Source organism: Niallia sp. FSL R7-0271 (genome assembly GCF_038005785.1).
Lineage (GTDB): Bacteria > Bacillota > Bacilli > Bacillales > Cytobacillaceae > Niallia.
Genome location: NZ_JBBOTZ010000003.1, coordinates 1 through 230,686 on the forward strand (window position 1 = coordinate 1; position 230,686 = coordinate 230,686).

The window sequence follows — 230,686 nt, forward strand, 5'->3', positions numbered from 1 at the left end:
TTGGAAATCTTGTATATTGGACCAGTTTAATTCTAGATAGAGCAGATTTTCTGGAATATCAACAAAGTTGCCTAACTTACTCTTTTTATGATGCCAAAGAGTTAAATATTGAATGTTTTCAAACTGAATCGTATCAAATTCATCTTCCTTCAAGTTAAAGTAAGCTTGAAGATCATCTGGTATTTGTTCAAACCAAATCGCCATATTCCTCCAATTATCCATTTTGAATCAACCCCATATTGCCAATATTTCTTTTATCATATCATCTAGGCTTATGAAACTAAACCGCCCTGTTTCTACCATAAGCTAGCTTATTTTATTACAGGAATGCTGCCATGTTTCTGCCATAAGCACTTTTTCATCTATACATCTATACCAGGAATGCTGCCCCTTATATGAAAAACCAAAAGGTTTCTTAATATAAATAAGAATGCCCTCGTTAGTTCTATAATAAAATTCAAAATTACCCTTTAACAAATCCGATAATTTAAAAATTATCAATCCCTTCTTCAATTAGTTCTTCTAGGTATTCTTTAAATGAAGAATACTCAACTCTATTAAAAGGTTGACCATGCGGGAAATAGCAAACAACAGGACATTCAAAATCTGTATTTACCTCGCTTGTATTAATACAATATAAAAATTCATGTACATCCTCTATTACAACAAATCCTATAGGAAGTCCTTTATGTAAGTAATCAACAGTAGCTTCAATTACTGAGCCATCATTAGGTGGTTCCTCCAGTCCCAATATATATCTCCCAAATATTCCTCCATAACCAAAAGTTAATAGATATTCTTTATAACTCTTAGGAAATTTAACATTTAATATCCTTTCTAATTCTGTAAGTTGTTCTTTATTAATACCCGAACCAATAATTGCTTCCTCAGAGTATCTTTCAAAAACAGATAGTATTCTTTCATCCATTTGCTCACCTTTTTAAATACCTTCTTTAATTTTAATGGTCTACATATTCATTAATTTTCACGGATATGATTGTTTTGCTTCTACCGAATTTAATCTAACCCAAAACTCTTTTCATCTTTTTATTGAACTATGCAATAAGCGGTTAATTGTAAATGTATACTTCCCCTTATTTCGTATATATTAATTGTTTAGTAATCTTTACAGTAATTAATTACACTAACATTCACAACAAAATATAAAACAAAGCAATTAAAAAACCTAAATATAAGTGGCTATTTACACCCACTATACTTAGGTTTTTTATAATAAAGTATACACCATAATTGCTCCAACTCGATTAATAGAAATCCCCCTTTCCTTCATTTTGTTTAAGTTGAATTGCTGTGTTTTATAGAAATTAATTATACATTAACAATTGAATTAAAGACCGAATTCCTTTTTTAGTCTTTTTTCGTAATTTTCATTAATATAACTTCGAATGAATTCATATCTTTTATTAAAATCTTCTTCTTTTCTAAACAGTCCTACTTTTTTTAACCTCTCACTTTCAGGTTTTGTGGACCACAATTCGATTGCTTCATTTTCTAAAGCGGCTTCTACCCTTCTTCTTACGACCATTTCCTGAAATCTTGTTTCTTTTTGTTCTTCTGGTGATGGCAATTTAGGTATTTGCTCAATTATAGAGTCATAATGCTTTTTGATTTCTTCTATCTGAGTAGCAGCCATCTGATTAAATGTTATTTTTAATTCTTCACTTAATTGCTCTTTTAATGATTCTAAATCTCCATCAAATGCCACTGGTCCAACTTCATTTGTTGGAAAACCCCTTAATTCAAAATGATTGCCTAAATCTTCATGAATTGCTGCTAATGACCATTTATCTTCTCGTCTCTTTTTAATAAAAATAGCAATTTTCAGGTCTAATTCATCATAAACTTTTTCTTTAGTATCCTCTGTACGCATAATATAATGAATTCTTTTACTTTCAAGAGCCTTGAACCATCCATCTATAGTATTCATGTGGATCTTTTCATTTTCAAAGGCTAATTTAATTTGCTCTGTGAAATCACTAATCTTCCAGTAATTCATATAACCAACCCTCCAACATTATGTAAACTAATATTTTGATAAATATTAATACAACAAACTAAGTAGACTACATATAGATTACACAATACATATAGTCTACATTTTCACAAAAACACTTGTTTGTTAATCGCCTCATCGTCATTTGTTGTCCATATGTATTCTATATCACATCTACAATTACAAAATTCTTGTCCTATATATAGAATTTATAAAACAATTGTATTCTACAAATTTAATCCATTAACATTTTTATATAGACCATTTATAGCCTAATTTTCATTTGTAGTTCACAATTGTTATTTGTATTTTATATTTATTCTACAATTCATCTACAAATGGTTTTCTTTTATAGAATAATTATACCCTACACTATACATGTATCCTACAAATAACTCTAATAATACACTATTGTAGGGTACATGTAGTTTAATTTATCTTTATTTTACTCGAATACTGCAATTAATGACAGTGGAAAACTTGATACTATAAAAAAATCCCCATCTAAGTGAAGGGGATTAATCATCATCATCAAAATTCAAAAAGGTTTTTTGTACAAAATTACTTGTTGTAGAATTTACTTTAAATGATGTAGTTTCTTGTTGAACTTCGACATTTTCTTTACTGTCAATCGCTTGGATACCTTCATCAAAAGCAAAAGGGGTGCCAGGTTTGTTAATAACTTGATATATTAATTGACTTAGTAGCGATTTAGTATAGCTAGAATTAATCCAATCTAATTGGTCTTTAGTTAAGTCAGATGGAAGGGGAATGTTTACCGTTTCCGTCTGACTTTTCTTTAAAGCGTCATCAATTGCATTTACAAAGAGGGGAGCAATCTCTCTACTGAAATTTCTTCCTATTTTAACTTTGCGTTTGTTTAAGTGTTCAATAACTGCTTTTGGTGTATTCTGTGGCAATCGAAAAGAAATAGTTTTACCAGGTTCATAGAAATCCACGGCTTATCACTCACTTGCAGCAGCTGCTTCATTTACAGAGATACCTTTACTATCTGCATACATCATTAATATTTTGAAATATGCTCTAGCAATCATCCAAACACTTTCTTCAGCAGAAACAAAACGAAGTGGGTAGTTTTTGTCTGCTTGGTTAATCTCTGTCACATAAGGTTTTAATACAACTGACCCTCCACCGATTTGGTAAGCCAGGCGAATATCCGGAACATTTCTCCATAATTCTTTTATGAGCTTATATTCTTCTTTTGCCAAGATTGACAACTCATCATCAATAATTCCCTTAATTGAAACTCTATTACCATCTACCCAAATATGATATTGCTCTTCTGGATCTTGATTAGTGATTATTTCAACTAGAGAACGTCTACTTTTAATAGTATATTTATGTGTTGAATAAACTCTTCTGATTATGTTATCTAAGTACGTAGAAACACCTTTTTTAATACCATCGCTATAAGTGTTATCAACCTCAGCATCTTTCGTAATAATTGCAGAATCAGTTGAAAGACCACCAATATCATTTATTAATATTGTTTTCCCTAATATTTCTTCATTTTTTGTTGATCCATTATCATTAGTTGTTAAATCCACATATGCTGCAAACCCCTCAGTGTTTACCAAGACTTGTTCAAATTTAATTCTGACTGTCTTATTTTCAAAGTTAGGCGTTTTAAGGAACTTCACTTCATGTTGAGCTGATCTAAGTTTTTTTCTGAACTCTTTTGCTTTGCCTTTTTTAGTTTCATCTAATGGTAATCCAGTAGATAGATAATATGTAGCTTCTATAATATCTTCTTTTTCTTCGAATTTCCCTATTGCATCATAAGCTAATGTTGTTAACAACAATATAACTGGTTGATCACTTTCTGATTTATCTTGTTCAGGTGTTAATTCATCATTATTAGGATACTTAGAAGCTAACTTTCCTACAGCAAATGAACCATTCTTCTGTTTAAGTGCGGATGATGTTATCTCAACATGTAAAGCGTTAAGCGGTTCCTTCTCCATTTCTACAATTTCACGATCTTTTAAATCAGCTATAACGTTTGGTATGTATATCTTATTCTCAATATCTCCTAAATAACCTTTAACCGCGTCATTTCCTATGTCGATAGATACGAATCTTGCCATGTATTCTCCTCCTAAATTGGTACATATTAGATTTATAATTTGATTGTATGCAAAACGCATACTTTTGTCAAAGGTTATTATACCAAAGTATGCAATTTGCATACAAAGCAACTAACGGTATATTGCATCGCATACATTTTGTATGCAATGGTTTTTTAAATTATATTTTTGTTTTTTCAGTCCACATATATACTAACAATTAATCACAAGTACTTTATAAGTAGATTACTAAAAGTTAAAAACTCACTACAAATAGATTCATTTAATATTAAAGAGTAATAATATTCTACATATAGAAGAATGAGTATACAGTAATTCATACATGAAGCACTTATCCATACCTAGTTACTAAATTAATGAAGGTCAAGACCCCAGATCGCACCCCCAGTCTTAAAAAAAGTTCATCTAGGGTCCGCGGACTCTAGGGTGCTGAGTAAAATTTAATAATACCAAGTAATAGACCGATATCAATAATCCATACTTCATACCTTTAAACCATCTTAAAAAGGGGTGTTTTACCTTCAGAAACATTACCCTAAAACATCCAACTTTTCAGCAAATGAACATATACTTCTGTATTATTTAAAAAATTACAATTCCTGTATATACTATAATAATTATGCAAGTAATTTTGTATAATCTTGTTTCCATCTTTCTGCAATGTTATACTGTTTTCAGTTTAATTTATCCAAAGGGAAAGACCCTATCATTGAAGAGGTAGCACCGCGGCTTCTTATTTGATAGGGTCTTTTTTTGTTAAAAAGGAGTGGGAAAGAGTGGATAATGAACACAAAGTTTGGTATTCAATAAAGCATACAAAGAAAGGAGCCTGGATTAATTCCAAGGATTTAGAATTGCTGCAATTAATCTATACAAATCGCATCTTAACCCTTAAACAAATAAAACGTTATGGAAGATATATTCTTAACGTTCCTGAATCCACCATCAAATCTAAATTAAAAAGGTGGTTTTCTAATGACATTGTTTCTCTCGAATATCTTAGTACTTTAGGAAAGCCAGTAGTATCCTGTTATAAAATTGGGAAGTACGGTTTTCAAATACTCCAAAATGAAGGAGTAATAAATGATGAAGAATTATTAGAGGTAACCGTAAAGAATATTAAACAACCAAGCCACTACTTTGGAATACAAGATGTCGTGATTGATACTCTCATTGAGATGAAAGATAAAAGATCTACTATTACATCTACACATCCTAATTACAAAACATATTCTTCGTCAGAAAACATGTTAAACAAGGAAACCATTATTATTCCAGATTGGAAGATTGCAACCACTGACAAAAAAATACTTAATATTGAGTTTGATACCGGATATCAGAATCTAAGTAAAATTAAAGAAAAAGTAGATAGTTATATGGAATTAGCAACAACAAGACCAGAAGAGCATCATTTTATATTATTCGTTGTAGCTGATAATAAGTCCGAAACTTACACTACTGAATATCCTGCTAATCGTGAAATACGGATAGTTAACATTAAACAACTAATTGGTAATAAGGTTGGGAACAAGGTTAAAAACTTAGACTTTTATGTTTGTTCTGCATACAGAGCCCCAAGCATTGCTAGCAATATTCTAAAAGGTATTTATCCAATAACGCAAAGTCAAAAAGAGAGTGAACTAGAACTTGCTATGCTATCTGTTCAGTTAAACGATGATGTGGATTATACAATATCACCTATAGAAGCGAGTGAGTTTTATTTAAGCGACGTTCCTGATGAACTATATGGAGATAGCCATCATGCAATGGTGGATCATCTGAACAATAAAAAGTTAGATGTCATATTTAATATTGTAGAAGAGGGGAGTGTAAATGCATTTGATAGACTATCCTACTTAGAAACCTTAATCTCTTCTAAAAGGATGAAGAGGGAAGTCGAGCAGGTATATGCTCTATATTTAAGCACAGCTGCTATGCAGAATGATGTTTTACCTAAAGATTTCAAACATATCTCTTTCTCACAGACACAGGTTTGGCATTATAAAAAAATTGATAGTCCGTCAAATAATAAGGTGGTGAGAGTCCTTGAATAACTGGAGGGTTCATCCAAGACTGCCCGCCATCTCCATTTCAATAATCGGGGTACTGTCTTTATATTTATCCTTACGGCCAATCATAAATTACTTTTTTGTTATGATAGGTCAGTTCCAAGGTAGTATTCCATCATTTGTGCTATTCGGTAGTAGTTTGAAGTCAGGGTTTATTGGCTTTTTATTATCAACACTCATTTTAATTGCTGGTTGGCTAATAAGTACTAAATTCCAAAAGTTCCAGACACCCCTTTGGAGAGTGTTATGGTTTTGGAACATGTTTTTGGGTATTACCTTTTATTATCTGTGGTTGATTACCATGCCTGTCTACAATACGCTAATTCCGTATCTAGGGAACCTTATAGAAAAACTTCAAGTAGATAATATTTGGTTTGCTGTTGCTGTAGGTGATATAAACACTTTGTTTATAACCATAATATTTACACCTTCAGTAGTAACTGGAATGATATTGATGTGGTTAGGTGGGCAGTATTCCCAATACTCAGAGGATATTAAAACCGCTTTTTATGAATTTGAATATAAGAACTCATTCTTACAGAAATGGTTTAAGAAAGGTGATACCGAACAATGGCCTGATGTTGTATTGGGTCCAGATTCTGAAACAAAAGAATTAATTATACAACCCGGTCGTGATAGAACGCTTAATAACATTATTATTGGTTCCATCGGTACAGGTAAAACGGCAGCATTACTACTACCAATAATTAATCAAGATCTTCATTGGATGACTAAGTTTATCAATGACTATCCTAAGATATCTAAATTAGAGAATTATGATTCAGAGGACGTCCGTGGTAAGTACCTTAATAGTATTAGTATCATTGAGCCTTCTAATGACTTATGTCAAAAAGCTTATCAATTAGTACAAGCACATGGAATTCCAGAAGAATCAGTTTTTTACATCGACCCAACTAACGAGAACACTCCTTCCATTAATCCTATGCAAGGACCTGTTGACCAAGTTGCTGAAGCCTTCGCAATGGTCATTGAAGGATTAGCAGAAGGTGGAGGAAATGATTTCTTTAAACAGAGTGAAAGAAACCATTTGAAGAACTATATTTATTTATTGAAGCTTCATAATCCGAATAAAGAAGTAACTTTTGATCTATTACTAAGAATGTATGATAACGCACAACTAGTTAGACAAATGCACCTTGAGTTAAAGGACACCATACCGCCAGACTTCGATTTAATTGAAAATCGGGATGAGCGTAACCATTGGGCAATCGTGAAGCAAATTGATGAATGGTTTGATATGAACCATATTCCTAAAGTTTTTCGAGTTGCAGGTAATGCGGTAGCGGAAAAAGTAGCTCATGGAGAATATAGAGGACAAGATGTATATGTTGACGCTCAAGGAGAATATGTCAAGGGTTTGCGCAACACGTTAAACGACATTGGAGCCAACATTCTTATCCGAAGAGTACTATTTGGAAAATCAAACTTTTCATTTGATGAACATTTGGAAAAAGGGGGAATCCTCTTAGTTAATACTGCAAAAGGGGAACTTGCAGGACTATCTAATATTCTAGGTAAGCTCATCTTACTTAGTTTGCAGAATGCCGTCTTCCGTCGTAAACCGAATACAAGTACATTTGCACATATTATTGCAGATGAATTTCCTGATTATATCTTCCAACCTTTTAAGGAGTTCCCTGCACAAAGCCGTAAGTACAAAGCCATTGTTACAGTTGTTGCTCAAACCATTACCCAACTAGCGGATAAATATGGAGAAACTTATATGCAAACGTTGCTTGGTACCCTTCGACATAAGATGGTTTATGGTGACATACCTTCATATGACGCGAGGCTGTTTTCCGAGATATTTGGTGAAGATGAAAAATTTGAAGAAGGAAAGAATGAGCAAGCTGTCAGTCCTTTACAGGAACAACCTGTGCTTAGAACTGGAAGCAGTTATCAGAAGAAGAAGGAAGCTATCCTCTCTCCAAGCGATATTATATATCAAAAAGCGTTCCAAGCAGCTATTAAAATAGTGGTGAATAATAATCCTGTACCGGTACGTCAAATAGATGCTAACTTTGTACCAAGAGCTGAGTTTAAAGAAGCTATTGTTAAGGTATTACCAGAAAACGGAGAAATCTGGTTAAAAGAGAGAAGTAAGATTAAGGATAGTGATTTGAATTTAATTCAACAAGGGATAGAAGAGGTTACTGTTGCACCACCTGAAATAATTCAGATAGCGGAAGAAAAGATAACAGAAAATGAAATCCACTTTCCCATTAATCCAAATGGTGCACCAGAACAAAAACCTACTTTTAAATCAAATGTGATTAATAAGTCCATTATTTCGAAATTAGACGGTGGGGTTGAGCTTATCTCAAATGATAATTCAAATGAACGACGAGAGCCATTGAGCAATGTGGCTGTTGCTACCGTTCCTATTGTTGAATCGACAAATTTGGAAAAAGCAGATAACGTTATTGAAAGTAACAGAAGCACAGGTGAGATTGAAGAATTTGATTTAAATAAATTCTTCTCTAATGAAAAGAGCGTAGAGGAGAAACCTATAAAGAACAACGAAGAAGTAAAGAAATCCGAATTAGGAAAAGAGGAACTGGCCCTATTCGAGGAAATCCAAACAGAAGTGAATCAAGTGAAAAAGGAAGATAAAAACAGCAGTTCACCTTTAGATGGTTTTATCCAACCTTTTGACTTATAAATCCACTATTGAAATAAATAGAAAACTAGGTTAAAATTTCTTTATTAATAAAACGAGTTAGCCAATAAATTAAAATCTAATATACTAATGGGAACAACCCAAAACTAAGTAGTTATCACTACTTTTGTTTTGGGTTGTTTTTTTTTGGCTTACTTTCACTAATTAAATAACCTATAGGAGGAAACAGAAGTGGCAGAATTACTCGCATCATGGACAAACGACCAACAATTAGAGGAGTTAGCAAGAATTCGAAGAAACAGAGAAATCATTAAAGGGGTAGTTACGTCCGTTGGAACTAAAACATCTAAAGTTTTAGAAGATGGTAAGTACGTTGATAAATCAATGGAAGTAGCAGTATTTCAACTTGAAGGTAACATTAATGCTTATTGCCCTAGTAATGAGTTTTCCGAACATGAATACAAATCCCTTAATGGATTTACGGGAAGCATCCAGGAGTTTATCATCACTAACTTAAACCTCGATGACAAAATTGCAATTGTAAGCGTACGTGAGGCAGACAATATCAAAAAGGCTGCTTTCATGGAACAATTAACAGAGTTAGAAGAAACACAAGAACTAAAAAATACTGTTTTTAAAGGAATTGTACGTGGCTTTAACCCGAATACACGCCGTATCTTTGTACGCGTAAATGGAGCAGATTGCTACATGCTTCCTAATGACTGGAGTTGGGATAGAAGCAGAAGTGTAGAAACATTATTTGACCGCGGGGAAGAAATAGAAGTCAAAGTACTTCGCTTCGATAGAGAAAACTCCTTAATTCAAGTAAGTAGAAGAGCTACTATTGAAGATCCATTTAATAAGTTAGATACATTAAAGGAAATGAATACAATAGCCGGTAAAGTAACAGCAGTAAGCCCAATCCACGGTATCTTTGTTCAATTAGACGTGGGGTTAGAGGTTAAAGGAATTAAGCCAAACTATTTAGACGAGCCGGTGCCAGGGGATATAGTATCTTGCGTTATAAGAAGCGTGGATAAAAAGAATCGTAAAGCAAGAGTAACTATTACGGGATATCCAAGGGGTAAAAAGAAATTAAAAGATCCAGCAAGTTTCTTGTTTGAGTAATGAACACTATGGAATCATTAAAAGAACAACAAGAAATTGAATACCCTATGTTTACTACGAGAAATGGGGAGGTTCCTTTTTGGGACCATCCTCTTCTCAAAGGTAGCAAGATACTCCCCAAAAAGTATTATCCTTATACAGGTATCGAGGGTGCAATAACACTCTTAAACAGAAAAATTATTGACGAACATGACTTTACCCTGATTAAGGTTTTAGGAGATGCTATTTGTGCCACTGAAGATCAACTACGTCGGTATATGGCACCAATCTTGAGTCGTTCAGATACATCCAAAAGGTTAGACCGTTTGCGAACCAATGGAATAGTGGAAAGATGGAAAGTAAGAATACGAACGGATGTAGAAGAAGAGGTGAAACCACCCGCTCCATTTACATTAGGGGTTGCAGGTTTTAAGTTACTTAAGCATTATTACAATGACCAGTTCTTTATGGACCCAAACCGTTGGGATAACTACGGTATTGGTGGTATTAAAAGGTACGTTGCAATGAATGAACTACGCTGCCAACTTATTGAAAGAAAAGTACTGAGCAAGTGGAAATGGAATGCAAGAATTGCGAACAATCATCGATATAAATTCCCACTCGGAGTAGGGGAAATTAAGACACAAAACGGTAACATTAATTTTCTGATTGATCGTGCTCAAATGAATCAAAATTACATAGGGTATTTTCGTGATAAACTGGAAAACTGGAAATATATTCACGAAAAATATAACAGTTTACCAGTAAGTGACTTTCCTGAGAATGTCCAGATGGTTATCCTTTATACATCTACACTTACTATTGCTGAGCAAATTCAAAAAGAACTATTATTAGATACGTATCCTTTTAACATACTTCTTTGCGTAGAGGAATTTATGGAGGAGGGGTTAAACACTTCTTTCTTCCAACCAAGCAAAGAAGGTTTAAAGCGTATTCGTTTACCTATATAAGGAGGACAATATGGTTGTAACTACAATATACACTGTAGATACATTATTAGATTCTTTAAAGTCCCATTGCCCCGCTACCTATGAACATTCCGTAAGAGTAGGAAAGCTTCTAGAAGCATTCACAGCATATCTTGGTATGGAAACAAATCATATGTTTGAGTTAGGAGCTCTCCATGATTGCGGTAAGCTTCTAATTCCTTCTAAACTCCTTAATAAAGAGGAAAAACTTACAGAATCAGAGTATGAGGAAATTAAAAAACATACCAGATATGGCTATGAGACCTTATTAGAAACTGAAGATTTCCCCAATTCTTATGCAACAAGCATTCTATTCCATCATGAAAATATCGACAAGAGTGGTTATTACGCTATAGGAGGAAATGCTATACCACTTTTAGCCAGAATCGTAAGAATCATTGATTCTTACGATACAATGTTAAATGGACGTATATATCAAAGGTCTCTAGAATTTGAGAAAGTAATAGATGAACTAAATCAATTGAAAGGTAAATTATACGAACCGCAATTAGTGGCTTCCTTCACTTCGTTTCTTATTAAAATATAACTGAATATTATACATAGTAAGAGCACATTGCTTCCAGGGCAATGTGCTCTTACTATAAATCCAAGAATTGTAATAGTAATGTAATTTTCAGCTCAAGTCCTATGTATGAAAGTTAATCTATCAGTCCATAATTATTAAAAAATACTATGGAGTTGAACATAGATGAAATGTAGAAATTGTGATAAACAAATCCGAGTACGCAACAAAAGCAGTTTTTCGAGCCGTTTAGGATTGTGCAAACAGTGTAGTGACTTTGATAAAAAATGGGTTAAACAGGGAATGATGTTCGCCCAGCCACCAAAAAGGAAGTTAACTTAATTGAGCCTTAATAAATTACAACTTGTTTCTCGCCATCATTAATTATCCTAGGATGAACTCTGTATCGTTCATTTTTATTAAACTTATCTTGAATACTATTTACTAAATCTGGACTATTAACACATATCTGTAAAAGATAATCACAAAGTTCAGAACGAGTAAAACCTGTAGAGATTGCAAGAGCATCTAGTTTGTTTTCTGTGTTAGAGGTAACTGATATGGAAAAACGACAACATCTCTTAGCGCCTAAGTTTCGTGTTTTAGCTGCTTTTGATTTGTTAGGAACATTTACTCTAATCATATTACGGTACCTCCTTGGCCTATATAATAGTGGTGTAGTGAACTACTAAAATATATGCGTGAGGCTTTTGTTTAGAACTTTTAAATCATTTTAGGATAGTAATAATCACTCTTAAGCCCTCTCCCCCTAACTTATTAAAAGTAATAGAAACAAAAAATGTATCCTAATCAAAATAGCTGAAAGTGGTTCACTGGTGCACAGATTCACTGATGTTTTAGGTAGGGTGGAGGACCAAGGCAGAGTTAAGCTAAAGTATTTATTTGTTTAGGATAGCAATTACAATGAAATTAGTAAGTGGCTGTGCAGATAAAAAAGCATGGGAATAATAAATCCCATGCTTTTTTATTAATTTTAAAAATCCATATAATATTAAATACTCTTCTTCATTCCGCATTTACGGCATTCACGAATAAAAATGAAATTCTTAACAGAACTCTTAAACTGAGCATTATCACAGTTGTCGCAGCGTCCGCTATTAACGTCTGGATATTCTTTGTAGTCATAAATAATTGAAGTATCATACCCATTGTACTTTTCTTCGCTCAACATTAATCACCCTTTATTTAAAATGGCTTAACTAGCATAGCAAATTATCCTAATTCTATAAAGAGTGAAATGAACAATCTATATACCTATCGTAATAAGCCTCTAATTTCTTTGGGAATATGAACTATTTTTGTACTTCTATTCTTAAAATATCGGATGGTAAGATATTAACATCTTCATCTAAGTAAACCATGTAATTATCTCCTGAACTCCATAACTCTTTACTTTTTAAAACTAAATATTCAACTGCTCCAACAATTAAAATGTCAGCATCATAGTTATTAAGATCCTTGAAATCAACTGATAAAGACAACTTGATTCGTTTATTTTCTTTTATCCAATTAGATACCAAATCTGGATTGGTTAACAGTCGACTTAGATCATGAATAAACTCCGGACATTTTTTTAAATGCTGTACATTAGAATTACATTCGGCCATTTCTCGAATTAAAAAACCGTTAATGCACTTATCTTGGTTAAATCTCCAGAATAGATGTTCATCAGTGTAGTCTTTATTTTTGTAAGTAATTATAGGTGCTACACCTTCTTTATAGACAATTTTAATACCATTTTTTAAGAAGAATTCATTTAATAAACCTTTCTTAATAACATTTTCTAAATTAAGCAGTCCATGCTCTTTAAAAGAGCTATCATCAACGCTACTTGATAAATGGAACATTGTGATTCTATCAGGTAGGACTTCCTCATTATCTAATTGAAAATATGTCAAAATGTCATTAAAAGTAAGACTACAATCTTTAATCCCATTATTAAATGTAATTTTTTCATTGCATGCTAAAAGAAATTTATTTAATCCGTCCAAATCTGTCTTAAACAACGAAATTAACGAATTCTGTGTACTTTCTATTGTTGAACAATCCAATGTTTTCATTTAATTCTCCTTTGCAGATTTTTACTTAATATAAATATTATATTAAATTAAGGGATAGAAATAGAAATAATAGTAATTAATCTAATTACTATTATTTCTAATAAATTTCTACTTGAAACTTTTAACAGCAAATGATAATATGAGGGAGTAATTAGTGATTCTCTTTTAAGGCAACTTAGAGAATAATATTAATTGACTATAACTTTAAATTTAATGATAAAAACATCATATTATAACGGGAAACACCCGAATGTAAAGCATACTACATATACGTGTAGTAGGTTTTATGTTCGGGTGTTTTTGTGTTTTAAGGAGCTTTTTAGAAATGAAAAAGGTGCTTATAGCGGTAGGCGATAGAAATTATACAGAAATTTTATGCGATGCTTTTGACAAGCACACAGATCAATTTATTTTATCCAACCAAGAAGTATTACACAGACGGTATTTAGAAGAAATTGTAGATATTGAAACACCAGATATCTTAATTATCCATGACCGCTACTTAGAGAGTTCCTACGAACAACAGGAAGATAGAGATAACGAATTGCTGACCTACATTAGACAGTGTCGCATTCGATACGACAATCACATGCGGATAGTCTTCCTATGTGAACGTCCGACAAAGGATCCTTATCTTTCTACGTTAGTTAGTATCGGTGTAATGGATATCTTTAATCGAAATACCATTGATTTAGAACAGTTTATCCAACAACTTTCCGAACAACCTAAATTTTCACAGGTAGAAAAATATCTTTCTACAACCATTCCTCTATTCGCTGCTAAACAAGAAGAGGAGCGAATGGAATTAGAAAAACAAAAAGAAAAGGAAAAAAAAGAGAAACGAGTTAGACCAGTTAAAGTAGTGGAAAAAAAGGTTGTCCAGAAGGTTGTTGAGAAGAAAGTTGTTCAAAAGGTCGTAGAGAAAAAAGTTGTTCAGAAGGTTGTTCAAAAGAATGTAATTAAACGGGATTATAACATTCACGTTCACAATAGCACTGAAAAAGTAATAGGTGTTCCAGTTAAACGAAAAACAGTTGTAGTTGGGAGTCCAACAGCAAGGAATGGCAGCTCTTTTGTTTCACACCTTTTAGCAAGAAACATTGCAAAGACAGACATAACAGTCAGTTATATTGAATCCCCACTAACTAGCCCGTATACATATGACCGTTTCTTTGGGACGCAATACGCCCCCGACTATAGAGGGCTCTTTCAAGAATTAATAACGGAATTTAGAGTACCAAACCAAACGACCGATTGGACGAAAGATGGTGTTCAAATCATCTGTCAAAATCCAACATCAGATTATGAGGCTCCTCATGATATATCTCTGGAGACATTTATAAAAGTTTTATATTCCAGTGATGCCTTAATTAACATTATTGATATTGGTACTAGTTGGGATAAGGAAATAACAAAAGACTTAATTGATATTGCAGATATTGTTTTAATGGTTGTTACTCCTGATGTTCCTCTCTTACAACATCTAGAAGAGAATCAACAACTGAAAGCCATTTTACATTCCGATAAGCTACATTTCATCGGTAATCGTTTTACAGAAGGTATAAACAACAACCCATTAATTAAGGATTTACTATCTGATAAGTTAATTTTAACATTACCTTCCTTTGCTGATTCGGATGTTTTCCAATCACAATACCAGGGAGTTTTCCTTAATGATCAAAAGGATTATTCAACAAAAGTATCAACCCTGTTTTCCCCTATAACCGATATGCTTCTCCCTAAAGAAGTATTGAACAATAAAACAAAAGGTGGATTCTTAAGAAGTATATTCAGTAAAAAAATATCTATCCAAAAATCAAATCAGGAGGTAAAACACAATAATGAAGTTTTTAAATAAACCCTCTGTCAAGATTACACTTGGGTTAATGACAGCTCTTTGTACTATAGCTTTTATCTTTGTCTACGATATGTTCCTAAGGGATCGAATTGATTCAGTGGAAGTAGTTGTAGTGAAAGCCACTGAAGAGATACAAAAAAGCGAAAAGATTACTGCAGATAAAATTACTACTGAAAGAAGACCAAAAGAAACCCTAATTAGCAATGTAGTATTAGCAAAAGATATCAACTCTATAATCGGCATAGATTCTAGTCAATTAATAGAAGGTAACTCCATGATTTCCGGAAACATGCTTGATGTCGAGGAAATTGTTCCAAATAAAGAAGAGGGAGAAGCAATACGCCCAATTACGAAAGATATGATTTATGCTCAGCCAGGCTCACTGAGAAGAAAAGATACAGTTGATATTTATCTAGTGAATAAAGATGGTTCAACCAATATGACGGAAGATGGACCATCCAATAAAAGTTCAAAAAACAGTGAAGCAGCTTCCACTAGTGCTACTCCTTATCTACAAGACGTAAAAGTGGTTTATGTAAAAGACTCAGGTAACAAAGAAGTTGTCTCTGCTACTACAGAGGAAACTACTGAAGACCAAAGATTAAATGCTACGTCAACGATTAGTGACCTAGAAGTAATTCTAAATGATGATGATTTTAAGAAGTTAATGGACCAAGTGTTAGGTAAAGGTGCAAAGCTATATATCACCTATTAATATTGGAGGCTAAAACGTGAAGATACTTGTTGTTTCAGAAAACTCAACCTATAAACAGTTATTTGAAAAGAAAGAAGAGGGGATAACTGCCCTGCTAGCAAGCTCAACATTACATTCTGAAAAAAATATCGATGCTGTATTTTTAGATGGTGAAATCGTACAACTTGATGAGCTAAATCACATTAGAGAAATGTATCCAAATCAAGGTATCTTTTTCAAACCAGTTGCTTTAAAAAGCGAAATTATAACGAAACGAATTAAAACAATTGCCGCTGCTGTAAAAATACAGGTCATTAATGAATACAGCACAGATGAGCAACTGGTAGATACTATCATCGCTCGATTATTTGAGAAAGATACATCATCCACAAAAAGAGTAATAAGCTTTTTCGGAACACATAGCGGTGCTGGAGTTACCACAACAGTTTTAAACTTAGCTCGCTCCTTATCTCAGAAGACAGATGAAAAGGTGCTGGTATTAAGTTTAAATAGCTGGGACCCTGCTGACTATCTTTATCATTATGAAGGCCAGTACTTAAATGATTTAAAAGTTGACCTCAATCTAAAGAATTTAACTGCCCAGAGATTGTCAGAAGCAGTCCATTATAATGACTCTTTTTATCACTTGGCAGGTAATAGGGATATAAAGATGCAAAGAATGTACCAACCAGAAGAAATTGAACATCTCATAACTGTAGCAAAAAACTTATTTGATGTTATTTTAATCGATGCAGGTACACACTTTGATACCGCTCCAACCGTTCAATCTTATCTATCTAGTGGTTTGAAGTTCTTAGTTACTAACCAGGAAGTAAAAGGATACCGTGGATATTTCCCTTATGTATTTCATCAGCTAATAGAACCTGCCGGAGGAAGCGCAGAGGAATTTATGCTGATTATTAATAAATATCAACCAGCTAATACATTGATAAATGAAAAAGATCTAGAAGAAGAATTGAACATGGAGAGAATATCGACTTTACCAGATGTTAAGGAATTGGGAACCATGGCCTCTTATCAAAGGAAATTATTATATGACTTTACGGAGAGTGCCTACTCTAAGGAAATCGATTTCTTATCTAAGGTAATCATAGCGGAGTGTGACCTTTCAGAGTCCCTTCTTCCACACAATAAGTTAAAAGAAAAGAAAGGTTTATTTTCGATCTTTAACTAGAAAGGAGTGAGTGAAACTGAATAGCTTAGAAAAAGAAATCGGAATTGAAAAAGAGTTTAGTATATCAGAATGGTTAGCTGAAACTGTTTCAACAAAAGGATTAAAACAAGTAGTCAGAATAAATGACTATACGAGAAACCGTTCCTTTAAGGATATCTGCACAAAAGTGAGAAATCAGTTACAGGAAATTGTTATTGATGGAAGCCTTGATAAAAAAAGTTCCCGTGAAATTGGAGATTCTGCTGAAGATGACAGCAACATCTGGCTTGAGAGACAACACAGAGCGGTAATTGGAGACCAACAGGCAATGTCTTACTTTATTACTAAAATTAATGAAGTACTTCATAAAGAGAATATCTCTTCGACCGATTATCCTTCTTTTTATAGTTCTTTATCAGAGGCTATTTTCCATGAAGTATGGGGCGTCAGCATTCTTCATAAGTGGGATAAAATGCCGAACAGTGAAGCTGCGGTAATTAGAGGAACTCAACTTTGGATTGATATTGATGGTACTTTTGTAAAACAGGATGAGGAATTCGAAAGCATCGAACGAGTAGAGAGAGTGAAAAAAGCTTTTACTATCCGTATAAAAGACGCAATTATCAATGAGCAAACTCCTGAATTAGAGATTGAAAGAGAAGATGGCAGCCGTATCACGATGATTCAAAAGCCAAGAGGAAAAGAAAATTATATTATGTTCCGCCGATTTGTTGTAAAAAACTTTGGTTTAGAAGAGCAAGCCCGCTTAGGAACTATATTAGAAGATGATATACCTTTCTTTCGGGCCTTATCGAGAGTTATGGCAAATACTATCTTTGCAGGAAGGGTACGTTCAGCAAAAACTACATTCATGAAAACCATGATTAAAGAACGAGATCCTTCTTATGTAATTGGCGTATTAGAAAAACACTTTGAATTAAATTTATCCAAAGAATTGAATCGACTTGTCTTTGAAATTCAAGCAAAAGAGGGAGACTTACATCATGCTATCCCACGTTTATTACGGATGGAACATGACTATATTGTCGTTGGGGAAATTCGTTCTTTAGAGACAGAGGGTTATCTACAAGCTTGTGAACGTGGAGAAAGGGGCGCCTACTCTACTTATCACTTAACTACAGTAGAAAATGTAGTTCCCCAAATAACCAGGCATATATTGGACGAGTTCCCAAACAGAAACTTTGAAAATGAATTAGAGCGAGTTGCAAGAAATATAGACATAATTGTAACAATGAGTGCTGAACGAGATAGAAAACGCAAAAGAGTTATAGGGGTAACGGAAGTTATATGGGATGAAGAGAACAGGAAACACCGAACGCAAGATTTAATTCGCTATAGTCCCGCAACAAAGAAATATTATTATTCAGCTAATCTATCAAAAGAACTACTTTCCCTAATGGCTACGGAGAGTTTTGAAGATGCCAAAATATTAATAAATCACTTAACAAGAAAAGCGAAGAAATCACCATTGTCAGATTACAAACTAATTAAAGATCAGCTACTAACTGACATGTTGGAGGAATCCAATGGCTAACATTACACATTGGATTTGGCATATTGGTGTTATATACATTCTCTATGGTATCTTGCTCGTCATTTCATTACGGGTTGCTTACTTAATTATGATGGAGTCACTCAAAATAACCTATAGTGATTGGAATTACAAATATCGGATACGAAGAATTAAAAAAAATTTAGATGTAAAAGAAAGTCAGGTTAGCAATAATCCTTTAATCAAGCATGTTTCGCTTCTCATTCGTACGACAAGCGATAAAAGAAATGAGTTAGATGCCCAAGTATTTGTCCTATTTAGTGTTCTTATAGGATTTACCATGTTCATACTCTTTTTCATGGCACTGCATGATTTGGTAGTCTCTGTAATCTTTGGGTTATTACTATCTTCAATCCCTTACATATTCTTACGATTGAAGTTAAATAAAATTCGTTATCTTATGAGCTTAGAATTTCTTTCTATTGTTCAAAGGTTGACCCAGAACTATAGTACTCATCAACAGGATATGTACTACGCCTTAGCAGAAACACAAAAGCAGATTAAGAACGAAGAACTTCGTAAAGTAACAATTCGTTTAATATCAGACTTGCAAGTGTCACGAAGCGAAAAGGAATTGAAGGAAAGTGTACAAATATTTACTTATACTGCAAATACCAACTGGTCCAAACGTCTAGGCAGTATTATTTTAAAAGCCTATCTATATAACGAGAAAGTTTCAAATGCCTTGATGGTTTTAACCAAACAAATGGAAGATACTGAAGAGATGTTAGAAGAAGAAAAGTCACAAATGCAAGACTCTATCTATGACGGTTTTATTACTGCACCGTTATTCATTGGTTCATTGATCTTAGGCTACTATACTAGTGGTGCTCAGGATTGGTTCTCCTTGCAATTTGAAGGGAAATGGAACTTGTTTCTCTTCTGTCTATGTATCGTAGGTGTCATTTTTTCCATCATTATCTCCATCTTCTTAAAGAGTCCAAAGAATGATTTATAACGATGGGAGGTAGCTAGATGGATAATGAAATTATTCTCTTTAAATTGATGAATGTAATTGTATATCTAATTGTCATTGCTTTATCTATCATAGCTGGCATTTTAGTTTACACAGGACTTAGTACAAAAGCAGAACGTTTAAATTATAGAATACGATTATCATCCAGTATTGAAAAAAGCCGAGTTAGATTAATAGAAGGAACAAAGCATTCTAAAGCCGAAGACCAGCTGAGAAGAGCACAATATCCTTTGGGCCTTAATGGATTTAGATATTACCTTTTAATCGGAAGTATTTATGGTTTTCTTATTCTTTACTATGTAATAGTCCCAATGTTACTAGAGGGAACCATTACTCAAACCATTTATATAAGCGGCATTGTCATTCTTTTATTGATTCTATTTTCATTACCAAGTTTTCCATTCTCTATATTTAACTTTGTCATGAAACGAGTAGTTAATTTTCAGCAAGCCAAAGTCCACTCGGAAGTATTTATGCTTTATGACTTACTAATTAATGAAATAGAGATGATGACGGTAAATAGGATTAATACTTATAACGTTCTTCGAAGTATGAAGCCTTATTTCTTATATCTTGAACAACCTTTAACCAGACTATTATCTACTTGGACAAGTGATTTGGGCTCTGATACAGCATTAGACAATTTCTTGTTAGAGATCGATTCCAAGGAATCAGCAGCATTAATTGGTGTAATAAAAAACCTGGATGGAATGGACAGACAAACAGCTTTGCAACAACTAAGAGGTATGCATCAAATGTTTGTAAAAAATCAAATCGAAAACTACCGACGAAAGACAAAGATTACAAATGATGTATTAAACATTCCTGTAAAGGCTACTCATTTTATAATCATACTAAATTTCTTAGTATTAGTTGTGACAATGGTAACTGTCATTCTACAACAGACAAGAGGTTAAAATCTTATAATTTTAAGGGGGTGACACCAATGAAAAAATCCATTGCCTTCTATATGTATATTGCCATAACAGCAATTGTAATTAGCACCTTTGTTTTCGGAGGGCTATATTTTCTGATGAAAGATCTATCTGATGATGTAGCGACTTATACCTATGACAGCAGTTAAAAGGAGGAAACAATATGTCAAAGTCATTAGCTGTTTTTATGATGTTAGCTGCAATTGCTGTCATCATGACGTCATTAGTCATTGGGATTAGTTTTGGAGCATTAGCAGACAAAAACTCCAAACATGAAGAAATGTTAAAAAACGAACACCAACTAAAAATAAATTATTGAAAAGAGGAATTTTATCATGAATAAAACATTATCAACTTTCTTAGGTATAGCTATCACAGTAATTACAATTTCAGCATTTCTGTTCATTGGTGGTTACAACCTAGTTAACAGCGAAACTAGCGCTTATGGAACAAAAGTGACAAACATGCAGACCAACCTACCTAGCGGCACTGGAAAATAAATAATACAGAGAAAGGAGCAACTATTATATCTATAATAATTTGCTCCTTTCCCTTTAAAGAGGGGGTTTTTTTATATGGCAAAAGCATTAGCTGAATGGATGACGATTTTCATAGCTGTAAACATTATGTTTGCTCCTATACTTGCATATATAGATAGCCTTAACCGAGAGGCTGTAGAAGTCGTACTAGCTGAAGGATCTAAGCAAGCATCAATAGAAGGTAGTTTTACTCCAAGTATTGTAGATGATATGAAACAAACATTAGTTGAAGACTATAAATTTAATGAATCCAAAATAAATATAACAGCTACTCAGACCTTAACTCCTAGAAATGAATATTTGGAAGCAAGTATACAGGTTCCTAGAACTTTTATTTTTATTCTAGATATTTTCAATCAAGGTCCAAGTACCATCACCAAACACACCAAAATCTTAAGTGAATATGTTAACTAGGAGTAATCAATGGCTACTACATTAAGAACCATTATATTTGTATTATTGTTTGCATTAATTACCCAAATACAATTTAATTTAGATGCCGATAAAACTGCCACAAGGCAGCTGAAAAACGCTACAGAAATAGCAGTCCATGATGCTGGTTTGGCTGTTGAACCTGATGCTCTTGCTGATGGAAAGATTATTTTCAATCAGAATAAAGCGATGGAAAACTTTCAAGCAAGTTTAAAAAACAACCTAGATTTAACAAGTACTGCGGGATATGTTTATAATCCAACTGATTCTTCATTCTTTAAACATGATCTTTATCTTGTAGACTTAGAATTTATTGATGATAGTAACACAGAAAGCTACCCTTTTGTTTATTCTAATCCCAATTATCATATATTAGAAAACATAGAAGGACCCTCTATTATTGCAGTTATGACTACGGAAAGTCCTCGCTGGTTTAAAGGTAATTTATCCATGATTAGACAAGCAGCGGTTTATCAATATAAAAAATAATATATCTCATAGGTAGTAATCTAAGTCATATAAATATTGATTTAGAACATAATTTGCTATAAAATTAATGTATAGCAAATTACATATACTAAATGGGAACAACCCAGGAACTATAGATAGAGTCACTCTATTTTATAGCTTCTTGGGTTGTTTTTTTTTGCTAAATTAAATGAAGGAGAGTGAGGATATTTAATGAAACAACAGCCATTAAAGCCCATCTTTCGAAAGTAGGAAGCAAATGACCAATTTAAGATTTAAATTAGTAATACCTCTATTATTACTTAGTTTTTTTCTATTCTTTATTCCAAATGCCTATGCTGAACCAGGTGATGATGATATATATAATGTATCCTCTACAATAAAAAATAATTGGAATAAGAAGTATGGAAATAAAGAATTGCCCGCTACTTCGGGTATGCGAATTGTATCCGATGTTTATATGAATAAGTACGTAGAAAATGGTTATGAGGTTGTTGATAAAGACTTTGGAAAAGGAAAGCAGCCATATATACATTTCAGTGGGTGGTCTGTTCTTATGGGTTACAAGGAACATACTGCTACTAATCAAAATACGTATATAGTTGCAAAAAAAATTGCTGGTAATAGTAACATTGGGGAGGATAAAATTTATAAAACCATACAATACTGGGCAGATGCTACAGAGGACTTGGAATATAATAACCAAGGAGCTGGCGTATGGAATGAATGTCCCTCAGGAGCAACGAATAGAGCAGTAGACGACTGTAATATGCGTTATGCAGATGTAAATTACCAAGCATACTTACCTTTAGACGAATTATTTGCTGGTGATGAGGACGCAAAGTATATTCTATATCTTGTAAAACAAGTGGATAGTAACATTGTTGCAACTCCCCTAATTTTACCTTTTGATTTTAGTGATAAACCTTATAATGGTGGAAAACTATCTTTGTCTAGTGGCCAAGAAACTAATACCTTAAGGATGAATACTGATGGGGTTCTTAGAAGAAGTACTCCAAGGGAGTCTGCTCCAAGCGTTATAGATGAATTAGGTGAGAAGAGATATTTCGATGAAAACACCGACTACAAAAAAGTTGATTACGAGGAATCTCAAGTTGCAATCTGGTATGGAGTAACTAGTCCTGTTGATAAAAATAAAAAGAAATGGGCTCAAACATCTTATTGGACCTTCCAAGGATCGCAAGCTGTTTTAGACTTCCAAGCAAACAGACCTCCTGTTGCCAAATTTTCTTTTGACCCAAGCAATACAGTATTCAATGATACCTCAGTTGGATTAATAAACGATTCTTCCGACCCCGATGGTGATTCATTAACTTACAAATGGGAAAGAAAGCCTTATGGTTCAGACGATTCAAACTATGAAGTTTTCTCAACAGATAAAACACCTAAGAATTTTAAAATGCCCAAAGGAAGGTACACTTTCCAGCTTACTGTTTCAGATGGGAAATTTGAAACCTCAGTAAGACACTACCTGTATGTAAACAATAGGCCACCAGAAGCTAAATTTATTTTTGAGCCTAGCAATACAGTTTATAATGATACCTCTATTGGAATTAACAATACCTCTTCAGACATTGATGGAGATTCCCTAACCTATAAATGGGGAAGGAAGCCTTATGGTTCAGATGATTCCAATTATGAAGTATTCTCAACGGACAAAACACCTGAAAACTTCACGATGGAGAAGGGTAATTACACGTTTCAACTAACCGTTTCAGATGGGGAAGAGGAGGCATCGGTAAGAAGATATCTATATGTCATAAATAGACCGCCCGTTGCTAAATTCTCTTTTGATCCAAGTAACACTGTTTATAATGATACCTCTATTGGAATCATTAATACTTCCAGTGACGTAGATGGGGACTCGCTTACTTATAAATGGGAGAGAAAGCCTTATGGTTCAGATGATTCAAATTACCAAGTATTTTCTACTAAAGAATCTCCAGAAAAGTTTACATTGGAGAAAGGTAACTATACATTCCAACTAACCGTCTCAGATGGCGAGGAAGAAGTATCCATACGACACTACTTATATGTCATAAATAGACCGCCCGTTGCCGACTTTAGCTGGAACCCAACAAACATCTATAACAATACAGAGGTAGCTTTTATAAACAAATCAAAGGATTTGGATAAAGATACACTCTCATATACGTGGGAATATCAAAAATCAGGAAGTAGCAGTTGGAATACTTTTTCACAAGAAAAGGATTCACGAAAGGTATTTGCAGACAGAGGAGATTGGAATATTCGTTTGACTGCTAACGATGGAGAAGCTACTCACTCTGTTACTAAGACTCTTACGGTAGATAACAGACCACCTGTAGCTAAGTTCAATTACAGTCCCGACACCATCTATAATGATACGAAAGTTATTTTCCAAAATCTATCTACAGATGAAGATGGAGACACTCTCACTTATAAATGGGAAGCTCAAGAACCAAACTCTACTAATTGGACAGAATTCTCAACGTCACAGGACCCTAATAGAGTACTTAATAAGAAAGGTAGCTGGCAAATTCGTTTAACTGTAACAGATGTAACCGGAGCTAGCGATAATGTCACAAAGACCATTACTGTAGGAAACAGACCACCTACAGCAAGCTTTATTTATAGTCCTACAACCATTTATAACGATACGACGGTTAAATTTAGCAATACTTCAACGGATAAAGATGGAGATACGCTCACTTATAGATGGGAAGTTCAAAAACCGAACTCCACTACTTGGACATCTTTTTCAACCGAAAAAGATCCAAGCAGCCTATTGAATCAAAAAGGAGACTGGAAAGTTCGACTAACGGTAACGGATGTGAATGCAGCTAGTGATAGTGTTACTCAAACTATCAAGGTAGTTAACCGACCGCCTCTTGCCAACTTTACTTACAGCCCACAAGCTATTTATAATGACACGACAGTATTATTCAAGAATAGCTCAACAGATGCTGATGGAGATACGCTCACTTATAAGTGGGAAGTTCAGAAACCAAATACAACAACTTGGACTCAAATTTCCACCGATAAAGATACAAGTAAAGTGCTTGAAATAAAAGGTGATTGGAAAGTACGTCTCACTGTAATCGATAACAGTAACACAAGTGACTCCATAATCAAGACTGTCACTGTAGGAAATAGACCACCAAAAGCTGATTTTACCTACAATCCTACAACTGTATATAACGACACCAATATAACTTTTACCAACGCATCTAAGGATGAAGACGGAGATAGCCTTTCGTATAAATGGGAAATTCAAAAGCCAAATACAACTACTTGGAATGAGATTTCCACGGCAAAGGATATAGCCAAAGTTCTTGATCAAAAGGGAAATTGGAAAATTAGACTTACCGTAACAGATAGTAGTAATGCCAGCGATTCTATTAGCAAAACAATAGAAGTTAAAAACAGGCCACCTGTTGCTGATTTCACATTTAGTCCATCAACTATTTACAACAACACAACTGTTTCTTTTACTAACAAATCAAGTGATTTAGATAAGGATCCTCTAACTTATCAATGGGAATATCAAGCACCGAATTCCTCAAGTTGGACTAGTTTTTCAACTTCCTTAAATCCTTCTAAGGTATTTAATATTATCGGAGAATGGAAAATTAGATTAACCGTTAAGGACGATAGTGGAGAGACAGCAAGTAAAACTAAATCATTAGTAGTAAAAAATAGAGTACCAGAGGTTACAGTAACTTATAATCCTGATGATGTTTATGAAGGCGACAAAGTAAATATCTGCGTAAATGTTAAGGATCAAGACGGACAAGCGATGAATGTAAAACTTTATATTAATAAAGATGACACCACAAATTCATTAGTCCTAAACAAAGATGGAGTAACTTCTGGTAGTACCTTATGTTATGAACAAGAGACTGAAACAGGTCGATATGATATTACGGTAGTAGTTAATGATGGATATGATACGACAGAAGTTGAAACCTGGTTTAACTCAAAACCTTTAATTTTGATAGGACATGTAAACCATACGGAAGATTGGTTAAACAAACATAATGAATTAGGACACTCGCTAGATAAATTCTATAGTGGTGAAAAATTCTTACTACAGGCGGATGTTTCAAGTTATCCTATAGAATATTTTAAATCAACACTAATAGCTAAACAAACGGATAACACACCTGTAAAAATTTCTAAAACCTTGTCTAAAGTTTCAGATATTCTATACGATGGTTTCATCTATGATAAAAAGCATCAGGAATATCCTACAAACTTAAAGAAAGGTCCCGCACAATTTGAATTTGAAGTTAAATATAAGAATGGAGTAATTAAGAAAGATACGGTAGATGTCGAAATAATTGATGATGCTTTAAATGTTTACAAGTATCATAGGAAATATTAAAAGAAAGCCTTCTGTTTTAAAGAGGGCTTTCTTTTGTTTATGAATTCCTACCTAATAAAGCCGAGCGTTCCTTCCACGTCCCTGCTCAATTAGTGGAGCTTTAGAATTAGTGGAGGCATACAATCTCTTAGGTGGTTTAAATGAAGTTCCGCTTAAACCTTTTGATGAGGTTCTTGACGTTGTTCCATTTATAGATTCAGTAATTTCATTTTCCTTTAAATAGGTTGTTTCTAAGTTAACAGACTGATCGTATACTTTATCCACTATTTCTAATAATATTTCTAACTTAGCTCTTAACTCTGGGCTATAAGAATGCTCATATGCATAATGCAAGTATTCAAAAGCTTGTTCTATATTACCTTGAATATTGGTTTCTATATGATTTGATAAATCATTTCTCCTCATTTTCCCCTCCAAAAGTTTCATCTTATATAAGAATATAAAACCATTAATGGTAATAAAGTGTCAAATTCAATGATTGAGGGTTATTATTCAAACACTCTATTTTATAGTATAATTCCATATTTATAAAACTTTATGGTATTCCAACTATAAACAACTTATCATATAATTAATTGGATTTAGTTTTTAACTTTTAACAATAAAAGATTTACTATTTTTTAATAAAATACTGACATAATTGACACTATGGGAGCTTATTCATAGCATAAAATTATTTTAAAACCGTCATAAAAACATTTATAGAAACGAAAGATAAAAATGTTAAAGGATTGATACTATGTTATTACATAACACTCTACTTTTTAATGGTGAACAAACTGTAAATTACTATACGAAAAAATCATATTTCCATTCAGAAGGAAACTTAGTTGAGATTTACTCTGTAAATAAGAAAATTTTCTATTCAGATACTTCAATGGTGGAAGACGAAGTTTTAGCTGCTAAATTAACAGAAACACCAATCGAACAACTTACAAAGGAATTTAAACTTATTATTGAAATGGGAAACTATGATGTTCTAGCTGCCACAGAGAATATCAGTGAAAAAACGGCTAATGAGCTTGTTAAACAAATTGAAATTGAAACAACTATTCATTAAATACTATTATTGAAACTAGTAAATAAAAAAGGTAAAATAAACACATAGATTTTTTAAATTTTGTTATTTTTCTTTGGTTATTTACTAAATGAAGAGCCTTTGGGTTCAGTCTAAGCAATTTTGCTTTATTAAAGACTGTTCCTAAAGGCTCTTTTTGTGTTTCAAAGAAAAAAGAGATAGGAGAGGACTAAGATGTATAAACTTACATGTTTTATCCCTATGGAGCCCGATGAAGTAGAAGAAGCTTTAAGAGGGATAAGATTTACTAAAAAGAAAGATGGCTTTGAATGGAGTATGAATGGAAGTGTTTTTCGTATAGAACCTTTTCAGAACCAGTCCAGAGAGTTACTAAAAGGCTATCGAGTTTATTTCGATGGAGATATTGTTGGATGTTCCTATTTATTTGATTTATCCATAGGCTGTTTAGGAGCCCACGTAACAAGTATTGATTGTATAATAGAACATCCATCAAAGACATACCAAGATTGGATAACCGATTTATCGAAAAGACCTTCTTGTAAGATGATTGACTCAAAGGGACTATTTGTAAAGGGAGATATTTATTTAACTATCGTTAATAACTCCTTAATTATTCAAAAGAGAAGTAGAAAGAATCAAAAACTTAAATTAATAGAGACATTGAAACAAATCGATTTCATTAGGGAAGATTTATCTCCTAAAGAGTTCGATTTGTTTTCGTTTGGAGAGGAAGATATAGCATGAGCATTTCATTTTTCACTCAAAAAAACATGTACTGTATAGAGCCAAATTGTATTTACATGGATGGGCTTAAAGTAGCGACAGGTAAAACAACCATTATAACCATTCTCCAAGATGAAAAGGCACTTATTGAAGTGGCATCTGGAGAGCTATTAACCTATCTACATACAGACCAAGTTAAAATTGTGAATCCCAGAGATGAAAGATATAAAGGTAGATCAGTAGAGAGGAAACATTATATGGTTTACTTCTTTGTACAATTTTCTAATCAAAAGTTAAAAAGGAAATAGAGGTATTAGCAGCGGATGAAAATCATGCTAGACAAATAGTAGTGAATAAATTTAAAAGCCTTGATATTAGTGTAAATATTGTGAAATTACGAAGCATTATTAACTAATTATTGGCGAGACAACGATTTTCTTAATCCCTTAAGAGTATGTGAAGAAGAAATTAAAAAAGAATTTGAAGGAGACAAATAAAATGAATATAACAATTCTTAATGAAAAGACGTACGATATTAAACCATTTAGTAGAGTTAAAATTGGAGATCCTTTATATTTTGAAGAAATGGCAAACGGTAGCACCAATAATAATTTAAAATCTCTTACTTGCGACATTGATAACATTACAACATTAAATCGCAAAGCAGGTGCAAGAATTAGAAAACTTAAACTTGATTATCTTGATGAAGATATGGATTATGACGACGTGTATTATGAACTTACTTTTTATACAGCAAGAAAAACAGATGTAGCAGAAAATATTGTTGAGGCAGAATTAAATGGAGAATATTATGTTCATTTATTAAAAGAATCTCGCGATTTGGGTTGTGATACTGCTGAATTTATAATGTGGATCGATGATAACTTTGGTTCATTTCATACCCTTTCCGATGGTCATTATGGAAATATATCACGATATAAATATAATTCCGTTTATGTATTCAACATATTACTCAATGAAAATGCAAGTAGTTGGGACCAAATGAATCGAATGGTGGAGCAGTTCTTTAAAGAGAAATAATAAAAAGTAAAAACACTCTAAATTAGAGTTTTTTTACTTTTTATACCAAATCAGTCATTTTCAAGGACTCTTTTTTATTACTAAAACAAATATACAAATAACTTTTACCTCTTCTAGTGGGGAGTTTCTACTAACAACTCCCCATACTAGATAAGGGAGTAGAAGGATTAAAGAGATGAGTAAAAAACAAATAAAGAATATTTCTGCAGCAAAATTAATGGAATCATTTATTGAAAATGGACAGTATCAAATGTTGAAGAAAACAGAAAAGGACATTAAATCACTAACAGCTAAAGTTAGAGAACAACTAGAAAAAAGTGAATCCAAACGTCATGAATTTACTAACTATAATTTAGTTGGCCGCTTCACAGCTAAAAAGATTTATGAAGTTGATTTACTGGGATTAAATGAGTATCTTTACAATCTTGGTTTATTAACCCAAGTTGTAGATATAGATGAGAAGCGGATTAAGGAAAATGTGTTGTACCATGATTTAATTCAGGAATTCAAATTACCAGATACCTACTATGTTAAGACCAGCTTCAATAAACTAGGCAAAGAAGCCATAAAAGGGAATGAGCAACTAAATAACGAACTTGTTGAGGATTTAAATGATATTATGAGTAAATTAAAGTATTTAAAACCTCAATTGAACTCTTTGAACTTTCAATATGATGGTTTAAAGAAAGAGTTGTTAAATTCTAACGAAATAAAAGAATTAATGAGTATATCTAAAGAAAAAAGAAAATCAATAGCTCATAAATTTGGAAGCATATCATTAGTGAGTAACACCCCTAAATACGATATTCCTTATATATATGATTGTCTTGGTGAAGGGCTGCTAATTGATTACGTAAAACCAAATTCGGCATTATTAGATACATTCATTACGAATGGAACTATTACACAAAAAGAAATTGATCAGTTTAGAGTGGTGAAAGATATCCGCTTAGACTTTTCCATTATGACACTAGAAGATGAATCAAAAATGTTAGGGATGCTGAACCGAAAGCAAAAGGCCACGATTGCGAATCGAATACTAGCTTAATAATAATTTGGAGGTGAATATCCACTGCTAATATTGATTAGCGGGGGATATCCCTCACTAATTGTTTTTAGCAGTGGATTATCTATATGGATATTTTTGAACAAGTAAAAGCGGAAATGAAAAGAATCTATTTAATGGATAATAGACCTATTGTTATTTTATTTTCAGGTGGAAAAGATTCCAGCCTAGTTCTCAGTTTAACATGGCAGATGTTAATGGATTTACCAATTGAAGAAAGAAATAAAAAGGTACATATAATGACCTCTGAAACTGGAGTAGAAACACCTGTTATGAGGAACTATATAGCATCTTCCTTAGATAAAATTGAGCAAAAGGCTGTAGTAGATCAACTACCTATAGAAGTACACCGGGTCCAACCTGATATGAAAGATAACTTTTTTGTAAGAACACTTGGTAGAGGAAATCTGCTTCCTACACCTAAAACTAAAACTCGTTCTTGTACCTATTGGTTAAAAATCAATCCCACTAATAAGAAAATAAAAGAATTAATTGCAGCCGCTCCAATCCAGTTGGGTAATGAACACTTACTTACAGCATGGATTGGCGTTCGAGATGAAGAAAGCGCAAGAAGAAGAGCAAGTATCAATAAACACGCAGTTGATAAAGAATCCTATTATGGGAAACACGCAGTATTTAAAGAAATACTTTGTTTTTCTCCTATCCGTTTTATTACTTCGGATGAGTTATGGTTCTATCTACTCCAGGATGAAATTCTTCCTTTTGGTGTAAGTCTAGAGGAATTAACAACTCAATATGGAGAAGGAGTACTGGAATGTTCCGTAAAATCTGAAGAAGGTAAAACTTGTGGTGGAAGTGCAAATGCACGAAATGGTTGTTGGACATGTGGAATGATTTCTCAAGGTAAAGATCCGATGTTACAACGCTATATTAGTGATGGTTACAATTATTTAGGTTTATTAGAGTGGAAGAACCTTATGTTATCTATGCGAAACGATATTCGCTATAGAGAGACTCTATCTAGACCGAATTATAAAGCAATGCTAAAGCAGAATGATGATGTTGGGCAAATTGATTTGTTTAACATCAATGAAAATACTAAATACGCAAATCAATTTGAAACCTTTAAGCGTATAAAACAGGTAGATTACTCTCCAGGAGGATTAACCTTTGAAGGTAGAAAGTTACTCTTAGAACATCTTTTATTTATTAGTAAAAGAGATAATCTTGTATTAATATCTGAGGATGAAATAATGGCTATCCTAGACGCTTGGATAGATACAGAGGGTATTTCTATTCAAAGGGAAAAACTACGTCCAAAACGCTTTAATTATGACGGAGAGCTAGTATTTCTTCCGAATAAAACTATCAATAAATTAGAGACGAAAACGACCAATCCAATTTTTTATATAAATATAGAGTTTAACATGGAGGAAGCAAAACTATATAGCTTCTTAAAAGAGAGACAAATAACTAATCATAGCAGCATTTTTTTCTTTCCAACTAGTCAAGAATTCACTAAAGAAAAGTTAGTATGGAATAAAGCTACATTCGTAGTATGTAAAGAATCCTGCACAACTAGACAGCAAGCTTACGAGCATGTTTACTCTTGGTTAGGTTGGGAATATGGACACTTCACTGAGGAAACCCAAAAAGCTGCTATTCAATTTTTAATGATTTCGGCAATTTCTGATGGATTGAATGAAAAGTACTTAAGAGAAAAAAGAGAAAAGATAGAAGCAGCAACTATTCCGACAACAAGTGAGTCTGATGGTCAGCTAGTCTTTGAAATATAACTAAAGGATGGGAGAAGCATTTAGCTTCTTCTTTTTTGAGGGTTTAATTACATTTTTTTCTGGAATGAGGTTAGAAAATGAATACTAGTAAAAATCTTATTTATTATATGGAGTTACAAGAAGGTAATGAAAAAGAAAAGAATTGTGAGATAGTGGATATATACGGGTATGAAAATGAAGTTTTAGTAATGGCGAGAGGTTTTTGCAAAAGTTACATAACTAAAGATAAGAGTGATACATTAGATAAAATGACCGAAATATCTAGGCTACTTATAAAAGCTGGATTTACTTTTATTAATCAGGAAAATAAAAATTCAACTGAAGCTAGTTAAAAATCCCCTTTTAGGGGGATTTTTAATTCAAAAAATATAACCTATATAATATGAAAAACAAAACAGATTTATTCCTGTTTAAATGTTTTATTATTATGTTTTATTATTATTTATAATGTTTTAATTGTTTTATGATGTCGAATGAAGTAGAAATAGCAAGGGTTTGAGGGACATAACTATCACCAATTTAGCGTAAGGTATCACCAATTTAGCGTGAAGTATCACCAATTTAGCGTGAAGTATCACTAATTTAGCGTGGAGATATCACCAATTTAGCGTGAAGTATCACTAATTTAGCGCGGAGATATCACCAATTTAGCGTGAAGATATCACTAATTTAGCGTGAAGTATCACTAATTTAGCGTGAAGTATCACCAATTTAGCGTGAAGATATCACTAATTTAGCGTGAAAGATATCACTGGTTTAACGTGAAGATATCACTGATTTAGCGTGAAGATATCACTGATTTAGCGTGAAGATATCACTGATTTAGTATGAAGTATCACTAATTTAGCGTGAAGTATCACTAATTTTACTATCAGCATATCCAGATAAGATAATTTTATGGATTATTTTTCTAAAGTATCACCAATTTTGCGGAATTTGTCACATTGACAATTAATAAAGGTTCAAAAAATCGAAAAATGTCACTTAAGTTTATGAAATTTTAAAATTAATAATGCTGATTTATCACTATATATCTATGGAAATAATTTAACTATCACTGATTTTGCGTCAATCTAAAACAATGTGATGACGGCATTTATGGTTGTATAAGTGGAATGTGAGTTTAACTATCACTAATTTTGCGATGCATATTGTATTAATAGCTAAAATTCTCCGAAATGCTCTGCACCAACCTGTAATATCACTAATTTAGCGTTTGTTATACCATAACTATCACCAATTTTGCGTGTATACATTGAAAAAAGGATAGTTTCTCCATGAACTGTACCGATAATCCTCTAAATTTTAATCAATTGTACTCCAATACAGAATATAAATGATAATAACATCCCAATTATTATTCGTTTAGATCCTGTAATAACCTTAATGCGCAAAATTAGTGATACTTTATTATACTTTAAACAATTTGTTCTATTTAATCAGCAAAATTAGTGATACTTACTTATTCTCTAGTAATTTTGGGGATACTTTATTTACAATACTATCACCTTATGATAATTTAGTGATAGTATAATTATATAATGAGTATTCGGAGGATCGTATGGATTATTCAATCATTGAGAGTGAAAATGAACTCGATAGTATAAGTACAAAGAATTGGGTCACTAAATCAAATGAGTTAATTGAAAGTACATATAAATTATCCTTACAAGAGCAGAGAATTCTTTTGGTTATGGCCTCTAAAGTCCAACCTAAAGATGAAACATTAAAAACATATCGATTTAGAGCTAGAGATTTCATTGAAATTATCGGTAATTCAAAGAAAACTGGATTTTATTCTTACCTTAGAGAAATTGTGAATGGCTTACAAACCAAAGTGCTAACCATTAAAAAGGATGGAAAGCAACGAAACTATAGTTGGGTAATAACTTCTATTTATGAAGATAACGAAGGATATATTACTCTTCAATTCCATCCGGAATTAAAAGGCTTTTTCCTGGAGTTAAAAGATAAGTTTACTTCTTATCAACTGGAAAATGTAGTGCGACTAAATTCTGTTTATTCCATTAGAATCTATGAGCTCCTTAAACAATATGAGCGAATTAGAAAAAGGAAGTTAACATTAATGGAACTTCGTACTTTTCTAGGAATAGAACCTACTAAGTATAAACAATATGGACATTTTAAGAGTAAGGTTTTATTAGTTGCTCAAAATGAAATTAATAATACTACAGATATTAATTTTCAGTTTAATGAGATCAAGACTGGAAGAAAAGTTACTAGTATTGAATTTATCATTAATAGTACCTCCAACTTTATAGGGGAGGAACTTTCTTTAGAAGAAGACGAAAAATTAGATGAAGAGCAATTATCACTTTTTGATGAATTGCAGCTCCAGTTATCAAACTTAGGAGTGAAGTCTGATAAAATTGACTGGTTAATAAAAGAATTTCCAGAAGAACAAATTAGAAGGAACATAGCATACGTATTAGGAAGAAAAGGGATAAAACAGAAAGCGGGTTATACTGTTAAAGCTATCCAATTAGATTATGCTAATTCTATAGAAGATGAAGAATCCAAACAACAGTTAAGCGATCCAGCAGAAGAAGCTGTCCGTGGGTTTATTAAAGAGAATGTCCCTAAAAGGAAGGTAAAGAGGATAGAACATATTCCTATTTATATGTTAGGGCAACCAGCAATTAAGTTCTTTAGTAAGTATGTTTCTGAAGAGGAAGCCGCTAAGATATGGGAAGCTCGTCAAGAGGAAATATATGAAGAAATTATTAAACAAAGTAAGAAAAAACTAATCACAACATAGATTATTGACTGTATACATATTAGTTGCTATGCTTTATTTAACATAAAATAAACCGATGGGACTCCCCAAATGAGCAAAATTTTATTGCTATATTTGGGGAGTTTTTTTCATGAAAGAAGGGATAAATAAATGGATAAATTAAATAGAATCCATTCAATTGATGTTATAAGAGGTTTTGCAATTTTAGGTATAGCATTTGCTAACATATTGCCTTTAAGTACTCCCCTTTTATATGATAGCTTTCCAAGCAGCCTTTGGACCTCACATCATAATCGGATAGTGGAGAAGTTATTATTTATCTTTGCAGAGGGGAACTTTTATTCATTATTCTCTATGCTATTTGGATTTAGTTTTATGATATTCATGGACCGAGCTGCTGCAAAGGGGAATAATCCTTACAAACTTTTTTCAAAAAGGCAGATTATATTACTAGGTATCGGGATACTCCATGCTTTTTTTATATGGTATGGAGACATATTAATTGTCTATGCAATTTTCGGTATTCTTTTACTTCCGCTTTATAAGGCTCCAAAAAGGATTATAAGTATGATGATTGTTATTGTCTTATTACCAAACTTTTTTATTTTATATAATCTTATCGGTTATAATTACGACCCGTCTGAGTATCTTGATCACAATTACATCATTTCAGTTATTATGAATTACCAATCAGGTGGAACACTATTATTTCTACAGAATTTTTATGATTGGCTAAATACCTATCAACCGGATAACTTACCCTATTTATATATAAGTATTTTTCCAATGTTTTTAATTGGTGTCTTGGTTGCTAAAAACAAATCAATTTTATTGAAAATAACAGCAAAACACTTCATTTTTTGGGGAATATTTGGACTTATAGGGACATCTATTAAACTACTGCCAGTTTTAAAGCCAAGTTCTTTATTGTACTTGCAAGCAGCTGAAGCTATTGGTAACCCATTGATGTCATTATTTTACGGATTAAGTGTTTTATTAATAATGCACAAGTTTAAAGTAAGTCTTACCTTAATTGGCAATATTGGTAGAACTTCAATGAGTAATTACTTACTGCAAAATATAATAGGCTTTGTTATTTTTAAAGTATTCCATTTGTATGGAACCTTATCTCCATCAAAGTTAATCATAATTTCTTGTTTAATGGCACTTTTTCAAATCTGGTTAAGTTATTTGTGGCTATTATTATTTAGACAAGGACCAATTGAGTTAATATGGAGGAGATTAACGTATTTTAAAACGGACAAACTAAAAAATAAAAAGTTTATATCCTCATCTTCTCTATAATCCATTCATTAAAATGAAAAAGAGATACCAGATTAGTTAAGTTATCTCTTTTTATATTTTTTATGAATAAAAATCTATTATAAAATTAAGCCGCCAATGAAATTATTCTTCTAAATACTCCCTGGGTTTCAGTTCTACTTTGTTTATATCACCGTAGCCTCTCGATAAATATAACTAAAATCCATCGTATTTGAGTTCCATTAGGATGTGGTGCTTCTGTCCTAATATTAAATAACTTAGACTAGCAAAAACATCTATAAAACTATTGCTAAAATTAATATATTTTATAATTTAATCATAAATCACAATGAATAGTTTATATTTTTATGGGAAAACCCTTAATTACTAAACAAACCATAATCATTTCATAATAAAAATATAATTCTTAAAAAGGACTTTGTTATTAAACCATATAGAGTGATTTCGAAATCAATAGAGTTTAAGTAAGAGTTTACTATATAATGGGAAATAAGAGGGGGGTATTTCAATGTTGATTTCTGAATTACATTTAAATAATTTTAGGTCTTTTGGTGACTCTTTACAAGTTGTTAAGATAAATGACTTAACAGCATTAATAGGGGCGAATAGTTCTGGGAAAACAGGTCTAATCACAGCTTTATTAAGGATGTTTGGGCAAAAAAACATAGATAGAACTTTAATTAAAACAGACTTCCATATTCCGAGTAATACTGATAGTTCGATGGTTGAAGAAATTAATCTTTCCATTGAAGCAAAAATAAACTTTCCTGAATTAAGAACTCAAACTCCAGAAGAAATAGTAACAATCCCTGAATTTATTAAACATCTAGTTATTGAACGGATTGGTGAAGATCCATATTTAAGAATCAGATTGAAAGGAAAGTGGATACAGGGTTTAAACCCTGAAGGTAATATAGAACAGGAAATGTATTATATAAAAGTACCATATGGAGCCATAGAAGAAGATGAAGACTTAGTAAAGGTACCAATTCATCATAGAAATTTAATTCAAATGATGTATGTGCCAGCTATGCGAAATCCCACTAATCAGCTTAAAAATGCTTCTGGAACGTTATTGTGGAGAATTTTTGATGGTATTAAATGGCCAGAAAAGCTAGGTGAAGAAATAGAGACTTTGACCACGCCTATTGAAGATTTATTTAAGGGTGTTGATGGGATAAAGAACGTTCAAGAAATATTAAACACCCAATGGAATAAGTATCATAGGGATCATAGATATTCAAATAGCAATTTAAAATTTAACAGTAATACTTTAGAGGATTTTTTGAAAAATGTAGAAATTTTATTTAATCCTAGTGTTGATGGGAATACTGTTAAAGTTGAAGAACTTGGTGATGGTTTAAAATCTTTATTCTACATAACCTTAGTTTCTGCTTTACTTGAAATTGAAAATAATCAAGATAAAAAGGATAAGCCTTTGTTAAACATATTAGCTATAGAGGAACCAGAAAATCATATTTCACAACACTTATTAGGAAGAGTAGTTAGGAATTTAAAAGAAATAGCTCAAAAAGATAATGCACAAGTTATTTTATCATCGCACAATTCATCGATAGTTAGCAAAATAGATCCTGAGTATATAAGACATTTACAAGTAGAAAACTCTGAGTCGATAGTAAATTCCATTACACTTCCAGAAAAAACTGATGAAGCACACACTTATATTAAAGAAGCCGTTAGAGCATATCCAGATTTATATTTCTCGAAACTAGTAGTTTTAGGAGAAGGTGATAGTGAAGAAATTGTATTACCTAAGTTATTAAGTGCTTCAGATATATTTCTAGATGATTTTAATATTTCCATAGTACCTTTAGGTGGTAGACATGTTAATCACATGTGGAAACTATTAAATGATTTATCAATACCTCATGTTACGTTGTTAGATTTAGATAGAGAGAGAAATGGAGGAGGATGGGGAAGGATTAAGTATGTTTTAAACCAGCTTCATGCAAATGATAGAACTTCAGAAGATTTTCTGAAAGTTAAAGTGACTATAGGTGGCAAGAAAAGAAATTATACCTACAATTATACCTACACTATGGATAATATTGAACAGTTTCACAAAAGAAATGTTGAAAGAATAGCCAGTATGAATATGTGGATAAAAAAATTAGAAAAAGAAGATGTATTCTTTTCATACCCTTTAGATATTGATTTTTCTATGCTAAAAGAGTTTGAAGAAGAATATCATCAAACTATGAAAAATGGTCCTAGAGATATCGAGGATGAAGATTCCGCAGAGTATAATGGTAAGTTACGGAGTTCTATACATGCTACTTTAAAAAGTAGTGCTGCTTCTGCAAAAACGTATTCAGATGAAGAAAAAAAAATAATGATTTGGTACAATTCTTTATTTTTAGGTAGAGGGAAGCCTAGTACACATATTGCAGCACTTAAAGATATTAATAATAAAAAATTACTTGATAACGCTCCTTTAGAACTGATTAAGCTTATTAATCGAATAAAAGAAAAGATTGGATTATAAGGGGGGAATTTAAGTGAGTATAGATGCAAACGAATGGTTACCTTCAAATAATATTATTTTAGAAGATGCAGCTTTAGAAGCAATTAAGTACCCAACCAATATAGCAATAGCTGCTGGACCAGGAGCGGGTAAGACAGAATTATTAGCTCATAAAGCAGGATATTTAATTGAAACTAATACTTGTCCTAAACCTAAAAAGATTTTAGCCATAAGTTTTAAATCAGATGCAGCAAAAAATCTTCAAGAGAGGGTTCAAAGTAGGTATGGCAAAGATGTAGTAAGGAGATTTGAATCTAAAACATTTGATGCTTTTTCTAGGGGATTATTAGAGCAGTTTTTAAATGCACTACCAGAGGATTATAAGCCAAAAAAGGATTATGAAATAATCTTAAATGAGAGAAATATTGATGATATTGTAAAGAGATATATTACTGAAACAAATTTATACTATCGAAATTGGCAACATGAATATAACTTTAATCAATTAATGAGAACGATAAAAAGTTCAAACTTACCCATAGTAAGTTTTGAAAATGATTTGTATTCTTGGATTAATAAAAGAATATGGAAGGTGTTAATCAAAGGAAGCGGTGAACTTAAAAGTTCATTAACTTTCCCGATTATATCCATTTTAGTTGAATATCTTTTAAGTCAAAATCCTTTAATCGTTAATGCTTTAAGGGCGACATACAGTCACGTGTTTTTAGATGAGTTTCAAGATACTACAGATTTGCAATATAATTTAGTGAAAACTATCTTTTTAGAATCAGATACGAGACTGACAGCTGTTGGTGATAACAAACAGCGAATAATGGGGTGGGCAGGAGCTTTGCCTAATGCATTTGATGTATTTACTTCAGACTTTAATGCCCAACAGACTACACTTGTATGCAATTTTAGATCGGCGCCCAAACTAGTATATATACAAAATATTTTTTCACAAACTTTAAATAATCATACAGTAAATGTAAAAGCTACTGGAAATTGGAAGGAGGATGATGGGGTATGTGAAGTTTGGAATTTCGAAAACCATAATAGTGAAGCTAGAATATTAGCTGAAAGAATTAGTGAGTGGATTAAAGAAGAGAAACTAAAACCTAAAGAACTTTGTATTATTGTTAAACAGCAAGAACATATATATGCAGCAACTATTATGAATGAATTATCGAAATTAAATATACAAAGTAGAATTGAAAAGGAGTATCAAGACCTTTTATCAGAGGAAATAATAATACTTTTGATAAAGTTTTTGGAGTTAACCTATAAAGAAAAGTCTCCAGAATTATGGTTAAATGTAATTGATGAAATTATAGAGATTAAGTATGGAGATATAGATGTACAAAGTTTAAATTACATATCTATTGAAAAAGAATTAGTCAACTTATTATCAAGGATTAAAGATTGTTTTGATACTATAGATGAAAGTAACTTTAAAGAGAAGTTTGAGAGCATCATAAGAGGAATTATTAATTATTTGAATGAAGATATTATCAAATCACTTTATCCAAAATACAATCAAGGGAATTATTTAAATGTGATAATAAAAAAGCTACCTTTGAAATTAAATTACAGGAATGGTATTTCCATGGAAGAACTAATCCGCGATTTCTGTGGAGAATATAGTATTCCTATTATGACTATTCATAAAAGTAAAGGGTTAGAATATCATACTGTAATCTTTCTTGGTGTAGAGGATGCTGCTTTTTGGAGTTTCTCCACACAAAGAGAAGCAGATAAAAATGCATTTTTTGTTGCACTATCGAGAGCTAAAGAATGCATAATTTTCACAGTTAGTAATGAAAGAGAAGTTTCTAGATATGGGAGAATAGAGAATACTAGGCAAACTACTAGTAGTATTTCAGAACTTTTACAGACACTCGAAAATGCAGGAGTTCCAACTATAAATAAAGTTAAAGTAAATGTAACTAGCACTAATTGATAACATAAACATATTCTCTTTCGCAAAGTTCCTAATATTCATACTAGATTCTTTAGAGCTCAATGTAATTCTTATATATATAAAAGTTGGTAATTAAAAATTAATACTTTATTTTGGGGGACTAATATGGGGTTTTCAAAAGAAGTTATAGTATCGGCTTTAACAGCTTGCAAAAGACATTGTTGCATATGTGAGAGAAGTGTTAAAACAAAGATAGAATTACACCATATAAAGCAAAAATCAAAAGGTGGAAAAGACAGCTTTGACAATTGTATTCCATTATGTTTTGATTGTCATGCAGAAGTAGGATCATATAATAATGAACATCCTAAAGGTAATAAGTACTCGGAAAAAGAATTGAAAAAGATTAGAGATGACTTTTACCAAAAAATAGATAACGGTTTTATGAATATAGATACTTTAAATGATAGTGACAATGAAAAGTTTCAAATCTTCAAAGAGGATGTTATAGACATAATAGAAGGAATTATTGATACGGATTTTGCTGCGCAACCATTTAGTCTTGAATTAACTAATGAGTTATCGTTAATAGTTGAAAAGTGGAAAAAAAGAAAGAATTCTTTCGATAATAAAATTATTGAAAATATAAAGAATGATATAGTACATCAATTACAGTGTCTAAGCCGATATTTCATTTTAAATGATTATTTTCACTTAATTAGTGGTGATAGACTAATATTTAATAATTATCCGCTAGAAAAATTAGAAGAGTTAAGAAGTGATACATTAGATATCAGGCGCTCTCTAAATAATTTATTAGAAAAAATAGATATGTATTAATGAATAATCTTTTTGAGTTTAGGTTATTCTAAAACATCTATATTAAATTTTGCACCACAATCAGCACACATGTGTTTTGCAAAAAAAAATACATAGGTTGAAGGATTAATTACACACTAGTGCAATAAAAAGTGCAGCCAGATATAACGAGTTAGCTCTGTCAAAGTAGGCTAACATGCCCGCTTCTCGATGTGAAATCGTGACAAAAAATATGTATAGGAATAAAGTTATGTTGTACTTAAAGACATAATAGGTTTTTTGAATAGTTACTGCTTCTTTATAATAATCGGTTTAGTGAAAGATGTGCCTAATTTGAATATGCACGGATCTTGTGGTACATTTTTTTGTTGTCCTTTGTCTATTGACATACGAGTCATCTACACTATGTAGCGTATAATTATCAATGTTGATTATATGTATAAAATAAATATTGGTTGAACATCACGAATAGAAATAGTAAAATTAATTTATAAATATATTTTATTTTTGATTTTTCAGCAACCACCTTTTGGTTAGCAGGTATAAATAATTAAACGCAGCGTCCTTTGGGATCGTACTTAATAGCATTTTTATGCTTATTAAACGAACTCTCAGGGCGCTTTTTTGCGTTTGCTTATAAATAAATTTTATAAAAGAGAGGAATGGATAAAAATGGAAACAGCTACTAACAAATTAACAATGAATTATGAGGTATTTGAGGATTGTAGAAGGAATATGGAGACGGTTATTGTTTATGAAAGAACTACACGGATGAGTGCGGAGATTATTTTTAAAAATGGAGACCGCCGCATTTATCACGCTAAGTCCGAATCAAAAAAATATGCCATTAAAGAGGTTGCTATTTTCGTTGAGTCTATTGAACAAGCTATTGGTGAAAAGGTTATGTGGAGGCTTAAAGGAGAGAAACAATATAACTTCAGTACTAATTATCATGGAAATGAAAATGAAAGTTTGCCTGCTCGAATGAAAAAAGCTATTCTTGGCTATTTCTTCGATATTTGATTTAGTGCAGATAAAAGAGGTTAGAAGAATTGAATAGAGACGCTGACTATATAATTGTTGGGTGTGTTAAAAATTATGTTTCCTTATAAGAGAGACATAATTTTTTATTTGCAAAAAAATGAAATGAGGAATTTATTATGAAAAACTATACATCACTAATTGGAAGATTAACTAAAGATCCTGTAATGCAAGGAAATGAGGAAAACCCAGTTTGTAAGTTTACACTAGCTGTTCAAAGAGGCTTTAGCAAGCAAGGAGAGCAAGATAATTGTGATTTCATCCCTATTAAAGCATTTAAAGGGAAAAGCCTTGCTAATACTTGCTATAAACATTTTAAAAAAGGTATGCAAGTAGGCATCGTAGCTAGATTACAAAGTAGTACTTATACAGAGAACAATCAAAGAAAATTTTCTTTGGATGTTGTAGCAGAGGATATCTTATTTTTAGAACCTAAAAACTCATCCTCATCTAATAGCTCTAATAGCTATTCAAACAACAACAAATATAATAACGATATTCCAAATGAAGATCCTTTTGAGAATGCTAACTATTATAGCGGAAAGAATCCTTGGGATAATTAAGTTATTAAGGAATTTAAAACGTTCATTCTAATGTAGAATGAACGTTTTTCTATTAACGGAGGTCTTTATGAAATTATATATAGAGAATTATAAAGTACTACAACCATTCTTGGATAAGGCAAGTGAATACCTTCCTTTTCTTTACTACAGAGCAATAGTTACTGCTTGCGAGGAGAAGGAAAGGAGTTTAAAGGTCATTGTATTAACACACCTAAAAACCTTATATACCAAATCAAAGATTACAGAGAAGCAACTCAATGAGCTGGTTACGTTATTAGATGATTTTAGCGACCCTTACCAGGAATTCATTGAGAACAATTGTACCAATAGAGGTTGGAAAGATATCAAAGCACAGTACTTAGGAGGAATATTAGTATGAGTCATGTTGGGAATAAAAGTGCGACACGTTGACCTATAAACTTGTGTCTCTAAAGTGAAAAGGTCGGCTGTCAGTAGATAGCTAACTGTTGTCTTGAATTATGAAATGAGGGATTTAACCGCCCCGAAGCATAATCGCTAAGACTCCTGCATGCATTAGTTGAAGCCAAAATTAATTAGTGTATGAAGCCAGGTGAAGTCGGCAGAAGTACTTCCCAATGCTGAAAGGTAATGGAAGTACGATATGCCGGGCGTCCACAAAGCATCTATGGTGAGAATTGTTTCTACGGAAACTGACGAACCTTTGAAAGTACACATCTAGAGCCGAAATGGTTAGGAATAACCATCCTGTTATAGCGGGGTCTGTGAGGATGAGTAAGACTTTTTGTTATGAAAATCCTTAGCACTATATAGGAGTGTTCAAGCAGACAGGTGTAAAGAAGGCACCTAAGGATGTATGTATGGATAAAGACAATGGAACGTGGGAAGCGATTGACGTGGAGGAATTGGCTCCTTTGAAGCGGTTCTATGGAAAAGATAACCTTATCTATAACATAGATTGACAATCGTGAAAGTGGTGGCATGGTACTGATGAAGCTATAGAAATATAGCTGAGGGACGGCCACTAGTCTGATTAATAAATAATAGAAACAAATCTAGCGGTAAGCAATCGGTTAAGACTCAGTAGGTGAAATCTCAATAAAGGGAGAGTAACAAACTTACCAATGTCAAATGCAGTTAGATTTTCTGAGTACTATAATCTGCAACCAGTATTTGATGAACTTTATGCTAAATCTTCAAATGGAGAGCTGTTCCACACCCTGATGGATTTAATCATCGGTAGGGAAAACCTCCTATTAGCATATAGAACAATCAAATCCAATACAGGAAGTAAAACAAAAGGTACGGATGGTTTAACTATTCATGACTATAAAGTCCTTGATGAAGATTCGTTCATCAACAGAATCAGAAATAGATTCTTGGACTTTAAACCTGATAGTGTAAGAAGGGTCTTTATTGACAAAGTCAATGGCTCAAAAAGACCACTCGGAATCCCTCCATGGAAGACCGATTAATTCAACAAGCTATCAAACAAATTCTTGAGCCCATCTGTGAGGCGAAATTCTATAAACACTCTTATGGATTTAGACCCAATCGCTCTACTCACCATGCACTTGGAAGAGCAGCAAACCTTATTAATGTGGGAAAATGTCACTTTGTTGTAGACATTGATATCAAAGGATTCTTCGACAATGTTAACCACAACAAATTAATCCGACAACTCTACACATTAGGGATAAGGGATAAACAGATACTAGCGGTAATCAAGAAAATGCTTAGAGCAGAGATTGAGGGAGAAGGCAAAGCCAAGAAGGGAGTTCCACAGGGTGGAATTTTATCTCCATTACTTTCAAACATAGTTCTTAACGAACTTGACCACTGGATATCAAATCAATGGGAAAACTTTAGAACTCTACTTGCATATCCTAAGAACTCCAACAAATGGAGAGCACTCAAGAAAACCAACCTAAAAGAAGGATGGCTTGTAAGATATGCGGATGACTTCAAGGTTTTTACTAAAGATAGAGAATCCGCCGAAAGATGGTTCTATGCTATTAAAGACTTCCTCAAAATTAGATTAGGTCTAGATATATCTAAAGAGAAGTCTAAGATTACAAATCTTAGGAAACGAAAGTCCGAATTCCTAGGCTTTTCAATGAGAGCTGTTAAGAAAAGAAATACTCGAGTTGCTTACACAAACATAAGCGACAAGAAGAAAGAGGATATCATTCAGTCACTTAGGGAAAGGACCAAACAGCTATGGTCTAACCATAGTCGGAAACAAGCATATGCATTCAATTCTTATCTAAGAGGAATTCATAACTATTTCCAAGTTGCCACCCATGTTTCGAGTGATATGAAACTTATCGCCTACCGAGTCCACCGTTGCATTTGGAATCGACTTAAAAAGCGAGGACTATATGGACAGTTTAAAGTCCGAGGATATGAAAGATACAACTATCACACTTTCAAAATAGGAGATGTGCCCCTTATACCGGTACCGGCAGTGAAGAGTACAATCCCCCTATCGTTTAATCAAAATATCACTGATTACACGACTGTTGGAAGAGAACTGAATGCAAAGGTCAACCTAATATACAACATGCGCAAAGCGGTTAATATCCTTGCGAAGACGTATATACCTGAAAGAACCATTCAGTACAACGATAATCGTATCTCAAAGTTCAGTGCATCCAGAGGAAAATGCCATGTCACTGGTATTGACCTTAGTAATGAATTAGAAAATTATCACTGTCATCATATAATCCCTCTATGTCTTGGAGGTAATGATGAATTTGATAATCTAGTCGTTTTGCACAAACAGGTTCATATCCTGGTTCATACTCGGAAAGAAGAGACCATTAAAAAATACATGCAAATACTTAAAATTAATGAAAAGCAGATTAAGAAATTAAACAAACTGCGTTCAGCATGTAAACTAGAACCTATTATTTAAAATTGTCAGAGGGAACGCCGTATGAAGGGAAACTTTCACGTACGGTGTGGAGCGGGGGAAAAGGTGGAGATTACATCAAAACCTTACCTATCGCTATTACGTAGTGGTTTCTTTGCAACTCCAGAAACACAAGGGCAAAATTTAATAGATTTGTTAAGTGTAACAGGCAGTGGTGTCTGGTTCGATCCAACATGTGGAGAAGGCAAAATACTTCACCAGCTATCACAAGCTTTTCAGTCCGATGATTGTCTGATTTCAACATATGGAGTGGAATTAGACAAACAAAGAGCAGCTAAAGCACAGGAGTTATTACATCATTGTATTAATGCTCCTATAGAAAGCATGGTGATACAAAACGACGCTATATCACTTCTATATTTAAACCCACCATATGATTACAGTATGAAGGGAATGGAAGACGATTCTGCTGATCGTAAGGAATGGAGCGAGTTATATCGTAACACTCGTTACTTAGCTGAAAGAGGATTAATGATTTACGTTATTCCTTCTTATCGTTTTGCAGATAAACAGATTGCCAGATTTCTAGCAACCCAATTTTTTGATGTTGGGATTATGCGATTTTCGGATGAAGATTATGATGACTTTAGACAATGTATCTTTATCGGAAAAAAGAAAAGCGGCAAAGTAAAGGAAATTAATAAGAATTTATATGAATTTCTGCTAAATATGGACTCTGAATCTTTTGTTCAAACAAAGGTTAATTCAATTGACCAAATTATAAGGGCAAATAAAAAATGGGAAGTTCCCTCAGGTATTCAGGAAATAAAAACTTTCTACACAAAACTTGCTAACAAAGGTGATTTTGTGGAGGGGATAAAAAATAGTAAAGGATTTACTGCTTTTATCAATCGGTCTAAGCCAAGACAGTTGGCTATTGGGGGAGATCCTATTCTACCTTTAAACCAAGGTCAGTTATCGCTTTTAATGGCAAGTGGAGCAATCAACGGAGAACTTGGAGAAGGAGATAGTTATCATCTAGTCCAAGGATTAGAGATTGTTTCTAAAGTTGTAGAGACTGAAGTGAAAACTCATGATAACGGTAGTAAAACAACTATTACTAAAACGAGGACTAAAAGGGATGTTTCAGTTAAATTAATTAGCCCTAATGGTGTTATAAGAAAGTTAGTTTAATAAGATTAGCTAGTATATTTGAACATATAGAGATAGAAGGAGCAATGAAATATTTACGGAGATGAACAGTAGAAAACGATTGTTCCATAAATCTTTGGATGAAATGGCAGTTGCTATGTTTGTAGACCATTTTGAAGATGAAAAGGAATTTGAAATTATTGAAGGACAAAAACAATTGATTTTTAATGGCCAAGTAATAAACGACATTTATTTAAGTCCGTGTTTAAGATTTACTGTAGAACCTACGCAGTATTATGGATTAACGAATGAAGAAATTACCGAATTAGCAGAAAAGAAGTAATTTCCCCAATAGAATAAAGAATTTAGAAAGAGGATTAGCGGTATAACCACTAGTCCTTTTTTATATAACTCAGGAGGAAAAATTAATGACCAATCAATTAAGTTTATTTATGGATATGGAGCAAAACAATACTGAAATCAGAGACATTAGAACCGATAAACAAACTACAAATAAGGTTTCTTATGATGTAGGAGAGCTAATAAATGGTTCCAGAAAAGAACTTGCAGAGCTTCGAAAAGCATTTGAAGAAAAGCAAAGCAGTGAACTACTAGAGGAAATCGAAAAGGTAAATCCTCTTTTATCAGAGGAACTCATTTCCAAACAACAATTCTTCAAGCATTTCTCCTTAGAGAATGAAAAGGCAAAAGGAACAGAACCGGCAATTGCTAAACTAAAGCAATTAATCCTTAATCGTGTTGATAAAGTACCAGCAAACCAAACAAGAGAAGGACGGAAAGCCTTTATGATAGCAGCCCAATATTTATTGAGTTGTATGGAAGAGCTTCGAGGGATTGACGATGTAGCCCCTTTTATCAATCGCCTTGGAAAAGAATTAAATACGGAAAGACGACAAAAGGAAGCATACCTTGGACCTGCTCGATTAAGTGTTTTAGGGGGGGAATTTAGAGACTTTTATTTAAAGCGTGGCTATCAAAGTAGCTTTAAAACAGCCTTCTTAATAAACACCTGGGATGAGTTATTAAATAAAAACACAGCTGCTAAACCAAAGAAGAAATCTTCTTCTTGGTTTAGAGAACTACCAGAAAGACCTGACAGAACAGGAGGCCACCCTAGTTACATCGAAAAACCAGAAGACTTAATCTCCTTTTTTGGATTTAGAGGCGTTCAGTTTGGTAACTATGTAGATGATGAAAAAGCTATGGAGCATCTAATTCGTTCTTCAGATGCTATGATGGATTTAGCTGACATTTTAGGTAGTAGTTCTAAATCTCTTTCTTTAGACGGTACGTTGGCAATGGCATATGGTGCTAGAGGAAGAGGAGGACAGGCACTTGCACACTATGAACCTCTCTCTCGAGTAATTAATATGACTAAGAATAAAGGATCTTTAGGGGTATTGGCTCACGAATGGTGGCATGCTCTTGATCATTATATCTATTGTTTAAGCCATGGAGATACCTCTAGAAGGGGATATGCTTCCAATGTAGATACTTTGGGTTCCTATATAGATATTAGGGTTAAAAACGCATATGAAGAGTTGGTAACGGCAATCAGGAGCGGAAATAGCATTGCATATATCAAAAACACTAATAGTACAGGTGTTTCGTATAGAGGCTTAGAGTTTAGAAAGATCTATAGAAATCATAACAGAGACCTTTTAGCTAGCATGGAAGAGTATACTGAAATGCAAAAAATAGATTTGGAAGAGTCACTTGAGATGGAAAAATATTATGGCATAGGTGACATTGCAGAAAAGAAAAAGAAATTAATAACGATACAACAAAGAGATTTAAAAAAGTTTGCCTTGTCCTTAGCTTGGCTTCATGAAAAGGAAACTGGAGATAGAGTGGAAAAGATACCTTATCCTTCACAAGTCTCTAACTATGTTTTAGCATCTATGAAGCTAGACAAAGGGAAAAAGCCATATTGGGCTGATATTATTGAACTTACTGCGAGGGCTTTTGAAAGCTATATTCAGGATAAACTCCTTGCTAGTAATCGTGTAAGTGATTACCTCGTAGCAGGCACAAAAGACCCCATTGCGTTTCCAATAGGGATAGAAAGGGAGGCGATCAACAAGCAGTTTGAATACCTTCTTACGTTATTAAGGGAACAGGAGATAATATAAGTTTTTTAGATGCTACGTGTATAAAAAGGCTAATTATGGTAAAATAGTAGCGGTTCTTTTGAACCAACACTTTTATGATAACTACTAAACAGGAGGATTTTGATTGGGTACAGCAGTGTGGCAACTACTTAACATTGGTATTTTCGGACTTTTAGTTTACCTAATTGTTTATGTTCTATTTCTAAGAAAAAAACAAAAAGATTAATTTCAATAGGATTTTCGAAGGCGACTTATTATCAAGTCGCTTTCGCTATAAATAAATAACATGGAGGTTTTATTTTATGATGAACCCTTTCGTTAAAAGGATGAAGGACAAAAAAAGACTTGGTAGTAATAGAATGATGTTTATGACCCTTATAGGGGGATTATTAATTTTCATCTTATTTATACCCTTATTTATATTTGGGATATTTATTAACGCCTTAATGAGTATAAAGCTCGGCATACATTCTATTGGTATAAAAATTACTATAGTATCATTGATAGCTTTATGTATAGTAATCTTAATTGATCAATATTATAAAAGACCCAATAAATACTATGTGAGAAAGATAAAACCTGAAGAGATTAAAGGAAAAAAACTGATACATTATAGTAATCGTATATCAAAAGAAGACTATGAGTATTATCTAGCTACAGGAAAAGTAAAATTGAAAGCAATTCCTAGTGCCAAATCAAATTATGTAATGAGATTTAAGGATAAAAGAAAAAACTATATTTGGTTTCACCAAGAGGAGAAGGATAATGAGCCTTCTTTCCATTCCTTTTTCTTTAGTCACATGCATGAAAATGTTCCAAGGAAATATAAAGTTATAATAGAAGCTGATGATATTAATCCTTCTAATATATTTATAAGACCTGGCAATAACAATATCATCGTGTTAGGTGATATTGAAGTAGATGCAAGAATTGAGACTGAATTCAAATACTTAAATGATAAATTTTATTTAAAAACTCTACTTTGGGGTAGCATAGCCACTTACAATCCTAAAAGCTATTACTCTTCATTTCAGCAAATATTTGGAAGCTTAATAGATTATTATGAAAAAAGAAAAAGGGGAAGTAAAAATTAAACTGAAGTTTGTATAGATAATAAAAAAGATAAAGGATTAGCATAGTACTAATCCTTTATCTATCTACGTGATTAATTTTATACCACTCAAATTAACAATTCTCCATACATATGATAACCACCTTCTTAAACCTCTCTATGCTAGGCAACACTTAAAGCTAGTAAAAAGTAAATTATCCATCTAGTAAATTAGTAATAAAAGTAATTAAAAAAATGGTAAACTAGGTATAAAGTTATAAAGTTTAGGAGGGCTTAAAAATTAGAAATCGATTATTAAACTGTAGGTCATGTGGAAAACCTATTTCCAGAAATGCAATTCTTTGCCCAAATTGTGGAGATAAAAGACCACAAGGTGCTAGTTGCCTAACAATTATAGGAATTGCAATTATTATATTTTTTGTTGGGAATCTTGTTGTGGGATGGATAGGAAGCTTATAGGGAGGCTTGCTATCTTTTCAACTTTGATAAGTTCTTTGAAGAGAAGGTATAACCATTTTATGGCCCTCCCCCAAAAGGTGAGGGCTTGTTTGCATTAATTAAGTTACTATAACAAGAAAACTATACAATAAAAAAATTACTAACCTATCTTAAATAATATAATAGGTATATTTATTTCAGCCTGTTTTCCAGAGAAGAAAAAGTAGCTCCCGAGAAAAGAGAAAATACTAAAAAAAGTTTTTAAAAAATAGAATTGCATTTTGGTAAAAACTGAATATAATATAGGTATAAAGTCACTATACTTAGAAGCGATGAAAAATCATCTTTATTTGGGCGCTTGGATGATTTGTAGCTAGTAGCGCAACCGGCTAATTAAACTTATGTTTAGTTGGCTTTTTTTGTGGTATGGAATACAAAAAAGAGGATGATAACTAGTGGCAAATGAGCAATATACATTAAAAAAAACATGTTTCAATAATACAGAAGAAAATAAATTAGTAGAATTATACTCTTTGTCGAAGGAAAGTATAAAAGAAGTAAATAAAAGAACCTTCCATGAGGTAACAATATTAATGTCTGCAATAAGAGAAGAATCACCAGCAAGATCGAGTTTGATGGAAGAAAAAGAAGTTACAGTTTCACAAGAAATTGCGTTCTCACTATGTTCAGATATTGAAGAATCTTTATTTATTAATAAAGTCGAATTACTGATAAACTGAGGTAAAACAATAAAAGGCACCTTTTAGAAGGTGCCTAAATTAGTTTACTCTTACTTTCTTCATACAGTTTTTCAGTTATTTCAACGCCTTGCTCTTCCCATATCTTTTTAGATTCATCTTCATCGAAATATTTCTTCAAGATTTCTAAAGCGTCATTTCTATGCATATAATGTGGTATCTTCTCTATTCTAGTAACTTTCCTTTTAGGTAACTTACTCATAATAAATTCCCGGATAGCCTTCTCAAGAAGAATGGTTTTATCCTCAAATAAATCAAGTTGTTCATCATGGTTAGTTCCCATTGTTGGCGGCACTTTAGAAATGTAACCCACTGGATTTCTAATAGAATTATCGTACTTTATGGTATTCATCAATTCAATAATATTGTTCTTACCATAATCAAGCCAGCCATTTATAACTTTTTTATTTAAATTCAATCCCATTTCTAGACCCAGCCGCTGAATATCATTTACATCTTGGGAATCCTTTTTTTCCTCAATTTCTGCTACATTTTCAGCAGAATAGTTTGTTTTTATTTTAAACTTTATTTTATGTATAGAGCGTCCTTTTCTAATTGTATCGTATGTAAAGGAGATATCTGTTTTCTTAGCAATTTCATTTTGAGCATGATCAATTACTCTCTGCCTAAAATTAATCCAGACTGGATATTTATCTTGGACTCCAAGCTTAGCCCTTAGCTCTTCAACAGTAAAGGTTCTCTCAGTTAACCCTTCATAACTTTTTAAAAGCTCGTATAAACGAATAGAGTAGTTGCTACGCAGGTGTAAAATATTACCTAGTTTATACCTAGTAAATTTCTGATTTAATAAAAGGAAGAAAGGTTTTAAGTCCGGATCAAAGCGAACTGTTACTGAACCCTCATTTACATTATAAGTTGCCTTAGATAACCATGCTATTCGAGTTGGTTTACCTTCGTGGTTAATAAATAAAAAGGGTTGCATTAATTGAGTTGTTATCTTATCGACCTCTTTATATAAATTCTTCGACTTTGGAACCAATTAAATTTCCAAATTGTTTAATCGAGAATGTATACGTTTGGAAGTCCTTATCACTGGGGTGTATATTTCACCAAGATTTGACCCCAAAAGTGTTGTGTTTACGCCCCAAAAATGTTGTGCTCTACCCCAAAAGTGTTGTGCTTATATACCCTAAAAGTGTTGTGCCTTTACCCCAAAAACGTTGTGCTTTTACCCCAAAGTGTTGTACTTTATTTCTCCAAACCTTACAGTCCCAACAGTTCCACAGGACCATAAACAAGATTAAACAAGTATAAACAAGTTAAATATATTTATATAAACAAGCACAAACAGAAATAAGTGTTTTAGATATTATTAAATAATAATCTACTATATTTTCAAACCCCAAAAGTGTTGTGTTTATTACAACATCTAGACTTTTATTACTCTTTATTCATAATGATAGGTTTGAGATTTATAGAAAAATATGTTTTAATTATAGAAACAATAGTATACGGATAAAGGGAAGGACCCTACAATGAAAAACCGTGCATATAGCTACGGTAGTTTTGTTGTGGGGTCCTTTTTTCTATATGCTATACTAAAAAAAACCACCTATAATTCATTAACCTACCAGTTTAGGACCTGTGGTTAATTGAAATGACAAGCGGTTTCTTCTTAATTATTCGTTGAGTTTATTCTATCATATAAACATTTAATTTCAAGAAAAAACCTACAGATATGTCTTTATAGGTAAGATCTGGAGGAAACAGCTATGGAAAATGAGCAATTAAACTTAAAAGGGAAAAATGATAAATTAGAGTATTATAGAATGATTGATACTGGAAACTTTGAACAAAGAATGAAGTTAATAAAACAGGATGAGAAAAAACTAACTTACTTTGTCCCAGAACAAGATAAAGTGATCTATTCAGAAAACGAGGTTAGAAAGTTTTCCTTAGATGCTTATGGTGAAAACATCCCCTATATTGATGGAGAACTTACCATTCTAAATAACTATTTATTTGACTATTGGGGATATTTTATAAATGCAGAGGGATTAGCATTATATGCTCATCTAAAAAGATATGCTTACGGAAATAAAGATTGGTGTTTCCCGAATTTTGAAATGATTAGCCTTAAAATGAATAAATCAAGACCTACTATTCATGCTTATTTAGATATATTAGAGAGGTATGGATTTGTCTATAAATTTAATGTTATCAATCGTTCAAGAGAAAGAGAGGAAGGCCCGATTTTTAAAATCAGAAAAAAAGTGCCTCTAATAACAAAAGCATTAATTGAGGGGAATAAGGAATTAGTTCTACCAGATAATGCTCCGGCACATATTAAGAAAGCAATTAAAAAGGAGAGGGAAGGACTTCCTAAAAAGTTAAGGTTAGAACATGACAAATATGTAAAAGAAATGATTCAAAACAATGAAAGAATAACCATTGAAGAACAAATGGACTTTGAAGAAATATACCGTGTATGGCAGCAATATGGGGAACTTATTAAGAGTAGTAAAAAATCTCAAACATTAAATGCAGAAGTGGTACTTAATCATGAAACAACTGCAATGGAGAAGCACGAAGAAAATCTACTTAATTATCTGCTTACATATGTTTCTAAAAGAATTTCCAAACCTTCATTTGATACTTGGTTTAATGGTATTTCATTAAAAGTGTTGGACAGAAACTGCAGTATACTGGCTCCTAATGAGTTTTGTAAAGATTGGTTGGAAAATAAGTATGCAGATCTGATTTCTAATGCCATTAGAGAATATGATGAATCAATCGATCTTATAGTAATTCAACAATAAAAGTAAGGATGTGCCATTTTGGCACATCCTTTTTTACATTCTGTATAGTGTTTTTTTTGCTAAATAAAGTAACATAATTAAGTCTTACTTTCCTAGTACATGAATATTATGTATTAAAAACACTAGGAGGTAAATTCTTATGTCACCAACAAGACAAGATGCTTGGTCACAAGAAGAAGACATACTATTAGCTGAAGTTGTACTACGTTGTATTAGAGATGGAAGTACACAACTTCAAGCGTTTGAAGAGGTTGGGAAACAGTTATCTCGTACGAGTGCAGCCTGTGGTTTTAGGTGGAATTCCTATGTAAGAAAGCAATATAAAGAAGAAATAGAGGTAGCAAAAGCCCAAAGAAAACAACTTAAAAAAGGTATAATTTTAGTTGAGGATGCTAATATTGAACCTGTCGACGAACAGAACAATGGGAAACAAGAAATAGATAATGAATTTAAAAAAATACTTCTTTATTTAGAAGAGGTCTATAATAAATCGAAAAAGTATGAACAGCTGAAAACCAGGAATAATCATGAAACAGAATTGAAGGGAAAAATTAATGAGTTAATTAATATAAATAATGTTTTGCAGATGGAATTAGATTCTAAAGAAGAAGCATATAAAGGGTTAGTGGATCTAATGGAACAAGCTAGAAAGATGGTTGAGCTAAAATAAATTAAATAAAGGAAATAAGAAAAGGGTTTGCCATTGAGGCATACCCTTTTCTTATTTCAATAAAAATAAACTCAAATAAACTATGTGATATGTAATAAATTTCCTCCGGAAAATTAGTTATTGTATAGTTACAAATATCTGGCTATAAGTTACTATTTAGTTATAAAAAACAAATAACAAGGGGTTACATAATGGGAAGTACATATAAAAAGAAATCAAAAGGTATTGCTTATTTATTATGGCTTTTCTTGGGCTTGCTGGGTGGACATCGTTTTTATATGGGAGATTACGGAAAAGGTGTTGCTATGGCATTAACCTGTGGTGGTTTTATGTTCTGGTGGGCTTCAGACTTCTTTTCCATTAGCAGACGGGTTTATACCAAGAACATTGAGTTACAAAGGCTAGAGCAAAATAGAAGAGCAGAAGAGTTTAGATTAGAAAATTTAAGAAGGCAAGAAGAGATTAAATTACAAAACCAAATCAGACAAGACTCCATAAGATTGCACCATGAAGAAATGCGTCTATGGAATCTCAAAAAAGCAGAAGAAATTAGATTAGAAAGCTTAAGAAAAGAAGAAGAAATCAAGTTGCAGAATCAATTAAGGGAGCAAAGAATCCGAGAATCCGGCATTTTTCAAATAGACGAAATGTCAGGAGAAGATTTTGAAGATTTTCTTTATGTTTTGTATAAAGATCAAGGATATAACGTAAAAAAAACACCAACAACAGGAGATTATGGTGCGGATCTCATCTTAACTAAAAATAACAGAAAAATAGCTGTACAGGCAAAACGCTATAAAGATAAAGTCGGTGTTAGTGCAATTCAAGAAATATATTCTGCTAAAGGTTATTATGATGCAGATGAGTGTTGGGTTGTAACTAATAGTATGTATACGGAAAATGCTGTAAAGCTTGCTGCTTCTAACGGTGTAGTATTAATTGATAGAAACAAGCTGATTGGATACTTAGTTGAAAAGAATCAAGGTGCTTAAATTGTAACTTAAACCTGTAGAGAAAATTATTATTCTCTTTTATATGGTAATCATGTATTATACATATTGGTTTTATATTACTTTCTTATAGATTTGTTATTGAGAAGCATTTTTGCTTCTCTTTAATTTGTTAAAAGAGAAAACCTAACTAAATATACGGAGGAGCAACATTGAATCGGATATCAACTGAATTCATTAGATGAATCTACTGATTCAGCTGCTGTGGTAATAAAAGCTCCATACGATACTTACGTCATGATTACTACTTCTGAATCTGATAAAGAAATTGTAAATAAGCCTACTTATGCAAATTATTTAAGCAGCAGATATGGTAGACATAGTAAAGATGGTAAAACAACTGAAATCGACACATCTAACTTTATAGATTCATTCTTAAGGGACAATATTGTTTACTTAGTTGAATATACTCCTGAAGATGTAAAACGTAAAAAGGTATATGGTGGTTTGGTTTCCATTAATGATAAATTGTATAACTTTGATATCTTCTTAGGAAACAATGAATATTCTGATGAAGTTTATGAAACATCAATTGCAGTTCTTGCTGAACTAAAATAAAGCTTAAGAAGAGGACTCCAGATATATTTGGAGTTTTTTGTTTTGTGTCATAACTTAAGAGTTACTGATAATGTCCTATGGTACTAACTCAGCAGCAGTGAACATGCTTGAAAATAATAAAAGAATAAAAAAAGCAGCCAGGTAATTCCTTGCTGTTTGTTTTGTATATAATAGGAAATAGATAATCCTACTATATAAGCTTAAAAGCTTATTTGTTTCAAATACATAAGCAAACTAAGGAGAACTCATAATGAATCTTACAAAATTAAGAACTGCTATAAATGAATTTAATGCACAAGAGGCATCAACAATCCTCGTTAACTTGTATATAGAAAATCCTGATAATTTCAAAAAGAGTTTACTTTTAAGTAATAGTTTACCTGAGCCCTTAGGAAGATCATTTTCAGATAAGAAATTAAATACGCTTAGCCTAGCATTTCTTCTTGCAGGAAAGCAGTTAATTGACAAAGATGTTGATATTAGAAAATATGTTAGTGAATATTCACAAATAACTCAAGCAATCAAAATTATTAGGGGAAATACTAAAAGTAATGAAGAGCTATTGAAAGAAAACACTTTTTTTGAATACTCACTTTCTGAGCAGCTACAAATGTTTTGTATCTATATAGAAGATCAATCCAGATTATCACAAAACTTACTTATAAATGATAAAAACTTTAGAAACGGAATGGAGAATGAAGTAGCAAAATTTAATGTTGATGATGTAGAAGGTATTAAAATATCTGAAACTGACAGAATGGAAGCATTAATTGAGATTGCAAACACTTTATTTAGATTTTTGTATTATAAAAGTGGAAATGATATAGAGAATACACTAGTTGAAAGTAAAAGTGAAATTATACCTTATAATATACAAAGTTTCGAGGAAATTATAAAACTTTCACTTCAAAAAAATTTACTAGTTGATATTTGGGGGAAATTTAAATTTAGAGAATGGAAGCTAGAAAAATTAAGAAGAAATGATACCGAATATTACGTTTTTATTCCTAACTCAAAAGATGACTTTAAAAAGGAACGAATTGCAATAAATAGGTATCTATATCGAGATCATATTAATGTTCAGCAAAGTAATTTAAAGTATTTCAAAGAAAATCAAAAATCTTCAGCGTATATGGATACAATATCTAGAAATTTAGATGTGAATGATATACAAAATATATTTAAACTAGAAAAGAGAGAATTTTTTCAAGCCAGCATATTATTTAGAAATTTAATAGGAGGCCAGTTATCGGCATTAGATGATATTTATCGAGATCTTGAACAAGATGGCATTAAAATATCTGAACTTTTTAAAGGATTTGAATATCTGTTTACCATTGCAATGATTTATAAAAATGCAGTATTAAAAGAATTCGATCAGGACGATATTGCACAGTATAAAAAATTATCTCCATTAACAGACAAAGAAAATCTTATTACTCATTTTTCTTATTTATACGATATAGACTTTGTAATTGCAGAGAAGATGATTAATATATTTATTTTTTCTAATAAACCATTACTAGATGTTTTTTCTCAGCCTTTGATTTATGCAGGGGGAAACAAAGTAATTTTCTGCCCAAGTCTAATATTACAAATGAATACTGTAAGAATAATTGAAATGTTAGTTGCAAGCTGGAAAAAAAAGATTTCAAATAAGGGGAAAATATACGAGGAGCAATTAAGATATATTCTATCCTTTAATCCACACATTCAAGTTAATACAAATAAGATTGAATTTAAAGCATTTGATGGTAGAGATGTGGAATTTGATTTCATTGGATTATTTGAAGATCATCTACTGTTAATTGAATTTAAACACTTACAGATTCCATATGAAGATAAAATTAAGAGAAATGCATTAGGAACCATAGATGTTGGTATTGAACAAGTTAATAGAAGAGAAGCTATCATAAATAATGATAATGATTGGGTAAAAATAAAAGAAAAATGTAGTTTTGACTTACCAGATAATCCACCAAAAAAAATTATTAAATTACTTTGTACAAATATATTAGATTTTACTACTATTATACGTGAAGGTGTTGAAATTATTGACTCATCTTCACTATTAAAATTTTTTATGTCACCTGAAGTAAAAGGTTTTGCCATTGGAAATGAAATTAACGAATCATTATACCAAAATCTTTGGAAAGGCAAATTTCCAACAGTTGAAGAATTTAAATTATTTTTGGATTGTCCTGTAGCTGTAAAACCATTTATAGATTGTTACGAGGGCGTACTTAAGCCGTTAACGAAAATAAAAGAAGAAGACTATAATATTAGTTTTTTTGACTATAGTCTAACAAAAGATCCATATGAAAATATAAATAAAAAAATATTAATAAATAATAAGAATAAAGTTGGAAGAAATGAACCATGTACATGTGGGAGTGGAAAAAAATCCAAAAAATGTTGTTGGCGATAAAATCTGTAAGCAAGAATGGTAATCTAGATGATTTATTAATTAACCCTAGTTCAACTTTTTAAATAGTAAGTAAATTACTCTAAATGTTTAAATTTTAATAAATAATAAGGAGCTATATATATGGGTTCATACTCAGATGCTTTAGAAGTATTTAGGCAGCAACAAAATGAGATGAAAAAGATATTAAATTCACCAGCTATACAATCCATTCAAGATTTAAATGATATGATGAGATTTACGGCATTGGATGTAATTAAGGAGCAAGATACTTTACTTCGTCAGATAGCTGATATAAAAGTGTTTGATACTGATATTAGTAAAAACTTTAGTGCTTTTTCCTATCTACCACAGGATTATACACTTTGGTATGAAAAGTCTTCTTTGTGGGACTCATTCAATCACATTAATAGTACTGTTACTCAACTTGCCAATGCTTTTTCAACAAATGCACAAGGATTAGTAAATGATTTAACGAAGTCAATAAATACTTTGCAATTAGGAAGTTTATTCGATGATATAACTATCGATACATTAAGCGTTTTTAATGATTTTCTAGAAGATTATAATAATGTAGATTTTCAGCAAATAGCTACAGATATAAGTTATGAATCAACCCTTCTGGATGTAGATGTAGATGCAAATAAAACAGGAAGTATGACAAGGGAAGAATTAAGATTGGAGATTGTATCAGCTATACAATCAGCACAATCTGGAATTACTAAAGAAATGAGACCAGCTGAAAGGTTGAAATCCTTCATAACTGATGTTATGCAAAGCATCGGGCAAGACTTAGCTAAATGGGTAGTAATGTTATTAATATTATTAATGGCACAATATTTCTCGAAAATTATAGCTGGTAATCACGATTATGAAATAGGCAAACAGATAAGTGAAAAGATTGGTGAAACTGAATTAGTTTCTTCAGTTAAAAAGGTGTTTTCCAAAAATCATGAAATAGAGAAGCCTTTAGGTGACATGGCTTTTCTTCGTACTGACAGTCATTTGCGAACAAGACCAAACAAACAATCTCATTTAGTTTCCAAAGATGCTGTTTCCCGTAATACTGTTGTCTTTCCAATTGAAAAGAAAGGGAATTGGATTTTGGTTGAGGTTGAAACAAAAAATCATTTTGTTATTGGCTGGGTTCAGGAATCTAAGGTAATTAAATTTAAAGTAGATTAAAACTTTACCTAACCAAGATAAATGAAAGAAAATACTATGAGAGTTAGGTTCATAAATAATAAAGACTATCAAGTAAACAATTAATGTATACCGATTCATAAAAAATAAGGTTGCTGCATCTGCGCGGCTCCTTTTTTTAGTTTATGCTACAAAAAAGAAGAATGTATTTAAGGAGGCTTTGCTGAATAAGAAAATGGACGTTAAAGAAGAAATCCGTAAAACTAATTTCTTTATGAATTGGTTTTGGTTTATTTTATGATGTGTCATAACTTAAACCTTATGATAAAGGTTTGGTTTTTTTAGTCTTTTGAATCTCTACCTTATGTTAGTAATTATTACATATATTGTTAGGTAAATGTTACTAAATATACCAAATTATATTGAAAAACACTAAAACTTATATATACTTGTTAATGCGGCCGTTATTTAATTATTCTTAAAAGTAAAATTAATCAGATAACAAATAAACCAGGGGGACTCTTAATGAAGAAAATATTATTTTTATTAATGGCAGTTTTAGTTTTTGCAACTCCTATATCTGCGTTTGCATCTAATAATCATTCGGATTACGAAAGACCAAAAATCGGAGAGGTAAAGACTTTTGATGTTGGGCCTGAGGGTAGTGATGGTTCTTTCGTTGGAATACCAACAATAAACAAAGTTGAATCCCAAGCTGCATTATCTAATACTACAGTAAGTGCAAAAGCTGCTTATTGGGGTACAATAACTACAAAGGCTACAGGATATACAAATTCTTTAGATTTAGATTGGCAAGCTACTTTTAACGATTATATTAGCGGAGGAATACTTACAGCTGATTTGTATAAGTGGGAAGCTGGCAGAGGATGGTATCTTGATGGAATGCATACCGAAGAATACATTTATAGTTCATCTCTTAAAAATCCACGAGGGCAATTTACCTTTAATAACTTAAAATCTGGCAAGTATAAAGTTGTAGTTTATGGTGAATTCATAGGTAGAAATACAACATTTATGATGCTGGAAGTTCCAGAGTCAAATGAAACATGGGTAGGAGTTCTTTAATTAGGTGATAAACTTGCTATCTAAGATAGCAAGTTTTTGTTTAGTGTATAGCTATGATAAAATGAATGAACTACTATTAAATATGATGAGGGGGTTCTTATTTGTGTTAGATAAACATTTTCTTAATAAAAAATGTGAGGCGAATAATTGTCAATTAAGAGGTAGTCGCCCCTTAAGGAATTGGAACCGAACAGAAATGAATTGGTATTGTGAAGAGCACTTCTTTGAATATGTTTCAATAAGGGAAAAAAAGTTAGATGCTTTTATTAAAAAAAATAGAGACCCTGAACAGAGGAAAAATCTTAGTGAAGAGGAATTAAAATTGTACAAATTTTTTACGGAAGAAAGTTCTTAATGCCAATTATAATAATTGGCATTTTATTTGTATAGAAGTGACGTATCTTAATTGTTACTGATGATGTCTTGTAGTACTAACATGGCAGGTTAGTTTAATAAGAAAAAACTATATTTATTGATTCAATAGAGGATTTTACTAATATTAATCGAAATTACTCATAGTTATTTATCCGGAAGCATCATGGAGGAAGAAATGAAGAAAGTAATAAACATGGTTAATCAAAGTTCGAAAGTGGCAGGTGTGTCGTTACTTGAATTGAAAAAAGCAGAAAAAGAAATTGGTGCTATGTTTCCAGAGGAATACAAAGAACTCTTTTTAGAAACAAATGGCGCAAAATTTGGTGATTGGACTTTATTCCCTATCCAAACTAAGGATCAATCAGTACTATCAATTGATATTGTAAAACATAATCGAGAGAACAGACCGACAAATATGCCAAGTGATATAGTTTGTATAGGGGAAAATATCAATGGTGATAAACTTTGCTACCGTATTAGAAAGAGATTTATGCAGGAACTAATCTTTATTTGGAGTGATAAAACTGGATTAAGTGATTGTAAAGCATCAACTTTAACCGAATTTATTGATTGGTATGTACCGAAAGTAAGTAATAAGCCTAAAACAGTTGGTACTTTTACAGTAGAAAGTGGAAAGTTATTTGTAACCGATCCCAGTTATCTGGAGGATGAAGAAGACCTTCAAATCATACTTTCTAATGGGAAAAATGGGAAATGGACAGCAAGTATTAATTACAATGATGAAGAAGTCGTTGAAAGCCTCCTTGTATTTTATGGAGAAAAGATATCAAGTGGAAAATGGCATGAATGTGATAAACCAATTGGGGTTGACTCGGCACAAGCTGGAATATTTGATCTTGCAGTATTCGGTAACGATGATGCCATCAATTATGAAGTGAAAAATATTAATGACATAGAGATAGACGAAGTTGGATTAAAATATTATGTTGCATGTTGTGATATGGTTGCTTCTGATGCACAAGGAGGAGTTGTTCCTAGTGGTGCGGTTTCAATGTCTGGATATGGTGACGGAATGTACGAGGTGAAAGTAAAATATAACCTTTCTAAAGAGGTTGTTGGTGTGAAGATTGAATTTGGAGATGATGAGGGTTAATATCACTCTGCACAAACGGATTAAAAATACTTTTTCTTGTTCAAATATAAAGGGGGAGAAAATATTATTTGGCTGCTTAGGCAGCTTTTTTGATTGGTCCCCTAATATCCGCAGTTTACATGACGAATTTGTTAATGATTTGGGGCTTTTAATAATAACGAGAGAAGGAGCTATATGAAATTAACATTAGGCGATATATATGCAGTACCACTTCCAAATAAATTCTTTGCAGCAATTAAGATTATTAGTATCAGTGGTAAAGATACATTAGTAAAGACAACCCCATATATAGACACTAGTATACCCGAAATTACAAATCCACTTTTACAGGAAACATTAAGAAATAATAGGTTTTTTTATAATAATTTACCTGCGATTAAATGGGTAAGTGGAGAATTACCAAAAGGGTTTATTTTTATAGGGAATATTCCTTTAACTGATATAGAGAGAAAATGTAGATCTAGTACTTTCAGTGAATCATGGAGTTTTGTAGGGCATGATGTTTTCGATGAATGGAGATATATTCACGATAGAGAAGCACTTGAAAAGGAGATAGAAGAGCTGGAAAAAAAAGAAATGATGGATGAAAATATTAAAAAACATAAAGAAGTGAATCTTATGAATGATTCGAATTTTTGGACACTTGTGTCTTTAATTAATGGTACAAAGCAGATAAAGGAAGGAATCCAACTCCTAATAACAGAATTGGCAAAACTTAAGGTGAAAGAAATCAAATTATTCGAAGAAACACTATCTTTTAAATTATATCTTCTTGATACAAAAGACCATGCATGTTATTTTGGTGACCATTCCTTTCGGGAAGAGAAACCAAATACTTTCTCCGTAGATTTATTCCTTTATGCGAGGTGCGCTGCTGTTAGCAGAGGAGAAAAAATATATAATGTAATATTAGATAATCCTAAATTAATGCCGAAGAATGAGTTTCTTGAAGAGCTATTAGATGTAACAAGTGCAGCATATGAAGAAAAGAAAGGTAAGGAATTTATTTTTAATGCTACTTATGACTATGAAACCTTCTCTAATAAAAATGGGTGGTCTTAAAATAGCTCTAGTAAACATAATAACGGCTGCCTTATAGCGATATGCATAGGCATCTGTGATGAGGGGGGGAGTATACGTGAATATAGATAAACATTTTCTTAATAAAAAATGCGAAGTGAATCATTGTCAATTAAGGGGTAGCCGTCCCTTAAAGAATTGGAAGAGGACAGAAATGAATTGGTATTGTGAAGAACACTTTCTTGAATATGCTGCATCAAGAAATCAAAAGTTAAGTGCTTTTATTGAAAAAAATAGAGATCCTGAACAGAGGAAAAGTCTTAGTGAGGAACAATTAAAATTGTACAAACATTACACGGAAGAAAATTCTTGATGCCAATTATTATAATTGGCATTTTATTTGTATTATGAGTGGCATAACTTAATGGTTACTGAGGATTTCTTGTGGTACTAAAAAGGCAGTTTAGTCTAAGAAGAATATTTTAAAAGCATATAAAATACGCCTTTTATTTTCTATTGCAACTTTTTCTTAGGAACTTAAAATGTTAATCTTATTTTAGAAAGTAGGTGTATGATGAAAGATACATATTTTTTAAAATTTCCATGTGCTGAATTATGCTCACAAGATGGAATGTCTTCGTTTAAGATTTATAGTTATGAATATGCTTATCCCGATGCGGATAACAAGAATGATTTGGATTGGCATAATTTATTCTTCTGAAATGTGGAAGTGATCCCTTGAAATCTTGTTCTCTTAGGATTGGGATTACTACTTGTTTTAAAGCATTATCCATTTTCTTTCTTTCAATTGAGGCCATTCCATTACTCCTTAGAATGATTTTTCTTACTTAAATTACGATTTATGTTTTTATTTTAGTTTATTTTTGTTTGTAGAACAATCGAGGAAGTATAGTTTAACAATGATTTAAACAGGATAATTATGGAAGAGTGTAGAATGTCTTAATTGGTAAATGGAATGGAGGGGAAAAATTAATGCGAAAACCGAGAATTCTTGTTCTTGGAACTACACATTTAAGTAATCCGGATAATGGAGATTTATTTAAAATAAAAACGGATGACATTTTGAGCGAACAAAAGCAAATAGAAATAAAAGGTGTGGTAGATTCTTTAAAGGCATTCAAACCAACAAAGATTTCATTAGAAATTTTACCAGAAGATAGTGGATATATAAATGAAACTTATCAAGACTTTCTACTTGGGAACTACGCCTTAACTAGAACTGAGTATCATCAAATTGGTTTCCGATTAGCTAAAGAAATGAATCACAAGCAAGTATTTTGTGTTGATTGGAATAATCCAGACCCAGATATTCCAGATATAGAATTATGGACTAAGGAACACAGTTCAGATAAATATAATAAAAATATAAAGGAAATGGAAGACACAGTTGCAAAAATTCAAGATCTGTTGAGTAATCATTCAATAAGGGATTTATTATTATATCTTAATCATAATGATTTCAACAAACAAAACCAAAGATTTTATATGAATCTTGCTCTAGTTGGTAATAAAAGCAATCCTGTGGGTGCTATGTGGACAGCTAAGTATTGGTATTATAGGAATTTAATCATATATAAAAACTTGGTTGAACTGATTGACTCGGATGTTGAAAGAATTTTTGTTTTATACGGTTCAGGACATCTTCATTTACTTAATCAGTTTTTAAATGAAAGTGGTCTATTTGAAGTGGAGAAGGTAGCAGATTATTTATAATTGTTTTTCTAATATATACTTGGTTAACAACAAGTTTGTATATAAGTATCTTGAGGCATTAATCCAATAGGATTAATGCCTTTATTTCTACTGGGACTATAGTGGCTCTATATCTGTTAAAAATCTTATTGAAGAAACAGGGGAGTCTTCCTGAAATATAGTAACTCTAAAAGGGCGAGTTTGTGAAGGAATGTACTTAAAGAAACGGGGGCATTAGTTTAAGAAGATATTCCCAGTATCAGCAGGTATTTTAATGTACTTATCTTTTAAACTATAAAACACCTCCTCAGTTGCAGTATTTAAATACAATTTGATATTATTGATTTTTAGAATATAAATGTGAGGATAAAGTTATGAATGACTTTAATAGGGAATTAGGTAATAAAATATATTCATACAGAAAAGCAATTAATATGACTACAACCCAACTTGCTGAATTGTCTGGAACGTCCCAGGGGAATATAAGTAAAATTGAGAATGGTGTTGTCACAGTTACTATTCAATTATTAATTAAAATTTGTGAATCATTAGGGGTAACTCTTATAGATGTTCTACCTGGAGAAAATTTCGGGAATAATCAAATTAGTGATGCTAACCGACTGCAAATTCTTACTATTTTGAATAACATATCGGAGGATGACTTAAACATTATCCTAGCCTTTCTGAAAAAAGTTAAAAAAACAGATATAACTTCAGCATTAAAAGGAATTATCGCAATAGTCGATATATTCGGAAATCTGAAAGAAAACGAAACTGAACTTTTACATTCATTATTTGAAACAATCATCATTAAAACAAAAGATAAATGAATATCAAGCAGAGTCAAATTCTGCTTGATATTTTTATTTATAAGTGTCATAACTTAATAGTTTTGAGTAACAAATGAAAATCAATAAACCAAGGGAATATAGCATGGTTATAACTTATGATTATAAGTAGTAAGTATAATCTGTTATAAAATCACTAATTGATAAAAATTTTTAAGGCAGGGTTAAAATTTTTTTTACCTTGCCTTAAAAATTTTTTAAGGTATAGGTTAATAAATTTTTAAAGTATTAATTTTCATAGGTTAAAAAATTTTTAAGGTATATATTTAACATCATTTCATAGATTAAAGAATTTTTAAGGTATGATAGGTTAAAAATTTTTTTAGGTGTCCTTAAAAAATTTTTAACCAGAATAAATACAAGGGTAATAAAAACAATATATTTAATTATTATATATAGTAAAATCGTAGGTGAAATTAATCCGAAAAGAAACTTGTCCAATTCTTTTAAACAGGATATAATACCCATATAATAATTTTACATTTTGTTTTTTTTTGCAATCCGTTTTTAGGATTAGCTGGCATATATTAACGTACAGCCTTTGTGGTTGATGAATAAGAATAGCTGAAATCTAGCTGTTTTCTATCATTGACTTCAAAGGCTTTTTTGCGTTTATGGAAATTGATGAAGGTGGTTAAAACAGAGATTGGGAGTTTCCTAGTTTCTTTTTATATAAGCAAACAAGAGAGAGGATGATAAGCATGGCTAATAGCTGTGAGAAAAAATTAGAGTTTTATAAAGGTCAGGTATTACATTATGGTCCAAACAAATTCCCTACAACTTGAGGAATATAAGAGTATTCGCTTTTATTTGGAATTTCAGGGCTTTATGAACCAATATTATTGGTTTCGTATTCATACAAAAAAAGCTACTCATACATTTACTACATATTGTGAAGGTAATTTTGAAGAGGCAAGAAAACTAGTAATTGATAGTTTCAAAAGCTATTTAGAAAAGAAATAAAAGGGAGGTGTCCCTACCTCATTTGATTGAGATAGGGAGCCTTACAGCTTTCCTATTCAATCAGAATTTGGTAGGAAGCATAATGACTGAAAAAATAGAGTGGACAAAAATACAGGAATCAAACGAACATCCTAAAATGCTGGAGATCTATTTAGAACAAGCCTGGCAATCAGCTTTCTGCTATGCATTAGCAGTTGAACCGCCTGAAAATGATTATCAAGGGGCTAAACTCCTTATGACAATCATTGCAGGGAATGATTCTACTATGCAATCGATGAAAGCAGCAATTGATACTGGTAGTGGTGGGCTGTCATTTGGATATGGAATAAAGGGATTAACTGATTACAAATTCCATAAAGAATTGCGTTTGTTCTCTGAAAAAGGAAAGTATGAAAAATTCCCTATTACTATTAACCAAAACCGCAAAGCAATTGCTATCGTACATGATGAGTTGCTAGGAAACAATGAGTATATCCTTTCTTTTGATGGTGAACCATCAGAAGATCTACGGCAAGTATTAGGAGGAGGTAAATATGGATTACACATTTTACCGGAATGGAAGGATGTCATTTATAAAGAATTTATAAGCCGCCAAGTGCTGGAAAAAGTTGAGCTGTATTGTGATTCCAATTTATTTCCTGACGGATTATATCTATATAAATTAAACCTTACAGAAGAAGATGCGGATAATTTGATTTCTGAGTTAATTACGTCCAAGAAACTTCTATTTCCTAAAGAGGGAAGTGGAAAGAGTATAGAAGAAATTACGGATCTCACTAGCTATATGCAGGCACATATAAATGACATGATTAACAAGGTAAGTGAAGAGGTAACTCCTATTCACAATCCCTTAGTGGATCCAATTGATTCTAGGATAGAAACCTATAAAAGAGAGCTATTTCCGGTCCAAGCCCATGTTACTACCGCAGTAGCTAAAAAGTTAAAGAAGAATAAGGCAGTACTTATCCAAGGTGAGATGTCTACAGGAAAAACAACATTAATGACAGCAATTGCTGACGTACTAGCTGGTATGAGCAATAAGAAAGGATTTCATGCTGCGCTAATGTGTCCGCCATCTTTAACGAAGAAATGGCCAGAAGAAATAAAAGAAATTATCCCTCATGCAGATGTGAGAGTGATTGAAAAAACAGAACAGATTATACAATATCACGCTGAGTGGACTAAGGCAGGGAGAAAGAAACCAGAAAAACCTGTATTCTTTGTTATTTCCTTTACTACCATGCGAGGTGATAGTGCAATTGTTCCAGCTGTTTCTTTCACCTATAAGAAAACAAGTAACCAAAAACTAGAGAATATGGTTCCTTATCGGTATGGATTTTATTGTTCAAGCTGTGGAAAGGCACACCAAGTAATAGAATCTTCACGAATGGAAACCAATGCGAATGGAGAAGAAATTGAGATTTTTGATAAACGGACAATGGATGAAGATGAATTTGGCACAAGCAGACGCCTACATAACGCTCAAAAGCCAGCAAATGCTTTCTGTAGTGAATGTGGTGAAAGCTTATGGGCTAAATCAGCTCCAACTCGATATTCCTCCTTTAAAGAATGGGCAAAGCATGAAAGAGAATTGTCTCATGCTTTAAAAGATGGTAATGAGCGATTAGCGAAGCATATTCAAATCTCTCAGGATGATATTCCTAAGAAGCAAGGGAGCCCTAGAAGACTAGCTACTATCGAATATATTCGAAGAAAGATGAACAATTTCTTTGACATTGCGTTAGTTGATGAAATACATGAATGTGCGACACGTTACCCAATAAATAGCAATTAATGCTATGAAATGGGTGGCTTAACATGGTTAAGTACAACTGATAAATCAAAACTGGGAATGAAAGCCTTCAAGCTGAGCTGAAACCAGTTGCCTAATACTCCTACATGCATTTAATCGGTAGAAGTTATATGTATGAAGCTAGGTGAAGACGGCTGAATTTAACCTAAGTCCTAATTGGATACGGTTGGAGATAGGTCGGGGCGCTAAAAAGTAACTATGGTGAGAATGTTTCGGGTGAAACTGACGAATTTACGAATGAAAGAGCCTAGAGTATTAGCTTAGAGGAAACTCTTCGCACCGCAGCAGCGGGGTAAGATACCGATGAGTAAGATTGTTCGTTATGAAAATCGGGATGGTCAGCAACGAGATCATAAGGCTTACAGGTTCAAAGTAAACACCTAAAGTTATATGCAAAGCAAGATTTATCGGAACGTGGTAAGCAACAAACTCCTATCAAACGTCTACCAACGGGGAGGTTGCTATAAGGTTTTTTTAAACCGAAATGCATTTATTGTTGTGAAAGTAAGGGCACAGTACCGTTGAAGTTATGGAAACATAATGGAGGGATAGCCCTAAGTCTAATGAAACAACAATTAACTGAGTAAACGTTGAGGCTCATAATTCGGGTATGAAGGTGAGTATAATGTCGGAGTTGATATTTGCACCTATGAGCGCAAAGGGTGGAAGACATAAACAGTATTATAACTTTGTTGAAATACAGAACAATCTTTATCAACAAAGCAAAAGAGGCAAAAACAACTTTAAGAATCTTTTAGAAAAAATACTATCAGATGAGAATATCTTATTAGCCTACAGAACCATCAAAAGTAACACTGGTTCTAAAACAAAAGGTACTGATGGATACAACATTATGCATATAGCAGAGACTGACCAGCAAACCTTTATTGGAAATATAAGGGGAATTGTTTCTCAGTATAAGCCGAAAGCAGTCCGAAGAGTATGGATTCCTAAACAAAATGGCAAACAACGGCCATTAGGTATTCCAACAATAAGAGATAGACTAATTCAGCAAATGTTTTTACAGGTACTTGAACCAATTTGTGAAGGAAAGTTCTACAATCACTCATATGGTTTCAGACCTTTAAGGACAACTCGACACGCTCTTGCCAGAGTACAAACCTTAATAAATATTAATAAACTTCACTACACAGTGGACATTGATATTAAAGGATTCTTTGACCATGTTAATCATAACTTGTTAATCAAACAGCTATGGAACATAGGTATAAGAGATAAACGGGTTTTAGCTATTATTAGGAAAATGCTAAAGGCACCAATAAAAGGAGAAGGTATACCAATAAAAGGAGTACCCCAAGGGGGAATCCTCTCACCATTATTATCGAATGTAGTTCTTAATGACCTCGATAATTGGGTCTCAGACCAATGGGACTCCTTTAAAACTAGGCACACATATGCAGGAAATGATGTTAAAATCACCAATCTTAGAAGGACATCGGAACTAAAAGAAGGATTCATAGTTAGATATGCTGATGATTTTAGAGTTATGGCTCGAGATTATAAGACAGCATGGAAATGGTTTCATGCTATTAAAGGCTATCTCAAAGATAGACTAAAACTGGATATATCTCCAGAAAAGTCTAAAGTAATAAACCTTCGAAAACACAGTTCAGAATTCCTTGGATTTAAAATCAGAGCTATACCAAAAGGCAAAAAGATAGTGGCTAAAACTAATGTGTCTGATAAGAAGAAAAAACAAATCAAAGAAACTCTTAAAGAGAGAATAAAAATATTACAAAAACAGCCTAATCCCGAAAATGTGAGGTTATACAACTCAACCGTGTTAGGTGTACATCAATTCTTTAAGTATGCCACACACGTTGTTATCGATTTTAAGGATATAGAATACCGGCTCTTAAGAACTCTCAAGTCTCGATTACGCAAGATAACAAGATATGGATACCCGCTACACTTAAGCAAGAAGGCAACTTACTTCAAGTTTTATAGCGGAAAGCGAAAGGTTTTTATGATTGGGGGAAGAGATGCACTCTTTCCTATCGGGGAAGTTAGAACAACTTCTAATTTTAACTACTCGCAATCTTTAAATCCCTACGATAATGAAGACCACTTTGTTTGGGACAAGCAAATTATTAAATTAATGAAATCCCGAATCATCAACCGTTCACTAGAATACATGGATAACAGACTATCAGTCTACTCTATGCAAAGGGGTCTATGTGCAATTACTAAAAAGCCCCTAATGGCTGAAGACGTACATTGCCATCATAAGAAACCTGTTTCTCTAGGCGGTACAGATGAATTTAAAAACCTAGTCGTTGTTCATAAAGACATCCATAAATTGATTCATGCCACTAAAAAAGAAACTATCGAGAAATACTTGAATGTTTTTAGTCTTAGTTTCACTGAAATTAAGAAATTAAACAAATTAAGAACCCTCTGTAAACTTGAAAAATTAATTGTTACGTAATTAGATAGAACGCCGTATGAATTGAAAGATTCACGTACGGTGTGGAGCGGGGGAAAACTCGGAGATAACTTCAAAGAGTTACCTATCGCTATTGAAATCTGGTGCGTCTGCCCAAGGAAATAGCTTAGGTAGTTTAGCAGCTGTTAGTAAAAAGGTAGTTGGCGGTACGGGAACATTATTCGGTGGGAAGGCGGAAGATATTTATTACACGATGTTTCGACTCTTTCCAAGTCTTATGGTGGAAAACGGTTATAAGTATTCTGAAGTAAGAAAGTGGAATGAAGAATATGGCGTAATAGAAACCACTACCTATAATCAAGAGTCAGAAACAGAGTATACAAATAAACAATCCAGAGGCGGAACAAAAAGGACAGAAAAAATCCTTCCAGGAATTAGTCCATTTGTTTTCTCTAAGTTTTTGGTTCAAAATTCCGTTTTAGTTCGGTTAGTTGATGTATGGCCTGATCCTGTAGAGCTAATTAATGTACCGACTATTATGGTGGATTTAGATAAGGACCTCCACAGTCATTATCGGAATATGGTAAATACCTTCGAGACTGCTATAGACCAAAGAGAGGATGGATATAAGTTATATCTACCTTTAACACAAACAGGTATAGCTTATCCTGATAATCCTTTTTCTTACCCAGACTTCTCCATAAAAACTGAAGAAGGGGATAGAGAGCTCATCTGGTCACCTGAAAGATTTCCAGAAGATCGCATTCTCAATAAGGAAAAGAAACTGCAGGAGATTATCAAAGGTGAAATGGAGGAAGGAAGAAAATCAATCGTTTATGTCCGCGATACTGGTTCAAGTGTGGAAGGAAGAGATGTTCGACCAAGATTAAAACATATCTTGGAACAAATAGGTGCAAAGGTATGTATTCTAGATACCTCTTCAACTAGTACAAATAAGCGGAGCGAATGGCTGAAGAAGAAAATAGATAAAGAAGGATACGATGTCTGTATCGTTTCACAGGAATTAGTGAAAGTTGGTTTGGATTGTGCGACAAGAAGTTGCTAAATGATAGTGTTTCCATAGGAAGCCGTCTTAGTCATTAAGGACGTTCCCGCCCGAAACTGCTTTTCGAGTAATCGAATTGTTGGGTTGCATGAGGGTTAAATGCTTAATGAGGAATTTACACAGAATTCCAAAAGAGCTAGGGAAAGTTAGGAAGGTATAAGCGTAAGCTGAATCTTTGTAGTCTTCGTTACCAACAACAAGCGTACTGTGATTGAAAAAGCTTGTAGATGTGGATAGGAAAAGTTCTACGGTCGAGGAACTGCGAAATGACCCATAAATCCACCGGAGTAAAGAAGGATGCCTAACCTAATGTATCTATTATTAGTGAAACTTGGTAAGCCCTATACATTCCTCTCATATGAGGTAGGGTGACCGTAAGGAAACTACAATATGTAGAGGGTAAAGGAACATGGAGAAAGCGAATGTCGACATAACGAAAGTTAAGGTTAAAACTCATTTGTATAAGCCGTCGAATAGGGAAATACCCAAATCGAAAGATTGCAGACTTCCATGTGGTCATCAACACGAATAGAAAGCGGAAAGAATAATCCTTAAAGAGAGGGAGATATGTTATGAAAACCAACGAGTACGTTGCGTCGGCTGTTTCCCCACTGGTGGATAACTGGCACTCAATTAATTGGGCGAAAGTTAATCGCTATGTAAGGAAACTTCAACAACGAATTTATCGTGCCGAACAACTTAAACAAACAAGAAAAGTAAGGAAATTACAAAGACTTCTACTAAGAAGTAAAGCAAACCTACTATTAAGTATTAAACGAGTAACGCAAGAAAATAAAGGCAAAAGGACAGCTGGTATAGACGGATATATTTCAAATACTCCGCAAGAGCGAGTTGAATTATACAACAAACTTAAAATGTACAGTACAAGAAATATTAAGGTCAAACCGGCTAAAAGAACATATATCCCCAAAAAGAAAGGGAAAAAACGTCCGTTAGGTATTCCAGTAATTGTTGATAGGGTGTATCAAAATATTTTCAAAAATGCCTTAGAGCCACAGTGGGAAGTAAAATTCGAAATGACATCCTATGGGTTCAGACCTAAACGTAGTGCACATGACGCTATGAGCGATTTATTCTTGAAATTAAGTAGAGGAAGCGCTAAGGGATGGATTTTTGAAGGTGACTTTGAAGGGTGTTTTGACAATTTAAACCACGAGTTTATTATGGGGAGAATTAATAACTTCCCACATAATGACATAGTAAAAGCATGGCTGAAAAGTGGATACATTGATAATGATACATTCCATAAAACAGATAAAGGAACACCACAAGGTGGAATTATCTCACCATTGTTAGCGAACATAGCACTACATGGGATGGAAGACGAAATTGGAGTAAGATACTTTAATACTACAAGACAAGGATACACATTATATCAGTCGTCAGTAGGTGTTGTTAGATATGCAGATGATTTTGTCATTGTATGTCCTACGGAAGAACAAGCCCGTGGAATGTATGAAAAATTACAACCATATCTAGACAGAAGGGGTTTGAAGTTAGCGGAAGAGAAAATAAGAGTTGTTCATATTAATGAAGGATTCGACTTCCTTGGATTTAACTTTAGACAATACCCAACTAAGGATGGAGATAAATTGTTTATTAAACCATCTCTTGAAAGTGTTAAAAACGCTAAAAAGAAAATTAACGAAGTGTTTGACTGGGGAAAAGGCAGAGAAACAGTCCATCTAATTGAAAAACTAAATCGTGTATTACAAGGGGTTGCTAATTATTGGTCACCAACGGTAGCCAAATCGATTTTCAGAGATATTGATTCTTATGTCAATGGAAAAGTAATCATTTACCTTAAACACAGACATCATAGAACTTCATTTAGAAAACTGATGAAAATGTACTTTAAGCCAGACATTACAGGCGTTAGCAAAGACAAATGGCTTCTCACGTGTCCAAAAGAAAACAGTAAACAACTTATTCGTATGAGTTGGACTAAGATTGAAAGACACGTGAAAATCAAACAGTATAATAGTCCATTTGATGCAACGCTTAAAGCTTACTTTGATAAACGTGACGAGAAATTTTTTGATAGGGAAAATACTAATGCCAAGAGAAAACTTGCGAAAAAGAGTAAATACAAATGTAGAATTTGTGGTGAATCCTTACAGGGGACAGAACTGATTGAAAGCAATCATATTGTGCCTGTAGTAATTGGTGGAGTTGATAGTTATGACAACTTTGAACTACTACATAAATCATGTCATAAAACACACCATGTATTACTAGAGAAATACGGGGAAGGTAAGAAATTACCTAGAGTCGTAAGTTACCTAGAAAGTAATGGTGTTAGAGATGTGAAAACCAAAAAGGCTATTAATCTTATGAAGAAAGCATTCAAAAAGTTTCGTTATTAAGTTGGAAAGGACGACAGATGGCTTGAGCCGTATGTGCTGAAAGGTACAAGTACGGTTCTTAGGGGGGAAAGAGGTGGTAACATCTCCGACCTACCCGACTACTGTGCACTCCAACATTAATCTTTTATCAATTTAGTTGGTCATTGTTCACCATTAACCAGGCAGCTAAAAGAGCTTGGAGAATTGGTCAAACAGAGGAATGCCGACTTTATTACATTGCCTATAAGGACACTTATCAGGAACAAATGGCAACATTAATTGCTATGAAGAATAAAGCAGCTGGAGCCATTAATGGAGATGTATCTAGCGATGGATTAAACGCTATGTTAGGAGATACCGGTGATTTGCAATCTATGCTGATTCAATCCATAAAAAAAGGGACTGTTTTAAAAGGTAGCACAGAGGAATGGGTTGCTGAGGCTTCTGATAGAGCGAGGGAAATTTTAGCGAATATCGGAAAGAGTAAACAAAAACAAAAACCATTATCTAAATCCGAACAGTTTATCGCTTGGGTTAATTCCTATATTGGAGCTGCCTCTTCTAAAAATGTTTTAACTAGAAAGGCAGAAAGTATATCTGCGAATATCGAGACTGGCAAAATCGTTGGATTTAGATTTAATGAACAGGTGCTGGAAGTTGACTTAGTCGAAGCATTTGGTATTGATTGTGTTGCGGATGGAGAGATAGTTGGTTATCTAACAAAGGTTGAAAGAAAAGAATCTGCAATAAATAAGGAATCCGAACAAATATCACTATTTGAGATAACGAGTGATGAAATAATTAAAACCAAAAAGAAGAGAAATGCTGTTGTCAGTGGACAGTTAGCGTTTGAACTTTTCTAATCTGGAGGAGGAAAAGGAATGACATTTACAATAACGATGGACTGGCTTGTATGCCTGTATTACTTAATCGAAAATATATTCTTTGTGTATTGTACGGATTTAAGAATGAAGAATTATTATTTACAAAATGAATTGTATCCTAAAGAGTTTTATTGTTTTGAGCCAGAAGAGGTTTCTATTGATACCATTTCTCCAATGCACTCAGGAAATATTTCAATAAAAGAAGAACCACTAATTACAACTGAAACGATAGTACAATCTAATTTGAATTCTGATGCAGAAGCTTTGCTGGAGGAATTGCAATTGGAGCTTACTAGTTTAGAGCCAGTACAATTGGCTTCGGAGGAAGTTAGTAACGAGTTAGATTTTATTATAGATCAGGATTGTATCAGCTTGTCTGACTATGACATTGATTGTAGCAACTCTAATGAATTAACCACCTTTGATTTTGAAAAATTAGCAACAGCAAAAATCGGCGACAGTTTAGAAGGTGAACAACAGTGGGTTGTATCAATCATTGGTACTGAAGAAGAATATTTACATATATCTGATGGACATCGTACTTGGATAAATGTTGGACAAGATGCCTTGAGGTTAAAGCGAGGTGACTTGCTAGCAGTGGATGTTGTCCGGAAGGCTAAGAGAGTGGAAGTATTAAATATTACTATTTTAGAATCAGCTATTACGGAGGACTACCTTATTCCAGACGAAGAGATAGACTACAACAATAGCTATTCTAATGCTATATAACATTTTGAAAGTGACCTTCGCGGTCACCTTCTGCTCCAAGTAAATATAGATAATGTTTATTTGGAGCAGATGTTCACAAGTGAAAATACCTATTACCCTAAAGTTGAAACGATACAAAAAAATAAGTCTAAAGAATTATTACGATATAAAAATATGAGTCAAAAGATACTTGTAATCGACAAATATCGACAAAATGGAATTATTTAAATGTCTATAATGTATAGGGTAAGCACGAACGCTGCAATAAAAACGAAAGGGGATAGTTGTAATGACTATTCAACCAAGATTAACGGAAGAAGATATTAACACCATCATAAATGTACTAAGGGAGAAAAAGTATAATCTTAATAGTTTTCATTTTAGATATTTAGCTCGAGAGCAATCTTTATTATTGGATGGGAAAGGAATCCAAGGTATTAATCAAACAGAAGAATACTATGAAGCAATAGAAGATAATCTAGTGTTCGCAGACTTTAACTGGATCTCTCCATTGTGCGAAGCATTGAATATCAATTTTACGGCAAATCTAAAGGTATTGCCTGAAGGGGACATGGAGCATAACAAGGTAAGACTTGTAGTATCTGTCACTGTGCCTGTTGAAGGCAATAGAAGCAAGCAAAGAGTCCTTGAGGCCCTATATAATCCATTTAGAAGGGTAGTTAAGTTTCAATCCTTTGTTAAAGAAGTTGTTTTTTATGGTACTAACCATATGGTTAATAAAATTGACTTTATTATGGAGATTGAAGGCAAAAAAATAGTTCCTCATCTCAGGGATAATCCAGGAATTAATATTCAATGCATGAATCAATGGATGGCTACAGTAGACAAGATAATTGATTATGGAAAAGAAGATTACAAGTACGTAGAACATTTGCAAGTGGCTAATGGTCGTATGGCAAATATCTCCTATGAATCTACTACTTCCTTCAGATTTCAAAAGAATAAAAAGGGGTACTAAAATGAATCTCAGAAAGCACAGTATATCTTTTCTCATATTATTACTTGCTGCTGTTACATTTCCTATTCAAGCATTAGCAAGCCCTATTAATTTTAATCAAGGGTCAACATTCAGTGAGGACGTAGTAAACTGGACTTCTAATATCAATTCTTACGCTCCTACAGTTTCTTTCCTCTTCTCTGCAATTTTTGTTTTAATGTTTTTATTCGGAGTTGTAAGGTTAGGTTATTCTATCATCACTAAAACAGGTCAGGTCATGAAAGGATCAACTGGTCTGCTTATATGGGTTCCTATTGCATTCTTTTTAATTAGGTTATTTCTAATCCTCTTATTTACAATTAATAGCACAAATGTTACACTGATTGCATCGGATATGATTCGTTTAATTCGAACAACTGGTTATTTTACTGTTTTAGGGATGGTTTTAATTGGATTTGCAATGTTTCTTTTCTTTAAATTTCTAAAACATCCAGAGTTTGGCCGGTGGAGCAAACGATTATGGGTAGTTGCTACCTTACTACTCCTGTTAACAAGCATTATGCCGATAGTATTTGGAGCAGCGTAAATTCCAATAATAGAATAGGTGATAACATTGTTAAAATTAATTGTAAATAACAAAACAACGAACCAAGAAGTTGCAGATGAAAAATTAACTTGTAGAAATTCCTGTGAGTATTTTGATGAGATCACAGAGAGCTGCTCTATAAAAGCAAATGTGAATGTAGACAGTACATATGAAGTTTTAAGATGCACTCAGTTTTTCGGTAAAATTATACCTGACGAGAATTATGAGGGACCGAAGGATTTTAGATTGCAGGAAGATATAAGTTCAGCAGCAGATGAAGAGAGTGACTCTATGTTTAAAGAGTTACTGGGACAGAAAGAGATACTGGATATATCTAATTATCCTTTGGAACCAGACTTCCCTTCTAGAAGAACAGATGCTTCTTGGTTTGTGGCACCATGTGGAAACTATGGTTGTTGGGTTATCAATAAATCATCATGCAAATTATCTGTGGTTAAAAATCTCGAAGAGGTAGTAAAAGGTTGGCACGATTCCGTATATAAATCGCAAATCCCACTTCATGATCATAAATCTTCATTGGGTCTAGCGTCCAGAATAGCCTGGGTAGTAGATGAGGATGGATATGGTCAATATGCCCTTCTTATTAATGGTAATGTCTCCGACATGCGTTATCCAAGACCTCATAATTGGAAACGAAGCTATTGATATGGCATTGTTGTTCATTTATAATGAAATTAAAAAATATAAATCAAGGGAAGGACCCTTTTTCATTAAAGCACATTATCGATGTGTTTTTTTGGAAAAGGGTCTTTTTTTGTTTAAAAGGAGAATTCTATGACTGCGGATATCTGTGTAGTAGGCGGTAGTGGTATTAGTTTCGAGAGCGGCTTAAAGGATGTTATGGATATTATGTTTGGAGCAAAATACTCTGTCATATCACAACACAATCTTGAAGCTAGCGAAGTATCACCAAGATTAATTGTTGTGACATCGACTCATTTAAAAGAGGTTGCTACTATACGCCAGCTGGAGAATAAAAAAAGAGATGGCGCAAAATTAGTGATAATTAAGGATAGTCCTGAACTCCCCGAAGATCTTCACATGTTTACAGGGTTTCTCTCTAAGAAAATGAATGCATCAGAAATGAAACAAGCTATAGAAGACATACTAGAAAATAACGAGTACTTTGTTCATCCAGATGTAGGAGCCTCTATCTTGCATCAGTATAACCAGTATTACAACACTAAAATCGAAAGTTGATACATTTGGTGTAAATTTAATTAAAATATAATACTATTCATCATATACAATCAGTGTAATTTGTGTTATGTTAATATCAGAATAAGTAATACATTTGGTGTAATATACATTATATTAATAGGAGTTGAATAATGATGAATAAAACAATAGCTATCTTTGGTGGAACTCAAGAATTAACGTATAAAAAAATTGGCAAGAATTACGACTTAAAGGTTTTATTCCATAACGGAAAATGCCGTAACGGAGGAAACAAAAAAGAATTCCGAAACATTATTAAAAAGGCTGATTGTGTAGTAATGATGATTGGTGCTTTAGGACATGTGAGCATGGATATTGTGAAGGAACTATGTAAGGAGTATGACAAGGAAATGATTTTTCATAAAGGGAGAGGAGCTAGTGGTGCCATCCAAGCTTGTTTACCATATGTAAATACCCTTGCTGCGGCCTAGAATAATGAGAAAGTTAACTAGAAAAGAGGCTAGAAATTTTAATGGGAAAAGTATTAGTTTGCTGTGAAAAACCTATTCAGATGAGCCAATTAGTAGCACCCTTTCCACATAAAAAGATGGGTGATCATATTATAGTGGAGGCATGTAAGACGTTTCCTGATTCAGCTGTCTTTATATCTGCAATTGGCCATATTTTAGAACTTTATAGCCCTGGAGACTATGATGAATCACTTAAGTCATGGGATATTAAGAACTTACCAATCGTCCCTAGTCCATTTAAATTAAAGGTTATTCCTAGTAAAGCTCGTTCCTTACAAACGTTTCGTAAATTTCTAAAATATTCATCTATTAAAGAATTATTAACGCAGGAGATTCTGCTATGGAAGGACAGTTATTAATAGATGAAATTCTATATTATTTAGGAAATAAGAAGCCTGTAAAGCGATTATGGACTTCGTCCTTCACAAAAAAAGGAGTAGAGACAGCATTTAATTCCATGAAAAATAATAAGGAATACCATAATCTATACCAAGCAGGTATCGCGAGGCAAAGAGCTGATTGGATAATTGGTATAAATACAACAAGAGCATTAACCACTTTAATGGCTAAAAAGGGTTTGAATATAACAATGAATGCCGGAAGGGTTCAAACCAGTTTAATGGGGATTATTTATCAAAGAGAAATATAAATTGAAACATTTGAAAGTGAACCCTACTGGGACTTCTATATTTCTACACAATTTAAAAATGGGACGATGAAAGCAAAGTGGTTTAATGATAAAGAAAATCACATTTTTAATAAGGAAGCAGCCATATTAATAAGAGATTTTTGCCAAGATAAAAGACCAAAAGTTTATTCCATTGAAGAGAAAGAGCACATAGTTAAGCCGCCTCAACTGTTTAGTTTATCCACCCTACAATCAAAAGCCAATCAATTATATAAGTTTTCATCGGATCGTGTGCTGAAGCTTTTACAGTCTTTATATGAGAAGTGGAAAGCTAGTTTCTTATCCAAGAACAGATAGTTGTTACTTAATCGAGGAGGAAGCAGCTACCCTTCCTAATATTCTCCGCAATATAAGTGAATTAGAGGATTATGAACCGTTTCTAAATGGTGCCACGAAGGATATTACAAATGACAAGAGATATGTAGATTCTTCTAAGGTATCTGACCACTTTGCGCTCCTTCCTACAGAGGATGTTAGCAATTATACATTGATTAGTAGTGAAGAGAGGCTTATCTACGACTTAATTGTTAAATCGGTAATTGCCGCTCATTATCCAGACCATAAATATCAATCTAGAGAAATGATTCTTTCTATCGATGACCAATTTACATTTAGAGCGAACGGGAAAGTAATCATACAGAATGGATGGAAACAACTTTATAATAAATCCCTTGATGAACAAGAAGAATCAGAGAATGATATGTTACCTCTTGTTAATGAGGGAGAAACAGGAATACTCTTATCTCATTCGTTAGATGAAGGATTTACAAAACCAAAGCCTAGATTTACAGATGGAGATCTTATCAAGATAATGAGTAACGCTGGTAATTGGGTCAGGGAAAAAGAAGACTTTAAGAATAAAGAATTAGTACTAGGTACCGCCGCTACTAGGCATGAAATTATAAACAAAATTAAAGATAAATATATATATGTTCAAGATAACCAGGTTTACTTACTACTTGCTGGAAGGGTTCTGATTGAAGCCTTAGGAGAGAATAGTTATTTTGCCTCCGTCCTAACTACAGGCCGTATGGAGAGGTATCTGGATGATATAAAAAACGGAAAAGCTTCAGTAGATGATTTTCTAAGAAGAACGGAACAAATGACTGAAATTGTTTTAAATGAGTTAAAGGGAAAATCTAATACTTGGCACTTCTCTGAGCAATTAATTCAGGAGATAGGACCAAAAGAAGTTGGACGATGTTTAACATGTGGAGGAAGTTTAATTGAGAGGGATAAATTTTATGGATGTAGTAATTATTCCTTGAAGAACTGTACCTTTAGTATTCCTAAACAGAAGGCGGGCGTAACCATCACCAAGGATAATATAGTAAAACTACTTACTACAGGAACAACATCATTAATTAAAGGGTTCAAAAAGAAAGATAAAGATGGAACTTTCAGTGCATATTTAGTTTGGGATTCTATTAAACAAAGTCTTGTTTATAAATTTAAGTAACGAATAATAGTAGATGAAAGAGGTTGCAACATGGAATATGAACATTATCATGCTGGCAAATTTAGTATTGGTTTATTATGGGGAACGCTTTTAAGTGTTCCTTTATGGATATCTTTTGTAGGCTGGGTTAAGTTAACATATTACTTCCTAAATAGTTAATAAATTTTATATTTGATTATAGTTTCCCCTACAAGAATAAAATTAGGTTATGTAGGGGAAATCCTAGTGAGGTGTTATATGGGCAAGGTTGGATATATAACAAAGAAATTTGCAAAAGGGAGAATTTATATTTATGTTAGGTAATCCTATAGAGATAGTAAAACAGTAAAACATAGATATCTATTCAGCTTTGGACCTATGCCAGAAGCTCTTAATAAAATGTATAGGATTTTTGAGCAAGAAGAGTCTTTTCCAGACACAATATCTAGAAATCATTATACCTTAGATGATGTATATGACTGGATACTAACGATAGAAACGGGCGTTACCTCAAAAGGAAAGAGTTTTCTAATAGAGAGTTAGAGCTATATAAAAACCATTTGAGAACACTAGGAAGAAAGGGAATCATATGTACATAAATAAATCAAAATTAAAGATACTTTCTACAGAAAGTGAAATTCAAGGATATCACGAAGATAGTAACCATCCCATTAACTTATGGGTTAAAGTTAATATTTTTAATAGTAGTTTTTTAACTTATATCTTAAAAGGACCTAAATTTAATGGTGGAGAGTTCAGTATTAAATTGAAAGAGAAGGATGGGAAAATTAAATTAAAATGCACCCTTATAATAGTAAATTTGAAAAAATGATATACACCACACGTACATTTAATGAATTAATAGAGGGGACAACAATCACTTTTAAAAGTTTGAAAAATGCAGATTTGTTTTTGGTGAAAACAGAAGATATTCTAACTAAATATATTATAAGAACCTATGTTAAATTCCAAAAAAACACAGATTTTAATACAACTACAGAAGGCAAGGACAAAGCTGGTGGAATTGATTCCCTTATAAAGCAGAAACTTTTCATCTATGGTTTGAAAAACCACTAGTTTAATTAGGAGTACCGTTTATGAATAAAAAATATATTAGAAATAAACTACTAGTATTTATTGTGGCATGTTTATGTCTGTTTGTTATAAGATTTTACTTCTTTTCATTAGGTAAGGTGGATGGGCAGTCCATGAATCCAACTCTAAATGATCAAGATTATGTTTTATTGAATAAAGTTAGTTATAAAACTGGGGAACCAAAACGGTTTGATATCATCATGTTTACTCTTCCTGATAACTCGGTTTTAATCAAACGTGTTATTGGGTTGCCTGGAGAGAAAATAGAACATAAAAATAACAATTTATATATTAATGGAAGTGTAGTTAAAGAGCCTTTCTTAATGGAGGAAACCGATGATTTTGATTCTTTGACTATACCAGTTGGTGAAATTTTTGTGATGGGTGATAATAGAGATCATAGTACCGATAGTCGAGTATTTGGGGCAATTCCAATCTCTCATATATTAGGCAAATCTTCTATTAAAATATGGCCATTAAATGGGGGGGAGATTACATATTACATATTTAAATAAAGAAAAGGTAAAAAACGTATAAAAGAGTTATCTTACAATTTGCCAATGTTTATAAATTTTAATAAAATATTGAATAGAAAGTCGCTTCCAATTAATAAGCTATAAATAATATGGAAATGATACATAGTAATCTCATTAGTTTTAACTTAAATTTAATTAAACTTGTTTACTAATTTATTAGGAGGGATTATTTTATGGCGATTTTTAAAAATATTTTTTTACTGAATTAGAAAATAAATATTTAACCGGACAAACATTCGAGGAAGATAATCATAATTTTACCCTTATTCTTCATAAGATTTTACCATTACCAACAAACATTCTTCACTATGATTGGGAAGTAAGGCTTAATGATGGTTATACATTTATGGTTAAGATAGGACCAGTTAATATTGGTTTCCCTTCTACTAGATTAGATGTAATTATTGAGGAATTAAGAAGTTCTAATCACTTTCAATATAACTATATTGGAGTTAGTATAGATTCATGGACACAATTTAATTAAGTCCTTACAATTATTTTGAGAGGATGTGTCCGAATTGGAACGTAAACCTGCAACAGCAGCATCGGCTATCAAACACCCCAAGCTATGGAGGATCAGATTAGAAGAACCGCTTAATACTTAACTTTTTTGTGTCCAAATTATTGACTCAAATCCAATTTAGCTAATTCCATAAACGATAAGTTAGATGAGATTTATAGGGAATATAAATAATATAAAATAAAATGGTTAAAAGTGCCTCCTAGTATATTTGTAGCACTTTAACCATTTTTAAAATCATAAGATTTTCTGGACCTATCACCAATCGAATTCATCTTCAGTTCTACAATCTTATTTGTGAAAATAATTCATATTGTGAACGTAATGCTTGCATCATAGATGCTAACTCGGGATCTATAGTATCGTCTATTAAATTTGAAAGTTTATAAATATCAGGCATTTTATTTCTACCTGTTCCGATTAAGTATTCCTTTACAAATGTTTCCGGAAATATTGGATTATTAATTCCTTTTGAAACCCTGGAATGGTGATATTTAACTCTTTTTTTAAAAATTTTCAGCCCATTATAATAGGGACTCAATTCAACCATATAGAACACTCCAATTGCTAAATAAATTAATGATTGTAACTGTACCAATAATCCGGCAAAGCATAACCGTATTCTTTGGGATTTTTTAATTCACGGCTAATTTTAAATGAGCAACAATGGCATTTTACATACCACGAAAATGTCCAATATGAACTATAACTTCCGTCTGCCTCTTGCTCACCATCTGAATCCTCGTACGATGTTAAAGATTGAACACCGCAAACAGGGCAATAATAGATAGTTGTACCTTGTGATTGATAATTTAATTCAGCTTGTGCAGTATTTACAGCATTTTTTATTATGTCTTTATTGAAAATGTTCCAATTATGAATTAAAGGATTGTTATATGATGCCCTTCCTAACTCCTTAATAAAAGCAAATTTCCCTGCATTGTAACTATTAGTTGAACTTTCATTAATTAATTCTGAAATTGGATCAATTCCCAATTCTAGCGGCGGATAAATCCATCTTGACTTAGTGTCTATGTATTCTGGTAGTGAAATAATTTCTTTAATAATAGGTAAGATATATTGTCCAATAAAAATATCGAGAGCTTCATAGCGCAAAACGAAGGTGCCTCTGTGCCAAATGCGATTTCTAAGCTGATTTAATTGGGTTAAAGCCTCTTTATTTTTTTTGGAAGTAAAAAAATTATATTTTGAATCTAATTTTCCGGCTTTTATTAGACCAAGTAATCTATCAAAGGTGCTATTAAATTCAGTAGTTCGTATGCCTTCTAATTCTGAAGAGGTTACTTCTTCTTTGTTTAGCAATTTATAGAATAACTCATGTTGCTTATCAATGTTTAAAACTAATAGTTCATTCTCTTCTCGTAAGATTTCTTTGCAAACTAACTCTATAAAATGCTGAAAATGAATTATTGTTTCTGCATATTTTTCAATATAATCTGTGGAATACTGCCTATCAGTGTCTTTTCCAACATAAGATGAATTCCCGTTTAAGATTCTATGAATAAACAGAGTTGAACTTTCATATGTAGAAAAATATGAATACAGTGCAGTTTTTAGTGATATAAAAGCAAAGCTCGAATATCTTCGTTCTATATCTTTCATACTAAAACCATCTGATACAATTTGCTTTAAATTCAATAAAATCTCTCCTTTAGTGTTCATTTGATTAATTCCTATTATAACGGTTGAAATGGTGTAAATTAAGTTATTCACTGGATTATATTTAATTACTAAGCAGATACTTAACTACAAATTTTCACTTCTCTCTAATCAAATATATGTAAAAGTGCAGTAAATCTCATAAAAAATTACAGTTTCACCTCCTTATTACCTATTGTGAGCCTTATGGTTTGGAAAATCATGTTATATATCGAGTTGTTATATAAGGATAACTATTTTTCTGCTGTGAATTTTACCGAAAGTATATAATAGCGATATATGTATTTCTTATTTCTGAATTAATTATATTTATATCATAATATTTTGTCGTATTTTGTCGATATAAATCGAATTATTTATATACCTTTTTAATAGTTAACCCGGTTATAATTAGGCGTATTTTACTATTTTAGGAGGTTTTAAATTGTTTAAGAAATTCATGGCTATAAGTCTTAGTATTCTTCTTATTCTCTCGCTAGTACCTAATTATGTTTTAGCTGAGACAAGTAATGAAGATGAGTCTATACAGAATCAGCAAAATAATAACACTAATGACTTAGACCAAAACTTAGAAGAAGTAGAAAGTAAAAGGGATGAATATTCCAAGACATATACTGATGGTGAAGGAAACTTTACTACAGAAGTGTATGCGGAACCCATACATACCAAGCTTGATGGTAGTTGGGAAGAAATATCTACTGATATATCAATGAATCAGCAGAACGGAATGCTGGAAACTGATACAACTCAATTAAAGGCATCATATCCATCCAAGATTTCTTCTAAAGAAGAAATCCAATATAAATATGAGGGGCATACACTTGAATTTTCAAATATAGTTGCCACGGATGGTACAGAAGAATATTCCTTACAACAAAATGGGGATACCATTACCGAAGATAACAAAGTAATATATAAAAACTTGTTACCTGGAATAGACTTAAGACATGTCTCATTAAATAACGAAGTTAAAGAAGATTGGATTATTACCGACTATAAAGGGATTAACCAATTTAACTATGTTGTAAATACAGATTTAGTTCCAAAACTTAATGATGATGGATCAATAGATTTTTTTGAGTCACAAGACCTAAAAAAGAAAGTCTTCGTATTGCCTACCCCAATGATGGAAGACTCAAATATAAACAAGGGGTTAGGAAATGGAACAAAATCAACAAATTTACACTATGAGCTAGAATCCATTAGTAATAATGAATACTCTATTAAATTAATAGTTGATAAAGCGTGGCTTGAGGCAGAAGACAGAGTATATCCTGTTTATGTAGATCCTTCTGTAAGCGTTGATGCAATGGGAGATTCATTTGTATCTAGTGCGTCACCTAATACTAATTTTAATAAAGAATGGGATTCAGTACAAGGAGAGTATGTCCTTAAGGTTGGTAAGTACGATAGTAGCACCGGCACTAATTATGCATTTATTAAATTTTCATTAACTAATTTAAAAGGTGCGGTTGTCGATTCAGCAGATTTTAAAACCTATGTTACTCATTCATATTATGCAACACAAAAAACAGGTTTATGGCTGGATAGAGTTACTGGTCCATGGTATGCAGATGAACTAACCTGGAACAATAAACCTGGTTCCACTAAGATAACTAGTACTACTGTAGCGAGAGACCAGTGGGCTACTTTTCCTGTTAAAGATACAGTTCAAAGTTGGATAGATGGAGAATTTCAAAATGATGGTTTCAAATTGCATACAAATGGAAACGGACAAACTTACTGGAAAAAGTTAAGTTCTGCTGAGACAGAAAATGTTGCAAAATTAGTAATTAGTTATCATTATCCTACTATGAAAAATCCTGTTTTAAAAGCAGCACAAACTAGTAGTGGATCTACTACAGGTTATATTAACGTTTCATGGCCAGAAGTTTATGGAGCAGAGTCTTATGAGCTACAAATGTTTAATGGCAAAAGTTTTGAAAAAGTATACTCAGGTACAGGAACAAGTTGGTCTTCAAAGGGGAAGAAAATATTTCCTAAAACACCTTATTCCACAAGTAGCTCTTACAAGTTAGACGGTAGTGGAGTAGAGTTACCAGTTGACCCAAGTTCCTATTTTTCAACTAAAAGTGGAACATCAACTACTAGGAAAGAATATGGATTCCGTGTACTTGCTCGTTATAAGTTAGGAAATAGTCCAGTATCATCAGAAGTGAAGAAGGCTATTCCATCTCTTCTAATTGATACTCCAGATTATCCAGAAGTTAAAGGATCAGCATATCCTGAAACAGACGTTACAAATAAAGATAGAGGCTGGTTGGATATTAAATGGGATGCTGTTGATGGAGCAACAGGATACAAGGTTTTAATATACAACGGTAAAGATTATGAAAGTTTTAATGTAGGAAATGTTACAAGTTGGACTACTAAAGGGCAAAAAATATGGCCCACTAGTTCAGAAATTGCTAGTGGTAAGTATGCTCTCCATCATGATAAAAATGGTTCTGAGCTTCCAATTGATCCGAGGCAAACTTATACAAATGCAAATGATGGATACCAATCATTCACAAGGTATTCAATTAGAGTAGTAGCAGTAGGAGAGTTAGGAGAAACTCCTTCATCAGGAGCAAATTATGGTTACATACCATTGAATTCGCCTAAAAACATTAAAGTTAACGGTAATATAACTGATTTTGTAAATAATAAAGGAGTTTTAAATGTTACGTGGGATACAGTAACAGGTGCTCAAAATTATCAAGTTGAACTTTATAATGGAAAAACGTATAAAACTTTTGAGGTAGATAGTAACAAGACTTCTTGGACTTCAAAAGGGAAATCTTTGTTTGATAGCATAACTGATTTGCCTGCCGACCCTACTGAGCAATATAAGGATATTGGTTCGTCTGATCAAACATTAATTAATAATAAACAATACCAGGTTCGTGTAAAAGCCTTTCGCTTTAGCGATGATACAGCTCCTCCTAGTGAGGATGGAAAAATTACTGGTCCAAGGGCACTAAGTACACCTTCTGCAATACAAAAAGGTAATATACCATTAAATGAAGAACTTATTGGTTTGGAAGACTATTTCACATTTAGTACCCACCATCCAGGTAATGCAAAAATTTCAGTAAATGTGACTACAGGAAATATTGCGATGAGTTTTGATGATTATTCCTTATATGCTAGGGGAACTCTAGGTTTTAACTATACTAGGGTGTATAATTCCAATTCTTCTAAATTGGATGACCTTGGACAAGGTTGGACATTTATGGGTAATGAATCTTTAACTAAGAAGGATAACAGTGCTAATTCCACTATATACTACGAAGAAGAAGATGGTACGAAACATACCTTTGCATATGATGAAAATACTAAAAAATATACATCTGCTAATGGTAAGTATTTAACTCTTACTAGTGAAACGGTTAGTGACTTACCTGGGTTCAAAATTACTGATACTAATGGATTAACACAGTATTTTGAGCAGGATCCTTCTTCCGCAACAAAATATAGAATTCATGCTTATCAAGATACTAATAAGAATAAAATCCTATTTAAGTATGAAGGAAATCAATTAAATGAAATAGCTGAAGTTGATAGTTCGGATAATATAATACGAAATAGTATTAAATTATCCTACGCGGACAATTTAATTAGCAAAGCAAGCTACAATCAACAGTCTATAGAGTATAAATATAATACAAAAAAACAGTTGATAGAAACTATAACTAGTGCAGAAAAAACAGATAAATCATTAGTAGAAAAATTTGATTATGATGAAAATGGTAAACTAACGGAGTACACTGATAGCAAAGGTCATGTTAATACAATAAGTTATGGCGAAAATGAAATAACTATTTTAGAACCACAATCAGTTGATTCAGAATCTGTTTCAACAACTTACAAATTTGACTATGTAAATAATCAATACACAAAACAGGATACACAAGGAAATACAACAACATATAAAAGAGATACGGTTAACGATACTTTTGCTGTAGCTGATACTATAAATGCTTCTGGAAATCATATTTCAACAAAATATGATTCTAATTACAATCAAATAAGTATAAATGATGATGGTGAAGTTGAAAATAATACTTTTGATGATAAGGGGAACCTTCTTAGCTCTACTAGCTCAGATGGAAAAGTAACAACTTATAAATATGATAGTGATAGTAATATAATAGAAAAGATTGAGCCGGATGGTATCGTCACATCTTATAAATATGAAAAAGGGCACTACACTAAAAAGGTTGGAGATGAATTAACAGAATACTATCTAGATGATTATGGTAGGGTAACAAAAACTATTCTTCCAAATTCAACTTACCAAGAAACAATATATAATGACTCGGAAAATACGGTGAAAACTATTGATTCTAAAGGAAATACTACCCTATCAAATTACAACAATTATGGAAATGTAGTAAGTTTACAAGATGGAGAAGGAAGAAAAACTCAATATTTGTATGAAGATCCTTTACAGCCTGACTTGAAGACTGGAGTCATAGATGGCAGTGGTGCAACTACTAAATACAAATATGATGATAATGGAAATTTAATATCAATTACTGATGCTCTAGGGAATGAAACGAGTTATACTCATAATGGTAATAATCAAGTTACTAAAGTCGAGTACCCAATTAATGATACAGAAAAATTAAAAATTCAAAGTGAATACGATTCAAATGGTAACTTACTTAAAACTATTGAAAACTCCGGTATTAGTAAGAACTATGGGTATAATGAACTGAGTGATCTAACTAGTGTTGTAGTTAATAAGAATAATCAAAATGTATTAGGTTGGACAATTGATTATAATGAGAATAATCAAGCTTCAAAAGTTATTTATAAAGACTTGTTAAGTAACAACATACTATTACAAAAAGAGTACTATTATGACTCGCAAAGTAGTTTACTCGAAAAATTCTTGCAAGGAAAATATGAAATCAATTATTTAAAGTATGATGAAAATGATAGATTGGAAACCCAGGAAGTAATTTATAACGAATCTAGTCTTCCATGGAATATAAAGTTAACAAATTCTTATACAAATGAAGGAAGGGAACTTCAATCTAGCATAAATGTTGATGGTAGTGATAAAGTCAAATTAGATTACAAATATGATTTTGAAAATAATACTGAAACTAGGACTATTAACGACAGTTTAACAAGTAAGTACTCTTATGGAAAAGATAATCAAATTACTAATATTGATTATTTAAATGGAGGGAACTCCTTCTTAACATATTCATATTTATATGACAAATCAGGAAATATTACAAAGGAGAAAAGTAATAAAGGAGAAAAATCCTATATTTATGACGCTAATAATCAATTAAGCGAAGAAACACTATTAAGTGGAGATAAATTAACTTATAAATTTGATACGTTAGGTAATCGTACCGAGGTAGTTAAGAACGGTAAAAGTTTACACTCTTTCACTTATAACAGTATTCATCAAGTTACATCTAAAAATGGTAAACAATACAAATATGATGCTGACGGTAATTTAGTGCAAGACGAAAATTATAAATATATATATAATTCACTAGGTCAGGTTATAAAGGTTTCCAATAGTGTAGATGATAAAGAGATTGCTAGGTACGAGTATGACGAGAATGGCAAAAGAACGAAAAAAATATTAGGTACTGTTTCATATGAGTACTATTACGACTCTGAAGACCTTTCGTTAATTGTAAAAAGAAATAATGAACAAGTAGAATATTATCAATATATACAACGTGATAATACTGATAAACCAGTAAGTATGATTTTGAAGAAGAAAAACTCTAATGGTAATTGGGAGAACAAAACTTACTTTATTCAGACAAACGTTAGAGGTGATGTAACTAAAATTCTAGATAGTGCTAAGAATGAGGTTGCCTCTTATGATTATGATTCTTATGGTAATGTTTTAAATGAAGTAGGAGAGTTTGCAAAAGAAAATGCAATTAGATATGCAGGATATTACTACGATGTTGAAACAAAACACTATTATTTAAATGCTCGCTATTATAATCCTGAAAATGGTTCATTTTTAACAATTGATCCTTTGTCAGGTAATGTTGATGATCCGCTCTCACAAAATGGATATACTTATGCACAGAATAATCCTATGAGGTATACTGATCCTTTAGGAACTAAAGTAATAGAATATACCGAAGGTTTTCTGGATATGCTTCATAGACATGAAAAAGAAGCTAGAAAACATAAATATAATCTTAAATGGTTTTACAATCAGGTGAGAAACAAAGGACCGTGGGATCTTAAACAAAGAATGAATCTAACCTACAAAATTTGGGGCAAAAAGGTTTCTGGAGAAGCACTGGGGAACATTCATTACGGGTATATTGGTACTGCCACTGGAATAACTAAAGCCACTCTTCTTTCAGCTGCTGGTGTAGCTCAAATTAGAGCTGGTACATCGGGATGGAAATATTGGTACAGTAGATTTGATGATCCGAAAGATCAAAGCAATATAAAGTGGGGAATAGACCTTTATTATAAATACCGTAAATATGCGAAAACTATAACACTAATATAATTTAAAATGAACGGGAGAATACACTTTGAAAAAGAAAAAATTGTTTAAAATTATTGCCTCCATAATAGTTGCATTAATATTAATAGTTTACGGTCTTTATCGTTGGTCCATTAATATGAGTAATTTACCTAAGGGAGACTTTATAACCGAAGTTGATTCTCCTAACGGTGAATATACTATAAAAGCTTACCTTTCAAGTGGAGGAGCTACTACAGGTTTCGCAGTAAGAGGAGAACTAATTTTTAATAATATAGATGAAAAGACTAAAAATATCTATTGGGATTATCCTCAGGAAAAAGCAAAAATAGAATGGAAAGATAATAATACCGTTATAATAAATGGTCATAAACTAGATGTACCTAATGAGACTTATCATTTTATGCAGGTAGAATAATTAATTATCACAAAAAAAGAAAAAACGTCTTTGTTTAAGTGCTGTACCCCAAAAGTTAGAGTTAAAATCTACCTTTTGGGGTGTTTTTTTTGGGGTTAACTATAAATCTGTCGTAATGAAAAAAATACTTTTGAATTTATAGAGACTATTCCAATTTTAAAATAACTATTATAAAAAACGAAAGTCAGTTGATTGCTTTGCTTCCATTCTTTTTTCAAACAGGAAGTATAAATCAGTTAGTACTCTGTTCCACAAATAAAAATGTATATAGCGTAGAAACTTCGAAAATGGATTGGGACATGGGAGGGAGAAAAATAAGTAGTTGTAGTTGTAGGAAACAAATAAATTTTGGATTGGCTATGAGGAAATTATATATTCGAATATTCATTCTCGACATATCCATAATATTTGTTCAAATATTCCCTGACTTTGTACAGCTTTCAGAAGATGGACTAGTGTTGGTAATTATTTAAAGGAAGGGAAATATATTTTCCCTTCCTTTATCAATTTTAAATAACAGTTTATATATTTTTTATGATTTTTGAATCTTTCCATAAATGAGAAGCACTATTTTTTCGAGACAATCTTTTCTCTAAATAACGAGCAGTTGTTCGATAGCTTGAGTGGCCCAAACTAGGACTTATTGATTCTAAAGTTGCTCCGTTTTCAGCACTTATTATTGCATAAGCATGACGCAGGAAGTGAGGAGTTATTGGTGTTCTGCGTATTTTTATAAATGTAATGTCTGCTTTATTAATATGCTTAGTTAAGTAGTTAGACAAGTATTTATAGTTATAAGGGTTTCCAGTAGCAGTTGTAAAAATGGGAGAATCATCAGTAGAATCTAAGTGGAATTCCAACCTCCTTCTTAACCTAAATAGTCTAATTTCTTCTATTATATAGGGTGCAATAAAACCTCTCGTTGTTTCCTTCCTTTCCCCATCACATTCAACCAGTAATCACCATCTTGATAAGTAATATCTGAAATCCTGCTACTACACAATTCCCGAATTCTTAAGCCTGTTGTCGAAAGAACAGCGATAAAACAATGAAGAATTGGGTGTCCTTTAAAGTAGTCAAGTAACTGGAGAACCTCATTAGAACTCAGGTCTCTATTTGGAATATCTGCATCCCTCACGTTGCTACTTAACATTTTTTCATGTAAGGGGATTTGTATATATTCATTTGTATATAGGTAAGATAAAAAACTTTTAAGGATAATCATTTTCCGGTTTAATGTTGCAGCTGCATAAGGTTTTCCTCCTTTACCTAAAGGAGCGTTTAATAACCATTCTTGATACTTTCTTAAATTGCTATGAGTTAACGATTGAAACAAACAAGGAGTATGGTCTGTTTCCCGGTAGCTTAATTTAATTTGAAAAGTATTTATGTATTCTAAAAGTTGTTTATAAATAATTAAAAGATCTCTTAGATACTCTTGCTTAGTGTTAGTCATTCTGTTCTTTTTCTCATTCATGTCTTTTTTATTATGAACAAATAGATATACCATTTCTAAATCGTTAAATTGGATGGTTTTAGGATTATCTAAAAAATTGGTCTCCACTAATAATTTTGAATATAATTCTTCGTTTAACATAAATGCAGATAATTCTTTTGTATTATCGAATTCTTTAAAATTAATAATACTATTATTTGTTGAAGAATAATTAACAGGATAATTATTCATGAGTATATACCTCAATTCTAATTTATATATAATAATTTTATCAATAATTAACTTTAATTATATTATATAGGAACTCTGATATATTTTTATTAGTATAATATCTTATTAATATATTTATTTAAGTCTTAAAACTAGTTAGATAAATCATCAGAAACCAGATAATAATAGAAAAACAGTTCATTTGTCTATTTGTTTATTATTTAAATAAATATTATATTTAATTATTAATTCATTATAAAATAAATTCTTAACTTTGGGCAAATATATATAATAAGACGAATCTTAGGTTATATCTAAGTTGATAAAATGGTAAAAGTAATCTAAGTTGTGTTCTGGAAATAAGAGGGAAATAAAAACTTACGGATTGTGGGAAGTAAATTGATTTGTTGAATATAAAAGTTAATATTTAAAAGGGAACAAACTGTAACGGAGAGAGAATTTTATTTTTTTTATTTTTTAGCATAACTGGACAAACATCCCGTATATATAGATAACAAATTGGAGATTCTTTTACGGAAGAGGGGGTTGTCAATGACACGTAATGCGCTTGAAAAACACTTGAAATATAAAGATAGGACTATGAGTCAATTAATTTCTGAACGAACTGTAAGGCTTTCAATAGGCCAAAATGAATTACGAAGAAAGTGGCTCCCTGAAAAATACAATCCCAATTTGAGTACAAAAAAACCCCTTTGATTTTATCAAAAGGGGTTTTATTCATTAGTTTGTTCTGCCAAGATATTTGCATATCTACTTCTAAGACGCTTAATATCTTTCGCTAAATATTCAGTTCTATTTTTTATCAGTACTGCTTGTGGTTCACCTTCGACCATAGAAATCTTGGCAGTTACAGCAGCGCCTTTTCTATGAGGACCATGTTTCCTTGTTGTAGGTTCATCAACTTGTCTATTCGCTTTCGATTGTCTGGCTTGTTGCCGAAGGTTTGCTACTAGTCGATCTCTCATATCGCTTTTTACTTCAACAACAACATCGCCTATTTGAAAATCAGGTTTACGCTCTGTCATAATAGCACCTCCTACGAAAGTTCAAGTTCTAGTTCTTGTTTTAAAAGACATAAACTATGAATCATTTTGTACACTTCTTTTATCTCTAATATATCATTTCCAACCGATAAGAACAAAGCTTTTTCTACTCCTGCATCAACGTGAAAGCTGATTATCCATACTTCTTCGTTTTTCATAGGGAAACGCTTTGTAATAATAAAGTAGTTTTCATCAATTTCTTCATAAGATTCTCCATGGTCATTAAATGCAGCATCTAAAAAAGGAGAATTAGCATAACTTTCGTCATCAAAACGAATTGACTCCGGAAGATCACCTGTTGTTTGTTCTTCACCCATTAATCTAAGATGATTATCTTTAACCTCAAAAATAGAAACACCAGCACCTAACAAATTAGCAATGTCAGCAATGTTTAACTTTTTGTTTATTTTTCGTAACAAAGCCAATCTTGTTGCTTTCAAAAAATCTACTAAATATCCCATGGCTTTATGAACTTCAGTACTTGCATTTAATAGGTTACTTGCTTCCTCATCATATTCCTTAATAGCTTGCTTAAGTTCTTTTTCTTTATCAGCATACTTTTCTTCCAGTACTCTTATTTTTTGAGCTAATTCAGCTTTCTCTTGATTTAAGAAAGTATCAATTCGAGTATGGATTAGTTGTAAATTCTCATCTGACTTTAGAAGGGCTTGTATTTGCTTTGGAATTGATGAAAAATAAAATTCATTCTCATCATCATGAACTAACGATTGCTTAAAAATCTCATATTCTTGATTTCTAAAAAGTGAGTACGCACCTATTCGGAAATATCCTCCCGAAAAGTCGCACATACATCTTGGGGCTACGAAAACAAATGAGAAAATGTATCCAAATATAATTCCCCATACTAATAATATGTACCACTTCGTATCAACAGCGAAACTTAGAAATGGAAATAATATTGTGCTAGCTAAAACAGGAAGTGCGGGAGAAAAATCAAGGGATTTAATTCCTTTAAATAAGCTTTTTAAATCTAATAAAGAATGTAATGGAATCAGAAACCATGTGAATATCCAGTTTTTAACTTTTAATTTGGTGTCTGTTTCAGATGAACGAATGGTCATAGATGCCTGATCTAGCCTCTCTGAAATTCGCTCTAATCGATGGAATACATCGTATTGCTTTTCCAATCTATCATCACCTCGTACATATCATAGCAGAATAAAATAAGTATATGGTGTAAAAGTGAGAAAAATTAAAATATACTCTTAATGAAAATCCCTCTGTATATAAAATTAATTAATTTTATATACAGAGGGATTTTTTGTAGTATAATGTAATTGTATATATTTTATATTTTACTTTTTCTTGCAATCTACTTAGATTAGCAGTCTCAACTAATAAACTCAGCAGCCTTTGGGCTAACATACTCTTATTTACGTTTGTAATTAAAGAGTTGTTATCTCAAAGGCTTTTTTGCGTTCAAAAAAGAATGAGAGGTGAGTATTTTAAGAGGATGTAGACTGGATACTGAGCGATATTATTTATTGCAAATATGATAATTTTACACAAATAGTAAAATAGTCCTGATGTTTTATTACTATTTCGTGTTTCAAATTATTAGTATGAATAGTAAAATATACATATATGTACATATAAGGAGAGAAGAGAGAGGGAAACAAAATATGAAAAAACATATGAAAAAACATATGATTTTACTATCTGTATTAGTCATGAGCTTTATAACAATCTTTTCGGTAACAAGTAGTAATGCTAGTGCTGCAACGTTAGAGAAAGCTAAATGTACAATGACTATAGAAAAAAAGAACACTAAAGATAATATGGTAACTGCTTCTGAACCATGTAATGGAGAGATTTGGGGGTATTATGGAGCTAATAACGATTCCTATAATCTTGTAGGAGCTCGGAATGCTAGTGTTACTAAAAACGGACAGGTTTTCCAAATGTATTTATCTTCAGGTAACTATGTAGAGGCCGATTTAACTGTTTATATTGGGGCTCAAGACACTGATGATTCAGAAACTGAAACTAATCTTCCTACTCTTTATAAGCTTAGAGTTACAAAGGATGATGCAGCAGTACATACAAGCAATAGTGGTAGTTCTAAAACATACAAGCATTTAAAGTTAAATGATATTGTAGAAGTAGTCGAACAAAAAGGTACTTGGTATAAAATCAAAGATGGTTCAACTTATGGTTGGATTTGGAATCAATATGTTTCAAAGGATTTAACGCCAGAAGTACCAACAGTTCTTTATAGCTTAAGAGTTACAAAGGACAACGCAGCTGTACATACAAGCAATAGTGGAAGTTCTAAAACGTACAAGCATTTGAACTTGAATGACATTGTAGAAGTGGTAGAGCAAAAAGGTACTTGGTATAAAATTAAAGATGGTTCAACGTATGGTTGGATTTGGAACCAGTACGTATCAACTGATTTAACACCAGAAGTACCAACAGTTCTTTATAACTTAAGAGTGACAAAGGATAGTGCAGCTGTTCATACAAGTAATAGTGGCAGTTCTAAAACGTACAAGCATTTGAACCTGAATGACATTGTAGAAGTAGTAGAGAAAAAAGGTACTTGGTATAAAATTAAAGATGGTTCAACGTATGGTTGGATTTGGAATCAATATGTATCAACTGACTTAACACCAGAAGTACCATCAAAAGTACTTTATGAACTAAGAGTAACTAAGGAAAAAGCTGCTGTTCATACGAGTAATAGTGGTAAATCCAAAACGTATAAACACCTTTATACAAACAATATTGTAGAGGTTGTAGAGAAAAAAGGTACTTGGTATAAAATTAAAGACGGCACAGGTTATGGTTGGATCTGGAACCAATATGTATCCACTAATCTAACACCACAATCTTTGTATGATTTAAGAATTGTTAAGGATAAAGCCGCTATTCATACAAGTAATAGTGGAAAATCTAAAACATACAAGCATTTGTACAAAAATAATATTGTGGAAGTAGTAGAGAAAAAAGGTACTTGGTATAAGATCAAAGACGGATCAAGTTATGGCTGGGTTTGGAATCAATACGTATCCACTAACCTAACGCAAAATACTTTATACAAGATGAAAGTAACAAAAGATAAAGCAGCTGTTCATACAAGTGACAGTGGAAAAGCAAAGACTTATAAGCATTTGTCTAAAAATAAAGTAGTAGAAGTAGTCGAGAAAAAGAACAACTGGTATAAAATCAAAGATGGCAAAAGCTTTGGTTGGATATACGGTAATTATGTAAAGAAATAACATAAAGGGATAAATCGCTAATGTGATTTATCCCTTTTTATTATGAATATGTAATTTGCACGATGATAGTGTGAAAAAAGTGTTAAAAATAATAATTTTATAAAATAGTTTTAGGGAAAAACACCTTAAATGTTAAATTCATTTTTCCACCCCAAATAAACATGAACCCTACCAATAGTAAGTGGATATATAAATCTTGTTTAGAGCAAAATTCAACCACCATAGAGGATTAATTGCTAAATCCTTACATCTATTCCCCTGGATATTTTCTAGTTTTCACACCAATTTTACCTGAATCTTATTTATCTTAAAACCAAAAAATCTAATTTGTATACCTTCACCTGGATCTCCCATTTGAACAGGAGTATGTTCTCTTTAACCTAACATTCCTGGGTCTTTCATAAACAATCCCCTCTATACACTAATTTTACAGTTTACTCTTCTTTAGTTTGATTTTTATCCAATATAGATACTAGATTACTTACTAATTCATGGATTAGTATAAGCTCTTCCTGGGATCTTGAACTTAAAAGGTTCATATGTGTTGTTAACAAAACGTCCTTATTAATAATTTGTTCCGTTTCACTAATTGGTTTAAATAAATCTTTAGCTTCTATTTCTAATGCTTGCGTTATTTTATTTAATGTTCCAAGAGAAATATTTCTCTCTGCTCTTTCCACACCACCAATATAAGCGGAATGAATGTTGGCGATTTCAGCTAGTTTTTCTTGCGTATACCCTTTATTTAAGCGGAAGTATTTTATTCTTTCTCCGATTACTCTAACAAGATCATTCATTCTATACACCTCCTTATAAGAGTAAAAAAAGTTGGGAACTCTTAACAGTATCATATAAGTTAGTTTTATTAATAAATAATACTTATAAGTTATGTGTTTACCGCATTTAAAGGTTTGTGATAAAATTAATTATGAATTTATAGTTAAATTTATAGTTAATTTTTACGTTTGTTTCAATAATGTTAGGTTGATTTACTAACAAAACTTAGATTTACTCTAGAAGGAGAAAAAATTCCATGGAGGAAAAATACTATTTTAAAAAAGAAGAAAGAGAAATTGGGTTTAGAAAAAAGGTAAGAGTGAGGAAGACAGTTTATTTTCTACATGAGTTTAAAGATGGTTATCGTGTCGAGGTAAATAGATTTTTCTATTCTAATGTAGTGGAGGTAAGTCTTATGTTAGGAGGAGGTAAATCTCAAGTTAAACAGTTTACAGCCGTTAGTGAAGCCTTACCAAATCCAACAAAGGAAGAATTAGAATCACTGGTGAAGGAATATTGTACGAATGCAGCTACCCTTATTAATGAGGCAATCAAAAAAAGAGAAACCGAAGATTCATGATGTAATATAAAGTTAAGTGCTTATTTTATAAAAGTTACCTATTTTATTAGCGTGTTTATAAAAACAGTCTTCAAATGATATAATATACCCAAATATGATTATTAAGGGTGAACTAAATGGATGATAAACAGTACAGTAAAGAGCTGTCTACGAAGGATGCGGCTGAACTGTTAAATGTTAAGGTAACAACAATTCATAAATATGTTAAGGAAGGCAAACTTACTCCTTCGAATGTAGCGAGTTGGCATATAGATAATAGAAAATACTTTTATGAAGCAGATCTACTTCGTCTTAAGAAAGAATTAGAAAAGCCAGGTTATACAACTGGTGATGTCGCAAAGATATTAAATTTACATACTGTCACTATTTCTCAATATGTAGCTAAAGGATTATTAAAAGCAGAAAAACACATATATAAAGGAAGAGAACTTAATTTCATAAGTAAAGAAGAATTTGATCGTTTCTCTAAAAAGTATCTAGGTAAAAAGCGTGCAGAAAAAAAGGAGTTTTATGATAAGGATTCAGAAACTGCATGGTTTCAACGCTTTGCTAACCAGGATGGTATGGAGGCAAGAATATTAATAGAAGATTATGAACCTGTGCTCGTAACTAAATCAGGTTTAAGGATAACAATAAATGAAATAGAGGGTAACGGTTACTTACCACAAACACTTATTATTGACCATGGATATGTATCTAAAAAGGGATATGCTACATTCGCATTTTCTTATCAGGACAAGATTGACTACCCTCTCTATGATTTTATTGAAATTTGTTATAGTCACCTGGGGCCAAAAAATATGAAATTAGGATTAGAAGAGTCTATATTAACTTTAGAAATAAAGCCATATGTATTTCCAGACAATTTGCTTAACGAAAAAATAGTTGACCTCTTAAATCTCCACCTTAAAGAGGGAAGTATTACTCCATCTCGTAAAGGTATATATATTGATAGTGATCATGAGATATTAACTTTTGCGGCACCCTCTTCTCTCAAGAAGAAAGTGAAACAAGCTTCTGATGAAAAAAATATAACGATGGAAGAACTTTTAGCAGACATTGTTTCTAATTATTTTAATGATGGAAATTAAGAAGGGGTGTACGAAATGGGACAAATTATTCCGTTTAAACCAAAGTACCAAGTTGTAGAATTTGGTGATCCGAAAGAGAAAAGAGATGCTCGAACAAAGGAATTACTACAAGAGTATGAAGAATTAAAAGAGAGGATAGAGAAGAGAAAAGCGAAATTTTTCATGTTCAAATAGATGAAGTAAGAAAAATATGGTAAGATGTATTGGTAATATTATTTTAAATTTCAATTTTTTAGCGATCCGTATGGATTAGCAGACTAACTAATAAACAAGAAGCCTTTGGGCCTAAAAAACAAATTTTGTATTTCATTTCGATGTATGCAAATTTTGTTTAGGCCTGAAGGCTTCTTTTTGTTTTTAAAAGGGGGCAAAAAAGAGATGGATTTAGAGAGTTGATTATTAATTAAAGTGTACAGAGAGGCTTGAGGGATAAACAAAGAGAAAGAGGAAAAGGATCTGGATGTAGTTAAGATAATTAAATAAAAAATGGATGAGAACACCTCGAATAAAACTTTTAGGTAAGTTTTAGTGGTATATGGGTGTTCTTTTATTTTTCTATATAGGAGTGGGACTTTAATGAGAAATTTTAAAAATGTAATTATCGCCATATGTATGATTGTTTTGCTAAGTGGCTGTTCTTCTAGTGATCTAATGGATTATACAGATAGGAAAACATATGAAGTTGCAAAGGATTCAGAAAGTGAGAATGGCACATTCCTTGAAAATCTGATAAATGGCACAGAACAAACACAAGAATCTTCAATAGAAGATATGCGAACGATGACCGTTGAACGGGTTATTGATGGTGATACTGTTGTATTTCAAGATGGATCGAAAGCCCGCCTTTTATCCATTAACACTCCAGAAATTACAAAAGGGAAAAATGAACCTTACGGAGAAGACGCACAAGCATTTCTTGCGCAGCTTGTGGAAGGAAAAGAGATACAAATTAAGAATGATCCTAAGGCTGGTGAAACCGATAAATATGGAAGATTACTCGTACATGCTTTTGTCGGTGGTAAGAGTATACAGTATTTACTGATAACAGAAGGATTAGCGAAAGTTGCTTATCTTTATAATGATTATGAATATACGGATTTATATAAAGAAGCAGAGGAATTAGCGAAAAATAAGAGTCTTAATATCTGGAGTATTTCAGGATATGCCGACAGTGAAGAGAATGACTTTAATACAAATGTAGTAAAAGAATCAATCGTGGATGAAGCATCCACTACTGTAAAAAGTGTTCTAGATTACCTTAATCATGCTAAGGATCTTCTAAAGAATTAGTTAAGTTTTATCTTCTAAAATAAACGAGATGCTATTTTGACATTGAACAATATTACAATGATTGCCTAATTTTATTGCGAAGCCATGTGATCCATCATAATGATGCATGGAAGGTAAGAATAACAAGGATGCAATTTCGGTAAAACTAACCGGTGAATATAGAAAGAGGATAAGGTATAGAGGGAAATTGGGAGCCTTACAGCTATTAGGTAGGGCTAATCAAACACGAAGTTAGGAGAGGGGAATATTGAAAGATATCTTAGAGCGCATAGAAAATGTTAGAACAGAGATGATTAATATAGGATTAAACGAGGGGTTTAGGTCAGATAAAACACTTAAATTAAGTGAAAAATTAGATGATCTTATCATACAATATCAAAAATTAAATATAAGGGAAAAGCAAATCTCTTAAGTTAAAGGAGAAAAATATAAAACTAGTTGGTAGTTAACGTAAAATATAGTAAAATAGAAAGGTATTTTACTTTTACATTTTTACTTTTTTTTGCAATCTTTTTTAGATTAGCAGGTTAACTAATAAACGTAGCAGCCTTTGGGCTAATAGACTCTTTATTTACTTTGCGTAAATATTGGGTTTGTTATCTCAAAGGCTTTTTTGCGTTTATTGACAATTAAGCATAGAGAGGTGATGAGTTTGTTAGAAAATTTAGTTATTGCGGGTTGTATTGGCGGTTTTATGGGTTTGTTAACTCACGCGAAAAGAAACAATACTATTAAAAAACCAAGAAACCATAAAACAACTTTTAACCCAGGTGTACTCTTAGACATTGGTTTTGGTGCAGTTGGTGCAATTGTTGCGATTTTATTTGCAGATCCTAATGGAATGGAGCGTATTTTTTTAACAGCAATTTTAGGCGGATATGCAGGAGAAAATGCAATTAATATGGTCGAAAAAGATAAAGCATTAAAGAACAACCAAGTTGTAAATACACTTGTTTTAGAGGAGAACGAAGAATTACCACCAGCTAATAAAAAAAAGAAGGAAAAATGAAAATTGCTCCTTCTTCATATTTAGCATAAGGTCATTTGTGGTATAATAATAATAATTATATAGAACGTTTAGGCAAAAGGAGAAAGGAGAGATGACCATGGTCCGCTTAAGGGATGTATTAACTGCTGAAGAAAAGCAAAGAGTAGATGAGTTGAAATTGCTTATACTTGATGCTTTTAGTGATAAGGAAAGATATGTTTTAGAACAAGAAGTTAGAGAAATATTTGATACAGCGAAGGCAAGATATTATGAAATGTTAAATGCTTCAGAAGAGCAATCGGCTACAGTTGAATTTACAGCGAAGCGAAAAGAATCTCTTGCATTTAAAATTAGTAATTTAAGAAATAGAAGAAGGTTATCTAAACTTTCTAAGGTTGCATCTTTATAAAAAAGTAGGCTTTATTCCAAGTTAATTGGAATAGAGCCTTTTTAATATCAAAAAATAAAGAAGGTAAAGGACAAAGATTTTGATCTTTGTCCTTTTATTTTGGGAGGGTCAAAAGATGTTTTTTACAGCATATAAAGAACGTAAGGTGTTTTTAGGTGATAAGGTTGACGTATATAGAAATTTACACTCAGAGGGAGCGGGCTATAGTATCCGGTGCAATAAGACAAAACTTGTACTTGCGCATTGTAGTGCGGTCAGCTTAACTGATGCTAAATTTCATGTCTCAGAAAGCGGTCGAATGAAAACAGTTGATGAAAAGAGAAAAAGGGTACATGCCTATATAACTGGAACTTTAAAAAGTATTAACCAAGAGCCTCCAGAGTGTTTTAGTATGGTATATTACAACCCATATAAAACCCCTCTATTTTTAAATACAACTACTAATAGACCAGTATTAACTAGTGAGGAAGTCTATTGTATGGGGAAACATTCCTTTGTAGTAGAGGGAGAAGAAAAGATACAAGAGATTGTACAATTAGATCTAATGGGTGATCTGGGTCTTCTTTAAGCGTGTTAGAAGATCTTTTATCATGTTGATATTGGAAGATAAAGCACAAGCCATTTAGTTATATGTGGCAAGGTTACTAATATTTTAATATTCAAAGAGAAGTAAGGTTATCTTACTTCTCTTTTTTGTGGAGGAAGACTATGTATTTAAATAATAAATGTGATTCCAGAGTAATAGAGAGAAAATTCCAAAGGAGATTAAAAAAGAGAGGGGCATTTTATACAGTTAATGGTGCTGTTAACTATTTGAAGCAGCTGAATAAAAACTGTTTATTGATATTTACCAGTAAAGGACAAGCTATTATAAAGATAAAGAGGGAAACCATAAGAAAGTGTATCGATTATTTCTTTCATAAGCGAACAGTAATAAGAAAAGATATGGAACAGTTTTGTGCTTATTCTTCTTCATTGTTTGCTATTCTGTGGGATTGTTTTAGCGATGTATCGAAAATTCAGAAACTCACTAACAATACGTTTCGGCTATCGTTAGAGGGTACAAGAGTTTACTTCTCTGGTCTAGAACGTTCACCTGGGATGAGAAAAATGGTGAAGGAGCAAAAGGGGGATTATCTTTTGTTTAATTACTATTCCATTAGCCAATCCAGTGGAGATCCAGTTGAAAAGCTGGAGGATAATGATCAGTATTGCATTATAGATAGCGGAGCTTTCAGTTTTTACAATGAGCAAAAAAAGAAAACACAGCAAATCTGTTTATTCAATGAAGAGGTCATGCAAGAAATGTATTTGGAGAGTTACATCGATTATATAAATAGTCACAAAGACAATACTCGTGTTCTTGGTTTCATATCGCTTGATGTCATTGGAGATGAAAGCAAAACAATGGAAAATTATCGTTATATTAAACAAAAAACTGATGCATTAATTATTCCAGTTTGGCAGGTTACAGGCTCTATGAAGTATCTTTCTGAGCTAGTTGCTGAGGAGCATGCTGTCATTTGCATTGGTGGAATGGTTCCGTATTTAAGTAAACGAAAAGATTACCTCCGAAAGAAGTTAAAATTTATTAAGAAAAGTTTTCCAGATCAGAATTTTCATTTCCTTGGTGTTGCAGATGAGCTACTTATGGAGTTTGAAGTCTTCTCTTCGGACTCTACCGCTTATTTAAACGCTCGAAAATATAATGATAATAGAATATATTTGGATAATGGATACAGAGAGGCAGCTCCTATTCACTTCAGTACTTTAAGTATTATGAAGTACAACATAAACTATTTAGTATCATTAGAGGAATCATCGCCAAAACAATTAGAATTAATAAATGATATAGCTCTACTTTAAAGTAGGGCTTTTTTTATTTATTAATATGGTTTTAAGTTATATGATGATAATTAGATAAAATAAAATTATATATAACTTACTAGATTTATAAGGAAGCAGGAGAAATTTTTTATGATTAAATATTTTAAAGATGCTACTAACGCTGTAGCTAAAAAGCAAGAAAATATGTTGGAAATTGAAAAGCTAAATAAACAAATATATATAGCTGAAAACAAATATCTTGAAATAGAAAAGAAAAAGAATGAACTATATTATGAAATTGAAAAGAAAGAAAAAGAAATAAAAGCTTTAAATCAAGAAGCAGGGAGATTAACGATCTTCAAATTAAAAACTGAAAATGAAAATAATGAGTTAGCACAGGAAAATACTAAGCTGAAGGAACAAAATACCAATTTAACAAAGCAGCTTAGCGAATTAAATAAAGAAAATGAATTGAAAACTAAATTGATAATCAAAAAGGAAATCCATTTAAATAATTTGGATCTTCAAATACAGTATATGGAATCACAGGAAGATCCCGCTATAAAAAAAAGGAAAAGTGTTGCTCGATTATGCAGTGCTTTAAAGCAATATAATGAAATGAACGAAAAATTTTCTATTGATTCTTCAAAAATACAATTTTCGTATCCATATATAGTTGATTTTGATAAAAGTAATAAGAATATCTTGAGTAAACAAACCCTTACTTTACAAAAAAATGAAAGAGCACAGAGAGAGTTAGAATGGAAGTTACATAATGATAAACAGCTAAATGAGTTGATGGAACGGTTTGTCGATAGATATAATTGTTTTACTTTAATAATACCTCAAGTTGTAGAGTATATAGATAAACATATAATTTCTGAAATGGATGATGTGTTAGACTTTAATACCCCAAGAGTAAATGTACAAAACAATGCTTGGGACTTATACAAAGACCATATTTCCGTTTTCTTTGAATACTTGGAGCAACGTAACTTTCTGGTGAAAAATAATGAAGTCTATTATTTGCAACTTCTTAAAGAGAAGGCAATGAATAAAAATTATGAAGAGTTGGAAGATGAGTTTTATGAATTACTACAGTTAAGATTTGATGAGTTAACTATGGAACAAGTCATTCAACATTTTATAAAAACAATTGATAAAGAAATAAATACATATAAATATTTAGCGTTTTTAGATAGTTATTTAGTTAAACATGGTTTTATAGCTAATAGTTTTTCTGACCTAGATGAATTGTATGAATTAGTTCTGGAAGAATCTAAACAATATGAGTTATTAAAATTTGAAAAGTCATTATTAGATACAAAAGAACAAACAAATGAAAACAAAATAACAATTAAAGATGTTGAATTAATGACAGGTAGAGAATTCGAAGAGTTTTTGGTAATTTTGTTAAATAACTTAGGTTATAGAGCTGAAATCACCAAAACAACTGGCGACCAAGGTGTAGATATTATAGCGAAAAAGAATGGCAAGAAGTATGCTATTCAAGCTAAACGATACTCTGTTCCTGTTGGGAATAAGGCTGTCCAAGAGGTTGTAGCAGGTAAAGCTTATTATCGTACAGATAAAGCATTAGTAATTACAAATAATAAATTTACCCCTTCTGCTATAGATGCGGCTAATAAAACAAAGACCTTACTATGGGATGGTCAAAAGTTAATGAGTATGATTGAATTAGCCAACATGTAGTGTTAATCACTCTTTACAATTACATTATACATTGATAAACTTAACTTAATTAGATAACACTAAAGGGAGAGCCCCTAGATGTAGAATGTGCCACCGGTATGTTCTCTTCTAGGGGCTTTTTTATTTTTAAAAGGAGTGATTTTTTATCATGTCAGAAATTAAAAATGAAAGAGTGATTATGGAAGGTACTTATTGTACCAACGTGGTGTTAAGGTGGTTAACTACTGATTTAGCGCTAACGAATAAACGATTTAAAGGATATGATCGAAACACCTTATTTAGCCTTTTACCATTAGGGAAAAACGAAGTAACAATGCCCTTAAAATCTATTGCGAGTGTTTCTACCTCTACAAAATTTCACTTAAAACGCTTTGCTATTGGTTTAGTTATTACCCTGATTGGTATACCAGAGTTGTTAAATTTTAATTTATTTGGTCTTTTATTTTTGGTGTTAGGAATTGTACCTCTATTTAATTCTTATACATCTGCTTTAATTGTGACGAATAATGCTGGCCATTCTATCCCTATTCAAATCTCTATTCTAGAAAAAGGAAACCTTCAGGAGTTTGCGAACAAGGTAAACGACACTATCGCCGAGGAAGTAGCGTAAGGGAGAAGGAAAAGTGAATATGGAGGCATACTTATTAGAGACAGACCCTAAATCGGTTGCACACGAGCACGACAAGAGGTTTCTCAGAAATATATTGAAAAAAGAAAAGTTCATCTCGGTACCTTGCTCTAATCGTTCTATTATGAGGGGGGAAGCTTTAGGTGAAGTAATAATTGAAGTTTCATCCGACACAGAGCTCAGAGAAATCATTCAAATGGTAAAGATAATGAAGAAACGAAAAAGTCCGTTACGCCCTTTATTTCAGACGATTGCTGCAGGGATAGTGGAGTGACTTTAGTAAAGGGATTTAATAATCAAATATAAATAAAGGGAGAGCCCCTAAGGAGATATAGTAATCCTATGTCTTCTTAGGGGTTTTTATATTTAAGGAGGAACTATGAAGAAAATAGCTGCTATTTGTTTAAGTGTTGGGGTAATTGGAACAACGCATGTAAGTGCAGAAGAACAAAGTCAAACGGTATCCGATCACTTACAAAGTAATCAAGACAGCATTCAGGAACAAGTCACAAAGATGGATAAAGAGATAAACGCTTATCAAAATGAACGAGTTATTCTGGAACGACAATTGAACCAGTATGATAAGGCGTTGGAGCAGAATCAACTTACCATAAAAAAAGAACAGGAACGATTAGAATCTATTTCTTCTCGGTTAGAAACGATTAACAAACAAATGAAGGAAATAGATCCAGATGGTCAGTTAAGTAAAATGGTCCATCAAGATCTAATCCTTGGAATTCCTGCCATTACGACAGTTAATAAACAACAATATTTATTGGATAACGTTCAACAGGTAAGTCAATTACTTACGCTGCAAGAAGAGCTAAATGAAGCTACATCGGAACTGGAAAGTAACCAAGTGGAATTAGAAGGCATGGTTTCACAGCTACAAGAACAACAAAGTGAAAAGGAACAATTGGTGGAGCAGCTGAAACAAAAAGAAGCAGCTTCCAAGGAACAAAAGCAACAACTCCTAGAAAAAAACAAGAAAATAGAGAAAGAAAAGAACCTAATAGAAGAGGCAATCAGCAATGAAGAGGAGAGAGCAGAACAGGGAAGTGCATTCTTTGGTCAAAGTAATATCCCTTCTAATACTACTGTGATTAGTCCATCTATAGATACAAGCGTTACTGGAGTTCCATCACAGTATATGAAGTACTATCTGTACGGAGAAAAAGAATATGGTGTACCTTGGTACTATCTGGCTGCCATTCATTCCATAGAGACAAGCTTCTCCACTAGTCCTACTATGACTTCTTCCGTTGGAGCAATTGGTAGCATGCAATTCATTCCAAGTACTTGGGTTGGGTACAAGTATGAATCGAGCGGAGGTTTGGTTGGAGAGGATGTAGATATTACTGACCTAGAAACAATCAAAAAGGGAAATGGCTATGGTGTGGATGCAGATAATGACGGCAAAGCAGACCCTTATAGCGTTGCAGATGGAGTAGCTGCAGCTGCTAACTATTTATCTAGTAATGGATTTGCCACAGATCCGAGAAAAGCTATCTGGCATTATAACCATGCAGACTGGTATGTGGAAAAAGTAATCAACTTAGCTGAAAACTTCAAAAATGGTACCCAAATCTCTAAGGATGGAGATGTTCAACTGAAATCCGGTGGGGAGTATGACGTTACTACTGTAGGTAACCGGTGGATTGGAAACTCCGTTTATGTATTTGGTGGTGGTCGCAATCAAGAGGATGTAAAGAACGGTAGATTTGATTGCTCTAGCTTCGTTTATTGGGCGTATTATCAAATAGGGGTTCAGTTAGGAGAACAAAGCTCAGTAAGTACGGAGACATTAAAAAATAGGGGTACTGCTGTTGAAGAAAAGGAAATGCAGCCAGGTGATTTAGTCTTTTTTGATACATATAAAAAGGATGGGCATGTCGGTATTTATATAGGTGATGGTAAATTCATTGGTGCTCAAAGTTCCAATGGGGTAGCTATAGAGGATATGACTACAGGCTATTGGAAAGAAAAATTTAATCACCGAGTTCAGCGAGTTACTAATATTTAATGATTCAAGAATCAGTTCCTATTCATGGTATAATAAGAGGTTAGAAGCTCGTCACTTCTAACCAAAAGTTATTAGCGAAACTCAATAAAAGGAAGGGGAGTAATATCCTCTTCTTTTTGTTATTTTAAACCTTTTTTACATTGTGACTCCAGGTGCGATATAACTATACATAAATGTTATAACTTTGGGAATAATATAAGAGTAGCAAGTTTAAATCCATTTGCTTGCTATCACCTTACATGCAAGTGGTTGGGGCACTCTTGTTTACTGGGATTCCAAGAGTGACCCAACCATAAGCCATTAAAACCTATGTCTTTAAAGGTTTGACTTTTAATTTTCATCATTCTCAGAATCCACAATAGAAATGGCTTTATACCAGCCCTTAGCAATCTCCATATCTCCTGTTCTCCTAGATTCTCTCTCCACATACTTTCTTAAAGTTATAACATAATCCGGATCTATTTCAGCGAATTTACGTACATATAGAATTTGTTCTTCTAATTTATAAATGCAGCCTAACGCAATATAAACGGAACCAAAGGTAATGTTTTCTTTTGTACCTAACCGATCTAATATTCTTAGCCCTAATTTAAGCATAAATATCCTTCTTTCTATAGGTTTATCGCATCGCATTAACTTAACGAACATAATACGCTGTTCTTGCTTCATTTACAACCAGCTGTTGAAAGTTAATACCAACTAAGGTTTTTCACAGTGTCGGATAATGTCGAATAACTTTTTTTGATTATACTGTCATAAGTAACAATTGCACTATTTTTAACCCTATATAATTACTCTATTAAAGCTTAGGAGAGATGAATAGATGGATAGAAAAAAGAAATTTATGATGGGATTAACACTTACAGGAATACTGACTATTGGAGGATTGGTTAATCCAATTACTTTGGAAAACACACGTGTAGAAGCAGCTTCTAATGCTGATACAAGTGGAAGTATACCCAAGAAGGAAAATGAGATTTTAAGATACTTGAGTAATTCCATGTTGGATTACTATCAAGAGGAAAAACAAACAGTAAAGACAGAAATAGAGAGCCTTATTCTAGTAGAGGAAGTCACAAAGAAAAGTCAGCTATTTAAAATAACGGAACAAAGATATGAAGCGTTACAAGTGTATAAAGAGGAAAAAAAGAAGAATGCTACAAAGGCGAAGCAAACGTATAATAAAAAATTGAGTAATATAGATACGGAACAAACTAACATAGAGAAGAATTTTGAAAAGAAGATCGCACAATTAAATGATTCTCAATCGAAACAAGTAGCATCTATAGGGAAATCGATGGAAAATAATATCTCTTCCATGCAAAAAGAAGAATCTAAAAGAATAGAAATGAATGCTGGAACAGATGAGATTATGAATAATATTAATTTAATCAATAAAGCTGTTGTTAAATACAAATCACAGGCCATCCTATTACATTTTGATAATGATATAAAAGGGAAAGAAACAGAGATTAAATTACTAAGTTTAACAACTAGTTTAGAAAAGGAAAAATGGAATTCTCAATTTAAAAGAGGATCGATTACTAAAACAGTGCTTAAAAACAAAATTAGCAATTTAGAGTCAAAAGAAAAAACAGAGAAGAATAGATTAAACGGTGTCATATCCTCTATGGAAAAAGCAAAAAACAATCAACTTCAAAACCTATTTGAACAAAAAGATCAAACGGTAAAAGAATTACAAAAACTTATAAAATAACAGGTAATGTTATAATGGATACATATTTTAAAAGTGACCGAGATAACCCAAAAGGGAAACAATTTTGACTAAACAAAACACTCTCTAGACAGAGAGTGTTTTGTTTATAAGTAAAGGAATAGCTCTACTCTTGTGTTGAAGAGTAATTCTATCATATTAAGTATAACCAGGATTTCCTAATTAAAGGGAAATCCTTTTTTCTGTCGCTAGGGTTGTAGCATAATCATAAACGTTTTGCAAAAAATACTTTAAAGGGAGGTAAAGAGAGTGAAGAAATCAACAATAATAACCGTAATAAAATCAACCATCTTGCTTCCAAATATAACCAACACCCCATATTGTTTCTAAATGTTTATCAATAGGAAATCCTGTTTCTCTAATTTTATCTCTAATGTTTCTAATGTATGAGCGAAGAGTTTGTTGACTAATAGGTTTGTTTGTCCAAATCCTATTTATTAAGGAACTGGGGGTTAGAACTTTATTAGGATTATTAATCAGCAATTCTATAATTTTAATTTCAATTTGAGAAAGTGGTATCAGTTTTTTATTATAAGTCAATTCATGCTTACTTTTCTCTAATTGTAAATGATTAAATGTATAGACTTCACTCTTCACTTTAGGTAGAGTACGGAATAATGAGTTTATCCTAGCTAATAATTCTTCTTCATAAATTGGTTCTTTTAAACAAATATCCGCACCATTTTTAAGGATACTAACCAGTGAATCATTAGTATTATTACTAATCACTACTAAAAAGACAGAAGAAACAACTCTAATTTCCTTACATATGTCTTCCACTTTTAGTTTTAGTGAGGAGTTATCTATTAATACCATAGTAATGTTTTGACTAATAATAGAATTAATCATATCTTTAGGATTTACTGGTTCAATGCAATCAAATCCGTTTCTCTTTAGGAGTTTAAACCAATAATACCCTTTGTCTCCTCCTATGATTAAGATTTTTTTCATCATAATTCTCCTAGCGTTTTTTTCATCATTTTATAGAAAAATTGTGTAGAAATTTTGCATTTAATTAAACAAAATCCTATTAAATATGCATTTTTTATGTAGTTTATTTAAATATCTTATGGGAAGTATAATATTGTTACTAAAACTATTGAGGAGGTAATAATATGAATATGACTTACGAAGAATGTGTAAAAGCTTGTTTAGAATGTATGGAGGCATGCAATTACTGTTTTGATGCTTGTTTAAAAGAGGATGACGTTAAAATGATGGTCGATTGCATCAGGCTAGATCGAGAGTGTGCAGACATTTGTAGCTTAGCTGCTAAGGCTATCCAGTCTAATAGTCCAGTAATGAAGGAAATATGTTTGTTATGTGCAGAGATTTGTGAAAAATGTGGAGAAGAATGTAAAAAACACAGTCATCATGAACACTGCCAAAAATGTGCAGAGTCTTGTTTTAAATGCGCAGAGATTTGCCGAAAAATGGTTTCTTAAGCTAATTTATCAATAGAACAAATCCAATAAGTTATTTACCAAATAAATAACTTATTGGATTTTGTTTATATTTATGGTCATAGTAATGGTAATCATATTGCAAGTAATATTAGTATTTATTAGTTTGAAATCTTATCTAATACTGATACATTCATTCCAAACTTACACATAGCTTCACAGTCATCTCTTAAATCTGAGAAAAGAATATAAGAAATTTTACACATATTTTCATGTTGAAAGGAAGGTCTTAATAATTGTGCTTTAATTTCTTTTTTCCTTTTATTAGGAGCAATTAAATAAAATTTGGACTTATCCTTGTTAAAGGACATAGACAAATCCTGTAAGCGCAAAATCCCAGAGTATATGGAAGTGGATTTTTCTACTTCAAAGGCACTTATAACTTTATTGTCAACATTAAGCCAAAGAACATCTATAAAAGATATTGTTTCACTAACAGCAATTGAAAGTGATTCTAAATTTAAATGTGGTATAGAGTAACTTCCTAAATTCGATCCTTTCCATTCTTTCTTATGGTCATTTTTTGCTATCCAAACTTTATAACCAAGAGCCTTACCTATCTTTGCTAGATAATACTGCATTTCAGTGTGTTCATTCTCTTCGGCTAATTCTAATTGAATTTCATGATGTCTTTTATTAATCTTCTTATTAACCTTTTCTATGTCCTCTAATAGTATAGTGTGGTTTTCTTGTATTACTTGTCTGCCGGAACCTATTTCATAGAGTAAACCCGCTAGTGCACCTAAATCTTTCGATAGAATTAAACTATGATTGTCATTATACTCCATTATTATTTCCCGCATTTTCAAATAATCTCCCCAGGAACCTAATTTGATCTTTTGTTTGAATAACATATTAAAACCTTTAACAATACTAGTGTTGAAAGGCGGAAAAATAGTTGGATGAAGGAAATATAAAATATTACCTACTGCAGGACCTAATCCTTTAATGTTTTTTTCTTGAATCTTCATTATATTAAAGATTAATTGTTTTTCTTGGTTATAAAGTAAGGAGTCCTTTAAAAATTGGCCAAAAGCTTTTTTATTATCTTCATTTTCGTAAATATCAGGTATCCTTAACTTTGGCTTCCAATAAAAAGCATGAGCTGCTCCCTCAAAAATTTGTTTTTGTTCCGCAATTGCTGAAACGGCTACTTCAAGGGATGAACCCTTAAAGTCACAAGGAAAAGTGTTATTCTCTATTTCCTTTATAACTACTTTTATTGCATTTTTAATTGTTCGAAATGCCTTTAGTCTCTCATTGTTATTTATAAACCAGGTCTGATAAACAGATTCTGAATCGTTTTTATATTCATTGATTGCTTTAATTAAAGGATTAGTCATAGTATTGCTCCTCTATAGTTAATATTTCTGAACTTTTTAGATTTCAATAAATTAGTAATTTGTTGTTGTGTAATTTTTAAATTCTAAGGTAAGGGCAAAAAAACATTTTCTGAACTTTACCTGAATTGTGAAATCCAAAGTGTAAATGTGTCCTTGATAAACATATTATATATGTAACATTTGGTTTGAAATTTTGACTTGCCAAGAGTCTGTAAATCTAAAATAAAGGATTAAGGGATGTGGTTCAATTGTGTTTTACAAATAACTTTGTTGAAGAACAAGCTTATAAAATAAGTAAAATAATAAAGGAAAAATCGGTATATAAATTTGACCGAGTAATCTATGCGAATAATAACAATGATGAATACCTAGATTCTGAATGGGATAAAAAGTCCCTTATTACCAAAATTGTTTTAAAAGATAATAACAACCAAGAATATGTAATCCAGCCAAATCATATTGGATTGAAATTTGCACAGGGAGAAATTCCCTTTAAGAAATACACTAAACTACAAAAAAGAGACGATAAGCAAGGAATTTGGATTTTTGTTTTTTCAGTTGTTCCGTTATTGTTATTATTTAGTATTATAAGGATGTTCTTAATTTAGGATAAAAAAAATTTCTGCATAATTTATGCATTTTTTCTTAGTAAAATAGGGAAATATACATAGGGAGGAGCAGAAGCCGAATTCTAATCAATATTTTCCATCATTTTTTAGATGTTTTTATGAGAAAAAGCATTCTAATTATTGAACCAGAAAAAGGAGAGTAAAAATGAAGAAAAAAACTTTTATGAAAAGCAGTCTTATCTTGACTCTATTGGTCTTATTATTAGCTGCTTGCTCTAACAATAACAACGATAATAGCTCAAACTCAAGTGAAGATGAAGGAATGGATATGTCTTCTCATGATATGGAAGGAATGGATATGTCAGGTTCTGGAGAAGTGCCTGAAGGTTTAAAAGTCGCTGAAAATCCTAAGTATGATGTAGGAAGTAATGCTATCATCAATGCAGACCATATGGAAGGCATGGACGGTGCTGAGGCAACTATTGTAGGTGCTTATGATACATTTGTTTATACAATATCGTACACACCTACAACAGGTGGAGAGAAAGTAACAGACCATAAATGGGTGATTCAAGAAGAAATTGAAGATGCTGGGGATGAAGCAATTGAGCCAGGTACAGAAGTAATAATCAATGCAGATCATATGGAAGGCATGAATGGGGCAAAGGCTACAATTGATTCTGCAGAGAAAACAACGGTTTATATGGTTGATTACACTCCAACTACAGGGGGAGAAAAAGTAACGAACCATCAATGGGTTACTGAAAGTGAATTATCTCCAGTAGAATAATAAAAAAGGCTATCTTACGGTAGCCTTTTTTTATCATTAAAATTAATATGGGAGTTGGAAAAAATGGGGGCTGAAAAGATAAAAATTGCTGTTAACGGTGGTATCCAGTTTGGAGCTAAGTTAAATGCTAGGCAACTATCAATTCTGGTTAAATATCTAGGTGAGAATCAAGAGGTAGAATTAACTACCTTCCAACAAATATATTTGGAGATTCCAAAAAGTAATGCTCAAGAAATAATGAAGGAATTTAGGAAGTCTGGATTAAGTTGTTATCCAGTAGGCAATTATGTGAAAAGCCTACGTACATGTAATTTTTGTAAAGGTTCTGAGGAAGAAGGTATGCCTGTAGCACAGGAATTGAACAGAAGAGTTGCAGGTAGGGAAGTACCATTTACTTTGAAATTTGCCTATACTGGTTGTCCCGTGGGTTGTGGTGAACCATTAGTAAACGATATAGGAGTAATGAAAATAAAAGATACTTATTCCTTGTATATTGGGGGGAAAAGTACTGGGAAAGATGCAGAAATAGGAACATTATTATTTAAGGATCTTTCACCAGAGCAACTATATCAAAAGGCTGATAAAATCATAGAATTATATATTTGTGAAGGTAAGAAGAGAGAAAAATTTTATAAATTTGTTAAGCGAGTGGGAATAGATCGAATCAAGGAAAGTCTTTGATTTTGATAGAAAAGGTTATAGAGTTTGCTCTATAACCTTTTCATATTTTTGCTAGTTAATATTTGCTTAATAGATTAAAAGACTATTAGGTATAAAAACAATTAAAATAGGACAGTATGAAACTAGAAGGGGGATATTTATATGAAGAAAATAATTATCTATTCAACAGCTTCTGTCCTTTTAATTACTTTATTTTTTCATTTTAATTTTAAGGTCCTTGGAAAAGAGGATAAATTACTACAAACTATTGATAATCTCCAATCAATAAATGCTAATATTGCTCAGTGGTCTATCTTCACAAAAAAAGAGGAGAAGAGTGATTCTTCATTAAAGAAATACTATCAAAGAAAATCTGAGCTGAAGAAAAAATATCAACAGTTTAACTGGGAAGTGGAGAAAGATGAAAACCATCATATTAAGTTAACTGGTTCATTAAAAGAAAAGAATAGAGAACAGTTAATTACCCTAACTGCATTTAAAGAAAATGATAAATATAATATTTTGGAAACCTATAGTTATAAAAGTAGGGGTTGGAATAATGAGGAATACAAAAAAGTATTATTAACATTAGATGAGAAAGAAGAATACTATTTTACAGTCAAGGCATTAATGAAAAAGCAAGAAAATATTGAACAAATTTCAACTTTACTTGTAAAAAAATTTTCGGCAAAATCTATTGAAAAATTAGTTGAGGATGATTTTGTCTCAATTACAGCCTATAACAAGTCTTGGGAAAATTATTTAACTAGTAGTAAAAAAAATAAATTTAATGTTCAATTTGGTATAAGGACTAATAAAGATCTCCAAAACGCTTATAATTTAACCATTGGAAGCCCCATAATAACAGAAGAATATTGAAGGTTTAACTATGGCTACCATAATGAGTATGCCATTTTTTTATTCAAGAGAAGTAGATTATATCATTCTAAAAAATTCTATCTCTAATAATGTGCAGAAAATATGCAGACTACTGGTGAATCTATCACATATAAATATGTAGATAACACTATCTAATAAGGAGGTCTAATATGATTCGAAAAGTAAATGGTTATCTACTAGCTATTATTTTAGTGATGTATTTTAGTATTTTTCTAATAAATTATCTGAAATTAGATATCAAGCTTTCTTCAGATATTGTATCAACCTCTACAAAGCAACTAGATGCAGATATGCTTTCCTCTTTATTAGCAAATGAAATTGTACAATTTAATTTATCAGATGTGAACAAAGAAATAGTAAAACCATCCATTTTAAACGGTGTGGTTTGGGTTACTTCAAATATTTGGCCAAATGATATTAGAACCTTTTTAGGAAGAGAATTAGTAGGATTTTCGCAATTTAATACAGAGATAGCTATTGCAGGGAAAGGAACCAATTTAGCAACATTGCCAATTGAGTCTCCACCTCCAAACGATGCCATTCTTTTAAATGACAGTAATAAAAATAGCAGTTCTAATGAAGAGAAAATTGAAACCCCAAAGAAGGATACCACTGATAAGAAGGTTGTTTATATATATCATACTCATAGTTGGGAAGCTTTTTTACCACAACTTTCAGGGGTGACAAATCCTAATCAGGCGTCTAGCTTAGATGAAACTAGAAATGTAATTCAAGTGGGTACCCAATTACAGAATGAATTACTAGAGAGAGGTATAGGGACTGAACATAGTACTACCAATGTAACTGCCGAACTTAAAAAGAAGGGTTGGGGTTATTCACAATCTTATAGTTTAACAAGAGAAATCGTTCAAGAAGCAACTGCCAAGGAAAACTCTTTAGTTTACCTTATTGATATACATAGGGATTCACAGGCAAGAAAAATTACTACATTAAATTATGATGGGCTCGAATATGCAAGATTATTCTTTGTAGTTGGAAAGGAAAATAAAAACTATGAACGAAATCTTAAATTGGCCAAAGATTTAAACGAAAGATTAGAAAATAAAATTCCTGGGATTAGTAGAGGAGTTTTTGTGAAAAGTAAAGATGAAGGTAATGGAGTTTATAATCAAGATTTATCAAGTAATTCTATTCTCCTGGAATTTGGTGGGGTGGATAATACACAGAAGGAACTTTCAAATACGGTTGAAAAATTTGCAGAGGTGTTTAGTGAATATTATAAACAAGTAGAGGAAGTAAATAATTAAATATATTTCCAGTACTAATTGTGCGGGTGATTATTATAAACATATAAATTTGGTGTAAAGATTAAAAATCCACACTTTCTCCAAAATTTTAATTTATATTAACCACTAGAACAATGGAATGGAGAAAAGAGAATGAATTTCAAATTGGCAGTAAAAACAACATTCCTTTCTTTAATCATCCTTATCTTAGCAGCATGTATAACCACGAAAAATGAAAAAAAAAAATCCGTGGTGGATAGTAAAGAAAAAGTAAAAGAAGTAATTCTTATAAGAAATAATTATAAGTTAGATAAAAATTGGAATTTAGTCGATATTCCAGACAATATAGTGATTTCTAAAAATAACAAGGATGTACAGGTTTTTGAAGAAGAATATGTATGTAAGGAAATGAATGAAGATAGGAATATAGTAATCGGATATAATCACAACAAAATGTGATGGTCATCAGAAATATTAAGTAACCATATACACGTGATCTTAAGTAACTTAATTAAAAATCTGAAAAAGGGTATGCTTAGGTTACTTTAGGTTTATTTCATACGTACGTTTGCTACAGTACCCTTTAAATCCTTTTCAAAACAAGCGAGTTATATGTGACTTATTCTTCTATAAAATCTTATTACAAAGACAAAGCTGAAAAAAATCCTTGGGTATGACCAGCTAATAAATAGAAGAAAAAAATTAACTTTAGGCTTTACATAGGGTGCGGGGGTATAGTATACTTTGTTTGTGGAGGTGAATGTATTAATGACATCTTTTTTAGATAATGATGAGTCTTTAGAGGAAACTCATTGTTCCACTTCAAGTGATCGAAAAAGCCATCACTCCAATAAGGTCAAACAAAACCTTATAACTAGGTTAAATCGGATTGAAGGTCAAATACGAGGTATAAAAGGATTAATAGAGAAAGATACTTATTGTGATGATGTCATAACACAGATATCTGCTACACAAGCTGCTATAAATAGCGTTGCAAAGATTTTACTGGAGGGTCACCTGAAAGAGTGCGTTGTTGAGCGAATACAAGAAGGTGACTTAGAAGTATTAGATGAAGTTTTAGTAACAATACAAAAACTAATGAAAAAATAAGGGAGAAGATAATTATGGAAAAAGTAAAATTGAACGTACAGGGTATGTCTTGTAATCATTGCGTAAACTCAATCGAAGGTAGTGTAGGTAAGATTGATGGCGTATCAAATGTAAAAGTTGATCTTGGAGCCGGATCTGTACTTGTAGAGTTTGATAAAGAGGTAGTTACATTAGATAAAATTAAAGAAACAATTGATGATCAGGGTTACGAAGTACAGTAATACTAACAAGGGCGAACGTTTAAAAATAACGTTGCCCTCTCTTTATAAAATAAATATACCTATAGGGGGTATGTGTTTTGCGGATTAAGATGAGAATATAAAACCTTTTTTGGGTCAAATTAATAAAGGATTTTATAACTGTAAATGAAAGTTATAGGAGGGTATAAAATGTCAACAGATAATGGTTCATTAGCACAACCAAAACCTAATACTAGTGAAAATGTTTCACTAAATATTACTGGAATGACATGTGCAGCATGCGCAACTCGTATTGAAAAAAACATATCAAAAGTGCAAGGCGTTCAACAAGCAAATGTAAATCTAGCTACGGAAAAAGCAGCAGTGACCTATAATCCATCACAAGTTTCAATTGAGGAAATAATTGAAAAAGTTAACAAAACAGGGTATGGGGTTGAACAAGAAAAAGTAAATTTAAATATCATAGGTATGACATGCGCCGCTTGTGCTACTCGTATTGAAAAAGTATTAAATAAGGTAGACGGAGTGAAAAATGCTACTGTTAATCTTGCAACAGAGAAGGCCAGTGTTGAATATATTCCGGGAAGTACCAATGTAGATCAATTAGTTAATGTAGTAAAGAAAGCTGGCTATGATGCAAAATTAATTAGTGAAAATGATGGGGATTATGAACAAAGTGCTCGAGAAAAAGCATATAGAAAACAAAAAATAAAATTTATTGTTGGTGCTATTTTATCTATACCTTTCTTAATCATGATGATATCAGATTTTATGATGGAGTACGGAAATGGAGGATTTTTCCACTTAAATCCTTGGATTCAATTTTTACTAGCTACAGTAGTTCAATTTTATGTTGGTGGTCATTATTACCGCGATGCTTATAATTCAGTTCGAGGAGGTAGCGCAAATATGGCTGTATTAGTAGTGCTAGGAACATCAGCGGCCTATTTATACAGTTTAGTTGTTACCATAATGGGGACTGGGCAATTTCTTTATTTTGAAGCAGCAGCTGTGGTTATGACTCTAATTGTTTTAGGAAAGCTACTGGAAATAAGGGCAAAAGGTCAAACTTCTGAGGCTATAAAAAAATTAATGGGTTTACAGGCAAAGACAGCTAGAGTTATCCGTAATGGTATGGAAGTGGATATACCACTAGAAGATGTTCAAACAGAAGATATTATTTTCGTTAGGGCAGGCGAAAAGATACCAGTTGACGGAATAATTATAGAAGGAAATACTACAGTTGATGAATCTATGTTAACAGGAGAAAGCATGCCTGTTGGTAAGAAAGCTGGAGATAATGTTATTGGTGCTACCATGAATAAACATGGTTCGTTTAAATTCCAGGCAACTAAAGTTGGAAAAGATACTGCTCTTTCGCAAATAATTAAACTAGTTGAAGAAGCCCAAGGATCAAAAGCGCCAATTCAGCAAGTTGCAGATAAAATATCAGCAGTATTTGTACCAATTGTAATTGTAATAGCTTTAGCGACATTTGGTATTACATTCGTACTTCTTGGATTTACCCCAGCATTAGTTAGTACAATTGCAGTATTAGTTATCGCATGTCCATGTGCTTTAGGATTAGCCACACCAACAGCTGTGATGGTAGGGACAGGTAAAGGGGCTGAAAATGGATTACTTATAAAAGGTGCAGAACATCTACAAAACTCACAGCGTGTAACAACAGTTGTGTTAGATAAAACCGGTACTATTACAAAGGGCGAACCTGATGTAACAGATATTGTTCCCTTCGGAAATCTTTCTCAAGATGAAATTTTACAAATTGCTGCAACTGCAGAAAAAGGTTCAGAACATCCACTTGGTGAAGCTATTGTAAACAGTGCGTCTGATAAAGGGTTAAATTTATTAAATGCAACTAACTTTAAAGCTATACCGGGGCATGGGATTGAGGTTAGTATCAATAATCAAAGGATTTTAATCGGTAATAAAAAGCTTATGGCTCAAAATAAGGTGAATATTAGTTCTTCTATTGATACTATGGAAAAATTCGAGGGTGAGGGAAAAACTGCTATGCTTATGGCTATTGATGAAAGTCTAGTAGCCATAATTGCTGTGGCAGATACTGTTAAAGAAACATCTTCAGATGCTATTAAGGCTCTAAAGCAACTAGGTATTGAGGTCATCATGATTACTGGGGACAACCAACTTACAGCAGAAGCTATTGCCAAGCAAGTTGGTGTGGACCGAGTACTTGCGGAAGTTCTGCCAGAAGACAAATCTGCCGAAGTAGAAAAACTGAAGCAAGAAGGAAAGGTAGTTGCAATGGTTGGAGATGGAATTAATGATGCTCCCGCACTTGCTTCGGCTGATGTAGGAATTGCAATTGGGACTGGTACTGATGTTGCAATGGAGGCTGCTGATATTACCTTAATGCGGGGAGATTTGATGGGGATAGTCGATATAATTCTTCTTTCGAAATCAACGATGCGAAAGATACGCCAGAATTTGTTTTGGGCATTTGCATATAATATCATCCTCATCCCTGTTGCAGCTATTGGTTTATTAAATCCAATACTTGCCGGTGGTGCTATGGCTTTTAGCTCCGTATCTGTTGTAGGAAATACATTATTCCTCCGTAGATGGAAACCTATTAGATAAGTTGATAAAAGAACCTGCAAATATCTTGCAGGTTCTTTGTTTTATTTAAGTAACTACTGTTTATTGTTGTTGCAGATTTATTTCTACCAATACGTTCTAGTTTTTGTTAGGTTAAAACGTTAAAATTTATGAACTTTTGTTCATATAAAATGCATAAAATCTCCAATTATTTTTAATATGATATTCATGAAAGTGAGGAGAGAGAATGAAATTAAAAATAATAGCATTAATTGGATTTATATTGTTAATTCTTTCGGCATGCTCAAATAAACAAAACGAAAATACAAATCGAGCAGATGTTGAAAATCAGCCTGAGAAGATTACCACAGAAGAAACAACTGAACCTGAAATCTTAAAAGGGAACGAGTTTACTATTGTCGCGAAAGAAGCAAAGCATCAATTGACAAAAGAAGTCAGTGTAGATGCTTGGACTTTTAATGGTTCGGTTCCAGGTTCTCAAATACGTGTTTTGCAAGGGGAGAAAGTAAAAATTAACTTAAAAAATGAATTAGCCGATCCAGTAACTATACATTGGCATGGACTTGTTCTCCCAAATAATATGGATGGTATTCCAGGTGTTACTCAAAATGCTGTACAACCAGGGGAGACGTTTACCTATGAGTTCACACCTCAAAATCCTGGAACTTATATGTATCACACTCATCAAGACGGTGTTAATCAACTGGATAAGGGACTTTATGGTGCTTTTATTGTAGAACCTAAAGAAAAAACATACGATCGTGATTACACGTTAATGCTTGACGAATGGATGAGTAATCCAGAGGAAGGTATGGATATGAGTGATATGGAAGGCATGGATATGGGTGAAAGTGATGAAATGGAAGGTATGAATATGGATGATGATGAAAGTAATGATGGAGAAAGCATGACGATGGACGATATGAGTGCATATGACATCTTTACCATTAATGGAAAAAGTGGTGAGAGTATTGAGCCTTTAAAAGTTAAAGAGGGGGAGAAGGTAAGAATCCGTTTTGCTAATATTGGGTATATGACACACAAAATGCATTTGCATGGACAAAAATTTAAGGTAGTAGCGGTTGATGGAATAGAGATAACCAACCCAGAAGAAATAGAAGATCAGTTGATCTCTATCTCACCTGGTGAACGGTATGATATAGAGTTTGTAGCAGATAACCCAGGGGAGTGGTATCTGGAGTGTCATGGAAATATGGAAGGAACTGCTGGAATGAAAGTGAAACTACAATATGAAGGAAGTTCCTTATCTACAGATAAACCGAATCAGGAGAAAGAACTTCCAGAGTTCACTTACACAAATTATGGTTCCTCAAAAGAAAGTGAGTTCACTTTAAATCAGAAATATGATGTTGAATATACAATGAACCTAAATACAGAGGTATTAGATAATAATATGGCTTACACAATTAATGGAAAGGCTTTTCCGAATACCGAAAATATTTCAGTTAAAGAAGGGGACCTTGTAAAAGTAAAGCTTGTTAATAACTCTAAAGGCGAAGACCATCCTATGCATTTACATGGTACATCTTTTCAAATTCTAAGTAAAAATGGAAAAAAGCTTGAGGGAGCAACTATTATTAAAGACACTGTAAATCTAGAACCTGGAGATGAGTATATAATAGCTTTCAAAGCTGATAATCCTGGGAATTGGCTATTCCACTGCCATGATTTACATCATGCTTCTGCAGGTATGGTAACAATGGTTAAATATAAAGGGTTTCAGCCATCTTTTACTCCAGATGAAAATGCAAATAATCAGCCAGAATAATTTATCTTATAAAATAGGATAAAATGCGGCCTTTTAGGGCCGCATTTTACTGCTAATAAAAATAGTAACCGATAAAGGACGGAGAACATTTGAATTTTACTTTATTATTAAGAGATAAAAAGGTGTTGTTTATTCTATTAGTTGTCAATATTATAGGCTCGTTATATGGATTTATTTGGTATGGTGGTCAACTATCGATTACACCTAATAAATATCTAATTTTTGTTCCTGATAGCCCAACAGCTAGTTTGTTTTTTGTGTTTGTATTAATTGGTTTGATTTTAAGAACAAATTTACCTTTGTTTGAGGCTCTAGCTATTGTAACGTTATTTAAATATGGAATATGGGCAGTTGTAATGAATGTATTAGTTCTAATAGAGATAGGATATTTAGATTGGTCTAGTTACATGCTGATTTTCTCCCATGGGGCCATGGCAATTCAGGGTTTACTATATAAAAGTTTCTATAAAATAAAAGGTTGGCATCTAGTAGTTGCTGCCATTTGGACTCTTCATAATGATGTGATTGATTATCTATTTAATATGATGCCAAGATATAGCGTATTGGATAATTATATTCCGCAAATAGGCTATTTTACTTTCTGGCTAAGTGTTATTTCAATTGGCATTACGTATTTTCTTTGTATTAGAAAGAAAAAGGCAATACCGGAAATTTGAAACAAAATCTCATTCTTAAAAATTTTAAAACGAGGTGAATCTTTGTGGAGAACATTCAACAGTTAAATAGAATCGCTTTTGAGTTTGGGAATTTCACTGTTTATTGGTATGGAATAATCATTGGGGCTGGTTTACTTCTTGGTTGGATTCTTGCTACAAAAGAATCTAAAAGACAAGGACTTCCTAAAGACACTTTTTCGGATCTTTTATTATGGGCTATACCGATTTCCATTCTTAGTGCCCGAATTTATTATGTTTTATTTAAATGGGAATATTACTCAGAGAATCCAGGGGATATCATTGCAATATGGGAAGGTGGTATTGCCATACATGGAGCTATTATTGGAGGGGCATTAACAGCTTGGTTTTTTGCTAAAAAGAAAGGTCTATCCTTTTGGCAATTGGCTGACATAGCAGCACCTAGTCTTATACTAGGTCAGGCAATAGGGCGTTGGGGGAACTTTATGAACCAGGAAGCTCACGGTGGCAAGGTTACTAGAGATTTTCTGGAGAATTTAAATTTGCCGGATATTATTATTAATCAAATGTATATTGAGGGCGCGTATTATCATCCTACTTTTTTGTATGAATCCTTATGGAATATTCTTGGTTTTACTTTATTAATTGTTATTAGAAGAATTATTACCCTTAAAAAGGGAGAACTATTTTTAGGTTATATAATGTGGTATTCTTTTGGGAGGTTTTTTGTTGAGGGGTTAAGAACGGATAGCTTAATGCTTACAGCTAACTTACGTATTGCACAAGTAATTTCTCTGATATTCTTTATTGCCGCTGTCCTATTAATCTGGTATAAGAGAAGGCAGGAATGTGAAAAAGTGAGATAATTTAACATATACAAAAAATAGGCTCCTGTTTTTCAGAAGCCTATTTTTTGTTGTTTTTTCTATGTTAAGTGTCTTTATCTCCATTTTTTTTCTTATTGCTTTATCTTTTTTTAAACTCTTTTAAAATATATATTAATAACAGGATTATTGAGCAATATATTATTGTCTCTTTCCATCCAGATAAATTGATATTGAATACCTTATTAATGGAATAAACTTCAATTAAAAGCGATGGAATTTTTCCTATTGTACTAGCTATAGTAAACGGGATAATTCTAATGCTACCTACTGCTGCTGTTAATGTCACGGCACCTGAAGGAATAAAAGGAAGAATTCTTAACAGGATTATAAGTATTACGGCATTAAATTCAGTTGTGTTTTGTAACTTTTTTAAGAAGTGACTTTTTATCTTATACTTAGCGGTAAAGCGTTTTAACCCTTTACGGTATAAGATAAAACTTACTATAGCACCTAATGATTCACCAATTATTGAAATAATAATTGCTAATTTTAAATCAAAATAAATAATATTTATAGTAGTAAGAAAGGCACTAGGAATAACTCCAAAAATTGCTATTATAATATTTGCAATTATAGTAACAGCAGCTATGACGATGGGGTTCCCTGGTAAATACTCTATAAAGATGTTCTTCAATCAGATACTTTTCCAATCCACTTGTATCCAACACCCCATACTGTTAATAAGTATTCTTCTGAAGGAAAACCAGCCTTTCTAAGTTTGTCACGCAAATTTCTTATGTGTGAATCTATTGTTCTATCTTCAGTTTCTACTCCATGTCCCCATATGGAGTGTATCAGATGGTCTCTAGTGAATACTTTATTTAGGTTTTGGAGAAAAAGTTTCATAAGAGCAAATTCCTTTGGAGTTAGAGGAATATTCTTCGTCTGGTATTGTAAATCAAAGGACTCTTGATCTAAGACTAAGCCATCAAACTCTATCAATTCAGACCTATTACCTTTTCTTCTTAATACTGCTTCAATTCTAGCAACAAGTTCCTCACCATCAAAAGGTTTGGATATATAGTCATCTGCCCCTGTATTTAACCCTTTAACAACATCTTTTTTATCTGTTCTTGCAGTAAGCATTATTATTGGAGTTTCCCAGTATTTTTTAATTTCTATACATGCTTCCCAGCCATTCATATCAGGCATCATTAAATCTAATAAAATAAGATCAACGGGGTTTGATTCTAAATAAAGTAAAGCATCAATTGCCGAATTTATTTTTTTGCAGTGATAGCCTAATGGTGACAAATACAGAGCAATTAGATCAAGCATTTGTTGTTCATCATCTACAATTAAGATTTGTTTCAATTGACTTCCCCTCCATACGACTTAAAAGATAGTATAAATGTTGTTCCGATATTAAGCTTACTTTCTACTCTTATTGTTCCTTCATGTGCTTGAACCAATTCTTGTACAATGGATAGTCCTAGTCCAGTACCCCCTAAAGATCTTGTTCTTGACTTGTCAACACGGTAAAATCGATTGAAAATATAAGGAAGATCTTCTTCGGGTATTCCGTTTCCGTTATCATGGATAATTATTTCCGTTTCTTTTTTTCTAGCTTTGACTATAACTTCTACTTTACTGTTTTTTGGAGAGTACTTCATAGCATTATCCAATAAGTTGAATATTATTTGTTCCATTCTCGCTGGGTCTCCATGTAAAGAAGAAGTTCTAGGACAATTAATTGTTAAATCGATTTCTTGTTCTTTAAAGGCTGGTGACATTTTTATTTGTAATTTCACTAATAGCTCATATAGATTTATTTGTTGTTTCTGGATGAGAAATGTGTTTTTATCAATCTTTGCTAACTCAAATAAGTCCTCTATTAAAGTAGAAAGTCTATTTGCTTCTTCTACAATAATTCGAAGGTACTTTTCTTTTTCTTCCTCTTCAATATTTTTTCTAAGAGAAATATCTGCATAACCCTTTATATAAGTTAACGGCGTTCTAAGTTCATGAGAAATACTAGCCAAAAAATCATTTCTCTCTTTTTTTAAGAAATTTAAGTCTCTTGCTAATTCTTTTAAGGATACTGCTAGTTCACCTAACTCATCATTACTTGCCTTTGGGAGATCCACTGAAAAATTCCCTTTACTTATTTGATAAGTCGCTTCCTTCATCTTTACGAGGGGTTTAGTCAATGCTCTAGTAAGGAGTACAATCACAACGAAAGTTAAAATAAGGGCAATTATACCAGCAAGAACGAAATGTTTATTTAACCTTCCAATTAAAGTGTGAATGGATGCTGTTTCTTGGTACATATAGACATATCCTATTGTTTCATTTTTTTGCATTATTGGACTTAAAGTAATAATGTAAGGTTTATTTTTCCAGTCATCTTCTACAACTTTCCCCTCACTCTTTAGTTCCGTTTTTTGTTGAATTAAATATTTTTTGTAATTATTATTGTCAAATGATGTTCCCAAAACATCACCTTTTTGATTAACAATTACTACATCAGTTAAAGCTTCTGATTCCATTAAAATAACGTGACTAATGGAATCTTCTTCAAAATGCTTCTCTAGAATATCTCTATGAGAATTACCCCTTGCTTGTAAAGCGGATAGCTCTTCCTCAATTCTCACATTAACTAAAGAACTATGGAGATAAGAAAACATAAATGCTTCTAGGCCAAAAATGATTATGAAAAATAGAATTCCTAGTTTTATGGAAAGTTTTCTCATTAGGTCACCTGAATTTTTATTATATTTTTTATGTTACTTCAATTATATGAAGAAATTATGCAGGAAGTTAAATGTGTAATTCACCAATCGTTTATGATAGTGAATAAAGTTTTATTATGAACTTCTTAGTGGTAAATTACTCCTTAAATTTTATCAGAATATTACAATGAAATGTAATTGTAATATTTTTCATCTCCAAATTCGACAAAAAGTGATGTTATAATTTTGCTTGTTATTAGAGATTGATAAAGAAAGGACATACGAATGAGTAAATTACTGATTAAGACATCTGTCATAACGTTCGGAATTGCTGCCTCATTAGCATTAACTAATACAACTTCTATTGCATTAGCATCTTCTGAGGAAGATTTACAAAATAAAAAATTCAATATACAAGAAAATCGTAGTAAAGTCCAAGATGGTTTAGAACAAACAGAGGAAGAGCTTGATAACATAAAAACGGAACAAGATAAAATAAATGCTGAAATTAAACGTTTAGATACGTTAATAACAGAAACGAATAGTAAAATACGCAAAAATGATGAAAATATAAAAAATGCAAATATAAAAATCAAAAAAGTAAATGATGAAATAAAAACTCTTAAGGAACGAATAAAACAACGGGAAGATTTGTTAAAGGAGAGGGCTCGATCCTATCAAGAAATTGGGACTATTAACTATTTGGATGTTTTAATAGGCTCACAGAGTATTAGTGATTTTTTAGATAGAGCTGGTGCGGTAACAACCATAATTACTGCAGATCAGGATTTAATCCAACAACATATGGATGATAAGAAAGTGTTAGAGGATAAGGAAAATGAAGCAATAGTTCTGTTAGTGAAACTTGAAAATTATGGTGAGTCTCAAAAGAAACTAAAAGGCGAATTAGATATACAAAAGAAAAATAAAGATGATATTATGCGATCTCTAAAGGCTAAAGAAGAAGATTTAGAAAATGAAAAACTAAGTTTAGAAGAACAAAATTCATTACTTGATTCTCAAGAGGAAGCTATCGAAAAAGCTATAAAAATAGAATCTGAGAAGAAAGCTCAAGTAGCTACTAAAAAAGAAAACGAAGCAAAAAGTACTTCTAGTAGTATTAAATCGAACACAAATGTTTCTGAAAATTCAAAAGGGGAATGGACAACTCCAGCTCAAGGACGATTAACATCCACTCTTGGTGAAAGATGGAACAAGTTTCATGCTGGTATAGATATTGCTAACAGTGCTGATGTGCCAATTGTTGCTGCTGCTGATGGGGTTGTTAGTAGATCTTATTATTCCACAAGTTACGGTAATGTAGTCTTTATCTCTCACTCAATTAATGGTCAGGTCTATACAACTGTTTATGCGCACATGGATAGTAGAGTAGTTAAGACAGGGGAATCTGTTTCCAAAGGGCAACAAGTAGGAATTATGGGGAACACTGGACAATCTTTTGGTCAGCATTTGCATTTTGAACTTCATAAAGGTCAGTGGAATGCATCCAAATCGAATGCTGTTAACCCACTCGATTATATTTCAATATAAATCATCAATCCAATCATACAATTAAATTATTTTAAACATTAACTTGATTAAAGAAGTGTTAATTAGGTTAATGTTTTTTTTTAGAATTACTTACTTTAAAGATTGAATCTTGGAGGAGAAACCACGTTTAAAAGTAAAATTTTTATCTTTTTTGTTGTATCGGTTATTTTTTTAGCTGCTTGTAATAACAACAAAAACACAAATGAAATAACTGCTGCTGAAAGTTTAAAAATAATGACCAGCTTTTACCCTTTATATGATTTTAAAAATAAGATAGCAGGGGACCGAGCTAAAGTTATAAATCTTGTGCAATCGGGTATTGAGCCACATGATTATGAACCATCACCAAAAGATTTGGCAAATCTAAATGAAGTTGATTTATTTATATACAATGGTGCTGGGTATGAAAGTTGGGTAACAGATACGATAAAAAGTATTGACACGAAAGATACAAAGATTATTAATTCTAGTGAATATGTTGATTTATTGACTTTAAGAGAAACTGGTGAGAGTACGGAACCAGTTGATAAAGCAGGACAGGAAGATAAAACATACGATCCTCATTTTTGGCTAGATCCTATACGAGCTAAGCAAATAGCTGAAGGTATTAAGGAAGAGCTAATTAAATTGGACCCAGATGGAAAACTTGTTTATGAAGAGATCTTTAACAAAATAGCTGTTAACTTTGATGAATTAAATTCGGAGTATACTGAAGCACTAACTAATCCTAGTCGAAAAGAAGTAATAGTTTCGCACAATGCATTTGGATATTTGACTAATAGATATGGATTGGAACAAATAGCGATTACAGGAATTTCTCCATCCGATGAGCCATCTCCTAAAAAGCTTAAAGAATTAATAAGTCTTGCTAATGAAAGGCAAATAAATTATATATTATTTGAAACTTTAGTAAGTCCAAAAGTAGCAGAAACAGTTAAAGATACTATTGGGGCAAAATCTTTAACATTAAATCCCGTTGAAGTTCTAACAAATAAAGAAATAAAAAAAGGAGATGATTACTTTTCTGTAATGCGAGAAAATTTATCAACATTAAAATTAGCTACTCAACAAGAGCCTGAATAAAAAATTGTCAATTTTTTCATACAAGTTAACTCCTTCTTTTAATTTTGCTCTTATCATTGAATGTTAGTTTTTACCATTTATAAACGAGTAATAATATTAAAATGGAAGTTAAAAATATGTTCATAATTTCTCGATAAAAAATCCTTGTTTTAACATTATTCTAATAAAAAGCAAAGGAGTGATAAAAAATGGAATGGTTATCTATTTTGCTAGTACTTATATGTCCAATTATGATGTTATTTATGATGAAAAGTCATGGAGGACATAATCATAATAGGAATAATAATAAATTAGATGAAAGAATCATTAAATTAGAAAATGAAAATAAGGAATTGCATAGGAAACTAAATGAACATTCGCCTAAATGATGATATTTGTAATATAACAAAAGACCAACTTTAGTATTGACTCACTTAAGGTGGTCTTTTTTGTTTTTCTCAATTATTAAGAAAAAATTGAAGGATAAAAATTCATTGTATTACATTTCAATTTCTATAAAAACTCCATTTTCATCATCTGTAATACCCATAATAAGTGGTGTTTCACTTGTTATTCCTAGTATATTTCGTATTTCCTTAGGTATAGAAATACGATTTCCACTTAAATAACATTGATTTAAATCTTTATTATCATGGTTTGCTTTTATTATGATGGATTTGTCTAGTATATATATAAATAAAAGGTCTCCGGCATTAAAGTTCAACTGTTGCTGTAATTTTTTTGGAACAGCAATTTGTCCATTATTATAAATTCTCCTTTTATACACAGTCATTTCCACACCTTTTTAATTTATCTTGAATATTATTTTTTTCTATTATAGAAGTCATTATTGAAGAAATTGTGCAGATTTAAGATGACCTTCTTTCTCCATACTTTTTTGATAATTTGATTATAAATTAAACTACTAAGGCATTAAGTTATTATTATTAAGTTATTAGGAGAATAGTGATGAAACTTCAGTTTATTATCTTAATCATGATAATTTTGTTGATTACAAGTGTTTTAATAATATTACTTGTAAAAAGAACTAATATAGTTATAATTTCTCTTACTACTTTGTATCTAATTATATTATTTTCTTTATTTAGTATTGATAATGGCAAACTAAAGAGGATATTACGTAAGGAAATAATTGTAGATATACCACTACCGGAATTTATGATAAAAAAGGAAGAAGAAGAGCCTAAAGAAGTTAAGGACATAATTAAGGAAGTAAATCAACCATCTAAAAAAGTTGATACAATTAAGAAGGAAATTTTACTAGATGCACCTATAATAAAGCAGTTTCCTGAGTTACCTAGGGGCTGTGAAGTAACTAGTTTAGCAATGTTCTTACAATATTATCAAGTTAAAACAGATAAAATGGAACTTGCTAAAAAAATAGAAAGAGATAAGACCCCATTATCAACTAAAAATGGAAAGATACATTGGGGAGATCCCAATGATGGATATATTGGAGACATGTATTCTTATAGCAAACCAGGCTATGGAGTTTATCACAAGCCTATAATAGAGTTGGCGGAAGAGTATTTACCAAACAAAATAGATAATCTAACAGGAAAACAGTTTGAGGAACTTAAATTATATCTTTCAATGGACAGGCCTGTTTGGATAATAACGAATACAACCTATAAAAAATTACCTGACTCCTCCTTTGAAGTATGGGAGACGCCAAATGGAAAAGTTAAAATAACGTATAAAGAACATTCGGTGTTAATTACAGGATATGATGAATCTTTTGTATATTTTAATGATCCCATTAGTGGTGAAAAAAACAAAAAAGAACCATTAAGCCCTTTTATAGATGCGTGGAAACAAATGGGGAGTCAAGCTCTTTCCTTAAAGTAAGATTAAGAATAATAGATTCTTGATTTATTCAGTGTAATAGTTCAAGTGGAAACATGTGCCACATTTAAGAAACCTTAATAATATCGTCTTAAAGTGAATGGGAAAATATTGGAGGTAGTAAATAGATAGTTTCGTTGATAATATGATTCCTGTGGACATTAATACTAGGAGGTTTATATGAAATCGAATAAATTTTTATATTCTGTGTTTCTAGTAATATTATTGTCATCCTTTTTTGGAGTAAATACAGAAGCAGCGTCTCTTTACACAGTAAAATCTGGAGATACTCTGTGGAAAATAAGTCAGCAAAGTGGAGTTCCTATAGGATCTATACAAATAGCAAATAATTTAAAAGATAACAAATTGAATGTAGGGCAACGATTAAGTTTACCAGAACCAATTACCGCAAGTGAAAGAACTTTATTAGCTCAATTGATTTTTGCCGAAGCACAAGGAGAACCTTATGCTGGAAAAGTTGCAGTAGCGACTGTAGTTTTAAATCGTGTAGATAGTGACCTTTTCCCAAAAACAATAAGAGAAGTAATTTATGAACGTTCAAATGGCTATTATGCTTTTTCTCCAGTTCAAAATGGCAAAATAAATAATAATCCAACCACTATAGATTATAGAGCAGTAGATGAGGCAGTAGCATATAGAGGGAAAGGGAGTGGATCCCTGTATTTTTACAATCCCCAAACAGCAAAAAGTGAGTGGATTCTAACAAAAGAAGTTACCGTAAGAATTGGTAATCACACGTTTGCAAAATAAGTGTGCTTAAAACACAAAGGGAAACCCTTTGTGTTTTTTTATTTAATTATAGGCATTTTAGCTATGGAAAGATAAGCATGACCGAGTATTATCTACTCAATTCCTTATCTATCTCAAACGATCAAGTTATTGACTCGGGTTGCATACCAAAGAATTAGTAAACTACTTCTAGAAGTTCACTTAGGAATTTAAAGTCATGATTTTTTAGTTATTCCACTTCTGTGAGTTCGGTATTCCTGATGATATTTCCTAATTTGGTCTTAACCTTATAAATATAGGAATAAGAAACTAATATTTTTCCTATTTTCCTTTTCTAATCTAGCCAATTGGATTTATCCATGTATTCTGCATAATTTATTGGTAAATTTATTTGAAAATAGATACTTACCGGTGAAACACGTAGTTTTAACATCTAATAGTTATTTTGAATTCAAATAAGAAAATTAATTTAATAGAGGAAATTGGAGTAAATTGTATGCAGAGTGAAAATTTAAAGTTTATTAATTCAAACGTTCTTAAGCTCATAGCTATACTTTCTATGGTTGTGGACCATATCGCAGTTGGCTTCGTACCCTCAGGCACTACCTTGGAACTTATTTTACGTACTATCGGCAGACTAGCAGCTCCAATAATATTTTACTTAATAGCCGAAGGGTATTTCTATACTTCAAACGTAAAAAAATATTTAAAACGACTATTTATTTTTGCCGTTATTTCACACTTTCCATTTGTTATGTATTTTGGGATTTCGTGGTTTCAAGGAACAAGTGTAATTTGGACTCTATTCTTAGGGCTAGTAGCTCTGACTATTGTACAAAAGCCTAGTATATCAGTGTTTGATAAAGTTTTGTTTGTTGCTTTATGCTGTCTCCTTGCCTGGATGGCTGATTGGAATTATATAGGTGTTCTATGGATAATGTTTTTTGGTGTATTTAGGGGAAGGTTTCAGCTACAGATACTTAGTTTTGTATTAATTGGAATTTTTCTATATGCTATTCCTGGCATTTATACGTCAGGGCTCAATTCTGTTTTTCGCCTTGGTTTCTTATTAGTAATTCCGTTATTAGCTTTATATAATGGTAAGCAAGGTAGAAAATTAAAGGTTTTCAAATGGGGATTCTACTTTTTTTATCCACTTCATTTGTTATTATTGTATATTTTTAAATATTATATTTCTATTTAATAAAACTATGAGGAGAGTGATCATGAGAAGATATAGAAAATTAAATAAAATGCCTATATTTCTGTTATCAATGATAATTGTATTATTGACAGCATGTGTTAATAATAGTGAAAATATTACTAATAATGAGGCACCTCCAACCAATGAAAAAGATAATGCTAATGATTCAAACTCTAAAAAGAGCAATTACACTAAAAACATAATAGGTATTAAATATAAAGGAGAGCTTGAACTACCTGTTGATGGTTCCACAGGATATACATCTATTAGTTTAGAATTAAAAGCTTCTCCCAATGTAGATTCTAATACTATTAATTTATTTGAAGCAGGTACTGCTTTTGAGATCTTAAGAGAAGAAGGGGAGTGGTGGTTAATTAGACGGGGAGTTATAACTGGATGGTTTCCAAATAAATATTGTTTTATTAATCTTCCAGATGTCATCCCGTCTATTGTTTATGATAATACCAATACTTATCCTTCAAAATTTACTTCCTCTGAAAAAGCAATTCCTAATATTACAGGAATAGCCTTGTATTCGGGTAAGACATATAATAAAAGGCTAAAAAAAGACGAGTTTATCATGCCAGTTTTATATTCAATGTCAAAAAAAATATATAAAGCCCAACAAAATGCAATGTCTGAAGGGAAGTCACTAAAATTTTATGAGGGATTTAGACCATATTCTACACAAAAAGCTGTAGTCAAAGGGTTATCTAAATTAGCCAAAAATGATCCATCAGTTATGAAAGGAATTAATGATCCGCCATGGGGAATATCTTGGTTTATTAGGGATGGTGTTTCAAATCATCAAGTGGGATATGGAGCAGATATTAGTTTAGTAAAGGTGATTACAAAAAAAGAAATATTAATAGGTGAATACAAAGTAAATAATATTACGGAATTTACTGAGTATGAGATGCCTTCACAAATTCATGAGTTAAGCGGAAAGTCGGCTATATTTACTACTCCGGTCACCTCGAGTAATGCTACAGCATGGAAGCATGCAACATATACAGTTTCAATGAATGATGCAGCTAAGTTGTTACAAAAATATGCTACGGAAGCAGGTCTTACACCCTTAGCTTCGGAATGGTGGCATTTTAATGATTTGCATGCTAGAGACCAGACTGCAGATAATAGAAGTAATGGAGATTTTATTCTAATGGAAGTTTATAGTTCGATTCCAAATTAGTAATAGCTTAAACCTTTTAGGTAGAGTTTGTGTTTTACAAATAATGGCATTCAAAGTGATTATTTTGCTTTTTGAAATTACTTAAATCACCAAGCACTAGGCAATAACCTATCCATTCTTGTGAATAATACATAGAATGTTTAGGAAATACATCTAGAGGAGGGGTTTTAATGGAAAGACAGAATATAGACAGTGGAATGGTTTACGGAGGTTATCATGGAGGCTATCCAGGTTATGGAATGGGACACGGAGGTTATCACGGAGGCTATCCAGGTTATGGAATGGGACACGGAGGCTATCATGGGAGCTATTCGGGTTATGGAATGGGACACGGAGGTTATCATGGAGGCTATCCAGGTTATGGAATAGGACACGGAGGTTATCATGGAGGCTATCCAGGTTATGGAATAGGACACGGAGGTTATCATGGAGGCTATCCAGGTTATGGAATGGGACACGGAGGTTATCATGGGGGCTAACTAGGTTATGGAATGGGACACCAGGGTTATCACCATAGTTAATTAAAGAAAGATATTAGCCACTAGGAGATAAGGATTTCCCCAGTTAAGTAGACAGTGGAAATAAATCTAAATCACATTTTCCCTTAAATAAAGGGCTATATATTTCTAAATGCTCAATAATCACACAAACATAATTAAATTAATCTTATTGGATATTTCTTTTTTCCGTTAGGATGTACTGCTATCGTGCATCCTTTTTTACATATTAATGACTTAAGGTTGATAATATTATGGCAGCATTCCTTTAATAATAAAATCTCTATTCACCATTCTTTTCGAAAGATTCTAGGACAAGTTCGTTTTGATTGTTTAAGTAATAAGAATATATTTTAGAATTCCCCTTTAATGTTACAGCCACCATCCAATTATTAGCACCTGACAAATTTGATATAAAGGGATCAGCCATGATATTTTCCTCTCAACCTTTTTTGTGTACCGTCAAATATTCAATCACTGCCTTTTTAATAGAAATAAGTTTAAACTGAACATGCATTGTTACAAAGACAAGTAGGAATTAAATAAATTTGTGAAGAAATGTATTTAAAGAAATGGGGGCAATAGTTGTGGAGAGGTGTAATATTTTCTAGACATAATTTAGGTAAAATTATTAGCCAATTTAAATATAAGGAGAAATGGGAATAGAAAACGTTTTTTATTTAAATGAAAAACTCTTGTTGAGGAAATCTCAATTATTAGGAGGGGAAAAATGTTTAGAAAGAGGGGGGAAATAAAGGTATTAACAGTTTCCCATACGTATAAGAAAGAAAAAGTAAATAAAACTCTAGTTTACTTATGGATTGAAATTGATATTATTGACAAAGACTTTTTAGAGTTTTTGTTAACAAATCCTTCATACTCTAAGGGCGAATTCACCATAAGAATAAAGGAAAAAGGATATAAAATTAAAATGAGTATAAACTCTTATGATAGTAAGTTTGATAAATTATTTTATAAAACTCGTACTTTTCAAGAGCTTATAGAAGGAACCTTTATTGAGTTTAATTGTCAAAAGAATTCAGAGTCATTTTTAAATGAAATAGAAACTGTTTTAACAAGATATCTTAAGAAAGCCTATTACAAATACCATAAAAAAATTATCTAGCTATCCTAGTTTTTTAAAAAGAAATGATTAAAAAATCCCTATTTTAGAAAAAAGGGATTTTTCCTTTATGAGGCTAGAGTCGTTTTTGGTTGGAGGCAACCAATGAAAAATTTTCTCTATAAATACCCCAATGGGATTTTTTAAATCATATAGCGTAATTCCTTTATTACAGTTAGATATAAGTATCCATCCCTATAACTCCATATTCGTTGCTTAATTCTTTCACAGAGGTACCGGAATGATTTAAATACACTACTTTTTTGAAATATTCAATATATTTTTTTGCTTGTGTTTTTACATTCCAAACGGACACATTCTTCCATGAATTACATTGTAAGGGATTAACTACGTTGTGTCCATATAACCTATACTAACCCCAATGGTTCTACCTTGTATTTACATTTTTTTCTGCAGTTTATTAACTTGTTATTGGGGAAGAATAATCTTGTAAAATAAATTTTTAGGAGGAAAATTATTATGAGTATGACTTATGAGGAATGTGTTAAAGCTTGTTTAGAGTGTTTGAAAGAATGTAACATCTGTTTAGATGCATGTCTAAAAGAAGATGATGTGAAAATGATGGTAGATTGCATTCGTTTGGATAGAATCTGTGCTGATATCTGTAGTTTAGCAGCTCAAGCCATGCTATCAAACAGTCCTTCTTTAGCTGAAATTTGCGAATTATGTGCAAATATATGTGAAAAATGTGGTGCAGAATGTCAAAAACATAGTCATCATGATCACTGTAAAAAATGTGCAGAAGCATGTTTTAAATGTGCAGAAGCATGTCGTCAGATGGCTTCTTAATTATTAAGTAATAACTACTTTTTTTAAGTTTATAAAAAATTATATCGTGTTGTTGTTATGAATATTTATTATAAACCACCTTAAGAAAAATGGTGACCGAATTTTCCCAATTAACTTAAAGTGGTTTTACAAATTTACAGATATTTGCACAATACTTCACAGACTTGAGCACTTATTAGTTTATTAAGCCAAAGACATTCATCAGAGTGATTGAATCGGCTACACTAAGTTGGACAGAAAATATAAGGGCTAGTACACTTATCATACTAACCTAAAGGAGCTTGGTACTATGCCACGTCAACGCAGAACTTTTACAGCCGAATTTAAACTTCAATTAGTAAAGCTATATGAAAACAGAAAGACTCGGGCGGATATTTGTCGAGAATACAAAATCACACCATCCGCACTAGATCGTTGGATTAAAAACCATCAAGAAACAGGGTCCTTCTCTGCGAAAGATAATCGTACAGAAGAAGAGAATGAATTAATAAAGCTACGCAAAGAAAATCAACGCTTGATGATGGAAAATGACATATTAAAGCAAGCAGAGCTGATCATGGGACGAAAATAGATGTGATACGCAATAACACGCACAAATATTCAGTATCAGCAATTTGCAACGTCCTTCAAATTCCTAAAAGTACCTACTTCTATCAAACCACCTTGCGCGAAAATGAATCCCATAAAAGAGAAGAACGGATGCTTTCTTATGAACTTCAACAAATTTTTAAAGCGAGTCGGAATAATTATGGTACGCGTAAACTCAAAGTAGAATTAGCGAAATAAAAAAGGGTTGTTTCTCGTCGTCGAATAGGTCGAATCATGAAACAACTTGGATTAGTTTCTAATTATACGGTGGCACAGTATAAATCATATAAACAAACGAGTAATGAAGCACCTATCAAAAATGAGTTACAACAACCGTTTAAGCAAGAGGAGCCATTAGCTGTCATTGTAAGTGATTTAACATACGTCTGAGTCGAGAAAAAGTGGCATTATGTATGCTTATTTGTCGATCTTTTTAACCGAGAAATTATTGGGCACAGTGTTGGTCCTAATAAGAACGCAGACCTTGTGTATCGAGCATTACCCAGCATTAAAGGTAATTTACATAACGTTAAGCTGTTTCATACAGACCGAGGAAAAGAGTTTGATAATAACCTCATTTCTGAGGCTTTAGAAACATTTGGGATTCATCGATCCTTGAGTATGAAGGGATGTCCCTATGATAACGCTGTCGCTGAAGCAATGTTCAAAGTTTTTAAAACGGAATTCGCAAATGGAGCACACTTCGGCTCTCTAGAGCAGCTCGCATTGGAATTGAATGATTATGTTCATTGGGTTAATCATATTCGAATTCATGGGACACGTTACTTAACGCCAGTAGAATACAAAAAACAGGCCTTATAAAAGTTGTCCAGTTTGGTGATGACATTCCAGATTGTATCTCTAATAATTGAAGAAATGTTTTCTATCCTTACATAAAAATTCCTTACTTATACTCCTTTTAAAGAACCCTTAATTATGAAATAGGTATATTTAAGTTAAAAATCCTATTCTCTAAACATCGGTGGAAAGTCAAAGGGAAAAGATGCGGAAGAATAAAACACCTGCTTAATGAGGGTACACATTGTATCTCAACTGAACAAAAAAGTCATCATTAAGATACAGTGAAACAAAATCTTGTATTATAATTAGATTGAAGTAAGGGTCATATTCGGGGTATAAAAGATCTAATTGAGAAAGCTACTTATTGTGATGATATAATTACAAATTTCAGCTACCCAAGCAGCTATAAACAGTGTCGCTAAAATTCTTCTTGATGGTCTTTTAAAAAGTGTGTAGTTGAAGGAATTCAAGAAGGTAACATGGAAGTATTACATGAAGTACTTCTAACTATACAAAAATCAATGAAAATAAAAGTAGATGTTATTTTGGAAAGAACTATTTTAAACGTAAAAGGTATGTCTTGTGGTCATTGTGTAAATTTGATAGAAGGTTGCGTGGGAGAGCTCAGAGGTGTACCAAAAGTTAAGGTTTATTCTGATAAAGGAACGGTTGATGTAGAGTTTAATAATAAAGAAGTACATTAGATGAGATTAAAAAACTATCGATAATCAAGGTTACGATATAGAATAAATAAATTTAGGGCGAAAGTGTTAGTATAAACTGCCCTCCCATCAAGTAGACAGTGGAAAAAATAAAAATGTATTTAAGCTGCTCAGCCCTATATTCTATTGGACTAAAACCATTTAATTGTTTTTTCATTCGTTTGTTTTAAAGATTATTTGAGCCACTAGTAGCTTAATATTTCTTGAAATTTATAATAGTCATAGAGAACTGAAAGATTCACCGGAAAAGAAGAAAGACTCATAACAAAGCGAAAAACAACATTCAAAGAACGAATCCAGATTTCATTCAATTACCTTAAAACATAATAAAAATTATCACCTAGCCGCAGAAACCTATGGTTGCCCATTTTCGGAGTATCGTATCAGTTGAAATAGTGTATTTAAAGACTATCCCCAAAAGTGAATAATCCTCAGTTAAACAATCTTTAACGGCAGTCTCTTTTAGTAGCTTACTGTACTTTTTATGAGATCACTTTAGAACATTCACTCCATCAATCTCATAATTTTGTCGTTTTTAATTATGAGAAGTTAGTTATTTTTATTACATAGTTCTTTGATGGAACAATCTCTAACCTGATATTCATTTAAGACCTTGAGCTTAAACTCGGTAAGAATTATTCTATCTTCAAGAGTTTGAAAGTATGGACCATTTAAAACAGCAACAGGAGAACTACTTCTATAATTACATATGAATAAAGGCTAAATTAAAGGAAATGGGTCCCGTACAATACCGGTCATGCCCCAGAAGCTGCTTAATGAAATAACGATGTCTAAAATTTAGGGGGTCAATTCACTTTATTGATGCTTTTTTTATTACTTTCTCAAATATAGCACACTTCTATTGTTGTTCCCTTGACTACCGTATATTTAAATTGAAACAAGTAATAGATGGATGGATAAACTACTTCAGGGTGACAAACATGAAAAAAGTGACTGAACAAATAGACGCAAAGCTTCTTTCTCGATTTAGGGTTGTCATCTGGAAACAAATTAATTTAATAGTTAAGTTTATATAACAGTTTAAGCACACATGAATAGTCAGGTGGTTCAAGCAGGGGAAACGGACAACAGGTTGGTATTATGGTCCGCTAAGGAATTGAGTAGAGGGAAAATAAATGTATTATTTTCGTCCCTCTCACAACACCGTATGTACGGTTCGCGTTTATGGCGTTTCGATTTATATCACAGTATATACTTAATATAGATTTAAATTTACTATTTTATATTATAACAAAAAAACACTTTATCTAGATAAAGTGTTTTTTTGCACCCAATGTTACCTAGATAGTTTTTTTCTCGATAAAAAATTCAATCTTATAAATTATACTATTATTAAATAAAAAGGGGTGATAGTGACGAAGAATAGTTATTAATTCTATAGATAAAAAGGGAAAAGGAAAGTAGAGGCACAACAATAAAGGAAAATATAAAACGAAATATAAAACGAGTATGAGTATCTACTTAGAGTAATCCTAAAAGTGATTACACTTAATAGAAGTTAATAGTAAACGTTAAAAAGAAGCTATTGGTTTATAAGTATTTATGAATATAAATACCTTGATTTTCCTCTGTTATACCTATTTTTTATTATATGTAATTTGTAATCCCTTTTGGGATTGAATACGGTTACTACTTAAATAACATTGATTAAGTTTTTTATTATCATTATTTTTAAATATAATTTATCCATAAGTTGTTAGGAATAGATATTTTACCGTTCTAATACATTTCTATTAAACATGAAAGTATCATCTTTATATACTATTTTAGTGCTGATTAGATGTTTATAATTTTTTTGAATTTTCATAGCTATATTCTCAAAATTATATCGAGTACATTGCATTGAATTTTAGAGTGCGAAATTTTACTAATTATTTTAATGTTTGCCACTAGCCTATTATTATCTAAGGGTATTTAAAGTTTATATTCTAAATATTGCTTAATTTCTTTATGTTTATCGATCTTTTAAATTCTTGGATGGAATAATTAGGCTATTGTTTGGAAGGTAGAAAAAACTAATTATATCCAACAAATAGTTGGATAAATCGCGTTAGATGTCTTAGGTTTTAGCGAGGGGGGACCTATACATTTGCTTAATTAGAAACCTAAAAGGAATATTTTTCAGGTGGGAGGTAGAGTGATGTAATGAGCAAGACAAAAAAAAAGAAAGACTATCATGAAGAGCATGTAGATGAATCATGGCTTGTACCATATGCTGATTTACTTACTCTATTATTGGCATTGTTTATCGTACTTTATGCAATGAGTTCTGTCGATCAGAAAAAGTTTGCCGATTTAACTGAAGTATTTAACAAAGAATTTCAAGGTGGTACAAGTATTTTTGATAACCCAAGCTCAATACTTGTGAATAAAGAGGAAATAGACAGTTATAATGAAAATAACAATAAAGAAGAGCAAACTGAAAAGGATTATTCAGACGAGCTTACAACACAACAATTAACTGAGAAAAGTAAGCAAAAGGATGAGACAGAGTTAATTAGTGTCCAGAGGAAATTGAATGTTTATATAAAGGCGCATAATCTTCAAGACAAGTTGGTAACTTCCTTAACAAATGAAGGACTTCTGGTTACATTTAGGGATAATATACTTTTCACATCAGGAAGTGCGGAAATCAGCGATAAAGATAAGGAATTAGTTTCAGAAATATCAAATCTCTTAATCATAAATCCATCTAGACATATCATTATTAGTGGCCATACAGACAATATTCCTATTAAAAATGCTCAATACAATTCTAACTGGGAATTAAGCGTCTCAAGAGCAGTCAACTTTATGAAAGTTCTATTAGAGAATGATAAATTAAATCCAAGTAATTTTAGTGCAAAAGGCTATGGTGAATATAATCCAATAGCGAAAAATACAACTGAAAAAGGAAGAGAAAAAAACAGACGAGTGGAAATTTTGATACAGAGTGGAAACTAAACTGAGATGTGTAGTTAGGTTAGGTAAAAATAAAATTTAGTTGCAGATAATAATAACATCTTACTAAATCCTGACTTTTTGTTAGTTCAAAAAAAGTTCCTTTAATTTTTTTTATTCAAGTAATGTGGAGCACAAAACCCAGATGAATATGAGGAATGACTTCCAGTTAGTATTTCAAGACAGACAATTTAACGATGAAATGCAATTATATTACAAGAGAAAAGAGCCACTAGCAAAGCCTTCAAGATACAAAGATACAGCAATTAAAACTGACCAAAAAATAAAATTTACATTGGAATTATATAATTCAGGTATCATTTACCACTCTCACATTCTTGAACATGAAGAAAGTGAAATGAAGAGGTAAGTGGAAGTATATTACCAAATTTAGTATTAATTTTAGATCACTTTACGAACGGTAGCCTAAAGAAACAGATTATTCAGGTCGATTTAACTATACCAACTTTCAGTTGTTATAGAATATAAAGAAGGTGACTCCTATATTACAGAAAACACCTTCTTATTCTGCCTGAACTTTTTTCAAAATATCCTATACAAAGATCAATTTTAAAGTTCCCATGAACTATATTTTGGGTATCCATCGGGTAAATTATACTATTTATAGCTATCCAAATTTAATATGCAATTCATTAATTATAATTTCTCATATTAAATATTTTCAGCTGTACTAAGGTCTTTCCGTAATTCAAATAAATATTTTATCGTTTCTGCATCAGTTTTGGAAAGTAACATAAATTCTTCTGTATATGGATCAGGCCCCTTACTAGTAATAGCAATAATATCATTTTTATCGGTAATTTCCCAAGCATACTTACTAGCATTTGTTCTATCGGGGATAATAAGCGGAACCAACTATAACTACAAGGTATTTTTGTAGAAGGATTGTGGTAAAAAAGATGAACGAGATTATCCAGAGGGTGGTAAATTTATGTTTGGAATTTATGAACATTCTTCTGAGTTAGGGAAAGCAATGAGTTTATCAAAAATAAATAGCAAGTCAGATTTTCTAAACTGTTTAAAGAAAAAACAAAGACGATTATAATCAATTAAGCTTACAACAAAAAGATGGAATAATTATTGGAATTGTTGTAATCTGAACAAAAGGAGCTTTACTTAAATTAGAAAAACACAATCGTATGTGAAGGCAACTAGCATTGGAGCAGTTGTTGATAAGTACTAATTAGTGTGTTTCACTCCAATAAATAGTTGTAGGAGTAATGTAATTGTGAGAATAATGACATGTAATGAAAGACCAATTGATTACGAAGATATTATAAAACTTTATACGAATTCGGAGTTGTTAGAGGAGAGAGTTTTTCAAGATAAAGAGGATAAATTAAATAAAGTACTGACCGTTGGTGCTTGGAAGGACGACTCTTTGATTGGCTTAGCAAGAGCAGTGTCAGATGGGAACTCTAGAGCCTATATAGAAGATATAGTTATTCATAGTTTATATAGCAAAGAAGGATTAGGAATTAAATTGGTTTCAAAAGTGTTAAAAGAACTTTCATGTAACCATTTTATATTGCGAAGGAAATTTAATACTATTCTATGAATAAAAATATTTTAAGTTTTAATAAATGAGTGTATGAGTCTAAATATATGAAGAAAGAGGGCATTATTCCAGTGAATGATATACTCCTATTAAATTAGACAGAATTAAGGGGGGCTTTTTTGTATGAAAATTCTTACGAGTTTAAACTCGAGGTCTTAAAGAATATGAGGTTAGAGATTGTTCCATCAAATAACTATGTAATAAATACAATATTACTTATCACACTTTAAAACGATGGAGACTAAAGTATGAGATTGATGGAGTGAATGACCTAAAGAGATTAAATTAAAAGTATAGTAAGCTACTAAAAGAGACTCTGCAGAGAGAGATTATTTAACTGGGGATTATTCACTTTTTGAGATAATCTCTAAATACCATATTTCTACTGATACGATACTACGAAAATGGGTGAAAGTTTATAATATCATAGAGGACTGAAAAATTCACCGAAAGGGAAGGAAGACTCCATAGCACAGCGAAAACAAAACTAGAAGAACGAAACCAAATCGTATTATATTGCCTTGAACATAATAAGAATTATCACCTGGCCGCAGACATCTATGGGGTTTCTTATCAACAAGTATATCAGTGGGTGAAGAAATATCAATTAATGGCTCAGTGGACTTCAAGATAAAAGAAGAAACAAAGAGGAACAGGAGTTAAGGGAAGAAAAATTTAAACTGGAAATGAAACGACTTGAAAGAAAAAGCGAACGCCAACTTGTTGAAAATGCATTCTAAAAAAGTTAGAAGAGCTAGAAAGGAGGCTACATTAAACCAAGTTCGTTACATGGAAATACAACGCTATTCAAAAGTTACATAAAAAGGAAAAGTACTCTACTTTCTAATTGTTAGCAATTTATAGTATAGCAGAATTAATTAAAGTTCTTTTTTCGGCGAAAGAGATAAACAGCATTATCTTCTGATGGTGGTAAAATGAGAGAAGACAATCGTTCATCTAGTTCCATAGTGAAATTTTCAGACGCAGTGTTATAATAGGCATCATAATCGCCAGTAATTTTAGGGTTTTTTGTACCAATTACAATATATAATTCAACTGATTTAGTTTTAAAAACGTGTTTCTCATATGAATTATTAGGAACGGGCCACGAACATAGGACAACTTCTGGATTGTATTTATTAAGAGCAGCTTTTGCATTAGCTTTTTCAACAAAATCGGGATAGTTTATAAAATAATCCCAACTGAAGTCATCTGTGGCTATGCAGTTAATATTTTTGTCTTTCAAAAACTTAGTTAATGTACCATCCCCTGCTGCAATCTCTACACAATATTTACCGTCTAATATAGTTGAGAGATTATTAATTAATTGTTTTGTATAAAAACAATAAATTCCTCTCTCATTCACAAGAGGTAGTAAAACTTGTTTATTTACAATGAATTTCTAAAAGAACGTAAATAAACCTAATGAGACTGGTTTCCTTATTAAATCTTTTTCAAATAGGAGCTTCTGTAAAATAAATCCGTCCCATATATTTAACCGTGTTTTGTTTTTTATTTTATTTGTAGAAGAAGCGAAGATAAGCCTTTGTAACAAAAATATGGCAAATCGGGCTTTGATTATATAGGGCATAAAGGCATTTAATGTTTTTTCGTTATACCCACTCTTTGCAATTTTTTTACTAGCTATTTTTGCATTTAAAGTGTATTTTTCAATTATTGTGTTAATTATATTAGAATCTTTTGAATTTATTATGGCATTTATCTCCTTTAAAACCTCTCCTTTATATTCCGGATATTGAGTCAAAAGTTTTTCTACACTAATCTCATTTTTTAGTATTTGTAGTGATAAGTCCTTTGTAAAGTTTTTCATTTCTTTCTCCAGTGCATAGAAATATTAGTTTTTCTAAATATAAAACATTTATACAATCCATGTATTTTATTATAATAATTTTTGGAAGATTGTTATGTTATTAATTTTAATTAAAATAACATTAACTTCTTTTTTAAATACTTCTTTGCTTAGTGGGATTCGTTTTTATTTTATTTACTTTCTCTTCTCTATGGCAAAATTATTAGTAGGCTTTTCTTCCTTTAATAATTATGTCTATTAAGAAAGTATTTTATGTGATTTAACTTTTTTTGTTTTGATTCATGTATTTCCGGAAGTTTAAAATATGTAATAAAGCAGAGTCAGAGTCAACATTATTTGTTATTAAATTTTTTTAAAATAAATAGATGTGTTTGTGTTTGAAAAATATGGTATATTTAGTTGATTTTCTAAAGTAATTCAAATATATGATTATATGAATGTATAATCATATAAAGAGAGGAGAGTTAAATATGTATGATACTTTAATTATAGGGGCTGGTCAAGCTGGTATTTCTATTGGATATCATTTGAACAAATTAAATCGAAATGTCGTTATTCTTGAAAGGAGGTCAGAAATAGGGTCAAGTTGGAGGGATAGATACGATTCTTTAATTTTATTCACTCCACGTATGTATAATTCTCTTCCGGGAATGGAAATGGAAGGAGATAAACATGGTTTTCCAACAAAAGATGAAGTCGCAAACTATTTAAAGAAGTACTTCAAGAAGTTTAACATACCAATTAAATTAGGTGTTGAAGTAATAAGTGCCTATAAACAAGACGACTATTATGTAGTGAAAACAAATTATAAAGAATATATGGCGAAAAACCTTGTTGTTGCCTCTGGACCTTTTCAAACACCTAAAATTCCGTCTTTCTCAAGAAAATTATCAGAGGGGATATTTCAAATACATTCATCGCAATATAAAAATCCTCAGCAACTTGCAGATGGTAATGTTTTAGTTGTTGGTGGAGGGAATAGCGGTGCTCAGATTGCTGTAGAATTGTCTAAAGAAAAAGAGACTTATTTATCACATGGCGAAAAGTTATTGTATCTACCATTAATATTACTTAGAAAAAGTATTTTTTGGTGGTTTGATAAAATAGGTTTATTAAAACAAGATTTTAACACTAGGTTAGGGAGATTCATCCAGAGTAAGAGTGATCCAATATTTGGATACGATTTAAAGCATACTATTAGAAAAAAGAAAATAGTTATCAAAGGAAGGGTAATCGAAATAAATGAGGACCGAATTATTTTTAAAGATCAATCATCCTTAAGAGTAAACAATATTATATGGGCTACAGGTTTTAAAAATCCATTACCTTGGATGAAGGTGAATGAAATATATAATAAAGAAGGTAAGATAATTCATCAACGAGGTGTCACAAACGTAATGGGATTATATTTTATTGGCTTACCGTGGCAGTACAGAAGGGGATCATCCTTACTTCAAGGAGTTGGATACGATGCAAGATACATTGTAAACCATATTATGAGTAAAACATAAGTTATTATTGATAAGTAGGAAAGAAATGTAATAATGTAAATTCTCATCTACTTGAAAAGTTTTGACTTATTTAGGAAATAAGCTTATTATTAATATGAATATATGGTCATATACTTGAATTGTGTTTTTTTCTTTCTAACGATACACTTTAAATAATGTGATTTTAAGAAAAGTACATGGTACAAGATACAGGATTAAATAAAGTTCATAAGGAGGAAGAACAATGGGACACGGACATAACCATTCCCATAATCATGCAAGTGGGTCAAATAAGAAAGTTTTATTGATTTCTTTTAGTATTATTACTATTTATATGGTTATTGAGGCAATTGGAGGATTTTTAACAAACAGCTTAGCGTTATTATCAGATGCAGGCCATATGTTAAGTGATTCTATCTCTTTAATGATTGCCCTTATCGCATTTAAATTAGCAGAAAGAACGGCAAGCCATAGTAAGACATTCGGTTATAAACGCTTTGAGATTATTGCTGCAGTAATAAATGGAGTAACATTAATACTGATCTCTCTTTTTATACTTTATGAAGCAATTGAACGGTTTGCTAATCCACCTGAAGTGGCTACAACAGGAATGCTATTAATCAGTTTTATCGGTTTATTGGTCAATATACTGGTAGCCTGGATAATGATGCGTAGCGGAGATACGGAACATAACTTAAATATGCGAGGGGCGTATTTACATGTCATTAGCGACATGCTTGGTTCAGTAGGAGCAATAATTGCTGCTTTATTAATAATGTTTTTTGGTTGGGGATGGGCTGACCCTCTTGCTAGTGTAATTGTGGCACTACTTATCCTAAGAAGTGGCTATTATGTTACTAAGGACGCTGTCCATGTATTAATGGAGGGAACTCCTAAAGATATAGATGTTAAAGATATCATTACGACAATTGAGGGGACTAAGGGTATAATTAAAATCCATGATTTACACATATGGACGATTACTAGTGGATTAAATGCACTTTCTTGCCATGCTGTTGTAGACAGTAAATTAACTATTGCAGAAGGCGAAATTATTCTACGTGATATTGAACATGAACTTGAGCATAAAGGAATTACCCATGTAACAATTCAATTGGAAACTAGCGAGCATAACCATGAAAATGAGGTCTTATGCCAAGTGAAAAATAAACCTATGCATGATCATCAACATTAAATTTATACAAGACCTAAAAATAGGTCAGTACTTTGTTGCTTTAGAATTCATTAACGAATATTGAAAAAAGCGTTTCGCTTTTTTCAATATATCTACTAATAGGATGTTATTTTTCTTTAAAAACAGATTTATTTTAGAAAAATTATATTTTTTTAGTTGTCCTACTATATAAAATCGGTTGGCATAGTGATTTGACAAATATGATAATTATCGGATATTCTTTTTATATGAATGAGTGCGCATTTAAGAATATAGCAATGCATTCTAATTTATTTTTTAGAAAGCTGGTGGATAAGTAAATGAAAAGAGATATCAACTCTTTGTTATCTGACGAAAATATAAAGGGACTTTCACGTGTTTGTAAAGTACTTACAAATCCAACAAGAATAAAAATATTATCTTTGATATATAAAAAAGAGTTAACAATAAATCAGATTTCTGACAGACTGAAAATGTCTAATTCTATGATATCTAATCAAGTAAACTATTTAACAAATGTAAAATATATTGAGTGTAGAAAAGGGTCAGAGAATTTTTATAGACATGACGACGAAGAACTAATTATTACAATAAATCAATTATTAAAACAAGCAAATTAATAATATCAAATACCAAAGTTAAATTTCATCTAACAGAAAGAACCTATCCAGTAAGTTACTGGATAGGTTCTTTCTGTTGGATATGAAATTTATTCGTTATCATTATCAGTTCTTGTATAAAAGTAATCATTAGGATTTATCGGTTTACAGTTTTTAGGAGTATAAAATCTTAAAAGGATCACCATTTACTACTTTATCGGAAAGAGAAAGGGTGGTAGTGACCTTATCTAGAAGCCTTTTTGCCTCAATGGTTTGCTCATCCTGTATTACCTTTCCTTGAATTGTAAAATTTTTCATCAATTGCTGATATGGTTGGACTCACAAAGTCACCATTTCTAAATGGTACAAGTTCATTATGACCTTCAGATAAAAGGTTTATGCCAAATTGGATGTAGTTTTTAGTATCAATACCCAGTATATAAAAGGGGAGGCATCAGGTCAATTTGCCCGTCATATTCTTCAATCGTACCACCTGTTAGTTTAAACGCAACTGATCAAGAGATGGGTTATCATAGGCTGCTAGGCTGCCTAACTTCTCTATATACTTTAATGCTTCTTTACGATTGACTATAGAAAAATCTATTATTAAGATTAATTCAGTATTTTCACAATCATTAATAGTTACCTCTATAAATCCAAAAAAGTCTTTGACATATCTAAATTAAGTTTGTAGGTTAATCAATTATATAAAAAACCAAAGCTAATGAATATTGTTTCGATTTTGTTTCCAATAGGAGAATTTACCTACCTTAATCCTATTTGCATATATGAACAAGTGGATTAGTTTAATACTTATAAAATAAGGTAAAAGACATTAATAAGAATGTTATTTGAAAAACAAGAATTAGAAATGAAAGGAGAAAGTAAATGGAAAAATCTCATGCGTCTGCAAAAAATATTAAATTGGCCTTTGGGATTAATCTTCTTTTTTCATTATTAGAATTTATTGGCGGCTTTTTGATTAACAGTGTTGCTATTATGTCGGATGCTGTTCATGATTTAGGAGACTCTCTTTCGTTGGGGCTCTCATGGTTTCTCCAAAAATTTTCTAATAAGAAAGGGGATCAACAATTTTCTTTTGGCTATAAGCGATTCTCTCTCCTTGGTGCATTAATTAATTCTTTGGTTTTAATTGGGGGATCCGTCTTTATTATTTCTAAAGCCGTTCCTCTGTTGTTTAATCCGGTACATTCCAATGCGCAGGGAATGTTTTGGTTTGCCATTGTAGGAGTACTCTTAAATGGATTTGCCGCTTTTCGGCTGCACAAGGGGAACTCCATCAACGAAGGTGTTATTTCCTGGCATATGATAGAAGACGTTTTAGGTTGGGCAGCTGTTTTAATGGTCAGTATTGTTTTGTTGTTTAAGGATATTCATATTCTTGATCCGATTTTGTCTCTTGCGATAGCCTTGTTTATTTTAATTAATGTTGTACGAAATTTGATTAAAACCATGAAGATACTCTTAGAAGGTGTACCAAATGGCGTTAATATAAAAGAAATTCAATCGAAAATTGAAAGGATACAGGGGGTTGTTTCGGTTTCTTCATTGCATATCTGGTCCATCGATGGAGAAGAAACTGCCTTAAATGCACACCTTTGTGTCACAGGAAACCGCCTGAGTGATTGTGAGGTAATTAAGAAGTCTGTACGGGACGTCACTTCTGACCTGAACATTACCCATTCAACAATTGAACTGGAATGGAAAAATCAATAAGTAGTTGTAGGGAAGGACCTTTGCCCTTTAAAAAAGCCAAAATAAAGATCGGAAAAAAATTCAGTTTCTTTTCTGATTTATATTTTGGTTATTCTATTTTGAAGTTTTCCTTAAAGAGAGGAATCCTAACTGTGTAATCATTAAATACTGTTAAGTTTGAAATTATAACGAGAAAGAAAAACCCTTTGGCAGGTAATCTTGTATCACTTACTGTATTTAACAAGGACGAGCGCATTTCGTAATTTTCTTCATAAGGATAGTAGTGAATGATTAAGAGCCTTTCTTTCAGTGAGAGGAGATTATAGTTATGCTTTTATCTACTTTTATCAAGAATCTGTCTCTTATTTAAGTAGCTACAGCAATTTAGAACGTTTTGTCATACTAAAGAGTAATTTTAAAACACATTATTTAAAGTAAAAATACTTCCAGACAAGATAATGATATGAATATAAAAAAGAACGATGATGCTGAAGGAAGCGTAAATGACCTTCAAGCGGTATTTCTAAAAGGGATAATCCCTGGTTAAAAATTATCTTAAAACAAGTCCTCTTTTTAAGATAATTGTGTCTTGAGCCGGCAAGCTAAAAGGGACAAAAAATTTTACTCAGAATTTCACATAAATCATAACCAAAATCATACATTAGCTTAGATTTCACAACTTAAACCATCGTAATTGGTATGTATATCGCTAAACATCATCACGTAGCTAAAGCACAGGATTATCAAGGAATGGAGCTAGGTCCAATACTTATTTTGAACTCCAATATTTCCATATATTAATTTTTCAAGGGTGGTAAAGCTTTGGATGGTAGTATTAAGTAATACAGGAACAGTTTTAATTTTTATTTTAATTGCATTATGGAAACTACGTATGAAAAGTTAAGATAATAAAACGAAGAAGTGTCTGATTATGCGATATCTCGTATTTGCTATTTAATACTCGGAAGTGATAATAGGTGTTCCAATTGTTACTTTTACTTGATTCGTAGATTCACTAGTTTCTCTGTATGCAATATGGAGGTTCATGTATTGGTTATCACCAAGAGGGAGTTTATTCTCCCAGCGTTTCGTATATGCGGATAGAGAAACGAATTTTGTTTCATTTAGACTTTGTATTTCTTCTCCTGAAAAATTAGTTAATAGTTTAGATGCTTCAGTATACAAAGATTGATTAATATTTTTTGTTCCTTGGACGGTATAAAACGCCGAATAATCCTCTATTTTATTCTTATACATATTGAAGATTGCTGGCCATTTAGTTTCATCCCATTTGCCCTTTATATCATAGGTGACACTTAAATTATACTTACCGCTCTGTGAGTATATAATGATTAGAACTTTCTCCTCTAGGTCTGCAATAGAAGTTTTTTTCTTGCCTTCAATTTTATAGTAATCTTTCACAAATTTCTTTTTTGACCAACTATAATCTTTTTCAGTGTCTTTAATATCATCTATTGTCCTATCAAGATCTTTCATATCAGAATATTTCCTAATAGGTTCTTTAATATACATAGACCAATTATTAATAAATATATTGTTTTGCTTTGCAATTTGTGTAATTTGACTTAATTCATTATCTTGGTAAAAAGCTTTAGCTTCATTTGTTGTTAAAGTTATTAATAAGAAAAAACAAAATAATAGAATTAATTTTTTCATACTTCTCAACTCCCTCTATATATGAAGGATAGCCAGGAAAATAAAAATTTATACTAGATTAGTAAATTTTATGTTTTTATTCTTTAATAGGAATTGCAATAATCAAAACTTTAATATTGAGTTAATGGAATTAAGTAATTTTTTTCTAGTTATTTAATTAGGTATATCACCATGGATAAAAGATGAAAAGTATGGATGCAGAATCATTAAAATAGAAGACATTAGAAAAATATGCTCATGATATTTAGGTGGCAAAACGCGTGGATATAGAAGTTGTTGACATTCCTCGATCGGGCATTTATGTCCGGGCAACTTAGAGACGATATTGGAGAGTATATCTATACGCTATGTTACTTTTTTGGTTGTGATATTTTTAAACTTAATGGCTATTTTTTTCTATGTCTGCAAAACTTGGAGTCGTAAAAGGAATAAATTTATTTGATTTTGCTTAGGAGCAATGACCTGAACCAGTTTCTTTTGGTCTATGGATAGAGGAAATGTTTGTAACGGTAACTGATTTGTTGCATTCATTGATGCTGCTATAAGGCTTTATTATTTTTTTGCATTCTTCAGCTGTAATCGCGCTATTGGTTCTTCTGTTATCCTTTAATTGCATATAATGGGAGTTATGTCTTAAGAGTAGGGTATAGCTGGACTTGTTTTTGTAGTAGTAATTTCATTTGGGATATATGCAAAACAAGATATGTTACCACTCATACTGGTGTGCTATCCCTTTCTGGACACTAAAACTATTGAAGGTATAAATTTATTGTGATTATTCATGTAAATATAAGGAAACCAAAAAAGGACCTAATTTAAAATATTATAGGAAAGTTGCTCTACTTTGAAGTTAGACTGTTAAAAAGAATAATTCAGCCAATTAGTTAGTTATAATTAGAATCCCGCTAACATATGTGGTTGTTGGCGGAACCCTAACTTTAAAAAAATAAGCCGGCAATTACAAACAAAATAGTTGAGACACCCAATGCTACGAAAGAGGAAGCGGATTTGGCCTTAGCATAATCAACAACGGGCAAATCAAAAACTGAAGCAGTAGTGACGGTTGTCTCTCCTAAGGGCGAAGTGAAGTCACCAAAGGATCCTGCGGCAAACACTGCTGCCACCGCCAGTGGCAGTGAAGCATCGGTAGCTTCTGCTAATGAAATTGCTAGAGGCATTAAAAGACCCCATGTACCCCAAGATGAACCTATAAAATAAGCTATAAGCGAACCAAATAAAAAAACTGCTACCGGTACAAAAGCCCCTGACAAAAAGGTTCCTGCTGTTCCTGTTATGAAGCTGGAAAACCCAAGGTCTTCCGCCATATTTGCAAGTGCCCAAACGAGTACTAATAGTATGATAGCCATTATTATTTGGTTTCCGCCATCAATGAAATGAAACATTAATTCAGAGATTTTTTCCTTTCGTAGAAGGAACAAACATAAAGAAAAAATGACTGTCGCAAAAAGGGCAATTAACATTGCTTGCGTTGCATCAGCTTGTTGCATTGCATCTAAGAACGAGTTTGCTCCCTTATGTAAACCATCTTGCCATATTAGATAAAATGTGCTAGATAGAAGTAAAAGTAAAGGTAAAATAAGGTTCATCGCTTTTGGTTCTACCTTTTCTAATTCGGATTCAATACTTTCCCTGTGAATCTCTTCTTCAATTTCAGACACGTTATGACCATTATTTGAATCAATTCCTTTTCCAATATATCGCCCTGTCAGTACTGCAAATATACCGATTGTCACTATTGACAAAGCCCAAAAATTAAAAGGGATACTTGCTAAAAAAAGCTGATAAGGAGATCGGTTAATATTTAATTGATTTAACGAACCTCCTACAACAGAAACCATATATCCAGTGTAAGTTGTGGCCACAGGCATTAGGACAATTACTGGAACGGTGGAAACGTCGATTGCATATGCAAGCTTTGCCCTCGTAATGGCAACGGATGTTTTTGCAGCCTTCATAACTGGTCCAGTAGTCATAATCCTAAACTCGCAATCCATAAAGGTGACGAGAATCGTAGACCATGCAACGATTAAGGCGCTTCGCTCGGTTTTAATTCGCTTCTGTACTGTTTTTGCAAATCCTTTAATGCCTCCAGCAACTTGCATCATACCAACAAGCCCTCCGAAAACAAATAGAAAAATGATGATTCTAAGGTTGTCTCTATCTGAAATGGCAATAAACACATAATCACTCATTTTAGACAAAGAGTTAAAGATTCCGGGTTTTAATGAGTATGAGCCAATTAGAAGTCCCAATCCTAGACCAACTAATACTTGTCGGGTTGTCATTGCCACAAATACGGCGATGACAAACGGAACAATAGAAAACCAATTTTCCATTAATATCCCTCTTCTCTACAATAGATTTTACACACATATTTTGTACCAAAGGTTTAAAATCATTCGTAAAATAATGAAATAATGTAGAGTGTATATCTTCTAATGCTATATAAGTTATTCGTTAACCTATCTTATACGATTAAACTCTTTAATATTAATTTGGACTCAAAAAATATTAATTAAAACAATAAGCTAAGGGAATATAGAATTTTACCTCTGAATATATTTGTTAAAACTAGTTCTATATGGAGGCGTGGAATGTCTGTAGAAATTAAGGTCAGTTTAATCATTATGAGTTTAGTTTTTATGGGGATAGTACTAGGGGGAGGACTCATTCGAATATTATTCCCTTTTTTGAGAGATAAATATTACTTTTTGCCCCTTTTGGGCGGTGGAGTTTTAGCTGGAATGTTGGGATTTGAACTTATTCCTGAAGCCATAGCTAGATATGATATCCTTGGTCTAATGGCAGGAAGTTCTGTAGGTATTTTTTTTATTGTGCTTGTAGAAAAATATACTCATAACATAAAGTATAACGGTATACAAAATATGAAAGTTATATTTTTATTATTCTTCGCTTTATTCATCCACAGTATCCCTACAGGTATAGCTCTTGGAATTAATATTGGTGAAACTGATACTTCCCTTTTGAAAGTAACATTGGCTCATAATATCCCAGAAGGGATGGTTTTGATGACTTCTCTATTAATTTCAAAAGCCGGTATAAACATTTTTTGGATTTTATGCGCTATGTTATCGGCTGCACTAGCAATCAATGTGTATGTAGGGATGGAGTTAAACATTGCATCACCAAAAATAACAACTATGTTCATGGGAGCTGGAATTAGCACACTAGGCTATGTAACGGTTTATGAAATATTATGGAAAACCATTAGCAGGTAAACTTGCATTCACTGTAAAGCTAAAGATAAAGTAGCTTTTTCCATGAATAATTTAGGCTGCCATACGGTGGTTAATTTTATAAATAAAGACAGCAATCCTCAATTAAACGAATTGTTTATGAAGGTATATATTCTTTCCTTATGTTTGTATAGAACCCGTGGTTTAAAATTATATGAATTCCATGCTAATATAGGCCCTAAAAGAAAAGCGAAGTAAGTGTGTGAGAGCTTTCCTCTTAAGGCCCTTAGTAAGGTATAGAACCTTATATTGTTTCGGCATAAAGGATCAATAGTTTAGTTAATCAACAAAAATTTAATAGTTTCCTTTTATCAAATTTATATGTCTGTATGTTTCTAACTGGTGGCATTCGGACTCTCATTCACATAGAACCGAGTTCTAAGACAACTGCAGATAGTGTATCAGAATGGAAATCTCTATTAAGTGACAGTCTTGGTTAAGAAAGCTTTGTAGTCATATTCTATTGGATCAAGACAGGCGTTAAGTTTGGAACAATGCTTTAGGAGTATGACCTTAGGTACAAACCACTTGATAGAGTTATGGTGGAATCAAGGGTTGCTAAAAAATTACTAATAGAACATTATTAATTCAATTATCTTATGCAGAAGCACTAGGAGAACCATATGAACTTAAAAGTTGCATTAGGAATTTAGTCTTGAATCAGTGTTTATATTAATACATTTTCATATACAATTAGAAAAGTTAATTTTAATAGTTCTAACAGTTATTTTATTATCTTGCTTGTTAAAATAGGCAAAATAAATAAGACTCTACAAGCATAGGAAACAAGGCATTGGATAAAACATTGTCTATAGAGAGGACACAAGGTCTCTATACTTCTACAATCAAAAGGGAATGGATTTTAACTAAAGAAGAGAAGTGAATGTCAGATTTGGTAACAAACTTTTGCAAAGTAAGCAAAAAAAGGGGAAATCCTTTTTTTTTATTAATTAAATAGGAACTAGGATTGGATCCTTTTTGTTTGAGTAAAAATAAAAATAGAACACTATCATAATCTTTTTGATTTCAGTCTCTAATGATGCTCTTGCTGTTTATGCCGTTTTGGAGTTTAGGAGTTCAATTTTTGTAAAGTTGAGGGTTTCGGAAGTTAGTGGTAAAAATACCCTTACGGAATTGTACACAAAACGTACACTATTTGTACACATTTTTTTATATACTTCCATGATAACATTGTATACATAGTGAAAATAGAAAAATACAATCTATCATTTACATGATTAGAATGGTTGATAGTTGTATAAGGATTATCTATAGTTCTTATAAAGAAAGAAATCCTGTTATATGAACAAGGTATTGATAAATATGTGTAAAAGTTCTTTAATGATAAATGTTTAAACCAGACAATCTATTGTTTAAGAGTATATAAGTATACAAAAACTTGTTCAGAATTTCACATAAATTAACATTTGAGGAGGCTTTAAAATGGAGTTTGATACAGTTACAATAAGTAGATTAATTACCGCTATGACACTAATTTTTCATATTGTTTTTGCTACTTTAGGCGTAGGTGTACCATTATTTATTTCGTTAGCTGAATTTATTGGTATTAAGAAGAAAGACAAACATTATGAATTATTAGCTAAACGTTGGTCCAGAGGTTTTGTGATATCTGTAGCTATTGGGGTGGTTACGGGAACGGCTATAGCCCTACAGTTATCTTTAGTTTGGCCAAACTTTATGGAGCTTGCCGGCAATGTGATTGCATTGCCGCTGTTTATGGAAGTCTTTGCATTTTTCTTTGAAGCAATTTTCCTGGGGATTTATTTATATACTTGGGATCGATTTAAAGGGAAATATACACACTGGTTATTATCTTTACCTGTCATTATCGGTGCAGGTATGTCGGCGGTATTCATTAGTACAGTGAATTCGTTTATGAATTCACCAGACGGATTTACCATGGTGAATGGTGAGTTTACTGCAGTAAATCCATTGCAAGCCATGTTAAACCCATCAACTCCCACAAGAGTCTTTCACGTCTTAGGAGGTTCATATTTAACAGTTGCTGCAATTTTAGCTGCCCTTGCTGCGTTTGCACTCTTAAAAAAGAAAGGTGCTGCAGAATATCATAAGAAAGCATTAAAAATGACTGTTATTTCTATGGTTGTGTTCTCTTTGCTAACTGCATTAGGTGGAGATTTGTCAGCAAAATACCTAGCCAAGTACCAGTCAGAAAAATTAGCAGCTGCAGAGTGGCACTTTGAAACAGAGGGTAATGCTGATCTTGTTCTTTTCGGATGGTTAAATGAAGATAATGAAGTAGTTGGGGCGATCCGAATTCCAGGTTTTTTAAGCTTTTTAGCAAATGGTGATTTTACGAGTGAGGTAATAGGGCTTGAGGAAACACCAGAAGGAGAACGACCACCATTAATCATTCACTATTTGTTTGATTTGATGGTTTCGATTGGATTATTCTTATTAGGGGTTTCGTCCTTGTATCTAGTATTAAGTAGATTTAAACGATGGGATGTCCACAACAAGTTTATATTATGGTTACTCGCTTTAGGTGGTCCACTTGCGATGTTAGCAGTCGAATTTGGCTGGGTATTTGCAGAGCTGGGCAGACAGCCATGGATTTTAAGAGGATATATGACAGTGGAAGAGGCAGCAACTAAATCTCCCTATATTGTTCACATGTTTTTCTTATTTTTAGCACTATACTTAGTGCTTGGAACCCTATTTGTCCTTACTTTAAGGAAATTATTTAAAGATAAGCCTGTGGAACTCGAATTAGAGAAATACTACCCTGAACTTAATAAGGGGGATAAAAAATGAGCTATGAAGTAATTGGGATTAGTGTATTATGGATATTTTTATATGGATATCTAATAGTGGCATCCATAGATTTTGGTGCAGGCTTTTTCGCTTACTATGCAAAAGTTACGAAACAAGATCACATTATCAATAAAATTATTTCACGTTATTTATCTCCAGTTTGGGAGGTAACAAATGTATTTTTAGTATTCTTTTTTGTTGGTATTGTTGGATTCTTTCCATCAACAGCCTATTACTATGGATCAGCATTACTTGTACCCGCAAGTTTTGCCATCATTTTGATAGCTATTCGCGGTTCCTTTTATGCTTTTGAAAATTATGGGTCAAAACAAAGTAATATTTATATGTTTCTATATGGTGCAACAGGGCTATTTATCCCAGCCTCTCTATCGGTTGCCTTAACGATTTCTGAGGGCGGATTCATTACAGAACAAAATGGACACGTATCATTAAAATACTTTGAGTTATTTACTAGTCCATTGGCTTGGAGCATTGTTGGTTTGGCTATTGTCTCTGTCCTGTTTATTAGTGCGAGCTTTATAACGTACTATGCATCAAGAGCAAATGATATACCGGCACTTCATTTAGTAAGAAAATGGGCACTTTTTTGGGCAACACCAACCATTATTATGGCACTTACAACCATGATAGCTTTAAGTCAGCGCAATCAGCAAAATTACGAAAATATGATTGATTTATGGTGGGTTTTTGGTCTATCGATGGCATTTTTCTTAATTGCGATTAGTCTATTGTATATTGGCAAGTATTATGGTGTTGCTTTTATAGCGATTATGCTGCAATTTCTTTTTGCCTTTTTTGGATACGGCATGGCCAAGTTTCCATATTTACTATATCCGCAAATCAGTATAGAAAATAGTGTTACAAATCCTTCGATGGGAATTGCACTTATTGTTGCATTTATAGCTGGACTGCTATTATTAGTTCCTTCCCTGATTTTGTTAATGCGTCTGTTCTTATTTGATGCAGATTACGCGAAGGGTAAAAAATAATGAGATTGAACAAAGGGCTGAATTGATTATGCAAAAATTAAAGCAGACCATCTGGTTATATAAAAAAAGAATTTTTCTTTTAATGGGATTAACATTAATACTTGGTATAGCCGTTATTACACAGGCTTTCGCAATGACGAATATAGTGGATGGTGTCTTCTTGAATCATCAAACCTTTTCAGCAGTTATACCATGGTTAATCCTATTATTATTCATACTATTGATTAGATCTAGTTCTGATTATCTAAGTAAACGTATCGGTGTTTCCATTGCGAGCGATGTAAAGAATGCTACGCGTAAAGAATTATTAACGAAATATGCTGGTAGCTCTATTCAGTTAGCAGAAAAAGGGCAAACAGGTAAAAAGGTTAGTATGCTGCTTGATGGTGTGGATGAGATGGATAGCTTTTATAGTCAATTTATTCCGCAAGTGATGCAGAGCACCTTTGTACCGATTTTAGTGCTAATAATCATTTTTACACAACATATCAATTCAGGTTTAATACTATTAGTTTCCGCTCCTTTTATTCCGATCTATATGATTATCATCGGAATTAAAACGCAAAAAAAATCAGAAGAGAAGTTAGAAAAACTAGCTTCTTTTTCTGGTAACTTTTTAGATGCATTAAAAGGGCTTGTTACGTTAAAGTTATTCGACCAAATAAAGCGTCAAAAAGACGAATTAGAAAAGAGTAGCTTAAGTTTTCGTGATACAACTCTTGATATATTAAAGATAGCTTTTACACAATCCTTTGCACTGGAACTTATCTCTATGCTAAGTATAGGAATTGTTGCACTGGAATTGGCTATACAGATGATTATTTATGAAAACATGTCATTCTTCACGGCCTTTTTAATTCTTATATTAGTTCCTGAGTTTTTTACTTCATTAAAAGAACTAGGAACAACATTCCATAATGGCAGAGCAAGTATGGGAGCGACGAAAAAAGTATTAGAAGAATTTGAGGAACAAGAAAACTTGTTGTTATGGGGAAAAGAAGAGCTGCCAAAGCAGGATGTTCCTCCAACTATATTCCTTGATCAAGTAGGATATACCTATCCTGTTGGGGACTTTCAATTAAAGCCGGTCACTGCTACGTTCTTGCCAAAACAAAAGATTGCCATAGTTGGTGCAAGTGGAACAGGGAAATCTACTTTACTTAACATATTGGCAGGAATGATAACTCCAGATCATGGGTCAGTTAAAATTAATAGTAGAGAGCTGACTAACTATACAGAAGCTTCCTGGTTAAATCAGATCTCTTACATTTCACAACACCCTTATATTTTTTCTGGTACGATAGCTGAAAATATATCAATGGGGATTACAGATAAGGTAGACGAAACAGCTATAGAAGAGGCTGCAAGATTGGCTGGGCTTTTACCACTTATAAAATCTTTAGAAAAAGGGTTTCAAACAGAAATAGGGGAAGCAGGCAGGGGATTATCTAGCGGCGAGAAACAAAGGGTATCCATTGCCAGAGCCTTTCTGAAAAAACCGAATATAGTTTTACTTGATGAGCCAACACGAGGACTTGATCTTGCTACGGAAAGTATCTTGCAGCAATCGATTGAAATGCTAAGTGAAAAGGCGACTGTTATAACGGTAGCACATCGATTGCATACCATTAAAAATGCAGATCAGATTCTCTATCTAGAGAATGGGCAGTTACCAGCAACTGGTACGCATGAATACTTGGTTGAGAATATCCCAGCATATAAAAAAATTGTTACCATTCAAAAAGGGGGGGCTAAACAATGAGCGCTTTGCTAAAAGTAATTAAACTAGTTTTAATAGAGAAAAAAGATATCGTTATTGCGGTTATCTGTGGCTTTATTGCTGGAATTAGTAGTGTAGGTTTATTTGCAGCAAGTGGTTATCTTATTTCTAAATCGGCCTTAACCCCTCCCTTTTATACATTAATTGTATTAACATCAACTGTAAAATTATTAGGTCTAGTTAAAGCAGGGGCAAAATACGGAGAGCGTCTTTATTCCCACAGAGCAACATTTACCATTTTAAGTAATTTGCGAGTGGCTTTTTTTGGAAAATTAACTCCACTTGTTCCAAATGTTTTTCAAAAGTATAGAAGTGGAGATTTACTAGCACGTGTAGTTGGAGACGTAGAAAGTTTACAAAATTTCTTTCTGAGAGTTTTTTACCCACCAATGGTGTTATTTCTTGTTTTTATTAGTACCATTTTCTTTGCTAGCTTCTATTCAATGGAGATTGCTGTAATCCTTTTAATTGGATTTTTATTGACCACCGTCCTTATTCCAGCGCTATTTACCTTAAGACAAGTGAAGATTAATGGCAAAGTTAGAAATGAACGTGGTGAATTATCCACATATATAACAGAAATGATGTTTGGCTTTCGTGATTTAAAGTTATTTCAACAATTACAAATAAAACAAAATCATTTAATAAGTCAATCAGAAGCCTATATTGCTCAACAAAAAGCTGAAAATATAAATAAAATATCCAGTCAATCGTTTAATGGATTTATTACCTTTGTAGTCAGCTGGTTTGTCTTAGCCTTTGGAGCATATTTAGTTACGAATGGTACATTAGAAGGGATATTTTTGGCAATGCTAGTCATGGTTTCCCTTACTGTCTTTGAGCCTGCAGCACCAATGGCCGTCTTTCCAATCTATATGCAAGAAAGCAGTAATGCTTCCAAGCGTTTATATGATGTAGTAGAAGACCCAGACATACAGGTTAATGAGACTAAGGCGACTATATTTAAATTACCGGATAATGCCCCATCACTACACTTTAAAGAAATCCAGTTTACACACCAAGGCGATTGGCGGACAACAATTCCTAATCTTTCATTAACGATACCATCTAAATCGAAAGTAGCAATTGTAGGTGCAAGTGGTTCTGGAAAATCCACATTACTGCAAATTGCCTTAAAGTTACTACAAGTTCAAAACGGTAAAGTATTCTGGGATAAACAAGATACAGCAAGTATTGCAGGCGAAGCAATCTGGGAACAAGCAAAGGTAGTGTTGCAGGAAAATCATTTCTTTTATGGTACCATCCGAGAAAATCTAAAATTAGCTGGAGCTGAACTTACAGATGATCAGTTGAAAGCTGCCTTAACTAACGTAAATCTTGAACAATTTTCATTAGATCAGCAAGTATTAGAAAACGGTGAAAATCTTTCAGGAGGAGAAAAACAGCGATTAGCCATTGCTAGAGCTTTCCTAAAGAAAGGACATCTGTGGTTATTAGATGAGCCCACTTCATCATTAGATGCACTGACAGAACAAAGTATTTATCAGCGACTTTTCGAATATGCAAAAGAGGATACTTTAATACTAATCAGTCATAGGCTGCAAGGATTAGACAGAATGGATCTAATTATTGTAATGGACCAAGGAAATATTATAGAATACGGTTCCTACCAAGAGCTTTTGAACAAACAAGGATATTTCTTTCAAATGAAAACATTAGAAGAAAGTTTACTTTAAAAAGGAATAAATAATAGACAAGAGTGTGAAAAACGCCAACTATGCACTAGATATAAGAGCTATTGTAATTTGGTGTCGTTTTTTCACCACAATTATTAATAATATGTGTAGTATAATGAATATCAGATTAGCCAGTTCCTCCTAGGTAACTGGCTTTTTGAATTGTTGTACTGGAATTTTTGCAGAAAGGGGTATTTGCTGATTCTAAGAAATATGTACAATGTTCATAAGTTTTGCTTGAAATAACATATTTTTTTGATAACCTAATTTTATAAAAAAGTTTCAAGGATTCCTATATCAACCACTTATTATTCCCATAGACCTGACCTTAATCTCCATACTCTTTAAAACATTCAGATTATAATTTGATTCTTCATAAGTTGTCAATTTTCCCATCAAATTCATTGAAAGCGGTTGAGAGGCATATTAAAAATATCCCAGGCAGTTTAACAAATTAGAAGTCCTAGATAAGGTTTGTTACTGTATGCAATCTAATTGTTGCACTACTTATCCTAAGAAGTGGCTATTAAGTTACTAAAGGTTACTGAGGAACTTATAATAATCCTACTAATAAATTTGGTGGTATAAAGTTTGACAAATACAAGGATATTCATATATTCTATATATGAATGAGTGCGCATGTAAGAATATAGATGTGCATTCTAATTTATTTTTTAGAAAGATGGTGGGATAAGTAAATGAAAAGAGATATCAACTCTTTGTTATCTGATGAAAATATAAAGGGACTTTCACGTCTTTGTAAAGTACTTACAAATCCAACAAGAATAAAAATATTATCTTTGATATATAAAAAAGAGTTAACAATAAATCAGATTTCTGACAGACTGAAAATGTCTAGTTCTATGATATCTAATCAAGTAAACTATTTAACAAATGTAAAATATATTGAGTGTAGAAAAGGGTCAGAGAATTTTTATAGACATGACGACGAAGAACTAATTATTACAATAAACCAATTATTAAAACAAGGATATTAATAATATCAAATACCAAAGTTATATTTCATCCAACAGAAGAACCTATCCAGTAAGTTACTGGATAGGTTCTTCTGTTGGATATGAAATTTATTCTTTATCATTATCAGTTCTTGTATAAAAGTAATCATTTGGATCTATCGGTTTAAAGTTTTTAGGAGTATAGAATCTTAAAAGATCACCATTTACTACTTTATCGGAAAGAGAAAGGGTGGTAGTGACCTTATCTAGAAGCCTTTTTGCCTCAATGGTTTGCTCATCCTGTATTACCTTTCCCGTTTTTGAATTGTAAAATTTTTCATCAATTGATGATATGGTTGGACTTACAAAGTCACCGTTTCTAAATGGTACAAGTTCATTATGGTCTTCAGATAAAAGGTCTGTCCCAAATTGAATATATTTTTTCGTATCAATACCCAGAAGATGTAATAGTGTTGGCAACAGGTCAATTTGTCCACCATACTCTTCAATCGTTCCACCTTTTTGGCCGGGTACACGAATGAATAAAGGAACACGCTGTAGTGCAGCTGATTCAAAGGGAGTTACTTCTTTTCCAATCACTTTCTCCATTGCTGTATTATGATTCTCGGAAATTCCGTAATGGTCTCCATACATGATGATAATGGAGTTATCATATAAACCAGTTTTCTTTAAGTAATCAAAGAAGTTATTTAAAGCCTCATCTGCGTAACGTGCCGTTTGAAAATAGTTGTCTACAGATTTATCTCCTGTAGTAGCTGGTTCTATAGAAGTTTCCTCTTGATTCATCGTATAAGGATAATGATTGGAAACGGTGATAAACTTAGCATAAAATGGCTGTTTAAGAGAATTAAGTAAAGGAACGGACTTTTGAAAAAATGGCTTGTCCATAATACCATACCCGGTCATTTGTTCAGGATCTACGTCATCATAATAGCTTTCATCAAAGAAATTAGTATAACCTAAAGATTTATACATTTCGTTTCTGTTCCAAAAGCTACCCGCGTTACCATGAAAAACGGCAGAAGTATAGCCTTGTTGTCCTAAAATACCAGGTGCAGCTTGGTATGAATTACCACTTTTAGTTGTAAAGGCAGAACCCCTAGACAAGCCGTAGAGTGAATTTTCTATCATAAATTCAGCATCAGAGGTTTTTCCTTGTGCTGTTTGATGGAAGAAGTTATTAAAATATAAAGTATTTTCATCTTCTGTTAGTGAGTTTAAAAACGGAGTAACCTCTTCGCCGTTTAAACTATAGTTTATAACAAAATTTTGAATGGACTCTAAGTGGAAATATATAACGTTCATTCCTTTACCAATACCAAAGTATTCTGGGTTAGGCTTAGCATAATTTGCTTGAGTAAAGTTAACAACTTCTGTTATTTCGTCACTTGATGCTAATACCCTTTGTGCGGAAGCTCTTGTACTTTGTATACCATCATAAATAGTGTAGTTATATAAACCTAAGTACTTTACAATATAATTTCTATCAAATCCTCTTGTTAATAATTGTGGCCTATCTGTCTCCGCTAAAATCAAATTACCTACAGACAAGAGTAAACCAATAGCAAACAAACCCAGTTTCTGCTTTCTTTTTAAGTTTCTATTGTCGATTTTAATAAATTTCACTGCAAATAAAATTAGTAACATAATAAAATCAAAAAAGAATAGAAAATCATACGGTTTTAATAATGAAGAGAGGCTACTACTTACATCACCAAAGTTTTGAGTTTGGGTTAAAGTTGGCAGGGTAATGAAATCATTAAAAAAACGATAGTATAGAACATTTGCATACAATAAGAATGATAGAAAGAAATATAAGCCAAATAGTAGAAAATATTTTTTTCGTCCTTTAAATAGCAATGCTATGCCTAAAAATAATAAAGAAGAACCAAGCGGGTTTAAAAATAATAAAAACTGCTGTAAGAGGTTTTCAATCCCTAATTTAAATTGTGTTATTTGTACAAAGTAGGTCTTTAACCATATTAAAAATACCATAAAAAGATAAATAACCATGATATTATTTAATTTTTTAAATTTATTAAGGTAGCTAGTTTCCATATTTACACCTCTTTTATGTCTATTGTATCTCACTTGACGATTAACTTAATATGTCTAAGTGAACATGTATTATTATAATACATTTTGTTTTATATTGAATAGCAAAAACACAGAAGTATCTGGTAACTAAATAATAAAATGGAAAAATATTACTTCTTAATTTCGTCACAATTACATTTATTTTTATATGTTACCATTATAAAGATAGTGAAAATATCAGATTTAAATGAATGATTGCACATATATATTTATTTAAATATGGTTAGGTGTGCATGTAGTGATTAAGTGTGAGGGGGGATAAGACTTTATTAATCAAATTTTTTAAAGAAAGGATACAGATGATGAAAACAAAAAAGATTGTTTATTTTACAGCTATATTAAGTCTTGTTCTTTTAACAGGGTGTGAGCCTCTAATGGTTTTGGATCCAAAAGGCCCACAAGGAAGAATAACTGCCGATATTATTAAGATATCTATATGGACAATGGCTATCGTAGTAGTTTCTGTATTAGCTTTATATTCTTATATGGTATGGAAATACAGGGCTTCCAAACAAAAAGAGGATTACGAACCGCCTCATATTGAAGGTAGCATAAAATTAGAAATAATTTGGACAGCTATACCTATTCTAATTGTTGCTTTTTTATCCTTCATAACAATCAAATCTACCTATGAAGTGGAAGATATACCAAAGGGATATAGTCAAGAACCACTTGTTATTTATGCGTCGTCATCCAATTGGAAGTGGCACTTTAGTTACCCAGAAGAGGATATAGAGACAGTTAACTACCTCTTTATTCCTACAGACCGACCAATACAGTTTAAGTTATATTCTTACGGACCTATCTCTAGCTTTTGGATCCCGCAATTAGGTGGCCAGAAATATGCAATGGCTGATATGCTGAACACCTTAAATCTAGCTGCAGATGTACCAGGTGAATATCCAGGTCGTAATGCAAATTTCACTGGAGAAGGATTTGCTCAGCAAACTTTTAATGTTCAGGCAATGCCGGAGGATGAATATAAGGAGTGGGTAACAGAAGTAAAAAGTACAGCAGAAAAACTAACAGAGGAAAAATTTAATGAATTGTTAAAACCTGGTCATTTGGGTCAGTCAACTTATAATGGAACTCATTTGGGCTTTTCTCCACCGCCTCATGATATGAAAGCGAATACGGAAGATGAAGAAAAAGGGAATTCCGCAGATTCAAATGAGACAGGTAATATGTCAGATACGAACATGGATGGTATGAACCATTAATAATAAATCTTTTTCCTGAAAGGAGTACTACCGTATGGATTTTTTCGATAGATTTGCTGTTCCAAATCCAGGGCCAACAATCTATGCTTCTATGGTTGCAATAGCCCTTACCGTTATAGGGACATTAGTGTTTATAACGTATACAAAAAAGTGGGGGTATTTATGGCGAGAGTGGTTAACAACTGTAGATCATAAAAAAATAGGTATTTTATATTTAATCTCAGCATTATTAATGCTTTTCCGTGGTGGAGCCGATGCCATTATGATGAGGGCGCAAACAGCGGTTCCAGATAATAATTTATTAAATGCTCAGGAATATAATGAAATCTTTACTACACATGGTGTAGTTATGATTATATTTATGGCGATGGCATTTATCATGGCTCTTATGAACTTTGTAGTACCGCTGCAAATCGGTGCGAGAGACGTCGCCTTTCCAAGGCTAAACGCAGTTAGTTTTTGGTTATATTTCTTTGGAGCCATGTTATTCAATATTTCTTTCGTAGTTGGAGGTTCACCAGATTCTGGTTGGTCTTCTTACTTCCCATTAGCCGGAACTGAGTTTAGTAAATCTGTAGGTACGAATTATTACATGACTGCACTACAAATTTCTGGAATAGGTACATTAATAACAGGTATTAACTTTGTTACTACTATCTTAAAAATGAGAGCTCCAGGTATGACTCTTATGAAAATGCCGATGTTTACTTGGTCAGCACTGATTACAAACTTAATCATTGTATTTGCCTTTCCTATTTTAACCATTGCATTAATCATGGGAACAATGGATCGACTGTTTGGTACGAACTTCTTTACAACCACTGATGGTGGGATGGATATGCTTTGGGCTAACCTATTTTGGGTGTGGGGGCATCCAGAAGTATACATCCTCATATTGCCGGCTTTCGGTATATACAGTGAAATTATTCCAACCTTCGCTAAGAGAAATTTATATGGATATAAATCAATGGTAATATCGATCGTTGCAATTTCTGTACTTTCCTTCTTAGTATGGGTTCACCATTTCTTTACAATGGGACAAGGTGCATTAGTAAATAGTATATTCTCTGTAACTACAATGGCTATTGCGGTACCAACAGGTATTAAGATTTTCAACTGGCTGTTTACCTTAAGAAAGGGGAAAATACAGTTTACGGTTCCTATGCTATATTCTCTAGGATTCATCCCTATTTTCACAATAGGTGGAGTGACTGGAGTAATGCTTGGAATGGCAAGTGCTGACTACCAATACCATAATACAATGTTTCTAGTAGCTCACTTTCACTTAGTAATTATTCCTGGGGTTGTTTTTGCAATGCTTGCTGGGTTGACTTATTGGTGGCCAAAGATGTTTGGATACATGCTAAGCGAAAGAATTGGAAAATGGGCTTTCTGGTTTATTTCTATAAGCGTCTGTGTCACTTTCTTCCCAATGTTCATTTCAGGATTAGATGGGCAGGCACGAAGAATGTATACCTATTCTGAGTCAACAGGTTTTGGTATATGGAATATGATCTCCTTTATAGGAGCTTTAGGACTATTAGTAGGGTTTGTCCTAATAGTTTACAATATTCTTTACAGCTTCAAGAATGCACCAAGAAATATTTCTTCCGACCCATGGGATGCAAGATCTTTAGAATGGGCAACTAAATCACCTGTCCCAGAGTACAATTTTGCTATAACTCCTACAGTTGATTCAACAGAAGCATTTTGGGATTCAAAGAAAAAGGGTTATAAGTTATTTAAAGGGAAAGTAGATAAAATTCATATGCCAAATAACAGTGGCATGCCTTTTGTTCTAGGTTTTATCTTCTTTGTTTGGGGATTTGCCTTTGTATTTGCACTTTGGATTTTATTAATTTTAGCAACAGTAGCTATCTTTATTTGTTTAGCATTTAGATCAAACGAAAAAGATAACGGAAGATATATTCCTAAGGAAACAGTAGAGAAAATAGAAAATTCGTTAGGAGGTCCGAAATAATGAAAATAGATCATACTTTGCCTCTTGAATATAGTACAGAACAAAATCGGTTAAATATACTTGGTTTTTGGATATTTCTAGGAGCGGAAATTGCGTTGTTTGGAACACTTTTTGCCTCCTACTTTACTCTCGTTGATCGGACAGGATCTGGACCAACAGGTGCTGAAATATTCGAGATATTACCAGTGATTATTGAAACGATACTGTTATTGGCAAGCAGTTTTACCATTGGCCTTGGTATAAATGCTATGAGATTAAGAAAGCAGAAAGCAATGGTCACTTTTTTTGCTCTTACGTTATTACTCGGCTTAGCATTCTTGGGAGTCGAAATTTATGATTTTGTTGTTTATATACATGAAGGCGCTACTCTTCAAACTAGCGGATTTACTGCCATTCTCTTCACTCTTTTAGGAACTCATGGAGCTCACGTAGCATTTGGAATTCTTTGGGGAACAATGATTATTTTGCAGGTAATAAGAGATGGGATAAATGAAAGAACTGCCAATAAAGCTTTTATATTCTCACTATATTGGCATTTTATCGATGTAGTTTGGATCTTCCTTTATAGTTTTGTGTTCTTGAAAGGAATGATGTAGAATGGGTGAATTATTTCCAAAGAAACATGTGATTGGGTTTGTGTCTTCCTTAATATTAACCGCAATTGCACTAACTGTTTATTTCTTGGATATGTCATTTGCTGTTGGATCTACTATATTACTAGTTACTGCCTTTATTCAGGCAATTGTACAATTAGTAATCTTCATGCATGCAGGTGAATCAAAAGATAAAAATGTAATATACATTAATATTTATTACGGAGTTTTTATCGCCTTGGTAACTGTTTTTGGAACACTTTTAACTTTAATTTGGGGATATTATTAATAAAGATAAAATAATTTATGTATTGTATTCTAAGCTGGGCATGGTTTAATATGTCCAGTTTTCTTTTTTATTTGGTAAGTTATGCAGCCGTTGGTCATATTCAAAGTTTTTTTATTGTTACCTGTTTTGGCATAAATTTGCTTGGTTGTTTGCGGAAATTTATGCTTTCTAATAGTAGGTGGATAAAGGGTTATCCTACTAACATTAGAGATTATAGCAGCAAAGTTAATTAAGAAAATTTAAAAGAGACATTATCGAATAGGTAAGGTTTAAGAATCTTTTATACCTATAAAATTAGGAAAAAAGGACAAAGTAAAATCTTCTTATTATAATTCCAAGATATCTCAGTCGAAAGCACTTAACTCTTAAAATTAGCGATCAGCAGTTATAACAAGATATAAACCATTACTTAATTTTACTGTATCCCCTCTAACAGCTAGTGCTACTTCCCTTACTAACGATTGCTGTTCATTCTCTTCTTTTGCCTGAATGAAAAGAGCATTTCCAGAGTTAATTGTTTCATTTGTATGACTACTGCTTCCAATAACGGCAAAAATTTTAATGTCTTCCACATTTATTTCTCCTTTTTTTGTAAATATTTATGATTCTTTTGGACTGTTTCAAGAACAGGGGTGCGAAGAATAGAAGAAATCATATTATCAATATTATGAATTATAGGTACGATTACAAAAGCAATTCTTCCGTTAGAATAATCTTTTCTGGTAAAATGGTACCTTTTTAAGCCAAGAGTTCTGGTGATTTCAAATAAAATAGCTTGTCTTTGGCCAAAATTATCAAGGAAGATTCTATAGTGTTCTTGTTTAGGGCTTAAAATAACAGCTATCCCCTCTTGAAGTATCATCTCTTGCCCACGAATACTACCTATACGATTAGAAATAAACATATCATCTGCATAAAGCTCGTTATTTTTTATAATTATCTTTGCTTGGTTTACTACTGCAAAATCAGATATAGTTTTTCCTTTTGAGAAACGGACTAAGATTAAAAAGATTAAAATCCCCCCTAATATTCCCAAGCTTATACGGATGAACACTGGCATTGTTTCGAGTGACTCAGCTATGACACTTATTGTTAATGCAACAAATAAAGCTATATAATTTCTCGCCTCGTAGGTCTTCGAAATACCATCGATATAAGCACTTCCGCGTTTTGTGTATTCGGTTTCTTCTAAGGATTTTAGGCTGTCTTGTTCTAACTTTCTAACACCCTGAAATTGAGTTATTGCCAAAGCTAAAAAAGTAGCAGCTGTAACGTTATTTGTCATTATTGCAGGGATGAAAATTGCCCCTAATGTTGATGCAACAAAACCAAGTGCAATTTGGCTAAGAACCCCATTTGGATAGGTGGGATATTGTCTATAGTCCTCTCTTAAAATAAGTACTCTAGCAAGTGTACCACCAATTATTCCTATAATAATTAAAATTAAATGTGGGGTAGATAGAATTTGTGCTCTCATTTTTTCCCCCTCCTCATATCTACTTTTCAAAAATATTATCTCCGCAAATGAATAATGTATTCAGGTTTATAATAATAAAATGAACTTTGTATGGTTGGAGAAAATTTCAAAAAAAATCATTCATATTAAAGTTTAGTTTAGATAAAAATAGATTTGGGAGGTGAAAAAATATGTTTAATAAAAATAAGTTTTTAGGTGTAATAAATAATATGGGATATCCAGATGATATAAGTCTGTTAAATAATTTAGGAATTAAAGAATCAAACGAGCCATTCATTGAAATAAATAGTCCATTTGAGATGAAAGAACCAGTTGAAATTAGAGAACCACAGTAATATAAAGCAATGAATACACTGAGAAAAAACTCTGATTAAAATATTGAACAGAGTTTTTTCTCATAAAATTAGGATAAGTTAAATTTATATTGGATTTCTATTGATTATTATTTTATTTTCTACCACTTAGGATAAATGAAACGAGGATTCACTTAATAAAGCCTATAATATTTTAAAGAAATTGTTTCAATATCTCATATTTAAGGAAATACTACACTGAAATAACGAACCAGCCAATGGAGGTAATTAGTTTGGAGAATAAAAAGCAGAAAGATTCAATTCATAAAGGAGAAAACCATGAAAATAATCACCATCACGGAGGAATCTTTGGAGGTAATACAGAACTTATTTTTTCATTACTATGTGGTGCCTTATTAGGAATTGGTTATCTGATAAGTATAACGAAAGATAATGTCAGTTTAATATCCATTACTTTGTATGTTATAGCGTATTTTTTTGGCGGATTTTTTACGATTAAAGAAGCTATTTCATCTATAAAAAAAGGAAAATTTGAAATAGACTTTCTAATGATCTTGGCAGCAATTGGGGCAGCTTTTCTTGGTGAATGGGCTGAAGGTGCATTGTTACTGTTTCTGTTTAGTGCAGGACATGCACTAGAACATTTTGCGATGAATAGAGCACGTAACTCAATATCTGCCCTTGCTGATATTGCCCCTAGAACAGCTATTGTACGAATTGGAAAAGATCAAAAAGAAGTGCCTATAGAGGATTTGACAGTCGGGGATATTGTAATTGTAAAGCCAAATAGCAAAATATCAGCTGATGGAGTTGTCGTGAAAGGTAAGAGTAGTGTTAATCAAGCTCCAATAACGGGTGAGAGCATGCCTGTTGATAAAATTCCTATAAGTAATCCAGATAATATATCGGAGAAAAATCTACCTTCTGAAAGTAGAGTGTTTTCTGGAACGATTAATGGTACTGATACTTTAGAAGTTAAGGTATTAAAAGAAGCTAACGATTCGACTTTAAGTCGTTTAATAAAATTAGTGAAAGAAACGGAATCACAGAAATCGCCTACTCAATTATTTACTGATCGTTTTGAGAAGTATTTTGTCCCAGCTATACTTATATTGGTGTTTTTACTTCTTTTTGCTTTTCTTGTTTTAGATGAAACATTTAGTGAAAGCTTTTATCGGGCAATGGCAGTTTTGGTTGCAGCAAGCCCTTGCGCATTAGCTATTTCTACGCCAAGTGCTGTATTAAGTGGAGTAGCAAGAGCTGCTCGTGGAGGTGTATTAATAAAAGGTGGGTTACCTCTTGAAAATTTAGGAGAATTAAAAGCAATAGCCTTTGATAAAACAGGAACATTGACTGAGGGTAAACCAAAACTAAATAAAATCGTAACTGTTAATAATGTTAGTGAGGAAGAGTTATTATTAACTACTATTGCGGTAGAGAAATTAAGTGATCATCCACTAGCAGCCGCCATAGTAAAAGGTGGAGTAGAGAAACTCGGAAATAGACCAATAGAAGAAGCAGATAGTTTAAAAGCCGTTACGGGAAGAGGTGTTACGGCACAGTTAAATAATGAAACCATTTATATTGGAAACAGAAGTTTATTTGAGGAGCACCTCTCCATTAGTTTACCCGATGATTTATCAAACAGTTTAAATGAATTGGAGTCAAATGGAAATACTGCGATGATAGTAAAAAAAGAAGAAATGTTTCTGGGTATTATTGGACTGATGGATATTCCAAAAGAAGAGGCTGAATCTGTTATTAAAAGTTTGCGGAAGTACGGAATAAAACGAATGATAATGATTACAGGTGATAATCAACGAGTAGCGGATAGTATTGCGAAATTAATCGGAATTAAAGAGGCTTGGGGAGGACTACTACCTGAAGATAAGGTTAAAGCAATAAATGATCTTAAAGAAACTGAAAAGAAGGTTGCTATGGTAGGGGATGGTGTTAATGATGCTCCTGCTATGGCAAAAAGTTCTGTTGGTATTGCAATGGGTGCTGCAGGGTCAGATGTTGCGTTAGAAACAGCAGATATCGCCTTGATGGCAGATAATTTAAATGATTTACCTTTTGCAATAAATCTAAGTAGGAAAAGTAAATCCATAATAAAGCAAAATTTATGGATAAGTTTAGGCGTTACTGCTTTCCTGATACCTGCAACTTTATTTGGTTTTACTGGAATTGGGTTAGCAGTTTTAATACATGAGGGATCCACAATACTTGTTGTTTTTAATGCATTAAGACTTTTAGCTTTAAAAAAATAATTTTCTGTATACCACAAATAATATTTAAATACGGGAAGGTAAAGTAGTTTAGATTAATGTGTAATATATCCCATTAGAATTATAGTAAACAGTTGCTTTTTTTAGTAAATAAAAAAGGGGAATTATATATTTATGCTATAATAGAGAAATTAGAACTAAATAAGGGGATTACATAATGGGATCTTTACATGAAAAAAATGAGGGGAATACAAAACAATATAGAAATCAACTGGATGAGGAAACATTATTTATAGTGTCTCAAACGTTTAAGGCTCTTTCTGAACCAACACGGATAAAAATATTGCATTTGTTAGCAGAAAGACCGCACTCTGTAAATGAAATAGCAGAAAGGTTGGAGATGTTACAATCAACTGTTTCTCATCAATTAAGTTTTCTGAAAAATTTGAGGCTTGTTAAATATAAAAGAGAAGGAACTACTATGATTTATTCGTGTGATGATGCGCATGTAATGGGTGTATTAGAACAAATGATTGATCATGCACAACACCATTAATAAGAAGATTATTTAGAAAGAATATGGGGTAAAAGGATGGTGGAGTTTATACCATCCTTTTTTATTCTTAAAAGTTGATAACCATTGACACTTGTTTTGGATAGTATATAATACATATATGGTTATATGAATATTTGGTCATATATAAGTTTTTCGAACGCTTGTAGAAAGGGGAAAGAGTATTTATGGAAGAAGTCAGACAACAGTTAAAAAAGGAATTTTTATTAGAGGGTCTTGACTGTGCTAACTGTGCAATGAAAATTGAAAGAGGAGTTTCGTCTATAAATGGTGTAAAGGATTGTAATGTGAATTTTGCTACACAGACAATATCCTTGCGATACGAAAGTAACGAAGAAGAAAGTATATTATTAAATACAAAGAAAACAATTAATCGTTTAGAGCCACATGTTAAGTTAGTTGAAAAACAAAGTGGGAGAAAGAATACTAAACTCATAAGCCATGGTCATGCTCATAGCCATAATCATGACCATTCCCACAATGATGCAAATGACCATAATCATGGCCATTCCCATTCCCATTCCCATTCCCATTCCCATGAGCATGGAAGTAATGATATCAAAAAAATGATTAGTCGTTTATTCTTAGGTGGACTAATTTTTGGTTTAGGGATTTTTGCGCCAATAACAGGAATGACCGAATTGATGGTGTTCTTACTTGCATATGTTATAGTTGGTGGCGATATTGTATTAAGAGCAATAAAAAATATAACAAGAGGGCAGGTCTTCGATGAGCATTTCCTTATGGCTATTGCTACAATCGGTGCTTTTGCTATTCAGGAGTATCCAGAAGGTGTAGCCGTAATGCTATTTTATCAGGTCGGTGAGCTATTCCAATCAATTGCAGTTAATCGTTCTAGAAAATCAATCAGCAGTTTAATGGATATTCGACCAGACTTTGCCAATCTTCAAGTTGGATTAGATGTCAAAAAAGTATCACCCGAAGATGTTGAAATTGGCGATATTATTGTAATTAAACCTGGAGAAAAGGTTCCATTAGATGGTGTTATATTAGAAGGAACTTCGAGCGTTGACACATCTGCATTAACAGGGGAATCAGTGCCACGTGATGTAACTGTGGGAAGTGATATATTAAGTGGTTTTATTAACAAAAATGGTCTTCTGACGGTAGAAGTAAAAAAAGAATTTGGAGAATCAACTGTTTCTAAAATTTTAGAATTAGTACAAAATGCTAGCAATAGAAAAGCTAAAACGGAGAACTTTATCACTAAATTCGCTCGTTACTATACACCAGTTGTTGTAATTATTGCATTACTGTTAGCTATTGTTCCACCCTTACTTTTTAGTGGAGCTACCTTCTCAGACTGGGTATATAGAGCCCTTATCTTTTTAGTTATTTCCTGTCCTTGTGCTTTAGTTGTTTCTATTCCTTTAGGCTTTTTCGGTGGAATTGGAGCAGCCTCTAAAAAAGGAATATTAGTAAAAGGTAGTAACTATTTGGAAGCACTTAATGATGTTAAGTATGTCGTATTTGATAAAACAGGAACCCTTACAAAAGGTGTATTTGAAGTAGACTCGGTTTATCCTGTTAATGGATACTCAGAGGAAGAAATAATTAAGTTTGCTGCTTATGCTGAAACACACTCCAATCATCCAATTGCTGACTCAATTAGAAAGGCATTTGGAGATAAGATAAAAGAAGAATTAATTCAAGACTATAATGAAATAGCTGGTCATGGTATTTCTATAGTGGTGGACGGAAAAGAAATACTAGCTGGAAACGATAAGCTTATGCAAAAAGAAAAGGTTGATTTTTATCGGAATAACGAAATTGGTACGATTGTTTATGTTGCATACGATAAACAATTCGTAGGTTCCATTGCAATTTCAGACCAAATAAAAGCGGACTCCTATAGCGCGATACAAACACTAAAAAGAATAGGCATCAAGAAGACCGTAATGTTAACAGGGGATTCTAAAGTGGTTGGAAAAAGGGTAGGAGAATTACTTGAGGTAGATGAGGTTCATGCAGAGTTACTTCCGCAAAATAAAGTAGAAGAAATAGAGAAATTAGATGCTTCTAAGAATGCTAAAGACAAAATTTTGTTTGTTGGAGACGGTATTAATGATACTCCAGTATTAGCTAGAGCAGATGTAGGAATGGCTATGGGGGGGTTAGGTTCAGATGCAGCAATTGAAGCGGCTGATATTGTTATTATGACAGATGAACCTTCTAAAATAGCCACGGCAATCTCACTTGCTAAGCGGACTAGACGTATTGTATGGCAAAACATTATTTTCGCATTAGGAGTAAAGGCAATCTTTCTATTGTTAGGGGCTTTTGGTATTGCAACAATGTGGGAAGCCGTATTTTCTGATGTAGGAGTTACACTTATCGCAGTATTGAATGCTATGAGAATACTAAAAGTAACAAATGATGAACCTTTTTCTTAAATCTTTATAATTAGTTAAAAACAGCATCATTATCTTAGTAACTAAGCTGATAATGATGCTGTTTTTTATGCAATTACCTTTAGGAATATAAACTAATTGTTGAATTTCACCTAAAAAATAATTAGGAGAGTCATATGCAAAATATTACTATTGTACTTGTGGGCTTAGTATTAATTACCCTAATAATATTTTTAAGGAAGTTATTCAAGATATTGAGTTTATTAAGCGAGCTCAGGATTTAGGTTTTACTCTTGAAGAATTTAAAGATTTACTAGCCGCATCAAACGGGGATGAAGAATTTCATTCAGAGGAAATGCTCAACTTTGCATCGTGTAAAATTAAAGAGGCTGAAAAAAAATTTGTGATTTAAACGACATAAAATCTTGTTAGAGGGTTTGGTTGATAAATGCCCTGGTTCTGGAGTACCGAAAGCTCAGTATCCAATTATGAAAATTTTATTAGAATTAGTGAATTAGTTATGGCTAAAAAATTAATCGAAGTATTTACGGCAGGTTGTAGTGTGTGTGAAGATGCTGTGCGGCAAGTAAAAGATTTAGCTTGTGATAATTGTGAGGTTGTAGTTTATGATCTGAACAAAAAATGCGACACACTTGAATGGGAAGAAAAAGCAAAAGCCTATGGCGTAAAATCCGTTCCTGCCGTTGCAATTAATAAGAAATTAGTGGATTACTGTATGAACAACAGTATTGATATTGAAACTTTAAAAGCTGCCGGATTAGGTAAATAAACAGCTAATTGCAAGGGTAAACATCATTTCACCCTTGTAATAGCATTGTTATGTTTACAAAATCGGGTGTTTAAATCAGCTATTGTGGATGATGGAAATGATACGAACAAAAGGAGTAAATAACCATGAATTCAGCTGTTTCAAAGAAAGGAACGATTATTTCTTATAGGATTGCGATTACATTCATTATTGCAATGATTACGGCTTCGGTGATGTTAAACGATCATGAGATTATTTTGCCGGAAGTTGCGGCAATGGCTATTGCCATGTGGGTATACCGAGAAGCCGGATGGATCAGACAACCATCCAAGATTTTTCTTGCTCCGTCCATCACTGCTGCGTTAGGCATCGCGGTGAATCAATTAGACATTGCTTATTTAGGAAAAGTCATCCTTACCGTGGTACTCATGATGCTCTTTTTGCGTATCATTCAATCGAACTTGGCACCGTCTATTGCAACGGGCTTGCTACCGTTGGTGATGAATGCTAGCGAATGGACATTTATTATATCGATTTTAACTCTAACGCTCATATTGATGCTTGGGGTTCTCGCTCGTATTCTTAGACTGAATTTTGTATGGATCGGCTTAACTTGGCTGGTTACCCACAACTCGCAGTTATCCCGCCTATTCTGTTGTTGTGTACGAGTCACTTCAGAAACCGATGTACAACGGAAAAATAGCTTTTAAATAAGTACTTGTGTTGACATTATCTGCGACTGTCGGAACGCAGTTGTATTTTGCTATTGATTCGATATTGGTAATCTGTTAGATATAATTTTGATGCTAATTCTTTTGCGTATTGTTGGCATACTCACCTTAACGGTGTCAACTATAATTATGGTATTCCCCTAATTAATTAAATGACAAAGGAAAGATATACGGATTTAATGAGCAAACTCCCCATACTTCGCATCTTCATAATTCCAACACATTTTACTAATTCTTTCAACAAACTTACCTTTTATAATAGATCAAGGAGGATTAAGACCGGGTAAAATGGATTCAAATAGGGAAAATAAAGATAAAAACTCAGGATTGAGGGATTCTTATGAATAAATTGCAGGTACTTGTGATAGATGATGAATGGAATGTACGGAATCTCCTTCGTATTTATCTCGCCAAGAATGGTTTTGAGGTAATGGAAGCTAAAAATGGGTACGAGGGAGTCCGATTGGCAGAACAGCAATCTTTTGATCTTATTATTTTGGACGTCATGATGCCTGATATGGATGGATGGGAAGTGTGTCAGAAAATTCGCGAAACGAAAGATACACCTATCTTGATGTTAACGGCTCGCACAGAAACAAAAGATAAGGTAAAGGGATTAACTATGGGGGCAGATGACTACTTAGTAAAACCCTTTGATTCAGACGAATTGATAGCTCGTGTGTTTGCCCTTCTTAGAAGATCAAGCATCTCTCAAACAACAACCGTCTCAAGAGTCATTACTAATTTAGACCTGACGATTGATCCGGAGGGTAGACAAGTGTTGGTTCGAGAACAGCCTATAGATCTAACCCCTAAAGAGTTTGAATTGCTGTTTGTGTTAGCTGAAAATCCTCGTCGGGCTTTTGAACGCGAGAACCTGTTGGAGAAAGTCTGGGGAGGCGACTATTTTGGAGATTTTCGCACAGTAGATACTCATGTGAAAAATATACGAGAAAAAGTAAGAAAAGCAGAATTATCCTTTAACCCTATTCAAACGGTATGGGGAGTTGGATATAAGTTTCAATGGACAGACGAGCGAAAATGATCTGGAACCGTATTGTCATTAAACTAGGCGGAACCATCCTTTTGCTTTTTCTAATGGTGTTACTTCCCCTCGGATTTGTCATCGATCGAGCCTTTTCAGGGTTTTACTATCAAGAAGTTCGAGCAGAGATTGAGGATTTGTCTTCGCGTTATGCCGAATCGATCGCAGCATCCAACAATCCACAAATCCCATACATGTTGGAAATGATGTCGGAATTTTCAAAGATCAAGTTATATATGGTTGACGCTCAGGGGACTATCATTGTTACTTCAGGTGTACCTAGTTCAGTGCAAGGTACCTTGATACCAGAGGAAGAGGTTCAAACCCTATTACAAGGAAAATCTGTTGAAAAGGAATTTATAGAACCCCTAGACAACCAAAGGTACCTAGTTTCAGGGACACCTATTATTTCTAAAGACCAATTTAATGGTGGGGTTTATGTAGTATCCTCTGTTAATGTGATTGACGAGTCTCTAGAAAAAATACGAAGTATGTTATGGTTATCGGGAATGGGCGCTTTCTTTCTTGCGCTTGCTTTCACGTATATCCTTTCAAAAAAGTTATCAGACCCCTTAATTCAAATGGAAAAAGCCACTCGAAAGATAGCCAAAGGGGATTTAAAAACTCGTGTCACTCCACCATCGAAAGACGAGATGGGCTCGTTAGCCCAAGCGATTAACGATTTGGCACTCGACCTACAAAAGTATCGTGAATCCCGGAGTGAGTTTTTTTCGAACATTTCTCATGAGTTAAGAACGCCAATGACGAGTATAGAGGGCTACGCAAAAGTATTAAAGGAGAAGTTGTATGATTCAGAAGAAGAAAAAGAGCAATACCTCGATATCATTCATCAGGAATCCATCCGTTTGACAAGGATAATTGGAGACCTGTTTGAACTTTCCAAAATTGAAGAGGGAAAGATTGGCTTCCACTTTGAATGGATCGATTTATCGGAAGTGCTGAATAGTGCTATTCAAAAAACAAAATGGAGAGCCCAAGAAAAAGGATTGGACATGCGAGCTTATATCCAACCTGACCTGCCATTTGTCTATTGTGATGGTCATCGTATGGCGCAGGTTTTTATGAACTTGCTGGACAATGCTATCCGTTACACAGAACAAGGGACGATTTTAGCGAAAATGCCGAAAGAGAATGATGTCGTGAAGATTTCTGTGGAAGATACAGGCATTGGAATTCCTGAGGACGAACTAACCTATATTTTTGAACGATTTTATCGGGTTGAAAAATCTCGTTCGCGTGAATTTGGGGGAACAGGATTAGGCCTGGCGATTGTCAAAAACCTGGTGGAGCAACAAGGAGGGTCTATCCGAGCGTTTAGTGAGGTAGGAAAAGGAACTCGCTTTGAGATCACGTTCTTGATTTCACCTGATATAAAAAAAGAGGAGGAAGAGGAATGAAAAGGTTGGACTGGATTATTGCTTTGTTCTTGGTGGTCATTGGATTAACTTGTTTGACCATGTCCGCAACATGGATGATGGATACCGGATCCATTCGATCCTATTTCACAAATTTCCTCCAAATTTGCCTTTGGATAGGCATACCAATCCTTATCGTAGGAGTCATTTATTACGTAATGAAAAGGAAGAGGAGAGATTCATAAATGCGAGAGTTTAAATCACTTATTTATCCAATCAGTGTAGGTTTAGTCTTAATACCCAGTACAGTCTTCGCCCATGGCGGGGCGGAGGAAACGCAATCAGGATTACCAATGAGCACCTTTGGATTGCTGGCAATGGGCCTATTATTGATCTTGTTCATTGCTTTCTATATGGTGGTAAAAAAGAAAGTACAGGGTCTAAAAAATGTAAAGAAAAAAGAGGATCGAATCAAACGACAACGGTTAGAGAAGAACCTACAACTAATAAATTGGGGATGGATATTATCCCTGATAGGAGTTTTGATTACTGGTAGCCTATCCGTTATGGGAGACAAATTGACTGTAGGCAAAGGAACATACCTGGAACATATACACGGTTTAGGATATTCCACGGATGGAAAACAAATGATCATTCCTGCGCATGATGGATTAAAAACGTATTCAGAAGGGCACTGGGGTAGTGCTGAAGGAGAAAAACATGATTACATGGGCTTTTCTTCTGTAGATGATGGTTTTTACAGTAGTGGGCATCCTGCTTCTGGGTCAGATAAGAAGAATCCTTTTGGAATTGTCAAAAGTACAGATGAAGGAAAAACCTTTGAAACGTTAGACCTCTATGAGGAAATAGACTTTCATATGATGGGTGTTGGGTATAAATCACATGCAATATACGTGATAAACCCGCAACCCAATTCAAGAATGGATTATACGGGTCTTTACTATTCAACCGATGAGACCAAAAAGTGGACAAAAAGTGCCATGAAAGGAATAAGTGAGGAACCGACTGCATTAGCTGTCCATCCTTCAAACGAGACTGTACTGGCGATTGGAACCCAAAGTGGGGTATATCTCTCTAAAGACTATGGACAAAACTTTGAAAAAGTTTTTTCAAAAGGTCAAGCTACATCACTGTACTTCAAAACAAATGGAACCCTATTTGTTGGAGGTTATGATAAACAAGCTTATCTGGTAGAGTTGAATGTTGAAAATAATCTGTCGGAAGAAATCAACATTCCTGACATAAAGGAAGAAGATGCTATTGCCTATATTTCTGGGAATCCAGTAAACGGGAAGGAAATGGCATTCGCCACGTTTAAAAAAGATGTATATGTTTCATATGATAAAGCGACCCAATGGATCAAAGTGGCTGATCAAGGGAAAGGAATTGACGAAAAAAATCATTAAAGGGAGGGATGGAGTTATGATGTTATATTCCTCCATATTTGTGCTTCTAATTGGTGGATTGGATTCTTAATTTATGGACTGATGTCTTTAATCATGAAGGTCTTTACGAAAAAGAAAAACCCAGCGTTTCACCTACTGAGGGAGAGATTTGCCAAAGGTGAAATATCAGAGGAAGAATTTAAACAGAAGAGTGCATTCCTCCATAAATAGAAAAGAAAAAGTACTTCATATATTCTTCAAATAATCAACAAGGTATAAACAAACCTATTGTTTATACTAAAACTATCAAGAGACAAGGAGGAAACAAGATGAAAAAAAAGAAGATAACATTCACAGTTTTGGGCCTTACATTAGCTGCCGTCTTGGCTATAGGAAATACAACATTTGCTGAAAAAATAAATAATAATGATAGTCAAATGATGAACAGTGACAGCATGTCAAACATGATGAATGATGAAAATATGTCAGGCATGATGAAGGATTCAAATATGGGCAATATGATGGAGGCCATGGACTCTTCTGAAGGAAAAGAGATGATGGAAAGTTGCAACAAATTCATGGAATCATCTCAAAATAAAGAAGGTCAATCTGATTCAAAAGATAATAGCTTAAAACCTAAGGAAACATCATTATAAGGAAAGGTGGAATTGGTTATGTGCTGTGGACCAACAAATAAAAAGAAACATACGACAAAAAGTGAACCGGTAGGAAACGTAAGTCCTCTTGATCAGCTGAAAATTCGTTTAGCTCGAGGAGAAATCTCCTTTGAGGAGTACGAAAAAGTGAAAGGTGAATTAGTAAAATAAAACGGAAAACGGACCAGTCAGAGTTAGAAACTGGTCCGTTTTCTTTTATTAAATTCTGAATCAATTACAGATTGACTTTTAACGCAATGTTAAAGGGAATTTTGTATTTTAATCAATTTATAAATGGAAAAATGAATCGAAATCTAATGTGGGAAAGTCTTAAATTCAAAAGATGTAAAAATAAACTACTTGATTTCTCCTTCATTTATACAAAGTTTCAACACATTTTTTGTTTATACTCTTGTCATAACGAGAAAAAGGAGTGAACGACATGACATTGGTACAGATTTTAATCCTTCTTTTATGCCCTTTGATGATGCTGTTCTGTATGAAAGGTATGTTTAGTGGGAATAAAGATAAAATTAAAAATTCAGACCATCAGCAAGTTTCACAGACAGAATTACAATCACTTCATATTAAAATGGCAGATTTGATTGAACAAAACCATAATCTTACGAAGGAGATTCATTCTTTAAAAGAGCAAAAGAACCATACGCCGTGATCAAGGAATTTCCTAGAAACAATGTCTCAATGTAATGAGAAACGAAACGTATTATATAAAAAACTAGTTGTGAGCATATATACAAGTTGATACAACAGTAGGTATAGCAATTGTAATAAATCTTCATTTGATATAAGTCAAGCACGTAGTCTATACTGTTTTACGCGGTTATTAGAAAAGTAATCTAGATAGGAGCTGAAGATTATGATGGATGGAATGATGGGAGGAATAATGAGTGGTAATTCTATGATGGGAATGTGTCTCATGATGGGCATTGGATTATTTCTCTTGATTATTCTGATTGGAGTGACCATTTATATGGTCGTTCGCCAGTTGATGAAAAAAAGTAGCGTGACAGACCGTCCATTGTTATTATTAAAAGAGCGATATGTCAAAGGTGAAATAAACGAAGAAGAATATCAGCTGAAACGAAAAGTATTAAATGAAAAGTAAACATTCAATCTTAAGGTTATTTCTAAATAATGACAAGTGATTCTAAAACAATGTTACCTCCTTTAATTTGTTGATAGAGATACAACCTGATTTATGACAATGAATAGCTTAAGTTCATGAAGAGTTAGGGAAGCAGCCTAACTCTTTTCCCTTTTTCTAAATTTTTTCTAAGGGATGATAATTCCCTTTTATTAAATCATCAATCACAGGGAACCTTATATAAAATGACAGAAAATCTGGAGGATTACTGAATGGATGAGTTGTTCTATCTATTAGCTTAAATTGTAGGTATCGGAGGTATTTAAATCATTTGGAGGAACGAAAAGGTAAACAAACCAGTGGCTGTTGAAAAAACGAAAGTCAAAAAAGATAGTAGGTTGTATCACGCATGATGAATAAATTGGATGATTGTGAAAATGAAAATCTAATTTTTTCAAACGATCATAAAAAAATGTTTAAAAACCTATTGACTCTGTAGCAAGGTACGGGCTTTATACTAATAATGAAAGGAGAGGAATGATGTGACAGGTCTAACGATCCGTCAAGTCGCGAATGCGGAGAAAGTGAACCTTGAAACGGTGCGTTATTACGAAAAAAGAGGGTTAATAGTAGAACCTCCAAGAACAGAATCTGGATACAGACGATTTCCAGACGAAGCTATCGAACGCATTTCATTTATCAAAAGAGCTCAAGAACTTGGATTTACCTTAGAAGAAATTAAATAGCTTTTGGATGTCGACAAGAAAGTGATGCTATAAAGGTAAAAGAATTTACAGCATAAAAGATTCAGGAGATTGAATCAAAAATTCATGATCTTGTGAACATGAAAGAGACATTAGAACAGTTATCAGAGCTATGTGAAGGTTCAGGATCTTCCATGAATCAATGCCCTATTATTAAAGCGTTTAGCGAAGGAGCATAGAGGAAACAATAGAATGAACCCTATATTGTTTCATAAAATAAAGTGTGGTCTGGAGATAGAGACATCTCCAGACTTTTTTAATTGGCTAGTTTTATTTAAGAATTTATTTCTCACATTAAAAAACAGTAATTTATTGACACACATATTAGTGAAAGTTAATATGATGGTATTAGACATATTAGAAACAACTAATACGAGGGGGTAATTATGCAAAATAGCACTTTGGATATGAAGGTCAAACTAATTCATGGTTTTTCGAATAAAACTCGAATTCAGATTCTAGAATGTCTGAAAAATGAGGAGAAAACTGTATCACAAATTGTCGAGCAGATAAAAGGAAATCAATCGAATATTTCTCAACATTTAGCCTGTTTAAAGGGTTGTGGCATTATCGTTGGAAGAAATGAAGGCAAATATTGCTTTTATAGTCTGAGAAACCAATATATTCGTGATTTATTAGATATGTTTGATGTAGTTCTAAATGATGTTCAGAATGACGTTATTTGTTGTGAAAATCATATGGAGTGAGGTGAATAATAGTGCCTGAAAAATGCTGTGGTTCAAATAATGAAAATAAAGATAATAAACTAATTACCACAACAAATTGTTGTTCAAACGAAACGAAAAAAACAGAAGAAACTTCTGAAGTGATTTTAGTTGAAAGCAACTGTTGCAGTAATTCCAAAGAGACAGACGAAAGTACATGTTGCAGTTCAAGTTCCTCGAAAGAAGAAATGAAAGAAATAAGCTCAAGTTGCTGTTCGACCAATAAAAAGAAACCATCGAATACATCTGAGCTATTTAATGTGATACCGGTGGCAAGTAGCTGCTGCAACAGTACTAAAGAGCCGGAGAAGGACTCATGTTGCAGTAATGACTCAGCGGAAAAAGTAAGTGATTGCTGTGCTTCTCAAGTTAGTAAGTCTGAAGAAAAGGCTAGCTCTTGTTGTAGTACTACAATTGAAGTCGAAGAAAATATAATGGAAACTAATGCTGGAGAAAGGCAAGATTTCCTTGTTACTGGAATGGATTGCCCTGCTTGTGCCAAGACCATTGAAAAAGGATTAGGATCATTACCAGGTATCGAGATGGTAAAAGTAAATTACAGTACGGCAAAAATGCAGGTATCCGCTGCTAATTCGTCTGCTTTCATTCCTATTGAAAAGGAAATAAAGAAACTTGGATATTCGGCTGAAGTGCTGCAACAAAACAAAAATTTACGAACTTATGATATCGTGGGAATGGACTGTGGTAGCTGTGCCAAAAGCATTGAAAACCACTTTAATAAAAACCCTTCTGTTAAAGAGGTAAGTGTTAATTTCTCTACAGGAAAAATGAAAATAGAACATACCAATAGTGTAGACGAAATAATCTCAGAAGTGGATAAAATTGGGTATAGTGCTAGTTTGAAATCAAATAAGAAATCAACGGTGGAACAACCGAAAAGTAAAAAAGAAAACTGGATTATTATCTCTTCGGGACTTCTTATCGTTTTAGGTTTTTTACTATCTTATTTATCCGTTCCTTCGTTTGTATCCACTATTCTATACGCTGGTGCTATCGTAATTAGCGGTTATAAGCCAGTGAAAAGTGCGTTTTATGCCATTAAGAGCCGATCCCTTGATATGAACGTGCTAATGTCAGCGGCCGCAATTGGAGCTGCTTTAATTGGAGAATGGTTGGAAGGTGCCACAGTAGTCTGGTTGTTCGCTATCGGTAATTACCTGCAAACAAAGTCCATTGAAAGAACTAGAAATTCTATTCGAAGTTTAATGGATTTATCTCCATCGGAGGCTTGGGTTAAGATTGGAAATGACTTAATCAAAAAGCCTGTTGAGGAGATTTCGGTTGGTACTACTATCGTTATAAAACCTGGTGACCGAATTGCTTTGGATGGCGATGTTGTTCAGGGTGAATCCAGTGTAAACCAAGCACCTATAACGGGAGAATCTATACCAGTAGATAAAGCTATAGGTGATTCTGTATACGCTGGTACAATAAATGAACATAGCTTATTAGAAATAAAAGTAACGAAGTTGGCGGAAGATACGACTATCTCTAAAATCATCCATTTAGTAGAAGAAGCACAAGAACAAAAAGCACCAACAGAAGCATTTGTGGACAAATTTGCAAGTATCTACACACCTATCGTATTTATAGCTGCTATGGCTGTTATTGTTATTCCTCCATTGATTGGATTTGGAACATGGGGAGAATGGTTCTATAAAGGGCTTGAGTTATTAGTGGTTGCTTGTCCATGTGCCCTAGTTATCTCCACTCCTGTTGCGATTGTATCTGCCATAGGCAATGCTGCTAGAAATGGTGTCCTAATAAAAGGTGGTACTTTCTTAGAAGCTGCTGGGGCCATCAATGCAATTGCTTTTGATAAAACGGGTACGCTGACAGAAGGGAAACCAAAAGTATCAGACATTAAAACCTTTAGCGGTTCTGAAGAAGAATTGCTATCCATAGCTCTAACTTTGGAAGAATATTCTACTCATCCTATTGCTAAAGCAATTGTAGATCATGTAAGAGAACTAGGGAAGCCAGCTAAAGATGGAGCAGAATACAAAAACATTGTAGGAAAAGGTGTGCAAGCTACCATCACTGGAGAAATATACTATGCAGGAAACCTGAAACTGTTTAAAGGCATGAGCATCCCATTAGGTACGGTTGAAGCGTATGTAAATGAAGTGCAAAATAATGGGAAGACAGTAGTTATCATAGGGACAAAAACCGATATTCTGGGAGTTATTTCGGTTGCTGATACTATACGTGAAAACTCTGCCGTTGCGTTAAAATCACTATTATCTAGTGGTATCAAGCAAACGGTTATGTTAACAGGAGATAATGAAGGAACAGCTAAATTGATTGCTTCTAAGGCGAATGTAAATCGATATTTTGCTAACTTACTTCCTGAAGATAAAGTCGATGCGGTAAAGAAATTGCAAGAAGAAGGATACAAAGTAGCAATGGTTGGTGACGGCATAAATGATGCACCAGCTTTGGCAACGGCTGATTTAGGAATCGCAATGGGTGGGGCTGGTACAGATACTGCCATGGAAACAGCAGATATTGTGTTAATGGCAGATAATTTAGAGAAACTGCCACATACCATTAAATTAAGTAAAAAAGCTTTAAGCATTATAAAGCAAAACATTTGGTTCTCTATCCTCATAAAAGTTATTGCTTTAGTATTGATTTTCCCAGGGTGGTTAACACTTTGGATGGCAGTATTAAGTGATACAGGAGCAGCCCTAATTGTAATTTTAAATGCATTACGGTTACTTCGCATAAAAGGTTGAACAACAAACGAGATGTCTATGGACCGACATCTCGTTTTGTCTTGTTAATACTCTGATGTAATTATAGGGGTACCAATAGTTATCTTCACCTTATTCGCAGGTTCACTAGTCTCTCTGTATGCGATATGCAGGTTCATATATTGATTATCTCCAAGAGGAAGTTTATTTTCCCAATGCTTCGTGTATGCGGATAGGGAAACAAAGTTATTTTCATTAAGGCTTTGTACTTCTTCTCCAGAAAAATCAGCTAGTAATTGGGATGCTTCTGTATACAAGGAATTTTCTATATTTGCTGTTCCTTGAATGGTATAAAACGTAGAGTAATTATCTATTTTATTTTTATACATATTGAAAATTGCAGGCCATTTACTTTCATTCCACTTTCCCTTTATATCATAAGTAATACTTAAATTATATTTACCGTTTTGAGAATAAATTATGATTAATACTTTCTCTGCTATTCCTAAACTGGCAGATTCTTTTTTTCCTTCAATTTTATAATGATCTTTCTCAGCTTTTTTAGGGGACCACGTATATTCTTTTTCGTTCTTCAAAAAAACTGATACTGACTTATCAAGGTCCCTCATTGTAGAAAAATGTTGAATTGGTTCTTTTATATACATAGACCAAGTATTTATTGAAACACCATTTTGATTGGCGATTTTTGTTATTTGACTTAATTCATTCTCTTCATAAAAAGCTTTAGCTTCCTTAGTTGTAATAGTTACTAATAGTAAAAAAATGCATAACATTAATATTATTTTTTTCATTTTTCAACTCTCCCTTATGAATAAGGATAACCAAAGCCTGGATTATTTATACTAGATTAATATTCTTTAAATAATAGCTAGTTTCCATAGCGAGGGATTAATGTAGGAAGATTTATCAACAAATACAAAGTACTGAAGGGTTATTGTGTACATAATAACTGTGAGATGAACTTATTTTATTTTTAAGGTCAGGTGAAATAGGTGAAAACATTCAAATAAACATTTGAATATAATTGTTCGAATGTGGTATATTATAATCAAATGAATATTTGAATGAACATGGGGTGTTGTAATGAAGAAGAAAGATACTTGTGAAATTTATTGTTACGACGAAGAAAAAGTTACTCGAATACAAAGCGATATAGAAAAAGTCAACATTGGTAATTTATCTCAAATGTTTAAACTAATTGCTGATGAAAATAGAGCAAAAATAACCTATGCCTTGTGTCAAGTCGATGAATTATGCGTTTGTGATGTAGCAAATATTATTGGATCATCCGTTGCAAATGCCTCCCATCATTTAAGAACTCTCCATAAGCAAGGTTTTGTAAAGTATAGAAAAGAAGGGAAACTGGCTTTTTATTCTTTAGAGGATGAGTATATTCGACAGATATTAATGATTGCATTAAAGCGTAATAAAGAGGTGATGGTAAATGTCTGAAAAAGGATTAAATTTAACCGAAGAAGAGATGAAAACATATCGTGTTCAAGGATTTACTTGTACAAATTGTGCAGCTATTTTTGAGAATAATGTAAAAGAACTTCCTGGGGTTCAAGATGCAAAAGTGAACTTTGGAGCATCCAAGGTCTACGTAAAAGGAAATACAACCATCGAGGAATTAGAGAAAGCAGGAGCTTTTGAAAATCTAAAAATTCGAGGCGATAAAGAACAAAAGGTTGAGCGTGAACCATTTTGGAAGCAAAAAGAAAATATTAAAGTATATATATCTGCTATATTACTCGTGATTAGTTGGTTTTTAGGTGAGCAATATGGGGAAAATCATATCCTTCCAATGATTGGGTATGGAGCATCTATTTTAATTGGTGGTTATACACTATTTGTAAAAGGACTTAAAAATCTTAGTCGATTAAAATTTGATATGAATACGCTAATGACTATTGCTATTATTGGAGCTGCAATCATTGGCGAATGGGGCGAAGGTGCAACTGTTGTTATCTTGTTTGCAATCAGCGAGGCATTGGAGCGTTATTCAATGGAGAAAGCACGACAGTCCATTGAATCTCTTATGGATATTGCACCAAAAGAAGCGTTAATACGTAGGGGTAACGAAGAACTAATGATTTCTGTTGATGATATTCAAGTGGGAGACATAATGATTGTTAAGCCCGGTCAAAAATTAGCAATGGATGGATTAGTGATTAAAGGAACTTCTACACTTAATCAAGCAGCCATCACAGGTGAAAGTGTTCCTGTTACGAAAACAGTGGATGATGAGGTCTTTGCTGGAACACTAAATGAAGAAGGGCTACTAGAAGTAAAAGTAACGAAGCGAGTAGAAGATACAACTTTATCCAAAATAATTCATCTTGTTGAGGAAGCACAAGCAGAGCGTGCACCTTCCCAAGCATTTGTTGATAAATTTGCTAAATACTATACACCAGCTATAGTGATTTTAGCTTTATTAATCGCTGTTGTTCCTCCGTTATTTGGTGGAGATTGGAGTGAATGGATTTATCAAGGATTAGCAGTATTAGTTGTTGGTTGTCCTTGTGCCTTAGTCGTTTCAACTCCGGTTTCTATAGTTACAGCCATTGGAAACGCAGCTAAGAATGGCGTTTTAATTAAGGGTGGTATTCACTTAGAAGAAACAGGCCATATAAAAGCAATTGCTTTTGATAAAACTGGAACATTAACAAGGGGAGTTCCTTCCGTAACAGATATCGTGACTATTAATGGTAATGAGGATGAGTTGTTAAAGGTAACAGCAGCGATCGAAAAAGGGTCTCAACATCCACTTGCATCAGCCATTATAAGAAAAGCAGAAGAAAAAGGATTAAATTTTAATGCTTTAATAGTGGAAGAGTTTCAATCGATTACTGGTAAAGGTGTAAAAGCGAAGATAAGTAATGAATTATACTTTGTCGGCAGTCCTAATCTATTTGAGGAATTACATGGTAAGACTGAAAATACAATTAAAGAAAATATCACTCATATGCAAAATGAAGGTAAAACAGTGATGGTTTTAGGAACAGAAAAGGAAATTCTTTCTTTAATTGCAGTAGCTGATGAAATAAGAGACACATCGAAAGCAGTTATTACTAAATTAAACAACATAGGTATTAAAACAGTAATGTTAACTGGTGATAATCAAAGAACAGCAATAGCAATTGGAAAGCAAGTCGGTGTGTTGGATATTAAAGCTGATTTACTTCCTGAAGATAAACTCAATTTTATTAAAGAACTTCGAGCTAAACATCAAAGTGTCGCAATGGTCGGTGATGGTGTGAACGATGCTCCAGCACTTGCAGCGTCTTCAGTTGGTGTTGCAATGGGTGGAGCTGGAACAGATACAGCATTAGAAACTGCAGATATTGCTTTAATGTCAGATGATTTAAGTAAACTTCCCTATACGATTAAATTAAGCCGTAAAGCGCTAACTATTATTAAGCAAAACATTTCATTTTCTTTAGCGATTAAATTATTAGCATTAGTATTAGTGATGCCGGGTTGGTTAACTTTGTGGATTGCAATCTTTGCTGATATGGGGGCAACACTAATTGTCACACTTAACAGTTTGCGTTTATTAAAAATTAAAGAATAATTAACTAATATTTAGAGGGAGCAGGCAGGTAGAAAGTGAATAAAAAAGATATTGAATATAAAATCATGGATTTAAAGGACGAAAAGTTACAGGTTCAAGATAATCCAGAAAAATTGGAATATGTAAAAGGAAACTTAACTCCCTTAGAAAAAAGGCTTTCTAAAATTGAAGAGGAAATAAAATCTTTTAATCAATATTAAGGTGAAATTTGAACAATACGTTGATATAAGCAGATATTTTAATTACGCTATGTTAAAGGTAATGGTTGATTAAACGGTCTCCTGAATTTCTATTTTCATATTACAACAACTAAAAAATCTAAAACGGATACAATTAAACTGTATCCGTTTTTTAATTACTAGGCTATGTTAAATAACTCTGTTGATATTTGAATAAAGCGAACAATCGTTCTATAATAGTAGAAAAGGACGAGAGTGAGTGAATTCGAATGGCACTGAAAGAAATTATTAAAGAGATTGAAAAACTTAGTACAGCCGACCAATATCGTTTGAAAGAGTTTTTCACTAAATCGCTTAACTCATTTTCTGCAAGTGAGCCTATCTTTAAAGAGGTAACTGAACAGAAACATAAAGAAGGATACACTTGCACCCATTGCCATTCAAATAATGCAGTACGTTTTGGAAAATATTCAGTTAAAGTTGGTATGAAAACAATGGAACGCCAACGTTACCGTTGCAAAGATTGCAGAAAGACTTTTACCGATGTCACTAATACTCCTCTATATCGTATCCACCTACCTCATAAATGGTTAGATTTTGTTCAATGTATGATTGAAGGATATTCTTTACGTAAGGCATCCGATATGATTGGGGTTCACTTTGTAACCGTATTCTACTGGAGACATAAATTACTATCCGCACTCAAACAAATGGATTTTGAGCAATTTTCAGGTATCGTGGAAGTGGACGAGACCTATTTCCTATACTCTGAAAAAGGTAAACGTAATATAAGTGGTCGGAAAGCTCGAAAACGTGGCGGTTCATCTAAATATCGCGGTATTAGTAAGGAGCAGGTCTGTGTTTTAATTGCGAGAGACCGTGAAAAATCAACCTATTCAAAGGTGATTGGTCAAGGTCGTATTGTAAAATCTCGATTAGATAAGGCAATAGGTTCAAAGTTAAACACTTCTAATGTGCTTTGCACAGATGCGTGGAGAGCATTCAAGACTTATGCAGTTGAAAAAGGATTGGAACATTATCGTTTCAAATCAGATGGTAAAGACAGAGTTAGAGGTCTATATCATATTCAAAACGTAAATAACTATCACAGTCGTCTTAAAGGATGGATTGACCGTTTCAATGGTGTGGCTACTAAATACCTCGACCATTATTTAAGCTGGTTTCAATTCTTAGATATTGTCAAACATCGCAATGACAATGCTACGATAAGTAAAATGATTATTGATAGTTGCCTGTTCTTAACAGATGTCACATATAATACCCTTAGATTATCAGAGCAAAAGCTGTAAAATCTTATGAAACAAATTTATGCTCAGAACGTAAATATTTTAATGAACTGAGGAGGGACGTAAATGTTGAAGTTGTTTCTTATTGTTGGTGTAATTGGCATTATTATTTCAGGTATTTTTATCGGGGCTTGGACAGATGGACAGCAACAAAGAGCTAATTTTCATTCTGAAACAGAAGACCATAGGAATTTCAGAACGAAAATAGCAATGATTTCTGGTTTGGTTGGATTAATTTCTTTAGGGATAGCAGGATTAATATACTTTTTATAACCAAAAACGGACCTTAAAAAAGGTCCTTTATTTCTTGTGAAAAATCAACACTATTATTTAACATAGCCAATTACTAAAATGTTTTATTAGAATTTAGATGTTTCATTTGACTTTAATGTTCTGCTTTTGATATCTATTGCTCGCCATTCTATAGAGTTTTTATTACTAAAAGTGATGGTAACTAAGTCAAATGGGGGGGTGTGGGCACCTTCAAACGTTGTTACTTGAACTGTAATATTAAAGTAACTGTAAGTTTTTTGTTCTTCCTTTTGTCTTATTTGGAGAATCTTAGGAGAATAATATTGCTTTGGTTCGCCGAAATGTCTTTCGAGTGCTTTGTAGATGGATGGATAGAGCAAATCGAGAATCACATCATCACGCAACTGTACATCGTTTTTAGTTACTGTTTCTGCTTGAACTGGAGAATAAGAGGAAAGAGTTAGAAAAGTCATTAATAGTAATAGCTTTCTTTTATAAGTCATAATAACCCCCACTTATTTTTACTTTATTTTCCCCGTACCGATGTCTAATATTCAAAGGTAATAAAGACCAACTAACTTAAGCAGGACAGTTATTAGAATTTTATACGAAATCAACCAAAAACTTGACATACCCTTTTTAGATGAAAGTCGGGACCCTCAATCCAAAAGATCTAAACAGATTGATAAAAGGGTATGAAGTCGTTTCTTAAAGGTTTGTAATATCCTTTTGGGACTGTTATGCTAATTTGCTGTCTTTTTGTATACTAAAAAATTATAGTTGACTATATACCTTAGGGGGTATAATATAAATCTTGTTAGCGAAAATATAAATCATAAAAGAAAATGAAATAATAAAAAATTACCTAGTTACCATTCACAAAAAAAAGGAGGAATAAAAGTGTTGGATTACAATGATCAAATGAAAAATAGAATTAAACGGATTGAGGGGCAGCTAAGAGGAATTTTAAAAATGATGGAAGAGAATAAGGACTGCAAAGAAGTTATTACTCAACTATCTGCATCAAGAACCGCCCTGGATCGAACAATTGGTTTGATTGTTAGTGCAAACTTAGTAGAATGCGTTCGGGAAGCTGATAAAAATGGGGAAAACACAGAGGAGATAGTAAAAGAGGCTGTAAACCTACTTGTAAAAAGCCGATAAGAAAAGGGTTGACACCTTCTCTTATTTTAAATAATAAAATACCCCATATGGTATTGTGATTTAAAGAAATAAGTACTAAGGCTTTGGATTGAAAAAATGCAATTTTTTTAAATATAAACATACCCATACCGGTATGGGTTTAAAAATAGGAGGTACATCATGGTGGAACAGAAAAAAACAACAATTGTCTTATTTAGTGGAGATTATGATAAAACAATGGCTGCTTATATCATTGCAAATGGGGCAGCAGCTTATGATCATGAAGTAACCATTTTCCACACATTTTGGGGTTTAAATGCTCTACGTAAGAATGAGGATATTACGGTCAAAAAAGGGATTATGGAAAGAGTATTTGGCAAAATGATGCCTAGAGGTGCAGATAAAATGGGGCTTTCTAAAATGAACTTTGCTGGACTTGGTCCTAAGATGATTAAGGATATTATGAAAAAACATAACGCAATACCACTGCCACAGTTAATTGAAATGGCACTCGAACAAGACATAAAACTTGTGGCTTGTACAATGACAATGGATTTGTTAGGGCTAAAAGAGGAAGAGCTATTAGATAACATTGAATATGCTGGAGTTGCAGCTTATTTAGCAGATGCTGAGAAAGGCAATGTTAATCTATTTATATAAACGGACATATCAGTCCCCTAAGAAATAGGAGGTACCAGAATGGCATATATAAATTATCTGGTTATTGCTTTATTACTATTTTTCATTGTAAAGAGGTTCTTACCGATTAAGGGTGTTAACAATATTACCACAAATGAATTAAGAAAAGATTTAACTAACAAGAACAAGCAGTTTATTGATGTCCGGTCAATCGGAGAGTTTAAAGGTAATCATATCAGAGGTTTTAAAAATATACCACTTGATCAACTTGCTCAAAAAGCTGAGAGGGAACTTACAAAGGAAAAAGAAGTAATTGTAATTTGCCAAAGTGGGATGAGAAGTCAACGGGCAAGTAAAATCCTGAAAAAATTAGGATTTAGAAATGTAACAAACGTAAAAGGCGGCATGAGTGCTTGGTTTTAATAGTAGGAGGGCTAAATAATGAAACAAATAACGGTAAAAGAAGTAGAGACTTTATTAAATAAAGGAGAGAACTTGAATATTATTGATGTTCGAGAAGCGGATGAGATTGCTGCAGGAAAAATACCAAGTGCTGTTAATATCCCATTAAGTTTAGTTGAATTTCGCATGCATGAATTAGATAAATCAAAAGAGTATATTATGGTGTGCCGTTCTGGAGCAAGAAGTGGTCGTGCCACACAAATTCTTGAAGATTATGGATTTAATGTGATAAATATGACTGGTGGAATGCTTGCTTGGGAAGGAATAGTAGAATAAATTTTTTTGAAATTAATAATACCCATACGGGTATATGGGTGGAGGCTTGAAAAATGAAAAATTTAACAGCAAATACAATCTTAGATGTAAAAGGTTTAGCATGTCCCATGCCAATTGTTAAAACAAAAAAAGAAATGAAGAACTTAGGGGCAGGGCAAGTATTGGAAGTTCAAGCAACGGATAAAGGCTCTAAAGCAGACATGAAAGCTTGGGCTGAAAGAACTGGACATCAATATCTAGGAACAATTGAAGAAGGGGAAGTACTGAAACATTATTTGCGTAAATCTTCTAATGAAGAAGCGAATGAAAAAAAACACCCAAATGTTATTAGCAATGAAGAACTAGAGAAGAAGATAGAAGGAAATAAAAACACTGTAATTATTGATGTTAGAGAAAATGCAGAGTTTGCTTTTAACCATATTCCTAACGCTATCTCCATTCCATTGGGTGAATTGGAAAACAAATTGGATGATTTAAACAAAAATGATGAAATCTATATAGTTTGTAGAACAGGAAATCGAAGTGATCTTGCTGCACAGAAATTAACCGAAAATGGTTTTAAGGGGTAGCGTCAGGAAAATGCGGATTTACAACGATAAGCCTATTTTCCTGACGAATTCTCTATTTTTAACAACGTTAAGAAAGTTTCAATGGTCTTAAAGAATCTAACGAAACTTTTTTATCGGAATTAAAATGGTATTCTCCTAATAAATTAATATGTTCCCAACCTAGAGGTGACATATGGTGCAATAATTCTTCATTTAAACTATCTGACCGTTTTTGATATTCAACTGCTTTTGTTAGATGTAAAGTATTCCAGATACTGATGGCATTGATGATTATGTTTAAGGCACTGGCTCTTTGCAATTGATGCTGTATGGTTCGTTCCCTAAGCTCTCCTTGCTTTCCGAAGAAAATAGCTCGTGCCAGTCCATTCATAGATTCTCCTTTATTCAATCCTCTTTGTATTTTTCTTCTTAAAGATTCATCTGAAATATAATTAAGAATAAAGATAGTTTTTTCTATTCGTCCCATCTCACGTAAGGCTGTAGCTAGGCTGTTTTGTCTTGAATAAGAACCTAATTTCCCCATAATAAGGGATGCTGAAACTGTTCCTTCTCGTATAGAATGAGCTAATCGCAAAACATCCTCATAATTTTCTTTAATGACCTTTGTATTTATTTGTCCACGTAAAATGGCTTCTAATTTTGGATATTCACTTGCTTTATCTATTGTAAATAATTTCGAATCTGATAAATCTCTTATTCTTGGAGCAAAATTAAATCCTAATAAATGAGTCAGTCCAAATATTTGGTCTGTATAACCGGCTGTGTCTGTATAATGCTCTTCTATGTTTAGATCCGTCTCATGGTGCAACAAACCATCTAAAACATGAATCGCATCCCTTGAATTAGTATGAATAATCTTGGTGTAGTAAGAAGAGAATTGATCACTAGTAAAACGATAGATGGTTGCTCCTTTTCCGGTTCCATAATGTGGATTTGCATCTGCATGTAGTGATGAAACACCTAGCTGCATTCTCATACCATCCGATGAGGATGTTGTACCGTCGCCCCAATAGGAAGACAATTGTAATTTATGATGAAAATTTACTAATATGGCTTGTGCTTTATTCATGGCATCTTCATACATGCGCCATTGAGATACATTGGCTAGTTGCTTATATGTAAGTCCGGGTGTTGCTTCAGCCATCTTACTCAAACCAATATTCATTCCCATTCCTAAAAGGGCTGCCATAATAATAATCGTTTCTTCTTTATCCGGTTTTCGATTATTGGAAGCATGAGTGAATTGTTCATGAAATCCTGTTATATAAGCAACATCCATGAGTAAATCGGTTAATTTTATTCTTGGGAGCATCTGATACAGGCTCGCACTAAATTTTTTTGCTTCTTCCGGAACATCTTTTTCCAAGCGTGCAATTGATATCTTTCCTTTTTCAAGAGAAACTCCGTCCAACTTAACGGAATTGGCAGCTAACCACTTTAACCTTTCATTAAGACTTTTGGTTCTCTCCGTCATATAATCTTCGAATGATAAACTAACTGATAATCTCATATTCTCCTTCGCTTCATTCCATGTATCTTCTGAAAATAAATATTCCTCAAAATCTCTATATTGCCTGCTACCAACAATGGAAACATCTCCTGCCCGAACATGCTCCCGAAGTTCCGTTAAAACAGCCATTTCATAGTAATGACGATTAATTGTTGTACCATCATCCTCGTATAAATGCCTTTTCCAACGTTTTGAAATAAAATCCACTGGTGAGTCATCAGGTACTTTTCGCTTTCCAGATTCATTCATTCCTCGGATAATCTCTACAGCTTGTAAAAGTGGCTCATTTGCCTTTGTAGAATGAAAGTCTAATACTCTTAATAGCGTCGGCGTATATTTTCTAAGTGAATAAAAGCGTTTTTGCAGTAAGTCTAAATAATCATAGTCAGCAGGACGTGCAAGCTCCTGAGCTTCTTCTACAGAAGAAACAAAAGAATTCCATTCAATAACAGATTCCAAAACCTCAAAAACATCTAGTTTATCCTTTTTTGCTTTGATTAAAGCCTGTCCGATGTTCGTAAAGTGTATTACCTTCTCATTTAGCTTTTTACCGTTTTGTTTCTGAATTTCTTCTTGCGCCTTACGGCCTTTTGATAACAGACTTAGTATTTGTCTGTCATGAATTTCAAATGCCTTATCCGTTAACTCCTGAGTAAGATGTAATAAATAGACGGTTAATATCGAATATCGTTTATTTTCTTGAAAGTCACGGAATGCATAAGGCTCATATCTTGAACCTAAGCGAGATAGCTGTAACAGGCGATTGCGATGCAAATGACTAATTTGTACCGTTTCTAACTCCATTCCTCGTATGTATTCGAGTCGTTCTATTACTTTTAGAAATGTTTCGGGTGAAGGATGACCTGGTGGTTCCTTTAACCAACCCAATATCGTTTTATTGGATTCGGATGGATGCTGCGAAGTAATGACCTCTTCCAGCTTTTCTTTTTGCTTTTTTGTTAGAGATTGATTAACCATGTTAAATAGCTTCTTTTCAGCCATCGCCCTTGCCTCCCACACCATTCTCTCAAGTGTGGTGAAAGCAGGTAATATGATTTTATTTCTTCTTAGAAAATCTATGCATTCATGTAGTAAATGTATGGCATCACCATTTTCCAAAGCTACTTGATGAAGATGCTTAAATGTCATTCGATATTCTTTTAGAGTAAAAGTTACAAAGTCGTATTCACTTCGAATTTCTTTCAAATGATCCCAAAGTGTATTTTCTCTTTGAGGATAAAGACTAATCGTGGATGGTGTGGCACCGATTTGTTTCGATATATAATGTATGACGGAATCTGGGATGCTTTTGATATGAGTGTATGGCCATCCGGGATACCGAAGAACGGCCAATTGAACTGCGAACCCTAAACGATTTTCTTCTCTCCTTCGCCTATTTATAATTTCTAAATCTCGTTTGGAAAAAGTGTAGTAGGTTCCCAATACCCATTCATCTTCAGGGATTTGCATTAAAGCAAGTCTCTGATCTGGTGTAAGTAATTCTCTACCTCTCGCAATTTTCATATAGTCTCATCCCATTTCTGTAATTTTTCAGTTAATTAGTTTAATTATATATCAATAGAGTGTACTCTATTGATACAAGTATAGTAGACTGATAAAATCATAGTTAAGAGTGTCTCATAAGACTTGTCTCAAAAACGAGGTGAAATTTTGCAGAAAATCGGTTATATACGCGTCAGTTCGACTAGCCAAAATCCTTCAAGGCAATTTCAGCAATTGAACGAAATTGGAATGGATATTATTTATGAAGAAAAAATTTCAGGAGCCACAAAGGATCGTGAACAACTTCAAAAAATGTTAGAGGATTTACAGGAAGGTGACGTTATTTATGTTACAGATTTAACTCGGATCACTCGAAGTACGCAAGATTTATTTGAATTGATTGATTTAATACGAAATAAAAAGGCAAGCTTAAAATCACTTAAGGATACATGGCTAGATTTATCAGAAGATAATCCATACAGCCAATTCTTAATTACGGTAATGGCTTGTGTTAACCAATTAGAGCGAGACCTTATTCGTTTGCGTCAGCGTGAAGGAATTGAGCTCGCAAAGAAAGAAGGGAAGTTTAAAGGACGGTTAAAGAAATATCATAAAAATCACGCAGGAATGAATTATGCAGTAAAGCTATATAAAGAAGGAAATATGACTGTAAATCAAATTTGTGAAATTACAAATGTATCTAGGGCTTCATTATATAGAAAGCTGTCAGAAGTGAACAATTAGTCACTCCTTATTCCATATAAGGCCCCGATTGTGGAGTATCTCTAATTACGTAGTAGACTAAATACTGCGCAATAAATAATGTCTTAAATTAAGTTATTGCAAGAAAGATAGCAGAAATAAAAAGAGATAAACAGCTATCCATTATTAATGGTTTTTCTTTTTCCACCGTGGTTTGCGGTGTTTTTTTATAAATAAAAAGACCCTATACCTCTTCGGAAAATCTAACGATTGCAGCAAACATTTTGGCTAAAGCATATCCTTCCTAGTTTCATTATTAACTTTATATATCATTTAATCTTCTCAGCTTGGTTAATAGGCCCAGTACCAGCGTTCGTGCAACCAGGGGCAAAGTAAATCTTTTTATTGATTCAGTCCTGACTCTAGGGACTTTTTTTATATTCTGAATTCCTATAAGATTTTGCTGATACGTATGATAAGGAGGAAAAACAAAGTGAAGCAAAATTGGGACTTAGAAGAACTTATTGAACTTTTTACCGTTATTCCAGAAGAAATGCGTTTACTCGGAAACAGATATGGAGGAACACGACTGGGGTTTGCCGTTCTACTAAAGTTCTTTCAATATCAGGGACGTTTTCCAAAAGGGAAACAGGAAATAAGTAAAGATGTTATTCAATACATTGCCAAGCAAGTAGATGTACCTGCAGATTTATTTCAAGCGTACGATTGGGACGGAAGGTCAATTAAATATCATCGTGCTCAAATTCGCGATTACATGGGATTTAGGGACAGCACCCTTACTGATATGGAACAAGTAAAATCCTGGCTTCAGGCTAACATCTTACCGCAGGAACTACAAATAGACAGAATAAGAAAACATGTACTACATCACCTAAGAAAACAACAAATTGTTCCCCCAGCTCATGACCATTTAGAGCGAAACATCAAGTCAGCCATTTATCAGTATGAGGACCGGATTTCTCAATCCATTTACTCTAAACTTTCTGATCACTCCCAATCTAAGTTAGATACGTTTATACGTACTTGGTCCCATACAGAACAGATAGAAAAAGATCAAACCATTCTCAGTTTCCGAGAGCTTGTATCTGATCCTGGAAGAATCGGGTTAGACAGTTTATTTCAAGAGATAGAAAAACTACGAGCAGTACGAGATATACAGCTTCCACCAAATTTATTCTACGGTGTTTCACCCAAGATGATCCGAACGTACAGACAGCGAGCTGTTTCTGAAGATATTAGAGAGTTGCGCAGGCATCCTGATCCGATCCGTTATACTTTATTGGCAGCTTTCTTTTGGTGTAGAGGTAGAGAAATTACGGATAACTTAGTTGAGCTCATTATCCAAATTGTTCATCGAATCGGTGCTCGGGCGGAACGAAAAGTAGAAAAAGAATTTTTACGGGATTTTCGTAAAGTAAGTGGGAAGACAAACGTATTGTTCCGTATGGCTGAAAAGGCAGTGGAACAACCAGACGGTATTGTGCGAGATGTTTTATTTCCTGTCGTAGGCGAAGATAAATTAAAAGATATTGTGAAGGAAATGAGACATACAGGTCCCTCCTATAAACAAAAAGTACATACTGTTATGAGATCCTCCTACGGTACTCATTACAGAAGAATGGTTCCAGCTTTACTTGATATTCTAGAATTTCAATCCAATAATGATGTGCATCGACCTGTGATAGATGCAATTGATTTACTTACACAATATAAGCTTACCAATCAGTATACATATAATGAAACAGATTATATCCCAATTGAAGGAATCGTTAAGTCAGGTTGGATTGATACGGTCATTGATAAAGAAACAAACCGTGTAAACCGAATGAATTATGAAATCTGTGTACTCCAAGCTTTGCGAGATCGATTACGTTGTAAAGAAGTATGGGTAGTCGGAGCTGATCGGTATAGAAACCCAGAGGAAGATTTACCAAAAGATTTTGAACAAAATAGAGAAAAACATTATGAAGCGCTTTGTAAGCCCCTTGAGGTACAAACACTTATTCACGAACTGAAACAGAGTATGAATACGGCTCTCGAGAAATTAGATAGAAGTGTTAAAAATAACTCCAAGGTACGTATATTGAGTAAGGGAAATGGCTGGATTTCTGTGTCACCTTTACAGGCACAGGCTGAACCGGTTAACCTAAATCTCGTAAAGGCAGAGGTCATGAAGCGTTGGCCCATGACCAATCTTTTGGATATTTTAAAAGAGGCAGATTTACGTGTACATCTGACAGATGTGTTCCAAACGTTAGGTAATCGTGAGATCCTTGATAAGGAAACACTGCAACGAAGACTTATTCTTTGCTTATATGGATTGGGAACAAACACAGGATTAAAGCGAATTGCGGCTGGTGAACATGGGGAAAGTTACAAGGACTTACTCTATGTACGGCGGAAATTCATCCATAAAGAGAACCTACGGCAAGCCATTTCAAAGGTAACCAATGCCATTCTAGATGCTCGTGTAACAGAAGTATGGGGTGAAGGAACAACTGCATGTGCGTCTGATAGTAAAAAGTTTGGGGCTTGGGATCAGAACTTGTTGACTGAATGGCATATTCGATATAGGGGACGTGGAGTAATGATTTATTGGCACGTGGAAAAGAACTCTACATGTATTTATTCGCAACTAAAATCCTGTTCTTCATCAGAAGTAGCTTCTATGATCGAAGGCTTACTTCGTCATTGCACAAATATGGAAGTAGAAAAAAACTACGTGGATACACACGGTCAAAGTGAAGTTGCCTTCGCTTTTTGTCATTTGCTTGGATTCCAACTAATGCCAAGATTTAAAGCCATTCATGCTCAAAAACTGTATCGTCCAGATGTAGGCATGCAAGACTCATATCCAAACTTACAGCCTGTTTTAACAAGAGCGATTAATTGGAGTTTAATTGAACAACAGTATGATCAAATGATTAAATATGCAACTGCTTTACGATTGGGTACAGCTGAAACAGAGGCGGTTCTCAAGCGTTTCACTCGTAATAGTGGGCATCCAACGTATCGGGCACTCAGCGAATTAGGAAAAGTGTTAAAAACGATCTTCCTTTGTGAGTATTTATCGTCAGAAGAAGTCCGAAGAGAAATCCATGAAGGGTTAAATGTCGTTGAAAACTGGAACTCAGCCAATAGCTTTATTTTTTACGGAAAAGGAGGAGAAATTCAAACAAACCGAATGGAAGATCAAGAAGTCGCTGTACTTGCTCTCCATCTTCTTCAAAACTGTTTGGTGTTAATTAATACACTGATGATTCAAGAGGTACTTTTGGAACAAAATAAATCTCTTCTTCAAAAGTTAACTCCTGAGGATTTTAGAGCCTTAACACCATTAATCTATGCCCATGTAAACCCGTATGGGACATTTAAGCTAAACATGCAAGAACGTCTGCCAATTCAAAGAACTTCCTAAGAATTACGATATATCTTTTCTTTTTAAAGAGAAACTTCCCGTCATGGGGTACGGAAACGATTTGAAGAATAAGGGGTCACTATGAAAAACATCACCAAAAATCAAAAATTAGATGTTAAATGACCATAAATTGTGACAATTTGACCCCCCTTAGCGATTAAGGGGGGTGATAACTAGAAATGTATAGAGTATTTATTATAACTAAATTATTAATTTAGATAGGCATGTTTAAACTTGACACCAAGTAAATATATATACTATGCGTGGTTATCTTATGGAGGTGTATGTATGCATAAATGTCATTGCTGCCAAGGAGCAGGATGTTGTCGTTATTGTGTGGTGCTGGTATGTGCTGTTGTTGTAATGGATCAGGTGTTCAACCAATGTAAAGCTTACTAATCCTATTAAAACGGGAGCTTGTTATCCTAAGCTCTCGTTTCTTATGTTTGTAGTGTTAGAAATTTAGTGAGTGTTAATTAGCGGTATAGTATAATACCATTGGACACATCAATCATTTTTACATAAGGGGGAAAAGGGATGAGAAAAATAATATTTTCTTTAGCATTTTTAGTAGTGATGGCATTTAGTGGTTCTGTTTATGCAGCACAATCAGAAGAGATGGATTGTTGTCAATCAAAAAAAGAATGTATGGAAATGTGTGAGGAAATGAACTGTCAAATGGATTGTTGTGAAATGACGAAAAATGGAAAAATGAAAGATTGTAAGAAAATGATGAAAAAGTCAAATATAGATTGCTGTTAATTTAGTATAAAAGGATCTTCCAGTCGAAACAACCCATTGATTTTACTACATTTTAAACAGTGTACACTCAGAATAAACAAAAAATAAAAAGACCCTAATTTGGATTAGGGTCTCAGGCTGTCGACAAAGTCGGCAGCCATTTTTTTTATCTTGATAATGTTCAATATGTGGTATGTGATCCAAGTTTTTTTATGAGTAAATAGGAAAAAGTTACAAAGAATAAAATTATCACTAATGAAAATGGAGATGAATGATATGGCAGATACAAATCAAATGCCTCGGGAAGAGGGCATAGATCATAGCTTAAGCCTTATGAGAGAAGGATACATGTACATTTTGAACAGACGTAAAAGTTTTAATTCTGATATATTTGAGACCCGATTGCTAGGAAAGAAAGCGATTTGCATGGTAGGAAAGGAAGCTGCGAAAGTTTTTTATGACACTGAAAAATTCAAAAGGAAAGATGCAGCTCCGAACCGGGCGGTTCAAACATTGTTTGGGAAGAATGGTGTGCAGGCATTGGATGGACAAGATCACAAACATCGGAAAGAAATGTTTATGTCCATCATGTCTCCTAAAGGACTTCAAAACTTAACAAACATTACAAAAATACAGTGGAAGACAGCACTAAATAAATGGGGACAGATGGATGAAGTTATTCTTTATGAAGAAGTAAAAGAAATCCTATGCAGAACAGCCTGCCAGTGGGCAGGTGTCCCGTTGGAAGAAGGCGATGTTAAGGAATTGACAAAAGACTTGGCGGCGATGTTCGAGTCTCCGGCTGCCGTTGGTCCAAATCATTGGCTAGCGAGAAATGCAAGGAATAAAGTAGAAAATTGGATTGGTGAGTTGGTTGATAAGGTGCGTAAAGAGGAAATAAATCCTCCAGAAGATACAGCTTTACATATATTTGCCTGGCATCGCGATTTAGAAGGGAATCTTTTGGATACCGAGACTGCTGCTGTGGAAGTGATCAATATCTTGAGACCTATTGTGGCGATCGCTATATTCATCAATTTCACTGCGCTGGCATTGTATCATTATCCGGAAGAAAGGGAGAAACTTGAATCCCGTGATGAAAAATATGCTCAGATGTTTGTACAGGAAGTTCGCCGTTTTTATCCGTTTTTTCCGTTTGTCGTAGCATTGGTAAAAAAAGATTTCACCTGGAACGGCTATAAATTTGAAGAAGGCACATTAACTTTACTGGATCTTTATGGCACAAATCATGACCCTGAAATTTGGGAAAATCCAGATTTGTTCAGTCCTGATCGGTTTGCTAAATGGGGAGGAAGCCCATTTGGTTTCATTCCGCAGGGTGGTGGTGATTACTTTATGGGTCATCGCTGTGCTGGAGAGTGGGTCACCATTGAAGTCATGAAAGTAAGTCTTGATTATCTGGCCAAGCGTATGGAATATGAAATTCCTAACCAGGATTTAAGTTACAGCATGGTGAGCATGCCAAGTATTCCCCATAGCAAAGTAGTGATAAAGAATGTTAAACGAAAGTTATAATTACACTAAATTTTTGTAGATAATTAGCTTATTAAGTTCGCCTTTTGCCAAACAAGATAAATGACAAAAGTTGATTTCTTAATCACAGAAGTCTGTTTTATAAGGAAGACACCTTAATTAATGGAGAGCCAGCCGCAAAGCCTATTTTTCTCTAATAAAGAGATAAATTGGGCTTTTTATATTGAAAAACTTTTCAAGTTTTAAAACTGGCACCCTGACAATATTCCTAGTGTATCCAACATAAAAAGGAAATTAAATTTAGTTATAAGAATAATTAATTACTGCAAACTAAAGAAAACCTGCTTTTTATGCAAATTATATTCAAACGTATATTTGACTATTTGTTTTTGTTCACATATAATAATATTCAAATGAATATTTGATTGATATGAGGTGAAAAATTTGCAATATGATGCATGTGAAGTTACGTGTATAGATGAAGAAAAAGTCAAAAGAGGTAAAAATGAACTACTCCAACAAAATCCTTTGGAAGTAGCCAAAGTTTTTAAAGCTTTATCGGATGATACTAGGATTAAGATTGCGTATGCTCTTTCTTTGGAAGATGAATTGTGTGTATGTGATGTAGCAAATATTGTTGGTGCTACAACTGCCACAACATCTCATCATTTGAGGTTACTTAAAAATCTTGGATTAGCTAAATATCGAAAAGAAGGTAAGTTAGTTTACTATTCATTAGATGATGATCATGTAAAGCAACTAATACAGGTTGCATTTGCACATCAGAAGGAGGTTGTAAAAATTGTCTGAAGCAAAAGCATTAGAGGCTGAAAAAAATGTTTATCGCGTTCAGGGGTTTACATGCGCAAATTGTGCAGGGAAGTTTGAAAAAAATGTTAAAAAACTTCCAGGAGTTCAAGATGCAAAAGTGAATTTTGGTGCATCTAAGATATCCGTTTACGGTGATACAACGATTGAAGAACTAGAAAAAGCTGGTGCATTTGAGAACCTTAAAGTGGCTCCTGAAAAACCAAAGCGGGAAGCTAAACAAGAGGTTAAAGAGGATAAAAATGTTTACCGTGTTGAAGGATTTACATGTGCAAACTGTGCTGGGAAATTTGAGAATAACGTAAAACAGCTTCCAGGAGTTCAGGATGCAAAAGTAAATTTTGGTGCATCTAAGATATCTGTTTACGGTGATGCAACAATTGAAGAACTAGAAAAAGCCGGTGCATTCGAAAATCTTAAAGTGACTCCTGAAAAATCGGCTCGCCAAGTTTCACAAGAGGTAAAAGAAGATACGAAAGAAGAAAAAGTGCCGTTTTATAAAAAGCATAGTACTCTACTTTATGCTTCCTTATTGATTGCATTTGGTTACCTTTCCTCGTCTGTGAACGGAGAAGAGAACATTGTTACTACCTTATTGTTTTTAGCATCCATGGTTATTGGAGGGTTGTCACTTTTTAAAGTCGGTTTGAAAAATTTACTACGCTTTGAATTTGACATGAAAACCCTTATGACAGTAGCTGTTATAGGTGGTGCTATTATTGGAGAATGGGCAGAAGTTGCCATTGTTGTTATTCTCTTTGCAATCAGTGAAGCACTTGAGCGATTCTCTATGGACAGAGCAAGACAATCGATTCGTTCATTAATGGATATCGCTCCTAAAGAGGCACTCGTTAGACGTAATGGACAAGAAATAATGATACATGTCGATGATATTACTGTTGGCGATATCATGATTGTCAAACCTGGTCAAAAGATTGCGATGGATGGTGTAGTGGTAAGTGGATACTCTGCCGTCAACCAAGCAGCTATTACAGGTGAATCAGTCCCTGTTGAGAAAACAGTTGATGATGAAGTGTTTGCAGGTACCTTAAATGAAGAAGGTTTACTTGAAGTAAAAATAACGAAACTTGTAGAAGATACAACGATTTCTAAAATTATTCATCTTGTAGAGGAAGCACAAGGAGAACGCGCTCCTTCGCAAGCATTTGTTGACAAATTCGCTAAATATTACACACCGATTATTATGATCATTGCAGCATTAGTTGCTATAGTCCCTCCTTTATTCTTTGATGGTAGTTGGGAAACATGGGTTTATCAAGGATTAGCTGTTCTTGTTGTTGGTTGTCCTTGTGCGTTGGTCATATCGACTCCGATTTCGATTGTTTCAGCGATTGGGAATGCTGCGAAAAAAGGTGTTCTTGTAAAAGGCGGAGTTTATTTAGAAGAAATGGGTGCCTTAAAGGCCATAGCATTCGATAAAACAGGTACATTAACAAAAGGTGTACCAGCTGTAACTGATTTTAATGTGTTGAACAAACAGATAAATGAAAAAGAATTACTATCCATCATTACTGCATTAGAGTATCGTTCTCAGCATCCACTTGCATCTGCGATTATGAAAAAAGCAGAAGAGGAGAACATTTCTTATTCTGACGTACAGGTAGAGGACTTCTCTTCTATTACAGGTAAGGGTATAAAAGGTATTGTAAACGGGACGACTTATTATATCGGTAGCCCGAAACTCTTTAAAGAATTAGCAATTTCTAATTTCGATAAAGACTTAGAGCAAAATGTTACTACTCTTCAAAATCAAGGTAAGACAGCCATGATTATTGGAACCGAAAAAGAAATACTTGCAGTTATTGCAGTTGCTGATGAAGTTCGTGAATCAAGTAAGGATATTATTCAAAAGTTACATCAACTTGGAATCAAAAAAACAATTATGCTTACAGGTGATAACAAAGGTACTGCTAATGCTATAGGAGGGCAGGTTGGAGTATCTGATATTGAGGCAGAATTAATGCCACAGGACAAATTAGACTTTATTAAACAGTTAAGATCCGAGTATGGCAATGTAGCTATGGTAGGAGATGGTGTCAATGATGCACCTGCATTGGCCGCCTCAACAGTTGGTATTGCAATGGGTGGAGCTGGTACAGACACTGCCCTGGAAACGGCAGACGTCGCTCTAATGGGTGACGATCTAAGAAAACTTCCATTCACTGTAAAACTTAGCCGAAAAACTCTAAATATAATCAAAGCTAACATTACTTTTGCAATTGCTATTAAATTTATTGCCTTACTATTGGTTATCCCAGGTTGGTTAACGCTCTGGATTGCTATCCTTTCTGATATGGGTGCAACCCTTCTGGTAGCACTAAATGGTTTGCGACTAATGAGAGTGAAAGAATAAAGGGAAAAGGGCTAAAAAGGGCTTTTCAGACAGATTGGAAAGCCCTTTTCTAAAAATGATCTCATTAATAGTATAACTTCTAAATATCCAGCCTAATTAAAAATGGAAAGATTGGGTATAAGTAAAACAGTAGCTTTTATATTACATATTGGTATCCACATGGGACAAAAACGCTTTCATCCTTAATTTAAAATAATTCTTTTCATTCTTTATAAAATCGAAGGAGGAAACTGAAATGACTGTTGAAGGAAAAAATGATGTAGATCTGTTAGTTATAGGCGCAGGATCAGGAGGTTATGTAGCTGCCATACGTGCTGCTCAGTTAGGGAAAAAAGTGGTTTTGGTGGATAAAGCAGAACTAGGAGGGGTTTGCCTTAACCGTGGGTGTATACCTTCAAAGGCTCTTATTAGTGCTTCTGAACGAGTAAAACACATAAAACATGCCAACTCAATGGGAATAAAGGTTTCTGGTGAAGTTGAAGTAGAGATGCCAGAAGTAGTGAAGTGGAAGGACGGTATAGTAAATAAACTAACGAATGGAGTTCGGACTTTACTGAAAGGCAATGGAGTGGAAGTCATTAGTGGGGAAGCTCATCTTACTGAACCCTATGTTGTCAAAATCAAAATTGGTAACGAAGAAAAATTCTTTTCATACAAAGACTTAATCCTTGCGATAGGATCATTACCTACTGAGTTAAAAAGTATGCCATTTGATAGAAAAAGAATTATCTCTTCAACTGAGGCATTGATGCTTCAAGAAGTACCAAAACATTTAGTTGTAGTAGGTGGTGGTTATATCGGTTTGGAATTGGGTACTGCTTATGCTAAATTCGGAGCTAAAGTGACCATCCTTGAAGGATCAGATACAATTCTTCCAGGTACGGACCCTATGCTTACAAATGTAGTAAAACGTCATTTAAAGGAACTTGGAATCACAGTTATAACGAATGCTTTAGTCCAAGGTGGAGAAAATACAGGCGATGAAGTAAATGTTCAAGTTCAGGTTAATGGGAAGGAAGAGATAATTAAAGGGGATTATTGCTTAGTTTCCATTGGAAGAAAACCGAACACAGGAAAAGTTGGATTGGAAAATATCGGGGTTGAATTAGATCAACGCGGTTTTATTAAGATAAATAATACATGTCAAACAAATGTTGAACATGTATATGCGATCGGGGACTGTGCTGGTGGTTACCTCCTTGCTCATAAAGCTAGTTATGAAGGTAAGATAGCTGCAGAGGTAATAAGTGGGCTAAAAAGTGTAATTGATTTTCAGGCAATGCCTTTTGTTATTTTTAGCGATCCTGAAGTAGCCTATACAGGTTTAACGGAGAAGGAAGCAAAGGAAGAAGGATATGAAACGGTTTCTAGCCGTTTTCCATTCCAAGCTAACGGCAGAGCTTTATCTGTTTCGGATGCCGATGGTTTTGTACAAGTTGTGGCGGATAAAGAATCTAATCGGGTTTTAGGTGTACAAATGGTAGGGCCAGAAGTATCATCTCTTATTGCTGAAGCAGTTTTTGCAATTGAGTCAGGGGCAACGGCAGAAGATCTCAGCCTTACAATTCATGCACACCCAACTTTACCTGAACCACTCATGGAAGCAGCTGAAGGCGTTATGGGACATGCTATTCATATGCTGAATAAAAAATAATTCGAACAGTTAGAGCATATTTAATTTAACTAGGCCTGCACAATCATACGTGCAGGTCGAATTATTTATTTTGGAGTGACGATTAATGGAAATCATTAATGTTGGATGTATTAAAGAATGGATTGAAGTGTGAATGTCTTACTTGGTCGGAATGTTTCACAAAGGTTCTAAATGGCACTTGTTGTTAAAACGTGATAGAAGAATGAAGGTATTTTGAAAAAGATAAAAGCTTACTTAACTGAGAAACAATTCGAAAAGATAGTATTAATAAAGGATGATTTTAAAAGTGAATATTACTAGAGAAAAGTTAGAAAATCAACAAATTTGGATCTATGGTATATCGCTTCTGTTTGGAGGGATTCTAGGTATCTCAAACGAGGATTTAGGAAAAGGCTTAGATTGGGCTATTTCGCCACTCATAGCCATTCTCATGTATGGAATGTTTGCACAAATTCCATTCTTAAAACTACGTGAGGCAATTTCAAATCTCAGATTCATGGCGGCATTACTAATTGGAAATTTTATAGCTGTGCCTATAATTGTTTGGATATTAACAATGATATTTCCACAATCTCCACCAATTTTATTAGGCGTTTGTTTGGTTTTACTTACGCCATGTATTGACTACGTAATAGTCTTTACTCAACTTGGAAAGGGAAATGAGAAATTAATGTTAGCTTCCACGCCTATTTTGTTTGTAGTACAAATGATATTACTTCCATTGTATTTATGGCTATTTATAGGTGAAGAAATGGTAGGAGTTGTTCATATAGAGCCATTCCTAGAAGCTTTTTTATTACTAATAGTTACGCCTTTAATATTAGCCATCATTACTCAATTGTGGGCTAAAAAGACAGCACTAGGTGAGAAGGTATTAGATATTACAACGTGGTTCCCCGTACCATTTATGGCTTTAGTATTAATTGTGGTATTGACTTCCCAAATTGGTAAGGTATACAGTGATTTCGAAATTATTGTGCGTGTGATTCCGATATATATTTTGTTTTTAATCATTACACCATTTATATCGCGTTTTATCGCATTTGTGTTCAAATTAGATATAGGTGCAGGAAGAGCATTAATCTTTAGTACTGGAACAAGGAACTCCCTTGTAGTTCTTCCTTTAGCATTAGCTTTACCCGATTCTTGGGCAACGTTAGCTGCAGCTGTGATTGTTACACAGACCATTGTGGAGTTGATCGGAGAATTATTCTATATCAAGGCTATACCTAAATTGATACTGAAAGATCATACTGATTACAAAGAGAGACTTTAAGTAATATTAATGTTAGATTGAGAGAGGGAAATGAATATATCAATAGTTTCTTCTTTTACTAAACCAGTTAATAGAAGCTTTAGTGATCTACAACAATCATGCGCGATTGTAGAGCAACATAGGTAGAAAATGATCAAACTTTTTTATAAAAACCAAACTTAAATCTGCTGGATAAGAATCCATTTTGATCAAACTTTTTTCAAAAATGGATTCTTTTTATTTATCGTAAAATATGGGTTTGCGAGGTATTTTTGATCAAACTTTATTTCAAAGCAACACTTAAACAAGATACTTCCACAAACGGACAATGAAGCAACGAAAAAAGCCTAATTTCTCAATTTATTGGGACATTGGGCTTTTTATATTGCGTGCCCAGCAAGCCGTTAACTGCTAATTGGTGAAAGTCCAATCTGAGTAAGTACCAAGGCGCTCAGTAGCTGACAGGCAACTGGTGAAGAAATTCTAAGGTTGAAGCCCTGTGACAAAGTAACTCTCTAGAAGAGTGCGAGCAAACTAACAGGTTGTAACATAAAGTGAATCCTGCCATCTCGTCAAAAGCACCCACCGCAGGTGGCTAAGGAGAAGTCGAGCCTTGAGTTTATGGGCGAAGACCATGGAAGGTGTGAAGAACTTGGAACAGCAGCACCGAAGAATCTCTCGGGGTAAGGGGAACGACATGTTAGGAAAGTAGTTAACGGAACTGGGGATACCCTCCTCGTCACTTCCTTTCGGAAGTAAAGCAGAAACCTATAAGTGAAAACGAAGTGGTAGATGGATGAGAGGGAGTCGGAGGGGGTCATAGTACCAATGATGACAATGACAACATAACATTGTCTAGGGAAGGACGGCGTAAGCCAATACCCTACTTCGTTCATATGTCAGAAGGAGGTAAGAGTCAGTGAATGCCAAGAAAATGGCTAACTACACCAATAATGCAAAAGCTCAAGAACTCTGGAAGACGTTATATCTTTGTGCCAAGGAGAGTCCAACTCGTAGATTTCACGCTTTATATGACAAAATTTATCGTCCTGATATTCTATGGGAGGCATGGCAACGTGTGAAACGAAAGAAAGGAAGTGGAGGTGTCGACGGACAAACGATTGAACAAATCGTTATGGAATACGGTGAAAAGAAGTTTATGAACGAACTCTATTTAGAATTAAAGGAGAATCGATATCATCCAAATCCAGTCCTAAGAACCTATATTCCGAAAGAAGATGGAAAGAAACGTCCATTGGGAATACCAACCATTAAAGACCGAGTTGCACAAATGGCAACGAAAATGGTCATTGAACCAATTTTTGAAGCAGATTTTCATGAATGTTCGTTTGGCTTTCGTCCTAAACGTAATGCTCATCAAGCAATAGCCAAAATTAGAAAGGCAAGCAGAAACTGCTTTTGGGTAGTAGACGTCGATATCCAAGGGTATTTTGATAACATCAATCAAACAAAACTGATGAAACTTTTAGAACAACGAATTAGTGATCGACGGGTCTTAAAATTAATTCGTAAGTGGCTAGAATCGGGCATTATGGAAGGGGGAAAGATTAGAAACCCAATAACGGGTACTCCGCAAGGCGGGGTTATTTCACCGTTACTTGCAAATATTTATCTGAACACTATGGATAAATTATGGCAAAAGAAATTTAGTCATTTGGGAGAACTAATTCGGTACGCAGATGACTTCGTCATTATGTGTAAAACTAAACAACAAGCACTCGAAAGCATTCAAGTCATTCAGTCAATAATGGGAAAACTTGACCTTTCTATTAATCGAGACAAATCGAGGTTAGTGAATCTCTGGAATGATATAGATGGATTTGACTTCCTTGGTTTCCATAATCGGAAGTTTCCGAAGAGATTAAAAGGTGGAAGCACAGTTCATGTAATGTCTCATATACCAAAGAAAAACGCAATGAAGAAAATGCGTGCAAAGATAAAAGCCTATACTGAGCCACGAAATAAGCTCTATCTGGAAATCAGTGAATTGGTGAAAGGGCTAAATAAGAAACTACAAGGTTTCAAGAACTATTACCAAATATCACCCCTAGGAAAGAAATGGCTTAATCGAATCGACTGGTATGTCTTAGAACGTCTCACTTTGTTTTACAATAAGAAGAGAAACAATCGTAAGAAACATGGAAACTTAAAGGACGTAAGTAAAGAAGTTGAACATATTTTGGTGAAACTGGCTCGTTAGATACCGTAAAGCCAAAGAAAGAAGAACGTCGGAAAGCCGTATGAGGGAAAACCTCACGTACGGTTTGATGAGGAGGAACTGAAAGTAAAAGAGATAGCGTAAGCTATCCCTTCGAAATCAGTTTCTTACTCTACTACTTATAGTGCAAAATCGCGTTTAAAAAACGTGCAATTTATCTCTTAAAGTCACAGTTAATCGATAAAATATAAATAATACTATTCTTGACCCTATACCATGGTACAGGGTTTATACTTTATATGAGGTGAGATAAATGCAATTTCGTATTGGAGAACTGGCTGAAAAGTGTAGCGTTAACAAGGAGACCATACGATATTATGAACGTTTAGGATTAGTTCCAGAGCCTGATCGTACCGAAAAAGGGTACCGAATGTATTCAGAACCAACCGTCGATCGATTGAATTTTATCAAACGGATGCAGGAACTGGGATTTACCTTAAACGAAATTGATAAATTGCTAGGGGTCGTCGATCGCGACGAAACCAAATGCCGTGATATGTATGATTTCACTGTTCTTAAGATAGAGGACATCCAGCGTAAAATTGAAGATCTTAAGAGAATTGAACGAATACTGGTGGATCTTAAAGAAAGATGTCCCGAAAACAAAGATATTTACGAATGCCCTATTATTGAAACACTGATGAAGAAATAAGAGGTGAAACAGGATGAAAAATACAATAAAAAGCACAGGTTGGTTTCTTGTCGCTCTAATCACATGCCCATGCCATCTGGTTTTACTGCTTCCGTTGTTTGCAGGAACAGCATTGGCATCATACTTCACGGAATATAAAGATATTATTTTCATCATGATGGGTCTGTTGTTCGTTTTTGCTCTTTTTATGGGTTGGAGGAAACTTATTCCAGAAACAAAGAAAGAAAGCACAACGACACATGATTGTTGTAGCATGGAGAGGTTTAAAGCATGAAGGAAAGAGTGTCGCAATTAGCTACCATCTTTTCGGCTTTTGTTATGGCTGGATGCTGCCTGGGCCCGTTGATTTTTATCCCCCTGGGATTAACCGGTTTTGCCGGAGCATTAGCCTTCTACTCATTGAAATATCGATTATTGTTTAGCATCGTAACGATTATCCTTCTTGCTTACTCCTTTTACATGGTTTATGGAAGAAAGGGAAAAAGAAAAAGTTCTATCATCGGCTTATGGATCACGACATTTTTCGTTTTTTGTATGTTTCTTTTTTTATTTCTAGTTGAAGGTGGATTATAAAAATGAGGTGTTTATATGAGAGTACACTTAATTAGGATTAATTATCCCTTCTGTTAGTGGTTAGTGCGTGTAGTAACGAAAAAGAAGCACAAAATACTATAGATGCTAAGGAGCATGTAAAAGCTACCATTGAAAAAACTAAAACAGGGACATTTACGGTTTTGGGGATGGATTGTTGTCCGCCTTCAGTTGTCAAAGATGTTTTGAAACAAGTGGATGGTGTTGGCAAAACAGCCATTAAAGTCAGTGGAAGTAAGGGGAAAGTAACAGTATCTTATGATGATAAGAAAACGGATTTAAAATCAATTAAGTTGGCAGTGTCGGATTTAGGGCTTGGAGTCGAGTAAAAGGAGGGCTTTAACATGAAAAAATATCGAGTAAACGTTCAAGGAATGACCTGTACGGGTTGCGAAGAGCATGTTGCTGTTGCTCTTGAAAACATGGGAGCAAACGGGATTGAAGTGGATTTTCGCCGTGGGGAAGCTGTATTTGAACTTCCAAATGACGTAGAAGTTGAAACAGCGAAGAAAGCGATTGCTGAAGCTAAATATCAACCAGGAGAAGTTGAAGAAATACAATTGCAAGAAATGGTACAGTTAGGTGATGAAGGTGACTATGATTACATCATCATTGGTTCCGGCGGAGCTGCCTTTTCATCAGCCATTGAAGCCGTGAAATATGGAGCAAAAGTGGCGATGATTGAGCGTGGAACAATTGGTGGAACATGTGTAAATATTGGTTGTGTTCCTTCAAAGACCTTGTTACGTGCTGGCGAAATTAATCATTTAGCAAAAAACAATCCGTTTGTAGGATTGCATACATCAGCCGGTGAAGTTGATTTGGCGCCATTGATTAAACAAAAAAATGAGTTGGTAACAGAGCTTAGAAACTCTAAATATGTTGATTTAATTGATGACTATGGTTTCGAATTAATAGAAGGTGAAGCAAAATTCGTAGATGAAAAAACTGTTGAAGTGAACGGAGCACTTATATCGGCTAAACGATTCTTAATCGCGACAGGTGCTTCACCAGCTAAACCAAACATTCCTGGGCTTAATGAGGTAGATTATTTAACTAGCACGTCTTTACTTGAATTAAAGAAGGTACCAAAACGTCTTGTGGTTATTGGTTCTGGTTATATTGGCATGGAATTAGGACAACTATTTCATAATCTCGGCTCAGAAGTTACGTTAATGCAACGAAGTGAACGCCTCTTAAAAGAATATGATCCAGAGATTTCAGAATCAGTTGAAAAATCTCTAGTCGAACAAGGAATAAATCTTGTAAAAGGAGCAACCTATGAACGAATCGAACAAAATGGAGACATAAAAAAGGTTCTTGTAGAAGTTAATGGCAAGAAGCGTATCATTGAAGCAGATCAATTGCTAGTTGCGACAGGCAGAACACCAAACACGGCTACTTTAAACTTACAGGCAGCAGGCGTGGAAATAGGTTCTCGTGGTGAAATCATAATAGATGATTATTCAAGAACAACAAATACTCGTATTTATGCCGCAGGAGATGTCACGCTAGGTCCCCAATTCGTGTATGTGGCAGCCTATCAGGGTGGAGTGGCAGCAGGAAATGCTATCGGAGGACTGAACAAAAAGCTAAATTTAGAAGTGGTTCCAGGGGTTACGTTTACGGGCCCGGCAATTGCAACCGTTGGTTTAACGGAGCAACAGGCAAAAGATAAAGGCTATGAGGTTAAAACATCCGTTTTACCGTTAGATGCCGTTCCGAGGGCCTTGGTTAATCGGGAAACAACAGGCGTGTTTAAATTAGTGGCAGACTCGAAAACAATGAAAGTTTTGGGAGCTCATGTGGTGGCAGAAAATGCAGGAGACGTAATTTATGCAGCTACATTAGCTGTCAAATTCGGTTTAACCATAGATGATATTCGCGAAACCCTTGCCCCATATTTAACAATGGCAGAAGGGTTAAAATTAGCTGCCCTTACGTTTGATAAAGATGTTTCAAAATTATCTTGTTGTGCTGGTTAAATCTTCTTTTTTGGAGCTTTTTTACCTTACCTTTTGCTACTAACGGGTCGCTTTAGTATAGTAAGAAACATTACTTCAATATTGATTCTTTTATACTAAGATCTTCCACACTCAGACGCTTTTCTAGAGTAACGAAAAAAGTCCAAATTCTCAATTTTAATACTGAGAAATTGGGCTTTTTATTATTGTAATTTCCTTATCGTTGTAAATTCGCGGTTATCTATACTTAGGAGTAAAAAGTCTTTATTTTATAAGGTTTTTACATTGAAGACATGTAAACAATGTATTCGTCTTGACAACGGGCATCGCATCATCATTCTAAAACTTTTAGCTGCCTTTAAGGCTCAACTAAACGCCTTAAAGCGTTATTAAACGTAGAAAATGCCTTTGTTCTTACCCGGAACAATGCATAGAATGGCATGGTTTATTCAAGCAAGGTTTTTCGATGCCTTCACGTTGTCAAGATGTCACTACGTTGTATACTTTGAATACGTTGTTTATTGAGTTAAGATATCAAGTATTTAAAGTAACTTTTCACTCAATTTTTCTTCTTAGAATACTTTAAATACTCCTGATTTTCATAGTAAAGATAACCGCATTTTCCTGACGCTACCCCATCAAAAAGATGATTCCGTTGTTCCGGTCTGCTATTGTTTCGGTTGGACAAAAGAAAAAATTAAACAATATATTGAAAAAGGACTTACTCCTAATCCAGTAAAACATATTCGTGAAAACATAAAAGGAAACCGATGTGGTTGTGAAGTAAACAATCCTAAAGGTAGTTGCTGTTTGGGGAATGTAACGAGCTATATCAAAGAACTAACCTAAATAAAAATTCACCTTCAACGAAATGATCAAACTTTTTTATAAAAAATTGAACTAAGTATTGATATGAGAATCCATTTTTATCAAACTTTTAACATTTCAAAGCTACAATTAGCATGAAAGACGTAAATATTGTGTAAGGATATAGGAAACTGTTTTTTTATTTATAAAAAAAAGAAAGAGCTTGGACATTTATTGTAGCCCATGCTCTTTCTGTTGTTATTTTCTACCAACAATCGTCATACATAGAATGGTTTTGGTTCTGGTGGTTATTCGTGGTACTATTATTTGAATTTGTCTGTCCTGTATTTAAATTCTTTGATGTTGAGGTTTCATTAGGTATATTGTTTTGATGATTATTCATGAAAGAATCCATCATTTCAGAACAATAATCCATCATTTGTTGCAAATTTCCATTCCCATTCCCTTGACTAGGAGTGTTGTTTGAATGTGCAAGAGCAGCAGTGCCAATACCTAGAAATAAAGCAATAGCTACAAAAGACGTAAGTAATTTTTTCAATACTTCCACCCTCCTTTGTCCTCATTATACCCATATATATAAAATACGAAAACAGGGAAGATTGAAATTTACAAAAATTCAAAAATGATAAAGCTTTCTTTATAAGTAAAATAAACTTTTTTAAACAAACACTGAGTTTTACCTATATACATATTTTAGATTGATCGCTCGTATGAAAAGGAGGGTAAAAATGTATTATTATCCTAATCAATGGTATCAATATCCATATGTTTATCGATTAGAAGAAAATAATGGACAAGAGGAAAAGGAATGGGAAATTGAGAAAAAATTTATGGATGATATGAGGAAAATGATGTATCAGCAATTGTTGATGCAAAAGGAAATATTAGAAAAGATCCATCATATTGAAAGGAGATTATGTAATTTAGAAAGAAAGTATAAAGGCCTTTCATAATATATAAACAGGTTACTCCTTTTTTTCACTAAAAAAATTCTATGGGTGTAGCTCTTAACAAGTTACACCCATAGAATTTTTAACCTTCGAATTGATAAAGAGGTGTGCTTAAATATCTTTCTCCATTACTTGGAATAATCGCAACAACTTTTTTTCCTTTACCAAGCTTCTCAGCTACTTTCAAGGCAGCATATATGGCAGCTCCTGAAGAAATCCCACCAAGAATCCCTTCTTGTTTTGCTACCAGACGTGAAGTTTCAAAAGCTTGCTCATTCTCTACTGTAATGACCTCATCATAAATTTCAGTATCTAAAATTTCCGGTATGAATCCAGCTCCAATTCCTTGAATTTTATGAAGTCCTGGCTTACCGCCAGAAAGGACTGGGGATGCTACTGGCTCAACGGCAACAATATGTATTGATGGAAACTTTTCCTTAAGGACCTGACCAGCACCTGTAACCGTACCTCCTGTACCAATTCCAGAAACAAAAGCATCAATTCCACCAATTTCTTCAGCTTGACCAACAAGCTCTTGTCCAGTTGTTTCTTGATGGATTTTTGGATTGGCTGGATTATTAAACTGCTGAGGAACAAAATACTGTGGATTTTCCTCCAATAACTCTTGAGCTTTGCGAATTGCTCCCCCCATACCTTCCGGTCCAGGAGTTAAAACGAGCTCGGCACCATAGGCACGGAGTAAATTTCGACGTTCCATACTCATGGTTTCTGGCATGACGATAATCGTTTTGTATCCCTTTGCGGCAGCTACCATTGCCAACCCAATTCCTGTATTTCCACTAGTTGGCTCAACAATCGTACTTCCCGGCTTTAGGATTCCATCTTTTTCAGCTGCTTCAATCATGGCTATAGCAATACGATCCTTTACACTACTTCCTGGGTTAAAATATTCAAGCTTTAAATAGACATCTGCATGATCAGGATTTACAACGCGATTTAGTTTAACAAGTGGAGTATTCCCGATAAGTTCTACAATTGAATTAGCTACTTTCATCAAAATCTCCTCCAATACTAGTAATTGTTGGTATAGGCTTACCAACCACTGCACTTCACAGTGATAGGGCTTATCTTTCCTGAAATGGCGATAGCTATTTATTACCACCCTATATCACAGTCGTTATTCACGTATTGTCTATTACTTAGTTCAACTTTCCTTGCATTTTGCTCATTATTTTTCGTACTGAGCATATCGTTTAAGGCTTGTCCCTGGTCGCTGAGACACAAATCATACATATTTTTGATTTCTTGTTCGGTTAGATTTGGATGCATTTCCTTCATAAATGGTAGTGTACAATCGAACATTGAGTGATTATTGCTGTTGTGTGCTAACGCAGTAGTTCCGATTTCAATCAATAATACAATTTATCACCTCCTTTCGAAAGGATGATAAAAAAAACTTAAAAGCTCTTTCCTGAAGAGTTTTACGGAATATTCATTTAAAGAAAAACACACTTCATTTCAATAATAAAATAATCGTTTAATTAATAAAGTTATTTTGTCAATTTCTTTAAAATCGAATGAGAAATGGATTTGTGTCTATAATCTAGGATAGATTTTTTTGTGTTTTAGATTCTCTATAAGTACTTATCATTAATAAAATAGCTCCACTAACTAAAAATACATCCGCAGTATTAAAAATTGGATAATTAATAAATGTAACTTCGAACATATCTGTTACTTCCCCAAAAATTAAACGATCTACAACGTTTCCCATTGCACCTCCTATAAAAAATCCAAAGGCTATACGTGTTAGCTTATCGGAGACTTTACGAGAATAAATAAGGCCAAAGACAATAACAATAATTGCAATACTAATCAAGAATATTTTTTGTCCCGAAAAAATTCCCCAGGCAGCACCCGCATTACGATGAGATGTTAATTGAAAAACACCATTGATAAGTGGAATGGATTGTCCGTAGTCTATAAAATTTCGAACTAAATATTTACATAATTGATCAATACTTACTGTGAGAATAATGATCCAATACAAAGTCGTCACCTCGGAGTTCTATTTTCTATAAAGAATTGTACTTAATACTTTAAAAGTAAAGGGGATTTATCAGTAAAATGATCGTAAACCATTACGGTTAATTGAGAATTTAATTATTTTCAAAATTTACGAAGTGAGACCACAGGTTAGAAAATATATTATTTTCTGCCATGATATAAAGGCCTAATCCTATAAACACAATTGGAATAACCCATCGGCCGTATTTCTCAAGTGTTTCAGAAACATATCTGAATCTTGCTAGACGATATCCGATTAAACACCAGACCGCAACCATTATAAAGAAAGTAATAACTGTAATGACCAGTTGGTTGTTATTTAAAGTAGAAAAGAACGGAACATAAATTCCAATATTATCTCCACCATTGGCAAAGGTGATAAAGGCTACACTTAAATAGAACTTATTAAATTTATTTAAACTGGAAAGAATAGCACCTTCATTTTCATCTTCACCCTTTATAAACAGTTTAACTCCTAGGTAGATCGGGATTAGTCCTAATAATCCTACCCAATGATCAGGAATGAGTGTTACTCCAAATGTAGCTAAAAGGCTAATTAAAACTAAAAGTGCAAAACCAAGATATTGGCCAATGACTATATCTTTAGGGTAAATACGACTTCCCTTCGGCTGCATGTTAACCGTTCGGCCATTACTTGCTTTAGCTTGTGAACTTGCCTGAGAGAACAGCAACATCAAGACAAAAATATCATCGATATTGGTTACTATAAAAGACCCTAAAGCAGAGAGAATAGTTAAAATTAAATTCATAAAAAAACTCCTTTTTAAAATACGGAATAGAATATATTTTGTTGTGTTAGTTTGTTACACATTCTATTATTTTCCCCTTCATGTAATGATTTAGAATTTCACTTTGCACGATCCTAAAATTAATAGATAGTATTTTAGGTGAAAATATTGGAAGTTATTATTCAAATAATCATTTGAGTATATTGTGCTTTTAGATTAAAATTATTAATGTAAAATGTCAACATTAAAATGTTGGTTTGAATGAAAATAAAAAGGGAGAGTAAAATGAAAAACAAAAGAACCAGATCTATTGTACGTATTAGTCTTCTACTTCTTATGGCTTTAGCAGTAGCCTATACTCTTTATCAAAACTTTTTCACTGAAAAAATACGGGTTCAAGCAGGGGATCAAGCACCTGATTTTGTTCTTGAAGATATGAACGGTAACAACGTTCAACTTTCTGATTTAAAAGGAAAAGGAGTTTTTCTAAACTTTTGGGGTACTTGGTGCAAGCCTTGTGAAAAGGAAATGCCATATATGGAAAGACAGTATAACCATTTTAAGAATCTTGGTGTAGAGATATTGGCGGTTAATATTGCAGAAAGTGATATTGCTATTGAAACATTTGTAAAAAAGCATGGACTTACATTCCCTATACTTAAAGATAAAGATCGAGCTGTAACGGAAGCATATGACATAACCCCGATTCCTACAACATTTTTGATTGATAAGAACGGAAAAGTATTAAAAGTGATTACAGGAAGTATGACCGAAAGGGATATAGCAAACTACATGGAACTCATTAAGCCATAGAATTAATAAACAGTTAGGTGGTATCTTTTTGGAACAACTAAGTTTACTTCTTGCATTTGGAGCAGGTCTTTTATCATTTATTTCGCCTTGTTCACTTCCTTTGTATCCAGCTTTTCTTTCATATATTACAGGAGTGTCTATAAATGACCTAAAGGAAGGAAAAGGTATTTTAAGAAGGAAAGCTTTTATACACACTATCTTGTTTTTGGTGGGATTTTCCATCATCTTTTTAGCTTTGGGACTTTCTACTTCTTTTATCGGTACATTTTTTATGGATTATCAAGATTTGTTAAGACAACTTGGAGCTATTGTGATGGTGTTTTTTGGTTTAGTTCTAACAGGGGTTCTTAAATTTGATTTCCTACTTTCTGATAAGAAAATTCATTTTCAAAAGAGACCTTCAGGTTATATAGGATCAATTTTGATTGGAATTGGTTTTGCTGCTGGATGGACTCCTTGTACAGGCCCAATCCTTGCAGGAGTCATTGCGTTAGGTGTATCAGACCCAGGAAAAGGATTACTATACATGTTGTTCTATGTCTTAGGTTTTTCTATTCCATTTCTATTAATGTCTTTATTTATCGATAAGATGACTTTTCTAAAGAAACACAGTGCAATCTTTATGTCTATCGGAGGCATTTTGATGATTGTGATGGGAGTATTATTGTACTTTAATATGATGACAAAAATTATTGCAGTCTTAACAAGTTTGTTCGGAGGATTTACTGGATTTTAAGGGGTTTTTAGAATCATTCTTTTTAATGGATTAAAAAGCAAATCTGAAAAATTAAAAGTGTAGTTAAGTATATTTAAATGATTAAATCGTAAGGAGTTATTAGAATGGAACATGTCAAATGCGAATGTGGTCACTCCATTCCACATGGAACGGTTCTTTGTGAATCTTGTGGACGAACTATCGGGAATAAGAAGGATGAAGTTTCTGAAAAACTATTGGATATGAGATACGATGGAGGCGCAAGACGCTCACAAACATATAAAAAGTCACTTATCGATAAGATTTGGAACTTTTTCTCATCCGTTAAAGTAGGAATTTGGATAATTGTTCTTCTTTTAATTGCTTCTGCGATTGGAACAATTTTTCCTCAAGAGATGTATATTCCTCCAACCGTTGTCCCACAAGAGTTTTATAAAGATGAATATGGATTTCTTGGACAAATGTATTATGAATTAGGTTTTCACAATCTATATAGTTCATGGTGGTATTTTTTATTAATAGCAGCTCTTGGGATATCACTTGTTATAGCTAGTTTGGACCGGTTTATTCCATTGTATCGCGCTTTGAAAAAACAAGGGATTACACGTCATGAAAGCTTCTTGCGTAGACAACGTCTTTTCAGTGAAACAAAAGTCGAAGAGAACCTTGATGAACAACTGGATTTGATAATATCAAACTTGAAGAGGAAGCGTTATCAAGTACGTGAAGAAAATGGTCATTTTCTAGCTGAAAAAAGTCGGTTTTCAAGATGGGGACCTTATGTAAACCATGTTGGATTAATTATTTTCCTCATTGGAGGAATGCTGCGATTTGTACCGGGGATGTATGTAGACGAAATGCTTTGGATTCGTGATGGTGAAACAGCTATTATCCCAGGAACCAATGGAAAATACTATTTAAGCAGTGACAAGTTTATTATGGAAACCTATCAAAAAGATCAAGAAGATAAAGTTTTCGCAAATACTCTTTCACGAGTCGGGGATGGAAGTATCGTTAAAAACTTTCAAACAAACGTGACTTTGTATGAACGAAAGGGTGAAATCGTTCACGGGGCAGAACCTGAACTTGAAAAGATAAAAAATGAACAAATCAGAGTTAATTACCCCTTAAAACACGATTCATATGCGCTTTATCAAACCTCTTATAAATTAAATGAACTAAATAAGTTTAATTTTAGTTTAGTAGACAAAGAGACAGAAGAAAGTTTTGGCAAGATTACAGTTGATTTGTTAGAGCCAAAGAAGGAGTATGATTTAGGCAATGGGTATAAAGTTGAAATTGTGACGTATTTGCCAAACTTCTATTTCAATAGTGAAGGTATACCTGATACCAAAAACCGAGTTCCCGACAATCCAGCATTTGTATTTAACATGATATCTCCTGAAAAACCAGAAGGTGAAAGAAGCTTTGTTGCCATTCAAAAAACGATTGAACCAGAGAAAGATAATCAATTAAAAATGAAATTTGAGGGCGTAGAGACGAAAAATCTTTCAGCTCTTACAGTTCGGAAAGATCATACACTATGGTTTCTTGGTTTAGGCGGAGCTATTTTCATGATTGGTGTTATTCAAGGAATGTATTGGAATCATAGACGTATATGGATTAGACGCGATGGTGACCGTATATTAATTGCAGGCCATACAAATAAAAATTGGTACGGTATTCGAAATGAAGTGAACCGTATTTTAAAAGAAACAAGCATTCAAGAACTAATTGATCAAACAAACGAAAAAAGCAAAAATTCGTAGAGGAGGTAAAGATGTGGTAGCTCTTAGCAGTAACTTACTATACGCAGCATTCTTACTATATCTAATTGCAACATTTCTATTTGGAGGAGCCATTCGAGATAAGAGAAGGCAATACGAAAAGCCGAGCAAATGGGCGACAGTTGCAATAACTGTTACCATATTAGGTTTTGTTGCACATCTCGGTTATTTTGTCACTAGATGGATAGCTTCTGAACACGCACCGGTGAGCAATATGTTCGAGTTTATAACGGCATTTTCTATGATGTTTGTATTGGCATTCATCATTCTTTACTTTTTATATAAAGTAGCCATTTTAGGTTTATTCACCTTACCAATTACATTATTAATTATTGCCTATGCAAGCATGTTCCCAACAGACATTTCTCCATTAATACCAGCATTGCAAACGGATTGGCTTGCTATCCACGTAACAACAACGGCACTAGGTTCAGCTATTTTAGCCAGCAGTTTTATTGCAGGAGTCATTTATTTACTTCGTTCGGTTGATCAGACGAAACGTTCAAAGGAAACTTTTTGGCTTGAGGTTGTCATGTACACGATTGTGGCGACACTTGCTTTTGTAGTGGTAACCAGTGTTTTCAGAGGAATGGAGTATGAAGCTGTCTATAAATGGGTTGATAAAAATGATCAAGAGGTTGAAATGACATATAATCTACCTTCGATTGTAGGTCCACATCAAGGTGAATTACTTACAAAAGGTAAAATGGAAGCCTTTGTTGAAGTACCAGCGATCATCGCGGCAGGAAAATTAAACACAGTCATCTGGTCTGTTGTTACTGGTTTATTTTTATACGGGATTCTAAGACTTATTTTAAGAAAAAGAATTGCTGCAGCGCTTCAGCCATTAACAAAGAATATCAAACTTGATTTGGTTGATGAAATTGGATACAGATCGGTTGCAATAGGTTTTCCGATATTCACTTTGGGTGCACTCATTTTTGCGATGATTTGGGCTCAAATTGCGTGGACGCGTTTCTGGGGATGGGATCCTAAGGAAGTATGGGCATTAATTACATGGTTATTTTATGCTGCCTATTTACACCTCCGTCTATCGAAAGGTTGGCATGGTGAAAAATCAGCATGGCTTGGAGTTATAGGTTTTGGAATTATTATTTTTAACCTAATTTTCGTTAATCTAATTATTGCGGGTTTACACTCATATGCGTAAAAGAATTAATTAGAGGATTATTTTCTTTTTAAGAGTTTACTATAAAAAAATCTAAATTCATTTTTATTCATGTTCTTGGAGGGGAATAATATTGTAGATCCCCTCCAACTATGTAAATCGACAGTATTCTTTTAAATTTGTTATGAACATATCCGATTTTTTTCCTATTCAACTCTCCTTATGATGAAAAGAGAGTAAAACCATCGACTTAAAAATTTCATCATCGATATAGTAGAATGCTAATTTACCTTCCTTTCTATAGTTAGCTACACCTGATCGTTTTAAAAACCGCAAATGATAAGAAGCTGTAGCTATAGAGGATTGAATAATATTAGCGACATCACAAACGCAAAGTTCCCCTTCAATAGCTAATGAAAGAATAATTTTTAATCTTGTCTCATCAGCAAGAAGTTTAAATTTTTTTGATAGATGAAGTGTACTTTTAGAACTTAACAAATCTTGTAACCTTGATACTTTTATAGGGTCATAACAATAGATCTCACATTCATCTTTTAGAGTATCTTTCATATTTTTATCAACTAAAGACAATTCTCCCACCTCATTAAAAAATATGTGATTAGCTTATAATGAGTAAGCTTTCATGTCAACATTCAAATATTTACTTGAATAAAGAAGCGAAGTGTTTCATATTCTCTTATGTTTGAAGACGTAAGTATATCTGATTCACGTGTTACTTTATATCAGCTCTTAACAAAAGCGCGTGAGAGTAACCAAAAAATCATAACTTATTATGAATGAAGGGATGCATGTTTAATGGATAAAAACAAGAAAGGTGAGTATATACCTGCACTAAAATACCATTGGATGACTCGATTTTATGATCCATTAATTCAATGGGGAATACAGGAAAAGAAGTTCAAAACGCATTTAGTTAATCAAGCTACCCTCCAACCAAATGAAACGATAATGGATTTAGCTTGCGGTACAGGTACACTTGCACTTTTAATACAGCAATCACAACCTGGTGTGCAAGTAATTGGGGTTGATGCTGATCCTAAAATATTATCAATTGCTAAGGGGAAAATTAAAGAAACTCAAGTTAATAATATCACCTTTGAGGAAGGGTTTTCTGATAAACTGCCCTTTTCCAATAATCTATTTCATCACATATTTACAAGTTTATTTATTCATCATTTAACTCAAGAAATGAAAAAGAAAACATTTGAAGAAGTTTATCGGACACTCAGGTCTGGTGGCCAATTCCATATTATTGATTTTGAAAAGCCACAAAATTGGCTGATGCGTGTTGCATTTTTCTCTATTCAATTTTTAGATGGGTTTGAAACAACTTCAAATCATGTAAAAGGGATAATTCCTAATCTATTAAAAGAAACTGGATTTGTCTCAATTGAAGAAACTGGTCAATTTTCAACTATCACGGGCACACTAAGGGCATATAAAGCTTTTAAGCCATAAGCTTTTTGATTTTTTATCAGACTTCTTGCATTTTTAGTACATGTAATTTTTAAATGTCCATTTTACTGTAAATAGTATTGACCATAAAATTAAAACAGAGAGATAGGAATGACATACATGGAGAATATTTCACCTTTAAAAGCAGTTATGGATATCTGGAAGGTTAAACGAGGCAAACCAGAAGACATCCTCTCTAGGCAACAATCTCGTTTAACTGACCTTATTAGTTTTGCAAGATCAAACTCTCAATATTACGCACAAAAATACAGCCTGTTGCCTGAACGGATTTCAAGCTTACAGCAAATCCCACCAGTCACGAAATCAGAACTCATGGCCAATTTTAATGATTGGGTGACTGACCCAGAAGTAACCATCGAAAGTGTGAAAGAATTTGTGTCAGATATGTCATTAGTTGGACAACTTTATTTAGAACGCTATATGGTTTCGACCACTTCAGGGTCAACCGGGGTACCCGGAATCTTTATTCAGGATTAAAGTTCAGATACAATCATGAAAACATTGATGGCGATTCGCGGAACAACAAAATTGAAATGGAGTGACATATTGAAAGTGGCAGCAAAAGGCGGACGAAATGCGGCGGTATGTTCTACGGCTGGTCATTTTACGGCATTCAGCACAGCTGAACGTCTGCGTTTAAAAAATCCATCGAACGGAAAAATTAGAGCTTTTTCTATCCAATCCCCCCCTTTCCACGCTTGTAAAAGAATTGAATGAATATCAACCAGCCTTAATTGGGGGGTATGCAACAGCGATGGAAATTCTAGCAGAGGAACAAAAAGCAGGTCGGTTAAATATTCAGCCTGTTGCAATCCTTTTGGGGGGAGAAAAGTTATATCCAAATGTTCGTGCGAAACTAGAATCTGTTTTCCAAGCTCGCGTTCTAGATCTTTACGGCGGTACAGAAGCAACAGCCATGACTTTTGAATGTGAAGAAGGTCAGTTTCATGTAAATACCGATTGGATTATATTTGAACCGGTAGATGAATTTTACCAACCTGTGCCACCAGGAAAACAATCCCATTCGGTTTTAATTACAAATCTGGCCAACAGAATTCAGCCCCTTATTCGTTATGAACTAACTGACCGTGTCACCATGTTTTCGGAACCATGCAAATGCGGAAGACCATTCCCAGTAGTACAAGTTGAAGGGAGAACGGATGACATTTTAAAATTCTCTACCCCCAACGG

218 protein-coding genes, 7 pseudogenes and 1 riboswitch (1 of these 226 cut by a window edge) are annotated in these 230,686 nt (G+C 33.1%); of the genes and pseudogenes, 182 read left to right on the forward strand and 43 right to left on the reverse strand.

Features of this window, described 5'->3' with window-relative positions; all coding sequences use genetic code 11:
• The 5 genes and pseudogenes from MKX82_RS27360 to MKX82_RS27380 all read right to left on the reverse strand — a co-directional run.
• A pseudogene (locus tag MKX82_RS27360) lies at positions 1-222 on the reverse strand (hypothetical protein); the annotation flags it as partial.
• 265 nt (positions 223-487) lie between these two features.
• Positions 488-928 (reverse strand): SMI1/KNR4 family protein, encoded by a 441-nt coding sequence (locus MKX82_RS27365; RefSeq protein ID WP_341081682.1) that lies wholly within the window; start codon positions 926-928, stop codon positions 488-490.
• A 420-nt stretch (positions 929-1,348) separates the two neighbouring features.
• Complete coding sequence (locus MKX82_RS27370; protein WP_341081683.1) at positions 1,349-2,017, reverse strand: MerR family transcriptional regulator; 669 nt, start codon at positions 2,015-2,017, stop codon at positions 1,349-1,351.
• Positions 2,018-2,532: 515 nt separating this feature from the next.
• Positions 2,533-2,973, reverse strand: a complete 441-nt coding sequence (locus tag MKX82_RS27375; RefSeq protein WP_341081686.1) for a hypothetical protein — start codon at positions 2,971-2,973, stop codon at positions 2,533-2,535.
• A gap of 6 nt (positions 2,974-2,979) precedes the next feature.
• Complete coding sequence (locus tag MKX82_RS27380; protein ID WP_341081689.1) at positions 2,980-4,122, reverse strand: ParM/StbA family protein; 1,143 nt, start codon at positions 4,120-4,122, stop codon at positions 2,980-2,982.
• 776 nt (positions 4,123-4,898) lie between these two features.
• Here MKX82_RS27380 and MKX82_RS27385 point away from each other — a divergent pair.
• The 5 genes from MKX82_RS27385 (at position 4,899) to MKX82_RS27405 (ending at position 11,475) form a co-directional block, all read left to right on the forward strand.
• Positions 4,899-6,176, forward strand: coding sequence for a replication-relaxation family protein (locus MKX82_RS27385; protein ID WP_341081691.1), 1,278 nt, complete (start codon positions 4,899-4,901; stop codon positions 6,174-6,176).
• A complete protein-coding gene (locus MKX82_RS27390) occupies positions 6,169-8,874 on the forward strand; it encodes a type IV secretory system conjugative DNA transfer family protein (RefSeq protein ID WP_341081692.1) in 2,706 nt (901 codons plus the stop codon). Before MKX82_RS27385 ends, MKX82_RS27390 begins: the two co-directional genes overlap by 8 nt.
• 189 nt (positions 8,875-9,063) lie before the next feature.
• Positions 9,064-9,960 carry a S1 RNA-binding domain-containing protein gene (locus tag MKX82_RS27395; protein WP_341081695.1) on the forward strand — a complete coding sequence of 299 codons (897 nt, stop codon included), beginning with the start codon at positions 9,064-9,066 and terminating at the stop codon, positions 9,958-9,960.
• Positions 9,960-10,910, forward strand: a complete 951-nt coding sequence (locus tag MKX82_RS27400; protein WP_341081697.1) for a replication-relaxation family protein — start codon at positions 9,960-9,962, stop codon at positions 10,908-10,910. The genes MKX82_RS27395 and MKX82_RS27400 overlap by 1 nt, the downstream gene beginning before the upstream one ends.
• A gap of 10 nt (positions 10,911-10,920) precedes the next feature.
• Positions 10,921-11,475, forward strand: a complete 555-nt coding sequence (locus MKX82_RS27405) for an HD-GYP domain-containing protein (RefSeq protein ID WP_341081699.1) — start codon at positions 10,921-10,923, stop codon at positions 11,473-11,475.
• A 325-nt stretch (positions 11,476-11,800) separates the two neighbouring features.
• On the opposite strand, the gene MKX82_RS27410 is transcribed toward MKX82_RS27405, so the two are convergent.
• The 3 genes from MKX82_RS27410 to MKX82_RS27420 all read right to left on the reverse strand — a co-directional run bounded on the left by MKX82_RS27410 (position 11,801) and on the right by MKX82_RS27420 (position 13,532).
• The gene (locus tag MKX82_RS27410) at positions 11,801-12,094 is read right to left on the reverse strand and encodes a hypothetical protein (protein WP_341081701.1); all 294 of its coding nucleotides are present in this window, start codon (positions 12,092-12,094) and stop codon (positions 11,801-11,803) included.
• Positions 12,095-12,463: 369 nt separating this feature from the next.
• Positions 12,464-12,643, reverse strand: coding sequence for a hypothetical protein (locus MKX82_RS27415; RefSeq protein WP_341081703.1), 180 nt, complete (start codon positions 12,641-12,643; stop codon positions 12,464-12,466).
• Between the two features lie 121 nt (positions 12,644-12,764).
• On the reverse strand, positions 12,765-13,532 hold the full coding sequence (locus MKX82_RS27420) for a hypothetical protein (RefSeq protein ID WP_341081705.1): 768 nt from the start codon (positions 13,530-13,532) through the stop codon (positions 12,765-12,767).
• Positions 13,533-13,857: 325 nt separating this feature from the next.
• On the opposite strand from MKX82_RS27420, the gene MKX82_RS27425 reads away from it, so the two are divergent.
• The 12 genes from MKX82_RS27425 (at position 13,858) to MKX82_RS27480 (ending at position 26,568) form a co-directional block, all read left to right on the forward strand.
• The gene (locus tag MKX82_RS27425) at positions 13,858-15,390 is read left to right on the forward strand and encodes a hypothetical protein (RefSeq protein WP_341081708.1); all 1,533 of its coding nucleotides are present in this window, start codon (positions 13,858-13,860) and stop codon (positions 15,388-15,390) included.
• A gap of 112 nt (positions 15,391-15,502) precedes the next feature.
• Entirely contained in the window at positions 15,503-16,105 is a 603-nt protein-coding gene (locus MKX82_RS27430) for a hypothetical protein (RefSeq protein ID WP_341081709.1), read from the forward strand.
• A 16-nt stretch (positions 16,106-16,121) separates the two neighbouring features.
• Positions 16,122-17,279, forward strand: a complete 1,158-nt coding sequence (locus MKX82_RS27435; RefSeq protein WP_341081711.1) for a ParA family protein — start codon at positions 16,122-16,124, stop codon at positions 17,277-17,279.
• 10 nt (positions 17,280-17,289) lie between these two features.
• Positions 17,290-18,813: an ATPase, T2SS/T4P/T4SS family gene (locus MKX82_RS27440; RefSeq protein WP_341081712.1), complete on the forward strand. Its 1,524-nt coding sequence runs from the start codon at positions 17,290-17,292 to the stop codon at positions 18,811-18,813.
• Complete coding sequence (locus tag MKX82_RS27445) at positions 18,806-19,789, forward strand: hypothetical protein (protein WP_341081714.1); 984 nt, start codon at positions 18,806-18,808, stop codon at positions 19,787-19,789. The genes MKX82_RS27440 and MKX82_RS27445 overlap by 8 nt, the downstream gene beginning before the upstream one ends.
• A 17-nt stretch (positions 19,790-19,806) precedes the next feature.
• Positions 19,807-20,724 (forward strand): hypothetical protein, encoded by a 918-nt coding sequence (locus MKX82_RS27450; protein ID WP_341081716.1) that lies wholly within the window; start codon positions 19,807-19,809, stop codon positions 20,722-20,724.
• A gap of 29 nt (positions 20,725-20,753) precedes the next feature.
• On the forward strand, positions 20,754-20,891 hold the full coding sequence (locus tag MKX82_RS27455; protein WP_341081718.1) for a hypothetical protein: 138 nt from the start codon (positions 20,754-20,756) through the stop codon (positions 20,889-20,891).
• A 14-nt stretch (positions 20,892-20,905) separates the two neighbouring features.
• The gene (locus MKX82_RS27460; RefSeq protein WP_341081719.1) at positions 20,906-21,061 is read left to right on the forward strand and encodes a hypothetical protein; all 156 of its coding nucleotides are present in this window, start codon (positions 20,906-20,908) and stop codon (positions 21,059-21,061) included.
• Positions 21,062-21,077: 16 nt separating this feature from the next.
• Complete coding sequence (locus tag MKX82_RS27465) at positions 21,078-21,242, forward strand: hypothetical protein (RefSeq protein ID WP_341081722.1); 165 nt, start codon at positions 21,078-21,080, stop codon at positions 21,240-21,242.
• A gap of 75 nt (positions 21,243-21,317) precedes the next feature.
• Complete coding sequence (locus tag MKX82_RS27470) at positions 21,318-21,695, forward strand: hypothetical protein (protein WP_341081725.1); 378 nt, start codon at positions 21,318-21,320, stop codon at positions 21,693-21,695.
• A 9-nt stretch (positions 21,696-21,704) separates the two neighbouring features.
• Complete coding sequence (locus MKX82_RS27475; protein WP_341081728.1) at positions 21,705-22,202, forward strand: peptidase M23; 498 nt, start codon at positions 21,705-21,707, stop codon at positions 22,200-22,202.
• Positions 22,203-22,440: 238 nt separating this feature from the next.
• A complete protein-coding gene (locus MKX82_RS27480; RefSeq protein WP_341081730.1) occupies positions 22,441-26,568 on the forward strand; it encodes a PKD domain-containing protein in 4,128 nt (1,375 codons plus the stop codon).
• 51 nt (positions 26,569-26,619) lie between these two features.
• Here the strand turns inward: MKX82_RS27480 and MKX82_RS27485 are convergent, their stop codons facing one another.
• The gene (locus MKX82_RS27485; RefSeq protein WP_341081734.1) at positions 26,620-26,973 is read right to left on the reverse strand and encodes a hypothetical protein; all 354 of its coding nucleotides are present in this window, start codon (positions 26,971-26,973) and stop codon (positions 26,620-26,622) included.
• 334 nt (positions 26,974-27,307) lie between these two features.
• Between MKX82_RS27485 and MKX82_RS27490 the strand changes: the two genes are divergently transcribed.
• The 21 genes and pseudogenes from MKX82_RS27490 (at position 27,308) to MKX82_RS27590 (ending at position 51,453) form a co-directional block, all read left to right on the forward strand.
• Positions 27,308-27,628 carry a hypothetical protein gene (locus MKX82_RS27490; protein ID WP_341081737.1) on the forward strand — a complete coding sequence of 107 codons (321 nt, stop codon included), beginning with the start codon at positions 27,308-27,310 and terminating at the stop codon, positions 27,626-27,628.
• Positions 27,629-27,820: 192 nt separating this feature from the next.
• A complete protein-coding gene (locus tag MKX82_RS27495) occupies positions 27,821-28,351 on the forward strand; it encodes a hypothetical protein (RefSeq protein WP_341081738.1) in 531 nt (176 codons plus the stop codon).
• Positions 28,348-28,638, forward strand: coding sequence for a hypothetical protein (locus tag MKX82_RS27500; protein ID WP_341081740.1), 291 nt, complete (start codon positions 28,348-28,350; stop codon positions 28,636-28,638). The genes MKX82_RS27495 and MKX82_RS27500 overlap by 4 nt, the downstream gene beginning before the upstream one ends.
• A gap of 190 nt (positions 28,639-28,828) precedes the next feature.
• Entirely contained in the window at positions 28,829-29,371 is a 543-nt protein-coding gene (locus tag MKX82_RS27505; protein WP_341081743.1) for a hypothetical protein, read from the forward strand.
• 175 nt (positions 29,372-29,546) lie between these two features.
• A complete protein-coding gene (locus tag MKX82_RS27510) occupies positions 29,547-30,419 on the forward strand; it encodes a hypothetical protein (protein WP_341081744.1) in 873 nt (290 codons plus the stop codon).
• An 86-nt stretch (positions 30,420-30,505) separates the two neighbouring features.
• Positions 30,506-32,194 (forward strand): phosphoadenosine phosphosulfate reductase domain-containing protein, encoded by a 1,689-nt coding sequence (locus tag MKX82_RS27515; protein WP_341081746.1) that lies wholly within the window; start codon positions 30,506-30,508, stop codon positions 32,192-32,194.
• Positions 32,195-32,271: 77 nt separating this feature from the next.
• Positions 32,272-32,526 (forward strand): hypothetical protein, encoded by a 255-nt coding sequence (locus MKX82_RS27520; protein WP_341081748.1) that lies wholly within the window; start codon positions 32,272-32,274, stop codon positions 32,524-32,526.
• Positions 32,527-33,755: 1,229 nt separating this feature from the next.
• Positions 33,756-34,973 carry a replication initiation protein gene (locus MKX82_RS27525; RefSeq protein WP_341081750.1) on the forward strand — a complete coding sequence of 406 codons (1,218 nt, stop codon included), beginning with the start codon at positions 33,756-33,758 and terminating at the stop codon, positions 34,971-34,973.
• Positions 34,974-35,102: 129 nt separating this feature from the next.
• The gene (locus MKX82_RS27530; RefSeq protein ID WP_341081752.1) at positions 35,103-36,257 is read left to right on the forward strand and encodes a DUF418 domain-containing protein; all 1,155 of its coding nucleotides are present in this window, start codon (positions 35,103-35,105) and stop codon (positions 36,255-36,257) included.
• Positions 36,258-36,744: 487 nt separating this feature from the next.
• The gene (locus MKX82_RS27535; protein WP_341081754.1) at positions 36,745-38,742 is read left to right on the forward strand and encodes an ATP-dependent nuclease; all 1,998 of its coding nucleotides are present in this window, start codon (positions 36,745-36,747) and stop codon (positions 38,740-38,742) included.
• 13 nt (positions 38,743-38,755) lie between these two features.
• Positions 38,756-40,681 (forward strand): ATP-dependent helicase, encoded by a 1,926-nt coding sequence (locus MKX82_RS27540; protein WP_341081756.1) that lies wholly within the window; start codon positions 38,756-38,758, stop codon positions 40,679-40,681.
• 126 nt (positions 40,682-40,807) lie between these two features.
• A complete protein-coding gene (locus MKX82_RS27545) occupies positions 40,808-41,482 on the forward strand; it encodes an HNH endonuclease (RefSeq protein WP_341081758.1) in 675 nt (224 codons plus the stop codon).
• A gap of 651 nt (positions 41,483-42,133) precedes the next feature.
• A complete protein-coding gene (locus MKX82_RS27550; RefSeq protein WP_341081761.1) occupies positions 42,134-42,484 on the forward strand; it encodes a DUF6018 family natural product bioysynthesis protein in 351 nt (116 codons plus the stop codon).
• Positions 42,485-42,621: 137 nt separating this feature from the next.
• The gene (locus MKX82_RS27555) at positions 42,622-43,065 is read left to right on the forward strand and encodes a single-stranded DNA-binding protein (protein WP_341081763.1); all 444 of its coding nucleotides are present in this window, start codon (positions 42,622-42,624) and stop codon (positions 43,063-43,065) included.
• Between the two features lie 67 nt (positions 43,066-43,132).
• Entirely contained in the window at positions 43,133-43,444 is a 312-nt protein-coding gene (locus MKX82_RS27560; protein WP_341081765.1) for a hypothetical protein, read from the forward strand.
• A 724-nt stretch (positions 43,445-44,168) separates the two neighbouring features.
• Positions 44,169-45,961: pseudogene (gene ltrA / locus MKX82_RS27565) on the forward strand (group II intron reverse transcriptase/maturase).
• 63 nt (positions 45,962-46,024) lie between these two features.
• Positions 46,025-47,113 (forward strand): DUF6094 domain-containing protein, encoded by a 1,089-nt coding sequence (locus MKX82_RS27570; protein ID WP_341081768.1) that lies wholly within the window; start codon positions 46,025-46,027, stop codon positions 47,111-47,113.
• A gap of 61 nt (positions 47,114-47,174) precedes the next feature.
• The gene (locus tag MKX82_RS27575; RefSeq protein WP_341081769.1) at positions 47,175-47,414 is read left to right on the forward strand and encodes a hypothetical protein; all 240 of its coding nucleotides are present in this window, start codon (positions 47,175-47,177) and stop codon (positions 47,412-47,414) included.
• Between the two features lie 85 nt (positions 47,415-47,499).
• Positions 47,500-49,224: an LPD1 domain-containing protein gene (locus MKX82_RS27580; RefSeq protein ID WP_341081770.1), complete on the forward strand. Its 1,725-nt coding sequence runs from the start codon at positions 47,500-47,502 to the stop codon at positions 49,222-49,224.
• Positions 49,225-49,505: 281 nt separating this feature from the next.
• On the forward strand, positions 49,506-50,297 hold the full coding sequence (locus MKX82_RS27585; protein WP_341081772.1) for a hypothetical protein: 792 nt from the start codon (positions 49,506-49,508) through the stop codon (positions 50,295-50,297).
• A 732-nt stretch (positions 50,298-51,029) separates the two neighbouring features.
• A riboswitch (cyclic di-GMP riboswitch) is annotated at positions 51,030-51,113 on the forward strand.
• Between the two features lie 55 nt (positions 51,114-51,168).
• Positions 51,169-51,453, forward strand: a complete 285-nt coding sequence (locus MKX82_RS27590) for a hypothetical protein (RefSeq protein WP_341081773.1) — start codon at positions 51,169-51,171, stop codon at positions 51,451-51,453.
• Positions 51,454-51,487: 34 nt separating this feature from the next.
• On the opposite strand, the gene MKX82_RS27595 is transcribed toward MKX82_RS27590, so the two are convergent.
• Positions 51,488-52,471: a replication initiation protein gene (locus MKX82_RS27595; RefSeq protein ID WP_341081774.1), complete on the reverse strand. Its 984-nt coding sequence runs from the start codon at positions 52,469-52,471 to the stop codon at positions 51,488-51,490.
• Positions 52,472-53,204: 733 nt separating this feature from the next.
• Between MKX82_RS27595 and MKX82_RS27600 the strand changes: the two genes are divergently transcribed.
• The 11 genes from MKX82_RS27600 (at position 53,205) to MKX82_RS27650 (ending at position 64,025) form a co-directional block, all read left to right on the forward strand.
• Positions 53,205-54,251, forward strand: a complete 1,047-nt coding sequence (locus MKX82_RS27600; protein ID WP_341081777.1) for a DnaA N-terminal domain-containing protein — start codon at positions 53,205-53,207, stop codon at positions 54,249-54,251.
• Between the two features lie 139 nt (positions 54,252-54,390).
• Positions 54,391-54,921 (forward strand): RsfA family transcriptional regulator, encoded by a 531-nt coding sequence (locus MKX82_RS27605; protein ID WP_341081780.1) that lies wholly within the window; start codon positions 54,391-54,393, stop codon positions 54,919-54,921.
• A 191-nt stretch (positions 54,922-55,112) separates the two neighbouring features.
• Positions 55,113-55,913 (forward strand): restriction endonuclease, encoded by an 801-nt coding sequence (locus MKX82_RS27610; RefSeq protein ID WP_341081782.1) that lies wholly within the window; start codon positions 55,113-55,115, stop codon positions 55,911-55,913.
• 222 nt (positions 55,914-56,135) lie between these two features.
• Entirely contained in the window at positions 56,136-56,489 is a 354-nt protein-coding gene (locus MKX82_RS27615) for a hypothetical protein (protein ID WP_341081785.1), read from the forward strand.
• 250 nt (positions 56,490-56,739) lie between these two features.
• Positions 56,740-58,917 carry a YecA family protein gene (locus tag MKX82_RS27620; protein ID WP_341081787.1) on the forward strand — a complete coding sequence of 726 codons (2,178 nt, stop codon included), beginning with the start codon at positions 56,740-56,742 and terminating at the stop codon, positions 58,915-58,917.
• 120 nt (positions 58,918-59,037) lie between these two features.
• Positions 59,038-60,099: a hypothetical protein gene (locus MKX82_RS27625; protein ID WP_341081790.1), complete on the forward strand. Its 1,062-nt coding sequence runs from the start codon at positions 59,038-59,040 to the stop codon at positions 60,097-60,099.
• 483 nt (positions 60,100-60,582) lie between these two features.
• Positions 60,583-61,143, forward strand: a complete 561-nt coding sequence (locus MKX82_RS27630; RefSeq protein ID WP_341081792.1) for a hypothetical protein — start codon at positions 60,583-60,585, stop codon at positions 61,141-61,143.
• 103 nt (positions 61,144-61,246) lie between these two features.
• Positions 61,247-61,498: a hypothetical protein gene (locus tag MKX82_RS27635; RefSeq protein WP_341081795.1), complete on the forward strand. Its 252-nt coding sequence runs from the start codon at positions 61,247-61,249 to the stop codon at positions 61,496-61,498.
• A gap of 195 nt (positions 61,499-61,693) precedes the next feature.
• Positions 61,694-62,632 carry an SMI1/KNR4 family protein gene (locus tag MKX82_RS27640; RefSeq protein WP_341081797.1) on the forward strand — a complete coding sequence of 313 codons (939 nt, stop codon included), beginning with the start codon at positions 61,694-61,696 and terminating at the stop codon, positions 62,630-62,632.
• A gap of 174 nt (positions 62,633-62,806) precedes the next feature.
• Entirely contained in the window at positions 62,807-63,694 is an 888-nt protein-coding gene (locus tag MKX82_RS27645; RefSeq protein WP_341081799.1) for a DUF4240 domain-containing protein, read from the forward strand.
• A gap of 76 nt (positions 63,695-63,770) precedes the next feature.
• Complete coding sequence (locus tag MKX82_RS27650) at positions 63,771-64,025, forward strand: hypothetical protein (RefSeq protein ID WP_341081801.1); 255 nt, start codon at positions 63,771-63,773, stop codon at positions 64,023-64,025.
• Positions 64,026-64,293: 268 nt separating this feature from the next.
• Here MKX82_RS27650 and MKX82_RS27655 read toward each other — a convergent pair whose 3' ends face one another.
• Positions 64,294-64,470, reverse strand: a complete 177-nt coding sequence (locus MKX82_RS27655) for a hypothetical protein (protein ID WP_341081802.1) — start codon at positions 64,468-64,470, stop codon at positions 64,294-64,296.
• A 175-nt stretch (positions 64,471-64,645) separates the two neighbouring features.
• Here MKX82_RS27655 and MKX82_RS27660 point away from each other — a divergent pair, with 175 nt between their 5' ends.
• From MKX82_RS27660 to lepB, 19 genes and pseudogenes are all read left to right on the forward strand, one after another.
• Positions 64,646-65,386 (forward strand): DUF5694 domain-containing protein, encoded by a 741-nt coding sequence (locus MKX82_RS27660; protein ID WP_341081804.1) that lies wholly within the window; start codon positions 64,646-64,648, stop codon positions 65,384-65,386.
• Positions 65,387-65,739: 353 nt separating this feature from the next.
• The gene (locus tag MKX82_RS27665) at positions 65,740-66,195 is read left to right on the forward strand and encodes a helix-turn-helix domain-containing protein (protein ID WP_341081805.1); all 456 of its coding nucleotides are present in this window, start codon (positions 65,740-65,742) and stop codon (positions 66,193-66,195) included.
• A gap of 1,063 nt (positions 66,196-67,258) precedes the next feature.
• A complete protein-coding gene (locus MKX82_RS27670; protein WP_341081807.1) occupies positions 67,259-68,971 on the forward strand; it encodes a hypothetical protein in 1,713 nt (570 codons plus the stop codon).
• Between the two features lie 667 nt (positions 68,972-69,638).
• A complete protein-coding gene (gene ltrA / locus MKX82_RS27675) occupies positions 69,639-71,438 on the forward strand; it encodes a group II intron reverse transcriptase/maturase (RefSeq protein WP_341082232.1) in 1,800 nt (599 codons plus the stop codon).
• Between the two features lie 91 nt (positions 71,439-71,529).
• Positions 71,530-72,462 (forward strand): hypothetical protein, encoded by a 933-nt coding sequence (locus tag MKX82_RS27680; protein WP_341081810.1) that lies wholly within the window; start codon positions 71,530-71,532, stop codon positions 72,460-72,462.
• 572 nt (positions 72,463-73,034) lie between these two features.
• On the forward strand, positions 73,035-74,849 hold the full coding sequence (gene ltrA, locus MKX82_RS27685; protein ID WP_341081813.1) for a group II intron reverse transcriptase/maturase: 1,815 nt from the start codon (positions 73,035-73,037) through the stop codon (positions 74,847-74,849).
• A gap of 263 nt (positions 74,850-75,112) precedes the next feature.
• Positions 75,113-75,691: a hypothetical protein gene (locus MKX82_RS27690; RefSeq protein ID WP_341081816.1), complete on the forward strand. Its 579-nt coding sequence runs from the start codon at positions 75,113-75,115 to the stop codon at positions 75,689-75,691.
• Between the two features lie 18 nt (positions 75,692-75,709).
• On the forward strand, positions 75,710-76,441 hold the full coding sequence (locus tag MKX82_RS27695; protein ID WP_341081818.1) for a hypothetical protein: 732 nt from the start codon (positions 75,710-75,712) through the stop codon (positions 76,439-76,441).
• 268 nt (positions 76,442-76,709) lie between these two features.
• The gene (locus MKX82_RS27700) at positions 76,710-77,399 is read left to right on the forward strand and encodes a hypothetical protein (protein ID WP_341081820.1); all 690 of its coding nucleotides are present in this window, start codon (positions 76,710-76,712) and stop codon (positions 77,397-77,399) included.
• A 1-nt stretch (position 77,400) separates the two neighbouring features.
• On the forward strand, positions 77,401-77,964 hold the full coding sequence (locus tag MKX82_RS27705; protein ID WP_341081821.1) for a hypothetical protein: 564 nt from the start codon (positions 77,401-77,403) through the stop codon (positions 77,962-77,964).
• A gap of 27 nt (positions 77,965-77,991) precedes the next feature.
• A complete protein-coding gene (locus MKX82_RS27710; RefSeq protein ID WP_341081823.1) occupies positions 77,992-78,630 on the forward strand; it encodes a hypothetical protein in 639 nt (212 codons plus the stop codon).
• 129 nt (positions 78,631-78,759) lie between these two features.
• Positions 78,760-79,185: a hypothetical protein gene (locus MKX82_RS27715; protein ID WP_341081825.1), complete on the forward strand. Its 426-nt coding sequence runs from the start codon at positions 78,760-78,762 to the stop codon at positions 79,183-79,185.
• A gap of 131 nt (positions 79,186-79,316) precedes the next feature.
• On the forward strand, positions 79,317-79,634 hold the full coding sequence (locus tag MKX82_RS27720) for a DUF2325 domain-containing protein (protein WP_341081827.1): 318 nt from the start codon (positions 79,317-79,319) through the stop codon (positions 79,632-79,634).
• A gap of 41 nt (positions 79,635-79,675) precedes the next feature.
• Positions 79,676-80,032 (forward strand): hypothetical protein, encoded by a 357-nt coding sequence (locus tag MKX82_RS27725; protein WP_341081828.1) that lies wholly within the window; start codon positions 79,676-79,678, stop codon positions 80,030-80,032.
• 98 nt (positions 80,033-80,130) lie between these two features.
• Positions 80,131-81,388 (forward strand): annotated as a pseudogene (locus MKX82_RS27730) (DNA topoisomerase); the annotation flags it as partial.
• 75 nt (positions 81,389-81,463) lie between these two features.
• The gene (locus MKX82_RS27735; RefSeq protein ID WP_341082234.1) at positions 81,464-81,820 is read left to right on the forward strand and encodes a topoisomerase C-terminal repeat-containing protein; all 357 of its coding nucleotides are present in this window, start codon (positions 81,464-81,466) and stop codon (positions 81,818-81,820) included.
• A 568-nt stretch (positions 81,821-82,388) separates the two neighbouring features.
• On the forward strand, positions 82,389-82,631 hold the full coding sequence (locus MKX82_RS27740) for a hypothetical protein (RefSeq protein WP_341081831.1): 243 nt from the start codon (positions 82,389-82,391) through the stop codon (positions 82,629-82,631).
• 83 nt (positions 82,632-82,714) lie between these two features.
• On the forward strand, positions 82,715-82,876 hold the full coding sequence (locus MKX82_RS27745) for a hypothetical protein (protein ID WP_341081833.1): 162 nt from the start codon (positions 82,715-82,717) through the stop codon (positions 82,874-82,876).
• 20 nt (positions 82,877-82,896) lie between these two features.
• A complete protein-coding gene (gene lepB / locus MKX82_RS27750; RefSeq protein WP_341081834.1) occupies positions 82,897-83,409 on the forward strand; it encodes a signal peptidase I in 513 nt (170 codons plus the stop codon).
• 824 nt (positions 83,410-84,233) lie between these two features.
• Here lepB and MKX82_RS27755 read toward each other — a convergent pair.
• The gene (locus tag MKX82_RS27755) at positions 84,234-84,500 is read right to left on the reverse strand and encodes a hypothetical protein (RefSeq protein WP_341081837.1); all 267 of its coding nucleotides are present in this window, start codon (positions 84,498-84,500) and stop codon (positions 84,234-84,236) included.
• Positions 84,501-84,526: 26 nt separating this feature from the next.
• On the reverse strand, positions 84,527-85,609 hold the full coding sequence (locus tag MKX82_RS27760) for a hypothetical protein (RefSeq protein ID WP_341081840.1): 1,083 nt from the start codon (positions 85,607-85,609) through the stop codon (positions 84,527-84,529).
• Between the two features lie 445 nt (positions 85,610-86,054).
• Here MKX82_RS27760 and MKX82_RS27765 point away from each other — a divergent pair, with 445 nt between their 5' ends.
• Positions 86,055-92,147: a DNRLRE domain-containing protein gene (locus MKX82_RS27765; RefSeq protein ID WP_341081842.1), complete on the forward strand. Its 6,093-nt coding sequence runs from the start codon at positions 86,055-86,057 to the stop codon at positions 92,145-92,147.
• Positions 92,148-92,172: 25 nt separating this feature from the next.
• Positions 92,173-92,541 (forward strand): DUF5412 domain-containing protein, encoded by a 369-nt coding sequence (locus tag MKX82_RS27770; protein ID WP_341081844.1) that lies wholly within the window; start codon positions 92,173-92,175, stop codon positions 92,539-92,541.
• 521 nt (positions 92,542-93,062) lie between these two features.
• On the opposite strand, the gene MKX82_RS27775 is transcribed toward MKX82_RS27770, so the two are convergent.
• From MKX82_RS27775 to MKX82_RS27790, 4 genes are all read right to left on the reverse strand, one after another.
• Positions 93,063-93,401: a site-specific integrase gene (locus MKX82_RS27775; RefSeq protein WP_341081845.1), complete on the reverse strand. Its 339-nt coding sequence runs from the start codon at positions 93,399-93,401 to the stop codon at positions 93,063-93,065.
• A gap of 35 nt (positions 93,402-93,436) precedes the next feature.
• On the reverse strand, positions 93,437-94,228 hold the full coding sequence (locus MKX82_RS27780) for a tyrosine-type recombinase/integrase (RefSeq protein ID WP_341081846.1): 792 nt from the start codon (positions 94,226-94,228) through the stop codon (positions 93,437-93,439).
• Positions 94,229-94,941: 713 nt separating this feature from the next.
• Positions 94,942-95,253: a hypothetical protein gene (locus tag MKX82_RS27785; RefSeq protein ID WP_341081848.1), complete on the reverse strand. Its 312-nt coding sequence runs from the start codon at positions 95,251-95,253 to the stop codon at positions 94,942-94,944.
• An 11-nt stretch (positions 95,254-95,264) separates the two neighbouring features.
• Complete coding sequence (locus tag MKX82_RS27790) at positions 95,265-96,419, reverse strand: hypothetical protein (protein ID WP_341081849.1); 1,155 nt, start codon at positions 96,417-96,419, stop codon at positions 95,265-95,267.
• A 495-nt stretch (positions 96,420-96,914) separates the two neighbouring features.
• On the opposite strand from MKX82_RS27790, the gene MKX82_RS27795 reads away from it, so the two are divergent.
• Positions 96,915-98,513, forward strand: coding sequence for an SH3 domain-containing protein (locus MKX82_RS27795; protein WP_341081851.1), 1,599 nt, complete (start codon positions 96,915-96,917; stop codon positions 98,511-98,513).
• Between the two features lie 434 nt (positions 98,514-98,947).
• Here the strand turns inward: MKX82_RS27795 and MKX82_RS27800 are convergent, their stop codons facing one another.
• Positions 98,948-99,310 (reverse strand): helix-turn-helix domain-containing protein, encoded by a 363-nt coding sequence (locus tag MKX82_RS27800; protein ID WP_341081852.1) that lies wholly within the window; start codon positions 99,308-99,310, stop codon positions 98,948-98,950.
• A 236-nt stretch (positions 99,311-99,546) separates the two neighbouring features.
• Here MKX82_RS27800 and MKX82_RS27805 point away from each other — a divergent pair, with 236 nt between their 5' ends.
• The 13 genes from MKX82_RS27805 to MKX82_RS27865 all read left to right on the forward strand — a co-directional run bounded on the left by MKX82_RS27805 (position 99,547) and on the right by MKX82_RS27865 (position 109,839).
• A complete protein-coding gene (locus tag MKX82_RS27805) occupies positions 99,547-99,870 on the forward strand; it encodes a hypothetical protein (RefSeq protein WP_341081854.1) in 324 nt (107 codons plus the stop codon).
• 116 nt (positions 99,871-99,986) lie between these two features.
• A complete protein-coding gene (locus MKX82_RS27810; protein ID WP_341081857.1) occupies positions 99,987-100,961 on the forward strand; it encodes a helix-turn-helix domain-containing protein in 975 nt (324 codons plus the stop codon).
• A 15-nt stretch (positions 100,962-100,976) separates the two neighbouring features.
• Complete coding sequence (locus MKX82_RS27815; RefSeq protein WP_341081859.1) at positions 100,977-101,135, forward strand: hypothetical protein; 159 nt, start codon at positions 100,977-100,979, stop codon at positions 101,133-101,135.
• Positions 101,136-101,537: 402 nt separating this feature from the next.
• Positions 101,538-102,251 (forward strand): thermonuclease family protein, encoded by a 714-nt coding sequence (locus MKX82_RS27820; protein ID WP_341081861.1) that lies wholly within the window; start codon positions 101,538-101,540, stop codon positions 102,249-102,251.
• A 247-nt stretch (positions 102,252-102,498) separates the two neighbouring features.
• Positions 102,499-102,663, forward strand: coding sequence for an aspartyl-phosphate phosphatase Spo0E family protein (locus tag MKX82_RS27825; protein ID WP_341081863.1), 165 nt, complete (start codon positions 102,499-102,501; stop codon positions 102,661-102,663).
• 240 nt (positions 102,664-102,903) lie between these two features.
• On the forward strand, positions 102,904-103,260 hold the full coding sequence (locus MKX82_RS27830) for a DUF4257 domain-containing protein (protein WP_341081865.1): 357 nt from the start codon (positions 102,904-102,906) through the stop codon (positions 103,258-103,260).
• Positions 103,261-103,351: 91 nt separating this feature from the next.
• Positions 103,352-103,648: a hypothetical protein gene (locus tag MKX82_RS27835; RefSeq protein ID WP_341081867.1), complete on the forward strand. Its 297-nt coding sequence runs from the start codon at positions 103,352-103,354 to the stop codon at positions 103,646-103,648.
• Positions 103,649-103,763: 115 nt separating this feature from the next.
• Positions 103,764-104,216 carry a hypothetical protein gene (locus tag MKX82_RS27840; RefSeq protein WP_341081869.1) on the forward strand — a complete coding sequence of 151 codons (453 nt, stop codon included), beginning with the start codon at positions 103,764-103,766 and terminating at the stop codon, positions 104,214-104,216.
• Positions 104,217-104,356: 140 nt separating this feature from the next.
• Positions 104,357-105,514, forward strand: coding sequence for a hypothetical protein (locus MKX82_RS27845; RefSeq protein WP_341081872.1), 1,158 nt, complete (start codon positions 104,357-104,359; stop codon positions 105,512-105,514).
• A 111-nt stretch (positions 105,515-105,625) separates the two neighbouring features.
• On the forward strand, positions 105,626-107,188 hold the full coding sequence (locus MKX82_RS27850; RefSeq protein WP_341081874.1) for a restriction endonuclease: 1,563 nt from the start codon (positions 105,626-105,628) through the stop codon (positions 107,186-107,188).
• Between the two features lie 148 nt (positions 107,189-107,336).
• On the forward strand, positions 107,337-107,798 hold the full coding sequence (locus tag MKX82_RS27855; RefSeq protein ID WP_341081876.1) for a hypothetical protein: 462 nt from the start codon (positions 107,337-107,339) through the stop codon (positions 107,796-107,798).
• A gap of 13 nt (positions 107,799-107,811) precedes the next feature.
• On the forward strand, positions 107,812-108,090 hold the full coding sequence (locus MKX82_RS27860) for a hypothetical protein (RefSeq protein ID WP_341081877.1): 279 nt from the start codon (positions 107,812-107,814) through the stop codon (positions 108,088-108,090).
• A 105-nt stretch (positions 108,091-108,195) separates the two neighbouring features.
• Entirely contained in the window at positions 108,196-109,839 is a 1,644-nt protein-coding gene (locus tag MKX82_RS27865) for an NlpC/P60 family protein (RefSeq protein WP_341081878.1), read from the forward strand.
• Between the two features lie 330 nt (positions 109,840-110,169).
• Here MKX82_RS27865 and MKX82_RS27870 read toward each other — a convergent pair whose 3' ends face one another.
• Positions 110,170-110,508 carry a hypothetical protein gene (locus MKX82_RS27870; RefSeq protein ID WP_341081879.1) on the reverse strand — a complete coding sequence of 113 codons (339 nt, stop codon included), beginning with the start codon at positions 110,506-110,508 and terminating at the stop codon, positions 110,170-110,172.
• Between the two features lie 154 nt (positions 110,509-110,662).
• Here MKX82_RS27870 and MKX82_RS27875 point away from each other — a divergent pair, with 154 nt between their 5' ends.
• Positions 110,663-111,556, forward strand: coding sequence for a hypothetical protein (locus MKX82_RS27875; RefSeq protein ID WP_341081880.1), 894 nt, complete (start codon positions 110,663-110,665; stop codon positions 111,554-111,556).
• A 300-nt stretch (positions 111,557-111,856) separates the two neighbouring features.
• On the opposite strand, the gene MKX82_RS27880 is transcribed toward MKX82_RS27875, so the two are convergent.
• Complete coding sequence (locus MKX82_RS27880) at positions 111,857-112,528, reverse strand: response regulator transcription factor (RefSeq protein ID WP_341081882.1); 672 nt, start codon at positions 112,526-112,528, stop codon at positions 111,857-111,859.
• A 161-nt stretch (positions 112,529-112,689) separates the two neighbouring features.
• On the opposite strand from MKX82_RS27880, the gene MKX82_RS27885 reads away from it, so the two are divergent.
• Positions 112,690-113,019 (forward strand): four-helix bundle copper-binding protein, encoded by a 330-nt coding sequence (locus tag MKX82_RS27885; RefSeq protein ID WP_127739857.1) that lies wholly within the window; start codon positions 112,690-112,692, stop codon positions 113,017-113,019.
• A 119-nt stretch (positions 113,020-113,138) separates the two neighbouring features.
• Here MKX82_RS27885 and MKX82_RS27890 read toward each other — a convergent pair whose 3' ends face one another.
• Positions 113,139-114,380: a hypothetical protein gene (locus MKX82_RS27890; protein WP_341081889.1), complete on the reverse strand. Its 1,242-nt coding sequence runs from the start codon at positions 114,378-114,380 to the stop codon at positions 113,139-113,141.
• A gap of 239 nt (positions 114,381-114,619) precedes the next feature.
• On the opposite strand from MKX82_RS27890, the gene MKX82_RS27895 reads away from it, so the two are divergent.
• From MKX82_RS27895 to lgt, 12 genes are all read left to right on the forward strand, one after another.
• Positions 114,620-114,988: a hypothetical protein gene (locus MKX82_RS27895; protein ID WP_341081892.1), complete on the forward strand. Its 369-nt coding sequence runs from the start codon at positions 114,620-114,622 to the stop codon at positions 114,986-114,988.
• Positions 114,989-115,154: 166 nt separating this feature from the next.
• On the forward strand, positions 115,155-115,739 hold the full coding sequence (locus tag MKX82_RS27900; RefSeq protein WP_341081893.1) for a YdhK family protein: 585 nt from the start codon (positions 115,155-115,157) through the stop codon (positions 115,737-115,739).
• Positions 115,740-115,802: 63 nt separating this feature from the next.
• Positions 115,803-116,420 carry a nitrite reductase gene (locus tag MKX82_RS27905; RefSeq protein ID WP_341081895.1) on the forward strand — a complete coding sequence of 206 codons (618 nt, stop codon included), beginning with the start codon at positions 115,803-115,805 and terminating at the stop codon, positions 116,418-116,420.
• A gap of 141 nt (positions 116,421-116,561) precedes the next feature.
• Complete coding sequence (locus MKX82_RS27910; RefSeq protein WP_341081897.1) at positions 116,562-117,278, forward strand: YwmB family TATA-box binding protein; 717 nt, start codon at positions 116,562-116,564, stop codon at positions 117,276-117,278.
• Between the two features lie 170 nt (positions 117,279-117,448).
• Positions 117,449-118,567: a stage II sporulation protein P gene (gene spoIIP / locus MKX82_RS27915; protein WP_341081898.1), complete on the forward strand. Its 1,119-nt coding sequence runs from the start codon at positions 117,449-117,451 to the stop codon at positions 118,565-118,567.
• Positions 118,568-118,699: 132 nt separating this feature from the next.
• Complete coding sequence (locus tag MKX82_RS27920; protein WP_341081900.1) at positions 118,700-119,005, forward strand: hypothetical protein; 306 nt, start codon at positions 118,700-118,702, stop codon at positions 119,003-119,005.
• Positions 119,006-119,314: 309 nt separating this feature from the next.
• A complete protein-coding gene (locus MKX82_RS27925) occupies positions 119,315-119,656 on the forward strand; it encodes a metal-sensitive transcriptional regulator (protein ID WP_127739845.1) in 342 nt (113 codons plus the stop codon).
• Between the two features lie 14 nt (positions 119,657-119,670).
• Positions 119,671-119,877, forward strand: coding sequence for a copper chaperone CopZ (gene copZ / locus MKX82_RS27930; protein ID WP_341081903.1), 207 nt, complete (start codon positions 119,671-119,673; stop codon positions 119,875-119,877).
• 168 nt (positions 119,878-120,045) lie between these two features.
• Positions 120,046-122,478, forward strand: coding sequence for a heavy metal translocating P-type ATPase (locus MKX82_RS27935; protein ID WP_341081906.1), 2,433 nt, complete (start codon positions 120,046-120,048; stop codon positions 122,476-122,478).
• Positions 122,479-122,683: 205 nt separating this feature from the next.
• Positions 122,684-124,246 (forward strand): multicopper oxidase family protein, encoded by a 1,563-nt coding sequence (locus MKX82_RS27940; RefSeq protein WP_341081908.1) that lies wholly within the window; start codon positions 122,684-122,686, stop codon positions 124,244-124,246.
• An 89-nt stretch (positions 124,247-124,335) separates the two neighbouring features.
• Positions 124,336-124,923: a DUF1405 domain-containing protein gene (locus MKX82_RS27945; RefSeq protein WP_341081911.1), complete on the forward strand. Its 588-nt coding sequence runs from the start codon at positions 124,336-124,338 to the stop codon at positions 124,921-124,923.
• A gap of 44 nt (positions 124,924-124,967) precedes the next feature.
• The gene (lgt, locus tag MKX82_RS27950) at positions 124,968-125,768 is read left to right on the forward strand and encodes a prolipoprotein diacylglyceryl transferase (RefSeq protein WP_341081913.1); all 801 of its coding nucleotides are present in this window, start codon (positions 124,968-124,970) and stop codon (positions 125,766-125,768) included.
• Positions 125,769-125,868: 100 nt separating this feature from the next.
• Here the strand turns inward: lgt and MKX82_RS27955 are convergent, their stop codons facing one another.
• The 3 genes from MKX82_RS27955 to MKX82_RS27965 are packed head-to-tail and all read right to left on the reverse strand — an operon-like array spanning position 125,869 to position 128,482.
• Positions 125,869-126,423: a TVP38/TMEM64 family protein gene (locus MKX82_RS27955; protein WP_341081915.1), complete on the reverse strand. Its 555-nt coding sequence runs from the start codon at positions 126,421-126,423 to the stop codon at positions 125,869-125,871.
• Entirely contained in the window at positions 126,420-127,103 is a 684-nt protein-coding gene (locus MKX82_RS27960) for a response regulator transcription factor (RefSeq protein WP_341081917.1), read from the reverse strand. Before MKX82_RS27960 ends, MKX82_RS27955 begins: the two co-directional genes overlap by 4 nt.
• On the reverse strand, positions 127,100-128,482 hold the full coding sequence (locus MKX82_RS27965; protein WP_341081918.1) for a sensor histidine kinase: 1,383 nt from the start codon (positions 128,480-128,482) through the stop codon (positions 127,100-127,102). Before MKX82_RS27965 ends, MKX82_RS27960 begins: the two co-directional genes overlap by 4 nt.
• A gap of 264 nt (positions 128,483-128,746) precedes the next feature.
• Here MKX82_RS27965 and MKX82_RS27970 point away from each other — a divergent pair, with 264 nt between their 5' ends.
• The 3 genes from MKX82_RS27970 to MKX82_RS27980 all read left to right on the forward strand — a co-directional run bounded on the left by MKX82_RS27970 (position 128,747) and on the right by MKX82_RS27980 (position 131,463).
• Positions 128,747-130,012 (forward strand): murein hydrolase activator EnvC family protein, encoded by a 1,266-nt coding sequence (locus tag MKX82_RS27970; RefSeq protein ID WP_341081919.1) that lies wholly within the window; start codon positions 128,747-128,749, stop codon positions 130,010-130,012.
• Positions 130,013-130,114: 102 nt separating this feature from the next.
• Entirely contained in the window at positions 130,115-131,095 is a 981-nt protein-coding gene (locus tag MKX82_RS27975; RefSeq protein WP_341081920.1) for a metal ABC transporter solute-binding protein, Zn/Mn family, read from the forward strand.
• Between the two features lie 188 nt (positions 131,096-131,283).
• Positions 131,284-131,463, forward strand: a complete 180-nt coding sequence (locus tag MKX82_RS27980; protein WP_341081921.1) for a DUF2933 domain-containing protein — start codon at positions 131,284-131,286, stop codon at positions 131,461-131,463.
• Positions 131,464-131,573: 110 nt separating this feature from the next.
• Here the strand turns inward: MKX82_RS27980 and MKX82_RS27985 are convergent, their stop codons facing one another.
• Positions 131,574-131,867: an AbrB/MazE/SpoVT family DNA-binding domain-containing protein gene (locus tag MKX82_RS27985; RefSeq protein WP_341081923.1), complete on the reverse strand. Its 294-nt coding sequence runs from the start codon at positions 131,865-131,867 to the stop codon at positions 131,574-131,576.
• Positions 131,868-132,043: 176 nt separating this feature from the next.
• On the opposite strand from MKX82_RS27985, the gene MKX82_RS27990 reads away from it, so the two are divergent.
• The 12 genes and pseudogenes from MKX82_RS27990 to motB all read left to right on the forward strand — a co-directional run bounded on the left by MKX82_RS27990 (position 132,044) and on the right by motB (position 143,591).
• Positions 132,044-132,943, forward strand: coding sequence for a C39 family peptidase (locus MKX82_RS27990; protein ID WP_341081925.1), 900 nt, complete (start codon positions 132,044-132,046; stop codon positions 132,941-132,943).
• 177 nt (positions 132,944-133,120) lie between these two features.
• Positions 133,121-133,711, forward strand: coding sequence for a cell wall hydrolase (locus MKX82_RS27995; protein ID WP_341081927.1), 591 nt, complete (start codon positions 133,121-133,123; stop codon positions 133,709-133,711).
• A 475-nt stretch (positions 133,712-134,186) separates the two neighbouring features.
• A complete protein-coding gene (locus MKX82_RS28000; protein WP_341081930.1) occupies positions 134,187-134,894 on the forward strand; it encodes a TraX family protein in 708 nt (235 codons plus the stop codon).
• A 22-nt stretch (positions 134,895-134,916) separates the two neighbouring features.
• Positions 134,917-136,086 (forward strand): hypothetical protein, encoded by a 1,170-nt coding sequence (locus MKX82_RS28005; protein WP_341081931.1) that lies wholly within the window; start codon positions 134,917-134,919, stop codon positions 136,084-136,086.
• Between the two features lie 170 nt (positions 136,087-136,256).
• On the forward strand, positions 136,257-136,565 hold the full coding sequence (locus MKX82_RS28010; RefSeq protein ID WP_341081932.1) for a hypothetical protein: 309 nt from the start codon (positions 136,257-136,259) through the stop codon (positions 136,563-136,565).
• Positions 136,566-137,313: 748 nt separating this feature from the next.
• The gene (locus tag MKX82_RS28015) at positions 137,314-137,709 is read left to right on the forward strand and encodes a hypothetical protein (RefSeq protein WP_341081935.1); all 396 of its coding nucleotides are present in this window, start codon (positions 137,314-137,316) and stop codon (positions 137,707-137,709) included.
• Positions 137,710-138,186: 477 nt separating this feature from the next.
• On the forward strand, positions 138,187-138,516 hold the full coding sequence (locus MKX82_RS28020; protein WP_341081936.1) for a four-helix bundle copper-binding protein: 330 nt from the start codon (positions 138,187-138,189) through the stop codon (positions 138,514-138,516).
• 289 nt (positions 138,517-138,805) lie between these two features.
• A pseudogene (locus MKX82_RS28025) lies at positions 138,806-139,926 on the forward strand (IS3 family transposase).
• 305 nt (positions 139,927-140,231) lie between these two features.
• A complete protein-coding gene (locus MKX82_RS30515; protein WP_445738870.1) occupies positions 140,232-140,327 on the forward strand; it encodes a hypothetical protein in 96 nt (31 codons plus the stop codon).
• 57 nt (positions 140,328-140,384) lie between these two features.
• Positions 140,385-140,609, forward strand: a complete 225-nt coding sequence (locus MKX82_RS28035; RefSeq protein ID WP_445738869.1) for a cation transporter — start codon at positions 140,385-140,387, stop codon at positions 140,607-140,609.
• 866 nt (positions 140,610-141,475) lie between these two features.
• Positions 141,476-141,664 carry a group II intron maturase-specific domain-containing protein gene (locus tag MKX82_RS28040; RefSeq protein ID WP_341082240.1) on the forward strand — a complete coding sequence of 63 codons (189 nt, stop codon included), beginning with the start codon at positions 141,476-141,478 and terminating at the stop codon, positions 141,662-141,664.
• Positions 141,665-142,793: 1,129 nt separating this feature from the next.
• Complete coding sequence (motB, locus tag MKX82_RS28045; protein WP_341081938.1) at positions 142,794-143,591, forward strand: flagellar motor protein MotB; 798 nt, start codon at positions 142,794-142,796, stop codon at positions 143,589-143,591.
• 669 nt (positions 143,592-144,260) lie between these two features.
• Here motB and MKX82_RS28050 read toward each other — a convergent pair.
• Entirely contained in the window at positions 144,261-144,464 is a 204-nt protein-coding gene (locus MKX82_RS28050) for a hypothetical protein (RefSeq protein ID WP_341081941.1), read from the reverse strand.
• A 382-nt stretch (positions 144,465-144,846) separates the two neighbouring features.
• Here MKX82_RS28050 and MKX82_RS28055 point away from each other — a divergent pair, with 382 nt between their 5' ends.
• Together MKX82_RS28055 and MKX82_RS30520 are read left to right on the forward strand one after the other, a co-directional pair.
• A complete protein-coding gene (locus tag MKX82_RS28055) occupies positions 144,847-145,167 on the forward strand; it encodes a GNAT family N-acetyltransferase (RefSeq protein ID WP_341082242.1) in 321 nt (106 codons plus the stop codon).
• A gap of 502 nt (positions 145,168-145,669) precedes the next feature.
• Positions 145,670-145,801, forward strand: a pseudogene (locus MKX82_RS30520) (transposase); the annotation flags it as partial.
• 240 nt (positions 145,802-146,041) lie between these two features.
• Here the strand turns inward: MKX82_RS30520 and MKX82_RS28060 are convergent.
• The gene (locus tag MKX82_RS28060) at positions 146,042-146,533 is read right to left on the reverse strand and encodes a hypothetical protein (protein ID WP_341081943.1); all 492 of its coding nucleotides are present in this window, start codon (positions 146,531-146,533) and stop codon (positions 146,042-146,044) included.
• Positions 146,534-146,569: 36 nt separating this feature from the next.
• Positions 146,570-146,998: a hypothetical protein gene (locus tag MKX82_RS28065; RefSeq protein ID WP_341081947.1), complete on the reverse strand. Its 429-nt coding sequence runs from the start codon at positions 146,996-146,998 to the stop codon at positions 146,570-146,572.
• 470 nt (positions 146,999-147,468) lie between these two features.
• Between MKX82_RS28065 and MKX82_RS28070 the strand changes: the two genes are divergently transcribed.
• The 3 genes from MKX82_RS28070 to MKX82_RS28080 all read left to right on the forward strand — a co-directional run bounded on the left by MKX82_RS28070 (position 147,469) and on the right by MKX82_RS28080 (position 150,282).
• On the forward strand, positions 147,469-148,509 hold the full coding sequence (locus MKX82_RS28070; protein WP_341081949.1) for a flavin-containing monooxygenase: 1,041 nt from the start codon (positions 147,469-147,471) through the stop codon (positions 148,507-148,509).
• A gap of 223 nt (positions 148,510-148,732) precedes the next feature.
• The gene (locus tag MKX82_RS28075) at positions 148,733-149,683 is read left to right on the forward strand and encodes a cation diffusion facilitator family transporter (RefSeq protein ID WP_341081950.1); all 951 of its coding nucleotides are present in this window, start codon (positions 148,733-148,735) and stop codon (positions 149,681-149,683) included.
• 299 nt (positions 149,684-149,982) lie between these two features.
• Positions 149,983-150,282, forward strand: coding sequence for an ArsR family transcriptional regulator (locus MKX82_RS28080; RefSeq protein WP_127739829.1), 300 nt, complete (start codon positions 149,983-149,985; stop codon positions 150,280-150,282).
• Between the two features lie 153 nt (positions 150,283-150,435).
• On the opposite strand, the gene MKX82_RS28085 is transcribed toward MKX82_RS28080, so the two are convergent.
• On the reverse strand, positions 150,436-150,579 hold the full coding sequence (locus MKX82_RS28085; protein WP_341081953.1) for a hypothetical protein: 144 nt from the start codon (positions 150,577-150,579) through the stop codon (positions 150,436-150,438).
• Positions 150,580-151,149: 570 nt separating this feature from the next.
• Here MKX82_RS28085 and MKX82_RS28090 point away from each other — a divergent pair.
• Positions 151,150-151,998 (forward strand): cation diffusion facilitator family transporter, encoded by an 849-nt coding sequence (locus MKX82_RS28090; RefSeq protein ID WP_127739828.1) that lies wholly within the window; start codon positions 151,150-151,152, stop codon positions 151,996-151,998.
• A gap of 933 nt (positions 151,999-152,931) precedes the next feature.
• On the opposite strand, the gene MKX82_RS28095 is transcribed toward MKX82_RS28090, so the two are convergent.
• A complete protein-coding gene (locus tag MKX82_RS28095) occupies positions 152,932-153,654 on the reverse strand; it encodes a YwmB family TATA-box binding protein (RefSeq protein ID WP_127739827.1) in 723 nt (240 codons plus the stop codon).
• A gap of 938 nt (positions 153,655-154,592) precedes the next feature.
• Positions 154,593-156,011, reverse strand: coding sequence for a Na+/H+ antiporter NhaC family protein (locus MKX82_RS28100; RefSeq protein ID WP_127739826.1), 1,419 nt, complete (start codon positions 156,009-156,011; stop codon positions 154,593-154,595).
• 258 nt (positions 156,012-156,269) lie between these two features.
• Between MKX82_RS28100 and MKX82_RS28105 the strand changes: the two genes are divergently transcribed.
• From MKX82_RS28105 to MKX82_RS28130, 6 genes are all read left to right on the forward strand, one after another.
• Entirely contained in the window at positions 156,270-156,914 is a 645-nt protein-coding gene (locus tag MKX82_RS28105) for a hypothetical protein (protein ID WP_127739825.1), read from the forward strand.
• A gap of 1,461 nt (positions 156,915-158,375) precedes the next feature.
• The gene (locus tag MKX82_RS28110) at positions 158,376-159,728 is read left to right on the forward strand and encodes a cytochrome ubiquinol oxidase subunit I (RefSeq protein WP_127739824.1); all 1,353 of its coding nucleotides are present in this window, start codon (positions 158,376-158,378) and stop codon (positions 159,726-159,728) included.
• Positions 159,725-160,738: a cytochrome d ubiquinol oxidase subunit II gene (locus MKX82_RS28115; RefSeq protein WP_127739823.1), complete on the forward strand. Its 1,014-nt coding sequence runs from the start codon at positions 159,725-159,727 to the stop codon at positions 160,736-160,738. Before MKX82_RS28110 ends, MKX82_RS28115 begins: the two co-directional genes overlap by 4 nt.
• Before the next feature lie 28 nt (positions 160,739-160,766).
• Positions 160,767-162,500: a thiol reductant ABC exporter subunit CydD gene (cydD, locus tag MKX82_RS28120; RefSeq protein ID WP_341081970.1), complete on the forward strand. Its 1,734-nt coding sequence runs from the start codon at positions 160,767-160,769 to the stop codon at positions 162,498-162,500.
• Positions 162,497-164,215 carry a thiol reductant ABC exporter subunit CydC gene (cydC, locus tag MKX82_RS28125; RefSeq protein WP_341081972.1) on the forward strand — a complete coding sequence of 573 codons (1,719 nt, stop codon included), beginning with the start codon at positions 162,497-162,499 and terminating at the stop codon, positions 164,213-164,215. Before cydD ends, cydC begins: the two co-directional genes overlap by 4 nt.
• A gap of 698 nt (positions 164,216-164,913) precedes the next feature.
• Entirely contained in the window at positions 164,914-165,213 is a 300-nt protein-coding gene (locus MKX82_RS28130) for an ArsR family transcriptional regulator (protein WP_341081974.1), read from the forward strand.
• A gap of 87 nt (positions 165,214-165,300) precedes the next feature.
• Here the strand turns inward: MKX82_RS28130 and MKX82_RS28135 are convergent, their stop codons facing one another.
• Positions 165,301-167,250 (reverse strand): LTA synthase family protein, encoded by a 1,950-nt coding sequence (locus MKX82_RS28135; RefSeq protein ID WP_341081976.1) that lies wholly within the window; start codon positions 167,248-167,250, stop codon positions 165,301-165,303.
• A gap of 341 nt (positions 167,251-167,591) precedes the next feature.
• Between MKX82_RS28135 and qoxA the strand changes: the two genes are divergently transcribed.
• From qoxA to qoxD, 4 genes are read left to right on the forward strand one after another with little or no spacing between them, the layout of a single operon-like run.
• Entirely contained in the window at positions 167,592-168,509 is a 918-nt protein-coding gene (gene qoxA / locus MKX82_RS28140) for a cytochrome aa3 quinol oxidase subunit II (RefSeq protein ID WP_127740026.1), read from the forward strand.
• Positions 168,510-168,543: 34 nt separating this feature from the next.
• On the forward strand, positions 168,544-170,490 hold the full coding sequence (gene qoxB / locus MKX82_RS28145) for a cytochrome aa3 quinol oxidase subunit I (protein ID WP_341081978.1): 1,947 nt from the start codon (positions 168,544-168,546) through the stop codon (positions 170,488-170,490).
• Entirely contained in the window at positions 170,490-171,086 is a 597-nt protein-coding gene (qoxC, locus tag MKX82_RS28150) for a cytochrome aa3 quinol oxidase subunit III (protein ID WP_127739817.1), read from the forward strand. The genes qoxB and qoxC overlap by 1 nt, the downstream gene beginning before the upstream one ends.
• A gap of 1 nt (position 171,087) precedes the next feature.
• A complete protein-coding gene (gene qoxD, locus MKX82_RS28155) occupies positions 171,088-171,372 on the forward strand; it encodes a cytochrome aa3 quinol oxidase subunit IV (RefSeq protein WP_127739816.1) in 285 nt (94 codons plus the stop codon).
• Positions 171,373-171,743: 371 nt separating this feature from the next.
• Here the strand turns inward: qoxD and MKX82_RS28160 are convergent, their stop codons facing one another.
• Both MKX82_RS28160 and MKX82_RS28165 read right to left on the reverse strand, forming a co-directional pair.
• The gene (locus MKX82_RS28160; protein WP_341081982.1) at positions 171,744-171,944 is read right to left on the reverse strand and encodes a capping complex subunit for YIEGIA; all 201 of its coding nucleotides are present in this window, start codon (positions 171,942-171,944) and stop codon (positions 171,744-171,746) included.
• A gap of 2 nt (positions 171,945-171,946) precedes the next feature.
• Complete coding sequence (locus MKX82_RS28165) at positions 171,947-172,849, reverse strand: YIEGIA domain-containing protein (protein ID WP_127739814.1); 903 nt, start codon at positions 172,847-172,849, stop codon at positions 171,947-171,949.
• Between the two features lie 170 nt (positions 172,850-173,019).
• On the opposite strand from MKX82_RS28165, the gene MKX82_RS28170 reads away from it, so the two are divergent.
• The 19 genes and pseudogenes from MKX82_RS28170 (at position 173,020) to MKX82_RS28255 (ending at position 189,673) form a co-directional block, all read left to right on the forward strand.
• A complete protein-coding gene (locus MKX82_RS28170) occupies positions 173,020-173,184 on the forward strand; it encodes a hypothetical protein (protein WP_341081985.1) in 165 nt (54 codons plus the stop codon).
• A gap of 251 nt (positions 173,185-173,435) precedes the next feature.
• Complete coding sequence (locus tag MKX82_RS28175; RefSeq protein WP_341081986.1) at positions 173,436-175,433, forward strand: heavy metal translocating P-type ATPase; 1,998 nt, start codon at positions 173,436-173,438, stop codon at positions 175,431-175,433.
• Between the two features lie 175 nt (positions 175,434-175,608).
• The gene (locus MKX82_RS28180) at positions 175,609-175,947 is read left to right on the forward strand and encodes an ArsR/SmtB family transcription factor (RefSeq protein ID WP_341081987.1); all 339 of its coding nucleotides are present in this window, start codon (positions 175,609-175,611) and stop codon (positions 175,945-175,947) included.
• Positions 175,948-176,132: 185 nt separating this feature from the next.
• Entirely contained in the window at positions 176,133-178,379 is a 2,247-nt protein-coding gene (locus MKX82_RS28185; protein WP_341081989.1) for a heavy metal translocating P-type ATPase, read from the forward strand.
• A gap of 220 nt (positions 178,380-178,599) precedes the next feature.
• Positions 178,600-178,749, forward strand: a complete 150-nt coding sequence (locus MKX82_RS30525; protein WP_366881119.1) for a MerR family DNA-binding protein — start codon at positions 178,600-178,602, stop codon at positions 178,747-178,749.
• 108 nt (positions 178,750-178,857) lie between these two features.
• The gene (locus tag MKX82_RS28190) at positions 178,858-179,127 is read left to right on the forward strand and encodes a glutaredoxin (RefSeq protein WP_341081991.1); all 270 of its coding nucleotides are present in this window, start codon (positions 178,858-178,860) and stop codon (positions 179,125-179,127) included.
• A 125-nt stretch (positions 179,128-179,252) separates the two neighbouring features.
• Positions 179,253-179,939, forward strand: a pseudogene (locus MKX82_RS28195) (hypothetical protein); the annotation flags it as partial.
• Positions 179,940-180,177: 238 nt separating this feature from the next.
• The gene (locus MKX82_RS28200; protein WP_341081994.1) at positions 180,178-180,882 is read left to right on the forward strand and encodes a response regulator transcription factor; all 705 of its coding nucleotides are present in this window, start codon (positions 180,178-180,180) and stop codon (positions 180,880-180,882) included.
• A complete protein-coding gene (locus MKX82_RS28205) occupies positions 180,861-182,300 on the forward strand; it encodes a HAMP domain-containing sensor histidine kinase (protein WP_341081996.1) in 1,440 nt (479 codons plus the stop codon). Before MKX82_RS28200 ends, MKX82_RS28205 begins: the two co-directional genes overlap by 22 nt.
• Positions 182,297-182,503: a hypothetical protein gene (locus MKX82_RS28210; protein ID WP_127739807.1), complete on the forward strand. Its 207-nt coding sequence runs from the start codon at positions 182,297-182,299 to the stop codon at positions 182,501-182,503. Before MKX82_RS28205 ends, MKX82_RS28210 begins: the two co-directional genes overlap by 4 nt.
• On the forward strand, positions 182,504-183,685 hold the full coding sequence (locus MKX82_RS28215; protein WP_127739806.1) for a F510_1955 family glycosylhydrolase: 1,182 nt from the start codon (positions 182,504-182,506) through the stop codon (positions 183,683-183,685).
• 93 nt (positions 183,686-183,778) lie between these two features.
• Positions 183,779-183,895, forward strand: coding sequence for an SHOCT domain-containing protein (locus MKX82_RS28220; RefSeq protein WP_235856655.1), 117 nt, complete (start codon positions 183,779-183,781; stop codon positions 183,893-183,895).
• A gap of 98 nt (positions 183,896-183,993) precedes the next feature.
• The gene (locus tag MKX82_RS28225) at positions 183,994-184,320 is read left to right on the forward strand and encodes a hypothetical protein (RefSeq protein WP_127739805.1); all 327 of its coding nucleotides are present in this window, start codon (positions 183,994-183,996) and stop codon (positions 184,318-184,320) included.
• 18 nt (positions 184,321-184,338) lie between these two features.
• A complete protein-coding gene (locus MKX82_RS28230; protein ID WP_127739804.1) occupies positions 184,339-184,491 on the forward strand; it encodes an SHOCT domain-containing protein in 153 nt (50 codons plus the stop codon).
• Positions 184,492-184,762: 271 nt separating this feature from the next.
• Complete coding sequence (locus tag MKX82_RS28235) at positions 184,763-184,993, forward strand: DUF2933 domain-containing protein (protein ID WP_127739803.1); 231 nt, start codon at positions 184,763-184,765, stop codon at positions 184,991-184,993.
• Positions 184,994-185,197: 204 nt separating this feature from the next.
• Positions 185,198-185,446, forward strand: a complete 249-nt coding sequence (locus MKX82_RS28240) for an SHOCT domain-containing protein (RefSeq protein ID WP_127740022.1) — start codon at positions 185,198-185,200, stop codon at positions 185,444-185,446.
• Positions 185,447-185,967: 521 nt separating this feature from the next.
• A complete protein-coding gene (locus MKX82_RS28245; protein WP_127739802.1) occupies positions 185,968-186,171 on the forward strand; it encodes a MerR family transcriptional regulator in 204 nt (67 codons plus the stop codon).
• Between the two features lie 404 nt (positions 186,172-186,575).
• On the forward strand, positions 186,576-186,896 hold the full coding sequence (locus MKX82_RS28250) for an ArsR/SmtB family transcription factor (protein WP_127739801.1): 321 nt from the start codon (positions 186,576-186,578) through the stop codon (positions 186,894-186,896).
• A gap of 206 nt (positions 186,897-187,102) precedes the next feature.
• The gene (locus MKX82_RS28255; RefSeq protein ID WP_341082245.1) at positions 187,103-189,673 is read left to right on the forward strand and encodes a heavy metal translocating P-type ATPase; all 2,571 of its coding nucleotides are present in this window, start codon (positions 187,103-187,105) and stop codon (positions 189,671-189,673) included.
• A 44-nt stretch (positions 189,674-189,717) separates the two neighbouring features.
• Here MKX82_RS28255 and MKX82_RS28260 read toward each other — a convergent pair whose 3' ends face one another.
• The gene (locus MKX82_RS28260; protein WP_341082006.1) at positions 189,718-190,443 is read right to left on the reverse strand and encodes a YwmB family TATA-box binding protein; all 726 of its coding nucleotides are present in this window, start codon (positions 190,441-190,443) and stop codon (positions 189,718-189,720) included.
• Between the two features lie 292 nt (positions 190,444-190,735).
• Here MKX82_RS28260 and MKX82_RS28265 point away from each other — a divergent pair, with 292 nt between their 5' ends.
• The 5 genes from MKX82_RS28265 to MKX82_RS28285 all read left to right on the forward strand — a co-directional run bounded on the left by MKX82_RS28265 (position 190,736) and on the right by MKX82_RS28285 (position 194,985).
• The gene (locus tag MKX82_RS28265) at positions 190,736-191,104 is read left to right on the forward strand and encodes an ArsR/SmtB family transcription factor (RefSeq protein WP_127739799.1); all 369 of its coding nucleotides are present in this window, start codon (positions 190,736-190,738) and stop codon (positions 191,102-191,104) included.
• Positions 191,097-193,226, forward strand: a complete 2,130-nt coding sequence (locus tag MKX82_RS28270; protein WP_127739798.1) for a heavy metal translocating P-type ATPase — start codon at positions 191,097-191,099, stop codon at positions 193,224-193,226. Before MKX82_RS28265 ends, MKX82_RS28270 begins: the two co-directional genes overlap by 8 nt.
• A 35-nt stretch (positions 193,227-193,261) precedes the next feature.
• A complete protein-coding gene (locus MKX82_RS28275) occupies positions 193,262-193,426 on the forward strand; it encodes an SE1832 family protein (protein WP_341082011.1) in 165 nt (54 codons plus the stop codon).
• 248 nt (positions 193,427-193,674) lie between these two features.
• Complete coding sequence (locus tag MKX82_RS28280) at positions 193,675-194,715, forward strand: IS1595 family transposase (protein WP_341082013.1); 1,041 nt, start codon at positions 193,675-193,677, stop codon at positions 194,713-194,715.
• A gap of 63 nt (positions 194,716-194,778) precedes the next feature.
• A complete protein-coding gene (locus MKX82_RS28285) occupies positions 194,779-194,985 on the forward strand; it encodes a DUF5316 family protein (protein ID WP_341082016.1) in 207 nt (68 codons plus the stop codon).
• Between the two features lie 86 nt (positions 194,986-195,071).
• Here MKX82_RS28285 and MKX82_RS28290 read toward each other — a convergent pair whose 3' ends face one another.
• The gene (locus MKX82_RS28290) at positions 195,072-195,467 is read right to left on the reverse strand and encodes a DUF3888 domain-containing protein (protein ID WP_341082017.1); all 396 of its coding nucleotides are present in this window, start codon (positions 195,465-195,467) and stop codon (positions 195,072-195,074) included.
• A gap of 400 nt (positions 195,468-195,867) precedes the next feature.
• Between MKX82_RS28290 and MKX82_RS28295 the strand changes: the two genes are divergently transcribed.
• The 5 genes from MKX82_RS28295 (at position 195,868) to MKX82_RS28315 (ending at position 198,053) form a co-directional block, all read left to right on the forward strand.
• Complete coding sequence (locus MKX82_RS28295) at positions 195,868-196,128, forward strand: metal-sensitive transcriptional regulator (RefSeq protein ID WP_127740018.1); 261 nt, start codon at positions 195,868-195,870, stop codon at positions 196,126-196,128.
• Between the two features lie 159 nt (positions 196,129-196,287).
• Entirely contained in the window at positions 196,288-196,767 is a 480-nt protein-coding gene (locus MKX82_RS28300; protein ID WP_127739796.1) for a DsrE/DsrF/DrsH-like family protein, read from the forward strand.
• 39 nt (positions 196,768-196,806) lie between these two features.
• Positions 196,807-197,169: a rhodanese-like domain-containing protein gene (locus MKX82_RS28305; protein ID WP_341082020.1), complete on the forward strand. Its 363-nt coding sequence runs from the start codon at positions 196,807-196,809 to the stop codon at positions 197,167-197,169.
• A gap of 18 nt (positions 197,170-197,187) precedes the next feature.
• Positions 197,188-197,484, forward strand: a complete 297-nt coding sequence (locus MKX82_RS28310) for a rhodanese-like domain-containing protein (protein WP_341082023.1) — start codon at positions 197,188-197,190, stop codon at positions 197,482-197,484.
• Between the two features lie 53 nt (positions 197,485-197,537).
• Entirely contained in the window at positions 197,538-198,053 is a 516-nt protein-coding gene (locus MKX82_RS28315) for a sulfurtransferase TusA family protein (protein WP_341082025.1), read from the forward strand.
• 67 nt (positions 198,054-198,120) lie between these two features.
• On the opposite strand, the gene MKX82_RS28320 is transcribed toward MKX82_RS28315, so the two are convergent.
• On the reverse strand, positions 198,121-201,087 hold the full coding sequence (locus MKX82_RS28320; RefSeq protein WP_341082026.1) for a Tn3 family transposase: 2,967 nt from the start codon (positions 201,085-201,087) through the stop codon (positions 198,121-198,123).
• A 147-nt stretch (positions 201,088-201,234) separates the two neighbouring features.
• On the opposite strand from MKX82_RS28320, the gene MKX82_RS28325 reads away from it, so the two are divergent.
• The 15 genes and pseudogenes from MKX82_RS28325 to MKX82_RS28395 all read left to right on the forward strand — a co-directional run.
• Positions 201,235-201,810 carry a recombinase family protein gene (locus MKX82_RS28325; RefSeq protein ID WP_341082028.1) on the forward strand — a complete coding sequence of 192 codons (576 nt, stop codon included), beginning with the start codon at positions 201,235-201,237 and terminating at the stop codon, positions 201,808-201,810.
• A 451-nt stretch (positions 201,811-202,261) separates the two neighbouring features.
• Entirely contained in the window at positions 202,262-205,207 is a 2,946-nt protein-coding gene (locus tag MKX82_RS28330) for a Tn3 family transposase (protein ID WP_275009305.1), read from the forward strand.
• 537 nt (positions 205,208-205,744) lie between these two features.
• On the forward strand, positions 205,745-205,969 hold the full coding sequence (locus MKX82_RS28335; protein WP_275009306.1) for a hypothetical protein: 225 nt from the start codon (positions 205,745-205,747) through the stop codon (positions 205,967-205,969).
• Between the two features lie 255 nt (positions 205,970-206,224).
• Positions 206,225-207,484, forward strand: coding sequence for a cytochrome P450 (locus MKX82_RS28340; protein ID WP_275009307.1), 1,260 nt, complete (start codon positions 206,225-206,227; stop codon positions 207,482-207,484).
• A gap of 402 nt (positions 207,485-207,886) precedes the next feature.
• Complete coding sequence (locus MKX82_RS28345) at positions 207,887-208,252, forward strand: ArsR/SmtB family transcription factor (RefSeq protein ID WP_102231257.1); 366 nt, start codon at positions 207,887-207,889, stop codon at positions 208,250-208,252.
• Positions 208,245-210,644, forward strand: a complete 2,400-nt coding sequence (locus MKX82_RS28350; protein WP_275009308.1) for a heavy metal translocating P-type ATPase — start codon at positions 208,245-208,247, stop codon at positions 210,642-210,644. The genes MKX82_RS28345 and MKX82_RS28350 overlap by 8 nt, the downstream gene beginning before the upstream one ends.
• A 235-nt stretch (positions 210,645-210,879) precedes the next feature.
• Complete coding sequence (gene lpdA / locus MKX82_RS28355) at positions 210,880-212,298, forward strand: dihydrolipoyl dehydrogenase (protein WP_275009309.1); 1,419 nt, start codon at positions 210,880-210,882, stop codon at positions 212,296-212,298.
• A gap of 286 nt (positions 212,299-212,584) precedes the next feature.
• Positions 212,585-213,574: an arsenic resistance protein gene (locus MKX82_RS28360; RefSeq protein ID WP_275009529.1), complete on the forward strand. Its 990-nt coding sequence runs from the start codon at positions 212,585-212,587 to the stop codon at positions 213,572-213,574.
• 898 nt (positions 213,575-214,472) lie between these two features.
• The gene (gene ltrA, locus MKX82_RS28365) at positions 214,473-215,774 is read left to right on the forward strand and encodes a group II intron reverse transcriptase/maturase (RefSeq protein ID WP_341082041.1); all 1,302 of its coding nucleotides are present in this window, start codon (positions 214,473-214,475) and stop codon (positions 215,772-215,774) included.
• A gap of 271 nt (positions 215,775-216,045) precedes the next feature.
• Entirely contained in the window at positions 216,046-216,444 is a 399-nt protein-coding gene (gene merR1, locus MKX82_RS28370; protein WP_047943210.1) for a mercury resistance transcriptional regulator MerR1, read from the forward strand.
• Between the two features lie 13 nt (positions 216,445-216,457).
• A complete protein-coding gene (locus tag MKX82_RS28375; protein ID WP_275009311.1) occupies positions 216,458-216,718 on the forward strand; it encodes a hypothetical protein in 261 nt (86 codons plus the stop codon).
• Positions 216,715-217,017: a mercuric transport protein MerT gene (gene merT / locus MKX82_RS28380; RefSeq protein ID WP_047943212.1), complete on the forward strand. Its 303-nt coding sequence runs from the start codon at positions 216,715-216,717 to the stop codon at positions 217,015-217,017. Before MKX82_RS28375 ends, merT begins: the two co-directional genes overlap by 4 nt.
• 50 nt (positions 217,018-217,067) lie before the next feature.
• On the forward strand, positions 217,068-217,364 hold the full coding sequence (gene merP / locus MKX82_RS28385) for a mercury resistance system substrate-binding protein MerP (protein ID WP_445738871.1): 297 nt from the start codon (positions 217,068-217,070) through the stop codon (positions 217,362-217,364).
• A gap of 15 nt (positions 217,365-217,379) precedes the next feature.
• Positions 217,380-219,020, forward strand: a complete 1,641-nt coding sequence (gene merA / locus MKX82_RS28390; protein WP_275009313.1) for a mercury(II) reductase — start codon at positions 217,380-217,382, stop codon at positions 219,018-219,020.
• A gap of 615 nt (positions 219,021-219,635) precedes the next feature.
• Positions 219,636-219,848 (forward strand): annotated as a pseudogene (locus MKX82_RS28395) (putative iron-sulfur cluster-binding metallochaperone); the annotation flags it as partial.
• 223 nt (positions 219,849-220,071) lie between these two features.
• On the opposite strand, the gene MKX82_RS28400 reads toward MKX82_RS28395, so the two are convergent.
• Positions 220,072-220,365, reverse strand: coding sequence for a hypothetical protein (locus MKX82_RS28400; RefSeq protein ID WP_047943214.1), 294 nt, complete (start codon positions 220,363-220,365; stop codon positions 220,072-220,074).
• A 190-nt stretch (positions 220,366-220,555) separates the two neighbouring features.
• On the opposite strand from MKX82_RS28400, the gene MKX82_RS28405 reads away from it, so the two are divergent.
• Entirely contained in the window at positions 220,556-220,780 is a 225-nt protein-coding gene (locus MKX82_RS28405; RefSeq protein ID WP_047943215.1) for a hypothetical protein, read from the forward strand.
• Between the two features lie 79 nt (positions 220,781-220,859).
• On the opposite strand, the gene cysK is transcribed toward MKX82_RS28405, so the two are convergent.
• The 4 genes from cysK to MKX82_RS28425 form a co-directional block, all read right to left on the reverse strand.
• Positions 220,860-221,792 carry a cysteine synthase A gene (gene cysK, locus MKX82_RS28410; protein ID WP_341082051.1) on the reverse strand — a complete coding sequence of 311 codons (933 nt, stop codon included), beginning with the start codon at positions 221,790-221,792 and terminating at the stop codon, positions 220,860-220,862.
• Between the two features lie 101 nt (positions 221,793-221,893).
• Complete coding sequence (locus tag MKX82_RS28415) at positions 221,894-222,151, reverse strand: hypothetical protein (protein WP_275009315.1); 258 nt, start codon at positions 222,149-222,151, stop codon at positions 221,894-221,896.
• A gap of 190 nt (positions 222,152-222,341) precedes the next feature.
• Entirely contained in the window at positions 222,342-222,788 is a 447-nt protein-coding gene (lspA, locus tag MKX82_RS28420) for a signal peptidase II (protein ID WP_275009316.1), read from the reverse strand.
• A 109-nt stretch (positions 222,789-222,897) separates the two neighbouring features.
• Positions 222,898-223,575, reverse strand: a complete 678-nt coding sequence (locus MKX82_RS28425; protein WP_275009317.1) for a CadD family cadmium resistance transporter — start codon at positions 223,573-223,575, stop codon at positions 222,898-222,900.
• A 264-nt stretch (positions 223,576-223,839) separates the two neighbouring features.
• On the opposite strand from MKX82_RS28425, the gene resA reads away from it, so the two are divergent.
• From resA to ccsB, 4 genes are all read left to right on the forward strand, one after another.
• Positions 223,840-224,367, forward strand: a complete 528-nt coding sequence (resA, locus tag MKX82_RS28430; protein ID WP_275009318.1) for a thiol-disulfide oxidoreductase ResA — start codon at positions 223,840-223,842, stop codon at positions 224,365-224,367.
• Positions 224,368-224,395: 28 nt separating this feature from the next.
• Positions 224,396-225,103 carry a cytochrome c biogenesis CcdA family protein gene (locus tag MKX82_RS28435; protein ID WP_275009319.1) on the forward strand — a complete coding sequence of 236 codons (708 nt, stop codon included), beginning with the start codon at positions 224,396-224,398 and terminating at the stop codon, positions 225,101-225,103.
• Between the two features lie 104 nt (positions 225,104-225,207).
• Positions 225,208-226,851 (forward strand): cytochrome c biogenesis protein ResB, encoded by a 1,644-nt coding sequence (resB, locus tag MKX82_RS28440; protein ID WP_275009320.1) that lies wholly within the window; start codon positions 225,208-225,210, stop codon positions 226,849-226,851.
• 13 nt (positions 226,852-226,864) lie between these two features.
• Positions 226,865-228,040 (forward strand): c-type cytochrome biogenesis protein CcsB, encoded by a 1,176-nt coding sequence (gene ccsB / locus MKX82_RS28445; protein ID WP_275009321.1) that lies wholly within the window; start codon positions 226,865-226,867, stop codon positions 228,038-228,040.
• Positions 228,041-228,208: 168 nt separating this feature from the next.
• On the opposite strand, the gene MKX82_RS28450 is transcribed toward ccsB, so the two are convergent.
• Complete coding sequence (locus tag MKX82_RS28450; RefSeq protein WP_251156484.1) at positions 228,209-228,589, reverse strand: ArsR/SmtB family transcription factor; 381 nt, start codon at positions 228,587-228,589, stop codon at positions 228,209-228,211.
• Positions 228,590-228,814: 225 nt separating this feature from the next.
• Here MKX82_RS28450 and MKX82_RS28455 point away from each other — a divergent pair, with 225 nt between their 5' ends.
• The 4 genes from MKX82_RS28455 to MKX82_RS28470 all read left to right on the forward strand — a co-directional run.
• Positions 228,815-229,477, forward strand: coding sequence for a class I SAM-dependent methyltransferase (locus MKX82_RS28455; protein ID WP_275009322.1), 663 nt, complete (start codon positions 228,815-228,817; stop codon positions 229,475-229,477).
• Positions 229,478-229,594: 117 nt separating this feature from the next.
• The gene (locus tag MKX82_RS28460; RefSeq protein WP_275009323.1) at positions 229,595-229,972 is read left to right on the forward strand and encodes a hypothetical protein; all 378 of its coding nucleotides are present in this window, start codon (positions 229,595-229,597) and stop codon (positions 229,970-229,972) included.
• A gap of 15 nt (positions 229,973-229,987) precedes the next feature.
• Entirely contained in the window at positions 229,988-230,212 is a 225-nt protein-coding gene (locus tag MKX82_RS28465; protein ID WP_275009324.1) for a hypothetical protein, read from the forward strand.
• Positions 230,213-230,249: 37 nt separating this feature from the next.
• Positions 230,250-230,686 carry the 5' portion of a phenylacetate--CoA ligase family protein gene (locus MKX82_RS28470; protein ID WP_275009325.1) on the forward strand. The gene runs 289 nt beyond the window's last position, so only the first 437 of its 726 coding nucleotides appear in the window; it begins with the start codon at positions 230,250-230,252; its stop codon lies off the right edge, out of view.

Excerpts from the sequence above, each read along its gene's own strand:
- MKX82_RS27485 (WP_341081734.1), bottom strand. The coding sequence starts at position 26,973 with ATGAGGAGAAATGATTTATCAAATCATATAGAAACCAATATTCAAGGT.
- MKX82_RS27985 (WP_341081923.1), bottom strand. The coding sequence starts at position 131,867 with ATGACTGTGTATAAAAGGAGAATTTATAATAATGGACAAATTGCTGTT.
- MKX82_RS27925 (WP_127739845.1), top strand. The coding sequence starts at position 119,315 with ATGACATCTTTTTTAGATAATGATGAGTCTTTAGAGGAAACTCATTGT.
- MKX82_RS28180 (WP_341081987.1), top strand. The coding sequence starts at position 175,609 with ATGGGATCTTTACATGAAAAAAATGAGGGGAATACAAAACAATATAGA.
- MKX82_RS27815 (WP_341081859.1), top strand. The coding sequence starts at position 100,977 with ATGGGACAAATTATTCCGTTTAAACCAAAGTACCAAGTTGTAGAATTT.
- qoxC (WP_127739817.1), top strand. The coding sequence starts at position 170,490 with ATGAAAATAGATCATACTTTGCCTCTTGAATATAGTACAGAACAAAAT.
- MKX82_RS27655 (WP_341081802.1), bottom strand. The coding sequence starts at position 64,470 with ATGGCCTCAATTGAAAGAAAGAAAATGGATAATGCTTTAAAACAAGTA.
- MKX82_RS27940 (WP_341081908.1), top strand. The coding sequence starts at position 122,684 with ATGAAATTAAAAATAATAGCATTAATTGGATTTATATTGTTAATTCTT.
- MKX82_RS27875 (WP_341081880.1), top strand. The coding sequence starts at position 110,663 with ATGGATAGAAAAAAGAAATTTATGATGGGATTAACACTTACAGGAATA.
- MKX82_RS28315 (WP_341082025.1), top strand. The coding sequence starts at position 197,538 with ATGAAAAATTTAACAGCAAATACAATCTTAGATGTAAAAGGTTTAGCA.
- MKX82_RS27645 (WP_341081799.1), top strand. The coding sequence starts at position 62,807 with ATGAAATTAACATTAGGCGATATATATGCAGTACCACTTCCAAATAAA.
- qoxD (WP_127739816.1), top strand. The coding sequence starts at position 171,088 with ATGGGTGAATTATTTCCAAAGAAACATGTGATTGGGTTTGTGTCTTCC.
- MKX82_RS28100 (WP_127739826.1), bottom strand. The coding sequence starts at position 156,011 with ATGGAAAATTGGTTTTCTATTGTTCCGTTTGTCATCGCCGTATTTGTG.
- MKX82_RS28055 (WP_341082242.1), top strand. The coding sequence starts at position 144,847 with ATGACATGTAATGAAAGACCAATTGATTACGAAGATATTATAAAACTT.
- MKX82_RS27725 (WP_341081828.1), top strand. The coding sequence starts at position 79,676 with ATGGGAAAAGTATTAGTTTGCTGTGAAAAACCTATTCAGATGAGCCAA.
- MKX82_RS27575 (WP_341081769.1), top strand. The coding sequence starts at position 47,175 with ATGAACAGTAGAAAACGATTGTTCCATAAATCTTTGGATGAAATGGCA.
- MKX82_RS27380 (WP_341081689.1), bottom strand. The coding sequence starts at position 4,122 with ATGGCAAGATTCGTATCTATCGACATAGGAAATGACGCGGTTAAAGGT.
- MKX82_RS28080 (WP_127739829.1), top strand. The coding sequence starts at position 149,983 with ATGAAAAGAGATATCAACTCTTTGTTATCTGACGAAAATATAAAGGGA.
- MKX82_RS27995 (WP_341081927.1), top strand. The coding sequence starts at position 133,121 with ATGAAATCGAATAAATTTTTATATTCTGTGTTTCTAGTAATATTATTG.
- MKX82_RS27460 (WP_341081719.1), top strand. The coding sequence starts at position 20,906 with ATGTCAAAGTCATTAGCTGTTTTTATGATGTTAGCTGCAATTGCTGTC.
- MKX82_RS27520 (WP_341081748.1), top strand. The coding sequence starts at position 32,272 with ATGAATACTAGTAAAAATCTTATTTATTATATGGAGTTACAAGAAGGT.
- MKX82_RS28260 (WP_341082006.1), bottom strand. The coding sequence starts at position 190,443 with ATGAAAAAAATAATATTAATGTTATGCATTTTTTTACTATTAGTAACT.
- MKX82_RS27370 (WP_341081683.1), bottom strand. The coding sequence starts at position 2,017 with ATGAATTACTGGAAGATTAGTGATTTCACAGAGCAAATTAAATTAGCC.
- MKX82_RS27890 (WP_341081889.1), bottom strand. The coding sequence starts at position 114,380 with ATGACTAATCCTTTAATTAAAGCAATCAATGAATATAAAAACGATTCA.
- MKX82_RS27410 (WP_341081701.1), bottom strand. The coding sequence starts at position 12,094 with ATGATTAGAGTAAATGTTCCTAACAAATCAAAAGCAGCTAAAACACGA.
- copZ (WP_341081903.1), top strand. The coding sequence starts at position 119,671 with ATGGAAAAAGTAAAATTGAACGTACAGGGTATGTCTTGTAATCATTGC.
- motB (WP_341081938.1), top strand. The coding sequence starts at position 142,794 with ATGAGCAAGACAAAAAAAAAGAAAGACTATCATGAAGAGCATGTAGAT.
- MKX82_RS28320 (WP_341082026.1), bottom strand. The coding sequence starts at position 201,087 with ATGAAAATTGCGAGAGGTAGAGAATTACTTACACCAGATCAGAGACTT.
- MKX82_RS27610 (WP_341081782.1), top strand. The coding sequence starts at position 55,113 with ATGGGAAGTACATATAAAAAGAAATCAAAAGGTATTGCTTATTTATTA.
- MKX82_RS27580 (WP_341081770.1), top strand. The coding sequence starts at position 47,500 with ATGACCAATCAATTAAGTTTATTTATGGATATGGAGCAAAACAATACT.
- MKX82_RS28310 (WP_341082023.1), top strand. The coding sequence starts at position 197,188 with ATGAAACAAATAACGGTAAAAGAAGTAGAGACTTTATTAAATAAAGGA.
- MKX82_RS28340 (WP_275009307.1), top strand. The coding sequence starts at position 206,225 with ATGGCAGATACAAATCAAATGCCTCGGGAAGAGGGCATAGATCATAGC.
- MKX82_RS28075 (WP_341081950.1), top strand. The coding sequence starts at position 148,733 with ATGGGACACGGACATAACCATTCCCATAATCATGCAAGTGGGTCAAAT.
- MKX82_RS27755 (WP_341081837.1), bottom strand. The coding sequence starts at position 84,500 with ATGGTTGAATTGAGTCCCTATTATAATGGGCTGAAAATTTTTAAAAAA.
- MKX82_RS28135 (WP_341081976.1), bottom strand. The coding sequence starts at position 167,250 with ATGGAAACTAGCTACCTTAATAAATTTAAAAAATTAAATAATATCATG.
- MKX82_RS28005 (WP_341081931.1), top strand. The coding sequence starts at position 134,917 with ATGAGAAGATATAGAAAATTAAATAAAATGCCTATATTTCTGTTATCA.
- spoIIP (WP_341081898.1), top strand. The coding sequence starts at position 117,449 with ATGATTCGAAAAGTAAATGGTTATCTACTAGCTATTATTTTAGTGATG.
- ltrA (WP_341082232.1), top strand. The coding sequence starts at position 69,639 with ATGAGCGCAAAGGGTGGAAGACATAAACAGTATTATAACTTTGTTGAA.
- qoxB (WP_341081978.1), top strand. The coding sequence starts at position 168,544 with ATGGATTTTTTCGATAGATTTGCTGTTCCAAATCCAGGGCCAACAATC.
- MKX82_RS28205 (WP_341081996.1), top strand. The coding sequence starts at position 180,861 with ATGGACAGACGAGCGAAAATGATCTGGAACCGTATTGTCATTAAACTA.
- MKX82_RS27820 (WP_341081861.1), top strand. The coding sequence starts at position 101,538 with ATGAGAAATTTTAAAAATGTAATTATCGCCATATGTATGATTGTTTTG.
- MKX82_RS28460 (WP_275009323.1), top strand. The coding sequence starts at position 229,595 with ATGGAGAATATTTCACCTTTAAAAGCAGTTATGGATATCTGGAAGGTT.
- MKX82_RS27965 (WP_341081918.1), bottom strand. The coding sequence starts at position 128,482 with ATGAGAAAACTTTCCATAAAACTAGGAATTCTATTTTTCATAATCATT.
- MKX82_RS27515 (WP_341081746.1), top strand. The coding sequence starts at position 30,506 with ATGGATATTTTTGAACAAGTAAAAGCGGAAATGAAAAGAATCTATTTA.
- MKX82_RS27905 (WP_341081895.1), top strand. The coding sequence starts at position 115,803 with ATGGGGGCTGAAAAGATAAAAATTGCTGTTAACGGTGGTATCCAGTTT.
- MKX82_RS27695 (WP_341081818.1), top strand. The coding sequence starts at position 75,710 with ATGACATTTACAATAACGATGGACTGGCTTGTATGCCTGTATTACTTA.
- MKX82_RS28265 (WP_127739799.1), top strand. The coding sequence starts at position 190,736 with ATGAAGAAGAAAGATACTTGTGAAATTTATTGTTACGACGAAGAAAAA.
- MKX82_RS28095 (WP_127739827.1), bottom strand. The coding sequence starts at position 153,654 with ATGAAAAAATTAATTCTATTATTTTGTTTTTTCTTATTAATAACTTTA.
- MKX82_RS28000 (WP_341081930.1), top strand. The coding sequence starts at position 134,187 with ATGCAGAGTGAAAATTTAAAGTTTATTAATTCAAACGTTCTTAAGCTC.
- MKX82_RS27455 (WP_341081718.1), top strand. The coding sequence starts at position 20,754 with ATGAAAAAATCCATTGCCTTCTATATGTATATTGCCATAACAGCAATT.
- MKX82_RS28035 (WP_445738869.1), top strand. The coding sequence starts at position 140,385 with ATGGAAGTATTACATGAAGTACTTCTAACTATACAAAAATCAATGAAA.
- MKX82_RS28455 (WP_275009322.1), top strand. The coding sequence starts at position 228,815 with ATGGATAAAAACAAGAAAGGTGAGTATATACCTGCACTAAAATACCAT.
- MKX82_RS27780 (WP_341081846.1), bottom strand. The coding sequence starts at position 94,228 with ATGAATAATTATCCTGTTAATTATTCTTCAACAAATAATAGTATTATT.
- MKX82_RS27420 (WP_341081705.1), bottom strand. The coding sequence starts at position 13,532 with ATGAAAACATTGGATTGTTCAACAATAGAAAGTACACAGAATTCGTTA.
- MKX82_RS27625 (WP_341081790.1), top strand. The coding sequence starts at position 59,038 with ATGGGTTCATACTCAGATGCTTTAGAAGTATTTAGGCAGCAACAAAAT.
- MKX82_RS27425 (WP_341081708.1), top strand. The coding sequence starts at position 13,858 with ATGAAAAAGGTGCTTATAGCGGTAGGCGATAGAAATTATACAGAAATT.
- MKX82_RS27740 (WP_341081831.1), top strand. The coding sequence starts at position 82,389 with ATGTACATAAATAAATCAAAATTAAAGATACTTTCTACAGAAAGTGAA.
- MKX82_RS28105 (WP_127739825.1), top strand. The coding sequence starts at position 156,270 with ATGTCTGTAGAAATTAAGGTCAGTTTAATCATTATGAGTTTAGTTTTT.
- MKX82_RS28065 (WP_341081947.1), bottom strand. The coding sequence starts at position 146,998 with ATGAAAAACTTTACAAAGGACTTATCACTACAAATACTAAAAAATGAG.
- MKX82_RS28220 (WP_235856655.1), top strand. The coding sequence starts at position 183,779 with ATGAAGGTCTTTACGAAAAAGAAAAACCCAGCGTTTCACCTACTGAGG.
- MKX82_RS27900 (WP_341081893.1), top strand. The coding sequence starts at position 115,155 with ATGAAGAAAAAAACTTTTATGAAAAGCAGTCTTATCTTGACTCTATTG.
- MKX82_RS28280 (WP_341082013.1), top strand. The coding sequence starts at position 193,675 with ATGGCACTGAAAGAAATTATTAAAGAGATTGAAAAACTTAGTACAGCC.
- MKX82_RS27990 (WP_341081925.1), top strand. The coding sequence starts at position 132,044 with ATGAAACTTCAGTTTATTATCTTAATCATGATAATTTTGTTGATTACA.
- MKX82_RS27800 (WP_341081852.1), bottom strand. The coding sequence starts at position 99,310 with ATGAATGATCTTGTTAGAGTAATCGGAGAAAGAATAAAATACTTCCGC.
- MKX82_RS28235 (WP_127739803.1), top strand. The coding sequence starts at position 184,763 with ATGACATTGGTACAGATTTTAATCCTTCTTTTATGCCCTTTGATGATG.
- MKX82_RS28425 (WP_275009317.1), bottom strand. The coding sequence starts at position 223,575 with ATGAATTTAATTTTAACTATTCTCTCTGCTTTAGGGTCTTTTATAGTA.
- MKX82_RS28215 (WP_127739806.1), top strand. The coding sequence starts at position 182,504 with ATGCGAGAGTTTAAATCACTTATTTATCCAATCAGTGTAGGTTTAGTC.
- MKX82_RS27415 (WP_341081703.1), bottom strand. The coding sequence starts at position 12,643 with ATGTTGAGCGAAGAAAAGTACAATGGGTATGATACTTCAATTATTTAT.
- merT (WP_047943212.1), top strand. The coding sequence starts at position 216,715 with ATGAAGGAAAGAGTGTCGCAATTAGCTACCATCTTTTCGGCTTTTGTT.
- MKX82_RS27795 (WP_341081851.1), top strand. The coding sequence starts at position 96,915 with ATGAAAAAACATATGAAAAAACATATGATTTTACTATCTGTATTAGTC.
- MKX82_RS27850 (WP_341081874.1), top strand. The coding sequence starts at position 105,626 with ATGATTAAATATTTTAAAGATGCTACTAACGCTGTAGCTAAAAAGCAA.
- MKX82_RS28465 (WP_275009324.1), top strand. The coding sequence starts at position 229,988 with ATGAAAACATTGATGGCGATTCGCGGAACAACAAAATTGAAATGGAGT.
- MKX82_RS28225 (WP_127739805.1), top strand. The coding sequence starts at position 183,994 with ATGAAAAAAAAGAAGATAACATTCACAGTTTTGGGCCTTACATTAGCT.
- MKX82_RS28405 (WP_047943215.1), top strand. The coding sequence starts at position 220,556 with ATGTATTATTATCCTAATCAATGGTATCAATATCCATATGTTTATCGA.
- MKX82_RS27620 (WP_341081787.1), top strand. The coding sequence starts at position 56,740 with ATGAATCTTACAAAATTAAGAACTGCTATAAATGAATTTAATGCACAA.
- MKX82_RS28200 (WP_341081994.1), top strand. The coding sequence starts at position 180,178 with ATGAATAAATTGCAGGTACTTGTGATAGATGATGAATGGAATGTACGG.
- MKX82_RS27840 (WP_341081869.1), top strand. The coding sequence starts at position 103,764 with ATGTTTTTTACAGCATATAAAGAACGTAAGGTGTTTTTAGGTGATAAG.
- MKX82_RS27885 (WP_127739857.1), top strand. The coding sequence starts at position 112,690 with ATGAATATGACTTACGAAGAATGTGTAAAAGCTTGTTTAGAATGTATG.
- MKX82_RS28300 (WP_127739796.1), top strand. The coding sequence starts at position 196,288 with ATGGTGGAACAGAAAAAAACAACAATTGTCTTATTTAGTGGAGATTAT.
- MKX82_RS27630 (WP_341081792.1), top strand. The coding sequence starts at position 60,583 with ATGAAGAAAATATTATTTTTATTAATGGCAGTTTTAGTTTTTGCAACT.
- qoxA (WP_127740026.1), top strand. The coding sequence starts at position 167,592 with ATGAAAACAAAAAAGATTGTTTATTTTACAGCTATATTAAGTCTTGTT.
- MKX82_RS27480 (WP_341081730.1), top strand. The coding sequence starts at position 22,441 with ATGACCAATTTAAGATTTAAATTAGTAATACCTCTATTATTACTTAGT.
- MKX82_RS27805 (WP_341081854.1), top strand. The coding sequence starts at position 99,547 with ATGGAGGAAAAATACTATTTTAAAAAAGAAGAAAGAGAAATTGGGTTT.
- MKX82_RS27880 (WP_341081882.1), bottom strand. The coding sequence starts at position 112,528 with ATGATGAAAAAAATCTTAATCATAGGAGGAGACAAAGGGTATTATTGG.
- cydC (WP_341081972.1), top strand. The coding sequence starts at position 162,497 with ATGAGCGCTTTGCTAAAAGTAATTAAACTAGTTTTAATAGAGAAAAAA.
- MKX82_RS27670 (WP_341081807.1), top strand. The coding sequence starts at position 67,259 with ATGACTGAAAAAATAGAGTGGACAAAAATACAGGAATCAAACGAACAT.
- MKX82_RS27465 (WP_341081722.1), top strand. The coding sequence starts at position 21,078 with ATGAATAAAACATTATCAACTTTCTTAGGTATAGCTATCACAGTAATT.
- merA (WP_275009313.1), top strand. The coding sequence starts at position 217,380 with ATGAAAAAATATCGAGTAAACGTTCAAGGAATGACCTGTACGGGTTGC.
- MKX82_RS27505 (WP_341081743.1), top strand. The coding sequence starts at position 28,829 with ATGAATATAACAATTCTTAATGAAAAGACGTACGATATTAAACCATTT.
- MKX82_RS27935 (WP_341081906.1), top strand. The coding sequence starts at position 120,046 with ATGTCAACAGATAATGGTTCATTAGCACAACCAAAACCTAATACTAGT.
- MKX82_RS28090 (WP_127739828.1), top strand. The coding sequence starts at position 151,150 with ATGGAAAAATCTCATGCGTCTGCAAAAAATATTAAATTGGCCTTTGGG.
- MKX82_RS27640 (WP_341081797.1), top strand. The coding sequence starts at position 61,694 with ATGAAGAAAGTAATAAACATGGTTAATCAAAGTTCGAAAGTGGCAGGT.
- MKX82_RS27585 (WP_341081772.1), top strand. The coding sequence starts at position 49,506 with ATGATGAACCCTTTCGTTAAAAGGATGAAGGACAAAAAAAGACTTGGT.
- MKX82_RS27470 (WP_341081725.1), top strand. The coding sequence starts at position 21,318 with ATGGCAAAAGCATTAGCTGAATGGATGACGATTTTCATAGCTGTAAAC.
- MKX82_RS27970 (WP_341081919.1), top strand. The coding sequence starts at position 128,747 with ATGAGTAAATTACTGATTAAGACATCTGTCATAACGTTCGGAATTGCT.
- MKX82_RS27835 (WP_341081867.1), top strand. The coding sequence starts at position 103,352 with ATGACCATGGTCCGCTTAAGGGATGTATTAACTGCTGAAGAAAAGCAA.
- MKX82_RS28185 (WP_341081989.1), top strand. The coding sequence starts at position 176,133 with ATGGAAGAAGTCAGACAACAGTTAAAAAAGGAATTTTTATTAGAGGGT.
- MKX82_RS27445 (WP_341081714.1), top strand. The coding sequence starts at position 18,806 with ATGGCTAACATTACACATTGGATTTGGCATATTGGTGTTATATACATT.
- MKX82_RS28305 (WP_341082020.1), top strand. The coding sequence starts at position 196,807 with ATGGCATATATAAATTATCTGGTTATTGCTTTATTACTATTTTTCATT.
- cysK (WP_341082051.1), bottom strand. The coding sequence starts at position 221,792 with ATGAAAGTAGCTAATTCAATTGTAGAACTTATCGGGAATACTCCACTT.
- MKX82_RS27475 (WP_341081728.1), top strand. The coding sequence starts at position 21,705 with ATGGCTACTACATTAAGAACCATTATATTTGTATTATTGTTTGCATTA.
- MKX82_RS28210 (WP_127739807.1), top strand. The coding sequence starts at position 182,297 with ATGAAAAGGTTGGACTGGATTATTGCTTTGTTCTTGGTGGTCATTGGA.
- MKX82_RS28015 (WP_341081935.1), top strand. The coding sequence starts at position 137,314 with ATGTTTAGAAAGAGGGGGGAAATAAAGGTATTAACAGTTTCCCATACG.
- MKX82_RS27510 (WP_341081744.1), top strand. The coding sequence starts at position 29,547 with ATGAGTAAAAAACAAATAAAGAATATTTCTGCAGCAAAATTAATGGAA.
- MKX82_RS27560 (WP_341081765.1), top strand. The coding sequence starts at position 43,133 with ATGAAATTATATATAGAGAATTATAAAGTACTACAACCATTCTTGGAT.
- MKX82_RS28165 (WP_127739814.1), bottom strand. The coding sequence starts at position 172,849 with ATGAGAGCACAAATTCTATCTACCCCACATTTAATTTTAATTATTATA.
- MKX82_RS27910 (WP_341081897.1), top strand. The coding sequence starts at position 116,562 with ATGAAGAAAATAATTATCTATTCAACAGCTTCTGTCCTTTTAATTACT.
- MKX82_RS27535 (WP_341081754.1), top strand. The coding sequence starts at position 36,745 with ATGTTGATTTCTGAATTACATTTAAATAATTTTAGGTCTTTTGGTGAC.
- resB (WP_275009320.1), top strand. The coding sequence starts at position 225,208 with ATGGAACATGTCAAATGCGAATGTGGTCACTCCATTCCACATGGAACG.
- MKX82_RS28010 (WP_341081932.1), top strand. The coding sequence starts at position 136,257 with ATGGAAAGACAGAATATAGACAGTGGAATGGTTTACGGAGGTTATCAT.
- MKX82_RS27700 (WP_341081820.1), top strand. The coding sequence starts at position 76,710 with ATGACTATTCAACCAAGATTAACGGAAGAAGATATTAACACCATCATA.
- MKX82_RS28250 (WP_127739801.1), top strand. The coding sequence starts at position 186,576 with ATGCAAAATAGCACTTTGGATATGAAGGTCAAACTAATTCATGGTTTT.
- MKX82_RS27665 (WP_341081805.1), top strand. The coding sequence starts at position 65,740 with ATGAATGACTTTAATAGGGAATTAGGTAATAAAATATATTCATACAGA.
- MKX82_RS27555 (WP_341081763.1), top strand. The coding sequence starts at position 42,622 with ATGAAAAACTATACATCACTAATTGGAAGATTAACTAAAGATCCTGTA.
- MKX82_RS28335 (WP_275009306.1), top strand. The coding sequence starts at position 205,745 with ATGAGAAAAATAATATTTTCTTTAGCATTTTTAGTAGTGATGGCATTT.
- MKX82_RS27920 (WP_341081900.1), top strand. The coding sequence starts at position 118,700 with ATGAATTTCAAATTGGCAGTAAAAACAACATTCCTTTCTTTAATCATC.
- resA (WP_275009318.1), top strand. The coding sequence starts at position 223,840 with ATGAAAAACAAAAGAACCAGATCTATTGTACGTATTAGTCTTCTACTT.
- MKX82_RS27365 (WP_341081682.1), bottom strand. The coding sequence starts at position 928 with ATGGATGAAAGAATACTATCTGTTTTTGAAAGATACTCTGAGGAAGCA.
- merR1 (WP_047943210.1), top strand. The coding sequence starts at position 216,046 with ATGCAATTTCGTATTGGAGAACTGGCTGAAAAGTGTAGCGTTAACAAG.
- MKX82_RS27690 (WP_341081816.1), top strand. The coding sequence starts at position 75,113 with ATGAAGAATAAAGCAGCTGGAGCCATTAATGGAGATGTATCTAGCGAT.
- MKX82_RS28255 (WP_341082245.1), top strand. The coding sequence starts at position 187,103 with ATGAAAGAAATAAGCTCAAGTTGCTGTTCGACCAATAAAAAGAAACCA.
- ltrA (WP_341081813.1), top strand. The coding sequence starts at position 73,035 with ATGAAAACCAACGAGTACGTTGCGTCGGCTGTTTCCCCACTGGTGGAT.
- MKX82_RS27720 (WP_341081827.1), top strand. The coding sequence starts at position 79,317 with ATGATGAATAAAACAATAGCTATCTTTGGTGGAACTCAAGAATTAACG.
- MKX82_RS28285 (WP_341082016.1), top strand. The coding sequence starts at position 194,779 with ATGTTGAAGTTGTTTCTTATTGTTGGTGTAATTGGCATTATTATTTCA.
- MKX82_RS27735 (WP_341082234.1), top strand. The coding sequence starts at position 81,464 with ATGACTGAAATTGTTTTAAATGAGTTAAAGGGAAAATCTAATACTTGG.
- lepB (WP_341081834.1), top strand. The coding sequence starts at position 82,897 with ATGAATAAAAAATATATTAGAAATAAACTACTAGTATTTATTGTGGCA.
- MKX82_RS27600 (WP_341081777.1), top strand. The coding sequence starts at position 53,205 with ATGGAAAATGAGCAATTAAACTTAAAAGGGAAAAATGATAAATTAGAG.
- MKX82_RS27400 (WP_341081697.1), top strand. The coding sequence starts at position 9,960 with ATGAACACTATGGAATCATTAAAAGAACAACAAGAAATTGAATACCCT.
- MKX82_RS27525 (WP_341081750.1), top strand. The coding sequence starts at position 33,756 with ATGGATTATTCAATCATTGAGAGTGAAAATGAACTCGATAGTATAAGT.
- MKX82_RS28130 (WP_341081974.1), top strand. The coding sequence starts at position 164,914 with ATGAAAAGAGATATCAACTCTTTGTTATCTGATGAAAATATAAAGGGA.
- MKX82_RS27870 (WP_341081879.1), bottom strand. The coding sequence starts at position 110,508 with ATGAAGCAAGAACAGCGTATTATGTTCGTTAAGTTAATGCGATGCGAT.
- MKX82_RS27490 (WP_341081737.1), top strand. The coding sequence starts at position 27,308 with ATGTTATTACATAACACTCTACTTTTTAATGGTGAACAAACTGTAAAT.
- MKX82_RS27450 (WP_341081716.1), top strand. The coding sequence starts at position 19,807 with ATGGATAATGAAATTATTCTCTTTAAATTGATGAATGTAATTGTATAT.
- MKX82_RS28020 (WP_341081936.1), top strand. The coding sequence starts at position 138,187 with ATGAGTATGACTTATGAGGAATGTGTTAAAGCTTGTTTAGAGTGTTTG.
- MKX82_RS28375 (WP_275009311.1), top strand. The coding sequence starts at position 216,458 with ATGAAAAATACAATAAAAAGCACAGGTTGGTTTCTTGTCGCTCTAATC.
- MKX82_RS28270 (WP_127739798.1), top strand. The coding sequence starts at position 191,097 with ATGTCTGAAAAAGGATTAAATTTAACCGAAGAAGAGATGAAAACATAT.
- MKX82_RS27855 (WP_341081876.1), top strand. The coding sequence starts at position 107,337 with ATGTCAGAAATTAAAAATGAAAGAGTGATTATGGAAGGTACTTATTGT.
- MKX82_RS27715 (WP_341081825.1), top strand. The coding sequence starts at position 78,760 with ATGACTGCGGATATCTGTGTAGTAGGCGGTAGTGGTATTAGTTTCGAG.
- MKX82_RS27660 (WP_341081804.1), top strand. The coding sequence starts at position 64,646 with ATGCGAAAACCGAGAATTCTTGTTCTTGGAACTACACATTTAAGTAAT.
- MKX82_RS28070 (WP_341081949.1), top strand. The coding sequence starts at position 147,469 with ATGTATGATACTTTAATTATAGGGGCTGGTCAAGCTGGTATTTCTATT.
- MKX82_RS27845 (WP_341081872.1), top strand. The coding sequence starts at position 104,357 with ATGTATTTAAATAATAAATGTGATTCCAGAGTAATAGAGAGAAAATTC.
- MKX82_RS27785 (WP_341081848.1), bottom strand. The coding sequence starts at position 95,253 with ATGACAGAGCGTAAACCTGATTTTCAAATAGGCGATGTTGTTGTTGAA.
- MKX82_RS28170 (WP_341081985.1), top strand. The coding sequence starts at position 173,020 with ATGTTTAATAAAAATAAGTTTTTAGGTGTAATAAATAATATGGGATAT.
- MKX82_RS28085 (WP_341081953.1), bottom strand. The coding sequence starts at position 150,579 with ATGAAAAATTTTACAATTCAAGGAAAGGTAATACAGGATGAGCAAACC.
- MKX82_RS27550 (WP_341081761.1), top strand. The coding sequence starts at position 42,134 with ATGGAAACAGCTACTAACAAATTAACAATGAATTATGAGGTATTTGAG.
- lpdA (WP_275009309.1), top strand. The coding sequence starts at position 210,880 with ATGACTGTTGAAGGAAAAAATGATGTAGATCTGTTAGTTATAGGCGCA.
- MKX82_RS27530 (WP_341081752.1), top strand. The coding sequence starts at position 35,103 with ATGGATAAATTAAATAGAATCCATTCAATTGATGTTATAAGAGGTTTT.
- MKX82_RS28110 (WP_127739824.1), top strand. The coding sequence starts at position 158,376 with ATGGAGTTTGATACAGTTACAATAAGTAGATTAATTACCGCTATGACA.
- MKX82_RS27495 (WP_341081738.1), top strand. The coding sequence starts at position 27,821 with ATGTATAAACTTACATGTTTTATCCCTATGGAGCCCGATGAAGTAGAA.
- MKX82_RS27545 (WP_341081758.1), top strand. The coding sequence starts at position 40,808 with ATGGGGTTTTCAAAAGAAGTTATAGTATCGGCTTTAACAGCTTGCAAA.
- MKX82_RS28230 (WP_127739804.1), top strand. The coding sequence starts at position 184,339 with ATGTGCTGTGGACCAACAAATAAAAAGAAACATACGACAAAAAGTGAA.
- MKX82_RS28240 (WP_127740022.1), top strand. The coding sequence starts at position 185,198 with ATGATGGATGGAATGATGGGAGGAATAATGAGTGGTAATTCTATGATG.
- MKX82_RS28190 (WP_341081991.1), top strand. The coding sequence starts at position 178,858 with ATGGCTAAAAAATTAATCGAAGTATTTACGGCAGGTTGTAGTGTGTGT.
- cydD (WP_341081970.1), top strand. The coding sequence starts at position 160,767 with ATGCAAAAATTAAAGCAGACCATCTGGTTATATAAAAAAAGAATTTTT.
- MKX82_RS27980 (WP_341081921.1), top strand. The coding sequence starts at position 131,284 with ATGGAATGGTTATCTATTTTGCTAGTACTTATATGTCCAATTATGATG.
- MKX82_RS27500 (WP_341081740.1), top strand. The coding sequence starts at position 28,348 with ATGAGCATTTCATTTTTCACTCAAAAAAACATGTACTGTATAGAGCCA.
- MKX82_RS28115 (WP_127739823.1), top strand. The coding sequence starts at position 159,725 with ATGAGCTATGAAGTAATTGGGATTAGTGTATTATGGATATTTTTATAT.
- MKX82_RS27605 (WP_341081780.1), top strand. The coding sequence starts at position 54,391 with ATGTCACCAACAAGACAAGATGCTTGGTCACAAGAAGAAGACATACTA.
- MKX82_RS27405 (WP_341081699.1), top strand. The coding sequence starts at position 10,921 with ATGGTTGTAACTACAATATACACTGTAGATACATTATTAGATTCTTTA.
- MKX82_RS27865 (WP_341081878.1), top strand. The coding sequence starts at position 108,196 with ATGAAGAAAATAGCTGCTATTTGTTTAAGTGTTGGGGTAATTGGAACA.
- MKX82_RS28290 (WP_341082017.1), bottom strand. The coding sequence starts at position 195,467 with ATGACTTATAAAAGAAAGCTATTACTATTAATGACTTTTCTAACTCTT.
- MKX82_RS27810 (WP_341081857.1), top strand. The coding sequence starts at position 99,987 with ATGGATGATAAACAGTACAGTAAAGAGCTGTCTACGAAGGATGCGGCT.
- MKX82_RS27705 (WP_341081821.1), top strand. The coding sequence starts at position 77,401 with ATGAATCTCAGAAAGCACAGTATATCTTTTCTCATATTATTACTTGCT.